Source organism: Pseudarthrobacter sp. BIM B-2242, from assembly GCF_014764445.1.
Classification (GTDB): Bacteria; Actinomycetota; Actinomycetes; order Actinomycetales; family Micrococcaceae; genus Arthrobacter; species Arthrobacter luteus_A.
On record NZ_CP061721.1, the window covers coordinates 2,510,899 to 2,741,584 of the forward strand.

Consider the following 230,686-nt stretch of genomic DNA (forward strand, 5'->3'; position numbering starts at 1 on the left):
ACCAGGCGCTCGAGAAGGTCAACGGCGAGGCCAACAAGCTCACCTGGGAGATTTTCCGCGACACCGTGATCGAACAGTGTGAGCAGGGCGTGGACTACATGACCATCCACGCCGGAGTCCTGCTGCGCTATGTCCCGCTCACCGCCAACCGCGTCACGGGGATCGTCTCGCGCGGCGGCTCCATCATGGCCGGCTGGTGCCTTGCCCATCACCAGGAGAACTTCCTGTACACGCACTTCGACGAGCTGTGCGGGATCTTCGCCAAATACGACGTCGCGTTTTCCCTGGGCGACGGCCTCCGCCCGGGCGCGACGGCAGACGCGAACGACGCCGCCCAGTTCGCCGAGCTGGACACCCTGGCGGAGCTGACCCTGCGGGCCTGGGAATTCGACGTGCAGGTAATGGTGGAAGGGCCCGGGCACATCCCCTTCCACTTGGTCCGGGAGAACGTGGAGCGCCAGCAGGAACTCTGCAAGGGTGCCCCTTTCTACACGCTGGGGCCGCTGGTCACCGACATCGCCCCGGGGTATGACCACATCACCTCGGCAATCGGGGCCACGGAAATCGCCCGCTATGGTACCGCCATGCTGTGTTACGTCACGCCCAAGGAGCATCTGGGCCTGCCCAACAAGGACGATGTGAAGACGGGGGTCATCACCTACAAGATCGCGGCCCACGCGGCCGACCTCGCCAAGGGCCACCCGGGAGCGCACGAAAGGGACGATGCCCTGTCCAAGGCAAGGTTCGAATTCCGCTGGCGGGACCAGTTCGCGCTGTCCCTCGATCCGGTGACGGCGGAGGCGTTCCATGACGAGACGCTGCCGGCCGAGCCTGCCAAGACCGCGCACTTCTGCTCCATGTGCGGCCCCAAATTCTGCTCCATGAAGATCAGCCAGGACATCCGGGACGAATATGGCTCTGCCGACGCGCAGGCAGCCATTGCCGGAATCTACAGCGGGATGCGCGAAAAAAGCGAGGAGTTCCTGGCGAAGGGCGGGAAGGTGTACCTGCCTGAACTTCAGCTCCCCGCGGCGGCAGGGGCGGCGTCCTCAGGAGGCCTGGAGTGAGCGCGCCCGGCTGACGTCGGCAATAAAGGACCGGACAGCGAAGTCACCTTCACGCGAATCCTGAGGCCGGTGCCCGCCCGCAGCAATGCGGTGCAGGGCGCCGGTCTCACGCAGGTAGCCGGCGATTTCCTCGTAGAGCGGTTCCCAGCCGCCGGTCAGGACCATCGTGGGGACGCCCGGCACGATGTGCAGCGGGGCTTCCCACGCCGGCGCCTGCAGCCGGAGCCTGCGCGCCGAACGCCTTTCTTCCTGGGATACAGGCTCCTGAAGATCCACGGCAAACATACGGCGGACGTATTCGCGCTGGAAGTCCTCATCACCCAGTTGATGCCGGACATCGAAAAGCGGCTGCATCAGGGCGCGGTGCGCGGCAGTGGCGGGAAGTTCAGCCGTCAGTGACAGACAGGCCGGTTCCACCAGCGTCAGCGAATACACGAGGTCCGGGCGTTCGACGGCGGCCGTCATCGCTGCAATGGCGCCCTGGGCATGCGCCACCACATGGCCGCCGGCGGCACCGCGGCCGTCATCCGCCAGGGACCTCAGGACAATGGCCATGTCCTCCTCAAAGGACGATTCCACCGGTTCAGCCATGGGATCGAACCCATGGCGCCGCAGGAACAGAGCATCATAGTTCAGCGCCATTCCGTGCTGCCGCGGCCACGCCGCCGCGCCGAACGGACCGGCGCCGTGCACGAAAACTACCCTCTGCTTGAACATGACCCAACCCTATTCCACGGCAATGACATCAAAAGTAAGTAGCAGTAAGTGTCGTTTAGAGCGCTCAAAACGACACTTACTGCTACTCAGTTGGGCGGGCGGGCGGTTACTTGCCGAGGAACTTGTCGAAGCCCTTGGGCAGGTTCAGCTGTGAGGGATCGAAATCGCCGGACTGCTGGCCGAAAGCCGCACCGGTGGGCAGCGCCTTGGCCGCGCCCGCACGCCGGGCTTCGGCGTCCTTGAGCTCCTGGGCTGCCTTGGCCGGGTTGCCTGAACGTGCCTTCTTCTTCGGGGCGTTTTTGCCGCCCTTCCGCGCACCGCCGGGCCCGCCCATGCCGGGCATCCCCGGCATGCCCGGCATGCCGCCGCCCTGGGCCATCTTCTTCATCATCTTCTGGGCCTGGGCGAACCGCTCCAGCAGGCCGTTGACCTCGGACACATGCACGCCGGAGCCACGCGCGATGCGTGCCCGGCGGGAACCGTTGATGATCTTCGGAGCCACACGCTCATGCGGGGTCATGGAGCGCACAATCGCCTCCACGCGGTCGATCTCGCGCTCGTCGAAGTTTTCCAGCTGCTGCCGGATGTTTTGCGCGCCCGGCATCATCATGAGCATCTTCTTCATGGAGCCCATGTTGCGGATCTGCTGCATCTGGGCCAGGAAGTCGTCCAGGGTGAAGTCTTCCTGGTCGGCGAACTTCTTCGCCATCCGGGCGGCTTCGTCCTTGTCCCAGTTCTTCTCGGCCTGCTCGATCAGGGTGAGGACGTCGCCCATGTCCAGGATGCGCGAGGCCATGCGGTCCGGGTGGAAGAGCTCAAAGTCGTCCAGGCCTTCACCTGTGGACGCGAACATCACGGGCTTGCCGGTGACCGACGCAACGGACAGCGCGGCACCGCCGCGGGCGTCGCCGTCGAGCTTTGACAGCACGATGCCGGTGAAGTTCACGCCTTCGTCAAAGGCCATCGCCGTGTTAACGGCGTCCTGGCCGATCATGGCGTCGATGACGAACAGCACTTCGTTGGGAACGATGGCGCGCCGGATCTGGCTGGCCTGTTCCATCATTTCGGCGTCCACACCGAGGCGGCCGGCGGTATCGACAATCACGACGTCGTGCAGCTTCTGGCGTGCTTCCTCGACGCCGGCGCGGGCGACGGCGACCGGGTCACCGGCGGGGTGCTCCAGTTCGGAGGTGGCACCCGGGTGCGGTGCGAACACGGGCACACCGGCGCGCTTGCCCACAACCTGGAGCTGGGTCACCGCGTTGGGGCGCTGGAGGTCGCAGGCCACGAGGATGGGGCTGTGGCCCTGGGCCTTGAGCCACTTGGAGAGCTTGCCGGCCAGGGTGGTCTTGCCGGCGCCCTGGAGGCCGGCCAGCATGATGACCGTGGGGCCGGTCTTGGCCAGGCGGATGCGGCGGGTCTCGCCGCCGAGGATCTCAACCAGTTCCTCGTTGACGATCTTGACGATCTGCTGGCTGGGGTTCAGGGCCGCCGATACTTCGGCACCGAGGGAGCGTTCCCGGACCCTGGCCGTGAACTCGCGCACGACGGGAACGGCGACGTCGGCATCCAGGAGGGCGCGGCGGATCTCCCGGACTGTGGCATCAACATCAGCCTCGGTGAGGCGGCCCTTGCCACGAAGGTTCTTGAAGGTTGCTGTCAACCGGTCAGAGAGTGAATTGAACACGCGCCGCGCACTTCTTTCAGTGGAGTTACAGGGGGGACTCGACTATCTAGGGTACCAAGCCGGGCATGGATGATGGCATGCTGACAAGGTGACGAGCCAAACGAGTGTAAAAACCCTGCTCATCCTGGGGGCCTCCGGGGATCTGACCGGCCGCCTCCTCCTGCCCGGCCTGGCCCGGCTGGTAGCGAAAGGCCGTGCCGGTGATCTGAACCTGGTGGGAGCCGGCTCGGACGACTGGACCCCGGACCAGTGGCAGTCCCGGGTGCATGAAGCCTTCGCTGCAGCGGCGGAGACGGCAGATCCGGCCGGACGCAAAGAGCTCACCGCCGTCGAAAAGGCCACGGTCTATCACCAGCTCGACGTTACGGCCGAGGGAGCATTAGCCGCGCTGCTGGCCGGACTCGAAGGGCCCACCGCCATCTACTTCGCCCTGCCGCCCCGGATCAGCCAGCTGGCCTGCGAGTCCCTGCGTCCTGACCAGGTACCTGCCGGGACCCGGCTGGTCATGGAAAAACCGTTCGGCTCGAGCGAAGAGTCGGCCCGGTCCCTTAACCGGACGCTGGCGGCACTCGTGCCGGAGGACCATATCCACCGTGTGGACCATTTCCTGGGCAAAGCCACCGTCCTGAACATCCTCGGGCTGCGGTTCGCCAACAACTTCCTGGAACCGGTCTGGAACCGTGAACATGTGGCCAAGGTGGAAATCATCTTCGATGAGGACCTGGCACTGGAGGGCCGCGCCCGCTACTACGACCGGGCCGGCGCGCTGCGGGACATGATCCAGAGCCACCTGCTGCAGATCATGGCGCTGGTGGCCATGGAACCGCCGGCCACCATCGGCGAGCGCGACCTTCGCGACGCTGTGGCAACCGTCCTGCGCGCCAGCACCATCAGCGCGCCGTATGCCAAATCAACCCACCGGGCCCGGTACACGGCGGGCTCGATCGCGGGCAGCAAAGTCCCGGACTATGCCAAAGAAGCCGGTGTGGACCCGGACCTCGGCACGGAGACCCTGGCCGAGGTCCGGGTGGACATCAACAACTGGCGCTGGCAGGGCGTTCCCTTCATCCTCCGGTCCGGCAAGGCGCTGGGCGTGAAACGCAAAGAGGCAGTGATCACGTTCCTTCCGGTTCCCCACCTTCCGGCCGGGTTTACCGGGGTGGACTCCCCCAACCAGCTGCGGATCGGCTTCGGCCCGGACACGCTCCAGTTCGACGTCGACGTCAACGGCCCCGGCAGCATCCTCAGCCTCAGCCGCGTGACCCTGGATGCCGAACTCAGCGCTTCGGAGCTGCTGCCCTACGGCGAAGTCTTGGAGGGAGTGGTGAACGGTGACCCCCTGCTGTCCGTCCGCGGGGACACCGCCGAGGACTGCTGGCGGATCCTTGAGCCTGTGCTGAAGGCCTGGCAGCGGGGGACGGTGCCGCTTGAGGAGTACGACGCCGGGTCGTCCGGTCCAGCAGGCTGGTCCGGTTCGGCGCCGGCGGAGTAGCTCCACAACAGAGAGCGGGCAGGGAACCTGGTTCCCTGCCCGCTCTCTGTTGTGTCGGTGACTGCTGCGCTGCCTGCTAGATCGCTGCCACGCCGCGTTCTCCGGTGCGTACCCGGACTGCTTCGAAGACGTCCATGGTCCAGACCTTGCCGTCGCCTGCGCGGCCGGTGTTGGAGCTGGCGATGATGACATCAAGGATGTCGTCGGCCTGTTCGTCTGTCGCGAGCACTTCCACCCGTACCTTGGGCAGGAGATCCACGTTGTATTCCGCGCCGCGGTAGACCTCGGTGTAGCCGCGCTGGCGGCCGTAGCCGCTGGCCGCACTGACCGTCAGCCCCTGCACACCGTAGGACTCCAGTCCTTCGCGGATGGCTTCGAGCTTCTCCGGGCGGACGATGGCTGTGATCAGTTTCATGCTTCCACGCTTTCCTTGCCGGCTGCCGGCTCCGTCTTCTTGGCGTCGGCTGCGGCGTTGCCGGCCGGTGCCTTTCCGGTGATCAGTTCGTGGAGCGGCTGGAAGCTTCCGCCCTGCCCGCCTACCCCGAACTCGTATGCCGTTTCAGCGTGCAGGCTGAGGTCTACGCCCACTGCTTCCTGCTCCTGGGAGACGCGGAAGCCCATGGTCTTGTGGATGGCGAAGGCGATGATCGCCGTCAGGATGGCCGAGTAGGCAATGGCGATGCCGGCTGCCGCCAGCTGGGCCCACATCTGGGCCATGCCGCCGCCGTAGAAGAGGCCGCCGCCCACACCGTCGGTGGGGAGGGCGATGAAGCCAAGGGCCACCGTGCCGATGATGCCGGAGACAAGGTGGACGCCGACAACATCCAGGGAGTCATCGAAGCCCCAGCGGAACTTGAGGCCGACGGCCAGTGCCGAGGCGACACCTGCAACGACGCCGAGGCCGAGCGCGCCCACCGGGCTGACGTTGGCGCAGGCAGGGGTGATGGCGACCAGGCCGGCCACAACACCGGAGGCTGCACCGAGGGAGGTGGGGTGGCCGTCGCGGATGCGTTCGGTGACGAGCCAGCCGAGCATGGCCGCTGCCGGAGCTGCGAGGGTGTTGATCCAGATCAGGCCGCCCTGTTCAGCTGTGGTGGCCGCGCCGCCGTTGAAGCCGAACCAGCCGAACCAGAGGATGGCCGCACCAAGCATCACGAACGGGATGTTGTGGGGACGGTGGTTGGGGTCCTTGCCGAAGCCGCGGCGGTTGCCGATGATCAGCACGAGGATGAGGGCCGCAACACCGGCGTTGATGTGCACCACGGTACCGCCGGCGAAGTCGATGGCCGGGCCGAGTGCCTGACCGATCGCGCCTTCGGGACCGAACAAACCACCGCCCCACACCATGTAAGCCAGCGGGCAGTAAACGAGCGTGACCCAGACGGGCACAAACACAGTCCAGGCGCCGAACTTGGCGCGGTCAGCGATCGCACCACTGATCAGGGCTACCGTGATGATGGCGAAGGTAGCTGCGTAGCCCACCTTGATCAGGCCGTCCGGGGTATCGATGCCTTCAAGGCCGAAGGTGGCGAACGGGTTCCCGACGATTTGGAGGAATCCTTCGCCGGAGCTCATCGACGCGCCCCACAGTACCCACACCACGCCGACCATGCCGATGGAGATGAAGCTCATCATCATCATGTTCAGTGCTGCCTTGGCGCGCGTCATGCCGCCGTAGAAAAATGCCAGACCCGGTGTCATGAACAGCACGAGTGCTGCCGCCACCATGAGCCATACGTGACCTGCTGTAAGTTCCATGGTGCACGTCCCTCCTCTTATCGATGCTGCGGATTTGTTCCGCCTGCCAACGCCTTTTGCGTCCTGAAAAGAGTTTGTCCGTGCAGTGTTTCGCCCGCGGAGGATTTAGATTGCTGGTTTGTTACAAGAACCTCTAGGAAGTAAATGGTGCATATCTGGCTTGTTACGGTTATGTTTCACCCCTGTCGCCGCCTACCGGCGGTCAAGCATGCAAGGAATCCCGCCCTATGACGGCACGTTCGCCTGTGAGCCGCGCCACAACACGGATTTTGTCCGTGATCCGCCCGCAGCGGCCCGGACTTCCGCGCGACGTTAAGGTGATGCTGGCCGCAGCCTTCCTTATCGCGCTTGGTTTCGGGCTGGTTGCGCCCGTGCTTCCACAATTCGCCACAACCTTCGACGTCGGCGCTACGGCCGCCGCGGTCATCGTGAGTATCTTCGCTTTTATGCGGCTGCTGTTCGCGCCGGCCGGGGGCGCCCTCATCGGCAGGTTGGGAGAACGGCCCGTATACGTGGCCGGCCTTCTCATTGTTGCGGTGTCGACGGCGGCGTGCGCGTTCGCCCAGGACTACGTGCAGCTTTTGGTCTTTCGTGGGCTCGGCGGGGTGGGCTCTGTGATGTTCACCGTTGCCTCCATGGCCTTGGTGGTCCGGCTGGCACCCCCGGAGAGCCGGGGCCGTGTGTCCGGCGCCTATGCCTCCGCCTTCCTGATCGGCAATGTCCTGGGCCCCGTGGTGGGCGGCATGCTGGCGGGCTTCGGGCTGCGGGTGCCCTTCCTCTGCTACGCGGCGGCCCTCATCCTTGCCGCCATCGTGGTGCAGACCCAGCTCAGCCACACGCCCTCATCTGCGAGGACCTCCGGCGGCCAGGCTCCGGCCATGGGTTTCGCGGACGCCCTGGGGGACGGTGCCTACCGCTCCGCGCTGGTTTCCAGCTTCGCCAACGGCTGGGCGACATTCGGCGTGCGGATGGCCACCGTGCCCCTCTTTGCGGTTGCGGCGCTCGGTGCGGGTCCTGAAGCTGCCGGCCTGGCGCTTGCCGTGTTCGCCGCGGGGAACGCCGCAGCGCTGACCTTTTCCGGGCGGCTGGCCGACAGCCTGGGCCGGAAGCCGATGTTGATCTCCGGGCTCCTGGTCGCCGGGCTTGCCACGGCCGCCATCGGCTTCACCTCCGGCCTGCCCTGGTTTCTGGTGGCCTCTGCAGTGGCCGGGGCGGGGTCGGGGCTGCTCGGCCCGGCCCAGCAGGCCGCCGTGGCCGACGTCATCGGGAACGAGCGGTCAGGCGGCAAAGTCCTGGCCGCTTACCAGATGACCTCAGACATCGGAGCGATTGCCGGGCCGGTCCTAGTGGGCGTCCTTGCGGACCAGCTGGGCTACGGGTGGGCGTTCGGCGTCACCGGCGGTGTCCTGGTGGCGGCAGCCGCCTGCTGGTCGGTCACGCGCGAGCCCCTTAGGCGCGAGCCCTCTACGCGCTAGCGCTTTAAACACGTCGAGGGGTGAGGTCCCGTCGCTAAGGCGTGCGCTTAGCGGCGGGACCTCACCCCTCGATGCAGGAGGCTAGTTGAGCAGGGCGTCCACAAAGCCTTCGGCGTCGAACGGCGCCAGGTCATCGGCACCTTCGCCCAGGCCGATGAGCTTGACCGGCACACCAAGCGACTTCTGGATGGCCACCACAATGCCGCCCTTGGCCGTGCCGTCGAGCTTGGTCAGGACGATGCCGGTGATGTTCACTACCTCGGCGAAAACGCGGGCCTGGTTGAGACCGTTCTGGCCGGTGGTGGCGTCCAGGACCAGCAGGACTTCGTCCACTTCGGCGAGCTTTTCGATGACGCGCTTGACCTTGCCGAGTTCGTCCATCAGGCCGGTCTTGTTCTGCAGGCGGCCGGCGGTGTCGATCATCACGACGTCGACTTCCTGGTCGATGCCTGCTTTGACCGCTTCGTAGGCGACTGAGGCGGGGTCTGCGCCGTCGATGTCGGACTTCACTGTGGGGACGCCCACGCGCTGTCCCCATGTGGCCAGCTGCTCCGCCGCGGCAGCGCGGAACGTGTCCGCCGCGCCCAGCAGGACGTCCTTGTCCTCGGCCACAAGCACGCGGGCGAGCTTGCCCACCGTCGTGGTCTTGCCCACGCCGTTGACGCCCACCACCAGCATGACGGCTGGCTTGTCTGCGTGCCGGGTGGTGTTCAGGCTGCGGTCCATGGTGGGATCCACCAGCTTGATGAGTTCCTCGCGGAGCAGTGCCTTGACCTGCTCAGGGGTCCGGGTGCCGAGGACCTTGACGCGTTCCCGCAGCGCGTCAACCAGCTGCATGGTCGGCTCGGTTCCGAGGTCGGCCAGGAGGAGGGTTTCCTCAACTTCGTCCCAGACATTTTCGTCGATCTTGTCGCTGGAGAGCAGCGCGAGCAGGCCCTTGCCCAGGATGTTGTTGGACCGGACCAGGCGTTCGCGCAGCCGGGTGAGGCGGCCGGCCACCGGCAGGGGCGTCTCCACCGGGATGGTTTCAAGGCCGGCTGCGTCGTCGGGGACGTCGGTGGTTTCGAGGTCTTCGAGGTCGACGCCGGCAGGAGCCTTCCGCTCGGCCGGAACCACGGGAGCGTCCTCCAGCAGCGTGCCGCCGCCTCGGGCCGTATCAGGATCATTGGCGTCCCGCGTCCCGGGGTACCGGTCGATGTTCTTCCGCGTCTTCATCAGGACCGGGATCAGCCCGCCAATAACCGCCAGGGCAGCAACAATGGACAGAATAATGGGGAGGATGTCATTCACTCCCCTAGCTTCTCACAAACGCGGCAGGCCCTTGCGGCCACCACCTGCGGGAACTCTAGACTTCGGCACCCAGTCGCTGGCTGATGACAGTTGATACGCCGTCGCCCCGCATGGTCACGCCATACAGCGCGTCAGCCACTTCCATAGTGCGTTTCTGATGGGTGATGACAATCAGCTGGCTGGACTCGCGCAGTTCCTCGAAGATGGTGATGAGCCGGCCCAGGTTGGTGTCGTCAAGGGCGGCCTCCACCTCATCCATCACGTAGAACGGCGAGGGGCGGGCCTTGAAGATGGCAACCAGCAGGGCCACGGCAGTGAGGGAACGCTCGCCGCCGGAGAGCAGCGAAAGCCGTTTGATCTTTTTGCCGGCCGGCCGCGCCTCCACCTCGATGCCGGTGGTGAGCATGTCCGACGGGTCGGTGAGGACCAGCCGGCCCTCTCCGCCGGGAAACAGCCGGCCAAAAACCCGGACGAACTGGGCCTGGGTGTCTTCGAACGCCTCGGCAAAGACCTTCTGGACTCGGTCATCCACTTCCTTGATGATGTCCAGCAGGTCCTTACGGCTGGCACGCAGATCCTCGAGCTGGGTGCTCAGGAACTGGTGCCGCTCCTCAAGGGCGGCAAATTCCTCCAGCGCCAGCGGATTGACCTTGCCCAGGGCTGACAGGTCCCGTTCTGCCTTCCGGAGGCGCTTTTCCTGTTCCTCGCGGACAAACGGCTTGCCTTCGACCACCGGCGTGCCGCTCTCATCCACCGGCGTCCTGAGGGCGGCCCATTTATCCCCGCTCTCCCCTGCGGGGACCGGGACCGGAACATCGGGTCCGTAGTCAGCCACCAGCACGTCCGGGGTGATGCCGAGTTCGTCGATGGACCGTGTTTCCAGGGCTTCGATCCGTGCCCGGTGCTGGGTCCGGGCCAGTTCGTCGCGATGAACCGAATCGGTCAGCTCCGCAAGTTCGCGGGCCAGCGAATCGTTCCCGGTCCTCACCGCCTGCAGTTCCCGGTCCCGCTGCTCCCGGTTTTCCTCGGCGAGATCGCGTTCCTCCCGAGCCAGCTCCACGGACACATCAATGAACCGGATGGCCAGCTCTGCGCCTGCCGACACCGCGGCCGCACGCTGTGCCTGGAGCCTGCGGCGGCGCGCCCGTTCCGCAGCCTCTTCCCTGGCCCTGCGTTCGGTGGCGGCGGCCCGATCCAGGGAGACCGCCCGGTTCCGGGTGGCTGTCAGCTGCTCTTCGGCGCTGCGGAGTGACAGCCTGGCATCCATCTCCGTGGACCGGGCCAGGGACGCCGCCAGTGCCAGCGCGTCGCGCTGATCGGTGGACGGCTCCGCTTCGGCCGGCGCTTCCTGCGCGGCTGCCAGGCGGGCGGCGATGGCTGCAAGCGCCTCTTCCTCAGTTCCCACATTCGCTTCAGCCTTGGCGAGCGAGGCCGCGAGCCTGTCGCTTTCGCCCGTGGCACTGCGGAGTACAGAGTTCAGGTGGCCCAGCCGTTCGGCGACAGCCGCCAGGCGTGCGTCGGAGTCATGAAGCCGGTCCAGCGCGGCCTCGGCCCTCGCCGCAGCCTGGGTGCGCCGCGCTTCAGCGCCGGCCAGGGCAAACCTGTTCCGCTCGAGAACGGCAGTGACGGCGGCGAGGCGGGCTTCGGCGTCGTCGACGGCGGCCTGCACTTCAAGGAGCGACGGCGCCTTTGCGGACCCTCCGGCAACCGTCAGCGCAGTCAGGACGTCTCCGGCGCCTGTCACTGCCTTCAGCTCCGGCCGTTCCGCCATCAGCCGGCCGGCGACGGCCACATCCTCGACGACAACGAATCCGGCCAGCAGTGCTGCCACAAGAGTGCCGCGGGCGTCGTCGGCCGAGACCAGGTCAGCGGCCCAGCGGGCACCCGGAGGCAATACTTCGCCCCGAGACGGATTGCGGCCCGGCTGCGCGGACTCCAGCAGCAGGACTGCACGCCCGGCGTCGTCATCCTTCAAAAGCTGCACGACGGCTGCGGCCACGGCCGGATCACGGACCAGGACCGCTTCGGAGGCATCGCCTAGCGCAGCGGCGATGGCTGCCTCGTTGCCGGGTTCGACGGCGAGCGCCCCGGCGAGCGTGCCCGCCACGCCGTCGAGCCCTGAATTCAGCACATGCGCTGCGCCGTCTTTGCGGTTCAGTCCAAGCTGCAGGGCATCGCGGCGGGCCACCAGGGCGTCGCGTTCGCGGACGGCCTCTCCCCCGGCGGTTTTGAGTTCGGCGATCTCCTGGACCACGGCGTCGAGTTCGGCGCTGGCGTCCTCGTAGTCGGCGTCGAGGCTTTCCTCCCCGTCCTCAACTCCCGCAACCTGGTTTTCCAGGGCAGTGAACTCTGCCTGGGCCTGGCGGCGCCGTTCCTGCCCGGCGGCGAGTGACTCCCGGAGCCTGCCCAATTCAGCCTGGGCAGACTCGACGCGCGACCTGGCCGCGCCTACCTGGCCTGCCAGCTTCGCAAGCCCTTCCCGGCGGTCCGCTGCGGCCCGGAGAACGGCGGTAAGGCGTTTGTCTTCGGCAGCGGCGGCATGTTCAGCGTCGGCCTTGGCGGCCGTGGCCGACTCAAGGGCACTGCGCCGGTCAAGGATGTGGCGCTCGAGCTCCGCCACTTCGTCGCGGACGCGCGCGGCCTGCCGTTCGAGCTGGTCAGGATCGCGGCCCGAATACGGTTCAGCATCAACTGCACCCAGGAGCCGGCCGCGTTCCCGGGCCAGGGAGCCAAGGGACCGGAGGCGTTCCCGTGCCGTGGTCAGCCTGTACCAGGAGTCCCGTGCCGCATTGAGCCTAGGCGTGGCCTCGGCAGCCAGGTGTTCCAGGCCGGCCTGCCGCCGCCGCCCGGTATCAAGTTCCTGCTCCACCACTTCCCGGCGGGCTTTCAGCGCCGCCTCGCCGGCAACGTCCTGCTCCAGCGTTGTCTGCTCCCGGACAAGATCGTGGGCGAGCAACCGCGCGCGGGCGTCCCGGACATCGAACTGGACCCGCTGGGCACGGCGGGCCACGTCCGCCTGCTTGCCGAGGGGGGTGAGCTGGCGCCTGATCTCTCCCGTGAGGTCGTTCAGCCGCTGCAGGTTCGCCTGCATGGCCTCCAGCTTGCGGACTGTCTTTTCCTTGCGGCGGCGGTGCTTGAGGATCCCCGCGGCTTCCTCGATGAAACCCCGGCGGTCCTCCGGAGTGGCATGCAGGACCTTATCGAGCTGGCCCTGGCCCACGATGACGTGCATTTCCCGGCCAAGGCCCGAATCGGAGAGCAGTTCCTGGATGTCGAGCAGGCGGCAACCGGCCCCGTTAATGGCGTATTCGGAGCCGCCGGTGCGGAACAGGGTCCGTGAGATGGTGACTTCGCTGTACTCAATGGGCAGGGCGCCGTCCGTGTTGTCGATGGTCAGGGAGACGTGGGCCCGGCCCAGGGGCGGCCTGCCGGAGGTGCCGGCAAAGATGACGTCTTCCATTTTGCCGCCCCGCAGCGTCTTGGCACCCTGCTCCCCCATGACCCAGGACAGGGCATCCACCACATTGGACTTTCCGGAGCCGTTCGGTCCCACCACGGCCGTGACTCCGGGCTCGAAGTCGAAGGTCGTTGCCGACGCGAACGACTTGAATCCCCGGACGGTGAGGCTCTTGAGGTGCAAGGTGTGTCGGGTCTCCTGCTTGGCTTTATGGGCGCATGGTTCGTTGCGGGTGTCTTCCGGGGGGATGGCCCCCGGCGTACTTACAATCTACTGCGGGGCAGCGACAATTCCGCGCAGATACGTTGGAAGCTGCCATAGATGCCGCTGGAAGCATGTGCAGGAACGGACCTGCACCGGGCATAGTTAAGCACTTGGGCTTGTGCCGGATAGTGCGGTCAACCTCCGCAGCGCAGGACGGACACGAACAGGGGCTTGTTTTGACAGGGAATGCAACATTCCGGCACGGTAACACCGCGCTTCTATCGGTGAGCAGCGTCGAAGCTCCGAAGATCGTCAGTTCGGCGGATTTCGACCGGCGGCTGGCTCCGACCCTCCGGCGGCTGAAGTTCCCCCCAAAACTGCTCGAACGCGTGGCAGGCATCACGCACCGGCGCTGGTGGGCCGCCGGGACGGCGTTCGACGACGCCGCGATCGAAGCCGGTGCGAAGGCCTTGGCCGAATCCGGGGTTGAAGCGTCCGAGGTTGGCCTGCTCATCAACACCTCCGTTACCCGGCGCAGCCTGGAACCGTCGGTTGCGGTGAAGATCCATCACGGACTCAGCCTGCCGTCGTCCGCCATGAACTTCGACCTCGCCAATGCGTGCCTCGGCTTTGTCAACGGCCTCACCCTGGCGGCGAACATGATCGACTCGGGCCAGATCAAGTACGCGATGATCGTCAACGGCGAGGATGCCCAGGCAACGCAGGAGGCAACCCTGGCCAGGCTGCAGCGGCCCGAAACCACCCGTGAGGACTTTGGCCGGGAGTTCGCCACGCTGACGCTGGGCTCGGGAGCCGCGGCAGCCGTGCTGGGCCCGGCTGACCAGCACCCCGGCGCGCACCGGATCGTTGGCGGGGTGATGCGCGCCGGCACCGAACACCACGAACTGTGCGTGGGCGGCATCGACGGCATGAGCACCGACACCAAAGGGCTGCTCGACGGCGGCCTGCAGCTTGTGGTGGACGCCTGGCAGGAGGCAAAAAAGGAGTGGGACTGGGGCACCATGGACCGCTACGTCACGCACCAGGTCAGCAATGCTTATACGCAGGCCATCATCGAGGCAATCGACCTGGATCCGGCCAGGGTACCCATCACGTTCCCGCATTGGGGCAATGTGGGCCCCGCTTCGCTCCCCATGACCTTGGCCGCCGAAGCACAGACCCTCGTGGCCGGGGACCGCGTGCTGTGCATGGGCGTCGGCTCCGGCCTTAACACCGCCCTGATGGAAATCGTTTGGTAGCCGCCGGCTGGCCGGGCGTGGACCCGGAGTGGTCCCGCGAGATCGATGTGGTTTCCACCTCCGCCGCCGATGTCCCTGGAACTGTGCGCCGCTGGCATGTGCTCGACAACGGGCCACAGCTCTCCCGCCGCGGCATGGCTCCCGCCTGCACCCTGCTGTGCGTGCACGGCAATCCGACGTGGTCCTTCCTGTGGCGCACGCTGCTGGCCGCCGGGACCGACGCCGCCGGATCCGGTGCCGCCGGATCCGGTGCCGCCCGCCCGTGGCGGGTGGTGGCCGTGGACCAGCTGGACATGGGCTTCTCCGAGCGCACCGGCACCTTGCGTCGCCTGGCGGACCGGATCAACGATCTGGGCGACATCACCACGGCGCTGGACCTGGACGGACCCGTTATCACCGTCGGCCATGACTGGGGCGGCGTCATCAGCCTCGGCTGGGCGCTGGCGCATCCCCGCCAACTCGCCGGCGTGGTCCTCACAAACACCGCTGTCCACCAACCGGCCGGCTCCCCCGTCCCGCCGGCCCTGCGGCTTGCCCTCCACCCTGCCGTGCACCGCTGGGGAACAACGACGTCGGACGCGTTTCTGCGGGTCACTCATGCGTTGGCCCATCCTCCGCTGGCAGCTGATGTCCGCAGTGCGTTCATGGCCCCCTACCGCGGTGCGGACCGCCGCGCCGGCGTCGGAAACTTCGTCGCAGACATTCCGGCGGACCCGTCCCACCCCAGCTTCCCGGCACTCACCCGCGTCGCCGAGGGGCTGCGCGGGCTGGACGTTCCGGCCCTGATGCTCTGGGGCCCGCGGGACCCGATCTTCTCGGACCGGTACCTCAAGGACCTCATCGGCCGGCTCCCCCATGCCAAGGTGCACCGCTTCGAAGGGGCCGGCCACCTCGTCGCCGAAGACCGGGACATCGCCGCGCCCATTTTCGAATGGCTTGCCGGGCTCAGCCCGGACAGCGAACCCGACCTGCAACGTGCAGATGTCCTGCCCGGCAGCCCGTTGCCGGCGGACAACGCGTCGGAGGGCACCGCCCTGGGTAACACAGCCCTGGATACCACAGCGTTGGAGGGCAGCCGCGGGACCCACCAGGCGGATGCCGGTGTCCCCACACTCTGGGCGCCGCTCATCCGGCAGGCAACCGGCGACCGCGGCGGGGACACCGCCGTCGCGGAAATGGGCGCGAACGGGGGCGTCTCCCGCTCGCTCACCTGGCGGGAGCTGGAACACAACATCGGCGTCCTCGCGGCGGGCCTCCGGGATGCGGGCGTAAGGCATGGCAGCCGCGTGAGCCTGATGGTCCCGCCGGGCGTGGACCTGACCGTGGTGCTCTACGCCTGCCTGCGCCTCGGCGCGGTGGTGGTTGTGGCCGACGCCGGGCTCGGCACGCGGGGCCTGAGCCGTGCCGTGAAGGGAGCCACCCCCGATTTCCTCATCGGCATCGATAAGGCGCTGGCCGCTGCCTCGGTGCTTGGCTGGCCCGGCCGGCGCATCAGTGTGCGGGACCTGCCGGCTGCCCGCCGCCGCCTCCTCCACGTCGAAACCTCCCTCACCGCCCTCACCCGCCACGGCAGCAGCCTCAGCCAGGTGCCGCCGGCGGACGTCCCTGCTCCGTACGCGGCTCCGGGCCAGGACGCCCCTGCTGCGGTCCTCTTCACCTCGGGCTCCACCGGTCCTGCCAAAGGGGTGGTGTACACGCACCGGCAGCTTGCCGCGATGCGGGACACCCTGGCCGCGACACTGGGGATCCGGCCGGGAGCACGGCTGGTGGCGGGCTTCGCCCCGTTTGCGCTGCTGGGGCCGGCCCTCGGAGCTGTTTCGGTGACGCCCGCCATGGACGTCACGGCACCCCGCACCCTGACCGCCACCGCACTGGCGGACGCCGCCGCGGCCATTGACGCCAGCGTAGTCTTCGCCTCGCCCGCCGCCCTGCGAAACGTCCTGGCTACAAAGGACGGCCTGAGCCCTGCCGGGCACGAAGCACTGGGGCGCGTTGAACTTCTGCTCTCCGCCGGCGCTCCCGTCCCTGAGCCCCTCCTCGCGCAGGTGCAAAAGCTGCTGCCGCAGGCCTCGCTGCACACCCCCTACGGCATGACCGAGGCGCTGCCCGTCACGGACATCAGCCTCGAAGAGATCCGCGTTGCCGAAGCTGACGCCGCAAGAGGGACCATGGCAGGAGCCGGCAACGGGGTGTGTGTGGGCCGGCCGGTGCACGGCGCCAGCGTAGCCGTCATCCCGCTCGCCGCGGACGGCAGCGCCCCCGGGAACCACCCGGCCACAGAAGCTGGCGTGACCGGGGAAATCCTCGTCAGCGCTCCGCATGTGAAGGACGCCTATGACAGGCTTTGGCTTACGCAAAGCGAAAGCGTCCGCACGGCCGGCTGGCACCGCACCGGCGACGTTGGGCACTTCGATGCCGCGGGCCGGCTCTGGGTGGAAGGGCGCCTGGCTCACCTCGTCACGGCGCCGGGTTCTGTGGTGACGCCCGTGGGCGCCGAGCAGGCCATTGAACAGCTGGACGACGTCGGGCTGGCCGCAGTGGTGGGGGTCGGTCCCGCAGGGACACAGGCCGTCGTCGCCGTCGTCGAGACTGTGCCTCCTGTCCGCCGGGCGGGCCCGGCCGCCCCGCAGCTCGCCGGGCGGGTCCGGGAGGCAGCCCGCCAGGCCGGGGTTGCTGTGGCTGCCGTGCTCACTGTGCCTTCCCAGCCCACCGATATCCGCCACAACGCCAAAATTGACCGGACCCGCCTCTCCCGCTGGGCGTCGAAAGTGCTGGCCGGCGGCCGGCCGGGCAGGCCATGAGGGTCCTTGTTACCGGTGCAAGCGGCCTGCTCGGAGGAGAGGTGGCGCGTCTGCTGGTGCTGCAGGGACACAGCGTCACCACATTCCAGCGCCGGCCTTCGGGTGTGGACGGCGTAACGGACCTCACCGGCTCCGTGTCGGACGACGACGCCGTCCGCCGGGCAGTAGCCGGCAACGACGGAGTCATCCACCTGGCCGCGAAGGTTTCCTTCACCGGCCGCCCTGCAGACTTCGATGAGGTCAATGTGGAGGGGACGCGCCGCCTGCTGCGGGCCGCCTGTGAGGCCGGCGTGCGGAATCTGGTGTTCGTTTCGTCCCCGTCCGTGGCAAACTCAGGACACGCCATCGCCGGGCTCGGGGCCGAGCCCGGCGACCCGGCCCGGGCACACGGCGACTACTCCCGCACCAAAGCTGAAGCCGAGCTGCTCGCCCTGGCAGCGGACTCACCGGACCTTCGGGTCGCGGCGGTGCGCCCGCACATCGTCTGGGGCCCCGGTGACACGCAGCTGGTGGAACGCGTGCTGGCGCGTGCGGCCTGCGGCCGCCTGCCGCTGCTCGACGCCGGTGCTGCCCTGATCGACACCACGTACGTGGACAATGCCGCCTCGGCCATCGTCGCCGCGCTGCACCGCATGGAGCACGTCCATGGCCGGGCGGTGGTCGTCAGCAACGGCGAACCCCGGCCGGTCGGTGAACTGCTGGCGGGCATCTGCGCCGCGGGCGGAGTGCCGGCGCCATCGTGGCGAGTGCCAGGCAAACTCGCGCGGGCGGCAGGATCAGTGGTGGAAAAGGCATGGCTCCTGGCCGGCCGGGAAGAGGAACCGCCCATGACCAGGTTCCTCGCCGAGCAGCTCTCCACCGCGCACTGGTTCGACCAGCGCGAGACCCGCGAACTCCTTGACTGGACGCCCGCCGTGTCCCTGGACGAAGGCCTGGCGCGGCTGGCCGAACACTACGGTTCGCCGTAGCCGCTACGTTCCTACCAGCGGCCGTTCCGCGGCCGCGGCTGGCAGACGGGGCAGGTGTAGGACGAGCGGTTCATGAACTGTTCGCGCCGGATGAGGGAAGTGATTCCGACGGCGGCGCAGCGGTGGCAGGGCTGACCTTCCCTGCCGTAGGCGTTCAGGGAGCGGTCGAAGTAGCCGGAGGCTCCGTTGACGTTCACGTACAGGGAGTCGAAGCTGGTTCCGCCGGCCGCCAGTGCATCCAGCATGACCTCGCGGGCGCTGGCGAGAACGCGTTCGGCATCGGCACGTCGGAGTTTGTCGGTGGGCCGGGCGTAATGCAGGCAAGCGCGCCAGAGGGCCTCGTCGGCGTAGATATTGCCGATCCCGGAGACCAGCCCCTGATCCAGGAGGGCCCGTTTGAGACCCGTCCTGCGCTTCCGGAGGCGGGCGTAAAAGAGGTCGAAGGAAAACGCCGGATCCAGGGGGTCGCGGGCAATATGGGCTGCCTCTTCGGCAATGAGGGGCAGCGGCGACTCAGCGAGGCCGCCGGGGCCGCCGTCGTCCGTGGGGATCATGGCCGTCACGAACAGCCCGCCGAAGATGCGCTGGTCCACAAAACGGAGCTGGTCCGGCATGCCCTCACTCTGGCTGAGCCGCAGCCGCACTTTCAGGTGCTTTTCGTCCGGTACCGACGGATCCTGCATCAGCAGCTGTCCGCTCATGCCCAGGTGCGCCATGAGGGCCACGGCAGGCGCAGTTCCTCCCGGGGTGCTTCCGGCCGGCGACGACGAAAGGCCCTCGCGCAGCGGCATCCACAGGAACTTTCCGCGCCGCACCACATCCGCCACCGTGGTGCCTTCGAGGTTGCCGATGAAGTCCTCAACCCCCAGGGCATGGCGGCGGAGGGAACGCGGGTCCAGGACGTCCACGGACGTGATGGTCCGGCCGCGGAGCCAGCTCACCAGGCCGCGGCGGACCACTTCGACTTCAGGCAGTTCGGGCAACGCCTGTCCTAGGCGCCGGGAGCGGACTCAGCCGGTCCGGCCGCCGCAGCTGATGTCCTGGTTTCGGAAAGAGCACGCCAGGCGTCCGCGGCAGCTTCCTGCTCGGCTTCCTTCTTGGAGTGGCCGGAGCCATTGCCGTACGGCTTGCCGCCGATATTCAGGACAGCTTTGAACGTACGGGCGTGGTCCGGACCGGCTCCCTCAACAGCATAGAAAATAGTGCCGAGCTGCCGGCTGGCGGCCAGTTCCTGGATGCTGGTCTTCCAGTCGGTCCCGGCGCCCAAAGCGGCCGCGTCCTTCAGGAGCGGGCCAACCAGGCGCATGACCAGCTGGCGGGCGGTCTCGATATCGTTGGACACATAGGTGGCCCCGATGAGCGCTTCCATGGTGTCCGCCAGAATGGAGGCCTTGTTCTTGCCCTCGGTGAGCTTTTCACCCTGCCCAAGGTAGATGTAGTCCCCGATGCCGAGGCTCCGGCCGATACCGGCAAGGGCACGCGTACTGACCACCGCGGAACGGCGCTTGGCCAGATCACCTTCGGGCAACGTGGGATTGTCCCGGTACAGGGCGTCCGTGACAGAGAAGCCCAGGATGGAATCGCCGAGGAACTCGAGGCGCTCGTTCGTGGGAATGCCGCCGTTTTCGTAGGCGTAGGAACGGTGTGTCAGAGCAAGACGAAGCGTCCCGGCGTCAATAGAGACACCGAGACGCTTCAGAAGCTCTTCAGTTGAAGACATCATGTCAGCCTAAGGGCCAATTAGACGTCTGCGACCTTGCGGCCCTTGTACTCAAGGAACAGCGCAGTGCCAGCGGAGTCGGTAACGACCTTTGCCTGGTGCGGCAGGCTGTAAACAACCTGGCCGTTCTCTACGGTCTTCACCAGGTGGGGGGCGGTTGCCTTCCACTGGGAGCGGCGGGCGCGGGTATTCGAGCGAGACATTTTCCGCTTCGGGACAGCCACGGCTAACTCATTTCTCTCTAGACAAACACGTACAAATCAGTTTTGCCGGTCAGGCTTAGCCAAGTCAGCTAGGGCAGCCCAGCGAGGATCAACGACCTCGTGGTGATGCCCCGGCTCGTCTTCCAGGCGAACTCCGCATTCGGAGCAAAGGCCCTGGCAGTCTTCCCGGCACACCGGCTGGAACGGCAGCATGGTTATGACTGCGTCCCGCAACACCGGCTCAAGATCGATCAGATCGTGCTCGACTCGACGTTGCTCTTCTTCGTCTTCCTCATCCGAAAGCACAACGCCCTCGTAGAAGAAAAGTTCTTGCACATTGACCTCAAGGTCATACGCAAGGGGATCCAGGCATCGGCCGCATTCGCCAGTAACTTCGGCGACCGCGGTTCCTGATACCAGAATTCCTTCGTGTACGGCCTCAAGCCTCAGATCCAGCTCGATATCCGAGCCTTCCTGAACGCCAATAAGTGCCACACCAAGGTCACTTGGTGCGGGTACATGTTCCTTCAGTGTCCGCATGCTGCCCGGGCTGCGCCCGAGATCCTTGACGTCGAACGCCAAGGGCGAACTAGCATCTCGTTTAATGAGAACTCCTGTTGAACATATGACCGACGTACCATCTTAGCCTGAAGAGCCGCGGGGACTCAAACCAGGCCTGCAGCCACACGGCAGCGGACGTCGAAGTACCGGACTAGCCTACCCCCTTGCGGACTGACCCGACGAAGGCTCGCCCGGGAACATCCGTTTTTGCACTGAACGCGGCACGTAATCGGAGACGCTGCCGCCCAGGCCGGCCACTTCCTTGATGAGCGTCGATGACAAGTGGAGGTAATGCGCCTCCGCGGGCAGGAACACCGTTTCCACCCCGCTGAGCTGGCGGTTCATGGTGGCCATCGGAAGTTCGTAATCGAAGTCCGACGACGAGCGGAGGCCTTTGACAATGGCAGAGACCCCGCGCTGGCGGCAGTATTCGGCCAGGAGGCCTTCCCCTACGGGTTCCACCACGATCCCTTTCAGGGATGCCAGGGTCTCCCGCGCCATATCGATGCGGTCTCCCAGGCTGAACCTGTACTGCTTGGCGTAGTTGGTGGAAACAGCCACAATAACTTCGTCAAACAGGCCCGCAGCACGGGCAATGACCTCAAGATGACCGTTGTGGATAGGGTCAAAGGAACCGGGGCAGACAGCGCGTCTCATGCACCGAACCTACCCCATGCGGCCGCCGGGATACCATGACTGGATGCATCCACCACGGGAACTTTCGCTGCCCGCCGCACGGGCTCCCTGGCAGCGCACCGCGGCCGGCGCCAACCTCCTGGGACCTGCCGGCCAACTGGGCGTCACCATCTTCGAAGAGATGACCACCCTGGCCGTGCAGACCGGCGCCATCAACCTGGGGCAGGGCTTCCCGGATGAGGACGGCCCCGCGGAAATCAAGGCCGCAGCCATGGCCGCCATCGCGGCGGGGGCCAACCAGTACGCGCCCGGCAAGGGCATCCTGGAACTGCGCGAAGCTGTTGCCGTCCACCAGGCCCGGTTTTACGGCTTGACCCCGGACCCGCAGACCGGGGTCATCGTTACCACTGGTGCTACCGAGGCCATCGCGGCTGCCCTGCTGGCCTTTGTGGGGCCGGGCGATGAGGTGCTGACGTTCGAGCCGTTCTACGACTCGTACGGCGCTGTCATCGGACTGGCCGGCGCCACCCACACCACAGCACCGCTGCTGGCTCCCGACTTTCACCCGGACCTGGCAGCCCTGGAGGCTGCCTTCACCGACCGGACGCGGGTGGTGCTTTTGAACAACCCCCATAATCCCACCGGCGCCGTCTTCCCGCGCCAGGTACTTGAGCGCATCGTCGAGCTCGCCCGCAAACATGACTGCCTGATCATCACCGATGAGGTGTACGAGCACCTGACCTTCGGCGCCGGGCACATACCGGTAGCCACCCTGCCCGGAGCCGCCGACAGGACGCTCACCATCTCCTCGGCAGGCAAGACCTTTTCCTTTACCGGCTGGAAGATCGGCTGGCTGACCGGCCCCGAACACCTTGTGGCCGCCGTCCGCACGGTCAAGCAGTTCCTGACCTACAGCTCCGGCACGCCGTTCCAGGCCGCGATCGCGTCGGGGCTGGCGCTGCCGGATGAGTTCTACGAGGGCATTTCAGCCACGCTGCGGAACAAGCGGGACATTCTGAGCGAAGGCCTCCGTGCGGCCGGCTTCGACGTCTTCACCCCGCAGGGCACCTATTTCGTCAACGTGGATACCGCTCCCCTTGGCATTGCCGACTCCGTGGACCTTGCCCGCCGGCTTCCCGCGCTGGTGGGAGTCGCAGCCATCCCCGTCCCGGTGTTCTGCCATCCGGAAGGGGCGGAACGGACGCGCAGCCTGCTCAGGTTCGCATTCTGCAAGAAGATTGAGGTCCTTGAGGAAGCCGCCGACCGCCTGGCCACCCTCAGCGGAAGGCTGTGATGGCCGACGCCCGCAGTGCACGGTCGGCCCGGTTCCTCCGGACCACCGGACAACACGCGGCAATTGAGCCGGATGCCTTCACGGCGGGCGCCTATGTTCTGAGGATCGGCGGCGCCGAGCAGTCCCACGTGAACGTTGCCCACCCGGAAGAGATCTTCTACGAGTACCTGCGCCGGATCGGCCACGTGGTGGACCTTGCCGCTCCCCCGGGACAGCCGATCACAGCGCTGCATCTTGGCGCCGGTGCCCTCACCCTGGCGCGGTACATCCAGGCGACACGGCCCGGTTCTGTCCAGTACGCCGTGGAGCTGGAGCGCGAGCTCCTCGATTTTGTCCTCCAGCAACTCCCGCTGCCCGAAGGAACCGTACTGCACACCGTCATCGGCGATGCCCGCGATGCCCTGGCGGAGCTGGCTCCGGACCTTAAATTCGACGTCGTTATCCTGGATATTTTCTCCGGACCGGACGCCCCGGCCCACATCGCCTGTGCGGAGTTTTACCAGGAAGCCGCTGCACGGCTCAGTCCCTGGGGCGTCCTGATAGTCAACGTCGGCGACGAGCCGGGCCTCACGCTGGTCCGCAGCCAGATAACCGCGATGCGCCGTGCCATGACGGCCGTGGCTGCGTTCGCGGAAACCGGCATGTTCGCCGGCCGCTACCCAGGCAACATCATCCTGACCGGCACGCAGGCTCCGTGGCCCGAGGGCTGGACCGCCGAGCTGACAGCACGCGGCCCGCACCCGGCGAAGGTGCTTGCCGGTGTGGACCTGGACGTCCTGGCCGGCTGACGGCCACCGGCATCACGGCCTGCTTCAGGCCTCGCCCGCCGCCTGCCCGTCGATCACAACGTCCGGACTGATGGCGTCCGGCACTGCGGGCTCCGCGAACCAGAGCCGGGTCTCCCCGTACTTCTTTTCCGCAAACCGTTCCAGGCCTTCCGGCCAGCCTGGTTCGGGGGAACGTGAGGATCTCTCCACCACCACCAGCGCGGCGGGCGTCAGATGGTCTGCAAGTTTGGCCAGCACCGCGGACACTGCAGCCTCGTCCAAAGGATAAGGCGGGTCCATGAAGACGAGGTCCCAGCTGACCTCCCCCGGGGTGCGCTCCAGGAAGGATTCCACTTTGGAGCGGTGGACCGTCACGGTCTTGCGTGCCAGCACACCATTGATGAGGTCGGCGTTGCGCTGGCACACGGAAGTTGCCTTGGCGTCGAATTCCACGAGGTCAACGGTTTCGGCGCCCCTGCTGCCGCTCTCCACGCCCAGCGCTCCGGACCCCGCGTAGAGGTCCAGGACACGGGAACCGGCAATGATCCCGAAGGCATCAAGTCGGGAGAACAACGCTTCCTTGACACGGTCCGTCGTGGGCCGGGTCAGGGAACCGGGGACGCTGGCCAAGGGCGTCCCGCCAGCGGCACCCGCAATGATGCGGCTCATGCCCGCCTTCTATCCGCGTTCAAGGAACGCCTCCTTCTCGGGGTTCAGGTATTCGTCGATGGCCTCAGCCAACCGGGGGTGCCGCGCCAGCGAGGGGTCTTTGCCCACCAGTGCCTGGGCGTCCTGCCTGGCGCGGGCAATGATGTCCTCATGCTCCAGCACACGCAGGAGTTTCAGCGTGGAGCGGCCGCCTGACTGCGACGCGCCCAGGATGTCGCCCTCGCGCCGTAGCTTGAGGTCCTCCTGGGAAAGTTCGAAACCGTCCGTGGTGGAGGCAACGGCGTCCAGCCTGCGCCGGCTCGGGTGCCCGGGTTCCAGGCTGGTGACCAGCAGGCACGTTCCGGGCAGGCCGCCACGGCCCACCCGCCCGCGCAACTGGTGCAGCTGTGAAATGCCGAAGCGGTCGGCGTCGAGGATCACCATCAGCGTTGCATTGTGGACATCGACGCCCACTTCGATGACGGTGGTGGAGACCAGGAGCTTGGTCCGGTTGGCCGTGAAGTCCTCCATCGCCGCGGACTTCACCGCGGTGTCCAGCCTGCCGTGCATGGGCCTCAGCGGCACACCGGCAAGGGCGGGTTCCTGCTGGAGCTGTTCGACGACGGCGGTGACGGACGCGAGCTCACGCTCACCGCCGTTGCCCGCCACGTCCGCCGCGGAAGGTTCCGCTTCCCCCGGACTGAAATCGCCGTCGTCGTCCGTCCCGATCCTGGGGCACACCACAAACACCTGGTGCCCGGCGTCGATTTCCTCACGGGAACGGGACCAGATGCGCCCGGCCCACCCCGGGTTTTCGGCCAGGCCCACCACGTGGGTGGAAATGGGCGCTCGGCCTGCGGGCAGCTCGTCCAGGATGGAGGTTTCGAGATCACCGAACACGGTCATGGCCACAGTCCGGGGAATCGGCGTGGCCGTCATGACCAGCAGATGCGGCGGCTTGTTGGCCTTTGACCGGAGGACATCCCGCTGCTCCACGCCAAACCGGTGCTGTTCGTCCACCACGATCAGGCCAAGGTCGTAAAACGATACATTGCCGCTGAGCAGGGCGTGCGTGCCGATCACGATCCCGGCCGTGCCGGAGGCTGCGTCCAGCAACGCACGCTTACGCGCGGCAGCGGGCATGGAACCGGTGAGAAGCGAAACCTGCACGGCATTTTCCGCGAGGCCGCCCAGCAGCCCGTCCGGGGACAGCATGGGATCCCGGGACAGCGCGCCGAGCGTACGGCGGATGGACTCGAAATGCTGGGCGGCGAGGACCTCGGTGGGTGCCAGCAGTGCCGCCTGCCCGCCGGCGTCCACCACCTGCAGCATGGCGCGGAGGGCCACGATGGTTTTGCCGGAACCCACTTCGCCCTGCAGGAGCCTGTTCATGGGGCTGTCCTGCGCAAGTTCGGCGGCAAGGGTTTTTCCGACGGCCGCCTGTCCGGCAGTCAGCGTGAACGGCAACTGCCGGTCGAATGATGCCAAGATCCCATCGGTGGCAGGCCGGCGGGCGGTAGCCTCCTCAGCCGCGAGCTGGGCGCGGCGCCGGGCCAGCGCCGCCTGCAGGACCAGGGCCTCCTGGTAGCGGAGGCGGTCCTGGGCCCGCTTCCAGTCGTCCTGTGTTTCGGGCCGGTGGATGAGCCGGTAGGCCTCGGCTACCGGGAGGAACTTTTCCCGGAGGGCCACGGCGTCCGGCAATGGATCGGGCAGTGCATCCAGATCGACTGTCTGAAGGAGCGTGCCGATCACCTTCTGGATTGACCAGCTGGTGAGTTTGGCAGTTGCCGGATACACGGGGACCGGCATGGCTGCGAGCTTTTCCGGATCCATGCCGGGCATGTCGGGGTCCTCGTCCAAAAGGTTGAAGTCCGGATTTGTCAGCCCCAGGGAGGGGCCGTAACGGGTCACTTTGCCGGAGAACATAACACGACGGCCGGGCAGGAGCTCGGCCTGTGCCCGGTAGCCGCTGAAGAAGGTGATCTTCAGGGTGCCGTGCCCGCTGCCGGGGCCTACGGAGGCGAGACGCGGACGGCCATGGGATGCGGCGTCGTCGGTAATGATGACATCGGTAATGGACCCGCGGCGCGAATGCATCTTGCGGGTGCTGTTGGAGAGGACGCGCGCAATGAGGGTGACTTCCTCGTCCACCGGCAGCTCGCCGATGGGTGTCAGCTCGCCACGGTTCAGGTACCGGCGGGGGAAGTAATTCAGCAGGCCGCCGACCGTGCTGATCTTCAGGTGCTTCTCAATGGCCGAGGCCGACCGTTTTCCGATCAGGCGTTCCAGGCCCGCTTCAAGGTCAGCGCTCATGTCCGTTGGAGCCCACTGGGTCCGCTTCAGGATCGCGCGGCAGGGCCAACTGGCTGACTGTGATGTGCGCGGGTTCGCCGAGGGAACGGATAAGCCTGACCGCCGGCCCGGCGTCAGCGACGTGCACATGGACGCGCCACCGGTAGTTGCCGTCCGGGTCTGCGGCGTTGCCCACCTGGCTCAGGATGACCGAATCCCCGATCTCATCCAGCCGTTGACGAAGGGTGGCAGCGTTCAGGGGCGACAGGCTGATGGTACACATCACTTCGACGCCTTCGTCATCGGGCAGGCTGGTGTGGATGTGCGGGTCCTGGACGTCGTAGCCGTGAAGACCGTCCAGGAGTTCGCTTTGGAGCTCTACCCCCAGGACTGCGGAGCGGAGGCAATCGAGGATCAGGAGCATTCCGACACCTCCCGCATCCACCACGTGCGCCGTTTGGAGGGCGTCCAGTTGGCCCTCGGTGCGGATCACCGCCGCCAACGCGCCCTCAACCATGGCGTCCAGGGCGAGGCCGAGGGCGTGATTGCTGTCGTCCCCGTTCCGGCCGGCGTCCACGGCTGCGGCGGCGCGGGCCGCCCCTTCCATAACTGAGAGCATGGTTCCCGGGACGGGGTCGCTCAGGGCGGACCAGGCCCGGATCTGTGCCCGGTTCAGGGCTGTTGCGAGGAGGGCGGACGTCAGCCGGGTATGGCCGGTCAGGGGCTCGGCCGCGGCGCACAGGAAAACGGAAAACAGGGTGCCCGAGTTGCCCCGTGCCTGCTCCATGGCGGCCTGGCCGGCTGCCGCCAGGCAGCCTCCCACATCGGCCTGGCCGGCCTCCGCGTGTCCTGTGAAGGTGCCCTGCAGGGCACGCGCTGCTGCACGGACCGTGAGGTAAAGGTTCGTTCCGGTGTCGCCGTCTGCCACAGGGAAAATATTGATGGCATTGATGCGGTCGCTGTGGTTGCCGATGGCCGTCTCAGCCTTGTCCAACCACCGCTTCATCGCTTGGGCATTGGCGGCAACCTTAGTCTGCAAAGTGATCCCATCCCGTTGCGCCAGCGACGCGGCCTGCAATTGTGACGCCCGGTCCAGTGTCAGTTCCGGGGGCCTGTACTGAGCCTATCGCAGTGAATCCGGCAGGCAGCTGAATGCCGGCCGGGAATGTGGCCAGCAGCCCATGGTCTTCTCCCCCGCCCAGCACCCATTCCATGGGATCGCTGGCGAGGACGTCCGACGCCGGGCTGAGTCCTTCCGCATGGGGCTTCAGTTTCAGGGGGTCGAGGTCCAGCACCACGCCACTGGCGGCTGCCAGCCGACCGGCGTCGCGCACCAGCCCGTCCGAGATATCCATCATGGCGGTGGCACCGGCTTCCCTGGCCAGCGGACCGGCGGACAGGGGCGGCAGCGGGCGGCATTGCGTATCCACGAGGGCGCGCTGCGCCGGGTCCAGGGAGTGCACGGGAGTCCTTGATTCCAGAAGTGCGAGCCCGGCAGCTGCCCTGCCCACGGTTCCTGCCAGCGCCAGGACTTCTCCGGCGCCCGCACCGGAGCGCAACACCGCACGTCCGCCGTCGAGGGTTCCGAGGACCGCCACTGTCACGGAGATCTCCGTACCGCGGCCCAGGTCGCCGCCGGCCACCGAGCAGTCAGCGGCCCCCAGTTCCGTGATTCCCGCAGTCAGTCCGTCCGCCAGGTCCTCAACCCAGCTGACAGTGGTCTCCGGCGGCAGCGTCAGGCTGACCACCAGCGAGGTGGCCTTGCCGCCCATGGCGTTGATGTCGCTGAGGTTCTGGGCGGCCGCCTTCCACCCCACGTCGAAGCCAGTGGTCCGGTAGCCGTTTGCCCACTGGATCCGGAAATCCTGATCCTGCACCTGGGTATCGATGCTGACCAGGGTCCTGCCATCGGGGGACGCCACGAGTGCGGCGTCGTCTCCCGGTCCCAGCAAGGTGGCCGATCCGTGGGCACCGCCCATTTCCAGCCGGGGAAAAATCCGGGCCAGGAGCTCGGATTCGGACAGCGCTGCGACGGTCAGGGCTTCTTCAGTCAAGGGAATTTCAGGCACGCCACTACGCTACAGCGATGCACTGACAATGCTGGTCCTGAGGTGCCGCTTCGCGTCCCGCCGCACCTCGCGGCGGCGCTAGGCTTGAAGGATGCACCATCCCCGTTTGCCTTTGCCTGTCCGTGTGTCCGTGGGTCTTTTGGCCGCCACGCTGGGCGGTGTTGCCCTGTCCGGCTGCGCCGCCGCCGTGGATGTCGCGCCCGCCACTGACGCTGCCAACCCGGCCTGCGCGCCGATGATGGTGGCGCTGCCGGACGCTATCGGCGAAGCGGCCCTGCGGAAGACCAACAGCCAGGCCACGGCAGCCTGGGGAAATCCGTCCCAGGTGATCCTGCGGTGCGGTGTCAATGTCCCGGGCCCCACGACGGACCGCTGCGTGAGCGTCAACGGCGTGGATTGGGTCATCAAGGAGGGCGACTCCGCCTGGACCCTGACCACCTTCGGCCGCGAACCGGCCACCGAGGTCCTCCTGACCAAGGACCAGGAGAGCATCAGCTCCGCCACTGTCCTCGCAGACCTCGCGGCGGCCGCGGCAAAGATCCCCGCCACCGGACGGTGCGTGGGCCAGGAAGACCTGCAGAACCTGCCGACGAGCTGAGTCTCAACAGGCTCTGGTCCGCGGGAATTTGGTCAGCGGGAATTGGTCAGCGCAGTCCGGTCTTCCGGTTCAGGGCGAGGTAGATCAGCTCGTCAATGAGGTCCGCGTAGTCCAGGCCGGAGGCTGCCCACATCTGCGGGTACATGCTTTTGGGCGTGAACCCCGGCATGGTGTTGATCTCGTTGATGATGAGCTCGCCGTCGGGCGTGTAGAAGAAGTCCACCCGGCTCAGGCCTTCGGCGCCCACGGCGTCGAACGCGGCAGCTGCGAGTTCACGCACCCGGGCAATGGCATCCTCGGGGAGGTCGGCGGGGCAGCTGAGCGACGCGGCATCGTCTTCGACGTACTTCGCGTTGAAATCGTAGAATTCGTGCCCGCCCCCCGCCACGGAGATCTCCCCGGGCATGGAGGTGCGGGGTGCCGAGGTTCCCCGGCCTTCGAGGACGGCGCACTCGATTTCCCGTCCGATGATGCCGGCCTCGATGACCAGTTTGCGGTCGTGGCGGCGGGCTTCCTCGATGGCGGCATCCAGGTCCTCCATCGAATCCACCTTGGAGATGCCCATGGAGGAACCGGCCCGTGCCGGCTTTACGAACACAGGGAAGCCGAGCCGGTCCACCTGTTTACGGACCGCTTCGGCGTCGTTAAGCCACTGCCGGTCCGTGACTGCAACATAAGGCCCCACCCGAAGGCCGGCGGCCTCGAACACCACCTTCATGTAGTGCTTGTCCATTCCGACTGCCGATGCCAGCACGCCGGCGCCCACGTAGCGGGTGTCGGACAGTTCCAGCAGGCCCTGGATGGTTCCGTCCTCGCCGAACGGCCCGTGAAGCAGCGGGAACACGACATCAACGGTGCCCAGTTCGCGGGGAACGGCATCCGGGGACGCCACGATCAGCTGGTGCTCCCCGCCGATTTCGGCCAGTGTCACAGTTTCGGACGACGCCGGTACTTCGGGCAGCGAGGCTGCCGACAAGGACCACTGGGCTGTGTCCGCCGACGCGAGCACCCACTGCCCGGACTTTGCGATGCCGATGGGGATCACGTCGTACTTGTCTTTGTTGATGGCCCCCAGTACACCGGCAGCCGTTACGCAGCTCACCGCGTGTTCGCTGGAGCGGCCGCCAAACAGCACCGCCACCCGGGGCTTGGCATGGGGGGCGGATTCCGGCGTGGCCAGGTAGTGGTCAGACATCGTCAGTAATCGCCTTCGGGTTTCAGGTCCCGGGACAGCAGCAGGGGTCCCAGTTGGTCAACGGACAGTTTGCCGGCGAGGACGGCAACGACGGCAGCGGTGATGGGCATTTCCACGCCCAGCTTCCCCGCGAGTTCATGCACGGCCTGGCCCGATTTGATTCCTTCGGCGGTCTGCGTCATCTTCAGCGCCAGCTCGTCCAGGGTGAGGCCCTGGCCCAGCAGCCGGCCGGCGGTATGGTTCCGGGACAGCGGCGAGGAGCAGGTGGCAACAAGATCGCCGAGGCCGGCCAGTCCGGCCATGGTCCGGGCTTCACCGCCGAGGGCGAGAGCCAGCCTGGAGGTCTCTGCCAGGCCCCGGGTGATGACGGAGGCTTTGGTGTTGTCCCCCATCTGTTTGCCCTCACAAATACCCACGGCCAGTGCAATGACATTCTTGACGATGCCGCCGATTTCGACACCCACCACGTCCCCGGTCGTGTAGGGGCGGAAGTACGGGGCCGTGCAGCTCCGGGCGATCCAGCCCGCAGTTGCCTCATCGGCACAGGCCACCACGGAGGCCGTGGGTTCCTCACGGGCAATCTCCATGGCGAGGTTGGGACCGGACACCACGGCGATCCGGTCGGCCGGAATTCCCAGTTCCTCGCCGATGACCTCGCTCATCCGGGCATCCGTGCCGAGTTCCAGTCCCTTCATCAGAGAGACCACCACCGCGTCCGGGGCGATGAGCGCTTTCCATTCACGGAGCTGGAGGCGCAGTGACTGCGCGGGCACTGCGAGCACAACCAGGTCCGCGCCGGACAGGACACTGCCAACGTCCACCGACGATGTGATGCTGGGTGGCAGCACAGTGTCCTTCAGGTACTGGACGTTGCGGTGGGTGGCGTTGATCTGCTCAACCACTTCGCTGCGCCGGCCCCAGAGCCGGATGGTGCGCTCCACTCCGGCGGCAGATGCGGCGTCAGCGAGGATCTTGGCGAACGTCGTTCCCCAAGAACCGGCCCCCAGAACGGCAACAGAACGGGCCGAGCCGGGACGGCTGCGGTCAGCGGTCACGTGGGATCCGCCGCGTTGTCGGGCCGTTCCCGGTCAACGAACCGGCCATGCGTGGCCTGGTTGTGTTTTGACGGATCCCAGCGCTCAGCCGGCGGCTCCTCGCCCCGGATTCCGGCCAGCAGCTCTGTGACGGCGTCCATGATGACCTCTGTGGCGGCTGTGAGGGTCGCCTTGTCCAGGTTTCCGCCCATAAAAGGAGTGAGGTCCACGGGTTCGCCCACCACCACGCGCGACGTTTTGCGCGGGAAAAGGTGGAACCGTTTGGCATAGCGCGGGAACACCTCGTGGGCCCCCCAATGGGCGATGGGCACCACCGGAATACCCCCTTCGAGGGCAAGGCGTGCCGCCCCCGTGTGGCCCTTCATCGGCCAGAGGTCAGGATCCCGGGTGAGTGTTCCCTCCGGATAGATAATGATGGCCCCGCCGTCGGCCACGATTTCCTGGGCGAGCTGCAGCGAGCGGTTCGCTCCCGCCGTCGAGCGTTCCACCGGGATCTGGCGGGTGGCCCGCAGGATGGCACCCAGGACGGGCACCTTGAAAAGCCCGGCCTTGGCCAGGAAATGCGGAGCGCGCTTCTGGTTGTACAGCAGGTGGCCCACAATGAGCGGGTCAATTTCGGTGCAATGGTTGGGCGCGGCGATGAAGCCGCCGGCCGGAAGGTTTTCCAGGCCGTCCCACTTTTTGTTCATCATGCCGTTAAGCAGCGTGCGCACTATGGCTGCCACCACCACGAACGTGGCCTGGCTCTTGGCCGTCTCCTTCACGTGCCCCCCGCTACTTTGTTGAGGAGATGTCGAAATCGGCGCCGAGGCCGGCCAGCTTTTCGGTGAACCGCTCATATCCGCGGTTGATGATGTCGATCCCGGTCACACGCGATGTACCAGTGGCGGCAAGCGCGGCAATGAGGTGGCTGAAGCCGCCACGCAGGTCGGGAACGTCGATGTCGGTGCCCTTGAGCTGGGTGGGGCCTGAGATGACGGCAGAGTGGAGGAAGTTCCGCTGGCCGAAGCGGCACGGAACGCTGCCCAGGCACTCACGGTGCACCTGGATGCTGGCGCCCATCCGGATGAGGGCGTCGGTGAAGCCGAACCTGTTTTCGTACACGGTTTCGTGCACGATCGAGACGCCCTCGGCCTGCGTCAGGGCCACAACCAGGGGCTGCTGCCAGTCGGTCATGAAGCCCGGGTGCACATCGGTTTCCAGGACGAGGGGGTTGAGCTTGCCGCCGCGGTGGTAGAAACGGATGCCGTCCTCGCCGATGTCCATGCCGCCGCCCACTTTGCGGTAGGTGTTCAGGAACGTCATCATGTCCCGCTGCGACGCACCCTCGACGAAGATGTCGCCCTTGGTGACGAGGGCAGCCGAGGCCCACGACGCCGATTCGTTGCGGTCCGAGAGGGCGCGGTGGTTGTAGCCGCCCAGGTCCTTGACGCCTTCGATACGGATGGTGCGGTCCGTCTGGACGCTGATGATGGCGCCCATCTTCTGCAGCACGGCGATGAGGTCAATAATCTCGGGCTCGGTTGCGGCGCCGGAAAGTTCGGTGATGCCCTCGGCGCGCGTGGCGCTCAGCAGCACCTGCTCCGTGGCACCCACCGACGGATACGGCAGGGAGATCTTGGCGCCCTGCAGGCCCCTCGGCGCGGAAATGTGGATGCCGCCCGGGCGCTTCTCGACGACGGCGCCGAACTGGCGCAGCACGTTGAGGTGGTAATCGATGGGCCTGTCGCCGATCTTGCAGCCGCCAAGGTCCGGAATGAAGGCCTCACCGATCGCGTGGATCAGCGGCCCGCACAGCAGGATCGGGATCCGCGAATCGCCTGCATGGGCGTCGATCGCGGTACTCGGGGCCGTCTTGGCCGCCTTGGGGTCCAGGGTCAGATCACCGGTGACCGGATCCTTATCCACTGTCACCCCGTGCAGTTGCAGCAGGGAGGTGACAACCTCCACGTCCTTGATTTCCGGAACGTTCCGCAACACCGACGGTTGGTTGCCCAGCAACGCTGCCACCATCGCCTTCGGGACCAGGTTCTTGGCCCCCCGGACGCTGACGCGGCCTGTAAGCGGGACTCCGCCGCGGATTGTCAGAACACTACTCATATACCGGTTTCCTTACGATTTCTCGCCCCCAAATACTTGCAAAGGCTCCAGCTAAGCATAGGAGGTCGCGTTACCGAACCGAAATACGGCGTGCCCGGCGTGGTCGTTTTTCCGCCGTCGTGCCCGTTAACGACGGAAGCAACGCGGGGTCACTCCACGCCCGATAATTCGACGTTATCGGTCCTTACGTGACCCCGCGTTGCCCTGGCTGGCGCTTAGGACAGCCGGGCCGGAAGCGTCTTGGGCATAAAGGCCGGACGTGTGGCTTCAAAGGCGGTGATGTCCTCTTCGTGCTGGAGCGTGAGGCCGATATCGTCGAGGCCTTCGAGGAGCCGCCAGCGCGTGTAATCATCGATGTCGAACGGTGCCACGATGGTGCCGCAGCTGACTGTCTTGGACACCAGGTCAACGGTTACCTCGGTGCCCGGGGCGTTCTCGAGTTCTTTCCAGATGAGCTCGATATCGTCCTGGGCGAGTTCGGCGGCCAGCAGGCCCTGCTTGCCGGAGTTGCCGCGGAAAATATCCGCAAACCGGGACGACAGGACCGTCTTGAAGCCGTAGTCCTTCAGGGCCCAGACGGCGTGCTCGCGGGAGGAGCCGGTGCCGAAGTCCGGGCCGGCCACCAGGACGGAACCGGCATTGAACGGGGCCTGGTTGAGGATAAAGGACGGGTCCTTGCGCCAGGCCGAGAAGAGCGCGTCTTCAAAGCCCGTCCGGGTGATCCGCTTCAGGTAAACGGCGGGGATGATCTGGTCCGTGTCAACGTTGCTCTGGCGCAGCGGGACGCCGATGCCGGTGTGGGTGGTGAACTTTTCCATAACGGTCTCCTAGGCGGCGTCGGTGCGGATGGCGGCGGACTGGGGTGCCGGATCAAGGTCCGACGGCGAGCTCAGGGTTCCGCGGATGGCCGTGGCGGCTGCCACCACCGGCGACACGAGGTGCGTGCGGCCGCCCTTGCCCTGCCGGCCTTCGAAGTTGCGGTTCGACGTGGACGCGCAGCGCTCCCCCACTTCCAGCTGGTCCGGGTTCATGCCCAGGCACATGGAGCAGCCAGCAAAACGCCACTCCGCGCCGAAGTCCTTGAAGACCTTGTCCAGGCCCTCAGCTTCGGCTTCGAGCCGTACTCGGGCCGAACCGGGAACCACCAGCATCCGGATGTTCGGATCCTTCTGCCGGCCGCGGATGATGTCCGCAGCGGCCCGCAGGTCCTCCATGCGCGAGTTGGTGCAGGAACCCAGGAAGACGGTGTCCACCCGGATGTCCTTCATGGGCGTGCCCGCAGTCAGTCCCATGTACTGCAGGGCACGCTCCGCGGCAGCCTTGGCGTTTTCGTCGCCAAAATCTTCCGGTGACGGCACCGACGCAGAGAGCGACACGCCCTGGCCGGGGTTGGTCCCCCAGGTGACAAACGGCTCCAGTGTGTCGGCATCCAGGTCCACTTCGACGTCGAACGTCGCGTCGTCGTCGGTACGCAGCGTGTTCCAGTACTCGACGGCGGCATCCCAGTCCGCTCCCTGCGGAGCGTGCGGACGGCCGAACATGTAGTCGTAGGTGGTCTGGTCCGGGGCCACGAGGCCGGCGCGGGCGCCCGCCTCGATGGACATGTTGCAGATGGTCATCCGGGCTTCCATGGACAGCGCACGGATGGCGGAGCCGCGGTATTCCAGGACGTAGCCCTGCCCGCCGCCGGTGCCGATCTTGGCAATCACCGCAAGGATGATGTCCTTGGCGGTGACACCCGGACGCAGGGTGCCTTCAACGTTGATCGCCATGGTCTTGAACGGCTTCAGGGACAGCGTCTGGGTGGCCATGACGTGCTCCACCTCGGAGGTGCCGATGCCCATGGCCAGCGCCCCGAAGGCGCCGTGCGTGGAGGTGTGGGAGTCGCCGCAGACCACGGTCATGCCGGGCTGGGTCAGGCCAAGCTGAGGGCCCACGACATGCACGATGCCCTGCTCGGCATCACCCAGCGAATGCAGCCGGACGCCGAACTCCGTGCAGTTGTTGCGCAGCGTCTGGATCTGGGTGCGGCTGGTGAGATCGGCAATGGGCTTGTCGATGTCCAGAGTCGGAGTGTTGTGGTCCTCCGTGGCGATGGTGAGATCAGGGCGGCGCAGCTGCCGGCCGGCGAGGCGGAGGCCCTCGAATGCCTGCGGAGAGGTCACCTCATGGACGAGGTGGAGATCGATGAAGAGAAGATCGGGCTGGGCATTGGCTCCCTCGCCGTCGCCTTTGCGCACCACGTGTGCGTCCCAGACTTTCTCGGCCAGTGTTTTTGCCACGGCCAGCTCCCTTCACTGCATGTTTTTGGCTGTTACGCTCCACTGAACCAGCAGGGCTGTGGAATATGCCACTCAAAAGATTTGCATCTCAGATAATGAGACGGCAATATCATTACATGGACAATTCTAGTGGAGTCGGCGTCATTGATAAAGCGGCCCATGTGCTGGACGCATTGGAGGCCGGGCCCACCACCCTGGCGCAGCTGGTGGCGGCTACAGGACTGGCCCGGCCTACCGTCCACCGGCTTGCCCTGGCCCTGATCCACCACCGCTTGGTCAGCCGGGACATCCAGGGCAGGTTCGTCCTGGGCAGCCGCCTGGTGGAACTGGCTTCCGCTGCCGGCGAGGACCGGCTCATTGCTTCCGCCGGCCCCATCCTGATGCAGTTGCGTGATGCCACCGGAGAGAGCTCCCAGATCTTCCGCCGGCAGGGCGAGTGGCGCGTCTGCGTCGCCTCCGCCGAACGCCCCATCGGCCTGCGGGACACCATCCCGGTAGGTACCCAGCTGTCCATGAAGGCCGGCTCCGCCGCCCAGGTGCTGCTGGCCTGGGAAGACCATGACCGGCTCCTTGAGGGCCTGCAGGCCGCCCGCTTTACGCCCACCGTCCTGGCGGGCGTACGACGCCGGGGCTGGGGACAGAGCCTCGGCGAACGGGAGCCCGGGGTTGCGTCCGTCTCGGCCCCCGTCCGCGGACCGTCCGGCCGCGTCATTGCCGCGGTCTCGATCTCCGGGCCGATCGAACGCCTGACCCGCCAGCCCGGCCGGCTCCACGCTGAGGTGGTCTGCAACGCCGGACGGCTCCTGACCGAGGCACTGCGTAAGAACAACGACTGACACACTGCCATACGCGGCTGCAGCCGCCGGAAACCGGCACGCAGTGTCTAAGCTGGCGGCATGAACAGCTACGCAGTCTTCCTTCGCGGCATCAACGTGGGCGGGATCAACATCAAAATGGCGGAGCTCAAAGCCGCCCTCGCCGCTGCCGGATTTGAAGACGTCAGGACCCTGCTCGCCAGCGGCAATGTGGTGCTCACCAGCGACGACGGGCCGGCAGCGGTCAAACAGAAGTTCGAGAAATGCCTGCGCGACACCTTCGGCTATGACGCCTGGGTGGTTGTCCTGACCGCACAGCGCGTGGCCGAACTGGTAGAGGCCTGCCCGTATCCGGAGGACGACAAAACAACGCACACGTACATCACCCTGGCTTCGGACACCGCGAGGCTTGATGAACTGGACGCGGCCGGAGCAGCGCTGGACGGCACGGACCAGACGCGCCTGGGTCCGGAGGCCCTGGCGTGGCTGGCTCCGGTGGGCGGAACCCTGGACAGCCCCTTCAGCAAGGTCTCGGCCAAGCCGAAATTCAAGGCAAGCACCACCACCCGGAACCTCCGGACGCTGATCAAGGTCCGGGACGCCGCTGCCGCGGTGGCGTAGGCAGCCCCGGGTACCTACCCGCCGCCGGCGGCCTTCAGCGCCGTATTGAAGGACCGGTGCCGGCTGATTTCCACTTCCACCGGCTCCACCACCAACGCTTGCGCCACGTCGCTTACGGCTGCCCTGAGCCGTTTCCGCGCCCTGGCCGCCCGGGATCTCGCCGCCCCCGCTCCGATGAATTTCCCCGCAAGCGCCAGGAGGATCCCCAGCGCCACTCCCCCGGCGATCATCAGGGTGGGTACAGGCCAGCCCTCCACCCGCGGCGCCTCCGGGACCGGCAGCTGGAGGTAAGCCAGCCCGGCCAGCACGCCCAGCCAGCCCAGCCCGCCCACCACCACGGCCAGCGCGAGCCACTGGACCACGTTGAACACACCCCACCACCACGACTTCCGGAACGTCATAAGGTCTGTCCCCGCAATGGCCTGGTCGAGCGCGTCCGGCAATGCTTCCCGTCCCTCACGGGCGGCGCCGCGGATCGCAGCCCGCCACGGCCCCGGAGCGCCGTCACTGGCGGCGTCGGCAAATTCCCTGACTGCAGCATCCGTCCGGGCACGTTCGGGGGCGCCTGCGGGCGGCAGCGAGGTGCGGTTCAGCCGGGACGGGGCGGAACTTTTCAGGTTGAGCCGGCGCAGCGGATCGGACCTGAACCGCAGAAGCCACCGGGTGGCCGGCCAGCCGGTGCGGCGCGTCGATTCCAGCCTGTAGGACGAGGCGACGGCTTCCACCACCAAGGGAACGTTGGCCGCCTTGGCCAGCTCGTCCGTAAGCCGCGACGTTGACCCCTGCCTGACTCCTGCTGCTTCCCCTGCGCCGGAGACGTCCTTGAGCTGTTGTGAGGCCCGTGAAACGTCCGCAGCAAGACGTTGCGAGAGGGCCTGCCGCTGCGTCACCACACTCCGGATGGCGCTGCGGACCTTGTCCACGCCCGCGCCGGTGAGGGCGGACGCGCCCAGGACCTGCACCGTGCCCAGTCCGTCGCGGGCAAGGATGCCCCTGAGGGACTCAAGCACCGGCTGGACGTCCCGCTCGGGCAGCCGGTCAATCTGGTTCAGCACCACCAGGGTCACTGCACCGTGCGCGGCCATGGGCGTGAGGAAGTCGTTGTGCACAGCCGCGTCGGCGTATTTCTGCGGATCGAGCACCCAGACCAGGACATCGACCAGTCCGACCATGCGCTCCACAATGGCGCGGTTGGCAGCCCTGGTGGAGTCGAAGTCCGGCAGGTCCAGCAGGATCAGGCCGGTACCCTCGTCCGCAAAGCCCGCGACCGGAACGGCATGGTGCCGGTTGCGAACCTCCAGCCAGTCCAGCAGCGGTTCGCTGCCGTCAGTGCCCCAGACACCGGCCAAAGGTTCCGATGTGGTGGGCCGCCGGGCCGCCGCCGTCGCGATTTCAGCGCCACTGACCGCGTTAAACAGTGACGATTTCCCGCTGCCGGTGGCACCAAAAAAGCCCACCACAGTGTGATCGGCGGAGAGCGATCGCCGGGAGGTGGCACGTTGGAGGAGCTGGAACACGTCCTCCAGGGCAGCATCCGGGAGGACGCCTTCTGCCAGCTCACGGGCGTCGTTGAGCGCGGCCAGTCTTCGGTCCAGCTGCGACGCTTCCCGGGCAGCCCCGTGGCGGCTCACGTGCGGTCCGCCAGCCGGGCGAGGGCGGCGGCATGGTCAGCCAGGACACGGGAGGTATCGGCGGCGCCCTCCGGGAGCCGCTCAAGGAACTTCTGCTGCTCCGCCTGCAACAGTCGCTGGCACCGCGCATGGAGGTCGTCCCGGGCTGTCTGGGCGAGCCTGCGGACCGCGTCCTCACCGAAGACTGCCTCAAGCAGCTTCTGGCCTACGACGGCGGTGCCTCCTGCCACGCCGATCTCGAGGCCCGTGAGTCCCGCGGTCATGGAAAACACCACGATCATCAAGGCTGCGCCCAGTCCGTTGATGCCGAAGGAGAGCCACCTGGCTTGGGTGCGCTTACCCTGTCCTTCCGTGCGGATCAGCTCCATCAGGCCCGCCTGCCACGCCCTGATCTCGGCAGCAGTCACCTCGGCAAACCCGGGGGTGGTTCCGGACAAATCATCGGTGCCCAGCAGCTCCCGGCCGGCGGGGTCTGAGCGCCACCTTTTGTCTGTGTCTTCGCTCGCATTGGCGGCTTCATCAAGGATCACGGCCTGCAGGCCCGTTTCGATGGCCACCTCAACCCGGACAGCAGGCGTGGGCTCGCCCCTGAAAAAGGCTCCCACCCGGTCCCGGAACCGCCCGATGTTCTGTTCCAGGGTCCGGAAGAACTCCCCGGTCCCCACAAAGTCCTGCCAGCGCGCCAGCACTTCGCCGCGGAGCAGGGCCCCGTCCTTCGTGGCGTCCAGGATCCGGACCACCGCGTCGCGGTAGGCGGCCTCGGCATCGGACCGGAGCGACGCGGCGGCACGCTCCTGCGCATGGACGGCAACCGAGACGGCACCCACCCGTCCGGCCAGCGCCTTGACCGTCCCGTTGAGCGTCCGGCGGGCAATCTCCGACCGCCCTGCGGCATTGGTTGCCAGTTCCTGCAGCCAGCGGCGCAGCGGTTCAACGGCCCGGGGCGGCAACATACCCAGGGCGTCGAGGTCCGTCTCGGGCACGATGAACAGTTCCGCGGTGCCGAGGCCTTCTTTCTGCAGCAAGGCGCGGAGATCGGCGCTGACTTCGGCTTCCGCCTCGGCCGGCACGCGGTCCAGGACCACGGCGACCATGATGTCCCGGGAAGCCGCGTCCAGGAGCAGCTTCCAGGGAACCGCGTCCGCGTACCGGTTGGCCGTGGTGACGAAGACCCACAGGTCTGCGGCGGCCAGCAGCTGCCCGGCCAGCCTGCGGTTGTCATCGGAGATGGAATCGACGTCGGGTGCGTCCAGCAGAGCGATCCCCTGGGGGACCGCCTGGTCTGCCACAAGGACAAGTGACGAGATGGCCTCCGCGTCCGGTGTTGCGCCCGCGCGGCTGGCCGGAACCGGTTCGGTGGATACGGTGCCCCGGATCCGGCTCAGGGTCGGTAGCACGCGCTGCCCTTCGAACCAGCCGGCATCCGCCGGATGGTGCAGGAGGATGGGTTGCCGGGTGGTGGGCCTGATCGCCCCGGAACGGGTGACGGGGTGCCCCACCAGTGCGTTGACCAGAGTGGACTTGCCGGCACCTGTTGACCCCCCGACGACGGCGAGCAGCGGGGCATCCAGGCTGCGGTACCGGGGCAGGATGTAGTCGTCCAGCTGGGCAACGGCGTTTCGGACCTCTGTCCGGGCGGGCCCTGCATCTGCAAGTGCCAGCGGCAAGGACACAACGGAAAGGTCTGCGCGGACAGCTTCCAGCAGGCCTACAGCGGCCAACGCGGCCTGGTCTGCCGCACGTGCAGGCTGGCTGCCGGGGGCGCGGAGCGGCGGCGGAGGAGGCTTCGCTGGAAAACCGTCAGAAGAGGTCACAGCATCATCATGCCAGTTCAGTCCGTGATCCGGACCGGAGCCGATGTGGCCGGAACACAAAAACGGTCCCGGGCTGTTGCCCGGGACCGTCATTTTGTGACCCCAGCGGGATTCGAACCCGCGTTACCGCCGTGAGAGGGCAGCGTACTAGGCCGCTATACGATGGGGCCGCGTACTTCCAGGAAGTTCTCACTTCCACCCGGTTTTTGGCCGGTTTGCTCAGTGAGTATTTCATAAACTGAGCGGGTGTTTCAAATCGGCGAACCGGTGTGAAACTCCTGATTTCGAACACTTTTTCAGTGTCAGAGCCAGAGCTGGGATACCAGGACTCGAACCTAGAATGACGGTACCAGAAACCGTAGTGTTGCCAATTACACCATATCCCAATGATACTTTCGGGCCGGAGTTTCAGGCTTCAACCTGCGCTCCGTGCGCCTCAGCACGAGAAATTACTCTACCCGAGGATTTTCGTTGGCACAAATCGGCCGCCGGAACGGGGTTGCCGGCCCCGTTCCGGCGAGGGCAGCTAAGGCAGCAGCTGCGCCAGGGAGCCGACCTCGTGGCCTGCAAACTCCGGTGCAGCCTCCCCCGCCCTGTTGAGCCACACGCCCACCAGTCCTGCCGCCGTCGAGCCTTCAGCGTCCAGCAGCCTGTTGTCACCCACGTAGAGCGTCTCCGCCGGGAAAGTCCCCAGGAGGCGGACGCCCTCGAGGTAGATGGCAGGTTCCGGCTTGGCGACGCCAACGGTGTCCGTGCCGACGAGGCGGCGAACGCGGGCCAGCCCGGCGCTGTCGAGCTTCGCCCGCTGGTAGTCGTGCACGTTGTTGCTGACGGCACCGTAGGGGATGCCGGCAGCATCCAGGAGATCAAGCAGCGGAAGCACGTCCTCGAAGGCCCGCACGTAGGCCGGCTGCAGCTGGCTGTACGCCGTCAGCCACCGGTGCGCCTCCTCGCCGTCGGCAAGGTCGACGCCGAAGTGGCCCAGGGCGGCGCGGCCCCGCAGCAGGCGCTGATCGTTGAACGTCAGCTCGCCCGCCAGGTACCTGTCGTAGTAGTGCGTGGTTTCGTGCGTGAAGATCCTGCCGAAACGCTCCCACCCGTGCTGGTCCAGCCCCGGCAGGAGGTGTTCGCTGACCTCGCGCAGGGCGGTGGTCATCGCGTATTCGAGGTCAACCAGGGTGTCATCGATGTCAAAGAGAACACCCCGGATGGTCCCGAAGCGTGTCTTCAGGATGCCGTCAACTGCGGTGCCTGCCATGATCAGCCGCGAAAAGTGCGGAGCCGGCCCAGGGACGAGTCCTTGCCCAGGATCACCATGGATTCGAACAGCGGCGGTGAGATGCGGCGTCCGGAGATGGCGGTGCGCACCGGCCCGAAAGCCAGCCGGGGCTTGATGCCGAGATCCTCCACGAGCGCCTGCTTCAATGCCGCCTGGATGTTTTCCGGGTTCCAGTCCTGAACGGGTTCCAGGGCTGCGATGGCGGCGTCCAGGACCTCGGTGAGGTTCGCCGGCAGTCCCTTCCTGGCGTCATCGGCTATGTCGATGGAGTCATCGGCCTTGAACAGGAATCCGAGCATCTCCGGTGCTTCGCCCAGCAGGGTGACGCGTTCCTGGATCAGGGGTGCGGCTTCGGTGAGGATTTCCTCCTGGCGTGCCGTGAGCTCCTCCCCCACGAACCCGGCGGTCCGCAGGTACGGGATAAGCCGGGCACGGAAGTCCTCGGGGTTGAGCATGCGGATGTGGGTGCCGTTGATGGCTTCCGCCTTTTTGATGTCGAACCTTGCCGGGTTTGCCAGCACATCCTTGACATCGAAGTATTCAATCAGCTGGTCCACGGTGAAGATGTCTTCATCGGCGGACAGGCTCCAGCCCAGCAGTGAGAGGTAGTTCAGCAGGCCTTCCGGAATGAATCCGCGGTCGCGCAGCAGGAACAGGTTGGACTGCGGGTCACGCTTGGACAGCTTCTTGTTGCCCTCCCCCATCACGTACGGGAGGTGGCCGAAGAGCGGCAGGTAGCTGGCAACGCCGATGGCGATGAGGTAGCGGATCAGCACCACCTGGCGCGGCGTGGAGGAAAGGAGGTCCTCACCGCGCAGCACGTGCGTGATGCCCATCAGGGCGTCATCAACAGGGTTGACCAGGGTATACAGGGGTGAACCGTCGGCGCGGACGATGACGTAGTCCGGGATGCTGCCGGCCTTGAACGTGATGTCGCCGCGGACAAGGTCGGTGAAAACAACGTCCTCATCCGGCATCCGGACGCGCAGGACGGGTTTGCGGCCCTCGGCCTTGAAGGCCGCCAGCTGCTCGTCGGTGAGTTCGCGGTCGAAGTTGTCATAGCCGAGCTTGGGGTCCCGGCCCGCGGCGCGGTGGCGCGCTTCGACCTCTTCCGGAGACGAATAGCACTCGTAGGCGTAACCGGCCTCAAGAAGCCTGGCCACCACGTCCTTGTAGAGGTCCAGCCGCTGTGACTGCCGGTACGGCTCGTGCGGTCCGCCGACCTCCACGCCCTCTTCCCATGTGATGCCCAGCCATTTCAGGGCCTCCAACAGCTGCAGGTAGCTCTCTTCCGAGTCCCGTGCAGCGTCCGTGTCCTCGATCCGGAACACAAACGTGCCCTTGGTGTGCTTGGCGTGGGCCCAGTTGAACAGGGCTGTCCGGATGAGGCCGACGTGTGGTGTTCCAGTAGGTGAAGGGCAGAACCGGACGCGCACCGGGGTATCGGCAGTGACGGACGGGACGGAGGCAGCACTCGGCGCAGAAGCAGTAGTCATAGTGGCTTCAACTTTACCGCTTGCCGCTGAGTGCCCCGTCCTGCCGGCGGCACTTCACGTCAGCGGCGGACCACGGGGTTGGACAGGCGTCCGATGCCTTCAATCTCGACGTCGTAGCGGTCCCCGGCCTGGACCAGTCCCACGCCCGCCGGGGTGCCCGTCATGATGACATCGCCGGGCAGCAGCGTGAATGCCCGCGACACAATGGACACCAGTTCCCGCACGCCGCGGATCATCTGGCTGGTGCTGCCGTCCTGGCGCAGTTCGCCGTTGAGCCGGCCCTGGATGGACAGGTCCTCGGTGTCCAGCTCCGTTTCAATCCACGGGCCCAGCGGTGCCGAGGTGTCGAATCCCTTGGCACGGGCCCACTGCAGATCCGTCTTTTGGACATCGCGGGCCGTGAGGTCGTTGCCGCAGGTGTAACCGAAGATCACGTCATCAACGCGCTCCTCGGGAACGTCCTTGCAGATCCGGCCGATGACCACGCACAGCTCGGCCTCGAAGGAGACTTCCTCGGAAAACTCCGGCAGCACGATGGGATCGTTCGGCCCCACCACGGCGGTGTTGGGCTTCAGGAACAGCAGGGGCTGGGCAGGTACCTCGTTGCCCAGTTCGGCGGCGTGCTCCACGAAGTTGCGGCCGACGCCGACCACCTTGCTGCGGGGAATGATGGGGGCAAGCAGGCGGACATCCTCGAGCTTGTGCTTGACGTGGGTCCGCTCCACCCCGTTGAAGAAGGGGTCGCCGTTGATGACAGTGATTACCTCACTGCCGGACTCACCTTCAACCACGCCGTAGAGGGGATCAGAATCGACTACAAACCGGGCAATACGCATGGTTCCTAGCCTACAGTCTTGGCCGGGGGCCTCCTGCCCGGAGGCCGTTCGCGCAGGTCAGCTCCCCGACCGTCCGTGCAGGTAATGAAGCTGCGCGGCTACGGACATTTCGGCGGCCCGCCGGACGGAAGGTCCGACGTCGGCATATACGGCGTCTGCCACCGCCGCCGCTGACGCGTCCCGGCCCAGCCGTTCCAGCGCGGCCCGGATCTGGTCCAGCCTCTCCAGGCGGTGCGCGCGGTATTTGCGGGTGACGCCTTCCAATGAGGGCAGCACCGGCCCGTGGGCGGGCAGGACTGCAGCCGGTCCAAGGGCTTCGAGCCGGTCCAGCGAACCCAGATAATCCCCCAAGGTGCCATCCGGGTAGTCCAGCATGGTGGTCCCCCGGCCGAGGATCGTGTCGCCGGTCAGGACTGAGCCGGCGGGGCCGTCATCGGGAAGATGAAAGCAGACCGAATCCGAGGTGTGGCCCGGTGTGGCAATGACCCCGATGGATACTCCCGCGACGTGAATGTTTTCACCGTCCAGTAGCGGTTCTCCCCCGCCGTGGCAGTGCCGGGGATCCGCGGCCCGGACGGGTGCCCCGGTGAGCTGGTGAAGCCGTCGCGAGCCCGCCGTGTGGTCTGCGTGGCGATGAGTCACCAGGATCAGTTCAACCGTGCCCGGGCCTGCCAGCCGCCGGAGATGGTCCTCATCTTCCGGGCCCGGGTCCACGATCACTGCAGCACTGGCATCGGGTGCCGTAATCACGTAGGAATTGGTGCCGTCGAGGCTCATCGGTCCGGGATTGGGGGCCAGGAAGAACTGCGTCAGGGCCGAGCTGCGCTGGAGGCCGGGGCTGGGGGCTGAAGTCACCGTCCTATCTTTGCACCGACAGCCGCTCTTTTCATCGGCAGCAGCGTGCCGCCGTCCTGCCGGAATAGAACAGAGCCCGGACCGGGTTGACCACCAGTGAAGGCCACACGTTCTCCAGCAGGAAGCCGAAACACACACCATGAGCGCCACACCCACAATCTCCTTGTCTGAGCTCCTCGCCGGGGCGGATGCCGCCGGCCATGATCATGCCGCAACGGAGAAAACCAGCGGACTCCAGCACATCCACAACCACGCAACGGGCAGCATTGTCTGGTTCCCCACGTGGAAAACGTTCCGGGAGACCACCGACTGGAGTGAGGCGGTGGATGGTGTGGCCGAAGACATCAAAGCAGGGTCCGCACCTGTCGAAGAATCTGCTGCCAAGATCCTGGCGGATGACCTCGACGCCCTGCTGAAGCGCGCTGCTGCCTCCAGCGACGCCGCCACTTTTGTCCAGGAAAACCTCGTCCACCACCTGACCCGAACCTGGGCTCTCGGCGACGCCGTGGCGAAGGCAACAGGGAAAGATCTGCCCGCCGGCGGCAGCACGCCGTCCATCTTTGCCGACTACCCCTACGACGTCTACGGCCAGGACGGCGGTGCCTTTGCGACCACGCTGTGGAACGACATCATTGACGCCCGCCGCAACCAGGCACTGGCCGACGAAGCCGCACGGAAGGCCCTGAAACCGGTCTCCCGCAAGGCCCTCAAGAACGCTGCCCGAAAGGCCGCCCGCCGCTAAAACCCGCTGTTGGCGGCGCCGGAAAAGACCGGGTCGACGGCCGACGGCGGCCGCCCGGCACCGTGTGGAACATCACACCGTGCCGGTCAGCCGCCGTCGTAATTCGTCAGTGCCCTCCCTGCTCAGGCGAGGCGGGTCAGCCAGCCGTGCCTGTCCGGCACAGTACCTGTCTGGATACCGAGAAGCTGCTGGCGGATGGCCATGGTGGTCTCCCCCGCCGTTGCATCCTCCGAGCCGATGAACTCAGTGGCGTCCTTCAGCACACCAATGGGGGTAATGACAGCAGCGGTGCCGCAGGCAAAGACCTCGGTAATCTCGCCGGAGGCCACGCCGTCGCGCCATTCCGCGAGGGTGATTTTACGCTCGGTGACGTCACGGCCCATATCCTTGGCCACCTGCATCACTGATGAGCGGGTGACGCCCTCCAGGATGGTTCCGGTGAGCGCAGGTGTCACCAGCGAGCCGTCCTTCATCACAAAAAATACATTCATGCCGCCGAGTTCTTCCACGGCGTCGTCGTTGAAGTGATCCAGGAAGAGCACCTGCTTGCAGCCGTTCGCTTCCGCTTCCTGCTGCGCGATCAGGGACGCGGCGTAGTTGCCGCCGCACTTGGCCGCCCCGGTGCCGCCGCGGCCTGCGCGGGCGTATTCGCGCGAAATCCAGATGGAGACCGGCTTCAATTCGCCGCCGAAGTAGTTGCCGGCGGGCGAGGCAATCACGCGGAAGGTGACTTCGCGTGCGGCGCGGACTCCCAGGAACGCTTCCGTGGCAATCATGAACGGGCGCAGGTAAAGGGCCTCGCCGTCACCGGCCGGAACCCATTCCTTGTCAGCCACCACGAGTTCCCGGATGGCGCCCAGGAAGTACTCAACAGGGAGTTCGGGCAGCGCCAGCCGGCGGGCGGACTTGTTCAGCCGCGCGGCATTCGCCTCCGGCCGGAATGTCCACACGGATCCGTCGGCATGGCGGTAGGCCTTGAGTCCTTCGAAGATCTCCTGGCCATAGTGGAGCACCGCAGCCGAGGGGTCCAGGGAGATAGGCCCGTACGCCTCAATACGCGGGCTGTGCCAGCCGCCGTTGCCTTGTTCGTCGACCTTGTAGTCCACCACCGCTGTGTGGTCGGTGAAGTGGTTGCCAAATCCCGGGTTGGCCAGGATGGCCGCACGCTCTTCAGCGGACTTCGGGGTTGCCGAAGGCTGCTGGGTGAATTCGACGCCATGGGCAGTCTGAGTCATGGTTCCTCCACGATCGGCTGCCTTGGGACGGGATTCAGCATTGAAACCGCCGGGCAGCAGTTGGTAATTCGAAACAAGCTTACGCCCGCGTACCGGGTCCCGCGGGCAGTCCCCGCGGGACGGCCTAGAGCGCTGCGGCGATGGCGTCTCCGACGGCGCTGGTGCTGCGGGCTCCGCCGTCGCGGGTTTCGACGTCGGCAACAACCGCGGCCTCGATCTTCCGGGCCGCCGCGGTGTAGCCGAGGTGGTCCAGCAGGAGCGCTGCCGAGAGGATGGCGGCGGTGGGATCGGCCTTCTGCTGGCCGGCGATATCGGGGGCGGAGCCGTGGACCGGCTCGAACATGGACGGGGCGGTGCGGTCCATGTTGATGTTGCCGGAAGCGGCCAGCCCGATGCCGCCTGTGATGGCTGCAGCGAGGTCGGTCAGGATATCGCCGAAGAGGTTGTCCGTGACGATGACATCAAAGCGGGACGGGTCCGTGACCATAAAGATCGTGGCGGCATCCACGTGCAGGTAATCGTGGGTGACCTCGGGGAACTCCCGGGCTACGGCTTCGACGGTGCGCTTCCACAGGTGGCCGGCAAAGACGAGGACGTTGTGTTTGTGCACCAGGGTCACATGCTTGCGTTCGCGGGCGCTGGCGCGGCGGAAGGCATCCCGCACTACACGCTCTACGCCGTGGGCCGTGTTCAGCGAGACCTCGGTGGCCACTTCGTGCGGCGTGCCGCCGCGCAGGGTGCCGCCGTTGCCGACGTAAGGTCCTTCGGTTCCCTCGCGAACCACGATGAAGTCGATGACTCCGGGGTTTGCCAGCGGGCTGCCTACGGTTCCATACAAACGTGACGGCCGCAGGTTGACGTAGTGGTCCAGGCTGAAGCGAAGCTTGAGGAGCATCTCGCGCTCGATGATGCCCGAGGGAATCCTTGTATCGCCGGGGGCAGCACCCACAGCACCAAACAGGATGGCGTCGCGTGTGCGCAGGTCCGCCAGGACCTCGTCCGGCAGGGTTTCACCGGTAGCAAGCCAGTGCTCGGCACCGAGCTTGTAGTGGGTCTGCTGGAGATCCACGCCCTCAGCGGCTACCGCCTTCTCGAGGACTTTCAGGGCCTCGGCAATGACCTCGGGGCCAATGCCGTCACCGGGAATAACTGCGAGATTGATGGATGCGCTCATGGTCCAAGAATATTAACTGAATCCGAATGCCGGACAATCTGTCTCACTTACTGAGATGACAGCCGTCCGTAGCAGTCAGCGTGCCGGAACCACCACGGCGGGCGAGGCGACAACCACAACGTTTGTCCCCCAGAAGTCCCCGGTGTAGCAGGAAATAAGGACCAGGCGGTTGGGTGATCCCTGCCAGATAGGGCTGTCTTTGAGGCCTTCCTTCTCGTATGTTGTCACCGAGTCCACCACGTAGGCGAGTTCGCCGGTGGCAGTAGTCACCGTGAACGGGTCGCCGGCTGCCGCCCTGGAGCTCAGCCGGTTGAAGGGGGCGTCCCTGTCCACCCAGCTGTGGCCAGCCACGTAGGTGGTATTAAGGGAGCCCGCGCCGGGAACGCCGTAGGGGGTCAGCCAGTAGCCGTCCATGGTGGGCGGGGGAACAATTGTCTGGCTGGCCTGGTCCGCACCGCTGGGTTCCAGCGGATGGATCACCACGTCGATATCCGCCGCGGGGTACACCAGCCGCTGCGGCGGCGAGGCGGCCGGACCGGCCGGAACTGTCGCCGTCGGGACGTCCACCGCCGGAACTGCAGAGGGCGTGGGTGCCGGCGCGGCCGGCGCGGTCTGCGTTTGCCGGGCAATGACGGGTGGCGGCGTGGGCCCCGGTGCGGTCAGTTGCGGCAGGAAGGCGACGGCAACGTAGGCAAGTACTCCGCAGAGAAGTACAAAGAGAGTGCTTTTGAGAGTGAACATTCTCCGCCGGCGGGGCAGTGCATGCTTGGGCGGACCGGCGTGGGGTGGCGTCTTCGGGTTCACTGGCGGATCGGTGCCGGCCGGCACGTCGGCGGACGCCTGCCTGTGGTCGCTGTCCATAGTTTCCCCTCACGTGCTGGTGGGGATCTGCTGATGTGGCTGCAGGCGCCGTGCCCTTTCGGCCACGGCGCCTGCATCAGTTTATCTACCGCCCTGCGGGCGACAGCCAGGTGGTGTCAGTCGTTGCCCTCCCGGGACACTGCACCGTCTGCCGGCAACAGCCTGCGGGCTGCAACTCCCCCCGCTGCCAGGACCATCACGATGAGGCCTGCTGCCCAAGGGGCCAGCCCGCCGTCGGAGGGTGCTACCGCTGTCTGGACGTTGAAGCCCGGATTGTTGACAACCACGGGGGCTGCAACGACCGGCCGCTGGACCGCCCCGATGGGCGATTGCGGAGTGACTACCGTCGGCTCCTCGGGGGCAACCGGCGGCTCCTCCGGAGCGACCGGCGGTTCCTCCGGAGCGACAGGGGGTTCCTCAGGAACAACCGGCGGTTCTTCCGGAACAACCGGCGGCTCCTCCGGCTCGGCTGGCGGCTCCTCCGGCTCCGGCTCCGGCTCCTCCTCCGGGGGGCAGGGCACGCAGCCGTTGTAGTAGATTGCCTGTCCGTCCTCATCCCAGTTTTGGCCGCCCCACTTATGGCCCCCGGGGATGATGTCTCCCCAGTGTTCGGAGTGGTGGGCCTTCAGGGCGTGCCAGTCAACCGTAATCTGAACATACGGGTTTGAGTCCGAGCCGGTTGCGTGGCAGATGGTGACCTTGTGATCACCCTTTTCTTCATCGTCCGTTGCTGCAGCCGGAGCCGTGGCACCGAGTAACACGAGACCGGTGACACCTATGGCGGCAAGGATCCGTTTCATTTCCGTCTCCATCCATTGTCTGGTTAAAACTGATCAGACGTGTGGAGGAACGGCGCCCCGACGCAAGGGCGAAAAAGGCAAACAGCTGGCATCGGAGCGACGGTTCTCCCAGATGCGAATCATCAGCTTGCTAACGAGAAAAAGGCTATGCAGCGGCTTGACCTGTGTCTCCAGTACTCGTTACCCGCTTTCCGGGGTCAGCAGTACTGGGCTGTCGCCAACCGTACTCAGTCATGAGACGGCAGGTAGGCGGACCGGATGGCGCTAGCCTTCGGCGGGTTCCTCATACTTGGGGAACACCGGCGACGGTGCGGGCAACGCAGTCCCGGCGACTATCGGCGTCGTCAGCGCGGCAAACTGGCGCGCGTCACCCTCCGGCTGACCCAGCGTGTCCAGGAGCGCGGCCGCGGCGTTGGGCATCACCGGCTGCGCCAGGATGGACACAATCCGCAGCACTTCCAGGGTGATGTACAGGACAGTGTTCATGCGCTCGACGTCGGTCTTCCGCAGCACCCATGGGGCCTGCTCGGCGAAGTAGGCGTTGGTGTCACCCAGGACACCCCAGATCGCTTCGAGTGCGCGGCTGAACTCCTGCTTCTCAAAGGCCGCCCGGGCGGTTTCCAGAAGACCGTTGGCCTGCGTCAGGATTGCGGTGTCCTCGGCGGTGAAGGCGCCCGGGACAGGGACCTTGCCTTCGCAGTTCTTCGCCACCATGGAGAGCGAGCGTTGCGCGAGGTTGCCGAAGTTATTGGCCAGGTCCGAGTTCATCCGGCCCACTATGGCCTCGTGGTTGTAACTGCCGTCCGCGCCGAACGGGACCTCACGCAGGAAGAAGAAGCGCACCTGGTCCAGGCCGTACTGCGCCACGAAGTCGGCCGGGGCCACCACGTTGCCCAGGGACTTGGACATCTTGACGCCGTTGTTGTGCAGGAAGCCGTGGATCATCACCCGCTTGGGCAGCTCTATGCCGGCGCTCATGAGGAACGCGGGCCAGTAGATCGCGTGGAACCGCGAGATGTCCTTGCCGATGATATGCACGTCGGCCGGCCAGAACTTGCGGAACGACTCCGACTCGACGTCGGGATAGCCCACGCCGGTCAGGTAGTTGGTGAGCGCGTCCACCCACACGTACATCACGTGCTTGTCGTTGCCGGGGACGGGGACGCCCCAGTCAAACGTGGTGCGGCTGATGGAGAGGTCTTCCAGGCCGCGCCGGACAAAGCTGATGACCTCGTTGAACCGGGACTGGGGTGCACCGAATTCCGGCTGGGCCTCGTACAGGGCCAGCAGTTTGTCCTGGTAGGCGGACAGCCTGAAGAAGTAGCTCTCCTCCGCCGTCCACGTCACTTCGGTGTCCGTCTCCTTGGAGTAGCGCACGCCGTCGTCCTTGACCACGGTGTCATCCTCACCGTAGAACGCCTCGTCACGGACCGAGTACCAGCCCTCATATTTGGACAGGTAGATGTCCCCGTTGGCTTCCATCTTCTTCCAGATGGCCTGCGATGCCGCGTAGTGGTCAGCATCCGTGGTCCGGATGAAGCGGTCGTAGGTGATGCCAAGGGCTGCGTGCGCGGCCTTGTACACCTCGGCGTTGCGGTCCACCAGTTCCTTGGGCGTAACGCCCTCTTTCTCGGCCGCCTGCGCAATCTTCATGCCGTGCTCATCGGTGCCGGTCAGGAGCATCACCTCATGCCCGTCCAGCCGCTTGAAGCGGGCCATGGCGTCAGTGGCGATGTACTCGTAGGCGTGGCCGATGTGCGGCACGCCATTCGGGTAGGTGATGGCCGTGGTGATGTAGAACGGGGATTTCTCTGAAGCAGTCACGTGCGGACGGTACTTTCGGTGCGGAGGGACGGGCTAGATGAGTTCTGTCAGCGTATCGCTCAGGCGGACCAGTTCGTGGTCGTGCGAGGCGACCAGCACCGCGATGCCGTCCGAGGTGGTGTCCTTGAGGATGCTGATGATGCGGTTGGCGGATGCCCGGTCGAGGCTGGCAGTGGGCTCATCCACCACCAGCACGCGGGTCCCCAGGATCAGCGCACGCGCGATCGCCACACGCTGGCGTTCACCGCCGGAGAGCTGCGCGGGGCGGTGGCGCATCCGGCGGCCCAGGCCCACCAGGTCCAGGAGGTCCTTGGCCATGTCGCGGCGCTGGTCCACCTCGCCGTCGGGCACGGCGGGCAGCAGGACATTTTCCAGTGCGCTCATGCCGTCGATCAGGGCACCGCCCTGGTCCACGTAACCAATCAGGGCCCGACGGCGGTCGGCGATTTCGTCGTCGCCCATGCTTTCGAGCGAATCGCCTTCCCAGAAGACACGCCCCGACGTCGGCAGCGTCAGACCTGCGCCGACAGTCAGGATGCTGGTCTTGCCCGAGCCGCTTCGGCCGGCGACGCAGTGCATCTCGCCGGCGTGCAGGGTGAGGTCGAAACCTTCGACAACGCTGACGGCCTCCGCTCCGCCCTTGCCGCCGCCGTAGCGGATGGTGATATCGCTCAGCTCCAGCGGGGTCCCGTGGTCCGCGGCCTTGACGATGGTGTTGGCGCGGGTCTGCAGGGGCGCATCAGCAGCGCCGGACCTCCGGCTCCGGTGAACATTCGTCTGGTTTGTCATTGGACCACTTTCGTTGCAATCGGTATCCAGCAAAGTACAGCCACGAGGCCGGCGACGCCGGCCCATAGGGCGGCATACGGGGCAAGGAGGAGCCCGATGCCCAGCGCGCCGAGGACGCCCAGTGGCAGTGCCACGGTGCCCACCAGCGCATTTTCGAAGAGGCGGACCTGGCGGAGCATGTCCGGGTTCCAGCCCATCGCTTCGAGGATCCCCAGGTACTGGCGTTTGGCGTTCAGCTCAAACCTGCCCGTCACCAGGGTGAGTATCAGGCCGACGGCGACACCGGCGAGGGCCAGCATCATGCTCGGCAGGGCGACGCTGGCCGCAGCAAGTCCGCTGAGGGCGCTCGCGCCGGCAGCGCGGGGAATGTCGATCAGCAACGCCACCAGGCCGCCCACCGCGGCGCCGAAGACACCTACTGCGACTGCCAGGGACAAGGTGTTGAACTTGTTGGTGCTGAGCTGGCGGTTGGCAAAGGTCAGCGGTGAATCCACCGGGATCAGCCGCTCATCGTGCTGTGGTTCCTGGTCCACTTCGTCGCGGTGGCGAAGTTGCTGTGCAGCGAAGAAGGCTGCTGCCGCATAGAGGGCCAGGACGGCGGCGGACACAACTGCCGTGGTCAGGCTCCAACTCACGAGGCTCAGCACAATCCCGGCTACCGCAAGCAGTGCCGCGCCAACCCCGAATTCCTCGAGCACCCAGCTGCGGATCCGCCGCTGGGTCCAGCCCATGGCGCGCAGGGTCCCGGCTTCGCGTTTGCGTTTCCGGATGTAGCTGACCGTGGACGCACCGGTGAGCAGCGCGGCGCCGCACAGGGTCAGGAACAGCAGCGTGACGTTGGTGCCGGTCAGTGACCCCGTGACGGCGTCGGCAGCGTTCTGCCGGACCCAGGACTGCTGGACGGTGCCCAGGTCGGACTCCTTGCCGGCGTCATCCTTGGAGTATCCGGGGACGAAGATGCTGGCGTCCTCGCGCGCCGAACCGGCCACCACGGTGGCTTCCAGGCCCATCGCGCGGATCTCGGAGGCAAGCTTTTCGACGTCGGGCTGTGCTTCCTTCCAGCTGCCGGGGGCCTTCGCCCGGACGCGGACAGCGTCGATCACGGCCGCGTTGTCCTTGTAGCCGCGGGCCGCAGCAAGGCCGTAGTAGTCGGTGATGGCGCCGGCGGACTGGCTGGCCAGCCCGGTGGCGCTGAGTGAGGGCTTGAGGTCCGTGGCGGCCACGGCGTTGCCGTCGGCATCCTTGGTGAGGGTCAGCGGGGTCGGATCGTAGCCGCCCAGGGGAAGGCGGTTGACGTCGCCGGCGGCTGCTTCAACGGCCGAGGGGTCGAACGTTCCGTAGACCATGGCCAGCGGGGCGGCGAGTTTCTCCCCCGTAGCCAGATCCTCGCGGTAGGACCTTTCATCCACGGGTTCACGCTGTGTCTGGTCAACCGGGGCTCCGTTGGCGCCCTTTTCCGGCAGCCGGTTGACCGTGACCCAGTCCCCCGGGGTGGCCGTCTTCTGGACGGCCCCGTTGGCGGCTGCCTCGCCGTCAGCGTACTTAGGTGCGGCGGCAAAGTCGGTGCTCCACGTGGCCGGGGTGTAAAGGCCCTGGTTGAAGTTGCCCTGGGCGCCGAGAAGCGAGGAATGGTCGGTGGAACCCGGCCAGGACAGTGCAAACGGATCCTTGGAGACGAACGGCAGGTAGTCCTTGTCCAGTGAGCGCGACGCCGTGCCCACTTCCTTGACCACCTTGCCGGAGGCGTCCACTTCCTCGATCTTGACGTTGTACTTCAGGTCCAGGGAGGTGCCGGAGCGCACAATCAGGGGGATGCCCTGGGAGTCAGCGGTGAGCTGACCGGTCCGCTTGGCCTGCTGGTACTGGGTCATCAGCGGCGCCCAGTACTTGAGCTTGACGCCCAGGAAGTCCGGGCCTTCTTCCAGGTCTTCCATGCTGATGCCGTTGGTGAAGAGGCTTTCGAAGTGGCGCCCGATGGCACCGGCATTGCGGGCATCCGCGGGCGGTGCCTTCTCCAGCGGAGCCAGGAAATCGCCTGCCGAACCCAACAGCGCGCGCTCAGCCACCGGGTCGACGGCGACAACGGACTCAGTCACCTCAGGTGACAGTGGCAGCGACACAGAAAGGTTGAACAGGTTATGTTCGGAACCGCCGGCCGGGGCGGGGAACTTGATGCCTGTTTCGCCTGCCGGAGGTGCGATCCGGATGCTGGTGCCACCGGCAGTCTGTTCCTCGACGAGCTTTGCCTTGCCCAGTGTGCCCTCGGTGGAGGACTTGAACAGGACCTGCTCGGAGACGCCGTCGGAGCTGACCGCACTGGCGGTCAGACGGTACTTCTTGGGCGTGTCACTCAGCACGGACTCCGCTGCCGGCCATTTGGCGGGGTCGGTGGCTCCGGCCGCCTGGTCCGTGGTGGCCGTGCCGGCAAGGCCAGCGTTGTAGCCCAGGAAGTCCATGGCATCGAGGCGGGGAGCTTCAAGGTTCTGCGTCACGCGTGACACGAGGCTGATAGGGGCGGCAACGGACGTCTCGGACAGTTTGCGGATGGACTCGAGCTGGTCGAAGCTGATGCCTCCCCCGCCGTTGGCGATCTCCGGCTGCATCAGCGGTGAGGATCCGGCCTTGGCCTGGACGAGGACGTCGTAGAGACCCCGTGAGTTTTCATCAACCGTTCGCTTCAATGCTGCTTGCGATTGACCTTGGACGAGGACCGACAAGCACATTGCTGCGATCAAGATGGCCGCGGTCAGCAGCAGCACTTTGCTTCTGATGAACCTCTGGACGGCGTTCATTGGGCTCCCTGAAACCTGGATTGCGTGCGCACACCACGGTCCGCGGACAGCGGACATCATGGAATTCCTGCCGGGTGTGCAAAAAGTATTGGCCGGCCTGCCGGCGCTGTCCTGAATCAGGACCTAGCCATTGTAAGCAGACCGGCCAATCATACGCGGCCGGGGTAAAACCCGGGCCGCGCGTCATTCTCGGTGTTGCGGATCTCAGTCTTCGAGATCGACCTCTCGGACCATCTCGGCACCGATGCCGGCCTTGATGGCATCCAGCACCTGCTGGGGCACGGAGCTGTCGATGGTGAGCAGGGCGAGCACCTGGCCGCCCTCGTCCTGGCGTGCCACCTGCATGCCGGCGATGTTGATGTTGTTCATGCCCAGGATGTGTCCGATGGTTCCGATCACGCCCGGGCGGTCAGCGTAGGAGACCACAACGAGGTGCTCGCTGATGGGGATCTCGAGCTCGAAGCCGTTGATTCCCACCAGCTTCTGGACCTGCTTGGGCCCGGTCAGGGTACCGGCGACGGAAATCTGTGTGCCGTCGCTGAGGGCTCCGCGCAGGGTGAGGAGGTTGCGGTAGGACTCGGTGTCCGGCGTGGTGATCAGGCGGACGTTGATGCCGCGCTGTTCGGCGATGACCGGCGCATTGACGTAGGAAACCTGTTCGGTCACGACGTCCGCGAAGATTCCCTTCAGGGCGGCGAGTTCGAGCACCTTGACATCAAGGGACGAGATTTCGCCGGCCACCTCGACGTCGAACTGGGTGAGCGACGCGTGGGTCAGGGCGGTGAAGATGCGGCCCAGCTTCTCGATCAGCGGGATGCCCGGGCGGACGTCGGGGGCAATCACGCCGCCGGCCACGTTCACTGCATCCGGAACGAGTTCGCCGGCCAGGGCCAGGCGTACCGATTTGGCGACGGAGACGCCGGCCTTTTCCTGGGCCTCGTCGGTGGACGCTCCAAGGTGCGGCGTGACCACGACGTTGTCCAGCTTGAAGAACGGCAGGTCTGTGCTGGGCTCCTTGGAGAAGACGTCAACACCGGCGCCTGCGATTTCGCGGTCCTGGAGGGCTGTGAAGAGTGCTTCTTCGTCCACCAGTCCGCCACGGGCAACGTTGACCACGTACGCGGTGCTCTTCATCTTCTTGAAGGCGTCAGCGCCGAGCATGCCCACCGTCTCGGGCGTCTTGGGCATGTGGATGGTGATGAAGTCCGACTGGGCGAGAAGCTCGTCGAGGGTCACCAGCTGCACGCCAAGCTGCGCCGCGCGGGCTGAGGTGATGTAGGGGTCGTAGGCGAGGATCTTGGTGTCGAAGCCCTTGAGGCGGGCGGCGACCAGGGCGCCGATCCTGCCGAGGCCGATGATGCCGATCTTCTTCTCGAACAGTTCGATGCCCGTGTACTTGGAGCGCTTCCACTCGCCGTCCTTGAGCGCCGAGCTTGCCTGCGGAATGTGGCGGGCGAGGCTGAGGATGTGGCCAACGGTCAATTCGGCCGCCGAGATGATGTTCGACGTCGGGGCGTTGACAACCATAACGCCGGCCTGGGTGGCGGCCTTGATGTCAACATTGTCCAGGCCAACGCCTGCGCGGGCGATGACTTTGAGGTTCTTGGCTGCGGCAATGGCTTCGGCGTCCACCTGGGTGGCGGAGCGGACCAGGATGGCGTCCACATCCGCGATGGCGGAAAGCAGTTGGGACCGGTCGGCGCCGTCGGTCTGGCGGATTTCGAAGTCCGGGCCCAGGGCCTCGATCGTGGCGGGCGAAAGTTCTTCGGCGAGCAGTACTACGGGTTTTGACACGGGTGATCCTCTGCGTTGCAGTCCTTGGGATGGAACAAGTCTAGGCGGACGGAAGGGCCGGGCTCACATTGTTAAGTGAACCCGGCCCCCACCATGGCACCCGGAACGGGTACCGGCACAGCAGCCTTAGCGGGCTGCCGAGCCCTCTACGTAGTCCGCGTCCTGCTGCTGCCACGCGAAGAGGGAGCGCAGCTCGCGGCCGACTTCCTCGATCGGGTGCTGCTCGGCCTTGGCGCGCAGGGCCTTGAACTCTACGCCGCCGTTGTCCTGGTCGTCGATGAAGCGCTTGGCAAAGGCGCCGCTCTGGATGTCCGCGAGGACAGCCTTCATGTTTTCCTTCACCTCGGGGGTGATGACGCGGGGGCCGGAGACGTAGTCGCCGTATTCGGCCGTGTCGGAAACGCTCCAGCGCTGCTTGGCGATGCCGCCTTCCCACATGAGGTCGACGATGAGCTTCAGTTCGTGAAGCACCTCGAAGTAGGCAATCTGCGGCTGGTAACCGGCTTCGGTCAGGGTTTCGAAGCCGTACTGGACCAGCTGCGACACGCCGCCGCAGAGGACGGACTGCTCGCCGAAGAGGTCGGTTTCGGTCTCTTCGGTGAAGGTGGTCTTGATGACGCCTGCACGGGTACCGCCAATGGCCTTGGCGTAGGACTTGGCCAGGTCCCACGCGGAACCGGTGGCGTCCTGCTCGACGGCGATGATGTCCGGGATGCCGCGGCCGGCTTCGAACTCGCGGCGCACGGTGTGGCCCGGAGCCTTCGGCGCGATCAGGATGACGTCAACGCCTTCGGGAGCTTCGATGTAGCCGAAGCGGATGTTGAAGCCGTGGGCGAAGGCAAGGGCCTTGCCGGCGGTCAGCTTGTCCTTGATGGAGTCGTTGAAGATTGCGCGCTGGTGCTGGTCCGGAGCCAGGATCATGATGACGTCGGCCCATTCGGCAGCGTCGGCAACAGTCTTGACCGTGAAGCCTGCATCCTGGGCCTTGGCGGTCGAGGAAGAACCTTCCTTGAGGGCGATGACAACTTCAACGCCGGAGTCGCGCAGGTTCAGCGCGTGGGCGTGGCCCTGGGAGCCGTAGCCGACGATGGCGACTTTGCGGCCCTGGATGATGGAAAGGTCGGCGTCGTCGTCGTAAAACATTTCAGTCACTTGCGTAACTCCTTTTGAGTGGATTCTTCTGGTGTAAATGTGGTGCTGCGTACTGCACGGGCGTTGTGCCGCGCTTGGGAATCAAGCGCTGCGCAATGCCCTGTCACTCATGGAGCGGGATCCCCGTCCAACGGCCAGGGTGCCGGACTGCACAATTTCGCGGATGCCGAAGGGCTCAAGCACTGACAGCAGTGCGGTGAGCTTTTCGGGGTGGCCTGTTGCTTCAATGACCACGGAGTCTGTGGAGACGTCAACCACTGAAGCACGGAACAGGTCTGCAGCCTGGGTCACCTGCAGACGAGTTGCGGCATCCGCACGTACCTTGACCAGGATGTGGTCTCGCTGTACGGAAGATTCGGAGGTGAGCTCAACAATCTTGATCACGTTGACCAGTTTATTGAGCTGCTTGGTGACCTGTTCAATCAGGTCACCATCGGCGTCGACGACGACGGTCATCCGGGACATGCCCGGAACTTCCGTCGGGCCGACGGCCAGGGAGTTGATGTTGAAGGCGCGGCGGGCGAAAAGGCTCGCGACGCGCGTCAGGACACCGGGCTTGTCTTCAACCAGAACAGACAGTGTGTGGCGGGTCATGCTCAGTCCTCCTCTTCCCATTCCGGGGTCATGTTGCGGGCAACCTGGATCTGGTCGTTGCTCACGCCGGCGGGCACCATCGGCCACACCATGGAGTCGGGGCTCACCACAAAATCGATGACCACGGGACGGTCGTTGATCTCGAGGGCCTTCTGGATGGTCGCATCGATGTCTTCGTCCCGCTCACAGCGGAACGAAGCGCAGCCGTAAGCCTCCCCCAGCTTGACGAAGTCCGGGATACGGACCGTTTCGTGGCCGGTGTTGAGGTCCGTGTTGGAGTAGCGGCCCTCATAGAAGAGGGTCTGCCACTGGCGGACCATGCCCAGCGAGGAGTTGTTGATGACGGCAACCTTGATGGGGATCTTGTTGATGGCACAGGTGGCCAGCTCCTGGTTGGTCATCTGGAAGCAGCCATCGCCGTCGATCGCCCAGACCACCCGGTCCGGCTCCCCCACCTTGGCACCCATTGCAGCCGGCACGGCGTAGCCCATGGTGCCGGCACCGCCCGAGTTCAGCCAGGCATGCGGACGCTCGTACTTAATGAACTGCGCGGCCCACATCTGGTGCTGGCCTACGCCGGCAACATAGATGCCTTCGGGGCCGGTCAGCGCGCCGATCCGTTCGATGACACGCTGCGGGGCGGTGAGCCCGTCGTCCGGTTCGGTCCAGCCCAGAGGATAGGTTTCCTTGAGGTTGTTCAGGAAAGCCCACCACGTGGTGAGGTCCGGGGTGCCGGACGCGTCGAACTGTGACCGGACGGCCTCGGTGAGCTCGGGGATGATTTCCTTGACCGAACCCACGATGGGCACATCGGCGGTGCGGTTCTTGGAAATCTCCGCAGGATCGATGTCGGCATGGATGACCTTGGCGTTCGGGGCAAAGGTCTTCAGCACGCCGGTCACACGGTCGTCGAAGCGCGCTCCTAGGGTGATCAGGAGGTCGGACTGCTGCAGGGCGGTCACGGCCGAAACCGTACCGTGCATGCCCGGCATGCCCACGTGCTGCGGATGCGAGTCCGGGAACACGCCGCGCGCCATGAGGGTGGTGACCACCGGGGCTCCGGTCAGCTCCGCCAGTTCGCGGAGTTCAGCCGCGGCGTGGGCTTTCACCACACCGCCGCCCACATAGAGGACAGGCTTGCTGGCGGCGGCAATCAGCTTGGCCGCCTCGCGGACCTGCTTGTTGTGCCCCCGGGTCACCGGACGGTAGCCGGGGAGGTCGATTTTCGGCGGCCAGGAGAACGTCATCTGGCCCTGCTGGGCATCTTTCGCCACGTCCACCAGCACCGGACCGGGACGGCCGGTCGAGGCCAGGTGGAAGGCCTCGGCCATCACGTGCGGGATGTCGTTGGGGTTCGTCACCAGGAACGAGTGTTTGGTGATTGGCATGGTGATGCCAACAATGTCGGCTTCCTGGAACGCGTCGGTGCCGATCACACCGCTGGATACCTGGCCGGTGATGGCCACCAGCGGCACGGAGTCCATGTGGGCGTCCATGATGGCGGTAACGAGGTTGGTGGCACCAGGACCCGAGGTGGCGATGCAGACGCCCACCCGGCCCGTAACCATGGCATAGCCTTGCGCGGCGTGGCCGGCTCCCTGTTCGTGACGGACCAGGACGTGATTCATCCTGGAGGCCATCAAGGGGTCATAGGTAGGCAGGATCGCGCCACCAGGCAAACCAAATATATCGTCCACGCCGAGTTCTTCGAGCGAGCGGACAATAGCTTCTGAGCCGGTCATCACCGTTGGGGGTACAACGGTGTTCGGCCCAAGGACAGGAGAGACAGCGGCAAGATCAGTGACGACGGCGGCGTGGTCTGCCGTTCGATCGGCACGTTCCGGAGCCTTGGGGGCTCCAGCGGACTTAGTAGCCATCAGCGAGGGGCTGATCGGCGATCCTTTGCTCATCGGACTCTTCCTTGTGGATCACTTGTGTTTCTTGGAACTGCGGGGAATAAAAAAACCCCTCAGCCTTGGCGGCTCTTCGAGGGGTTTGCGCGTGACAGTTCGTTGCCGGGGCTAGTGTGCCACGCGCTTGGTAAGGACGACGACGGTGCCGACGGTAACGAAAGTCATGCGTTCAGTTTTCCCTCTGGTGTGACGGGTGTCAACGAGACGACACCCGATCTCACCATGTGGACTGCATAGTCCACTGATTGATCCCATCAGGGAAGGGATCAAGCTCCCTCAGCCACCCACCAAAGCCGGGAACGGCTTAATAAGGGTGATGCCGAGGGCCCCTTGCATGGGGCGCTCAGCGCTCCATGCAAGGGGCCCTCGGCATCACCCGCAGTAGGCGCCGGTGGAGGCGCTGTGCACGAGCTTGGCGTACTTGGCGAGCACGCCCTTGGTGTATCGGGCCGGGAGCGGCTCCCAGCCGACCTTGCGGGCTTCGAGTTCGGCGTCGTCCACCAGGAGATCGAAGCTGCGGGCCGCGATGTCCACACGGATCCGGTCGCCGTCCTGGACAAAGGCGATGGGGCCGCCGTCGACAGCTTCGGGGGCGACGTGGCCGATGCACAGCCCGGTGGTGCCGCCGGAAAAGCGGCCGTCAGTGAGCAGCAGGACGTCCTTGCCCAGCCCGGCACCCTTGATGGCTCCGGTGATGGCGAGCATCTCGCGCATGCCCGGGCCGCCCTTGGGGCCTTCGTAGCGGATCACCACGACGTCACCGGCGTGGATTTTGCCGTTGTCCAACGCTTCCAGTGCGCCCTGCTCGCGCTCGAATACCCGGGCGGTCCCTTCAAAGACGTCGGCGTCGAAGCCTGCGCTCTTGACCACGGCGCCTTCGGGGGCCATCGAACCGTGCAGGATGGTGATGCCGCCGGTCTTGTGGATCGGGTTGTCCAGGGCGCGCAGGATCTTGCCGTCCAAATCCGGCGGGTTGATCGCTGCAAGGTTTTCAGCGACGGTCTTGCCGGTGACGGTGAGGCAGTCCCCGTGCAGCAGGCCGGCGTCGAGCAGTGCGCGCATGATGACCGGCACGCCGCCGATCTTGTCGACGTCAGTCATCACGTAGCGGCCGAACGGCTTCAGGTCGCCCAGGTGCGGGATCTTGTCGCCGATGCGGTTGAAGTCTTCGAGGCTCAGTTCGACCTCGGCTTCGCGGGCGATGGCCAGCAGGTGCAGGACCGCGTTGGTGGAACCACCGAAGGCCATGGTCACGGCGATGGCGTTCTCGAAGGCCTTCTTGGTCATGATGTCGCGGGCTGTGATGCCCAGTCGGAGCAGGTTGACTACCGCTTCGCCGGACTTGCGGGCGAATTCGTCACGACGGCGGTCTGCCGAGGGCGGAGCGGCGGAACCCGGCAGTGACATGCCCAGCGCTTCGCCGATGCAGGCCATGGTGTTGGCGGTGTACATGCCGCCGCAGGCGCCTTCGCCCGGGCAGATGGCCTTTTCGATGCGGGTCAGGTCCTCCATGCTCATCTTGCCTGCGGCGCAGGCGCCCACAGCCTCGAAGGCGTCAATGAGGGTGACTTCCTTTTCGGAACCGTCCTCCAGCTTGACCCAGCCCGGCATGATGGAACCGGCGTAGAGGAAAACGCTGGCCAGGTCCAGGCGGGCCGCGGCCATCAGCATGCCGGGCAGGGACTTATCGCAGCCGGCCAGCAGTACCGAGCCGTCGATGCGCTCTGCCTGCATCACGGTTTCCACGGAGTCGGCAATGACTTCGCGGGAGACCAGGGAGAAGTGCATGCCCTCGTGGCCCATCGAAATGCCGTCTGAAACGGAGATGGTGCCGAACTGCATGGGGAACCCCCCACCCGCGTGGACGCCTTCCTTGGCGCCCTGGGCAAGCCGGTTCAGGGACAGGTTGCAGGGAGTGATTTCGTTCCACGAACTTGCGACGCCGATCTGCGGCTTCGCGAAGTCGTCGTCGCCCATACCGACGGCCCGGAACATGCCACGCGCGGGGGCGGCGTGAATCCCGTCGGTGACAACCCGGCTGCGGGGCTTGATGTCAGGCTTGTTCTCAGTTGTTGTTTGGCTGTCGGCACTCATGGCTCAAAGTCTATGACTCCGAGCGGGAGCGAACGAACCGGAAACCGCCGCACAAGCCATTTTCGGCATTATTTTCGTTCAAATAGTGGACGGGTGTCTCATATATTGAGACACACGGTCTTGCGGCTCCCGGGAATCGGCTTGGTCAGGCACTCCCGGACTGCTTACGCTGCCCCATACACCCGGCCTGTCCGGTAAGAATGGCACCTTTCGAGGGGTCCCGCCGCTGGTAGCCATGGCTTTGACCTGCTTCGATCCCCGCCCCGGACCTCCGGGAGCCTAGACAGCCACATTGGCCCCGACGTACCGTCAGGGAACAGTAACCATGCCATCCGGACTGAAGGGCCTGTTATGGATTTTATCTTCTGGATCATTGCAATTGTGCTGATTGTGGGGGTTGTGTGGTGGCTCCTGAACCGCAACAGCGCCGGCAATACCCGCGGCTCAGACACAGTCCGGCACGACGGCGGCCTGTCGGGTGGGAGCGCGGCAGCCTCTGCGGAGGCCGCCGGTACGGCGGGCCTCCCGGGTGCAGCCGGTTTCGGCGGTGCGGCGGAACCCGCGCCCCCAACAACTGCGGACGAAACACCCGCGCGGACTGGAACAGCGGCTGGTCAGCAGGACTTTGTGGCAAGCCCGGAAACCCGCACCCCCGTGGAGGCTGCCGGCGAGCCGGCCGCCGCGCGGAGAATGGACGCAGCTCCGGAGACCGGCACCGGAACGGATGCCGTGTCCGGACAGGAGACCCTGCCTTCGCCTGGGATGCCGGCGACACGGGAACCCGAAGAAGCCGGGGAGCCGCTGGCCGCCGGGCGGTCCGCTGCAGGGCCCGCTGCCGCTGCAGGACCCACATCACCCCGAGAGACCACGGCGCCCGACGCGGATGCTGCCGGTACGCAGGCTGGCGGCAGCCGGACTGATTCGGCGCGGCAAGCGGAAGACGAGTGGGAAACGCAGTGGTCTGAAGCCGGCGGGGCAACTCCGGCGGCCAGCCACAGGGCTGGCTCCGATGCACACACAGGCGCAGCCACCGGAGCGGCAAGTACTGGAGCCGCCGCCCTACCGGGTGCGGATGCGCAGGAAGTCAACGAGACCGGCCGCCAGGCTGGCCAGGACACTGGCTACGTTCATCACGCGGAGTACACAGACCCGCACGCCCCGACGCTTCCTGGCGCAGAAACAGCAGCTGCTGATGCCCTGACAGCGGACGACGCAGCGGTATATCCCGGGGGAAATGCCCGCGAAACGCCTCCCGCCAGGCACGAGCAGGGGGCCGAACCGGCAGCGGCTGCCGGCGGCCGCTCCGAGCAAGGGGCCGAACCGATGGGCCATCTTGCCGCTGACCAGCCCTACGGCGCCGGCTCCGCGTCCCCCGGACCGGATGGCAGTGGCCCGGCCGATTTCGATGTCAAGGGTGACGCCAGCGCAATGGTCTACTACGAGGAGGGGCACCCGGACTATGAGCAGACCACGGCCGATGTCTGGTTCGAGTCGGCGGCCCACGCCGAGGCCGCCGGGTTCCGCGCTCCCCGCCGGACCCGCCGCTGACGGCACCGGCTTAGCGAGCCGGTCCCTGGCGGCCGCTGCACCCCGTGCCGGCGCCCTGGCTCTCTGCGTGGCCTTGGTATTGTCCGGCTGCACAGGGGGCGGAAACGACGCGCCAACCGGCAGCGTGGCGGGTACAGGACCCGGCCCGGCACGTCCCGCACCCGGGACAGCGGGGACCGGGACAGCGGGGCCCGGGCCAGGCACCGCTGTCGCTCCGGCGGTTCAGACCCGGCTTGATCTCCAGCTCGATATTCCATGGGCCGCCGTGTTCCTGCCGAACGGCACGGCCATCATTTCCGAGCGTGATTCTGCGCTTCTCAAGGCAGTCAAGGACGGCCGGGCCACCACTATCGGCCAGGTCCCCGGTGTGACCCCGGGCGGCGAAGGGGGCCTGCTAGGGCTGGCGCTCTCGCCACAATTTCCCGCCGACAGCTACCTCTACATGTACTTCACGTCCGCCGAGGACAACCGCATTGCCCGTGTCACGGTGACCGAAGGACCTGACGGGTCACTGACGCTTGGCGATCCGGACGTTATTTTCACTGGCATCCCAAAGGCAGGAACCCACAACGGCGGCCGGATCCGGTTTGGCCCGGACGGCTTCCTCTATGTGGGCACGGGTGATTCCCAGCGCAGGGACCAGCCGCAGAATCCGGATGCGCTGGGCGGGAAGATCCTGAGGCTGACTGCGGACGGCGGCCCCGCACCCGGCAACCCCTTCGGCAACGCGGTGTACAGCCTCGGCCACAGGAACGTTCAGGGCCTGGCCTGGGACAGCGAAGGCAGGCTGTGGGCCAGCGAATTCGGCCCGGATGTCAATGATGAGCTCAACCTGATCGTGCCGGGCGGCAATTATGGCTGGCCCGCAGTGACCGGCGCACCGCACCGCGGGGAGTTCCTCGATGCGAAAGTCGTGTGGCCGTCGACGGCAGAATCCTCCCCCAGCGGTTTGGAGATCGTGGGATCCACGGCCTTCCTCGGGGCGCTTCGCGGCCAACGCCTCTGGACTGTCGCCCTCAGCGGCGAAGAAGCCCACGCGCCTGTGGCCCATTTCACACGGGAGTATGGCAGGATCCGGGACGTCATCCGCACCCCGGAGGGCGGATTCTGGCTTCTCAGCAACAACCAAAACCCTGATTTTGTGCTGGTTTTGGCCCCTCCGGCCTGACCGAAGGAACGCCGACGGCGTCGATTTCACACGGGCATAAAGTTCGTGTAGAGTTTCATGTCGTTGCGGAGATCAACGGGGAAAGAAAAAGCCACGAAGATCACCGCGAAGAGATGCACCTCTAGCTCAATTGGCAGAGCAATTGACTCTTAATCAATGGGTTCCGGGTTCAAGTCCCGGGGGGTGCACCACGGAAACCCCGTCTTCATAGGCCGCAAGCCTGAAGGCGGGGTTTCGCTTTCCCCTGAAATTCAGGACCGGACTATTTCCGGGCCATTTAGTTTCTTCCGGCAGGCGCCTGACGTTCGGCCAGGCCACCGCTGAAGGAACCGTTCAGCTCCCAGCCGGCACCGGATCGACGTGCACGATGATGACCTGAACATCTTTCGAACCGTCATAGCGGAGATCGTACGTGACCTGAAGTCCTGTTGACGTGCCCGGGGTCAGGGCGAAGTCGCTTTCTTTCCCGGGCCGGCTGGAGATTGACTCAATCCAGCCCTCGGCTGATCCGCTGTCGATGCCATAGCGGTCGACGCCCTCGCGAATCAGGGCCTTGTAGTCCTCCAGGGTCCGGGCTGTGAGGAAGTACGTGACCTCAGTGAAATCGGATCGGGTGTTCAGGCCGTTGAGCCGGAGCCGGTCCGTCCGGGCGCTGACGGTACCGGCGGGCCCCTGGATATCGAGTGTCATCTCTCCGTCGCGTGTCTGGACGTCCGGCGCCTGGCTGCTGCCGTCTTCCAGGCCGACACTCTCTTTGGTGAGCCGGCCCGAGGACATATTCAACCGCACTGCCTTCGAAGCCTTGATCTGTTCAATGCCGGCCTTATCCAGGCGCGCATAGCCGTCAGCTGCGGCGGTCGGAGTGGTGACGGAGTCATCGCCGCCATAGGGCACAACACAGCCGGTCAGGAAGAGCGGTACAGCCAGGACCACGAGGGCCAGTCGCTTCATTGTTTTCCCCCAAGAAAAGTCTGCGGCCCGGACGGCCTGTGCCAGTTTATGCCCGGTTCCGCCCGGACCCTGGGCGACGAATGCCTGCACTGGCTCCACAGCTAAGACGGGACGGACAAAAAAGAGGCACCACCGCTGCATTGCCTGCAGGTGTGATGCCGTGCTTGTTTTCCGAAAGCCGGGTAACTCTTAGCCCAGCGGTGCGCCGTCCACGAGGGCACGGGCAGCAGGCGACGCGAACTGGCTGGCCAGCTCACGAACCACTGCCTGGAGCTCCTGACGCAGGACGTCCGGATCGATGGTCGCTGCGGCCAGGACCGACCGTTCCATTTCCACGGCTGCTACCGCTGCTTCCCGGCCGCTGTCGGTCAGGGAAACCACCTGGCTGCGGCGGTCAGAAGTGCTGCGAACGCGAACAACATGCCCGTGGGCTTCCAGCCGCGTGAGGGTCTTTCCCATCGTCTGGGCCTGGACACGGACAAACTGGGCCAGCTGGGCCTGTGTCATGGGCCCTTGGGCTGCCAGAACTTCGATGGCGATGACGCCGGCATGGGTCAGGCCGATAGCACTGAGCTTTTCGTTCCAGGAGTGTTCCACAAGGCGCGCCGCAGTCGATAGTAAGCGCCCCGTGGGCCAGCGATCCATGTCAGGCATACAAGCAAGTATAGCTAAGGCTGCTTCGCACCGGTTTCCGGATGCTTACTAGACTGGTGTGTCACGCCTGCAACAAGGAGATAAACAATGGCTGAAAGACTTTTGACCGGTGCAGTGGCGCCCGGTTTCACCCTGAAGGATTCGTCGGGTCAGGACGTGAGCCTGGCCTCAGGACAGGGCACCAGCACCATCGTCTACTTCTACCCGGCCGCGTCCACACCCGGCTGCACCAAAGAGGCGTGTGACTTCCGCGACAACCTGGCGTCCTTCGCGTCGGCCGGTTACCGCGTCCTGGGGGTCTCCCCCGACTCCGTGGAAAAGCTGGCCGCTTTTGCCGCCAAGGAGGATCTTAGTTTCCCGCTGCTTTCCGACGAGGACCATGCGGTGGCTGAGGCCTACGGGGCCTGGGGCGAAAAGAAAAACTACGGCCGCACCTACGAAGGCCTGATCCGGTCCACCATCGTGATCGATCCCGACGGCCGGGTGTCATTGGCCCAATACAACGTGCGGGCCACCGGGCATGTGGCGAAACTGCGGCGCGACCTCAAATTGGACGCGTAGGGCAGCCAGCCACCGGCGAACCGGAGGCGGCAGGGACAGACAGGAGCTGCCCTCCCCCGAGGCTACAATGGTTACTGGCATCCGCCGTCGTACGCTTCCCTTCCTTGTCCAGCCGCTGGCCGGGAGGAGGAGAAGAGGACACCGGCACCTGCCAAGCGCGAGTGGTGAAATTGGCAGACACGCAGGATTTAGGTTCCTGTGCCTTCGGGCGTGGGGGTTCAAGTCCCCCCTTGCGCACAACATTCAGAGATCCCGGGCCCACGGCCGGGATCTCTGCCGTTAACCCAAAAACAGCGATTCGAAAAAAGAATTTTCGATCCACCCATCTATTTCGGCGCTCCTCCCGAATACCCCGTGAGACACCGGCCAAGGGCAGGTGCCCACAGTCGGAACAGGTCAAGCCACAGGCGCCACGCCTGCGGCAGGCAAGAAATCGGCACAACCAAGGAGAACCGAAATGCAGTCATTCAAGCGCACATCCTTCACCGTCGCAGGCGTTGCAGCTGCAGCCCTGCTGAGCCTTACCGCCTGCGGTGGGACAGCCACAACGACCCCCAGCTCCTCCGCTCCGGCCGCTGCGCCGTCCAGCATGGCTCCCTCACCCTCAGCGTCAGCCAGCGCCTCCGCCATGGATCCGGCAGCAAATCTCGTGGGCGCGGGCTGCGCCGGCTACGCCGAGCAGGTCCCCACCGGCGCAGGTTCAGTCTCCGGCATGGCGCTTGACCCGGTAGCAGTTGCCGCGTCCAACAACCCCCTCCTGACCACCCTCACGTCAGCTGTTTCGGGCAAGCTGAACCCGAAGGTTGACCTGGTGGACACGCTCAACGGAGCGGAATTCACGGTCTTCGCCCCGGTGGACGACGCGTTTGCCAAGATCGATGCAGCCACCATCGAGACCCTGAAGACCGATGACGCCCTGCTGAGCAAGATCCTGACGTACCACGTGGTGCCCGGCCAGATCACCCCGGACAAGATCGCCGGAACCCACGCCACGGTCCAGGGCGGCACCGTCACCGTTACCGGCAGCGGCGATGCGCTCCAGGTCGACGGCGCCAACGTCATCTGCGGCGGCGTGCAGACCAAGAACGCCACCGTCTACCTCGTTGACACCGTCCTGATGCCCAAGTAACCCACGACCGCCCGTAACCCGGGCTCACGTCCAGGAAGCACCATGACATCCCGTCGGCCCGTTCCAGCAAGGACGGGCCGACGGGATGTTCCGGCCCATGGGCAGTTGTCCCCCGCGCGGGTACAGGGAACACCAAGACCGGTCAATTAGACTGTGTCACTGGCCCGCACCCCGCGGCGCCGGCCAGTGACAGCCCAGAGGTGATAGACGAGTGCCCAGCAGTACATCGCGGCGAACGGTCATCAAGACCGGCGCCGTTTTTATGGCGTTAGGCCTGACGGCCTGTACCGGTAACCCGTCGCCATCACCTTCATCAACCTCTCCCTCCACGGCGGCCGCCGGCGGGGAGCCCACCCAGACCTTCACCTTCGGCACCGCCTCCCAGCCGCTGGGACTGGACCCGGCGCTCTCAAGTGATGTTGAAAGTCACCGCGTCACCCGGCAAATCCTCGAAGGCCTGGTGGGTGTGGACCAGACCACCGGCAAACCCACCCCGCTGCTGGCCACGGAGTGGACCGAATCGGACGAGGGCCGCAGCTACACCTTCAAGCTCCGCAGCGGTGTCTCCTTCCAGGACGGCACGCCCTTTAATGCCGACGCCGTATGCCAGAACTTCAACCGCTGGTTTGCGTTCTCCCCGGAACTGCGGACGAAGGCGCCGGGCATCACGTTCAAAAGCGTGTTCAAAGCGCACTCCGACGACGCCGTGCTCTCCATCTTCAAGAGCTGCACCGCAGTCTCACCGGACACCGTCCGGATCGACCTCACCCAGCCCTTCACGGCCTTCCTCCAGGCCCTGACCCTGCCGGCCTTCGCCATGGCTTCCCCGGCAGCTTTGGCCTCGGGCACAGCCGACGTACTGGACCAGACGCGGCACAGCAACGCTGTCTCGTCCTTCGCCACCAATCCGGTGGGAACCGGACCGTTCAAACTGGCGGCCTGGGACGAAACAAGCGTCCGCCTGATCACCCATGGGGACTACTGGGGTGAACGCGGACAAATCTCCACCATTAACTTCGTTACGTACGATCATCCGCAGACCAGGCTTCAGGCGCTGCTGGACGGCAAGATCGACGGTTACGACGCCGTCACGGTGGGGAACTTCGATCAGCTCGTCAAGCGGGGCATGCAGATTGTCCAGCGCGACCCGTTCTCCGTGATGTACCTGGGCATCAACCAGGAAATCCCCATCCTCCAAAACACCAAAGTCCGGCAGGCCATCGAGCTTGCCATCGACAAAGACACCCTGATCCGCAAGTTCTTCATCGACAACACCTCCAAGGCCACCCAGTTTGTTCCGCCAAAGATCAGCGGCTTCAACAACGAGGCTCCGGCGTTGGGCCACGATCCGGCCAAGGCGAAGGCCTACCTGGCCGAGGCGGGCTATGCGGGGGAAGAACTCCGGTTCTACTATCCGCTCAACGCCACCCGCCCCTACCTCCCCACGCCCGAGAAGATCTATGCCGAGCTCAGCCGGCAGCTGACCGCCGTCGGCTTCAACGTCAAGCCTGTCCCGGTGGACTGGGCCGACGGGTACCTCCAGAAAGTGCAGTCCCCCGGCGACCACGCCCTCCATCTGCTCGGCTGGAACGGCGCGTACTCCGACGCCGAAAACTTTGTAGGCCCCCTCTTTGGCGAGAAGAATGGCGAGTTCGGCTACCAGGACCCGCAGGTTTTCTCCAAGATCAACCGGGCCCGCGGCCTGCCCGCCGGCGAAGAACGCGACGAGCTCTACCACACCATCAACGCCCAGATCGCTGCCACGGTCCCGGCCGTTCCCATCGCCTTCCCCATCTCGGCGCTTGCATTGTCCGACCGCGTCAGCAGTTATCCGGCGTCGCCGGTCCTGAATGAAGTTTTCACGAAGGTGCAGCTAAAGCCTTGACGGCCGGGCCCAATTTCAGTATGCGGGCCGGGCAGGGATATTCTTTGACAGCCAGAGCCGCTGCTATCGGAGACTGATTGTGACCTTCATATCAAAGACCCAACATGCCGACGTCGTCCTGATTGGCGGCGGCATCATGAGCGCCACCCTGGGTGCGTTCATCAAGCAGCTTGAGCCGAACTGGACCATTTCCCTGTTCGAGCGCCTTGACCAGCCGGGATTGGAGAGCTCCGACCCCTGGAATAACGCCGGAACCGGCCATGCCGCATTGTGCGAGCTCAACTACTCCCCCGCAGCCAAAGACGGCTCGGTCAACCCCGCCAAGGCCCTGCTGATTAACGAGCAGTTCCAGCTGTCCCGGCAGTTCTGGTCCCACCTGGTGGACGAGCAGCTGATCGGTTCGCCCAAGGGCTTCATCAACACCGTGCCGCACATGAGCTTCGTCATCGGCGAAAACAACACCAAGTTCCTCAAGACCCGCTATGAGGCACTGAAGCCTCATACGCTGTTCCGCAGCATGGAGTACTCCGAGGACCACGCACAGATCGCCAAGTGGGCGCCTCTCATCGTCAAGGGCCGCGACCCCAAGCAGCGCATCGCTGCCACCCGCGCCGCCGAGGGCACCGACGTCGACTTCGGGGCACTGACCCGTGAGCTGACCACGTACCTTGGGAACAACGGCGTCGAGGTTAATTACGGCCACGACGTGACCGGCATTTCAAAGGCGTCCGACGGCGGCTGGGACCTTTCGCTGAAGCACCCCCGGTCCGGTGAACACGGCAGGATCCACGCCAAGTTTGTGTTCGTTGGTGCGGGCGGCGGCGCCCTGCACCTCCTGCAGGCATCCGGCATTCCGGAGAGCAAGGGCTACGGCGGCTTCCCCGTGTCCGGCCAGTTCTTCCGCTGCACCGACGAGGCCCTCGCGGCCCGGCACAGCGCCAAGGTCTACGGCCAGGCCTCCGTGGGCGCCCCGCCCATGTCCGTGCCGCACCTGGACACGCGCTACGTCAACGGGAAGCGCTCCCTCCTGTTCGGCCCCTACGCCGGCTTCTCCACCAACTTCCTGAAGAACGGCTCGTACCTGGACCTGCCCCTGTCCATCCGCCCCGGCAACATCATTCCGATGCTCGCCGTGGCGAAGGACAACATGGACCTCACCGCGTACCTCGTCAAGGAGGTGGCCAAGCGCCACGGCGACAAGGTCGAGGCGCTTCGGGAGTACTACCCCGAGGCCAAGGACGGCGATTGGGAACTGATCACCGCCGGTCAGCGTGTACAGATCATCAAGAAGGATCCGAAAAAGGGCGGCGTGCTGCAGTTCGGCACTGAAGTCATCGCCGGCCGCGACGGCTCGATCGGTGCGCTCCTGGGCGCCTCGCCGGGCGCTTCCACGGCGGTGCCCATCATGATTGAACTGCTGCAGAAGGCCTTCCCCAAGAGCTTCAAGGGCTGGCAGGGCAAACTCAAGGACATGATGCCCGGCTACGGTGTGAAGCTTGATGAGAACCCGGAACTGGCTGCGGCGATCGAGGCGGCTACCGCCAAGTCACTCCAGCTGGAAAGCGTTCCCGCCAACCACTGACGCAGCGCCGGTCTGGCGGGCAAATCAGGCCTGGCGGGCAGGTCGTGTCCCAGCAGTCCGTCAACCCCACAGGAGACCTTGCGATGTTCCGGCTGGCACAACTTTCACTGGCAAACCGGGCGCTGATCGCGCTGATCACCGTCTTCGCATCGGTGTTCGGTGTGATCACCATGTCATCGCTGAAGCAGGAACTCATTCCGTCCATCGAGTTCCCGCAGATAACCGTCCTGACCGCCATGCCCGGCGCCTCGCCGGAAGTGGTTGACAAACAGGTCAGCGCACCGCTGGAGACCGCCTTGAACGGGGTGGAGGGCCTGGAGTCAACGTCCTCGACATCCCGTAACGGCTCCTCCCAGATCACCATGGTCTTCACCTACGGGACCAACCTGGACCGGGCCCGGAACCAGATTGACCGGGCCATCTCCAACGCCAAGCGTGCCCTGCCCGAGGACGTGCAGCCGCAGGCGTTCGCCGGCAGCATCAGCGACTTCCCCATCGTGTTCCTGGCGGTGTCCTCGGACAAACCGCTCAGTGAGCTGAACGCCGACCTCCAGCGGCTCTCCGTTCCCCGGCTCCAGAAAATCGACGGCGTCCGCGGCGCCGATGTGACCGGCGGAGCGACCCAGCACATCGAAGTCCTCCCCCGGCCCGAGGCAATGGCCGCGTCCGGCGCCACCATTGAGTCCATCCGGAATGCGTTGGGCAACAACGGCTCCCTGATCCCGGCGGGCACCATCGAGGAGCAGGGCAAAACCCTGTCCCTGCAGATCGGCAGCCCGGTGGATTCGCTGGACACCATCAAGTCGCTGCCCCTGGGCGGCGCGAAAAACGGGGCCACGATCGGCACGGTGGCGGATGTCAGCCTGCGCGACGACGAACGCACGTCCATCACCCGGACGAACGGCGAGGAGACCCTGGCAGTCTCGGTCACCAAGAAGCCTGAAGGCGACACGGTGGGCATTTCCCACGCAGTGAACGACTCGCTGGCCGACCTTGAGGCCGAGCTGGGATCCAACGCCAAGTTCACGGCCGTGTTCGATCAGGCGCCGTTCATCGAGAAGTCCATCAAGGACCTCACCACCGAGGGCCTGCTGGGGCTTGGCTTTGCCGTCGCCGTCATTCTCGTGTTCCTGATGTCCACCCGCTCCACCCTGGTAACGGCGGTGTCCATTCCGCTCTCGCTCCTGGTGACCTTCATCGGGCTCTCGGCGACCGGCTACTCGCTGAACATCCTGACCCTGGGCGGGCTCACCATCGCCATCGGCCGGGTGGTGGACGACTCCATCGTGGTCATCGAGAACATCAAGCGGCACCTGAGCTACGGCGAGGAGAAGGTCGCCGCCATCCTTACCGCCATCCGCGAAGTGGCCGGCGCCATCACCGCCTCGACGCTGACCACCGTGGCAGTCTTCCTGCCCATCGCCTTCGTCGGCGAGCTGGCCGGCGAACTGTTCCGCCCGTTCGCGCTGACAGTCACCATGGCCCTGCTGGCCTCCCTGCTGGTGTCCCTGACCATCGTCCCCGTGCTCGCCTACTGGTTCCTCAAGAGCCCGGCCACCGCCGCACCCGGCTCAGCCGCCGCACGTGAAGCGGCCGCCGCTGCCCTGGCCAAAGCCCACGAAGCGGAACAAAAGAGCCCGCTCCAGCGCGCGTACCTGCCGATCCTCAGCAAGACCCAGAAGCATCCGGTCTGGACGCTGGTTGCCGCCCTGCTGGTGCTCGGCGGGACGGGCGCCATGACTCCGCTGCTTGCAACCAACCTCTTGGGCGACTCCGGCCAGAACAGCATGACCGTCCGCCAGGTGATGCCGGCGGGCACGAGCCTGGCGGACACCAGCTCGGCAGCCGTGAAGCTCGAAGAGGTCCTCCGCGGCATCGACGGCGTCAAGAATGTCCAGGTCACGTCCGGCAACGCCCAGGCGGGCTTTGCCGCGCTGACCTCCTCCGGCTCCTCCAACTCCACCTTTACTGTGGTGACGGATGAAAAGGCGAACCAGGCCAGGCTCCAGGAAACAGTCCGCACGGAACTGGCCAAGGTGGCCGGTTCCGGAAAGGTCACCGTGGGCTCCCAGCAGGGCGGCTTCGGAACCTCCTCCACAGTGGACATCACCATCAAGGCGGCCACGTCCGAGGATCTCCGCACGGCCAGTGACGCCATGGTGGAGGCCATGACCGGCGTCCCGGAAACCAGTGAAGTGACCACCAACCTGGCCGCCAGCCAGCCCGTGGTCCAGGTCAAGGTGGACCGGGCCAAGACAGCCGCCGCAGGACTGAACGAGGAACAGGTGGCCGGCGTCCTCGCCGCCACCATCAGTCCTATCCCGGCCGGAACCGTCCGGATCGACACCAACGACTTCCCAGTGCAGATCGGCAAGGGCACCCGGTTCACCAGCATCGAGGCGGTGCGCAACATCGCCCTGCCGGCAGGCGCTGTTCCGGTGACCCTGGGCAGCATTGCCTCTGTGGAACAGGTGGACGTCCCGGTCTCCATTACCGCAAGCAACGGTCAGCGGACCGCGAAAGTGTCAGTCACGCCGTCGGGCTCCAACCTTGGCGCGGTGAACGCAGAAGTGCAGAAGCGCCTTGCGGAAGTCAGCCTCCCCCCGGGTGTCACCGCGGAACTCGGCGGCGCCACCACCCAGCAGGCGGAATCCTTCCAGCAACTGGGCCTGGCCCTCCTCGCGGCCATCGCCATTGTTTACGTCATCATGGTGGCAACCTTCAAGTCCCTGATCCAGCCGCTGATCCTGCTGGTCTCCGTGCCCTTCGCAGCCACCGGAGCCGTGGCCCTGCTGCTGGCGACCGGCGTTCCCCTCGGGCTGCCATCGCTGATCGGGATGCTGATGCTCGTGGGCATCGTGGTCACCAACGCCATTGTGCTCATCGATCTCATCAACCAGTACCGGCAGCCGCGCAACGGCCTGCCCGGGATGACCGTGGCTGACGCCATCACCCACGGCGCGCGGCAGCGCCTGCGTCCCATCCTGATGACCGCCCTGGCCACCGTTTTCGCCCTGACCCCCATGGCCCTCGGCCTGACCGGCGGCGGGGGCTTTATCTCCCAGCCCCTGGCCGTCGTGGTGATCGGCGGGCTGGTGTCCTCCACTGCCCTGACCCTGGTGCTGGTGCCCGTGCTGTACCGGCTCGTGGAGGGGCGCCGGGAACGCAAGCAGCTGCTGCGTGAGCTCCAGGAGCGGCCGGAGTTTTCGGCCGCGGACGACGTCGATGCAGAGTTCAGTGACTGGACCACCGGCGCCACTCCCAAGGTCAGCGGCCGCCGCGCAGCCCCGGGCGGCTCCGAGTAGACAGGGAATATTCTCCTCCTGGACCCGTTATACCCGACGATACATGCAAACGCATGAAGATCGGGTATAGTGGACGTAAGCCAAGAGAAGTCCAGGAACGGAAGGCACACCATGCAGATCGGCGTATTCAGCGTCAGTGACATCACCACTGACCCCACCACCGGCCGGACGCCCACGGAGAACGAGCGCATCAAGGCGTCCGTGGCGATCGCCAGGAAAGTCGAAGAAATCGGTATGGATGTCTACGCTATCGGCGAGCACCACAACCGCCCCTTCTTCTCCTCCTCCCCCACCACCACCCTTGCCTACATCGCCGCGCAGACCGAGCGGATCACGCTGTCCACGGCCACCACGCTGATCACCACCAACGATCCGGTCAAGATCGCCGAAGACTTCGCCATGCTCCAGCACCTGGCTGACGGCCGCGTTGACCTGGTCCTGGGCCGCGGCAACACGGCCCCTGTCTACCCCTGGTTCGGCAAGAACATCCAGGACGGCGTTGAACTGGCCATCGAGAACTACAGCCTGCTGCGCCGGCTCTGGGACGAGGACACGGTCAACTGGTCCGGCAAGTTCCGCACGCCGCTGCAGAACTTCACCTCCACCCCGCGCCCGCTCGACGGCGTGGCCCCCTTTGTGTGGCACGGCTCCATCCGCACGCCGCAGATCGCCGAAGTGGCCGCCTACTACGGCGACGGCTTCTTCGCGAACAACATCTTTTGGCCCAAGGAGCATTACCAGCAGCTGATCGGTCTCTACCGTGAGCGCTACGAGCACTACGGCCACGGCACGGCGGACCAGGCCATCGTGGGCCTCGGCGGCCAGTTCTTCATGCGCAAGAACTCCCAGGACGCGGTCAAGGAATTCCGCCCCTACTTCGACAATGCGCCCGTTTACGGGCACGGACCGTCGATGGAGGACTTCACCTCCCAGACTCCCCTCACCGTGGGAAGCCCGCAGGAAGTCATCGAGAAGACCCTGACGTTCCGTGAGTACTTCGGCGACTACCAGCGCCAGCTGTTCCTGATCGACCATGCAGGGCTGCCGCTGAAAACCGTCCTGGAGCAGCTGGACCTCTTCGGCGAGGAAGTTCTCCCGGTTCTGCGCAAGGAGTACGCCGCCAAGAAGCCGGCCCACGTGCCGGAGCCCCCAACGCATGCCGGCCGGGTGGCTGCCCTTATGGCAACGCAGGCCAACGAAAAAGCATCCTCGGAGGCGTGATGGCTGCCGAAGGGAATGAATCGCCGAGCCGGCTGGCGGCGGAAACGTGGGAGTCCCTTTTCCGGGCCCAGGTTGCGGTCATGCGCAAGCTCCAGGCGGGCAAGGCGTTCAAGAACGTGGCCATCAACGAGTACGACGTCCTGTTCACGCTCTCCCGGTGCCCGTCCGGCTGGCTTCGGCTCAACGAACTCAATGACCACGTCCTGCTGAGCCAGTCGAGCCTGAGCAGGCTGGTGGAGCGGCTGGAAAAGCGCGGACTCGTAGTCAGGCAGCCCGCCCCCGACGACGGCCGCGGCGTGCTGCTGAAGCTGACGGATGAGGGCGCAGCCCTCCAGAAGGAGATTGGCCGCGAGCACGTACGGGACATCTCCAGCCTGGTGGGGCCCGCCCTGACAACCGCCGAGCAAAAGGAACTTCAGCGGCTGACAGAGAAGCTGCGGCATTCGGTCGGGACGAGGACCGGCAAGTAGCCCCCGCGGGTAGTGCCGGGCCGCTTTTGCAGTTAGCCCAGCACTACCAGGGCGGTGGGGTCCTCCATCGGCAACGTTCCGTTGACCACAGCGGTGACGCGAAGCTCGTTCAGGGTCAGGCGTCCGCCCACGGTGGACAGGAACGCCGTATCGGAGGAGTCCCGCCCGGCGGTGATCCGCAGCATCGACTCCCGCGGGGCCAGGCCTGTGGGGTCGATGATGTGCCAGGCGCCGTCGACATACGCCTCGGCTACGGCGTGGAAATCCATGGGCGTCAGCCCGGGCGCATAGACCGCGCTGAGCCGAGCCGGGATGTCCTTGGAACGCAGCAGGGCGATAGCGAGGTGGGCGAAGTCCCGGCACACACCGCGGCGGTGCAGTAGCGTCTCCACAGCGCCGTCCGTGCCACGGGAGGAACCGCTGATGTACCTCAACTCGCCATAGACCCAGCTCCGCACGGCCTGAAGCAGTTCCACACCGTGCAGTCCGCCGAATTCGGCGTAGGCGGTGGGCAGGAGCCTGTCGGATTCCGCGTAGCGGCTGGGCCGGACGTAACGGATGAGGTCCGCCAGGGTTACCTCTTCAGGCAGGGCCTTCCCGGCCACTGTCGCAGAGTACTCAACAGTCACTTCGGTGGGTCCGGCGAACTCCATGTAGTGGAGGCGGCCGCCGTGATGGTCTGCAAGTTCGCGTACCGGAACGGTGTCCCCTTCCGCCGTAACGGTCAAGGATTCTTCAAACGAGGTGAAGCCGGAATTTTTGGCCACGGCGATCGCCAGGGCTGCTTTTGTATCAGCCACGGTCTTAAAGACCATGCGTGCGGCAACGGTGCGTTCCATGTATCTCCGGGGTGTGAGGCAGCGGCAGAACGTCCCGCTCTGTCCCGGCATTGATGGAGCCGGAGGCGGGACTAGTTTTTGATCTCCAGAGACATTAGCATCCGCTGCACGTTCGCGAAGTCCGTGCTCTCATCAACGTAGCGTGCGGCCTGGCCCAAGGTGTCAAACGGCTTGGCCGGGGCCACTTTTTCATCAGGGGCAAAAGCCTTCAGGACACTGACGTCCCCGAAAGAATAGTCCCCTTTCCCGGCGGGACCGCGGACCACGTTGCGCAGCTCGCAGGCCTGCCCGTCCGCTCCGCCCACAATGTTGGTGATGCCGTACGAGCCGAAGTACCGGTACCCCTGGATCACGCGGAACACCACGTGCGGTGCGATGGTACCTTCTCCGGCCAACCCCGGAAGTTCCACCGGCACGCTGCTGATGACGGTGTAGGGCTTCCTGCCCGCGTCCGGGCAGGAAGAGTCCGACGGCGGCAGTCCCGTCCGCAGGGCAGCCATGTAGGTGCCGTCCTGCTTTTTCACCTCGATCTTCAGGGCACCAGCCAGTGTGCCCTCCTCGGGGGTGACAGACTGGGCAATCCATTCCTCGGGCAGGTCAAAACTGACCGTCCGGGCGGGATCGGTGAAGGTTTTCCAGGCTGAGGCAGTGGCGGCCGGGCCGGGACTCGCGGCGCCTGATGTTTCCGGCGTCGTGGCAGGTTCCGAGGCCGGCGCAGAACCGCCGGAAGCCGACTCGCCGGGGGCGGAGGGACCGGGGGCGGTGGCCGTGCCAGGCTGCGCCGTCCACGCCGGGCCGCCGCCGTCGGGCGCGCTGCACCCCGCGGCGAGAACGCCGGCCATCAGAAGTCCCGCGGTCCGCAGTCCCCACGATGTCATTCTGAACGTCATGCAGCCAGCCTAGTGGCGGTCAGCCGTGCGCCGGGGCGGTGCCGCGTGTCGCTGCCGGACTTTCCCGCTCAACTTGGGACTAGGCTTGGGGCTATGTCGGTAGATCAGCATGGCGTGGACCAAGGAAGCCTGGCGGACATCTCCGCCCTCGATATTGCTGACTGGCGGCTGCGGACGTTTGCCCTCTACGACACAGTCCGGAAGATTGCCGCGGAAAGCCCCGAGGAAGCCCACTCCCATTGGCGGCATGAACGCGACCGCATGTTCGCAACCCATCCGGCGTCCGCCCTCACACCGCAGGACAAGGCACAGTTCTCCGGCCTGAAGACTGCCGACTACGACCCCATTTACCGGTTTTACGTGCCACTCACCCTTGAGGGCGCGGGCCGCGAAATGAGCGTGGAAACAGCCACCGACGGCGTGGTGCATTTTGTCCGGCTGGGCACGTTCGACCTTCCTGAACTGGGTCAGCTCGGTGTGTGGAAGCTGCATGGCTACGGCGGCGGAATTTTCGTTCCCTTCCGGGACGCCACCGCAGGTCAGCCCGGCGGGACCTACGGCGCCGGCCGGTACCTGCTGGACACCATCAAGGGTGCTTTCCATGGAGTCCAGGGCTCCGGGCCCGGCGCCGAGTTCGTCCTGGACTTCAACTTTGCCTACAACCCGTCCTGTGCTTACAACGAAGCCTGGGCCTGCCCGCTTCCCGGACCCTCGAACCGCCTGGCCGTCGAGATTCCGGTGGGCGAGCTGTACTGACCGGCGTTCCCGTCACACTGCCGGCCCCTCAGCACGGCAGGACGTAGGATGTCTTCATGACTCCCAGCGCTCCCCGCCGTATTGCCCGTGTCCGCCCGATCCCGGCAGCGGCTTCAGATGAGCATTTCTTCGTCGCCAACGGTTCGCCGGACTTCGGCTCCGAGGCCGGCCGGTATTGGACAGTCGTTGACTCCCCGTTCGCCGGATCCAGGGCGAACGCCACCAGCCCTGCCCGGCCCGGCTGGGAGACCGGCGACGTGGTGGGCCAGGACTCCTTCGTTTTCCTGGCCCCGTCTGTTCCCGTCAACGTCCTGGGCATGGCACACAACACCGGCCTGCCCGGCCGCGACCTTCCCCCGCAGGCGTTCCACAAAGCCGCCTCGAGCGTGATCGGACCGGGCGACGCCATCGAACTGAGCTCCACCGTGGGATACGTGGACCCGGAAGCTGAACTGACTGTCGTCGTCGGGCACACAGTCCGGGGCCTGACATTGGAGACGGCCCGGAGCGCCGTCCTAGGATTCACCATCGGCAATGACGTCTCCGCGCGTGACCTGCAGAAATCGGACGAACTGTGGATCAGCGCCAAGAGCCAGGACACCTTCACCCCCGTTGGCCCGTGGATTGTCACCGGACTCGACGACGCAGACCTGTCCATCGGCATCGTCCACAACGGCACCGAACTGAAGCCGGCCAGCAGTGCGGACCTGGGCTGGAAGGTCGATGAAATCCTGGTCTATCTCAGCTCTTTCATGACGCTTCACGCGGGCGATCTGGTGCTCACCGGCTTCCCGGCAGAGTGCGCACGTATCCACCCCGGCGACACCGTGGTGTGCCGCGTCCAGGGCATCGGGGAACTCAGCAACCCGGTCAAGGCCGCGTCGTGGGAGGAAACCCCGGCCTGATCTGTCAGGCTGGATCCATGGAGACCCCTGCTGCGCCCGCCGCCCGGCTGGCGCAGCAGCCCACCCGTGGCGCGCCGGCCACCCGTCACTACCCCGGCATCTTCAGGTTTCCGGTGGTGCGCCAGCTGATCCGCTTCACCGGCGTGGGCATCATCTGCACGGCATCCTCGCTGGCTCTGTACGCGTTGCTCCGCCAATGGATTGACCCGCAGCTCGCCAACGCCGCCGCGCTGATCGTCACCTCGGTTATGAACACCGCACTGAACCGCCGTCTGACGTTCAAAATCACGTCCAACCGGAAGCGGACACAGGATCACCTGAACGGTCTGATCGTGATCGTCATTGCGCTACTCATTACCGGCAGCAGCCTCGGGATCCTGCACTGGCTCCATCCACAAGCCACCGTGGCCGACGAACTCCTGACCACCACGCTCTCCGGGTTTGTTGCCACGGCCGTGCGGTTCACATTGCTTCGGCACTGGATTTTCCGCCGCGCCCGCCACATCTGAGCTCCCGCTCCCAACTAAGTAGCGCGATCTGTCGTTTTGAGGGCCCAAAACGACAGATCGCGCTACTTAGTTGGGCTGGCCGGGGCGTCAGGTGCGGCCGAGGGTCCGGACGCTTCCGACGGCGGTGCCCACGGCTTCGGCGGCCGCCGCCAGTTCCTCCCTGGTCACCGATGACGTAAAACTGAACCGCACCGCCGTCTGGGCCACTTCCGCCTCAAAGCCCAGTGCGGTCAGGACCGGCGAGGGCGCATCGGAACCGGCGGCACATGCCGACCCGCTTGAGCACACCACGCCCTGCCGCTCCAGCTCGAGGAGGACCGATTCCCCGCTGGTGCCGGGAAAGCAGAACGACGCCACGGACGGCAGCCGCTCGGTCGGGTGGCCGGTGAGGACAGCGCCGGGAACGGCGTGGAGGACGTCCCGGATAAAACCGTCGCGCAGGGCCGTCACATGGTCCGCCGTCTGCAGTTGAGCGGTGTGCGCCAAAGCCAGTGCGGTGGCCAGGCCCACCGCCCCGGCCACATTCTCGGTCCCGGACCGCTTGCCCCGCTCCTGGCCGCCGCCGTGGAGCAGCGGTTCGATACGCGTCCGGCCCCGGACGTACAGCACGCCGCAGCCTTTGGGAGCTCCCAGTTTGTGGCCGGACATGCTGAGGGCGTCCACGCCGAGCGCCTTGACGTCCACAGGCAGCCACCCTGCGGCCTGCACGGCATCGGTATGGAAGGGCACCCCGTGGGCGCGCGCCAGTTCCGCCAGCTCCGCGACCGGCTGGACGGTGCCCACTTCATTGTTGGCGTACATGATGCTGACCAGTGCCGTCTCCGGCCGGAGGACGGCCGCGAGCGCCCGGGGTGTCACCAGCCCGGTGCTGTCCACCGGAACCACGTCCACGCTGAAGCCGTGGAACCGTGCCAGGTAGTGTGCCGACTCCTCCACCGCGGGATGTTCGACGGCGCTGATCACCACCCGGTTGAGTGCCGGGTCCGCAGCCTGCCGGGCCAGGGCGATGCCCTTGACGGCCAGGTTGTCCGCCTCCGTGCCGCCAGAGGTGAAAGTCACCTCACCGGGACGGCAGCCGAGCACCTTCGCAACAGTTGCCCGGGCGTCCGCGAGCGCGGAGGCAGCGGCCTCGCCCAGGGAATGGTGGCTGGACGGGTTGCCGAATTCGCCGCTCAGGTAAGGCCACATGGCCTCGAGGACTTCGCGGCGGACGGGCGTGGTGGCGGCGGCGTCGAGGAAGATCATGGCACGCCCATCAGAGGTTCAGCTCGACGTCCAGGCCCAGGTCCAGTGCCGCCACGGTGTGCGTGAGCCCGCCGATGGAGATGACATCCACACCGGCGGCGGCAATCTCGGCGACGGTACTCAGGTTCACGTTGCCACTGGCTTCCACGATGGCCCGGCCGTCAACCTGCTTCACGCCGGCGCGCAGCTCATCGATGGTGAAGTTGTCCAGCATGATGGTGTCCACCCCGGCCGCGAGCACGGGTTCGATCTGATCGGTGCTGTCCACTTCCACCTCGAAGTGCGTGGTGTGCCCCAGCTGGGCCTTCGCCGCGGCCAGCAGGGCGGTGAGTTTGGCGGGGTCTCCCCCGGTCATCACGGCGAGGTGGTTGTCCTTCGCCAGCACGGCATCGGACAGGCTGTAGCGGTGGTTCGCTCCCCCGCCGCAGCGGACGGCGTACCGCTCCAGGACCCGCAGGCCGGGGGTTGTCTTGCGGGTATCGGTGATGCGAGCCTTCGTCCCGCCGACGAGTTCCACGAACTCGGCCGTTTTGGTGGCGATGGCGCTCATGCGCTGGACCAGGTTGAGCCCGACGCGTTCAGCAAGCAGCACCGAGCGGGCGCTGCCGGTGACGCGTGCGAGGTGCGTGCCGGCGTCGAACGCTTCACCGTCGGCGAGCAGCAGCTCGACCTCCGTGTCCGGGTCCACCAGCTTCATGGCGTCGCGGAACACAGTTCCCCCGCTGAGCACGCCGGGCACCCGGGCGTTGAGCACCGCAGTGGCACGGGCGTCGGCCGGGATCAGCAGCTGGGAGGTGATGTCGCCGCTGGGCGCGTCCTCGGCAAACGCACGTTCCAGGATCTCCCGGACGGGTGCTGCAGGGAGGGTCAGGCTGGTCATTGGACGAGGCTCGCTTTCCGGCTCATGGTGTAACGCTGGTCAAAAGGTTCGACGGCGGCGGCCGGTGGCCTGCTGTCGCTGCGGTAATGCGCGCCAAGGGACTCCCGCCGCTCCCGCGCGGCGTGCACCAGCAGCTGGGCCGCCAGCAAAAGATTGGCATCCTCATGCTCGCGCACATCCAATGAGTCCGGCGCCTGCAAGGGAACAACATCAGCAGCCCAGGCCCCCAGCAACGCACCGGCCTCCCGCAACAACACCCCATCCCGGATCACCCCGGCATGGGACGTCATCAACCGCCGAAGAGCATCCCGCGAAAACCCCCCGGGAGCAGCAAACGACATCTCCCGAGGCCCAGGTGCCGGAACAGTTTCAAACAGCCAGGAAACGGGCGCGGGCGGAGTATTTTCGGTGTCCACCCGCAGCGGCGCCGAGGGGTGCGCGGCGCCTCGGTCCGGAGACAGGAACGCTTCAACCGCCCGGCGCCCGAAGACGAGTCCTTCGAGAAGCGAGTTGCTGGCCAGCCGGTTAGCGCCCTGGACCCCGGTGCAGGCAACCTCTCCCGCAGCCAGCAGCCCGGGAACCGAGGTCCTGCCATAGAGGTCGGTGACGACCCCGCCCATCCAGTAGTGCGCGGCAGGAGCCACGGGGACGGGTTCGCGGGTCCAGTCGATGCCTGCCTCGCGGGTGCGGGCGCTGAGGGTGGGAAACCTCCGGGCAAGGAAGCCCTCGCCCCGGCCGGCCTCGATCACGCGTGCGTCAAGGAACACGTGGCCGTTGGGGTCGCCGAGCGCGGCCAGGTGCAGGGCGATGCTGCGGGAGACCACATCCCGGGGGGCGAGTTCGGCGTCGGGGTGGTAGGCGGGCATGAACCGTTCGCCGTGGGCGTCCACAAGGATTGCGCCTTCGCCGCGGACGGCTTCGGAGATCAGCAGGGGCTCAGTTCCGTGGTTGCCGGCTTCGGCTTCGCGGGCCAGTACCGGCCGGACCATGCAGGTGGGATGGAACTGGAAGAACTCGAGGTCGGCCACGGCGGCGCCGGCGCGCCAGGCGAGAGCCAGGCCGTCGGAGGTGGCAACGGCGGGGTTGGTGGTCTGGCCGAACAGCTGTCCTGCTCCTCCGGTGGCGAGGAGGACGGCGTCGCCGTGGACGCCCAGTTCACGTCCGTCGTGGAGGAAGTTTACGCCCGTCACGCGGCCTCCGCCCTGCAGCAGGGACGTCACCTGGGCCTGCCCGATGACCTGGATTTTCCCGGCCGCCCGGGCATCGAGAACGGCGCGGATGAGCGCCCCGGCCACGCGGGCGCCCGTGGCGTCTCCGCCGGCGTGCAGGATCCGCGGCGCGGAGTGGGCAGCTTCGAGACCCAGGGCGGGGTCGCCGTCGTCGTCCAGGTCAAAACGCACGCCGAAGCGCTGCAGCCCGCCAATGTCGAAGCGGGCCTCAGTGCAGAGCACGCGGACGGCCGCTTCATTGCAGTGCCCGGCTCCGGCATTGAGCGTGTCTGCGATATGCGCGGCCACGGTATCCCCGGGCGCCGGCTCGTCCAGCACCGCGGAGATGCCGCCCTGTGCGTAGTAGGTGTTGCTGTCCGCGAGCGCGCCCTTCGTCAGCATCACCACCTCCGCACCGGCGTCGGCGGCGAGCAGCGCGGCGTACAGGCCCGCTATTCCGCTCCCGACGACGATCAGCCGCCGGGGAAGCGGCCGGGGGGCTGTGCTCTCTGCTGTCATGGCAGGCTCGTTTCCGTTCCGGGGTTACAACGGGATTACAGGGGGCGGGCGGCGAGCATACGCTCGAGGGCAATCTTGGCGTTGTCCTGGACTGAGTCGTCCACCGTGATGCGGTTGACGACCCGTCCCTCCACCAGCTCTTCCAGGACCCAGGCAAGGTAGCCGGGGTGGATCCGGTACATCGTGGAGCACGGGCAGATGACGGGGTCCAGGCAGAAGATGGTGTGCTGCGGGTATTCGGCGGCGAGCCGGTTGACCATGTTGATCTCGGTGCCGATTGCAAAGGTGGTTGGTTCAGTGGCCGCGGCGATTGCCTTCTTGATGAAGTCGGTGGAACCGGCCGAATCGGCTGCGTCCACCACCTCCATGGGGCATTCTGGATGCACGATCACGTTGACGCCGGGGTAATCGGCGCGGGCCTTCTCGATCTGGCCGACGTTGAAGCGCTTGTGGACCGAGCAGAAGCCGTGCCAGAGGATGACGCGGGAATCGAGCAGTGCCTGCCCGTCGTTGCCGCCGAGTTCCTTGCGCGGGTTCCACATGGGCATCTGCTCCAGCGGCACGCCCATGGCTTTGGCGGTGTTGCGGCCCAGGTGCTGGTCGGGGAAGAACAGGACACGCTGGCCCCGCTCGAACGCCCACTCCAGCACCAGCTTGGCGTTGGAGGAGGTGCAGACGATGCCGCCGTTGCGGCCGCAGAAAGCCTTCAGGGCTGCCGAGGAGTTCATGTAGGTGACCGGAATGACCGGTACCCGCCCCTCGGCGTCGGCCTCGGTGCCGAAGATCTCCTCGAGCTGTTCCCAGCATTCCTCCACGGAATCCTCGTCAGCCATGTCCGCCATGGAGCAGCCGGCGGCGAGGTTGGGCAGGATAACGGCCTGCTCCGGCGTCGAGAGGATGTCCGCTGTCTCGGCCATGAAATGCACACCGCAGAAGATGATGGCCTCGGCGTCGGGCCGGGTGAGGGCCGCGTTGGCTAGCTGGAAGGAGTCGCCCACAAAGTCCGCGTACTGGATGACTTCGTCGCGCTGGTAGAAGTGGCCCAGGACCACTGCCCGGTCGCCCAGCTTTTCCTTGGCAGCGCGGATGCGCAGGTCCAGCTCAGCATCGCTGGCGGCCTTGTATTCCTCAGGCAGCTGGCCCTGGCGCGGGGTGGCCGCCGGTGCTACGTCGGCGCTGGAGGCGCCGGGGCCGTAGGCGGGGGCGCCTGCGAGCGCTTCGGCAAGGTCGTACTCCCACGGGCCCTTGGCCAGGGCAGGGCTGCAGGTGCCGGCTGTGTCGCCCGCAGCCGCGCGCCGTGCCGCGCCTTCGGCCTGTTCGCGCGTGATCAGCTGGATGGCTGTGTTGACGCTGCTCATGGTGTGCTCCTGTTATCTGGGTCAAGGCCGGGGCGGCCGGTGAAGCGGTAAAGACGCGGCGGGCGGTGTTTGCCGCCCTGGAGGTATTCGCCGGTTTCTTCGATTTCCGGTGTGGATTTGAGCTGGCGGCGGAAGTTTGCCGGGTCCAGCCGGGTGTCCAGGACGGCTTCGTAGACTTCCCGGACCTGGGCGAGCGTGAAGTACTCCCCCAGAAAGTGGTAGGCCACCGAACCGTAGGCCAGCTTGTTCCGCAGCCTCCAGAGCGCGTAGTCCACAATGGCGTTGTGGTCGAAAGCCAGCCCGCCCACCTTGTCCGCCCGGAACCACTTCACGTTTTCCGATTCGTCGGCCAGGGCGGCCTCGGTGGGCTGGACCAGGGCCCAGTAGACGATCGACACCACCCGCTGGGTAGGCGAGCGGTGCAGGCCGCCAAAAGCGTAGAGCTGCTCCACGTAGCTGGGAGCCAGCCCGGTGGTTTCCCGGAGGTTCCGCGACGCCGCGTCCTGCAGCGATTCGTTGTGCGTCAGCGGGCCGCCCGGGAGTGCCCAGAGGTCCTTGAACGGCTCACGGATTCTGCGGACCAGCGGGATCCAGAGGGTGGGGCGGCCCGAGGATTCACTCGGGCGCAGGGCGAAGATGACGGTGGAGATGGCGAGCGTCGGCGCTGCCACGGAGCGTTCGGAAACGTTCGCTGAACTGCTGTACAAGGCCCCTCACCCGCTTCCCGCTGCATCGCGGCCACTGCGCCACGCCAACCCTTAGTTATAGTCATATTGACCAGAACTGATTCTACGGCCACTTTCGTCCGATACAAAATGTTTCGTGCGCAGGACCCCTGGCCCAGGGGGTAAATTCAAATGGTCCCTTTCGAGGGGCGCCCCCTACCCAAGAAGGTTCACAGGCATGACAGCGAAGTCCACGGCAGTGCGTCCGGAAGCCCATCTCGGCCACACCATGAAACCCCGGCAGCTCACCATGATGGGCCTGGGCAGCGCGATCGGCGCCGGCCTGTTCCTGGGGTCGGGAGCGGGTGTGCAGGCGGCCGGACCGGCCGTCCTGGTGTCCTACCTGGTGGCCGGAACGCTTATCATCCTGGTGATGTGGGCTCTGGGCGAGATGGCCGCGGCCAATCCCACCAGCGGCGCTTTCTCCGTGTACGCCGAGCGGGCACTGGGTAAAACGGCAGGCGCCACCGTGGGCTGGCTGTGGTGGCTCCAGCTGGTGGTGGTCATTGCCGCCGAGGCCCTCGGAGCCGCAGGCCTCCTGTTTACCGTGTGGCCGGTGATCCCCGTCTGGGCGCTTGCTCTGATCTTTATGGTGGTGTTCACCGGCATCAACCTGACCGGAGTGAAGAACTTCGGCGAGTTCGAGTTCTGGTTCGCCATCCTCAAGGTCCTCGCCATTGTCCTGTTCCTGGGAGTCGGCGCCGCGCTGCTGCTTGGCCTTCTTCCTGACGTTGCCTCGCCGGGTCTGGCCAACATCACCTCAGATTTCGCTCCGGCGGGACTAGGCGGCATCGCTACGGCGCTGTTCGTGGTGATCTTCGCCTTCGGCGGGACCGAAATCGTGGCCGTTGCCGCCGCCGAGACCGAGGATCCGGAACACAGCGTGGGCCGGGCCGTGCGGACCGTACTGTGGCGCATCCTGATTTTCTACATCGGCTCAGTCTTCGTCATCGCAGCCGTCCTGCCGGTCAGCTCCGAAGGTCTTGCCTCGCCTTTCGCGGGTGTGCTCGACGCAGCCCGGATCCCGGGCGCCGGCACGGCAATCACGTTAGTCGCCGTCGTCGCGCTTCTCTCGGCCCTCAACGCGAACCTCTACGGAGCGTCCCGCATGGCCTACTCCCTCGCGGAACGCGGCGAGGCACCCCGCTTCCTCTCACGCCTGAGCGGCGCCAGCGTACCCATGATTGCGGTGGGCATCTCGGTGGCATTCGGCTTCTTCGCCACCGTGCTTGAACTGCTGTTCCCGGACCGGATCCTGCCGGCCCTGTTCCAGCTGGTGGGCTCCACCTGCCTGGTGGTCTGGGGCACGGCCCTGGTGTCCCAGCTGATTCTCCGCCGCCGGGCGGACCGGGACGCGACTGCCCTGCCGCTCCGGATGAACGGCTTCCCGGGCCTGACCATCTTCGGCCTGGTGCTGCTGGCCCTGATCTTCGCCGTCGGCTTCAGCGCCGAAAGCAGCCGCATCCAGCTGCTTTCCACGTTCGCCCTCGTCGCAGTCCTTGCCGCTGCCTGCTGGGCAGGCGCACGGTTCGCCGCCCGCCGGCGCAACCCCAGGTAGGTAACAGTTGATGCCTTTTTGAGCTCTCATAACTGCATCAACTGCTCCTCAGATGCAGGGAGCGGAACCGGTAAATCCGCAGTTGAGGCGCCCGGTCCGCCGGCAGGTAAAGTGGTCCCGAAGGATGACGCACCGACGCGCCGGGCCCGCCTGAGCGCCGTACTTGACGAGGACAGACACTATGAGCGGCAGGCACACCGGCGAGATGCATTCGCACACTGTTGAGGGCACCGACCCCCAGCTGTATGTGGAGGTGCATGATCCGGCCACTGACGCGGGACTCCGGCCCGTCCTGCTGATCCACGGCTTCTCCTCCTCCAGCAAGCTGAACTGGGAGGACACCGGCTGGCTGGCGGCCCTCCTGGAAGCAGGCCGGCGCGTCATTACCGTTGACCTGCCCGGCCACGGCCGCAGCGGCGCCCCGGAGGACCTCGATTCCTACACCCCGAGCCGGATCCGTGCGGATCTGCTGCAGATAACGTTCGACGCCGGCGTGCGGCCTGTGGTGGACGGTGACCCTGCCAGCGGGGTTGACGTGGTGGGTTATTCGTTGGGCTCCCGCCTCGCCTGGGAGTTCGGCGCCACCCAGCCCGAGCTGGTCCACCGGATGGTCCTCGGCGGCCCTAACATCGCTGACCCCCTGGCGGAATTCGACCTCATCGCAGCCCAGCGCTACCTCGCCGACGGTACTCCCATTGCTGACCAGTCCACAGCCGGGCTGTTGAAGATGGCCATGCTCCTGCCAAGCAACAACATTTTCGCGCTGTTGTCCCTGATTGAAGCCATCAAGGCCGAGCCCTTTGATCCGGCAGAAGCAGTGCCGCACATGCCCATGCTCCTGGTGGCCGGAGATAAGGATGAACGCGCAGGCACCATGCCACGGCTTGCCGATCTCGCGGCCCGCGCCGGGTCCATGGCGGAACAGCTGGTGCTGCCCGGGCGGAGCCACACCAACGCCATCACCAGCAGGGCCTTCAAGCAGGGCGCCATCTCGTTCCTCGGCGTCTGACCAGGGCCACCCTGACCTGCGCCCGCCGGTTACCAGCCGCGGCGTCGCTGGAGTATCCCGCCAATTCACCGGGCGGCGGTAGGCTGGATGGCGGGGGCGAGATGCCGGAGAGGGACCCATGAGCACGCGTTTTGAAGACCGCACCGATGCCGGTGAGAAGCTGGCGGCGGTACTCACGCAGTTCCGGGAACGCCCGGATGCGATCGTGCTGGGCCTGGCCCGTGGCGGGATTCCCGTTGCGGCGGCAGCTGCCAAAGCCCTGTACCTGCCCCTCGGTGCCGTCCTGGTCAGGAAACTCGGGATTCCGGGCCACGACGAAACAGCCTACGGCGCGCTGGCCTGGTCCGGTGGACGGGTAGTGCGGCTGCTGAACCGTCCGCTGATGACCCGGGTCATGAAGCACGGCGTACGCCAGGAGTGGCTGGACGAAGTGGAACACCGCGAGCGGGCCGAACTGCTCCGCCGGGCAGAGACCTACCCGGGCATCCACCATGATTTAAAGGGCAAGACCGTCATACTGGTGGACGACGGCCTCGCCACCGGCGCCACCATGCGGGCCGCTGTGGAGGCAGTCCGGTCGGCCGGTGCGGGCGCTGTGGTGGCCGCCGCCCCGGTGGGATCGGTGGAAGCCTACACCGCCGTGTCCGAGGTCTGCGACGCCGTGCTGTGCCTGCACTTGCCTGGCAAGTTCCGCGCCGTGGGCAGCTTCTACCGGCACTTCGAGCAGCTGTCCGACGAGTACGCCATCAGCCAGTTGACTCCCTAGCCTTTCCCTTTTTGCCTGTGGGTTCCTGGCTCTACGTTGTGTGTTTCCGGAGCACGGCAGCAGCGGCCACGCCGAGCACAAACAGCGCACCGGCAGCAGCCACGGGGACGGCAAAGGCGGCATGGTAGCCGGCGTGCTGCGCCAACTGGCCGGCCACGGAAGCTCCCAGTGCCGTGCCCGCCACGATCCCGCTGGCCAGGGCAGTCATCACCGTGCCAAGCCTCTCCGCGGGCGCAACAATGCCACCAATGGCAAATACGGTGACCATCACCGGACCCACCGGCAGTCCGAGGAGCAGCAGCACACCGACCATCCCGCCGAGGGAGTCCGGCGCCAGCAGTAACGGCGCCAGCCCCGCCATCAGTGCCGCGCTAACCAGCCAGCGGGCGGCAGGCTTAAAGCTCCGCGGCCAATATGCAACCGACAGGGCGGCAGCGGCGGAACTCACTCCCAGTACCGCATACAGAAGTCCCGCGATTTCGGACGTTGCGAAGCTCGCGGAGAATGAACTCAGGGCCGTCTGGGTGGACCCGAAGAAGGTGCCCATGGCCACCATGGCCAGCACAGGCAGGGAAACCGCAGCGTGAATCCGGGCTGCGCGGGATGACTTGGCGCTGGTTCCGGCGGCATGGGCTGGGGCGGAATTCGCTCCCGGGATCAGCCTTACGGGTACCGCCTTGTGCGTGGGGTGCACAGCGAAGGCAGGCACCAGGGTAATGGTCATGACCACCGCCACGGCGAGCGGTAGCCAGGGGGCCACCACGCTGGCGAGGATGCCCACAAGTGCCGGGCCCAGGACAAAGGTGAGTTCGTCGGCCGTGCCCTCGTAGGACAACGCAGTATCAAGATCCCGGTCAGCGTCCTTGCCTTTGCCCCGCGCGGTCAGGGCCATCCAGCGGACACGGGCAAGCGGGCCGACCTGGGGGCAGCTTCCGCCCGCGAGGAAGGCTGACAGGATCAGGGCCGCCGGAAAGGATCCGTCTTCCGGCACAGCCCACGCCGTACCGATCAGGGCCAGCACGGCCAAGGCGTTGAGCACTGCGGCCACCAAAAGAACGGGCCGTTGCCCGTGCCGGTCAGCAAGGGCGCCGATAACCGGCGCACCGATGGCTGAGCCGATTCCGACGGCCCCGGCGGCGGTGCCACCCAAGGCATAGGAGCCAGTGGACGACGTCACCAGGGTCAGGGCGCCGACCGTGAGCATGGCCAGCGGCAGCCGGGCGAACAGCCCGACCGGAATGAAGCTGCGGCCGGCGAGATGCGGCAGCCTGGCAAAGCGGCCGCGCGGTGGAGACGGCGGGGCGGCCGAGACAGCCGGGCGGACCGGCACGTCGGTCTCAGTGGGGCGGGCGGAGACTTCCGGCTCAGCGGAAAGCGAAGAAAGGGGTGAAGGGTTCAAAGTTCCGGGCTCGTTCATTCATGCGCATCGTCCCTCCTCCCGATGCGCGCTGACCCGGTAACTGTCTAATTATAGCCGGATCAGACCAGAACCTCGGCGGCGTCGGAAATGCGCAGGGTGGAACCGTTGCGGCCCTTCAGGACCTGGAGCTGGGTGCCGATGCGCTGCTTCATCTCCCCCACGTGGCTGACGAGGCCCACCACACGTCCGCCATCGCGGAGGCCTTCCAGCGCATCCATGACCTGTTCCAGGGACTGCTCGTCCAGGCTGCCGAAGCCCTCGTCCACAAAGAGCGTGTCAATCTGGATTCCGCCGGATTCCTGCTGGACCACGTCCGCCAGCCCCAGCGCGAGTGAGAGCGAGGCCATAAAGGATTCCCCGCCGGAGAGGGTGGATGTATCCCTGCGATGACCGGTCCACTGGTCCACCACTTCAAGGCCCAGCCCGGATTTCGCGCCGCGGGCGGCCTTGGCGTCGGAGTGCTGCAACAGGTAGCGGCCGTCGCTCATGGCAACCAGCCGCTCCGAGGCCGCCAACGCCACCTGTTCCAGCCGCGCGGCAAGGACGTAGCTGTTCAGGCTCATCCGGTACGTGTTGTCGCCGCGGCCCGCAGCAGTGTCTGCCAGGGCAGTGAGCAGCCGGGCGTGCTCCCTGGGCCCTTGTCCTGATCCGGCGAGCTGTTCATAGTCGCGGCGGATTGTGGTCAACGATTCAGCACAGCGTGCGGCCATGCCGGCGGCGAGGTCGGCGTCACGCGCTTCCTGCCCTGCCTTCGCGGCTGCTTCCTGAAGCTCCGCCAGGAGGTCCCCGTCACCTGCCGAATCCTCAGCCGCTTCCTTTACAGCCCGCTGCAGTTCCTCCGATGCGAAGAGCTCGGCAATCCGGGCCTGTTCGTCGTGGCCGGCCCGGACCTCGGCGTGCAGGGCAGCTGCCTCAGCCGCCGCCAACAGCTGGGCCCGGACTTCTCCGGCACTACTGAAGCCGGCCTCGGGTAAAGCACGCTCAAGCTGAAGACGTGCTTCCTCCGACCGGGCTTTGGCTTTGTCCAGCAGGTCCCGGGCTGCCACGGCCTTCTCCAGCGTGGCCGCGGCCTCCCGCAGCGACCGCAGCCGGCGTGTGAGGCTGCGGTGACTGCCACGCAGGCCGGACAGCGCCTGGTCCAGGGATGCCAGAGTGTCCCCGACCTCGGCCGACGCCGCCGTAACCCGCGCGAGTTCGTCCGCCGCGGCGCTCCTCTCCGCTTCCGCGGCCTCGATCCGGACTTCTGCGGCTTCGATCCTCTTCCGGAGGTCCTCAAGGTTCTTCACGGCGAGCCGGGACTGGCCGGCAGCGTGGCGGGCGGCTGCCACGGCCTGGACGGCCTCGTCCTCGGGCGTGTCACCGCCCTGGCCGGCCAGGACAGCCACCAACTGGCCGGCCTCGCCAAGCTCGGCGGTGATTGCTGCCAGTTTCGCCTCGGCTTCCTCATAAGCATGTTGGGCAATCTCTTCAGCCTGGCTGAGCCCAAGCGCGGACGCCGCCGCCTCCGCGGGGGCCGGATGGTCTTCGCTGCCACAGACCGGGCAGGCGTCCCCCTCAGCCAGGTGGGCCGCGAGCTCGGCGGCAGCGTTGGCAAGCCTCTCCTCACGCGCGTCCAGCCAGCGGGCCTTCGCCTCGAGCTGGATCTCCCGGGATGCCGAGTGCCGCTGTATGGCCTGCTTCTGCGCCGTAACTGCCGTCCCGTAGCGGCGGACAACGTCCAGGAGTTCCTCCGCGGCTGCGGCTTCCTTCGCGTGCAGGACGGCCGCCGAGGCCACCACTTCCAGGGGCTTCAGTTCGGCCGTCAGGTCCGCCTGCCGGGCCCGAAGGTCCGCTAGCCGCTCGACGAGTTCCCTGCCGGATTGGGTCAGTTCCTGCTGCCGGGCCGCGAGCGAAGTGCGCCTCGCGGCCAGTGCCTGGAGGCGCTCCTCGTCCGGCAGCCTGGCTTCAACGACCGCCAGCAGTGACCGGATACGGCTGAGTTCATCTGTGACGTCTAGGGCGACGACGGCGTCTGCATTCCCGTCGGCGGCCACGCCGGTGCCTGTTCCGGGCATGCCATTGCCGCCGTCCGTGTCCGGAAACCCGTCCGTGCCCAAGAGCCCAAGCGAGTCCGCACCCGGTCCCGCGGCTGTCCCCTGTGCCGCATCCAAAGCGGAAAGATCCAGATGTTCGAGTTCGGGGTCTTCGCCCGCGGCCATCCGCAGGAGCGTGATGGCCGATTCCATCTCGCCTGCCGCGTTCCGGACCTGCCTTTCGCTCGACTGCACAGCCTGCAGTTGGCCGGTGAGCACCTCGGCGCGACGGTGCTGGTCCAGCCGCGAAGTCAGCACCTCAAGGGCCGGAAGCGACGCCTCAGCGGCTTCCTTCCGGGCCTGCGCGGCGGCCAGCCTCCGCTGCCGTTCCCGCCTCGACGTTTCGCTCTCCAGCGTGGCTGATGCGTGTTTGCTCACCGACACCGCGGTCTCCGCTGCTGCTGCGAGTTCGGCCGCACGCCGGGCTACGGCCGCCTGGAGCCAGCCAAGCCGGGCGCCGGGTTCGTCCCAGGCGTTGCCTGCCCCTCCGGCAGCGTCCGCGTCATGACCCGCGCCAGTGCCTAAGCCGCCGCTAGAGCCAGGGCCGGCCGCGGCAGCATCATCGATCGCCAGTGCCGAGGCCTCGGCTTCCGCCCGTGCGGCCAGCAGTTCAAGCTCCGCGTTGAGCTTGGCAACATCGTTCCGGGCGGCCAGGGCCCGGGCGGACAGTTCCTGTTCCAGCGCCTCGAACCGCTGCGTGCCGAAAAGTTTCTGCAGCAGTTCCAGGCGGTCGGAGGCCTTTGACCTTAGGAAGGCCGCGAAGTCCCCCTGGGGCAACATGACCACCCGGGTGAACTGTTCGCGGTCCATGCCCAGCAGGGCAGTAATTTCAGCGCCGGCCTCGTCGTTTCGGCCGGACCTGTCCGTCCACGCCCCGCCAACGCGTTCCCGCAGGAGGGTCTTCGCCTGCTGGGTGGTGAAGCCGTACTTGCCGCGGGCGCTGGGCTTGTCCCAGGCCGGAGACCGGGTGACCTCGAAGTGGCGTCCCTGGGCGGAAAACTCGCAGGTCACAGACGGTTCAAGCGCAGGCTCAGCATGGTCGCTGCGGAGGCGCTTGCCTTCCTGGCGCGCACCTGGCACCGATCCGTACAGCGCGAAGCAGACGGCATCCAGCACGCTGGTTTTGCCGGCTCCTGTGGGTCCGTTCAGGAGGAAAAGGCCGTGGGCGCTCAGCCTGTCGAAGTCCACCTCTTCAGTGCCGGCGAACGGTCCGAACGCTGACATGGTCAGGCGGTGGATTCTCATAGTGATGCCTCCCGGAGGCGCACGTTGTCCAGCGCACCGGCGATGGCCAGCCGCTCGGCGTCATCCGCATCCCGTCCCCGGACATGCTCCAGGAAACCGCAGCAGACCGAAAGGTCGTCCTGGGCTTCGGCAAGCCGCGTGCTGTAGCTGGTGGTTGCCTTGGCGGAGCCGCCCTGCGGATCAAACCCGAGGACCAGCGTGTCCGGGAAGCGCGCCCGCAGCCGCTCCATGGCCTGCTGCGGCCGTTGCGCGTCGGTCAGCGTGATCTGGCAAAAGGCGTCCTCGGCCCAGGCGTGGTCGCCGGACTCCAGGAGTTCGGTGATTTCGCCGCGGAGCACCGCCAGCTTCCGGGGAGCGTCCCACGACAGTTCCGAGACGTTGGTGACTCCCTCCGGGCCGACGTCAATCAGCCAGCTTCCTTTGGTGTGCCTGGCCTCGGAGAACGAGTAGGCCAGGGGCGAGCCTGAATACCTGACCTGCGGTGACAGGGTCTGCCGGCCGTGCAGGTGGCCCAGTGCGGTGTAGCTGAAGCCATCAAACAGGTCCAGCGGAACGGCGCCGACTCCCCCGATTCTGAGGTCCCGTTCGCTGTCGGAGCTGATCCCGCCGCTGGCGAATGTATGGGCGAGCACAACGGAATGCACGGTTCCCCCCGCGCTGCGCTGTGCGAGATCCGCCCGGATGCGGTCTGTTGCGGCCCGGGTGACGGCGAAGTGGCTCGCAGGCTCTGCGCCCAGCTGTTCCGCGACGAGGCGTGGCTCCAGCCACGGGATTCCGTAGATGGCCAGGACGGCGGCGTTGTCCTTGCTCCCGCCGGCCCCCGGGCCAGCGGCCGCGCCGGGCTCCAGGGGCAGGACCAGGGGCTGGTCCAGGTCCGCCAGCCTGGTCCGCAGGTGCACTCCGCCACGCTCCAGCAGGCGGGAGGCGAAACCCAGCCGGATGGCGGAGTCGTGGTTGCCGCTGGTCAGCACAACCCGGGCGCCCGCCGCTGTCAGCCGGACCAGCGCGTCATCCAGCAGGCGCACGACGTCCACACCCGGCAGGGCGCGATCGTACACATCACCGGCGATCAGGACAACGTCAATCGCCTCCGAAGAGACGGTACTGACAAGCTGATCAACAAATGACCGTTGGGCGTCCAGCATTCCGACGCCGTGGAACGACCGGCCCAAGTGCCAGTCCGAGGTGTGCAATAACCGCATATTCCTACGCTATCGGCTGCCACTGACAACGCAGGAAACCGCCGCGGCAGGCTGCCTCTTCCTGTTCCGCCAGTGCGTCCGCGCCGGTGCTCCTAGCCACGCTTGCCGTCGAAGAATTCCCGGGCCTCGTCGCGGCGGGCCTGCTCCCGCACGGCGGCCGCTGAAGGGGCCCCGGTGTCGGAAAATTCGGCGTCGCGCGCCGCGTCGCCGCTACCTTCGATGTCGTCAAGATCGTCAAAATCAGCAGCATCATCAGCTTCGGTGTCCGCTACAGAACCTGCGGCGGGGGCGTCACCGGCGGCGAAGCCGCGGAAGACGAGCCCGGCAATGGCTGCACCCACGATCGGGGCAACCCAGAACAGCCACAGCTGCTCAAGGGACCAGCTGGAGCTGAACACGGCGGAGGCGGTTGCGCGGGCCGGGTTGAACGGGGCGTTGCCCACGGACAGGCCAAGCTGGAGCAGGACGGCGGCGGCGAGACCCACTGACAGGGCGGCGGCGGCCTTGTTCACGTTGTCGCGGGCGGTGGTGCCCAGGAAGACGGCTACCAGGATGGCCGCGCCGAGCACCTCGAGCAGGAGCACGCCGGCCAGGGGCGCCTGGATGATGGAATGCTCACCGAAGCCGGCGGTCACCGTGTCGAAAGCCGTTCGGCTGTCCTGGATGCCCGGCAGGGTGCGGAGGATGCCGAAGAGTGCCAGGGCACCCAGCAAGCCGCCCACCAGCTGCGCGGCGATGTAGGCCGCCGCGTCCCCCAGGCGGATGCGGCCGGCAACCGCGTGGCCCACGGTGACGGCGGGGTTGAAGTGACCGCCGGAAACGTAACCGAAAGCCAGCATCGCCGCCGTTATGGCCAGGCCTGCGGCGAGTGCGGCCGGCAGGGGGCTTGACTGGGGAATGGAGAACAGCGGAACGCCCAGGCCCGCCACCACAATGAAGAGGCTGCCGAACGCTTCTGCGGACAGCCTGGACACCAGCCCGTGCCGGATGCCGGCGCTGTTGCCTGCTGCCGGCCCGGAGGCGGAATCATGGTGGACGGGAACAGGCGTGGTCATGGTGGGCAGTCCTTTTCGTTGGAGTCGCTGCGCGTTCGTTGGAGCGTCGCTGCGCAAAGAGTTGAGGGGCCGGCGGGATGTATCCGCCGCGGCCTCTGCATTCTGCCAAGGAATTCTGGGCGTTGGCTGAGTCCGAGCTTAGTGGATGGCCGGGCGGGCACCCGGCGCGGGCCGCCTCCGAGCCACGGTAAATTGGCTGGTATGAGCATTGATCCGGGCGCCGTCGCGCCCTCGCTGACGTCCCGCATCCACGGCTGCCTGCTGGGCGGCGCCCTGGGTGACTCGCTGGGCTACGCGGTGGAGTTCGACACCATTGAGGCAATCCGCAGCCGTTTCGGCCCCGCCGGCGTGACCGATCCCGCAATGCTCGGCGCCGGCAGCCACTTTTCGGACGACACCCAGATGACGCTGTACACGGTGGACGGCCTGGTGGAGGCGCTGGAGTGGGCCAATGACGGGGTGGGTGCCGATGTGAACGCCTGCATCTGGCTGGCCTACCTCCGCTGGCTGGCCACGCAGGGCGAGCCTGTGCCGTCGTCGTCCCCTGTGCAGCCGAAGCGCTGGATCGACACCAATGACGTCCTGCGGCACCGCCGTGCACCGGGAAACGCGTGCATCACCGGACTGGCCACCGGCGAAATGGGGACGGTTTTCCGGCCGGTGAACCCGGAGTCGAAGGGCTGCGGAACCGTGATGCGCTCCGCCCCGTTCGGGCTGATTCCCCATATAGCGTCCGACGCCGTCTATAAGTTGAGTGCCGATGCCGCCGCCCTGACCCACGGCCATCCGTCCGCCCGGCAGAGTGCCGGCGGCTTCAGCCTGCTGATCCACCGCCTGGTGGCCGGCGACAGCCTGCAGGACGCGGCGGCGGCGGTCCTGGATGAGGTGCGCGGCCTGAAGGATGTGGCGGCGGAGCTCCCGGAGCGGCTCGAAGCAGCAATCCGCGGCGCAGCCGCAGGCGTCTTTTCGCCGGAGGAACTGGTGCGGCACCTCGGCGAAGGCTGGGTCGCCGAGGAAGCGTTCGCCGTCGGGCTTTATGCCGTTCTGGCCACGGCGCCGGGCGAGGATTCCGCGCCGTCTCCCGAAGGTCACTTCCGGGCAGCCATCGCCCTGGCCGTGAACCACAGCGGTGACAGCGACTCCACGGGTTCCATCGCGGGAAACATCCTGGGCGCGTACTACGGGGAGGCGTGCCTGCCCAAAGCATGGCTCGAAGCCCTCGAAGCCCCGGAGGTCATCCGCGGCATGGCCGATCTGCTGGCGGGTGTTACGACCGCCTGAGCGCCACGTTGTTGCAGGCCTCACAGACGTCCTCCGGGATCAGGCCCCTGCGCTGCAGGACGCCGAAGATCACGCAGCCCAGGCAGAATCCCGCGAAGGCTTCGAGCGAGGCCGCCGCGATGAGGACCGCGAGGACAATCCAGGCGGCCGGCGCGGCGCCCGCGGCGAACAGGATCAGTGCCGTGGTGGAGACCAGCGTGCCCATGCCCTGCGCAAAACGCTTCGGCGGCCCGGGCACGAGGCGGGCGCGGCCCAGCCGGGGCGCGAGGACCTTCACCGACAGGAGGGCCAGCGGCGAAATTCGAGGCCCGAACAGTACCCGCAGCCAGAATCCGCCGGCGATCAGGACCAGTCCCCACCCGGATCCGGCCAGCAGAGTCAGGCCTGCCAAAAGCACCACCAGGCCGGCGGTGATGCGGGCAGCGTATTCATTGACGGGGTTGGGGAAGGCAAACACGGCGGACCAGTTGATGCCGCTGCCGGAGCCGTGCGTGGGTTTGCTCATCCTGCAAGGCTAGGAGCCGCCCGGACGGCTGGGAAGATTTGTTGCGCCGGATGAACCAGGCAGCGTGCCTAGACGGCAGCAGCACCTGCGTAGCCGCCCACCATCTGCAGGAACTCTCCCTCGGAGAGGACCTCAATGGGCTGGCCGCGGTCATGGAGCTCCAGGACGCGCCGTGCCTTGCCGGTCAACCGTCCGGACCGCAGGTCCGAGGCCACAAACCCGTCGCCCACCACAAGCACGGTGGTGCGGGCTGTCACGCGGCTCTCCGGCCGGGCACCCAGCTCGGCCGAGCGCACCTTTGCCTCCGGACGGCCCATGGCCAGTTCGCCGGTGAAGACCACAGTCTGGCCGTACAGCGGATGGGACGGCTCGGCGTCGGCGTTGGGCAAGGGGTTGGCGCCTTCCTCCGGCCAGCCGGAGAGGAATGGCCGGACCGGCGCGCCGCTGCGGCCGGCAGCGGCGCCGGAGAGTGCGGCGATGCTGGGTTTCGAGAGGTCGTCATAGGCCGGGTCAAAGGATTCCTGCCGGGGAAGTTCGAGGCCCAGGGAGAGGTACAGCTCGGCGATGCTGTTGGCATTGTTGCGCGCCGCGATGTCGATCAGGATGCCGGCGCAGGCACGGGCGTCCTCCGCGGCATCGTGGTGGTTGACCAGCGGCACACCGGCTTCCTCGGCGGCGAACGGCAAGGAATTAGACACCAGCGAGTAGCACCGCCGGGACAGCATCACGGTGCAGACGTACTCATAGGCAGGACCGGCGAGCCCTGAGACCTCAAGGCCGGACCGGATCACGCCGAGGTCAAAGGCGGCGTTGTGGGCTGCCAGGATGTCCCCGCCAATGAAGGCCCCGATCTCCGGAAACAGCTCCCCGAACCGCGGACGGCCTGCGACGTCCTCGGACCTGATGCCGTGGATCCTGGTGTTGTGGTACTCAAAATGGTCGTGGTTTGCCGGGGGCCGCATCAGCCAGGAGGCTTCCTCCACCACGCGTCCGCCGCGGACCTTTGTCAGGCCCACCGCGCACGGCGATCCCCGGAAGCCGTTTGCCGTCTCGAAGTCGATCGCCGTAAAGTCCAGTCCCACGGCCCATACTTTACCGCCGGACAGGGCCGTTCCCGTGTCACCGGGGCGGCCCTGTCGTGGATATCACCTGCCCGCCGGCGGCCGGCAGGTACGGGACAGCCCCGGGGGCAGGGGACGGTCAAGTACCCTGAGTAGGTGAACTTTCATGCGATCAGCGACTTTGCCGTGCCCATGCTGGGAGGTGCGGGACCCATCCAGCCACAGCTGGCCTCGTTCCTGCCCGATTGGCTGAACCCCGATGTCTTCCTCCGTGACTCCCCGCTCGGACCATGGGTGGTCCTGCTGGTCTGCGCCATCGTCTTCGCGGAAACCGGACTCCTGGTGGGCTTTTTCCTGCCCGGCGATTCGATGCTGTTCACCGCCGGCCTGCTGGTGTCCACCGGCGCCATTGACTTCAATCTGTGGGGCATGTGCGGGCTGATCATTGTGGCCGCCATCCTGGGCAACCAGACAGGGTATCTGATCGGTTCCAAAGCCGGGCCGGCCATCTTCAACAAACCTGAATCCCGGCTGTTCAAGCGTGAGAACGTGGAAAGTGCCCATGCGTTCTTCGAGAAGCACGGCGGCAAGGCGCTGATCCTTGCCCGTTTCGTCCCCATCATCAGGACGTTCGTGCCTGTCATCGTGGGCGTTGCCCAGATGGACAAGCGCAAATTCTTCCTCTACAACGTCATCGGCGCGCTCCTGTGGGGCGGCGGCGTCACTCTCCTGGGTGCCTGGCTGGGCCAGTTCAGCTGGGTGGGCGAGAACATCGACATCATCTTCATCACCATTGTGCTGATCTCCGTGATTCCGATCGGCGTCGAGGTCCTCAAGGGCCTGTCGGCGAAACGCCAGGCAGCCCGCTTCGGCACGGATCCGGTGGATGAGTTCATCGAAGAGCACGCTCCCCACGAGGAACGCAAAACCAACCTGGACTAGCGCAGCGCTGTCGGGCACAGTTCCCGGAACCAGCTGAGGGAGCCACACATAGTGTGTGGCTCCCTCAGTCGTTTACGAACGGCGTGAGGCTCTAGTGCCGCGCCAGGGCCTCGACGATGGCCGGCAGGAGTGCCCGGAACGCCTTGCCGCGGTGGCTGATGGCGTTCTTCTCCTCCGCTGTGAGCTCGGCACAGCTGCGGTCCTCGCCCGCGGGCTGCAGGACGGGGTCGTAGCCGAAACCGCCCTCACCCCGCGGTTCACGCAGGAGGATGCCTTCAAGCTGGCCATACTCCACGGTCTCGTGTCCGGTCCCGTCCGCAGCGGGAACGGCCAGCGCCGCGGCGCAGACAAATGCCGCACCGCGGTGCCCGTCCGGCACATCGGCGAGCTGGTCCAGCAGGAGCCTGAGGTTGGCGGCGTCGTCGCCGTGCCGCCCGGCCCAGCGGGCCGAGAAAATCCCCGGCGCACCGCCAAGGACGTCCACGGCCAGTCCCGAGTCGTCCGCGATGGCCACCAGGCCCGTGGCCGCAGCCACCGCCCGTGCCTTCAGGAGCGAATTTTCTGCGAAGGTCACACCCGTTTCGACGACGTCCGGGGCTCCCGCCGCCGCGGCATCCACCACCTGGGTGTCGACGTCGAGCCCGGGAACCTGGCCGCGCAGGAGCTCGCGGAGCTCCCGGAGCTTGCCTTTGTTATGTGTCGCGAGGACGAGCCGCGGCACTGCTCCGGTCTCCTGACCCGCGCCGTCCTGCACCGTCCTCTCCGGAAGAGAGCTGCCCGGGCCCGCAGCACTCACAGGGCGTCCGCGAGGGTTTCGCGCTGGATCGCCGCCAGCTGGGTGGTGCCCAGCAGGGCGAGGTCGAGCAGCTGGTTGAGCTCGTCGCGGTCGAAGGGAGCGCCTTCGGCGGTGCCCTGGACTTCGACGAACTTGCCGGATCCGGTGACCACAACGTTCATGTCGGTCTCGGCGCGGACGTCCTCGACGTAGGGCAGGTCCAGCATGGGCACGCCGTCGATGATGCCCACCGAGACCGCGGCGATGGTGTCCACGAGGGGCTGGGCGTTCTTGGCGATCAGCTTGTTGTCGCGGGCGAAGCGGATGGCGTCGGCCAGGGCCACGTAGGCGCCGGTGATGGCGGCTGTACGGGTTCCGCCGTCGGCCTGGAGCACGTCGCAGTCCAGCACGATGGTGTTCTCGCCGAGGGCCTTGGTGTCAATGATGGACCGCAGCGAACGGCCGATCAGGCGGGAGATCTCGTGGGTACGGCCGCCGATTTTTCCCTTGACCGATTCGCGGTCGGAGCGGGTGTTGGTGGCGCGCGGAAGCATGGCATACTCGGCCGTCACCCAGCCGCGGCCTTCGCCCTTGAGCCAGCGCGGCACACCGGCGGTCAGGGAAGCCGTGCACAGGACCCGCGTGTTGCCGAACTCGATGAGGGCCGATCCCTCTGCCTGCTTGGACCATCCGCGGGTAATGCTGATGGGGCGGAGCTGGTCGGGGGCGCGGCCATCGGCACGCACTACAGGGACAGTTGTGGCTTCAGAAGTCATACTGCAAGCTTATCGACTCACAGCTCATCGGCCCGACGCGCCCGGCCCCGCCACCGGCCCGCCCTAAACCGTGTAATGCACTCCGGCGACGGCAACGGCGACGTCGCCGGGAAAGACCGGCCGGGCCTCCGCCATCACAGTGCTCGGTGAGGTCCACACCGGAATGTGCGTGAGCAGGAGCCTTCGCGCCCCGGCAGCGGCGGCGGCCTCCCCCGCGCGCTTTCCGGTCAGGTGCACATCCTTGATGCCGTCGTCGCGGCCTTCCTCGAAAGCCGCCTCACAGAGGAACAGGTCCGCGTCCTGGGCCGCTTCCTCCAGCCCGGCACAGGAATCGGTGTCGCCCGAATACGTCAGGACGCGGCTGACCGGATTGCCTTCCTTGTCCCGCTCGGTGACGTCCACCCGGAGGGCGTACGCCTCTTCGACAGGATGATTGACGGCATAGGGCGTCACGGTGAAGGGACCCACGCTGACCGGCTTGCGTTCGGCCCAGTTGGTGAAGTCGAATTCTTCATGCATGCCGGGGTCAAGGTCCAGCCCGTAGGCCGTGGCCATCCGGTCGGCGGTGGCGGCGGGACCCCATACCGGGATCCGGCCGCGTCCCCAGCCGCCCGGCTTCCAGCGGACCGCCACATGCAGGCCGCAGAGGTCCATGCAGTGGTCAGGGTGCAGGTGGGTCAGGAAGATCGCGTCGATGTCCTCGAGGTCGGTGTACCGCTGGATGGCGCCGAGGGCTCCGGAGCCGAGATCCATCACGATCTTCCACGTCCGCTCGCCGTCGTTGGCGGTCAGAAGGTAGCACGACGCCGGGGAGCCGGGGCCCGGAAAGGAACCGGTACAGCCTACGATGGTCAGTTTCACAGGGCAGGACCTCCGGCCCGGCGGGCATCCACGAAGTTGGAAATCCGCTGCCCGGACGTGCCGGAACGGGCACTGGCGCGCTGCGCTGCTTCGATCATCTCCGGTGTGATGCGGGCCAGGCTTCCGGTGGGGTACTGGGCGGCCACATGGTCCACGTGTTCGACGGACAGGACTTCAGGGCCCAGGAACCTGCGGGCCAGCGTCTCAAACTGGGCGGCGTCTCCGGTGGCAATGAAATGATGCTCCGGCGATGCTTCGCTGGTGCGCTGCAGGTCGTGGGTGACCAATGCCCGGTACACGTCCTTGGCTGTTTCCTCGGCACTGGATACCAGCGTCACGCTGTCCCCCATCACAAAGGAGATCACACCGGTCAGCAACGGGTAGTGCGTGCAGCCGAGGACCACCGTGTCCACGCCCGCCGCCTTCAGCGGGGCCAGGTATTCCTCTGCGACGGCGAGCAGTTCCGGACCGGTGGTAATGCCGGCCTCCACGAAACTGACGAACCGGGGGCAGGCCACCGAGGTGATCGCCAGGTCGGGTGCGGCTGCGAACGTGTCCTCGTAGGCGCGGGAGCCCACGGTCGCTGAGGTTCCGATGACACCGATCCGGCCGCTGCGGGTCGCCGCGACCGCCCGGCGGACCGCCGGCTGGATCACTTCGATAACGGGAATGCCGTACTTGGCTGTGTACCGCTCGCGGGCGTCCCGGAGCACAGCGGCCGACGCCGAGTTGCAGGCGATGGTGAGCAGCTTCACGCCGGAGTCCACCAGTTCGTCCATTACTCCGAGGGCATTCGCCCTGACTTCGGCGATGGGCAACGGCCCGTACGGCCCGTTGGCGGTATCGCCGACGTAAAGGATGGACTCGTTGGGAAGCTGGTCGATGATGGACCGCGCCACCGTCAGTCCGCCGACGCCCGAATCAAAGACGCCAATAGGGCGGGATCCCACCAGGCCGGCGCTGTTGCCGGATGGGGGCTCCCCCGCTGCTGTCGCTGCCGGGTCCATGCTCGAGGCTGTTGTCATGATTATTCGAGGATAGGTCTTCCCTGCGGCCTCAGCCATCACATTGTGGCGCTGCACTCATGTCGAATTTGTCACACTGCGGACCTGGCCGGTGGTTCAGCGGGCGGCAGGACCGCAGTTCAGGGGCGCGAATCCAAGGACTGGAGCATGGCCTGGACCAGGGACTCCTGCAGCCACGTGGTGAAGTTGTACACGAGGGCCAGGTAGCTTTCCACGTCCTCGGCCTGGGACCAGTCCTGCATGAGGTGCACGTGCTCCGCATCTGCCTCATCCCGGATGTCCAGCCGCTCCGCCAGTACCAGGCGGACATCGTTCAGGGCCATTGACCAATGCCTGGCACCCTCGGCGGTCAGGACAATCTCATCCTTGTCCAGATCCAGCGCAGCGGCGCGGAGAGCCCCGATCTTGGTTTCCCGCAGCGAACGCTCGGTGAGTTGGCGGAATTCAAGGGACGCGCCGTCGTCGTTCTTCATGACATCCGGCAGGAGCCGCCTGACCGCACGGTCCGTGGGGACCTGGACGTCCATGTCCAGCCCGATCAGGGCAACCAGGGGATCCTCACTGGGGTTTTCGGCCGGCTCAAGCATGGAGATCACATCGTCGATCAGGCTGCGGAGCAGTTCACGCTCGGCGGGTTCGAGAAACCCGGTGATGCCCTTGAGCCCGTATTTGAATGCCTTAGCCACGTTTCCCCTTGCCCTGCCCGGACCCGCCGGATTTTCCTGAGTTCCTGGAGTTGCCGCCCGGACCTCCGGTCGCCTTCTCCACAGTGGCCCACAGCCCGAAGCCGTGCATGGCCACCGCATGGCGTTCAACCTGTTCCTTGCTGCCGTGGGCAACGATGGACCGGCCCTTTTTATGGACCTCCATCATGAGCTTGTTGGCCTTGGTCTCGGAATAGCCGAAGTAGCTCTGGAATACGTAGCTGACATAGCTCATCAGGTTGACGGGATCGTTCCAGATCACCAGGTTCCAGGGGATGTCCGGGGCGGTCAGGGAGTCTGTGGACGCCTCTGTCCCGGTCCGGGTGCCCTCCTGGGTATCAGGGCCGAGCGCAACGCTTAAGGTCATCTGTCCATTCTATGGGGAGGACGGGCCCACGCTGACGTGGGAGCCGGCGGGTGGGCCCACGGCGGCGAGGGCCCCGCGGCGAAGCGGAGCGAGACGTGGGAGCCGGCGGGTGGGCCCACGGCGGCGAGGGCCCCGCGGCGAAGCGGAGCGAGACGTGGGAGCCGGCGGGTGGGCCCACGGCGGCGAGGGCCCCGCGGCGAAGCGGAGCGAGACGTGGGAGCCGGCGGGTGGGCCCACGGCGGCGAGGGCCCCGCGGCGAAGCGGAGCGAGACGTGGGAGCCGGCGGGTGGGCCCACGGCGGCGAGGGCCCCGCGGCGAAGCGGAGCGAGACGTGGGAGCCGGCGGGGACTAGAGTGAATTTCGTGAGTAATCCTGCCGGCTGGGACCATCCCCGCGCGTCCTTGTACACAGACCACTACGAGCTGACCATGCTTCAGGCGTCGCTGCACTCCGGCGCTGCGCACCGGCGGTCCGTGTTCGAGGCTTTCGCCCGGCGGCTTCCGGACGGCCGCCGGTACGGGATTGTGGCCGGCACGGGCCGGCTGCTGGAAGGCCTCGCCGATTTCCGCTTCGGTGCAGAGGAGCTCGATTTCCTGGGCCGCACCGGCGTGGTGAACCAGGACACCCTCGATTACCTGGCGAATTACCGCTTCACCGGTGACATCTGGGGCTACCCGGAGGGTGAGGCGTATTTCCCCAACTCCCCCATCCTCATTGTGGAGTCCACCTTCGCCGAAGCCTGCATGCTGGAGACCTACCTCCTCTCCGTCCTGAACCATGACAGCGCCATCGCGTCTGCGGCGTCCCGCATGATCACGGCGGCCGGCAACCGGCCGTGCATCGAGATGGGCTCCCGGCGTACGCATGAAGAGTCAGCCGTTGCGGCCGCCCGCGCCGCCGTAATTGCCGGGTTCCACAGCACCTCCAATCTCGAGGCAGGCATCCGCTACGGCATCAAGACCGTTGGCACCGCCGCGCATTCGTTCACCCTCCTGCACGACACCGAACGGGAAGCCTTCGAGGCGCAGATCGCCTCACTGGGGGTGGGCACCTCGCTGCTGGTGGATACGTACGACGTCGAAGCTGCAGTCCGTGCCGCCGTCGAGTTGGCAGGGCCCAAGCTGGGCGGGGTGCGCCTGGACTCCGGCGACCTGGTGGCCCAGGCCTCGTGGGTGCGCCAACTGCTGGATGAGCTGGGCAACGAGCAAACACGGATTATGGTCACCTCGGACCTGGATGAGTTCGCCATCGCGGCGCTGCAGTCCGCCCCGGTGGACTCCTACGGGGTCGGCACCTCCCTGGTCACCGGCTCCGGCGCCCCCACGGCGAGCATGGTCTACAAGCTGGTGAGCCGCACGGACGACGCCGGCAACTTCGTCTCCGTGGCCAAGGCAGCGAAGAACAAAACCAGTATGGGCGGGCGCAAGTATGCGCTGCGCAAGCTCAACGAGCGCGGCATCGCCACCCAGGAGATCGTGGGCATCGGCCACCGTCCCGAGGACGACGGCAATGACCGGCCCCTGCTCCAGCAGTTTGTGAAGAACGGCGAGTTGCTTCCGGGCTGGACGGGCCACGAGGGCGTCGTCCGTGCCCGCCAGCGGCACGCGGACACCATGGCCGAACTGCCGTCCGTGGTCAACCGCCTGCAACGTGGAGAAGCAGCCATTCCCACTGTCTACGAGGAGAACTGATGTCCCGCGCCCTGATCATTGTCGATGTGCAGAACGACTTCTGCGAGGGCGGTTCGCTCGCAGTAGCCGGTGGTGCTGACGTCGCCGGAGCGATCAGCGAGTACGTCGAGGCCCACCATGCAGAATTCGACCACATCGTGGCCACCCAGGACTGGCACATCGATCCCGGTCCGCATTTCTCCGAAACCCCCGATTTCAAGGACAGCTGGCCCCCGCACTGTGTCGCCGGCACCCGTGGCGCGGAACTCCACCCCGATCTGGACACCGAATACATCCAGGCCTATTTCCAGAAGGGCCAGTTTGCCGCGGCATACTCGGGGTTCGAGGGCCTGCTGGCTCCAGAGGACGCCGTGCCCACCGGCGAACGGCAGCCCGGCGCCCTGCCCTCGGACGCAGATGCCTACGCGCCGGCCGATGATGCCATCGGCCTGGATGATTGGCTGCAGAGCCACGACGTGGAAGACGTTGTGGTGGTGGGAATCGCCACTGACTACTGCGTTATGGCGACTGCGCTGGACGCGGTCCAGGCAGGCTACTCCGTGACTGTCCTGCGGCACCTGACCGCCGGCATCGCCGAGGACCTTGATGACGCTGTTGCCGAGATGGAGCTCGGCGGCGTGGACGTCGCCTGAAACTGACAGACGCAAAAGAGGGTGATCCTGTTACGGGTCACCCTCTTTTCGTGCACTGGTGGATCAGGCCACCGCTATTTCCGCCCGATAAACCAGTCCTGCAGCTTCCGCAGCCTCGACTGCAGCTGCTCCTCGTTCGCCTGGGCCACAGGCGGTCCGCCGCAGACCGTCCGCAGCTTGGTGTGCACCACGCCGTGCGGGGTTCCGGTCCGCGCGGACCAGGCTGCCACATTCTTCGCGAGTTCGTTGCGAAGATCCATCAGCATCCGGTGGTCAGGAATGGCAGGCGCCGCCGGGGCCTGTTCAGCCGCCGGTGCGCGCCGGTTCTTCCGGTTGAGCTGATCGTGCTGGCGCTGCCGCAGCAGCGTGCCCACCTGCTCAGCGTCCAAAAGCCCCGGGATTCCCAGGAAGTCCAGCTCGTCTTCGGAGCCGACTTCACCCCCGGTACCGAACTCGCCGCCGTCGAACAGCACCCGGTCGAAGGACGCCTGCGAATCGAGGGCTTCGAACTTGCCCTTGGTCAGGCTGTCCGAGGCCTTGTCCTCCCGGTTGGCCTCGGCCATCAGGGAGTCCTCGGGATTAAAGAGGCCGTCGCTGTCTTCTTTTTCGGGACGGTCCAGCGCGTGGTCCCGTTCCAATTCCATGGAGTTCGCCAGTGCCATCAGCTGCGGCACGGACGGCAGGAAGACCGATGCCGTTTCACCGCGTTTCCGGGCACGCACAAAGCGGCCCACAGCCTGGGCGAAGAACAGCGGCGTGGAGGTGGACGTCGCATACACACCCACCGACAGGCGGGGAACGTCCACACCTTCAGACACCATCCGGACTGCCACCATCCACCGCTTCTCGCTCGCGGTGAATTCCTCGATCTTGCTGGAGGCCTTCGCATCATCGGAGAGGATGACGGTGGGTGATTCGCCGGTGATCCGCTTCAGCTGCCCGGCGTAGGCCCTGGCATCCTCGTGATCCGTGGCAATGACCAGCCCGCCGGCGTCCGGCACGGTCCGCCGTACCTCGCTGAGGCGTTTGTCCGCCCCGGCGAGGACGGCCGGAATCCATTCCCCGGCCGGGTTGAGCGCCGTCCGCCAGGCATGCGAGGTGATGTCCTTGGTAACCGCGGCTTCGCCGAGGGACGCTGCCATCTCCTCGCCGGCGCTGGTGCGCCAGCGCATCTGCCCCGAGTAGGCCATAAACATGACAGGGCGCACCACATGGTCGCGCAGTGCGTTCCCGTAGCCGTACGTGTAGTCCGCCTTGGACCGGCGGATACCGTCCCGGTCCTCCGCGTATTCCACAAACGGGATGGGCGAGGTGTCGGACCGGAACGGCGTACCGGTCAGGGACAGCCGCCGCGCCGCGGGGTCAAAGGCTTCACGCAGGCCGTCGCCCCAGGACAGGGCTTCGCCGCCGTGGTGGATTTCGTCCAGGATCACCAGCGTGCGGGCGGCTTCGGTCTTGGCACGGTGCAGCATGGGTTTGCTGGCAACCTGCGCGTACGTAACGGCCACGCCCACAAAACCACGGCCGTGCTGGCCGTCCGCGTTCTTGAAGTTGGGGTCGATGGCGATGCCCACCTTGGCGGCAGCATCAGCCCACTGCCGCTTCAGGTGGTCCGTGGGCGCCACGATGGTGACGCGGTTGACCGCCCCGGACTCAATGAGCATGGAGGCCACGCGCAGGGCGAAAGTGGTTTTACCGGCACCGGGCGTTGCTACGGCAAGAAAGTCCCGCGGGCCGGTCCTGAAGTAGAGGTCGAGGGCTTCCTGCTGCCAGGCACGGAGTTTTTGGGCGGTTCCCCAGGCTGCGCGTTCCGGGTAGGCCGGTGGCAGGGTGGGGCCGCCAAAGAGCGTCTCCGTCACTATTTGTTGTTGCCTGAGTCCCCTCCGGGACCCTTGCCGCCGTCGTTGCTTGGGCGGAGGCCGTCATAAACCTCTTTGCACATGGGGCAGACCGGGAACTTCTGCGGATCCCGGCCCGGCGTCCACACTTTGCCGCACAGGGCGATGACGGGATCGCCCGTCAATGCGGACTCCATGATTTTTTCCTTGCGCACATAGTGCGAGAAGCGTTCCCGGTCACCGGGCTCCACTTCCTGGCGCAGCTCTTCGCGCTCAATGGTGGCCGTGGACGTTCCAGCCCCGGAAAGCTCGCGCATCGGGTCGTTTTCGAGAGGGTCCGTCATGCTAGTCATGGCATCCATCTTAGCGTCCCGGGGCGGGGGACGTTCGACGCCGGCGGGGCCGTTTTGCTCCCACGGTACCCGCCGCCGTCGGCCGTTCCCTGTAAATCCGGCAGTTGGCGGCCGCACCACTGTGGCACGTGTTACAGCCCCTGCCAGGATGGTTTGTGGTCATGGGTGTGCCGGTAGAAGTCAGCGAGCTTCAGCGACGAGGCCGCAGCCTCATCCACCAGGATGGTGGCGTGCGGGTGGAACTGCAGGACCGAGGCCGGACAAATCGCCGCGACCGGGCCTTCCACGAAGTCGCGGACTGCCGGTGCCTTTTGTGCGCCCGTGGCTATGAGCAGCACATGCCGGGCCTCGAGGATGGTGCCCAGCCCCTGGGTCACCACGTGGTGGGGCACCTCGGCAAGACTGGCGAAAAACCTTGCGTTGTCGCGGCGGGTCTGTTCAATGAGAGTTTTGATGCGGGTCCTGGAGGCCAGCGACGAGCCCGGCTCGTTGAAGCCGATATGGCCGTCCGTTCCCACGCCCAGGATCTGAAGGTCAACGCCGCCAACCGTCCGCATCCTGTCCTCGTAAGCCCGGCATTCTGCCTGGATATCCGCTGCGGACCCGTCAGGGGTGTGGACGTTTTCAGGGCGGATGTTCACCCGGCTGCTGAACTCGCGCCTGATGACCTCCCGGTACGACTGCGGGTGGCCGGGCGCCAGGCCAACATATTCATCCAGGGCAAAGGCATGGGCGGCACTGAAGTCCAGCCCGCGCTCGTGCCGTGCTGCCAGTTCGTCATAGACAGGCAGCGGCGAGGATCCCGTTGCCAGCCCCAGGACAGCGTCGGGCTTGCGCAGGATCAGGGCTTCGACGGCGTCGGCCGCCAGCTTGCCGATCTGCCTGCTGCCCGGGAGGATAACAACTTCCACTGGTCCGCTGCCTTTCTGGAGTGCTGGTTTCTATTGTCCTGCCGGGTCAGCGGTTGACGGTCAGCTGGGCAAGCAGCTCGGGTCCGCGGGCGTCAAGCCACTTTCCGCCCAGGCGGATGCCGGCACCGAACAGGGCCAGCCCCAGTACCAGGCCAACTGCCAGGTTTGCCCATCCGAAGACGGGATTCCCGGTGACCGTCTGCGCAATGAACAGTGCCACTTCGGGCAGGACCAGCAGGGTCAGGATGCCCATACCGGCAAACTGGACCGCAAGGGTCTGCCCTACATTCCCCGGGGGTTTCTTGAACGGGCTGTCGCCGGGCAACGGAACGGCCACCGTGTAGCGGGCGGACACCACAGAGGACAGGCCCAGCCCGGTGAACAGGATGCCCAGGCTCAGTCCCAGCTGGCCGGGCAGGGCCTCCCAACCGCCGGTGAAGAAGTACTGGCCCACGGCGAAGATCAGGACCACGGGCAGTCCGAGGGCCAGGCATGCCAGCGCCCGACCCAGCCGGTCGTCAACGCCGCGGACTCCCGAGGCCACGTGCAGCGCGAATGCCGTGTTGTCATAGGAGACGTCCGCGGAGATGGACCATGCCAGCAGGAAGGCAGCCAGCGGTGCCGCGACAGCCAGCATGCCGAAATCACCGGACTGGCTGCCCTGGAAGACCAAGAGGAAAGGCAGCAGCGGCACCACAACGAGCGACCCGGAATAGCGCGGATCGCGGAGCCAGTAGGTCAGCGACCGCGCCGTGACAGCACCGGCGGGGGTGGCCGGCAGGACGCCGAACAAGCCCAGCTTGCCGCCCTTGCGGCTGCCGCTGCCTGAGTAAGGCGGGTTGACCAGGGCCCGTTCAAGGAGCAGTTTCCAGCACCATGCCAGGACTGCGAGTGTTGCGGCGGCGACCAGAAGTTTCAGTGCTGCCGCTCCGGGACGCCCGGCAGCCAGGTCACCGCCGAGGGACCAGGTGGCACCCAGGGGCGTCCAGGACACGGTTGCCGCCAGCTTCGGCAGGAAACCGGCCGAGGCAGAAATGCCTTGCCACACGCCGGCCACTATCGGTCCCATCAGGACCAGCGGGATCATAAATGCGATGGCGCTGACGTCCTTGAACCGCCGTGACGATGCCAGGCTGGCGGTGGCTGTGGTGACCACCTTGGACAGGACAATGCATGTCAGGACGCCGACGGCGGCACCCACCAGGGCGCCGGCCGCGGGAAGGGGTCCCCGGGCCCAGGTCCACACGGTGGCAAGCGCCGCGAGCGCGGTGGCCAGGCCGGGGATGCCGATCAGCCCGCCGAGGGCAAGCCCTGTGAGGAGTTGGCGCATGGGTATGGCGAAGGTTGTAAAACGGGCGGGGTCCAGAGTCAGGTCCGTGGCGGACGCGACCACCGGAATGAGGCCCCAGCCCAGGAGGGCCGCAGAACCTCCCAGCACCACCGCAGTGTGGGCCAGCTCCGGATCCGCGGTGCGCAGCAGGACCAGGGCAACCACCAGCGCGCCGACGATGCCCAGGGCATACAGCCCGCCCAAAGCCAGGCCCACCAGCTGCCACGGGCTCCGGCGCAGGCCGTTGCGAAGAAGGACCAGCTTCAGCCTTAGAAGGTGCGCAACCATTCCAGGCCTTCCGTGTGATTCCGTCCGCCTACGAGCTGGACGAACTTTTCCTCCAGGGAAGCACCGGCGCGGACTTCATCCACGGTCCCGGCAGCAAGCAGCCTGCCGCCCGCCACCACGGCCACGTGGTCGCACATCCGCTGGACCAGGTCCATCACGTGACTGGAAACGATCACGGTGCCGCCGGAGGACACATAGCTGTCCAGAATGGACCGGATGTTGGCCGCGGAGATGGGGTCAACGGCTTCGAAGGGTTCATCGAGGACCAGCAGCCGCGGAGCATGGATCAGCGCCGAGGCCAGGGCGATCTTTTTGGTCATGCCGGCCGAATAGTCGACCACCAGCTTTCCGGCGTCCTGCGACAGGTCAAGGGCTGAGAGCAACTCCGCTACGCGGGATGCCACCACGTCCTTGTCCATGCCGCGCAGCAGGCCGGCGTAGGTAACCAGTTGCTCGCCCGTGAGCCGGTCAAAGAGCCTGACTCCGTCCGGGAGGATGCCCATCAGCTTCTTCGCCTCCAGCGGCCTGGCCCAGACGTCCACACCGTGCACAACGGCTGTGCCGAAGTCCGGCCGCAGCAGGCCGGTGGCCATCGACAGGGTGGTGGTCTTGCCGGCGCCATTGGGCCCAACGATGCCGTAGAACGAACCTGCCGGGACATCCAGGCTGAGTCCGTCGACCGCGATTTTTTCGCCAAACCGCTTTGCGAGGCCGCGGATGGACAGGGCTGGGACGGGGGCGGCGGGTGGCACCGGCCCGGGTTGCGGAGCAGTCATAACGCCAGCCTAGTCCTGCCCCTCCGCCGGCGGGGTCCTCCCGCAGGAGTAGGGCCAAAGGCTTACCCGCCCTGTCAGCGCGCCGGGCCGAATGTTCCTACTGCACCTTACGGATGCGGATGGGCCCCTTGGCCGTGGAGGGGTCAATCACCGAACCACCCTGGGTGATCTGGACCTCGCCCGCATCAACGAGCCGCCTCGCGGCCCTCCGGGCGGGCTCCATCAGATCACGCCATGTCTCCCCGCCGACAGCACGAGCGGCATCCGAAGGGCAGATGGTGGACGTTGCGGCCCTGGCTGCCAGGAGTTCCAGGATGGTCGTTCCCAACTGCTTGTCGATCTTGCCGGGAGCCTTTCCGCCGTGATTGTCACCAGGGGTCTGCGCCACGTCGTGCCGTCGGTGGACCATGGCCGTCAGAACGAATGCCGCGGTACGGCACGTTCATACTGGGGCGCCCACGTGATGTCGTGGCCCAGTTCGAACGCCGCCCGCAGCCACCAGTGCGGATCCCGGAGCGCGGCACGGGCAATAAACACGCCGTCGGCCTGGGCAGTGGCAACGGCGTGTTCCGCCTGTCCTGCAGAGGTCAGCAGGCCCACGGTTCCCGTCGGCACACCGGTTTCGCGGCGGATCCGCGCAGAGAAGCCGGTCTGGTAGCCGGGACCGGGCTTGATGTCCTGATGGGCCACGGCGCCCCCGCTGGAGACGTCAATGAGGTCCACGCCGTGTTCCCGGGCCTCCCTGGCAAGACGAACCGAAGCCGCAATGTCGATCCCGTTCTCCGCCCAGTCGGTGGCTGAAATCCGTAGGAGCAGCGGCATACCCTCAGGGATGGCGTTGCGGACGGCATCAACCACGGCCAGCATAAGCCGGTTCCGCCCCGCCTCATCCCCGCCCCAGGAGTCGGCGCGGGTGTTGATCAACGGGCTCTGGAACTGGTGCAGCAGGTATCCGTGCGCACCGTGGATTTCCACGGTGTCGAATCCTGCGTCGACTGCCCGCACCGCGGCGGCGGCAAAGTCGGCGATGACGTCCTGGATCTGTTCCCCCGACATTGCGGCCGGTTCGGCGTAGCCATCGAACGCCGACGCGGAAGGGCCCACGGTGGTCCAGCCGCCGTCGGAGCCGGGCACGGTCCCGCGCTGCCCGGAGAACGGCCAGTACGTGGACGCTTTGCGGCCCGCGTGTGCCAGCTGGACGCCGATCTTCGCGTTCGCGGCACCGTGCCGGTGCACAAAGGACGTGATGCGTGCCCAGGCCTCGGCCTGGTCGTCGTTGTAGAGCCCGGCGTCCCGCGGACTGATCCGGCCGGCCGCATTCACGGCAGCGGCCTCGGTGAGGATCAGGGCTGCGCCCCCGGCGGCGAAGGAACCCAGGTGCATCAGGTGCCAGTCGTTCGGGACCCCCGGGGCGGCGTCGGGATCGCAGCTGTACTGACACATCGGCGATACCCAGCCGCGGTGCGTCAGCTCAAGCGAACGGAGCGTCAGCGGCTGGAACAGCGCCGACATTAAAACAGGACCCTGGCCAAAGCCTGCCGGGCCTTCGCCACGCGGTCGTCGTGCGTGCCCACAACGTCAAAGAGTTCCAGGAGCCGTACCCGGGCCGTCTCCCGCTCCGGACCGAAGTTCCGTCCGATGAAGCTGACCACACGGTTCAGGGCGTCCTCCACATGTCCGCCCGCCACGTCCAGGTCTGCCACACCCAACTGGGCGTCAAGGTTATCGGGTTCGTTGGCGGCGAGCGTGCGCAGCGCTTCGGATTCCTGCGCAGACAGCGGCTGGAGCCGGGCCATGAGCTCCACCTGCGCCAGGCCGGCCTTAGCCTCGGTATCCGCGGGCATTTCCAGCAGCGCCTGGCGGTAAGCCACAGCAGCTGCCTCGTAATCCCCCGCTTCGATGGCGTCGAAGGCCGCCTGGTGCAGGGGCGGAAGGGGCGCAGGTTCCGTGTCCTGCGGGGCGGCGCCGCCGAGGCTGCCCGTAACGCCGTTCGCAGCGGCTACTTTCAGCAGTTCATCCAGCAGGGGGCGGATCTGGGCTTCATCTGCGCCGCCTTGGAAGAGCGGGACCGGCTGGCCCTTGACCACGGCCACCGCCGTAGGTACGGCCTGCACCTGGAAGGCCTGGGCCAGCTGCGGGAAGGCATCGATGTCCGCGGCGCCCAGCACCAGGCGGCCGCCGAAGCTGTTGATCACCCGTTCCAGTGAGTCCACCATCGCGGCGGATTCCGGCGAATAGGCGGCCCATAGCGCGAATACCACCGGGACCTGGGCCGAAAGCTCCACAAGCTCCTGGAAGTTTCCTTCGGTGACGTTGACCCGCAGCGGTGCGGTGCCGGCGTCGGCCTCTCCGGCGGCGGCTGTTCCGTTGGGAGCAGCCCCGTTGGCGGCACCGGGGCCGGCAGGAGCCGGCGGGTTGCCGGCGGCCCCCGGGGGCGCCTGGCGCTGTTTGAGGGATGAAAGGTCGACGGCGCCACGCAGGTTAAGCAGGCTGGCAGCGGCTGGAGGGACTGGGCGGGAAGCTGGCGAACTCATGCTTTCCACTCTAGCCACTCCGGCCGCTGCCAGGAGTACTGAATAACGCTTCCGGGGCTACTTGAAGCTTGCCCCCACCAGGCCGCGGGTTGCCGCGACCAGCTTTATGGGGTCCGTGGATCCGGTCGGCGGCACGTAAACGGCCATCGATTCGGCAAAGTTCAGCACCATGCCTGTGGTGGATTCCTTACCGCCGGCGAGCGCTGCGGCGTCGTCTCCGATGGTGAGCTTGTCGCCGGAAGCCTTGGGCGTGCCGTCAAACCCGAAGTTGATCCGGCCCATCACCAGCGCTCCGCCGTCGGCCGTGCGGAATACCACGGTGCTTTCCGGCACCACGTTGTGGGTGAAGGAGAAGTTGCCGTTGGCACCGGAGGCCACCACCTCAGCCTGGTAGGACAGGGTGTCAGAGATGTACGGCGAGGATGCGCCTTCGACGATTTTGTCCTTGAAACTGGACTCTGGGTTGGTCAGGCGGTCGGCCAGGCCGGCGAGGGCTTCTTCGCCGCTGTACAGCAGGCCCTCTTTGTTGCTGGCGGCCAGTGTCTGGGTTCCGTCCCGGTCGATGGCGGGGAAGGTGGTTCCGGGCTGCAGCGGGGTGGTTTCGGTCAGCTTGTAGTTCTCCCGCGCGGAAGGCTGGACCAGGGTGAGCAGCTGCGGCACCACGTTGCCGTCACCCTGCGTCACGGCCAGGACCGAGCGGGGCCAGCTGCGGTCGCTGGTGACCACTGTGGTGAGGAGCTTCGTGGAACGGACGGGCATCCGGGCTTCGTACGTCCCCACCTGGGAACGGATCTTGTAGTTCTGCGTGCGGACCTCAAGTTCGGTCCCGCCCACGCGGTCGGCGAGTTTGGCAGCATCCTTGGCGGCGTCGCCGGCGTCCGTTGCGCTGGAGACCTGCTCAAGGACCCGGCGGAACTGGGCGTCCAGGAGGACCGGCGATGACGCCTCGGCCGGGGCGGCGGCCGATTCCGTGGGCGGAGCCGGCGCGGGGGTCGTGGCAGCGTTCGCCGGGGCGCCGGACACCGCCACCACGGCGGCGGTCACAGCGGCCGTGACAATGCCGCCCGAGGCCATGCCAAGACGGGAGGATGACTTGGCGTCAGCCTTCAGCCTGGCACGCTTTGCGAAGAGGCTCCCCTCGCCATCGCCTTCACCGTTGCGTTTGCGTGCGGAGAGCAGCGCCAGGGCAATGCCTGCGAGGATCAGCAGCCCGCCGATGACCATCAGGGGAACGGCCCACGGCGTGGAGGTGTCGTTCGGGAACGTCATGGAGACTGACGACGGTGCCGGCGCGGTGCCGTCGGCTGCCAGCAGCAGCGACCATTCGCCGTCGGCGGGAGGCGTCCACGCGTACTCCAGCTCACCGCTGGCAGTTTCGGTGGAAACCCAGAGGTCCGATCCGGAAGGATTCGGTGCGGTGGCCTCGCCATCGGCGCGCTCCACCACAAGGGCTTCCTTGTCCTCCGAAACGCCGGTGACGGTGTTATGGGCGGTCTGGCCTACCCAGGCCTCCACGTCATCGGGACGGCCTACGGCAAGCAGGAAATTCCCGTCGCCCTCAACATTGATCTTCACCGTTCCGCCTTGCGCTGTACGCAGGGACTGGTCGATGACGGTCAGTGGCGCCGCGGCAGCATCTGTAGGAGCCGAGGCCGTGAAGGTGGCGGACGGAGCCCAGATGGTCTTCTGGCCGATACCGGCAAAAAGTGTCAGGAGGCCGAGCAGCACGAGTGCGACTGCAGTCTTGAAACGCAAAGGAAACACCTATCATCAGCGGGGGTTTGCTTTCAATGGTAACGGTTTTGTTACTAAAACCCCCGTTGGCGGGTTGCAGGACAGCACCGGAGGCAACACTTCGAGGCCTCTGCCGGCCGCCCTCGCTGCTGATGACAAGGCTGCTGATAGTGTTTGCGATGATCATCACACCCGCCCGCAAATGCGGCGCCACGCACGGAACAGGCTCCAGAATCCAGTGACTGACAAGACGGAAGAATCCTCCGCAGGACACGAAAATCACTCGGCCCCTGGCATTGCCCCATCCCTGTCCGCCGAGCCCGCGCCGGCCAAGCGCCGGGGCGCCGCCGCAACGGTTCTGGCCAAGGTTGTTAAGCGCCTGCGCCAGCCGCTGCCGGGTGCCCAGCCCCGGCTGCGTTTTGAATTTCCGCCGGAGTACAACCACGTAGAAGAGACGCCGGCCGACGACGGCGAGACGGATGCACAGTTCGGCCGTCCCGGCCCGCAGATGTCCAGGCAGCACCCCCTTTATATGGGGTTCATGGGAACCGTGGGTGTGGGGCTGGCCTTGCTGGTCTACTGGATCGGCTCCAACACCACGCAACTGCTGCTGTGGATTGTTGCCGCCCTCTTTATTGCCCTGGGCCTGGAACCCGTAGTGGGCTGGCTGGAGAACCGGAAAATCCCCCGCCCGGTAGGCATCCTGGTCTCCGTGACGGTCCTGATCAGTGCTGTGGCCGGGTTCTTTGCCACACTCATCCCCACCATCGTCGGACAGGTCACCGAGATCGTGGAGCAGGCGCCCACCTGGGTGCGGGACTTCATCGACTCGGAGTTCTTCCGGACCGTTGATGACCAGTTCGGCGTGCGGGACCGGATCAACGAGGAACTCGATAAATTCGTCAACAACCCCGAGGCCATGGGCGGGATTTTCGGCGGCGTGGTGGGTTTTGGTTCCACCCTGGCCAACGGACTCTTTGGCGCCCTGATTGTCCTGGTGCTGAGCCTGTACTTCCTGGCGGCCCTGCCGGCCATGAAAAAGTGGGGTTACCGGCTGGCGCCCCGCTCACGCCGCCGCCGCGTGGAAGCGCTGTCCGAGGAGATCACCCGGTCCGTGGGCAACTACGTCATCGGTCAGGCGTGCGTTGCCCTGTTGAATGCCACCTTCGCGTTTATTTTGATGTCCATTGTGGGCGTCCCCTTCGCCCTCCTGCTTGCCTTCGTGGTGGCCCTGCTGGCGTTCATTCCGCTGGTGGGCGGCATGATTGCGGGCATCGTGGTGCTCCTTGTCTCACTGACGGAGGGCTGGCAGACCGCGGCCATCTACGGGATCTGCTACTTCGCCTACCTGCAGTTCGAGGCGTACTTCGTCTCGCCCCGCATCATGCAGAAAGCCGTGGCCGTGCCCGGCGCCGTCGCGGTCATCTCCGTCATTGCCGGCGGCAGCCTGCTTGGTGTGCTGGGCGCCCTGATTGCCATCCCCACCGCGGCCGCCATCCTGCTGCTGGTCAAAGAGATCTACATCGTGCGGCAGGACAAGCACTAACCAACCATCAGGCCGCTGACGCCACGGGGCCGTTCCATTCCGTCGGCAGGCCGTTGGGACCCGAACCTGCCTCGGTCACCTCATCCACGATCTCGTTGAGCGCCCGCGAAGCGTACTTCTCGCCCACCCAAAGGTGCTTGGCGCCGTCGACCCCCACTACCCGCGCCTGCGGCACCAGGCTGAAGCGTTCGGCCGCAGCGGCGGGCTGGAGGTAGTCATCGTGCTCCGGCACCAGGACCGTCAGCGGCTTTCCCGCCTCCGCCCAAATCCGCAGGTGCGCATCGGTGGCCCGGTGAAGCGGGGGTGAGAGCAGCACTGCACCCTCAATCTGGCCCGCCACCGGCTCCGCCGCCCCGTACATCAGCGCAAGCTCGGTGCCGAAGGACCATCCCACCAGCCAGCGGTTGGGCAGTTGGCGTTCGACGGCGAAACGCACGGCCGCCTCGACGTCCAGGCGTTCACCGATTCCCTCTTCAAACGCGCCCGCGCTGGTTCCCCGCGGCGATGCGGTTCCCCGGGTGTTGAAGCGGAGCACGGCCACCCCTGCCAGGGCGGGGAGCCGGTAGGACGCCTTCCGGTAGACATGGGAGTCCATAAACCCGCCGTGGGTCGGGAGGGGATGCAAGGTGATCAGCGTCGCGGTAACGGGACCGGATTCCGGCACGGCCAGCTCACCGACCAGCCTGTGGCCGTCCTCCGTGTGGAGCTCGATATTTTCCCGCTTCGCCGGCAGGACCGTGGACGCGCGGATGGGTGACGGGCCCGAGGGCTGGCTGAATTTGTACGACGCCGGATCAAAAGTCATGCCTGCCAGCTTAGCGACTCCGCGCCGCCCCTGCCCTGCCCCGCAGCAGGTCGCTGCCCGGGTGGCGCGTGCCCTCAGCGGTAGCGGTATGTCCGGGACAGCCAGCAGTTGGTGTGCCAGTGACGGCGCTCGGCGAGACCGGCGGCGGCACCAAAGAGGTGGTCGTCCTTCCACACCACCAAATGGGCCACCCCGGGAACAACTGCCGTGGAGCAGCCTGGGCAGATGTAGGTCTTTTCCGCGTTCCTGGCGGTCATCGTCCTGACCATCCACTCGCCGTCGGGAGCGCTTTCGCGCCGCGCAATTCCTGCCCGGGCACGCTCCAGATCCAGCTCCGGAACCTCGCCGTTCCCCTTCTTGCCCGATACTTTGCCGGCCAGGCTCCCCTTGGCAGCGGGACCCTTCCCGGAGGCAGGGCGGCGGGGACGGTTGGAACGCGGCATGCCTCCATTCTGCCCTAGCCCCGGTAGTGTGTACGGCGTGCGACTTGTCATAGCCCGATGTTCAGTTGATTATGTTGGCCGGCTCAAAGCCCATCTCCCCCTTGCTACCAGGCTCCTGCTGGTCAAGGCCGATGGCTCCGTGCTGGTCCATTCAGACGGCGGTTCGTACAAGCCGCTGAACTGGATGAGCCCGCCGGCAACCCTGCGTGTCTCGTCGCCGGAGGATGTTGACCTTGAGCTGGGCGTCACCGAACAGTGGACCGTCCAGTCCGCCAAAACCGATGACCGCCTCATCATCAATATCCATGAGCACATCCATGAGTCGTCCCACGACCTGGGAGTTGACCCCGGCCTGATCAAGGACGGCGTGGAAGCGGATCTGCAGCGTCTGCTTGCTGACCAGATTGAAACCCTCGGCAGCGGCTTTTCGCTGATCCGCCGTGAGTACTTCACCGCCATCGGGCCCGTGGACATCCTTGCCCGGGACGCCAACGGCGCAACCGTGGCCATCGAACTGAAGCGGCGCGGCGATATCGACGGCGTGGAGCAGCTGACCCGCTACCTGGAGCTGCTGAACCGCGACCCGCTGCTGGCTCCGGTCCGCGGAATCTTCGCCGCCCAGCAAATCAAACCCCAGGCCAAGGTGCTGGCCAACGACCGCGGCATCGACTGCGTCACACTGGACTACGACGCCATGCGGGGCGTCGACGACACCGAATCGCGGCTGTTCTGAGCCACTGGCTCTCCCCTGGCCTGCGCCGGCTGCGGTGAATAGTGCCCTGACAAGGGGATTCATGCCGTTTTGCCCAAAATTTCCCGGCCTGACCGTTGACCTGACGCGGACGGCATGAAATTCTTAGAACAGTCTTTGTGTAGGTGTTTTTTCATGCTCGCAAGACAAGTTGCGAGCGCGAAGCTCCTGCACCGCCGGTCCCCTTTGGGACCGCAGTTTAGGATTCTTCTCGCGGAGTGACCGAGTCCGGCACGAGGTGTGCCGGGCTTAGACAAGTTCCATAATGAGGAGAAATAAATGGCACAGGGAACCGTCAAGTGGTTCAACGCTGAAAAGGGCTTCGGCTTCATCACCCCGGATGACTCCGATGGCGATGTCTTCGTTCACTACTCCGAGATCCAGACCGGTGGTTTCAAGACCCTCGACGAGAACCAGCGCGTTCAGTTCGAAATCGGTCAGGGCGCCAAGGGCCCCCAGGCTACCGGCGTAACGCTGGTCTAGTAACCCGCCCGGAGGCCGCCTCGTCGCGGCTTCCGGCAAGAAGATCCCCGGCACCCGTGCCGGGGATTTTTTTGTTTGTGTCGACTCGCTTTCCAGGTCATCCCTGTCCAGCTCAGCCCACCAGGCTGCGCACCAGCCGGGCACCTTGCCGGAGCGAGAGGCCTGGCAAGTAGGCCAGGGTGAGCGCCCGTCCTATGGCAGGCAACTGCAGGGGGTCCTGGTAGTAGAGGTACAGCGTCCGGTATTCAGGCTGAAACCGTGATTTGAAGGCTGCCAGCGACCGGAACCCGTAAACAGGTTCCAGTGCATGGCCCACAACGTCCAGGATGCGGACCAGGTTCTCGGCCGGCAGCTGGCCGTCATCAGGCCGGGACGCCAACGGTGACCCGGACAGCGAGATGACCTCCACCGATTCCCGCAGCTCCACCACGGCGGCCGCAATCAGGAACTCCATGACCCCGGGGAATCCCTCGGCTCCCCGGCGCATCACGTCCAGTGTGCGGCTGACCAGCTTCCCGCCGTCGTAAACGGGCAACCAGCTCGTTATGCCATGGACGTTGGCGTCGGCGTCCACGGCGAGGCAGCAGAGCACCTCGTCGTCCATCAGTTCATCGATGCCGCCCAGGGTGAACCCCATCTCGGGCACGGTTTTGGCGGCGGCCCATTCCTCCGACACCTCGCTGAGCCGGGCCCGCAGTGCCGGCGGAAGTCCGTTGTACGTCCCCCACACGGCGGTGACGCCCATCTTGGCGGCCCGGTTGCGCGCCGTGCGTACGTTCTGCCATTCTTTGCCCTTGAAATCCAGTTCCCGGACTGACAGCCGGGTCTCCTGCGCAACGGGCACCCGCTGAAATCCCCGGCCGCTCAGCAGCGGCCACAGTGCGCCATCGCACGAGTAGAAGGCCGGGATCAGCGCCCGCGCGCTGCAGTACTCGATGAACCCCTCAGCAGTCCGTTCGCGGGCGTGAGCCGGGCCGAAGGGACCCGCGAGAGTCAGGGCCACGCTTCCGTGCAGCTGGTACGCCACGGCAGCATGGCCATCCGGCGTGAACCAGTAGCGGTTGGGCTCCCAGAGCGCCATCCAGGACAGCGAGTCGCCGCCCTCATGGAGCAGTTTCCGGGCAGCAGTCCTGTCATCGTGCCCTGAGTCGCTGCCGTGGTGGCGGCCCACCAGGACCGACCAGACGCCTGCCAGCGCCACCAGCCAGAACACCGGGCCCGAATAGCCGAAAATCAGTGCCTCGAGGCTGTTACGTTCGGCGAAAACGCGGTGATAGAGGTTGGGAAGCGGCACAGGCAGGTATTGCCTGGACAACTCGGCCAGCAAACCCAGCGGGCCGCCGTCGCGCATCAGTCCTCCGGCGGCCAGCCACGCGGCTGTATAGCCGCCGGCAAGGACCAGCCAGACGCCGACCACCACTGCCGCCAGTTTGCGCCGGGCAGCCGGGACGGTCTCCACCCGGAACTGCCGCCGGTTGGCCCACAGCAGCACGGCCAGCAGGAGGGGCACCGTCACGAGGGGCAGGATGTGGGCGAATCCCGAACCCATCGCGGCCGGCTGCGGGCGGGAAGGATAGTGCGGGATGAGGGCAAACAGGGCAAGGTACACGGCGGCCAGGGCCGTGATCACCAGCTGGATGACCAACGTGATCCGAAGGGCCATCCGCCGTCCCCGGCGCATGCCGTCGGCACAGATCAGCAGCAGCACCACCGGGACAACTGCCAGGGCCAGCCCAAAAGGGCCGGCAAAGCCTGTCCTCCCCACCTCCAGGCATGAGGCCTCTACCGTGGATCCGCAATTCGCCTCCAGCTGGCCCAGTGTTGGCACCGGATTCAGCAGGATGTCCCGCAGCAGCGCCAGCGGACCGGTGGGTGTCCGGGTGATTGTGGTGAGGATGGGTCCAACGGCGAAAACCGCCACTGTCAGTGCGAGCAGGTTCCTCGTCTCGCGGCCGGTGGAACGTGGCGCATGGAGGTGGCCGAAGTCATTCTCGTCCCACCAGCTGACCCCCAGCCCGACCAGGGCACCAACCAACCCGATGACCGTTTCTGCATGCCCCACGTACAGGACCAACAACAGTGAAACGGACAGCACCGCCGTCCGCAGCCGGCGCCGCCACAGAACAGGCAGCCGGCCGCTCGCCGCCATTGAAACGGCCAGGACGGCTGCATAGGGCCCGATCAGGATGTTGTCCGCCATCAGGCCCAGCCAGCCGTCCCCGGCGTACCGTGCCAGCTGGGTGAGGAGCAGGAACACGGTGACGGCGGCAAACTGGCCTCCCAGCAGGAGGGCTGCAGCATGAAGCGTGCCTAGTTTCTTCTCCGCCAGTCCCACCAGCACAAGGATCATCACGGAAGCCACCAGATAGGCCGGCGGATTTGTGGCAAAAAACAGGGACGTCACCAGGGACCACCAGTGGCCCGCCCGCAAGCCGGGGCCGCTGACGCCGGCAACCGGCAGGAGCTCCACCGGCGGGCCGTCCAGGAAACTGTCAGTCAGCGCCCCCGCCGCCAGGAAAAGCCCCAGGAAGCAAAGCGTCATGGGCACGGACCGGAGATGCCCGGCGAGCCGCTGAACAGCCGGGTACCCCACGGTGGACCAGAACAGCGCCGGCGGACGTGCATCGGGGGCCGGCTTCAACGTTCCCACCCCCAGTGGGTGGCCAGGAGCTCCAGCCCGTTGTCCATACCGGGGGTCAGCATGTCCCAGGAATGGCCGGTGTGTTCTACGACGTCCGCTTGAACCGTGAACCCGGCGCCGCGGGCTGCGGCTTCCAGGGCCTTGAGGTTGGCAACAAATTCGGGGTCGGTGGCCCCCGCCGCAAAGTAGGCCACCTTGCCGGGGTATTGGCGTTCCTTCATCAGCGTCAGGGGCACCTGGGCATCAAAGGCGCCGGTGTCGCCATGGAACGCCGCATCGATGGTCTTCTGCCGTTCCTTGGCGAGGGCCGGCTCGCTCTCGCTGGCAAAGGCAAGGAAGCCGGTAAACCGCTCAGGATGCCGGGTCACCTGTTGGACGGCGCACGTTGCTCCAAAGCTGAAGCCCCCCACCGCCCACTGCCGGGGGTCCGCATCCACGTCGAGGGTGTTCATGATCCAGGCGGGAACGTCCTGGGAGAGGTACGTGTCCGCTTTGGCCAGGTCACTGTCCATGCAGAGGGTGTTGGCAGACTGGCTGCCGTTGGGATCCACCACCACCACAACGGGCGCCACTCCCCCGTGCCGGTCGGCGAAACTCTCCATCCGTGGCACCAGCGATCCGCCGGTCAGCCAGTCAGCGGGGCCCCCCGGCTGGCCGGGCACCAACACCAGGACCGGCAGTGCGGGTCGGTCCGGCGCAAAGTATGCCGGCGGAAGGTAAACGTAGGAGGCGCGGGTATGCAGGCCGGACACGGTGCCCGGTATCGAGGCGGTACGCAGCACACCATCGTCGGGAAGTTCTGTGCCGGGTGACCAGCCTGCGAGCGGCCGGGCGTCACTGCCGGGCTGGCGCATCAGCTCCTGCTCAAGGGCAGGGATGCGGTTCAGGGCGGTTCCCGTCAGGTCTGCCACCGTGCGGTTGAGGCCAAAGTAGGCGTTCACCTGAACGCTGCACAGCAAGACGACACCCAGAAGCGCCCCGGTGTCCAGGGCGCGGCGCGGCCATGAACCCGTTGGGATCCGGAGCAGCATCAGCATGAGTGCGGCCACTGCGGCGAAGACCCACGCCAGGACAGTGAACGGGAGGTCATCGGGGAAGACCGGAGTGATATAGATCAGGATCCAGTGCACCAGAAGAACCAGGCCGGCAGCGGCAACGAGTGCGGCGGCCGCGCTGAGGAGCCAGCGGCGGAGGCCAAGCGGACGCGGGCGCCAGATCAGGTACGCCGTAGCGGCCGCGCCGAGAACCCAGGCGGTCCAGTACAGCGGGCCGTCCGTCAACCGGATATCTGCAATCCAGTCCACGAGGCTAGCGCCAGGTGCCCACGCCGATGACCGGCCCGGCTTCCAGCCAGGAGGACAACCCTGTGTAGGCATCGAACTTCATGGCCAGCCGAAGATCACGTCCTTCGTACCGCAGCTCCACGATCACAACGTCGGGCTGGACCTTGACTGCCTCGGCTTCAGTGGGCTTGCGCCGGCCAAGGAGCTCCAGCGAGCTGCGCTTGAACTTATGCTTGGGACGCAGGCTCAGGGACGCCAGGCGGAACCATTCGAGGTCGTTGTCCTGATAACGACAAACCCCCATCTGCCAGCTGTTTCCAGCCATGCAAATGGAGGCGTCCACCGTGCCGAGGGCGCGCCGCAGATTGAAGCGGCGCACCCCCACAAGGCACAGTGCAAAGATGAGCAATCCAAAACTGATTGCCAGGGCGATGAACGGGAGTGTCTGGACGTCCATCAGGGTGATGCTAGCGGATCCCAGCAGTAGCCGCGTCGCCCAGTTGGGCGTTGTCAGCAACAATCACCACGCGGTTGTTGTCGACGGAGAAGAACCCGCCGTCAACAACCACGGCAATACGGTCACCGGAAACCGGCTGGATAGCCAGTTCACCTTCGGCCAGGATCGCCAGCAGGGGCGCGTGGCCGGGCAGGATTCCGATTTCACCATCGCTGGTGCGGGCCTTGACCATCTTGGCCGCTCCGGACCAGATAAACCGGTCCGCTGCGACAATCTCAACCTCAAGCTCAGCCATATTACTTGGTCTGTTCCTGGATCTTGGCCCACTGGCGCTCAACGTCATCCAGGCCGCCGACGTTGAAGAACGCCTGCTCTGCAATGTGGTCGAGGTCGCCGTCGCAGATAGCGGTGAAGCCTTCAACGGTGTCCTTGATGGAAACCGTGGAGCCTTCCACGCCGGTGAACTGCTTGGCGGTGTAGGTGTTCTGGGAGAGGAACTGCTGGATGCGGCGTGCACGCGACACGACGATCTTGTCCTCTTCAGAGAGCTCGTCAACGCCGAGGATGGCGATGATGTCCTGGAGTTCCTTGTTCTTCTGCAGGATCTGCTTCACACGGACAGCCGTGTTGTAGTGGTCCTGACCGATGTACTGCGGGTCCAGGATGCGCGAGGTCGACGTCAGCGGGTCAACGGCCGGGTACAGACCACGGGATGCGATTTCACGGGAAAGTTCCGTGGTCGCGTCGAGGTGTGCGAAGGTCGTGGCCGGAGCCGGGTCGGTGTAGTCATCTGCGGGAACGTAGATGGCCTGCATCGAGGTGATGGAGTGGCCCTTGGTGGACGTGATGCGCTCCTGGAGGAGGCCCATTTCGTCAGCCAGGTTGGGCTGGTAGCCCACAGCCGAAGGCATGCGGCCGAGGAGGGTGGAAACCTCGGAGCCTGCCTGGGTGAAGCGGAAGATGTTGTCGATGAACAACAGCACGTCCTGGTTCTGCACATCGCGGAAGTACTCCGCCATGGTCAGTGCGGACAGTGCAACGCGCAGGCGCGTTCCCGGCGGCTCATCCATCTGGCCGAACACAAGGGCAGTGTCCTTCAGGACGCCTGCCTCTTCCATTTCAACCCAGAGGTCGTTACCTTCACGGGTACGCTCGCCAACACCGGCGAATACCGAAGTACCACCGAAGTTACGTGCCACACGGGTGATCATTTCCTGGATCAGAACCGTCTTACCCACGCCGGCGCCGCCGAACAGGCCGATCTTTCCACCCTTGATGTACGGGGTGAGAAGGTCGATAACCTTGATGCCGGTTTCCAGCATCTCGGTGGAACCTTCGAGGGTTGCGAAGGCGGGAGCCTTGCGGTGGATCGGCCAGTAGTCCGAAGCCTGGATTTCCGACTCGTCAACGTCCAGCGGCTTGCCGAGGACGTTGAAGATGTGGCCCTTGACGCCGTCGCCCACAGGCACGGTGATCGGGGAGCCGCTGTCCACTACGTTGGTGCCGCGGACGAGTCCGTCGGTGGCCTGCAGGGAGATGGCGCGGATGAGGTTATCGCCCAGGTGGAGGGCAACCTCGAACGTGATGGTCCTGGTCTCACCGTTGAGGGTAATCTCCGTGGTGAGGGCGTTGTAAATCGAGGGGATTGCGTCAGCCGGGAATTCGACGTCGACAACCGGGCCAATAACACGTGCAATACGGCCGGTGGCACCGGACGTTGCGGCTACGTGTTCGGTAGCAGTGGCAGTCATCTCTCTCACTTCACTCAGTAGATGGCGTGGGGGTTAAGTTTGTTCTTTGGTGCAGGTACTGCTGGACCGGATCGTGCAGGCTAGGACGCGTTCAACGCGTCGGCACCGGCAACAATTTCGGAAAGCTCCTGCGTAATTTCAGCCTGGCGGGCAGTGTTGCGCAGACGCGTGTACTTCTTGATGAGGTCCGTGGCGTTGTCGCCGGCGGACTTCATCGCCCGCTGACGGGCTGCGAGCTCGGAAGCTGCTGCCTGCAACATGGCGGCGAAAATGCGTGACTCGATGTAGCGCGGCAGCAGAGCGTCGAGAACCTGCTCGGCTTCCGGCTCGAATTCGTAGAGCGGCAGGAGGTCTGACTCAGACGTAGCCTGCTCTTCGACAACCTCGAGCGGGAGCAGACGAATGACCGTCGGCTCCTGGGTCACCATGGACTTGAAGCGGGTGTAAACGACATGGATTTCGTCCACGCCGCCCTCTTCGTAGGCGGTCGCGAAGTCTTCGAGCAATGCCGTTCCAACCTCGCGGGCAACGTCAAACACCGGAGCATCCGTGTTGCCCGTCCAGGCGCGCTCGAAAGGACGGTTCCGGAAGTCGAAGTACGCCTGCGCCTTGCGGCCCATCACGTAGACCTTAACTTCCTTGCCCTCCTCGTGCAGCAGTTCAATCAGGCCTTCCGCCTGCTTGAGCACTGTTGCCGAGTAGGATCCTGCGAGGCCGCGGTCGGAGGTGATGACCAGCACGGCTGCCCGGCGGATCTGCTCCGGTTCGGTGACCAGGGGGTGGTCAATTTCGCTCTGGCTTGCGACAGCAGAAACGGCACGCGTGATCGCGTTTGCGTAAGGCAGTGAAGCCGCTACGCGTGCGCGGGCCTTGCCAATGCGCGAGGTAGCGATCAGTTCCATCGCCTTGAAGATCTTGCGCATCGACGTGGTCGAGCTGATCTTCTGGCGGTAGACCCGAATCTGGGCTCCCATACTTATCCTTTCCTAAGATCCCGGTGGCCGGGACTGCCGGAACCGGTGAAGGTCCCGGCAGTCCCTGCCAGCGAAACTAGCGCTTCTGCTTGACGATTTTTTCCTGGTCGACTTCGGCTTCAGAGATAGCGTCATGCTCCTCGTGGCCGGCGCCTACCAGGCGGTTGTCACCCTCGCCGAAGAAGCCCTTTTTGAAGTCCACGATGGCGGTCTTCAGTGCTTCAGCGGTGTCATCGTCCATAACGTTGGTCTGCGCCAGCGTGGTCAGGATGGAGGACTTGTGCTTCAGGTGCTCCAGGAATTCGGTCTCGAAGCGGTTGATGTCCTCAACCGGAACTTCATCGAGGTGGCCGTTGGTACCTGCCCAGATTGAAACGACCTGGTTCTCCACCGGGAACGGCGAGTACTGGCCCTGCTTGAGCAGTTCCATCAGGCGTGCGCCGCGGGTCAGCTGCTGGCGCGATGCGGCGTCGAGGTCCGACGCGAACATTGCGAAAGCCTGCATGTCGCGGTACTGAGCCAGTTCCAGCTTCAAAGTACCGGAAACCTTCTTCATGGACTTGACCTGCGCGGCACCACCAACGCGGGACACAGAAACACCCACGTCGACGGCCGGACGCTGGTTGGCGTTGAAGAGGTCCGACTGCAGGAAGATCTGGCCATCGGTAATGGAGATCACGTTGGTCGGGATGTAAGCCGAGACGTCGTTTGCCTTGGTTTCGATGAGCGGCAGGCCGGTCATCGAGCCGGCACCGAGCTCGTCGGAGAGCTTGGCACAACGCTCCAGCAGACGGGAGTGCAAGTAGAAGACGTCGCCCGGGTAGGCTTCGCGTCCCGGCGGGCGGCGGAGCAGCAGTGAAACTGCACGGTAGGCCTCAGCCTGCTTGGAGAGGTCATCAAACACGATGAGGACGTGCTTGCCGCCGTACATCCAGTGCTGGCCGATGGCCGAACCGGCGTACGGTGCCAGGTACTTGAAGCCTGCGGGGTCAGACGCGGGGGAAGCCACAATGGTGGTGTATTCCAGTGCGCCGTTGTCCTCAAGGGTCTGACGGACGGCCGCGATGGTGGACGCCTTCTGACCGATTGCCACGTAGATGCAGCGCACCTGCTTGGTCACATCGCCGGAAGCCCAGTTGGCCTTCTGGTTGATGATGGTGTCAATGGCGATAGCCGACTTACCGGTCTGGCGGTCACCAATGATCAGCTGGCGCTGGCCGCGGCCGATCGGGATCATGGCGTCGATAGCCTTGAGGCCGGTCTGCATCGGCTCGTGAACCGACTTACGCTGGGTCACGCCCGGTGCCTGGAGTTCCAGCGCACGGGTGGTCTCGGCCTTGATCTCGCCGAGGTCATCGATCGGCTGTCCCAGCGGGTCAACCACGCGGCCGAGGAAGGCATCGCCAACCGGCACGGACAGAACCTGTCCGGTGCGGTGGACTTCCTGGCCTTCTTCGATTCCGGTGAAGTCACCGAGGACGATCACACCGATTTCGCGGACGTCGAGGTTCTGGGCCAGGCCCAGGGTGCCGTCTTCGAAGCGAAGCAGCTCGTTCGCCATGACCGAGGGAAGGCCCTCAACACGGGCGATGCCGTCACCAGCGGTTGTTACACGGCCAACCTCTACGCGCTCTGCGTTTCCGGGTTCGTAGGACGCCGCGAACTCGTTCAACGCAATACGGACGTCGTCGGCGTTGATGGTCAATTCGGCCATCTGCAGTCCCTGCTCTCCTGTTTTCGTGATCATCGTTGCTCACGATGACCGGGGTTTCGTTTCGTTAAGTTGTGCTTGTCCGGCTAACCGGCCAGTTGGCGGTGGAGCTGGCCCAGCCGGGTGACAACAGAAGCGTCTAGCACTTCGTCACCCACCTGGACGCGGATTCCGCCGATCAGTTCAGGGTCAACAGTGAGGTTGACCTTGAGCTCGCGACCGTACAGGGCGTTCAGCCCGGCCTGGAGGCGTGCAAACTGCGTCGCCGTCAAGGGACGCGTCACGCTGACCGTTGCAATCCAGCGCTGCTGCCGTTTGGCTGCCAGCTCGGCGAACCGGGCTACCAGGTTGGTCGGCTTGATGCCGCGGGGTGCGGTCACTGCCTGAGCAATGAGGACTTTGGCTTCCTCGCTTGCGCCAGGAACCAACTTCTCAGCCAAGCTGATCTTTGCAGCAGCACTGGCCTGCGGCTCCGACAGAGCACGTTGTACCTCGTGGTTGGAGGCAACGGCCTGGTTGAAGGAGAACAGATCGTTCTCCAGTTCTTCCAGCCCAGAGACACCGGAGGCAGAAACGGCCGACTTGTTTTCAGCGACGGCGATTACCACCGTCGCGGCAAGCGTCTCGAGTGCATCGCCGATATCTCGGGCCGATGCCCAGCGTGAACTGGCCAGACCGCCCGCGATGTCCGCAGCATCGGCGGAAACTTTTCCGCCAACGAGCTGCTTGACCAGCGCCGCCTTTTCGTCACCGCTGCGGGAGGGGTCAGTCAAAGCCCGGCGCAAGCCGGCCGAGCTGTCCACCGTTCCCAGGATTCCGAAGAGTTCCTTAGCCAACTGCAGCGAGGCCAGCGGAAGCTTGGCTTCCAGCGAGGTCAGGGCCGTGGTCAGCGATTCGCTCGATACACCTGACATTACTTAGCTGCACCTGCGTTCTGGGTCTCCAGATCTGCCAGGAAACGGTCAACCACACGGGCGGAACGCTCGTCATTGTCGAGCGCTTCGCCAACAATGCGACCGGCCAGCGTGGTAGCCAGCGTGCCGACCTCGGAACGCAGCGACACAACGGCCGCCTGGCGCTCGGATTCGATCTGCACGTGGGCCTGAGCCGTGATGCGGGCCGATTCAGCAGCTGCCTTTTCCTTCAGATCAGCAAGGATCTGCGCGCCTTCGGCACGTGCTTCCTCGCGGATGCGGTTGGCTTCAGCGCGTGCATCAGTGAGCTGCTGCTTGTATTCCTCGAGGGCAGCAGAAGCTTCCGCCTGGGCCTTTTCAGCCTTGGCGATGCCGCCTTCGATTGCCTCAGCGCGCTCTGCAAAGGTCTTCTCGAACATCGGGACAACGAACTTGACCACGATGAACATGAGGACAGCAAAGCCGACGAGGACAACGCCCATTTCCCAGACGTTGGGCACCAGTGGGTTAGTCTCGCCCTCTGTGGCGGCTGAGATGATCACCTGGTTCATAATTCACCCGTCCTTTTCTACTCGGTTTCTGGATGTTCGCTAAGTTCTAACGCTTAGGAGAGAACGAAAGCGAAGACCAGGCCGAGGATGGCGAGAGCTTCAGTCAGCGCCAGGCCGAGGAATGCGATCGGCTGCAGGACGCGCTGGGCTTCCGGCTGACGTGCTACGCCGTTGATGTAAGCAGCGAACACGAGACCCACACCGATACCACCGCCGATAGCGGAGAGGCCGTAGCCGATGAGGTTGAGGGAGCCGTTGATGGAGCCTTCCATTTTTCTTCCTTTCAAGATGCCATCTTTGTGGCAGGTTGTTTGGGTTGCTTCATCCCCGCGAGGGGAAGTTTGTGGGGTGCCTAGTGGCTGTCCGCGTGCAGTGCGCCTTCAATGTAGATGGCAGTCAGCAGCGTGAAGACGTAGGCCTGGAGCGCCATGATCAGCGCTTCCAGCATGTACATGGCGATTGCGCCGGCGAGCACCAGGACCGAGGCTCCCTTGAGCAGGACGCTCTCCTGCATGATCAGGTACTCGATGCCCGAGCCTGCGATCATCACGATCAGGTGACCGGCCAGCATGGTGGCAAACAGACGGAGGCTGTGAGTGACCGGGCGGACCAGGAAGTTGGAGATGATCTCGATCGGGATGATCAGCGGAAGGATGTAGACCGGTACGCCGGAGGGTACGGTGGCCAGCTTGAAGTACTTCAGGCCGTTCTTCTTGATGCCGATGGCAATCCAGGTCACGTAGACAATGCCGGCAAGGACGTAGGCGCCACCGACATGCGAGAAGCTCGGGAGCTGCAGCACGGGAATTGCGCCGTAAATGTTGTTTACGAGGATGAAGAAGAAGAGGCTGAACAACAGCGGCACATACTTCATAAAGTCTTTGCCGCCGATAATGTCCTTGGCGATGCTGTTACGCACAAAGCCGTAGGCCATTTCACCAGCGAACTGGAGCTTGCCGGGGACAAGCTGCTGCTTCCTGGCAGCTAGCAGAAAGAATGTAGCGATAATGACGACCGACATGATCACCAGGAGCATCTGCTTGGAGAATCCGTCTGCCACCCCCCACGGCAGGATTGCCGGCAGGTGCATTTCTTCAATTCCAGGAGGAGTGAACTCTCCTGAATCTTGGGCCGGGAGCGCAAGCGCGATCAACGCGTTTCCTCTCTGCAGTGTCCATCATTGGGCGTTGGGCAGGGATCGGCGGATTTTCGCTCCGCAGTTCCCCCTGTGAAATTATTTGGCATTAGTGTTTCCATCCGCGGACGGGCCGCTGTCTGCGCCGCGCTTACCCGTTGAGTTTCTGGAACTGGTAAGGCCGTGCATGTGAGAAAGATAGAAACCTCCGGCAGCTCCAAGCAGAGCGCCTGCGAGCACGATCCAGCGGGTTCCCCACAGATTATCCAGACCCCACCCTATCAAACTCCAGACGATGATTCCGCCAATTATGTAGCTGAAGACGGCCATGCCGGCGTTGTATCCGCCGTTGCTGTTTTCGTCCGACACTCCCGGTGTGGAGGGTGTGTTCCTGGACGTGGAAGAGCCGTTGTCCGCGGCTGGTTCCCGATCAGACATCGTTCGGCTCCTTAGGCTCGGGGTCGTTGTAAATCTGCAGGCGTGCCTTGCTGAAGCCGTAGATTTCGGCGGCCTGCCAGAAGACAACGGTGGCAACGGCACCAATCAGGAACCATCGTCCGTGAAGCCAGGCAGGTGCCCCGATCACGAAAAGGACCACCCCGAAACCGACAACTTTGACGAAATAGGTCGCCACAAACATTCCGATTGCACCGGAGGGGTTATTGCGCCCCATGAAGTGGCCAACCAGAAGGCTGATGGCAAAGAAGGCCATCACCAGGAGGCCACCCAGGGAACTGGACAGGACGCCGTCGGTCCCGTTCAGGATGGCAGCCGGAATGCCCGCCAGGATGATTGCGCCCGCACCGGCAGCTGAACTGATGGCGAGGAGGCGAAGCCACAGGGACCGGGCGGGTCTTGGGTCCCCAACGGATCCGTTCCCGGACGCATGTCCGGAGTCGGCGTTGGAGGTCATAAGATCCCAATCGTCGGCGCCCTGGGGCTGGGTGGAGGGGCAGCTGTGGCTGCCCCTAAATTCTACACGAGATAGAAATGAATCCGGACACGGTTACGCAGCCGTGTTCTCGCTGTCCCGGCGCAAGTAGGGCCAGGCGGTTACCAGGCCCATCACCAGGGTGGCGAAGAGGTCCACCGCCAGCACGTACTGCCACGGGAACACCGCGAAAGCAAGGCCGCCGAAGGAGAGTACGGCCGTCCACAGGTACATGAGGATCACGGCAGTCCGGTGCGAATAGCCGATGTCCAGCAGCTTGTGGTGGAGATGGCCCCTGTCGGCGGACCACGGGGAACGTCCCCGTGCCGTCCTGCGGACAACGGCGAGCCCGAGGTCCAGCAAGGGCAGGAAGAGGACAGCGAACGGCAGCAGGATGGGAATGACGGTGGAAATACCGTTGGCGCGGTCGTACAGTCCCGAGGTGATTTGGCCCGTGGAGACGATACCGGCTGCGGCGAACAGCAGTCCGATGAGCATGGCGCCGGAATCGCCCATAAAGATCTTTGACGGGAACCAATTGTGCGGCAGGAACCCGATGCAACTGCCCACCACCACGGCTGTGAGGAGGGTGGCAAGGTCCGAATAGTCCAGCAGGACGGCGTTCCGGTGCACCCAGTAGGCGGTAAAGAAGAACGCGGTTCCGCCGATGATCGCCACGCCGGCGGCCAGTCCGTCCAGGCCGTCAATGAAGTTGAAGGCGTTCATGGTGGTGACAATCAGTCCGGCTGTCAGCACAATCCGGACCATTTCGTTCTCAAGGACAATCGGTTCCGGAACCCACGGGACGATTGTCATCCGAACGCCCCAGACGGCAACCACCAGTGCTGCAGCGCTCTGGCCAATCAGTTTCACCCACCAGCGGATGTCCAGGAGGTCATCCATGACGCCCACCAGCACAATCACCGAGGCGCCGGCCAGAACACCCCAGGGCGAGAAGTTGTTCCGGTAGATGTCTTTGACGAAGAAGGACTGGCTGGCCACGATCAATGCCACCAGCACGCCAAGGAAGATCGCCACACCGCCCAGCCGCGAGACGGGTATCGAATGCATGTCACGGCTGCGGATGGGCATATGGAGTTCCAGCCGGTTGCCCACAACGCGGGCACCCCAGGTGGCCCCATAGGACACGACGGCGGCCGTCAGCCCCATGAGCAGGTACATGATCATGTGACGGGTCCTCCGGTCAGCCGCACGTCCCGAAGGGGGTAGATCCCGTTGAGGACCTGCTCATTGCTGCGTGGTGCCCTGATGCCGTGGAGGATCCCCCGGAGGAGTCCCTTGAGGAGGAGTCGCTTGTTCGGCGAGCCGGCGATGGTCCTGCTCCAGTTACGGACGGAGGCGCCTGAGTACAGCACTTTCTCCCAGGGAGTAAGCGCCGACGAACGCGTGTAGACCCATAGCTTGTTCCGCACTTCATAGTAGAAACGCGCGCCAGGATCAGCGCCGGCGTCTCCGAATGACTTGGTGTGATGGTTGGCGATGGACTTTTCGACCGAGATGGCATTCCGGTGCCGGGAGATCCGGGCCGTGTACTCCAGATCGTCGTTCCAGATGAAATAGTCCGCGATGGGAAGCCCGTGGCGGCGGATTTGCCCGGCGGCAATCAGGATGCAGACGAACGAGGCCGTCCTGATCTGCACTCCCCCGGCCCGGACTGCGGTCGCACGGTCATCCTCGCTGGCGCCCAGCCGAGGACGCATCCGGTTCATCGGATGGTCGCGTCCATCGGTCCAGACCACCCTGCTTGCCACAAAGCTTGGTTCGTCCCCGGCTGCTGCGGCGTAGGCCTGCGACGCAGCGAGAGCCTCCGCGAGTGCTTCGTGCTGCGGTTCCGTGTCGTCATCCATGATCCAGACATAGTCTGCAGCGTGGTCGAGGACCGCGCGTTCCATCCCGACGACGAAGCCCCCGGCGCCGCCCAGGTTCTGAGTCAGCCGGATGACGTCCGTGGCGACCGGGCCGTTGTACGCGGCCAGGTAGTCTGCGGTTCCGTCCGTGGACGCGTTGTCCACAATCACCACTGTGGAGGGCAGGACCGATCCGGAGGTGATCCCGCGGAGGGTGGTCTCGAGTAGCTCCCGCCGGTTGTATGTGACAACCACGGCGACAACATTCCTGGTCATTTGCTGGCCCCTGTTTCCGTGGGTCGAAATTTCCGGCCGGCCAGGACAGCGGCCAGCTTCCAGGGCTCAATGAACACGCGTCCAAAAACCCTCTGCGGTGAGAGGATGAGGCGCCATAGCCATTCGAAGCCGAGCCGGCCGAGCCACCGGGGGGCGAGCCGCTGGTGCCCGGAAATCTGGTCAAGCGCACCGCCCACCGCACCGTAGACGGCGTCGGGAAGCTCATCACGGCGCTGCCACAGGAACGACTCCTGCAGCGGCATCCCCAGGCCCACCAGCACCAGGTTCGGCCCAAAGGACTGCAGTTCGCCGATCACCGTCCGCTCCCTTGCCGGGCCCCAGTTCTCACCGGCCCACCCGCGCACCTCGGCTCCGGGCAGGAGCGCTTCAAGTTTGCGGCACGCCTCGGCGTTACTGTCTGTGTTGGTTCCGACAATGGCCACGCGGTCCAGGCCTGTCACTGCACCCAGGTGCTTGATCCAGTCGGTCGATCCCACCCGGTAGCTGGAATCGGGGGCGGCTGCATGCAGTTGCCGCTTCCATAGTGCGTAGACGGGCGCGCCGTCCAGGAGCACGACGTCGGCAGAATCGTAGAGTGCCTTGAACTCGGGAACCGTGTGGTACAGGTAGCAGCTGTGCAGATTGTGGCCGACGATGGTGCGCCGGCCCCCTGCTGCGATCAGGTGGCTCAGGACCTCGGCCATGCCGTGCTCATGCACGGCAGTGACATCGACGTCCAGGACCCTTAGTCGGTCGCGGCCAACGATCATGCCTCCGGATCCTTTTCGGCGGGCGCTGCGGTTGTCCGCACGTCCGGTGTGCCGTGGTCAGCCGCCGCAGGTTCAGCCTCCGAGGGCGCCGCTGGCGCGGCGGGAGCAGCTGGCACAGCCTCGTCCGGTTCAGCCATGGGAATTTCGCCCAGGCCCAGGACGCCGGGAACATGCTCACGGAGCCGGTCAAGGGACACTGCGCCGTTGCGCACCACCCGGAGGACGGGTCCGGTGGCGTCCACGATGGTGGAAGCCACCGCCTCGGTTCCTTCGAGCGGCCTGAAGCCTCCCTCAAGATAGACCTCCACCGACTCAGCGAGCTGGGCGCGTGCTTCAGCTGCGGTCTGCGCGGGTGCCTGGCCTGTCCGGTTGGCGGAGGATACCGCCAGCGGGCCTGTCAGGGTCAGGAGTTCCTGCGCCACCTCGTCGGCGGGCATACGCAGGGCTACCGTGCCCTGGGTGTCGCCGAGGTCCCAGTCAAGGGAGGGCTGCGCGTGCAGAATCAGGGTCAGGCCGCCTGGCCAGAACGCTTCGGCCAGCTTGCGGGCGTCAGCGGAAACATCCGTGGCCAGTCCGTCCAGGGCGTTGATCCGGGGAATGAGCACGGGCGGCGGCATGGCGCGGCTGCGCCCTTTGGAAACCAGGAGCATGGTGACTGCCTGCGGAGAGAAGGCGTCGGCTGCGATCCCGTACACAGTGTCGGTGGGGAAGACCACACACTTTTTTTCGCTGATGGCACGCTGGGCATGTTCCAGACCCAGGGCGCGCTGATCCTCTGACGTGCAGTTGTAGGTTGTGGTCACTGGCCTATTCTTTCATCAGTCGTGGCGCGGACCGGCAAACACGGCGCTGGTGGCGCGTTCCTTGCCGTTGAGGTCCAGGTGCGTGGTGATCCCGGTCCAGGCACCGCTGCGCTTCATCATTGCGGCGATCCAGGCCGCCTGGACTTCGGCGTGTTCCATCACGAAGTAGCCGCCGGGAACCAGAAGCCGCGCTGCCGAGGCGGCCGCCGCCGTCGGAAGTTCCATGCCGTCCGCTCCCCCGCCGTACAGGGCTTCGGGAGGATCGTGGAGGGCCACTTCAGGTTCGTTTGGAATGGCTTCGGCGGGAATGTAGGGCGGGTTGGACACTACGACGTCGAAGGTTCCGTTGAGCTCCGGCAGCGCGTTGCGGAGGTCCCCCAGGGTGAGCCTGACGCCAAGCGGGGCCAGGTTTTTCTCCGCCCATGCGTGCGCGAAGGTGCTGTACTCCACGGCATGGACCTCGGCGCCGGGCACCTCATGGGCGATCGAGCCGGCAATCGCGCCCGAACCGGTCCCCAGGTCAACAATCCGCGGATGCGCCATGCCCTTCACGTGGTCAATGACCAGCTGGACCACCGATTCCGTTTCAGGACGCGGGATAAAAACCCCGGGGCCCACTGCGAGCTCAAGATACCTGAAGTGGGCCACGCCGGTGATGTGCTGCAGCGGGATCCGCCGTGCCCGTTCGGCCACAAGTTCGGCGTAGCCCTCCGGTGCAGGGGAATCCCCCAGCATCATGGCGCGGAGCCGGCCGAGCCCCACCCCCAGCAGATGCTCGGCCAGCAGCTCGGCATCGACGCGGGGACTGGGCACGCCGGCGTCCCGAAGGATCACTGTGGCTTCGCTGATGGCAGCCGCGAGCGACTGTTCCGACCCAGGTGTCATGATTATAAGGCTTCCGGCAGCTTGCTATTCGCCGATGGCGTCCAGGCGGGCCTGTTCGTCCATCTCGATGGCGGACTGGATGACCGGCTCGAGGTCGCCGTTCATGACCTGATCCAGGTTGTACGCCTTGTAGCCGGTGCGGTGGTCTGCGATCCGGTTTTCCGGGTAGTTGTAGGTGCGGATGCGCTCTGAACGGTCCATGGTGCGGATCTGCGACTTGCGCTGGGCCGAGTTCTCGGCGTCGATCTGCTCCTGCTGGTGCGCCAGAATACGGGCCCGAAGCACACGCATGCCGGCCTCGCGGTTCTGGAGCTGCGACTTTTCGTTCTGCATCGCCACCACAATCCCGGTAGGCAGGTGGGTGATGCGGACGGCGGAGTCAGTGGTGTTCACGGACTGTCCGCCGGGGCCGGAGGACCTGTAGACGTCGATCTTGAGGTCGTTCTGGTTGATTTCAAGCTCTTCAGGCTCGTCCACTTCGGGCAGCACCAGCACGCCGGCCGCAGAAGTGTGGATGCGTCCCTGCGATTCGGTCACGGGGACACGCTGGACGCGGTGCACTCCGCCCTCGAACTTCAGGCGCGCATAAACGCCCTCGGCAGGATCGTTGGAGCTCCCCTTGACGGCCATCTGGACGTCCTTGTAGCCGCCCAGGTCAGACTCGGTGGCGGAGATCAGTTCGGTCTTCCAACCGCGTGATTCGGCGTAGCGGGTGTACATCCGCAGGAGGTCGCCGGCGAACAGCGCAGCTTCGTCGCCGCCTTCGCCGCCCTTGACCTCAAGGATCACGTTGCGGGCGTCGTCAGGGTCGCGCGGAATCAGCAGGCGGCGCAGTTTGGCCGAAGCAGCCTCCATGGCCTCTTCCAGCTCAGGCACCTCGGCAGCAAACTCAGGGTCCTCGGCAGCCATCTCTTTGGCCGCGGCAAGGTCATCCCGGAGGGCCTCCCACTTGTGATAAGCCTCCACAATGCCGTTCAGCTGCGCAGACCGCCGCCCCAGCTTCCGGGCCAGCCGCTGATCAGCGTAAACAGCAGGATCCCCCAGCTGCGCCTGGATAGCATCATGCTCATCAAGCAGGCCCTGTACGGACTCAAACATTTTCAAAACCTCTTTCGACTCTTACAAGTCTAGTTTCGTGGGACTTAACGACGAACCGCCCAAAGCATGCCGACCACAGGGTCGGCATGCTTTGAGCGGTGAGCACAGCTACTTGTCGTTATCCGACTTCGCACCAAGCGTCGTCTTCTGAACCTGCATCAGGAACTCAACGTTGCTCTGGGTCTCCCGGATCTTGTTGGTCAGCAGCTCAAGGCTCTGCTGCGTTTCGAGTCCGGACAGGACGCGGCGCAGCTTCCACATGATCTTGACTTCCTCGGGGGAAAGCAGGTTCTCTTCACGGCGCGTGCCGGACGCATTGACGTCCACTGCCGGGAAGATGCGCTTATCAGCCAGCTGGCGGGACAGGCGGAGCTCCATGTTGCCGGTGCCCTTGAACTCTTCGAAGATGACCTCGTCCATCTTGGAACCGGTCTCCACAAGGGCCGTTGCCAGGATGGTGAGCGAGCCACCGTTTTCGATGTTGCGGGCTGCACCGAAGAAACGCTTCGGCGGGTACAGCGCGGCGGAGTCGACGCCACCGGACAGGATACGGCCGGAGGCCGGTGCTGCCAGGTTGTAGGCGCGGCCCAGGCGGGTCATGGAGTCGAGGAGCACCACAACGTCCATGCCCATTTCCACGAGGCGCTTGGCGCGTTCGATGGACAGTTCGGCCACGGTGGTGTGGTCATCGGCGGGACGGTCGAAGGTGGAGGCAATAACCTCGCCCTTGACCGTGCGCTGCATGTCCGTGACTTCTTCAGGGCGTTCGTCAACAAGCACCATCATGAGGTGGACCTCAGGATTGTTGGTGGTGATGGCGTTGGCGATGGACTGCAGGATGAGCGTCTTGCCGGCCTTCGGCGGGGAGACGATCAGGCCGCGCTGGCCCTTGCCGATCGGGGCAACCAGGTCGATGACGCGGGGGCCGATCTTCTTGGGATCGGTCTCCAGGCGCAGGCGCTCGGAGGGGTACAGCGGGACCAGCTTGGCGAATTCGACGCGGTCTTTGAGCTCTTCCGGCGTCTTTCCGTTGACGGAGGTTACGCGGACCAGTGCGTTGAACTTCTGGCGTGCAGACTGCTGGCTGCGGTCTTCGCCTTCCCGCGGTGCCCGGATGGCGCCGACCACGGCGTCGCCCTTGCGCAGGTTGTACTTTTTCACCTGGGCGAGGGACACGTAGACGTCGTTCGGGCCCGGCAGGTAACCGGAGGTGCGGATGAACGCGTAGTTCTCCAGGACGTCCAGGATGCCGGCTACGGGCAGCAGGACGTCGTCATCGGTAACCTCGACGTCGTCGACGTCCGGTCCCTGGGCACGTCCACGACGGCGGTCGTTGCGGTCGCGGAAACGGTCGTTGCGCGAGTTGTCACGGCTGTCCTGGCCGCCGGAGCGGTCATTGCGGTCGTTCCGGTCACGCCGGTTACGGCGGTTCCGGCGGCTGCCACCGTCTGAATCGTCGCTGTCGCGGGTGTTGTCGCGGGAATCGTCACGGCGGGTGCCTTCACGCTGGCCGGCGTCGCGGCTGCCAGCGTTGTCGCGGCCGCCGTCAGTGCCCTCGCGGGTACCGGCGTCACGGGTACCGGCGTCGCGGGCAACGCGGGTGCGGCCCCCGTCACGACGGTCTGAACGCTGGCCGTCGCCGGACTCGGCGCCCTGGACGTCCGTGCGCTGCGTTTCGGTGCGCTGGGTCTCAGCACGGTCCTGGCGCTGTTCAGCGGCGGGCTGCTCAGCCGGAGCCTCAGCGGATTCCCCGGTCTGCGGGGACATAGCCGCAGCTTCGCCGCGGCGGCGGTTGCGGGTCCGCGGCTGACGGCGTTCGCCGGCACCTTCGGCCGCTTCGCCGGACTCGGCGGGGGCGGCTGCCGGAACTTCGGCAGGCGCGGCGACAGGGGCTTCAGCAGGTGCTGCGGCGGGAGCAGCGACGACTCCGTCGCTGACAGCGCGCCGGCTGCGGCCGCGTCCACGGGCCCGGGTCCCCTCGGCAGCCGGGGCCTCCGCGGTTTCGGCGGAGACAGGCGCCGGAGCGGCAACAGCTTCGTGGTTCTCGCTGGCCTTTTCGGCAACCTTGGCTGGGGCCTTGGTAGCCGGAGTGCCTGCACGGTGGGCGGAAATGGCTGTAACCAGGTCCCCCTTGCGCATGCGGGACCCGCCGGAGATCCCCAGCTGGCTGGCAAGAGCCTGCAACTGGGCGAGCTTAAGGCCGGCAAGGCCACTGCTCTTTGCGGGTGCGGCCGTTGACGATCCGGCTGCAGAAGTTGATGTGTCCACAGCTGAAGACAGCTCAGTGGTTTCGGTCACGAAGGATCCTTCCCCCTCGACGGCGTCCAGACTGGGAGCTGGACGCGATGATTTGATCTGGGCTGCAGTTCAGATCTGCAGCCGGGAGTTTCGGCCTTGCCGGTTGGATTTCGGCCAGCAGGGCCGGATACTGATTCACCTCACGCACCGAAATAATGGCGGAACGCTGGACTGACGGTTCAGGGGCAGACACTTCATGCTGCAGATTCCTGCGACAGACCAAGCAGGTGACACCGGAAAATATTGCGCAGTAGGAGATCAGGTAACAACTGAATGCAGCTGCTGATCAGATAGGCGGAATTACCGCCGGTGCAAGTCCACCTTAGCACCTTCGACGTCCACTGCCAGCTTCAGCACGCGCCAACCGATATCCGGAGTGCTGGCTGCCGTGAACGAGTCGATCAGGGCGAGGATTTCCGTCGCCTCGGCTTCGCCGTTGGCCAGTGCCAGCACGGTGGGGCCGGCGCCCGAAACCACGGCCGCGTGGCCGGCGCTGCGCAATTCCCGGATGAGGGCCGCGCTGGGGCGCATGGCCTCGGCACGGTAGCTCTGGTGGAGGTAGTCCTCGGTGCCGGCAAGCAGGAATTCCGGCTTCTGCGTCAGCGCGTGGATCAGCAGTGCCGCACGCCCGGAGTTCATCGCTGCAGCATGGTGGCCCACAGATGCCGGCAGCAGGGCCCGCGCCGCTTCCGTGGACAATTCATAGTCCGGAACCGCCACGATGGGGATGACGGAATCAACCACCGTGGCGCACGTGCTCCTGTACTGGTCACTGTCCTGCCATGACAGCGCCAGTCCGCCGAAAATCGCGGGCGCGACGTTGTCCGGGTGGCCTTCCATCTCGCTGGTCAGCTGCAGGATCCAGTCCCGCCCGCGCTGGCCGTCGGCAGGGACCATCGCGTTGGCGGCAGACACCGCCGCTACGACGGCCGATGCCGAGGAGCCCAGGCCGCGGCCGTGGGGGTTGACGTTCGTAGCAGTGATTTTCAGCCCGCCGTGCCGGTAACCCAGCCGCGCGAAAGCCGCGTCCATGGCCCGTACCACGAGGTGGCTGGCGTCGCGGGGCAGGCTGTCCGCGCCCTCGCCGCTGAGCTCGAACAGGAGCTCGTCGGTTTCGAGGCTTTCCACCGTCAGGGTGTCATGCAGTGCAAGGGCGAGGCCCAGGCTGTCATATCCCGGACCGAGATTGGCGCTCGTGGCGGGGACCCTGACGGTGACCCGTTGTCCTGCCTCGATGAGGGGCAGGACAACGGTGTCAGGCGCGGTGGTTTTCAAGGCTACTTTTCTTCCAGTCCCAGCTCGGCTGCAACGGTGACAACGTCGTTGGAGACCTTGACGGGCTGCACTTCGCTGCCGTCTTCGGTGCGCAGGGCCCACTGGGGGTCCTTCAGGCCGTGGCCCGTGACGGTGATGACGATGGTCTTACCGGACGGCACTTCCCCTGCGGCATGCTTCTTCAGGAGGCCGGCCACACCGGCGGCGGAGCCCGGCTCCACAAAAACACCCTCGCGGGCGGACAGCCAGCGGTGCGCGTCCAGGATCTGCTCGTCCGTCACGGCGTCGATAAATCCGCCTGACTCATCGCGGGCGGCAATGGCGCCGTCCCAGGATGCGGGGTTGCCGATCCGGATGGCGGTGGCGATGGTGTCAGGTTCCGTAATCGGGTGCCCGGCAACGAACGGCGCTGCACCGGCGGCCTGGAAGCCCCACATCTGCGGGGTTTTGGTTGACACGGCAGGAAGGGTTCCGGCCGTTGCCGACTCGAACGGCGCCGAGTACTCCTTGTAGCCCTTCCAGTACGCCGTGATGTTTCCCGCGTTGCCTACGGGCAGGACGTGGATGTCGGGAGCGTCGCCGAGCGAGTCCACGATCTCGAAGGCGCCGGTCTTCTGGCCCTGGATACGGGCAGGGTTGACGGAGTTGACCAGGAACACCGGGTAGGACTCCCCCAGCTTCCGTGCGATGTCCAGGCAATTGTCGAAGTTGCCGTCCACCTGAAGCAGCGTGGCGCCGTGCGCGATCGCCTGGCTCAGCTTGCCCATGGAGATCTTGCCTTCGGGAACCAGCACGGCGCATTTCAGGCCGGCAGCGGTGGCGTAGGCAGCCGCAGAAGCAGAGGTGTTGCCGGTGGAGGCGCAGACAACCGCCTTGGCACCGGACTCAACGGCGGCGGTCATGGCCATGGTCATGCCGCGGTCCTTGAACGAACCGGTGGGGTTCATCCCTTCGACCTTCAGGTACACGGTGGAACCGGTCAGTTCGGAGAGCTTCTGTGCGTGCACCAGCGGTGTGCCGCCCTCGCCCAGGGTGATCACCCGGGTGGATTCCGTCACGGGCAGACGGTCAGCGTATTCGCGGATAACGCCGCGCCATTGGTGAGCCACTTAGACTCCTTCTACCCGCAGAACGGATGTAACTGAATTGATGACGTCCAGGCCCTTCACGGCCTCGACGGTGGCCGCAAGGGCAGCCTCTGATGCGCGGTGCGTGACAATCCGCAGTTCGGCTGATTCCACATTGGACCCGGAGTCCTTGTGGATGGTCTGCCGCATGATTTCGATGGACACGCCATGCTCCGCAAAGAGCTGGGCGATGCGGGCCAGCACGCCGGGCTGATCGGCGACGTCCAGGCCGATGTAGTAGCTGGTGGTGGCCGCTTCGATGGGCAGCGCGGGAACGTGGCCGGTGGTGGTTTCGGTCCGCTGGGGCCCGCCCAGCACCAGGCGGCGGGCGGCGGAGACAAGGTCACCCAGGACGGCAGACGCCGTCGGGGTGCCTCCTGCACCCTGGCCGTAGAACATCAGCTCACCGGCGTTTTCCGCTTCGATGAACACCGCGTTGAAGGCGCCGCGGACGGCGGCGAGCGGGTGTTCACGCGGGAGCAGCGTGGGGTGCACGCGCACCGAAATACCTTCGGCGCCATCTGTTCCTGTGTCTGCGACCGTGAGCTTTTCAGCGATGGCCAGCAGTTTGATGACAAAACCGGCGTCCTTCGCCGCAGCAATGTCTGCCGCGCTGACGTTGGTGATGCCCTCGCAGTAGACGTTTTCCAGGGCAAACCGCGTGTGGAAGGACAACGTGGCCAGGATAGCGGCCTTGGCGGCGGCGTCGTGGCCTTCGACGTCGGCAGTGGGGTCCGCTTCCGCGTAGCCGAGGCGCTGGGCCTCGGCGAGGGCGTCGGCGAACTGGGCGCCGGTGGAATCCATCTGGTCAAGGATGAAGTTGGTGGTGCCGTTGACGATGCCCAGCACGCGGGTGATCCGGTCGCCGGAAAGGCTGTCGCGGATGGGGCGCAGGATGGGGATGGCGCCGGCAACTGCTGCTTCAAAGGACAGCTGCACACCGGCCTTGTCAGCCTCTTCGTAGAGGGTGGGACCGTCCTGGGCGAGCAGGGCCTTGTTGCCGGTGACCACGCAGGCGCCGTTCTGCAGCGCGGAAAGGATCAGCGTGCGGGCCGGCTCAATGCCGCCCATCAGCTCGATCACCAGGTCCGCATCCTTGACGAGCGTCCCGGCGTCGGTGGTGAACAGTTCCTGCGGAAGCTCCACGTCGCGCTTGGCGTTCACGTTGCGCACGGCGATGCCGCTGAGCTGCAGGCGTGCACCGGTGCGGGCGGCCAGGGCGTCGGCGTCCTCAATGAGAATCCGCGCAACCTGGGCCCCAACGTTGCCACAGCCCAGGAGGGCTACTTTCAGGGTTCGCAATTCAGTCATTCAGACTCCCATGTCGCGGTTGAGCAGATCTTCTTCGGTTTCCCCGCGGACAATCAGCCGGGCAGATCCGTCGCGCACCGCGACAACGCCCGGCCGGGCCAGATAGTTGTAGTTGCTTGAGAGGGCCCAGCAGTAGGCGCCGGTCCCCGGTACAGCAAGCAGATCACCGGCTGCCACGTCCTCGGGCAGATATACATCTCTAACAACTATGTCGCCGCTCTCGCAATGTTTGCCCACCACGCGGGACAGCTGGGGCGCAGCATCCGACGTCCTGGAGGCAAGAATCGCGGAATAATCCGCGTCATAGAGCACCGGGCGGGCGTTATCGCTCATGCCGCCGTCAACTGACACATAGCGGCGCGGATGCGTAACGTTTTCCGGCTGCGTCCCGGCTGTTTCACCGGTTCCGGCGGCGGGCGCGTCGACACGGACGGTCTTCAGGGTGCCCACCTCGTACAGCGTGAAAGTGGTGCTGCCGACGATGGCGCGGCCCGGTTCGATGGAAATGCGGGGGGCGGTGATCCCCAGGTCCGCGCAGGTGGAACGCACGACGGCGGCCATCGCCTGCGCGATTTCCGCTGCCGGGCGGGGTGTGTCCACCGGGGTGTAGGCGATGCCGTAGCCGCCGCCCAGGTCCAGTTCGGGCATCACGATGGAGTACTTTTCCTGCATGGCGGCCAGGAAGCGGAGGAGCTTCTCGGCGGCCAGCGCGAAGCCGTCAGGCTCAAAGATCTGGGACCCGATGTGGCAGTGCAGTCCAAGCAGGTCAATGCCGGCGTAGCTGGTCGCCGCCGCAACGGCCTCTTCCGCCGCTGACAGGCCGGCCTGCTCGGTGGTGTCCTCCGCCATGGACAGACCGAACTTCTGGTCCTCGTGCGCGGTGGCAATGAATTCGTGCGTGTGGGCGTGCACGCCGGGGGTCAGCCGCAGCATGACCTTGGCCTGCTCGCCGCGGCCAGAGGCAATTTTCGCCACGCGCTCCAGCTCGTCCAGGCTGTCCACCACGATGCGGCCGAGCCCCATGTCAAGGGCCCGGTTGATTTCCGCATCCGACTTGTTGTTGCCGTGCAGCGCCACGCGGGCGCCGTCGATGCCTGCCCGTGCGGCCACGGCCAGTTCGCCGCCGGATGCAGTATCCAGGCGCAGGCCTTCCTCCTCCACCCACTTCACAACCGCGGTGCACAGGAACGACTTGCCTGCATAGTAGACGTCCACTCCCCCGCAGATGTCAGCGAAGGCGGCATCAAAGGAATCCTTGAAGGACCGCGCCCGGGCACGGAAGTCGGCCTCGTCCATCACGAACAATGGTGTGCCGAACTGTGCCTTGAGCTCGCTGGCGGGGATGCCGTTGACGGCGAGCTCACCGGCGTCGTTCCTTTGCACACCCTGTGCCCACATCGGTTCCTGAACTGCATTCAGGTCCGCGGGAACGGCGAGCCATTCAGGGGCCAGCGGGGATGCATTGTTCAAGGGATTTCCGGTCATGGTGGTCACATCCGTTCCGGCGCGGAAACGCCAAGGAGGTGCAGGCCGTTGGCCAGCACCTGGCTGGTGGCGTCGTTGAGCCAGAGACGGGTGCGGTTGACGTCCGTGACAGGCTCGTCGCCCATCGGAGCGATGCGGCAGGCGTCATACCAGCGGTGGTAGGCGCCTGCGATGACCTCAAGGTGGCGGGCCACGCGGTGCGGCTCGCGCAGCTCCGCGGCCTTGGCCACGATGGAGGGGTAGCTGCCCAGGTAGGAAAGCAGCTCATTTTCGGTGGCATGATCCAGCAGGGAAGCCTCGAAAACGCTGCGGTCCACACCGGCGGCAACGGCGTTGCGGGCCGCACCGCGGGTGCGGGCGTGGGCGTACTGCACGTAGAAGACAGGGTTCTCGTTGCTGTGCTTCTTGAGCAGGTCCGGGTCCAGCGTCAGCGGAGAGTCCGCCGGGAAGCGGGCCAGCGAATAGCGGACGGCGTCCTTCCCGAGCCAGTCGATAAGGTCCTTGAGCTCGATGATGTTGCCTGCGCGCTTGGACAGCTTGGCACCGTTGACGGAGACCAACTGGCCGATCAGCACCTCGATGTTGACCTCGGGGTCGTCTCCGGCTGCCGCCGCGATTGCCTTGAGGCGGTGGATGTACCCGTGGTGGTCCGCGCCGAGCAGGTAGATCTTCTCGGTGAAGCCGCGGTCCTTCTTGGAGAGGTAGTACGCGGCATCGGCGGCGAAGTAGGTGGGCTCGCCGTTCGCCCGGATCATCACGCGGTCCTTGTCGTCGCCAAAGTCCGTGGTTCGGAGCCAGACCGCACCGCCGTCGTCGAACACGTGGCCCTGCTCGCGAAGGCGGGCAACGGCACTTTCGATCGCGCCGGCGTCGTGCAGTTCCTGCTCGGAGAAGAACACGTCGAACTCGACGCCGAAGTCTGCGAGCGTGGCCTGGATGTCCTTCATCTGGGCCTCGTAAGCCGCAGCGCGAATGACGGGAATCGCGGCCACTTCAGTCAGTTCGCGAATGTCCGGGTGTGCGGTGAGTACGTCGTGGCCGAGATCGGCGATGTACTGGCCGGGGTAGCCGCCGTCGGGTACGGGCAGGCCGTGAAGCCGGTTGTAGACCGACTGGGCGAAGGTGTTCATCTGCGTGCCGGCGTCGTTGATGTAATACTCGGCGGTGACCTCGGCGCCGGATGCACGCAGGACGCGTGCAATGGCGTCGCCCAGGGCCGCCCAGCGGGTGTGGCCGATGTGCAGGGGGCCGGTGGGGTTCGCCGAAACGAACTCCATGTTGACCACGTGGCCGGCGAGCGCGGAGTTCCTGCCGTATTCCGGACCGGCTTCGACGATGGCCTTGGCGAGGGCACCTGCGGCGCCGGCGTCAACGGTGATGTTCAGGAAGCCTGGACCGGCGATGTCCACGGCCGAGACGCCGTCGATGGTCTTCAGCCGGGTGCTGAGGACCGTGGCGAATTCGCGCGGGTTGGTGCCGGCCTGCTTGGACAGCTGCAGGGCGATGTTGGTGGCCCAGTCGCCGTGCTCCCGGTTCTTCGGTCGCTCCACGCGCACCTCATCAGGGACAGCTGATGCGGAAAGCCCGATTTCGCCGGCGGCGACGGCGTCTTTCAGGCAGGCGGATATGGCGAGGGAAAGTTCTTCGGGAGTCACCCCTCTAGCCTACCGGGGGCCGCCACATGCACGAATTCGGGCACCGCAGGTGACCACGCGGGGCGCTCGATGGCGCACAGCGGACGCACTGCTGGTTCACAGGGTGAACCATTACGCTGAATCCGACGTTGAGTACACCGTAAGCACCCAGCCCACGAAACGAGCCCCCTATGAGACCGTCAGTCCGCAAGAGTGTTTTCGCCGGAATCGCCGGCCTGTCCCTCGCCGGAACCGTGGCCGGCTGTGCGCCGTCCGCAGCCCCTGCTGTCCCCTCGTCCGAAAACAACTCCACCGGCGCTTCCACGCCGTCGGACACCTCATCAACCCTGGCTGGCAGCGGTTCCGTGTACCAGGACGGCACCTACAGTGCCGATGGCACCTATGTTTCGCCGAACGGCACCGAAACCGTCGGCGTTGAACTGACACTGGCCTCGGGCACTGTCACGGCCGTCAACATCACTCAGCACCCGTCCAACCCGAACACGCGCAAGTTCCAGGGTGAATTCGCCGGCGGGATTGCGGCGCAGGTAGTAGGCAAGAGCATCGACGAACTCAACGTGTCCAAGGTCGCAGGCTCCTCCCTCACCAGCGGCGGTTTCAACCAGGCCGTAGAAACGATCAAGTCCGAGGCCCAGTAGGCCGTGCCGAAGCCTGCCTGGGAGGACTTCCGCTTCGACGGGATCGGTACCCGTTGGGAAATCTCCACGCCCTTGCCGCTTTCGGGCACCATCCGCGCGCGGCTGCTGTCCCTGGTGGAAAAGTACGACGGCGAGTGGTCCCGTTTCAGGCCCGATTCCACCGTCAGTGCCATGGCCCGTGAGCCCGGGCGGTACGAGCTGCCGGCGGAGGCTGCGGTGCTGGGGCAGCTGTACCGTTCGCTGTACGGCATAACGGCGGGAGCCATGACTCCGCTCATTGGCAGCAGCCTGGAACGGTTGGGATACGACGCGGCATACTCCCTCCAATCTGCAGGTTCGCCCGTGGCGCCGCCGCGGTGGGATGAAGCCCTTGACTGGGATGGTGCGGTGCTCACCACCAGCGCGCCCGTCGTCCTGGATATCGGCGCCGCCGGAAAGGGCCAGCTGGTGGACCTCCTGGCGGCTGAGCTCCGCTCCTGTGGCGAAGACAGTTTCATTGTTGACGCCAGCGGAGACATGCTTTACTGCGGTTCTGATCCGGTATCCGTTGCGTTGGAACATCCATATGATCCCGCCAAGGCAATCGGTACAGTTCAGGTCTCCGCGGGCGCCTTGTGCGCTTCCGCCGCAAACCGCCGGGTGTGGGGCGACGGCCTGCATCATGTGCTGGACGGCACCACAGGCCGGCCCGTCACCACGGCTGTCGCCACCTGGACCATGGCGGAGAGCACCATGGTTGCTGATGCGCTGGCGACGGCATTGTTCTTCGTCCCCGGCGCGGTGCTGGAACAGACCTTCGATTTCTCCTGGCTGACCGTGTTTTCAGATGGCAGTGCCGCGTATTCGGGCGGATTTGAAGGGACACTGTTCACATGAGCCCCGTTGTTACCCCCACCGCTTTTTCACCGGCCGGCCGGCTGGATACCATGCTGGGCAAGTACACGATGTACCGGCTGATCCTGCTGGTCCTGGCTGCCCTTGCCGTGTACAGCCTCTTACTGAACGCTCTCGGCTGGCTGACGTTCGGCCTACCCCAGATGCTGCTGCATTTGGCCCTCTGCCTTGGGCTGACGTACGCCTCCAACCGGGGCCTGGCTGCACTGTTCCATGTGCGGCCACATTCAGAATCGTCACTGATCACGGGCCTGCTGCTGTACTTCCTGTTCTGGCCTTCATTTGTGCCCATGGACGTGGCCGGCGTCGCGCTGGCCTGTGTGCTGGCATCCGCCTCCAAATACGCCCTTGCCTGGCGTGGCCGGCACGTTTTCAACCCTGCTGCGGCCGGTGCCTTCGTGACCGGTCTGACCGGGCTGAATGTCGCCACGTGGTGGGCCGCGACCCCTGCGATGTTGTGGCTGCTGGTTCCTGGCGTCCTGCTGGTGGTTTATCGCACCAGGAAGTTCCTCATGGCCACCGTCTTCCTCGTGGTGGCTACCTCGATTGTGACCGCGGAACTGCTGCAGGCCGGGATGTCTCTCGGCAGCTCGCTCTGGCAGGCCCTGGCGCAGCGGCCCCTGCTCTTTTTTGTCGGCTTTATGCTGACCGAGCCTCTGACTCTTCCGCCACGACGCTGGCAGCAGCTCGCGCTTGCGGCCGTTGTTGGTGTGGTCTTCGCGGTGCCGTACAACTTTGGCTTCATCGCCAACTCCCCCGAACTGGCCCTTCTTGTGGGCAACCTCCTGGCTTTCGTCGCAGGCCAGCGGGGCGGCGTGAAGCTGACGTTCGCCGGCTCCCGTGCTCTGACGCCCAGCACCACGGAATTCGCCTTCGAACCGTCCCGCCCCGTCCGTTTTGTGCCGGGACAGTACATGGAGCTGGACCTGCCGCAGGCTGAATCGGACGGAAAAGGCCGACGCCGGGTTTTCAGCCTGACCAGCGCCCCCGGTTCCGGCACGGTGAAGTTTGGCGTTCGGACGTCCGAGCCACTGTCCGCCGCCAAGAAAGCCCTCCTGGGCCTGAAGCCTGGCGACCACGTGACAGCCACCTCCGTGGGGGGCGACTTCGTGCTTCCCCGGGATCCCCGGACTCCCGTGCTGCTCATCGCCGCCGGCATCGGCATCACCCCGTACCTTGCTCATCTGGCTTCCGGGGCGGGCCGGGAACGGGATGTGGTGCTGCTGATCCTGGCACGGAACTCCCACGAGATTGCTTACGCGAGCGAACTGGAGGCGTCCGGGGCGCGGATCATTGCGCGCATCGCTGACGGGTCGGCCCCTCCGCCGTTCATTGCCGACGCCCGCGCTGGGGTCTCGAGTGGCATCGGTGTCTCAAGTGGCGCCGGCGCGACTACGGGCAGCGACGCAACGGCTGGCAACGGTTCAAGAAGTGACGGTGCGATGAGTGATGGCGCAATGAGTGACGCCGCGATAAGTGACAGCGCGATTGCTGTCACCCCGGCTGCGGACGGCCTCAACCCAGGCGCCAGGCTCGACGGGGCCATGCTGAAAGCCTTGGTTCCCGACATTGCCAACCGCAGCGTCTACGTCTCCGGGTCGCCCGCCAGCGTCGCTTCGCTGCGTCGTGCGGCCAAACAGGCCGGGGCGCACCGCGTGCACGTGGACTCGTTTTCCGGCTACTGAGTTGCTATCCGATATGGGTGACATGTGTGGGCTTGTCGCAGGGATCATTTAGTGGAATTTTGGGCAGTGAGGCGGCTTGGGGGACCACGTTTTCCATTGCGGGCCAACATCCTGCTAAGCTCTAGGACGTCCCGCCAGCAACGGCAGGATCCCTGAATTGCCCTCGTAGCTCAGGGGATAGAGCGTCTGCCTCCGGAGCAGAAGGTCGTAGGTTCGAATCCTATCGAGGGCACAGATAAAACCCCACCGCTGAACGAGCGGTGGGGTTTTCTGCGCTCCGGCTGAGAACTCAGTCATCCGCCGCAGAGCCAAGGTCCGGAATGCTGGCCGTCTGCAAGTCGAACCTCACGAGGGGGAACCTCACGAATGCGGTTTCAGGCACTCAAACTCAGCAATGCGACTTCGGGCACTCGTAACCCAGGAGTGCGGCTTCAGGGAGCAAACTCAGCAACGCCGCTTCAGGCACTCGAAACCTCAGGAGTGCGATTTAGGCAGCAAAACGTCAGGGAGTCCAACGATCAGGCTCTCGGTCCGCTCATTCCTAGGTGACTGGGGCTCGTGGTGATCGGTCGTTCGAGAGCGCCCACGGATCCCCCGGGAATCCTTGAACGTCATGGAATCGTTGAACAGCATCAATAGCCGCACCGGGCCAGTGGGGTGGTTCCTGGTCGGGTTGTTCGCTTTGGTAGTGGCGGCCGGTGGGTGAGATCCAGCCGGGCGGCTCGTTTTTGGTGGCTTCGGTGGGTTGCCAGGGTGTGGTGTGTTTGAGCTTGTGATGTTTTGGGCAGAGTTGGGTCAGGTTTGTGATCCCGGTACTCCCGCCGTTGGCCCAGGCGTTCAGGTGGTCCGCTTCGTTGTCCAGGGATGGGTTGGAGCAGCCGGGGAACTGGCATTTTCCGTCCCGGAGCCGGAGCCATTGACGCAGCGCTTTGGGGATCCGGTAGCTTTCCCGGCCGATCTCCAACGATGCCCCGTCCCGGGGATCAGTCAGGACCCGGCGGAACGACTCGGCACCGTCGGCGACAAGCTGCCGGGCCATGGAGGGCGGGATCGGTCCGTACCCGTCGAGGATGGCGGGTTCATCGGTCAGACCCATCAAAGCGAACACCGGAACCGTCACGAGGACCTGGGCCGTCGGTGACGGGATCCTCCCGGCAGCCCCGTTCTGAGTGCTGTCCAGAGTGCCGTCCAGGGTGCCGCCCTGAGTGGCGTCCTGGGTGCTGTGCAGGGTGCCGCCGAGCAGCCACGCCGCGACGTTATCCGCACGGAGCTGGGTGAGGGTCCTGCCCTCGGCGGGGCCCTGCAGGGCGCGGGCTGCTGTGGTGGCCCGGTTCCAGATCCCGGAAGCCTGATCGGCGGGCAGGTAGGCCGAGAGCCAGGCCATCCCGTCCCGGTCCGGACAGAATTCGACCCGCCGGTCCAAGGCGCTCCGGGTGTGGCGTGTTTCGATACTGACCGGGTGATGCCGCTCCCGCCACGTCCGGGCTTTCGCCCGGAACCGGCCCGGGACCATCCCACCGGCCGCACCGCGGGCCGGGTTCGGCGCCTCCGGGTCCAGGAAATGCGCCTCCAGCGCGTGGGCGGCGGCGGGCTCCAGATTGGTTGTTTCGTCGACCATAATCCGGGCATGCTGCCACGACAACGTCCCGGCCTGAAGGGCCGCCAACGTCAGCGGCAGAGCACTACGTAAACGGTGGGCCTCACCCAGCAGCCCGCCGGCCGTACGTTCACTGACCGTCAGGGCACACGCAACCTCAGCCACGATACCCATCTCCTGCGCGGTCTGCTCCTGCGGGGACATGATGGGCCCCGCGATCACTTGGGCGGCCTCGTCATACCCGCCGGCCGCATGGACCTTCACCGCAGCAACCATCGCCTCCAACCCCGCCGCGCCGGACAGGACCGTCAGACACGCCTCAGCCTGCCAACGCAACGGGTCAGAGTCAGCCGCCGAAGGGCCGGCTGCGAAAGGGCCAGGCACCGGGCCGTCCGCCGGCCCGCGCGCCGTGCTTACTGGCGGGCTGTCGGCCGGATCCGTCCCCCGGATCAAACCGGCCAGCCGCAAGGCAGAAGCCGCGATGGCCTCCAGAACCTCTGCACCTGCGGCGTTATCCATACCTCCAGCATCACAGCACGCACCCACAGCACGCGCTAAGCAAACCGCCTATGTGGATAAGTGGACCCTAGTGACACTTGGACGGCGAAAATAGATTCATCGCCACACCCGCATCAGGCACGAGGACTGGTACCCGCCGTCGAATCACCTGCGGAACCGCGTCAGGCGTACCGCCGGCCGCAGCACCCATGACCGCATCACGCGCAGCCAGAACCGCGTCACGCGCACCGCCGGCCCACAGTAACCGGCTCCCAGAACCGCATCACGCGCACGCCCGGCCCCCGGCACCGTCAGTCAAAGCCGCACTCCCGGCAGTCGTCTTTCGGGCACCCGCGTGCGCCTCCCTTGGATTGTCAGTGCCCCCTCGTAGTCTGAACTCACCGATCGAGGGGGTCCGTCATTCAGTCACCAGACCAGCATTTGCCCGCCCGGCGCCCGGCAACCCGGCATCAGCCGACGGGCACCTGTTTCATCATCCCGCCCTACCTGCTGCGGAGGTTGGCCCGCCAGGACGCGCCGCAGTACTCTGCCGCCGCCAAGGCAGCCAAAGAAGCCCTGAGCCACGTGCGCTCGGTCCAATCGGCCCGCACAACACCGGCGCCCGCAGCTCCGCCCGGATTGCGGGACGTCCAGCCGGGCCTGCCCCACCGGAGCATCTACGACGCCGACGGCTCCGAGAACCTCCCGGGGAAAATAGTGCGCAAGGAGGGCGAACCTGCGTCCGGGGATGCGTCCGCCGATGAGGCCTACGACGGCCTGGGGCACACCCATCGCCTGTTTGCAGACGTTTTTGGCCGCAACTCCATCGACGGCGGGGGGTTCCCCCTCGATGCGACCGTGCACTTCGGCAAGCTCTACGACAACGCCTTCTGGGACGGCAAGCAGATGGTCTTCGGCGACGGCGACGGCGAAATCTTCGGACGATTTACCCGCTCGCTGAGCGTCATAGGCCACGAACTCACACACGGAGTCACGCAGTACTCCGCCGGCCTGGCGTACCGGAACCAGGCCGGCGCCATCAACGAATCCATGTCAGACGTCTTCGGCGCGCTCGTTGAGCAGTATCTAAAGAAGCAGTCCGTTACCGAAGCGAGCTGGCTGATCGGCGAGGGTCTGTTCACTGCGCAGGTGGAAGGTTCAGCCCTACGGTCCATCAAGGCGCCGGGCACGGCGTACGACGACGACGTGCTGGGTAAGGATCCACAGCCCGATTCGATGGACTCGTACGTGCGGACCAGCGCAGACAACGGCGGCGTCCACATCAACTCCGGCATCCCCAACCGCGCTTTTTACCTGGCCGCGGAGGCCCTGGGCGGCAACGCCTGGGAAGCGCCGGGCCAGATCTGGTACGACACCCTCACGGGCGGCTCATTGCCCGTCACGGCAACTTTTAGTGTCTTTGCGCGGGCGACGGCGGCATCCGCCGTCGAACTGTTTGGTTCCGGTTCCGCGGAACATGACGCCGTCCGTAAGGCGTGGGAAACTGTGAAGGTCAAGCTTTAAGCTAACGCCCGACTGCCGGCCGGGCCGTAGGGAAGCCCAGGAACCAGGCCATGAAAATAAGTGTGGAGCGCACCGGTGGCATCGCTGCGCTGACACGGGTGTGGACCGTGACAGCCGAGACCGAGCGCGCCAAGAGCGAATGGCAGCCCATCGTGGAGGCATGCCCGTGGGATGCGGTGCCCAAGACGGTCCGGGCGGCAGCCGCTGAAGCCGAAGGAAGCCAGCCGGACCGTTTTATCTACTCCATCCGGGCAGGGCAAAGGCGCGCCGCGCTCCCTGAGCAGAGGGTCACCGGACCGTGGCGCGTGCTGGTGGACAGTACGCGCGCAGCTGCTGAAGACTCCGGCTAAACAACAGCCTCCAACTGGCCACGGAAAGCCCGGCGGTAAGACTGGGGACTGGTGTCCAGCACCTTGGCAAAGTGGTGCCGCAACAGAACCGGATGCCCGAAGCCGGATTCCCGGGCCACTTCTTCGATGTTCAGGTCCGTGGATTCCAGGAGGTCCTGCGCCCGTAGGACCCGCTGGGAGTTCAGCCAGGCCGCAGGCGTTGCTCCGGTCTCGGACCGGAACCGGCGCGCAAAGGTCCTGGCGGACATATGGACCCGGTTGGCGAGGTCGCCCACCGTGTGCTCCTGGTCGAGGTGATCCACCATCCAGCGGAGCAGCTCTTCCATTGGCGCCGAGCCGCAGGCCGGCATGGGCCGGTCGATGAACTGCGCCTGACCGCCGTCGCGGTGCGGCGGCACCACCATGTCGCGGGCAATCGCAGCGGCAACGTGGGCACCCAGCTCAACCCGTACGAGGTGCAGGCAGGCATCAATGCCCGCCGCAGTACCGGCACTGGTGATCAGGTTGCGGTCCTGCACGTAGAGCACATTCTCATCCACCTGCACCTCGGGGTACCGGCCGGCGAGTTCATGCGAATAGTGCCAGTGCGTGGTGCAGCGCCGGCCGTTCAAAAGACCCGCACGGGCCAACGCAAAGGCACCGGAGCAGATGGACATTACCCACGCTCCGCGGGCATCGGCGGCGCGCAGCGCTTCCAGAACGGAATCCGGTACGTCCTCGTCCCGTCCGTACGGGGTCATGATCACCAGGTCCGCATCGGCGGCGGCCTCCAGGCCCAGGCTCACGTTCATGGACAGGCCTGACTTCATCCGGACAGTCCCGGGCTCGGGTGTGCAGACCCGGAAGTCGAAGGACGGAACACCACTGCCGCGCCCGGACCTGTCGATGCCAAAGACCTCACATGCCGTGCCGAACTCAAAGACCGCAAAGTTGGGGACAACGATCACTGCCACTGATTTCAACATGACTCCATTATGGCAGAAATTTACCCTTTTTGGGCATTTCTGCCACTGTTGATCAGGTGTCCACGGGAGAACCATAGAGGCATGGAAACCTTCGCAATCATCCTCGTAGTACTCCTCCTCGTCGCTCTCGCAGCAACCGTCTCAGCGCTCCTGCGTGATGGCCGCGGCCACACCCCGCCTGTCACCTCCGACCAGGCCTGGTCCGCCCTGGACCTGCCCAGCACCAACTACACCCTGCGCATTTTCTGACGGCAGGACCCACTGAACGCCAGAACGCAAACGTCCACATCAACCCGCTCAGGGCCCGGTTCCGACGAACCGGGCCCTGCCTCATGCACTGACGGGTCAGGGCCGTAAGGGCAGCCCGGCGCGGACCGGAACCAGGCTACGCCGCAGTAGACTGGCTGCAGCCATGACATTTCATATCTCCTACCCTGCTGAGCTGCCCGTTTCCGAGCGCCGCGAGGACCTGATGGCTGCCATTGCAGCTAACCAGGTGACGATCATCGCCGGCGAGACGGGCTCCGGCAAGACCACCCAGATCCCCAAAATGTGCCTCGAGCTGGGCCTGGGCGACAACGGCCTGATCGGCCACACGCAGCCGCGCCGGCTTGCAGCGCGCACCGTGGCGGAACGCATCGCTGAGGAACTCGGCGTGGAGATCGGCCAGGAAGTCGGCTTCCAGGTTCGGTTCACGGGCGAAGTCAGCCGCGCCACGAAGGTCAAACTAATGACCGACGGCATCCTCCTGGCTGAGATCCAGCGCGACAAGCTGCTGCGCAAATACAACGCCATCATCATCGACGAAGCACACGAGCGCAGCCTCAACATCGACTTCATCCTCGGCTACCTCAAGCGCATCCTGCCGCAACGGCCGGACCTGAAGATCATCATCACCTCAGCCACCATCGATCCGGAGCGGTTCGCGAAGCACTTCGGCTCCGACGAGGCGCCCTCCCCCATCATCGAGGTCTCCGGACGCACGTTCCCGGTGGAGATCCGGTACCGGCCGCTATCACAGCCCGCCGGTGGTGCCGCCGCCGAAAATGACGATGAAGACAACTCGTCCGACGACGAACTCGAGGAGGACCGCGATCCCCTCGACGCCGTGTGCGACGCCGTGGACGAGCTCGCCACCGAGGCTCCCGGCGACATCCTCATCTTTTTCTCCGGCGAGCGCGAAATCCGTGACGCAGCAGAGGCACTTAACGCGAGGATCCAATCCAACCGGCGGCTGGCAGGCACCGAGGTCCTGCCGCTGTTCGCCCGCCTGAGCCTGCAGGAACAGCACAAGGTGTTCCACCCCGGCAAAAACCGACGGATTGTGCTGGCCACCAACGTGGCCGAGACGTCCCTGACTGTCCCGGGCATCAAGTACGTCATCGATACCGGCACGGCACGCATCTCCCGCTACTCGCACCGCACCAAGGTCCAGCGGCTGCCCATTGAGCGGGTGTCCCAGGCTTCCGCCAACCAGCGGTCCGGCCGCTGCGGCCGAGTGTCTGACGGCATCGCTATCCGGCTGTATTCGGAGGAGGACTTCGAATCCCGGCCGCTGTTCACGGATCCCGAGATCCTGCGCACCAACCTCGCAGCCGTCATCCTGCAGATGACCGCCATGGGCGTGGCCCGCGGACCGAAGGACGTCGAGAACTTCCCCTTTGTGGAGCCGCCGGATTCGAGGGCAATCAACGACGGCGTCACCCTGCTGCGCGAACTCGGCGCCTTGAGCGCTGTCAAGGCGGGCGACGCCAAGAGCGGCGGTCTGACCGCCGTCGGGCAGCAGCTTGCCCAGCTCCCGGTGGATCCCCGTCTGGGGCGGATGATTGTGGAGGCCGGCAGGCGCGGCTGTGTCCGCGAGGTGATGATCCTGGCCGCGGCGCTGACCATCCAGGACCCGCGCGAGCGTCCCACGGACAAGCAGCAGCTCGCCGCGGAGAAGCACGCCCGTTTCCGGGACGAGAACTCGGACTTCACCGGTTTCCTGAACCTGTGGAATTACATCCAGGAGAAGCAGCAGGAGCTCTCTTCCACCCAGTTCCGCCGGCTCTGCCGCACCGAGTTCATCAACTACCTGCGGGTCAGGGAATGGCAGGACCTGTTCGCGCAGCTCCGGCAACTGGCCCGGCCGCTGGGCATCAGCCTGGACAACAAACGGCTGGCCGATCCCGTCGGCAACCATGACGGGATCCACATCAGCCTGCTCTCCGGGCTGCTGAGCCACATCGGGATCCTCGATGACCGCAAGCGCGAGTACGCCGGCGCGCGCGGAAGCCGCTTCGCCATCTTCCCTGGCTCGGCCCTGTTCAAGAAGTCCCCCACGTTCGTGATGGCGGCCGAGCTGGTGGAAACCAGCCGCCTGTGGGCGCGGGTCGCCGCAAAGTTCGATCCTGTGTGGGCCGAACAGGTGGCGCCGGACCTCGTCAAACGCAGCTACAGCGAGCCGCACTGGTCCACCAAAATGGGCGCCGTCATGGCCTACGAAAAGGTCACCCTCTACGGCGTGCCCATCATCCCCCAGCGCCGGGTCAACTACAGCCGGGTGGATCCAGTCCTGGCCCGGGAGCTGTTCATCCGGCATGCCTTGGTGGAAGGCGACTGGAAAACGCACCACAAGTTCTTCCACCGTAACCGCGCGCTCCTGCTCGAGGTCGAGGAGCTTGAGGCCAGGATGCGCCGGCGCGACCTCCTGGTGGACGACGAAACGCTGTTCGAGTTTTATGACGCACGGATCGGCCCCGATGTGGTGTCCGAGCGGCATTTCGATAAGTGGTGGAAGGAAGCCCGGCAGAAGAATCCGGATCTCCTGGACTATGACAAATCGCTGCTGCTCAATGACGAGGCTGATGACCTCGACGAAGCCGCCTACCCGAAGACGCTGCTGCACAAGGGCTTCGAGCTGCCTCTCACCTATGAATTCCACCCGGTGGCCCCGGGCTCGCCGCCCAACCCGTCCGACGGCGTCACGGCCGAGGTGCCGGTACTGTTCCTCAACCAGTTGGACGACAAGGCCTTCCGCTGGCTGATCCCGGGCCAGCGCGTGGAACTGGTGACTGCCCTGATCAAATCCCTGCCCAAGCAGATCCGCAAGAACTTTGTTCCGGCCCCCGACGTGGCACGGCAGGCCGTGGCTGCCCTCGAGACCGACTTCGATCCCGCCACCGACGAACTGGAAGCGTCGCTGGAACTGGTTTTGCGCAGGATCCGAGGGCACATCGTCCCGCCCGGATCCTGGAACTGGGACGCCGTTCCCTCCCACCTGCGGGTGAGCTTCAAGGTGGTGGACAGCAGGGGCAAAGTCCTGGACGAGGGCAAGGACCTTGCTGCCCTGCAGGAACGCCTGGCCCCGGCCACACGCCGGGCCATTGCCGAGTCGCTGGGCGCGACGCCTGCCACTACCGGACCGCAATCGCGGGGAAAGTCTGCGCCCCGCGGGAAAGACGGCAGGACCGTCACGGCAGCCCCGCCCGGTGGCAACCTCGCAGGTGTCGACGCGGCATCCGGAAACGGTGCCGGCTTCAGGGAACAGAGCGCCCTGAAGGAATGGTCTTTCGGCACCGTCCAGCGGCAGGTCAGCAGCATCGTCAACGGCCACACTGTCACGGGCTACCCGGCGCTTGTGGACGAGGGAACGTCTGTTGCCCTTCGCGTCTTCCAGACATCTTCGGAACAGCTGGCAGCCATGCGCGGCGGTGTCATCCGGCTCCTGGCACTGCGGGTTCCGTCCCCGGACCGCTACGTCCTGGAGCACCTCAACAACACCGAAAAACTCACGTTCAGCCAGAACCCCCACGGTTCTGTATCCGCACTGATTGCCGATTGCGCGCTGGCCGCCGTGGACAAGCTGACGCCGGCAGACCTGCCGTGGGACCGGGAATCGTTCGACGCCCTTTATGAGCAGGTGCGGGCAGAACTGATCGATACGGTGTTCACTGTCACTGCGGTAGTGGAGCGCATCCTGGCCAGCACCCGGCGGATCGACAAGCAGCTGAAGGGAACCACCAGCCTGGCGCTGATCAGCGCGCTCAACGATGTCAAGAGCCAGCTCGAACAGTTGGTGTTCCCCGGGTTTGTGGCCCGCACCGGCTTTGCCCAGCTGAGCCAGCTCCCCCGGTACCTCACGGCCATCGAAAAGCGGCTCGAAAAGCTGCCCGGCAATGTCCAGCGCGATGCCCTGAACATGGCCGCCGTCCAGCGCCTGGAGGACGACTACGACGACGCCGTGTCGGCCCTGCTGCCTGGACGGCGGGCGGGAACCGAGCTGACCCAGGTGCGCTGGATGATCGAAGAGCTCCGTGTGAGCCTCTTCGCCGTCGAACTCGGAACCGCCTACTCCGTCTCGGAAAAGCGGATCAGGGCCGTCCTGAACAAGGCCCTCGCACCGGCCTAGCTTTCGGGAACAAAATCCCCGTAACCCGCGGCGCGGAGCCCTGCACGGAGCTTTTCCGCGTTGGCGTCCAGCACTGCCGGGTCCGGGTTATGGTCCGCCGAGGCGAAGTCGAAGTCAGCCATGCTCCGGGACGGCCACACATGGACGTGCAGGTGGTTGATCTCGTACCCGGCCACAATCAGGCCGGCCCGCTCAGCGGGGAAGAGGTCCAGCTGCACGGCGCCGATCCGTCGGGCCACCTCCATCACCTTGGCGAGGGTTTCCGGCGAGGCGTCGGTCCACCGGTCCACCTCTTCGGTGGGGACAACCAGCGTGTGACCATCGGCCAGCGGACCCGTGGTCAGGAAAGCCACGACGTCGTCCTCGCGCCAGACAAAGCGGCCCGGGATCTCGCCTTTGATGATCTTGGTGAACAGGGTACTCATGCGTCTGCCTCCTCGGCCGGAGCCTGCAGGGTGCTGGTATCCAGCACAAAACGGTACTTTACGTCGCCCGCCACCATCCGGCGGTACGCCTCATTCAGCTGGTCTGCGGACACCAGCTCGATGTCCGCCACCACGTTGTGTTCTGCACAGAAGTCGAGCATTTCCTGCGTTTCGGCAATGCCGCCGATCATGGATCCGGCGTAGGAGAGCCGCCTGCGCATCAGTGCCCGCGGGTTGACCGGGGGCATGGCGTCAGCTGGCAGCCCCAGCTGGAACAGCGCGCCGTCCACGCGGAGGGTCCGGAAGTACGGGTTCAGGTCGTGCGGTGCGGCCACGGTGTCGATGATGAGGTCCAGGCTCCGGTTGGCAGCAGCCATGGCGTCTTCGTCCCGGGACAGGATGACTTCGTCAGCGCCAAGTTCCAGCGCGGCAGCCATCTTGGCGTCGGAAGTGGTGAACACCTTGACCACGGCGCCCATGGCCTTGGCGAGCTTAACCGCCATGTGGCCCAGTCCACCGAGGCCCACCACGCCCACCACATCCCCTTCCTCCACATCGAAGTGCCGCAGCGGGGAGTAGGTGGTGACTCCGGCGCAGAGCAACGGCGCGACGGCGGCCGGGTCAAGGTTCGCGGGCACGCGCACCACGTAGCGCCGGTCCACCACTACGGCGGACGAGTAGCCTCCCTGGGTGATGGCGTCGCCGTTCCGCCTATCTACGGCGCCGTACGTACTTGTCATGCCGTTTTCGCAGTATTGCTCCAGGCCATCCAGGCAGCTGTCGCATTCGCGGCAGGAGTCAACCATGCACCCGACGCCCACGCGATCACCCGGGGCGAAGTCTTCCACAGAGGAGCCAACGCGGCTGACGGTTCCAACGATTTCGTGGCCCGGGACCAGGGGATACTTCTGGACACCCCACTCACCGCGGGTTGCATGTACGTCGGAGTGGCACAGGCCGCAGAACTCAACGGCGATCTCGACGTCATCCGCTTTGGGTGCGCGGCGGGCCAGGGTCAGGGGCACCAGGCCGCTGTTTTCGGACACTGCGCCGTACGCGGCCGCCATGGTTCCGGCGCCCTGACCGGACGAAGGAGGATCGGCGGGCAAAACCGGGCGGGCAAGGGGCGGCGGTACGGGGCGTCCTGGGCTCATACCTGCGACGCTACCCCCGCAGGCGGCGGCATTTCCACTCGGAGCACGTCGCGCCGGTATTCCGGGAAGGCCGGTCAAAGCCCCAATGGCGCACCTGGCGTGTTTCCAGTGATAACGGGAAGCTCCGGGTTGTTCGACCATTCCGAGAATGAGCCGGGGTACAGCGCAGCTGTGAATCCCGCGATTTCAAGGGCAGCCACCTCGTGCGCCGCAGTCACGCCCGAGCCGCAGTACACCGCCACCGGGACGTCGGCGCCAATGCCCAGGTCTTCGAAGCGGCGCCGCAGCTCGGATGCCGGCAGGAAGCGCCCGGCCCGGTCCACGTTCCCGGCCGTCGGCGCACTCACCGCACCGGGGATGTGCCCGGCACGCGGGTCGACGGGCTCGATCTCGCCGCGGTACCGCTCGCCGGCGCGGGCATCCAGGAGAATGCCCGTCTCAGCCCAGTCCCCGGCTCTTTCCCGATCGATCACCGGCATCCCGCCCCCAGCGAGGGAAACGTCGCCCGGCGCCGCATCCACAGGGCCGGATTCCAGCGGCAGTCCAGCGTCCTGCCAGGCGGCAAGACCGCCGTCGAGCAGGTACACCTCGGGGAAACCGGCGTTGCGAAGCATCCACCAGGCGCGGGCCGCGGCCATGTTGCTGCTGTTGTCGTAGGCCACCACAACATCGCCGTTGTTGATGCCCCAACGCCTGGCGGACGCTTGGAACTCCGACGGCGGCGGCAGCGGATGGCGCCCCCGCGACGGCGCCGCGGGGGCGGCAAGCTCGGTGGCCAGGTCCACAAAAACCGCACCGGGCAGGTGCGCTTCAAGGTAATGCTCCCGGCCGTGGGGGTCGCCCAACGCCCAGCGGACGTCCAGCAGGACGGTGCGCCGCCCCGCAGCCAAGCGTGCTTCCAGGGCAGGGACATCCAACAGTGGACCCATTGTTCTCCTTGACAATTAGTGCGTGGTGCAGCGGCTGATCCAACTCTAGCTGCGCCATCGCGCAGCTAGAGTTGGTCCGATGAAGAACGCGAGCACGGACCGGGCCTGGGCTGACGACGCCATCAGGAAAGTCAACGCAGAAAACAACCGGTCTGCCGATACGCACCTGTACTCGGTGCCGCTCCCGGAGCATTGGGGCGTGCAGCTTTACCTCAAGGATGAATCAACGCACCGTTCGGGAAGCCTTAAGCACCGGCTGGCCCGCTCACTGTTCCTCTTTGGCCTGGTCAACGGCTGGATCCGCGAGGGCACCACTATCGTTGAGGCTTCCAGCGGCAGTACCGCGGTCTCGGAGGCATACTTTGCGCAGCTGCTGGGTCTGCCGTTCGTTGCGGTCATGACCCGCACCACGAGCCCGGAGAAGATCGCGCTGATCGAACAGTTCGGCGGCTCGTGCCTGCTGGTTGATCACGCCTCCGAGGTGTATGCCGCGGCGGCGGATGTTGCTGCCACGTCCAACGGCCACTACATGGACCAGTTCACCTACGCGGAGCGGGCCACGGACTGGCGCGGCAACAACAACATCGCGGAGTCCATTTTCGGGCAGCTGGCGCTGGAGGAACACTCCGTCCCCCGCTGGATCGTGGTGGGCGCCGGGACTGGCGGCACCAGCGCGACCATCGGACGCTACCTGCGCTACCGAGGCCACGACACCCGCCTTGCGGTGGTGGACCCCGAAAATTCCGCGTTTTATCCCGGCTGGCTGAACGGTACGGGTGAAGCCAGCACGGGACTGCCGTCTCGGATTGAAGGCATCGGCCGCCCCCGGATGGAGCCGAGTTTTGTGCCCGGCGTCATCGACCACATGCTCCAGGTTCCGGATGCCGCCTCCATCGCAGCCATGCGGCACCTGCACACGCTCGCAGGCCTGCATGCCGGACCCTCCACCGGCACGAATCTGTGGGGTGTCTGGCAGCTCGTGGCGGAAATGGTTGCCGTGGGACAGCGTGGCAGCATTGTGTCGTTGATGTGCGACGGCGGCGAACGCTATGCCGGCAATTACTACAATCCGGAGTGGCTCTCAGCCCAGGGACTGGACCCGGGGCCACACGAGGACGTCATCCGCCGGTTTTTCGAGACCGGCATCTGGAACGCCTAGCCGATCAGACCTCCACCGCTTCCCGCGGGGCAAGGTGCGTGAAGGTTGTGCCGTACTTGCCGCCCAGCCGGGTGACATGGCCCTCCACCATTTTCAGGCCGGTCTCGTTCAGCAGTCCGTCGTGGATTTGGAAAGCCTGCGGGGCACGGACGCTGATCACGAAGTCCACTACCTCGGCGGCCTTGTTCCACGGAGCGTGGATGGGAACCAGGAGCGTCTGCACGCTGAGGCCGTCGGGGACGATGAAGGAATCCCCCGGGTGGTATACGTTGCCATCCACGAGGTAGCCGATATTGGCCACCACGGGAATCTGCGGGTGGATGAGCGCGTGCTGGCCGCCGAAGCTACGGACGCTGAAACCTGCGGCCTCGAACGTGGAGCCGGGTTCGACCGTATGAATCCGTGCAGCCGCGGCCGGGGCCTCCTCCCGCAGATGGGCGGCAACTCCGGCCGGGGCGAACACCGCCAGGCTGCCGGCAGCGTCGAGCGCTTTGACCATTGCCGGCACGTCCACGTGGTCCCCGTGCTCATGCGTGATAAGCACGGCGTGCGCGCCGGCCAGGGCTTCGTCCGTCTCGGAGAAAGTTCCCGGATCAAGCACCAGGACTTTGCCGTCCTTTTCGAGCCGGACGCAGGCGTGGGTGTATTTGGTCAGCTTCATAGCGCCAGCCTAGGGTCAGGCTCCGGGAGTGTCCAAGGGGCGGCCGGTGGCGCGGCCCCGGCTGGTAATCTTGATGTTTGCCACCGTCCCTCAGGGAAGCGAGTAACTCCATGCCGTTCGGCACCAAAGCTGACGCGACGCCGTCGAACGCTCCATCCGGCGCCGGTTCCGGACTGGGCGCCGGAAAAGAGCAGCGCGTCACCAAGCAGCGTGTGGCTGTCAGCACTGCCCTGGACGAGCTGGATGACTTCGTCAGTACGCAGGAGCTTTACCGCATCCTGCAGAACAAGGGCGTCTCGGTATCGCTGGCCACGGCGTACCGCATCCTGCAGTCCCTCGCCGACGACGGCCTGGTGGACGTCCTGCGCAACGGCGAGGGCGAGGCGGTCTACCGGCGCTGCGCGGTCACGGGCCACCATCACCACCTGCTGTGCCGGAACTGCGGCAAAGCCGTCGAGGTCGAGGCCCCGGCCGTGGAGACGTGGGCAGCCAGGACCGCCGCCGAACACGGCTACACCGACGTGGCGCACACTGTCGAGATTTTTGGTTTTTGCCCGGACTGCACAGCCCTCCGCACCGCCGGCAAACTCTAACGGCACGCAGTACCGCCCCGTCAGCGGGCGTGCACCAGCCGCCCGTTGATGCCCCGTTTGGCACGGGCACTGCCGATAATCCGGCACACCACGTAGATCAGGAATGACAGCGTGGTGACGTACGGACTGATCGGGATGCGGCCGCCCAGGGCCAGCAGGATGCCGCCCACCGTGGCTGTAACGGCAAAAATGACGCTAAGGACGACCAGTACCACCGGAGAAGACGTTACCCGCAGGGCCGCCGCTGCCGGTGTAATGAGCAAAGCCAGCACCAGCAGCGCGCCCACCACCTGGATGGACAGCGCCACGCTGATGCCCAGGAGCACCATAAAGACAATCGCGAGCGTCCGGACGGGTACGCCGCGGGCTTCTGCCAGTTCAGGATCAACGCTGGCGAAATTCAGCGGCCGCCAGATGAGGACCAGCACCGCGATGACTACCACGGCAGCACCGGCCAGGACCTGCAGCTGCACGGTGTCCACGGAGACAATCTGCCCGGTGAGGAGGCCGAACTTATTGGCGGCACGGCCTTCGTAGAGGGACAGGAACAGGATGCCCAGTCCCAGCCCGAAGGGCATGATCACACCGATAATGGAATTTTTATCCCGGGCCCTGACGCCCATCAGGCCCAGCAGCAGTGCCGCCGCCACGGAGCCGATCAGCGAGCCGAACACGATGTCCGCACCGATCAGGAGCGCGAAGGCCGCGCCGGCGAAGGACAGTTCGGAGATGCCGTGCACGGCGAAGGCCAGGTCCCGCTTCATGACAAACGTGCCCACCAGTCCGCCGAGCAGGCCCAGGACGGCGCCCGCCCAGATGGAATTCTGCACCAGGACCAGGAGCTCGCCGTAATTCTCGAAGCTGAAGATCGCTGCGATGATGCTGTCCGCATCCATCAGGCAGCCTCCCCCGCAGTTGCGTGGACATCGGCGTGGTGGTGCGTGGTTGCATCGGGCAGGCCGACGACGACGATGCGCCCGTTCGCGTGGATGACTTCCACGTGGCTGCCGTACAGATCGGACAGGACCTCGGTGGTCATCACTTCCTCCGGCGCGCCCACCCGGAACCGGCCCCCCGCCAGGTACAGCACGCGGTCGACGTAATCGATGATGGGATTGATTTCGTGCGTGACAAACACCACGGCACTGTTCTGTTCATGGCACTGTTTGTTGATCAACGAACTCACCGCCTGCTGGTGGTGCAGGTCCAGGGACAACAGTGGCTCGTCGCAGAGAAGCACCTGCGGGTCGGTAGCAAGCGCCTGCGCCACACGAAGGCGCTGCTGCTCGCCGCCGGAGAGCTGCCCTACCGGTACCTTGGCGTACTCGGTGGCGCCCACCAGTTCGAGGAGTTCATCAATTCTGCGGTCCACTTTGGACGTCCCCAGCCGCAGTCCCCAGCGGTGCCCGTCAACTCCCAGGCCCACCAGGTCCCTGGCCCGCATCGGGGTGTCCGGGGCAAACGATTTCTGCTGCGGGATGTACCCGATCAGGCTGCTCCCCCGTTCCACCGGACGGTCGCCCAGGGTGGCACTGCCGGACTGCAGGTCCTGCAGCCCCAGCAGGACCTTCAGGAAGCTTGTCTTGCCGCTGCCGTTGGGGCCCAGCACGGCAAAGAACTCGCCGGGCCGGATGTCCAGGTTGAGATCCTCCCAGAGCGTGCGTTTGCCGAACTGCAGGGACGCCCCGCGGAGGCTCACCACCGGTTTCAACTATTTGTCTCCAAAACTTTGCTGACGTTGTCCACATTGTCCGTCATCCACTGCAGGTACGTCTTGCCCTCGGGCAAGGTTTCACTGAAATCAATGACCGGGACGCCGGCCGCTTCGGCCGCCTTCTTCAGCGCCTCGGTCTGCGGGCCTTCGGTCTGTTCGTTGTAGGCCAGGAATTTGATCTCTGATGAACCTGCCAGGTCAGTTGCCGCCTTGAGCACGGCCGGCGGCACGTCGGAGTCTTCCTCGATCGCTGCCGTGTAGTCCTCCGGGGTGCGGTTCTCCAGCCCGGCTGCCTCCAGGAGGTAGAGAGGCACCGGCTCGGTCACAGCCACGGGTGAACCCGCAGCCTTTGCTTTCATGCCGGCCAGCTTGGTGTTCAGGCCGTCCAGATCCGTTTTGAACGTTGCTGCGTTGGCGGTGAACCGGGACGCAGAGCCGGGTTCCAGTTCACCGAGTTTCGCCGCGACAGCGTCGGCCAGCTTGCCCATCGCATCCAGGCTGTACCAGGCGTGTTCGTTGAACTCACCGTGCTGGTGGTCATGTCCGGCCTCATCGTGGGCGGTTTCCGATTCTGTGTGCTCGTCCTCGGGCGCCAGGCCGGCGATCTCCACGGTAGTCAGGATGTAGTTGTGGTCAAGCTTGCTGTCATCGGCCATCTTGTGGAGGAACTCGTCATAGCCGCCGCCGTTTTCGATCACCAGGTCCGCTTTCGAGACCGCCAGCCGGTCCTGCGCGGTGGCCTCATAGGAATGCGGATCCTGGCTGGTCTTGGTGATGATGGAGGTGACGTTTACCTTGTCGCCGCCGATCAGAGCGGCGATGTCGCCGTAGACGTTAGTGGAAGCCACAACGTCGATGGCACCTGTTGAAGTCTCCGTGGCTGAGGATACGGGCCCGCCGCCGGAGCTGCACGCGGTCAGCAGCAGGCTGAAGCCGGCAAAGGCAGCAAGGGACGTTCGGATGGCAGCGGGATGGCGCACGGAGACCTCAGATCAACACGGGTACGGACTTTTTCGACTCCCAAGAGTCTACGCCTAAATGGGAATGATTCCTATTTAGAAGAGTGGCCCGGGCCGGAACTCCTGTCCCGGCCCGGTCCTGTCACCTCGCGGGGTGGTCGCCGTTGGGCTGGCCCAGCCGCCTGATGCCGGTGGCCTGCGTGGCATCCCGGATCTCTCCCACGAGCTGTTCGATCACGTCTTCCAGGAAGAGGATTCCATGGGTCTGGCCGTCCGGGCCGATGACGCGGGCCAGGTGTGACCCCGTGCGCTGCATGACCGACATAGCCGTTTCCACCTCGTCCCCGAGTGCCAGGTTGGCCAGCGAGCGGATCCGGCTCTCGGCAATCGGATGCTGGTAGTCCTCATCCGGAATGGAGAGCACATCCTTCACGTGCAGATAACCGGAAAGGACCCCGTCCTCGTCCACCATCGGGAACCGCGAGAAGCCCGTCCGGCTGACAGCCTTCTCAAACTCCACCGGTGTGGTGGCCTCCTTCAGCATGACCAGGTTCTCCACCGGCACCATGATGTCCTTCGCCGTATATTCGGAGAACTCCAGGGCACCGGTGATCAGCCCGGCGTCGTCATCCACCAGTCCGTGACGCGTGGACTCCTGCACGATCGACTGGACCTCTTCGAGCGTGAAGGACGAGTTCACCTCATCCTTGGGCTCGATCCGCAGGAGTTTGAGGATGTGGTTGGCGGACCAGTTCAGCGCAAAGATGACCGGGTTCACCAGCCGGGCAACAAACATCAGCGGCGGAGCGAGCAGCAACGCAGCTTTGTCCGCCACCGATACCGAGATGTTTTTCGGCACCATTTCGCCGAAGGTCACATGGAGGAAAGTCACCACCATCAGCGCAATGGCGAACGCCACCACGTCGGCGATCTCCACGGGCAGGCCCACGGCCTCCAGCGGAGCAGCCATCAGGTGGTGGATGGCGGGTTCGGCCACCTGCAGGATCAGCAGCGAACACACGGTAATGCCCAGCTGCGCACACGCGAGCATCAGGGAAACATTCTCCATGGCCCGAAGCGTGGTCTGCGCCCGTTTGGAACCGGCATCGGCCAGGGGCTCGATCTGGCTGCGCCGCGCTGACATCACCGCAAACTCGGCGCCGACAAAAAACGCGTTGCCCAGCAGGAGGACAACAAGCCAGGCTATGCCTGCCCAGTCACTCATGATGCGCTCCCGTCGTCGGTCCCGGAATCAGGCTCGTCAGCGGAGGGATGAAAGCAGATCCGCTCTATCCTTCGGCCGTCCATGCGGGTCACGCTCAGCATGCCACCGCCCACGGGGACGGTGTCCCCCACGGCCGCGATGCGGCCCAGTTCGCTCATGACGTAACCGCCCACCGTCTCATAAGCAGCCTCATCCGGGACGGTGAGCCCCGGGATCTGCTCAGACAGTTCGTCGGGCCGGAGCAGACCGGGGAAGTACCAGTCCCCTGACGCGCTCTGCAGCAGTCCCGGCCGGACCTTGTCGTGTTCGTCGGACACTTCGCCCACGATTTCCTCCACGAGGTCCTCCAGGGTGGTGATGCCGGCGGTTCCGCCGTACTCGTCAAGTACGACGGCGAGCTGCAGGTTTCCCTCCCGCAGTTCGGCCAGGAGCGCATCCAGGTGGATCGTTTCGGGCACCCTGAGGACATCGGTCATGATGGCACCGGCCTCCAGGTTGGCGCGCCGGTCCCACGGCACGGCCACTGCCTTCTTGACGTGGACCAGTCCCCTGATGTCATCGGCGGAGTCACCGATAACCGGGAACCGTGAGTACCCGGTCCGCCGTGCAGCGTCCAGGATGTCCGAAACCGGCTGGTCGGCGTCGATGGTTTCGACACGGATCCGCGGCGTCATAACATCCGCGGCCGTCCGGGCCGAGAAGTTCAGGGTGCGCGCCACAAAGTTGGCCGTCCCGGCGTCGAGCGTTCCCATGGCGGCGGAGCGCCGCACCAGGGAGGCCAGCTCGGCAGGCGTGCGGGCACCCGAGATCTCTTCCTTGGCCTCCAGCCCAAAGACGTTCAGGACCTTGTTGGAGAATCCGTTCAGAAGCACGATGGCGGGCTTGAAGATGGCCGTAAAAATCAGCTGCGGCCGCGCCAGCGCTTTACCCACCGGGAAGGACAGGGCGATGGCCATGTTTTTCGGCACAAGTTCGCCGAGAAGCATGGACAGCAAGGTAGCCAGCACCATGGCGATGACCAGGGACACGGATGCCGCCGCGACGTCGGGAATTCCGACGGCGGCCAGCGGGCCCTCGAGGAGGCGGCCCACCGAGGGTTCCATCACGTAGCCCGTGAGGAGTGTGGTCAGCGTGATGCCAAGCTGACAGCTCGAAAGCTGCGTTGACAGGGATTTCAGGCACTTGAGCAGCGGCACGGCACCGGCGTCACCGTTGTCGATGGCATTCTGGACCGTGGCCTGGTCAAGGGCGATCAGGGAAAATTCGACGGCCACAAAGAAACCGGTGCCGGCGATCAGCAGGAGGCCTGCCGCAAGGAGCAACCACTCCATTCAGCATCCCGCCTGAAGGTGGGGGGAAGCGGAGCGTATCCGGGGGAAACTGCCCGGCGGAGGATGGTCGGCCGAAGCCGACGCTGTTTCCATAAGGGCTCCGACGGAGTGAACCAAAGGAGAGTGATGGGCGCGTGTTCGGGGTTTGCCGGCTCTGCGGGTGGACTGGGCGAAGCTGTTGTTTTTGCTTCGCTGACAGCCCCCAGGCCGGCACCTAGATTTACTGTCCATAAGAAGGTCAGTCTACAGGAGCGGATTGCGCCTTCCGCGTCCCCCCAAAACGCCACATTTCGTGATCGCGGCGTCATTCCATGATTTGGGTCACCGTTATTGGCAGTTAACGCGGAATGCTCATTAGACTGGCAAAGGTCCGGGTTCAGGACGCAGAGACTGGTTCGATTGTTGTGCTACAGGCACCTTGGCGGCCAGAAAACCAAACTCATGGAAGAGGCGTAATTCAAGTGCCAGAGCAGCCTAGCCACCGTCTACCAGAGGAATTTGGCGGAAACGAGTGGCTCGTGGACGAACTGTACGAGCAGTACCAGAAGGACAAGAACACTGTGGACGCCAAGTGGTGGCCCCTGTTCGAATCCTTCGACTCGGGCAGCGAATCGTCTTCCAACGGGAGCACGGCTGCCGCCGCGGCCAATCCCGCCACACGTGAAATGCCTGCCGTAGCTCCGTCTGCGGCACCCGCTGCACCTGCCCCGGCATCGTCGCCGGCGGCACAGCCCGCAGCACCCGCAGCCGCCCCGGCAGCTGCCAAGAAAGCCCCCGCCACGGTTGCCCGCGATGGTGCGAAGAAGACCGACGCCGGCAGCACCACCCCGCCGATTCCCGCGCAGCTGCCCAAGAATGTCAAGGCCCCCACGGCCCCCGAGGAAGACGTCGTTTCTGTCCTCCGCGGACCGGCCAAGGCCATTGCCACCAACATGGTCACCAGCCTCGAGGTTCCCACCGCCACCAGCGTCCGGGCCATCCCGGCGAAGCTGCTGATCGACAACCGCGTTGTCATCAACTCGAATCTGGCCCGCGCACGCGGCGGCAAGGTCTCCTTCACGCACCTGATTGGCTACGCCGTCATCCGCGCGCTTGCCCAGTTCCCCTCCATGAACGTCTACTACGACGAAGTGGACGGCAAGCCTGTCGCCGTCCAGCCTGCGCATGTGAACTTCGGCATCGCCATCGACATGCCGAAGCCTGACGGCACCCGCCTGCTGATGGTGCCGAACATCAAGAAGGCGGAGACCCTCAACTTCTCCGAGTTCTGGCACACCTACGAGGACCTGATCAAGCGCGCCCGCGCCGGCAAGCTGACCGCTGACGACCACCAGGGCACCACCGTATCCCTGACCAACCCCGGCGGCATCGGCACCGTGCACTCCGTGCCGCGCCTCTCCAAGGGCCAGGCCGCCATCATCGGCGTCGGCGCTTTGGACTACCCGGCGGAGTTCCAGGGTGCGAGCGAAAAGATCATCGCGCACAACGCCATCAGCAAGGTCCTCACGCTCACTTCCACCTATGACCACCGCGTCATCCAGGGTGCCGGCAGCGGCGAGTTCCTGAAACTGGTCCACCAGCTGCTACTCGGCGCCCAGAACTTCTACGATGAGATCTTCGAGTCGCTGCGCATCCCGTACGAGCCCGTTCGCTGGAGCCCCGACCTGCAGGTCGATCCCGCTGACGAAATCAACAAGGTTGCCCGGATCCAGCAGCTGATCCACTCCTACCGCGTGCGCGGCCACCTGATGGCTGACACCGATCCGCTGGAGTACGTCCAGCGCAAGCACCCGGACCTTGATGTCCTGACCTACGGGCTGACGCTCTGGGACCTCGACCGCGAGTGGCCCACCGGCGGCTTCGGCGGCGCGCCCATGCTCAAGTTCCGCGACATCCTCGGCGTGCTCCGCGACGCTTACTGCCGCACCACGGGCATTGAATACATGCACATCCAGGAGCCGGAAGAGCGCAAGTGGTTCCAGGACCAGCTTGAGCACGAGTACTCCAAGCCCAGCCGCGAAGAGCAGCTGCGGATTGTGTCCAGGCTCAATGCCGCAGAAGCGTTCGAAACCTTCCTGCAGACGAAGTTCGTTGGCCAGAAGCGCTTCTCCCTCGAAGGCGGCGAATCCCTGATTCCGCTGCTGGATGCCATCATTTCCGACGCCGCCGACGACGGCCTGGATGAGGTTGCCATCGGCATGGCCCACCGTGGCCGCCTGAACGTGCTGACCAACATCGCCGGCAAGACCTACGCACAGGTGTTCCGCGAATTCGAAGGCACCCAGGATCCCCGCTCCGTGCAGGGGTCAGGCGACGTGAAGTACCACCTCGGTACCGAAGGCACCTTCACCTCCGAAAACGGCAACGAGACCAAGGTTTACCTGGCCGCCAACCCGTCCCACCTTGAAGCTGTGGACTCCGTGCTTGAGGGCATCGTCCGCGCCAAGCAGGACCGCCTGGACCAGGGCTCGGCCTTCCCGGTCCTGCCCATCATGGTCCACGGCGACGCTGCTTTCGCCGGCCAGGGCGTGGTTGCTGAAACCCTGAACCTGTCCCAGCTGCGCGGTTACCGCACCGGCGGCACCATCCACGTGGTAGTCAACAACCAGGTCGGCTTCACCACGGCCCCCTCATCCTCGCGCTCGTCCACCTACTCCACGGACGTCGCCAAGATGATCCAGGCTCCGGTGTTCCACGTGAACGGTGACGATCCCGAAGCCGTTGTCCGCATTGGCCAGCTCGCCTACGAGTTCCGCCAGCGCTTCCACAAGGACGTTGTGATCGACATGGTGTGCTACCGCCGCCGTGGCCACAACGAGGGCGATGACCCTTCGATGACGCAGCCCATGATGTACAACCTGATCGAAGCCAAGCGCTCCGTCCGCAAGCTGTACACCGAGGCCCTCATCGGCCGTGGCGATATCACCGAGGAAGAAGCAGAGCAGCTGCTCCGCGACTACCAGGAACGGCTGGAACGGGTCTTCGCCGAAACCCACGCCGCCCAGACCTCGCCCATCCCGATCATCACCGCGGACTCCGCTGCCGTCTCGGACATTGAGCGTCCTATCGCACAGCAGTCCGATGTTGGCACCAACGCCCCGGCGTCCACCGCCATCCCGGCGGAAATGCTGGCACGGATCGGCCAGGCGCACATCGAAATCCCCGAGGGCTTCACGGTCCACGGCAAGCTCAAGCAGCTGCTCGAGAAGCGCGAGCAGATGTCCCGCGAGGGCGGCATTGACTGGGGCTTTGGCGAAATCGCGGCCTTCGGCTCGCTGATCATGGAAGGCGTCCCCGTCCGGCTCGCCGGCCAGGACTCGCGCCGCGGCACGTTTGTGCAGCGCCACGCCGTGTTCCATGACCGCGCCAACGGCAACGAATGGCTGCCCCTGGGCAACCTCTCGGACAACCAGGCAAAGCTGTGGATCTACGATTCGCTGCTGTCCGAATACGCCGCCATGGGCTTCGAATACGGGTACTCCGTGGAGCGCCCCGATGCCCTGGTGCTGTGGGAAGCGCAGTTCGGTGACTTCGTCAACGGCGCGCAGACCATCATCGATGAGTTCATCTCCTCGGCCGAACAGAAGTGGGGCCAGCGCTCCTCCCTGGTCCTGATGCTGCCGCACGGCTACGAAGGCCAGGGCCCGGACCACTCCTCGGCCCGGATCGAGCGCTTCCTGCAGATGTGCGCCGAAGAGAACATGATCGTGGCCAACCCCACGACGGCCGCCTCGCACTTCCACCTGCTGCGCCGCCAGGCTTACAGCCGCCCGCGCAAGCCGCTGATCATCTTCACACCGAAGCAGCTGCTGCGCCTCAAGGCTGCGGCCTCGTCCGTGGAGGACTTCACCACCGGCGGCTTCCGGCCGGTCATCGGTGACCACGAGCAGCTCGCGGCAAACGCCGTCGAACGTGTCCTGCTGGTTTCCGGCCGCCTGTACTACGACCTTCTGTCAACCCGGCAGAAGACCGACGACAAGACCACCGCGATTGTCCGCGTGGAGCAGCTGTACCCGCTGCCGCACAAGGAAATCGCCGCGGAACTGGCGAAGTACCCCAACGCGGAGGTTGTCTGGGCACAGGACGAACCTGCCAACCAGGGACCGTGGCCGTTCATGGGCCTGAACCTTCCGGAGGCGCTGGACCGGCGCGTCCGCCTGGTCTCGCGTCCCGCATCGGCTTCAACGGCTGCCGGCTCCATGAAGCGGCATGCCAAAGAGAAGGACACGCTCCTGAAGCTGGCATTTGCACGGAAGTAATACCAGTGGCTGCCCGGCCGGACGTCGAAATACCAGACTCCGGCCGGGCAGTTCTGTTTAATGGGATGAACCATAGCCACGCCAATTGGCACCAGTTGGCACGGACGTTAAGAGGGACTTGTGGAAGACAGGAAGCTGCGGCTCGCAGCTGTTGGAGATGAACTGCTGGCCGGGCTGGGCGATCCCAGGGCACTCGGCTGGCTTGGCCGCGTCCTGGCCCGCACTCCGCAGGACGGCCTGGCCATGGAAAGTTATGCGCTTCCCTGTCCCCAGGAAGGAACCGAGGGACTCGCTGCCCGCTGGCTGGAAGAAGCAGGGCGCCGGTTCGGCGCCAACCACGAGAACCGCCTGGTGATCGGGCTGTCCGGCCGGGACATCGAATTCGGCCTCTCGACAGCCCGGAGCCGCCTGAACCTGGCCAACATCCTGGATACCGCCTCACAGAACCGGATCGAAGTCTTCGTGGTGGGGCCGCCTCCTACCCTTGACCCGGCCCAGAACAGGCGGCTCGCCGAGTTGAATACCGCCTTTGCCGACGTCACCACCCGGCGCAAGCACCTCTACGTGGACACGTTCTCCCCGCTCCTGAACCACGAACAGTGGAGGCAGGACCTCGCCGCGAACAGCGGCACTCCCGGTCAGGCCGGGTACGGGCTGATGGCCTGGCTGGTCCTGCACCGCGGCTGGTTCCAATGGTTGAAACTGGACGCCCCCGAGTAACGCGCTCCCCCTCGACGCTCTCTCACTTAATGCGGGTTTTTCCCAAACCCTCTCTCACTGCCCAACCGCTTTCCGGTTCGCGATATATCTTGACCGGTGCCGGGTCCCGTTGTATCTTGAAGTAGTCAGTCACGATATATCGCGGTCTTGGAGGATTCATGGCAGAGAACAGCTGGACCGTCACCGGTCCGCAAGTCATCGACGTCGACGGCGTCAGGTCACTGAAACTCGGCATGGTCCGCGGCAGGTTCGACGTTGTCACGCACGCGGACCCTGTGACCCGCGTGGAAATCAGCGAGGTTCATGGTGACCCTGTGGCCGTGTCCTTGACGGAGGGCAGGCTGGAGGTCCGCCATCAGCTCCACGGCCCGCAGGGCTGGTTCAAAAACCTGATGGGCACCGTCAACCACAACAGCAATAATTCTGCGGTCATCAGCATCGCGGTGCCGGCCGGCGTGGACGTGGAGGCGGGCACCGTCAGCGGTGACGGCCTGGTTTCCGGGATCAGCGGACACACCCGGCTCAACACGGTTTCCGGTTCCGTCATGGCCGACGGGACGGCCGGCGAGCTTCACGTCAACACCGTCAGCGGCGAGGTCATCGCCAGGAACCACGACGGCGTCCTGACCGCCAAGAGCGTCTCCGGTGAAGTTACGGCTTCCGGCCGGTTCAGCAACATCCGTGCCAACACCGTCAGCGGCGATATGAGCTTCGACCTGCTCAGCTTCACAAACGATTTCGGCGCCAACTCCGTCTCAGGCGACGTCACCATCAGGCTGCCGCACGACGTCGGCGTGGACATCGTGGCAAAATCTGCCAGCGGAGTGGTGGTGATCGACGACCACCAGTACTCCCAGCCCGGCGGCAAAGTGGAAACCATCGCCGGCCCCGACGGCAAGCTGATGCTGGTCCGCACCAACTCAGTTTCCGGCAAAACGTCCATCTTCCACGGCCTGCCGGCCCACAACGAGCGGGCCCAAGAACCGGAAGCAGGGGACTGATGCCCCCGGTATTCGCCCATGGCGCGCTGCGGCTGTACCTCCTGGCTCTGCTGGAATCCGGGCCGAAGCATGGCTACGAACTTATCAAGGCGCTCAGTGAGCGGTTTGGCGGCACGTACTCCCCCAGCGCCGGTACCATCTATCCCCGGCTGGGGAAGCTGGAAGAGGAAGGACTGGTGGCCACAGAGACGGAGGGCCGCCGCACCAACTACCGCATCACTGAAGCCGGGCTCGCGGAACTGAACAAGCGGCGGGACGAACTCGCCGGCGTCGAGAATGACATTTCCGCATCGGTCCGGCGGCTGGCGGACAACCTGCGTGCGGACATCCGCACCAACATGCGCGGACTGCGCGCGGATCTCGCCGCCACGGCCGAGGCGGCCCGCTCCACGGCCCGCGCCGCCGACTTCAGGAAGGCCGGAACCAAGCAGCCATCCGAAGGGGTTCGCGAACTCAAGGAAGCCGAAATGCTGCTCCAGGCGTTCCGGGACGATTTGCGTGTGGAACTTCGCCTCCAGGCCAGCCGGCAGCCGCTCAGTCCTGTCACCTTGGAAACCGTCAGGACGGTCCTTGACCAGGCGCGTATCTCCATCCGTAACTCCCTGCCGGGCTGAGCCGCAGGTCGGCGTTGTTTACGGGAGGCGTTTCGCGTTTCGCTGCGTGTCCCATGGTGTGGGAGACTTGAGGGCAGCTCTTTTGAGTACCAACATTTAAGGAGGCCAGCTATGAGCAAGCGTGCACGTAAACGTCGTGACCGTAAGCGTGGCGGCGCGAACCACGGGAAGCGCCCCAACACCTAAGCCAATGCTTGGAGTAACGGTTTAAGCGAAGGACCCCGGCAGCCACCTGGCTGCCGGGGTCCTTCGTCTATGCCTGCAGTGCCAAAGCCTGCTGCAGGATGCCTGCGCTCAGGCGTCCACGGGCCGGATAGCGTGGATCCGGTCCAGAATGGCGTTTTTCAGGTTATCCGGCGCGGCCTCTGTGCAGGAGCGCTTGACCACTTTGCGGATGACGCACTCCAAGTCGTATTGCTCGGTGCATTCCGGGCAGTCATCGAGGTGGTGCTTGATTTCCGCAATGTCCTCGCGGGTCAGGGCTCCGTCGAGATACTCGTAGATGCGTTGCATCCGGGTGTCATCGCAGTCGCCCAATCCTTGGCAGTCGCTCATTTCCTGTTCTCCTGTTTTTTGTCCGCGGCCGTGTCCTGTGAATCGACGGCGCCTTTGAATCCTCGTTCGGCGGCGTAATCCGCCAGCAGGTCCCGCAACATTTTCCGGCCGCGGTGGAGCCGGGACATCACGGTGCCGATGGGCGTGTTCATGATGTCTGAAATTTCCTTGTACGCGAAGCCCTCTACGTCGGCAAAGTACACCGCCAGGCGGAACTCCTCGGGGATGGCCTGAAGTGCGCGCTTGACGTCGGAGTCGGGCAGATGGTCCAGCGCCTCAGCTTCGGCCGAGCGCAGGCCACGGGACGTGTGCGATTCCGCCCTCGCCAGTTGCCAGTCCTCGATGGTGTCCGAGTTGGACTGCAACGGCTCCCGCTGCCGTTTCCGGTAGAGATTGATGTACGTGTTGGTCAGGATCCGGTAGAGCCAGGCTTTGAGGTTGGTGCCGGGCTTGTACTGATGGAACGCCGAGAATGCCTTGGTGTACGCCTCCTGCACCAGGTCCTCCGCGTCAGCCGGGTTCCGCGCCATACGCATGGCGGCGGAGTAAAGCTGGTCCACGTACTGCATGGCGTCCCGTTCAAAGCGGATGCGCCGTTCTTCGGCCGACTCAGTGGCGATATCAACGGCCTGCTCGGTTGAACCGGATTCTGCCGCCGGAGACCCGGGCGCTGGTTCGTCAGGTACGGGCACCGGGGCGTCGGGCTGCACGTCACTGGGTTTGGCGCCGCGTCGCGAGGCCTCATACATGGCCTCAAGGGCCGGATCCACGGTACTCATTGCGCCCAAGTCTACTGTGACGGCTTTGGCACGCGGCGTTCCATACTCCGGAGGATCGGTTTCCAGAGCCTGCATTACCAAGGGCCCGGTTCTTTCCTGCCCGTCCTTCAACAACCTCAAGCGCGACTCCACTCTCATCAAGACCAACACGAATCAGGTCAGCACGTGCCAGGCAAAATCCAACAAGCTACGGCTACGGCCGTCCCGGGGACCTGAAATCGATAACCCTGAGCGGCAGGCAAATATTCCCCAAAAGTGCAAGACTAGAACGGACTCCGCCGCACCCGACGCGGTTCGTCCACCCAGGAGGAAATTCATGTCCTTTGTCCGCACCCTCGCCCGGCCCATGCTGGCTTCCAGTTTCGTCATCGCAGGATTGGATAAGCTCAAGAACGCAGACGACACCGCCACGCAGCTCTCACCGCTGCTGCAGAAGGCCGCTGCATCGCTGCCGTTCCAGGCGGACGAGAAAATGCTGGCGCGGGTGATCGGCGGCACGCAGGTGGGTGCCGGCCTTCTGTTCGGCCTGGGCAAGTTCAGCCGCCTCTCCGCCACCCTGCTGACTGTCATTTCGCTGCTGAACACTTTTGTGGAATGGCGCAGCGCGGACATCAGCACCAAGGAAGGCCGCGAAGCGCGCCGCAACCAGCTCCTCAAGAACGTTTCGCTGAGCGGCGGCGCCCTGCTTGCGTCCGTGGACACCGCCGGTAAGCCGGGCCTCGCCTGGCGCGCCGAGCACATCGCTGCCGACGCGCGGAAAACTGCTGCGGTGGCCCGGAAGACCACCGGCAAGAAGATTCACGAGGCAGACAAGGCCGTACGCCGCGCCGTGCACGCAACGGGGGCGTAAGGACGAATGACCGGTTCCACCCTGCCCGCAGCTGATCCGCAACCTTCCACTGAAACAGTTCCGAACTGGCCTGCCCCGTTTGCTGGCCGTCCGATCAACGCCACTGTCACGGTGCCTGGTTCGAAGTCGCTGACCAACAGGTTCCTGGTGCTGGCCGCGCTGGCCGACGGACCTTCGCGGCTGCGGGCGCCGCTGCATTCCCGCGACTCCGCCCTGATGATCGAAGCGCTCCGCAACTTGGGCGCCACCATTACCGAGGTGCCGGGTGACGGGGCGTTCGGGCCGGACCTTGAGGTGACGCCCCTGAGCCAGGCGGCGCCGTCGTCACGGACGCACATTGACTGCGGCCTGGCTGGAACAGTGATGCGTTTCGTGCCGCCGCTTGCGGCGCTGCGGAAGGGTGCCGGCGTTTTCGACGGCGACCCGCACGCGCGCAAGCGTCCCATGGGCCCCATCATTGAGGCGCTTCAGGGGCTCGGCGTGCACGTGACAGCGGGCGACGGCGGCACCCCCTCCGCACTGCCGTTCACCGTTGAGGGCACAGGGGAAGTCCGGGGCGGCCACCTGGTGATTGACGCCAGCGCATCATCACAGTTCGTTTCTGCCCTCCTTCTGGTGGGTGCGCGGTTCACCGAAGGGCTGCACCTGGAGCACGCGGGTGACACGGTGCCCAGCCTGGACCACATCAACATGACGGTGGCGGTCCTGCGCGGCGCGGGTGTGTCGGTGGACGATTCCGTCCCCAACCACTGGATGGTGTCCCCCGGACCCATCCGTGCCTTTGACCAGCGGATAGAACAGGACCTCTCCAACGCGGGTCCGTTCCTGGCCGCGGCTTTGGCCACACGGGGTACTGTGAGGATCCCGAACTGGCCCACAGGAACTACCCAGGTCGGGGATCTCTGGCGCAGCATCCTGGCGGACATGGGCGCGACCGTCAGCCTGACTGACGGCGTACTGACAGTGACAGGCGGCCCTGAGATCAAGGGCGCTGATTTTCACGAGACCAGCGAGCTCGCGCCCACGCTGGCGGCCCTTTGTGCCTTGGCCAGCGGACCATCCCGGCTGACCGGCATCGCCCATCTGCGCGGCCACGAGACGGACCGGCTGGCAGCCCTGGTCACCGAAATCAACCGGCTCGGCGGCGACGCCGAGGAAACCAGCGATGGACTGGTGATCCGCCCGGCCACGCTGCGTGCCGGCGTCGTACACACGTACGCGGACCACCGGATGGCCACAGCCGGAGCCATCCTGGGCCTGGCCGTGCCGGGCATCGAAGTGCAGGACATCGCCACCACCGCCAAGACCATGCCGGAGTTCCCGCAGATGTGGGCCGACATGCTGGCGCAGGGCAACGCGTCCGGTGACGGAGCGGAAGGTTTCAGCGGTGGCCCGCAGCACTGATTCCTGGGACGAATCCGACGTCCGGATCCGGCCCAGCAAAAAGGGTTCAAGGCCCCGCACCAAAGACCGCCCCAGCCACGACGACGCCGTCACGGGCCGCATCATTACCGTGGACCGGGGCCGTTACACCGCCGTCGTGGGCGAGGACTCGGGCGATGAGCGGATCATCATCGCAGCGCGGGCCCGGGAACTGCGCCGGTCCCCCGTGGTGGCCGGCGACTTCGTGTCCCTGGTGGGGGACGTCTCCGGCGAGCCCGACACCCTGGCCCGGCTGGTCCGGATCCAGGACCGCCGCACGTTGCTGCGGCGCAGCGCCGATGACACGGATCCGATCGAGCGTGCGGTGGTGGCCAACGCCGATCAGCTGGTTGTGGTGGTGGCCGCCGCGAACCCGGAGCCGCGCACCGGGTTTATCGACCGCGCCCTGGTGGCCGCGTACGACGCCGGCATTGAGCCGCTGCTGCTCGTCACCAAAGCGGACGTCAAGGATCCCGCCGAACTGTTGTCCAACTATGAGCACCTGGACTTCCCGGTAATCATCAGCCGCACGTCGGACTCCGCGGCCTCGGGCATCGATGCCCGCTCCGATGACGGCCTCTCGGCCCGCCTGAACAGTGATGCAGTTTCGCAGCTCCGCGCGTACCTCGAGGGCAAGGTGTCGGTCATGCTGGGCCATTCCGGCGTGGGCAAGTCCACCATGGTCAACGCACTTACCGGCGCCGAACGGGCGACCGGTGGCGTGAACGCGGTGACCGGCCGCGGCCGCCACACATCGTCGTCGGCCCTTGCCCTGAAACTGACGGGCGCGCCTGCGGGCAGCTGGATCATCGACACCCCAGGCATCCGTTCGTTCGGCTTGGCGCACGTGGACCCGGACCGGATCCTGCGGTCCTTCCCGGACCTGGAACCGGGCACGGATGCCTGCGAGCGGGGCTGCAAACACAACGCCGCCGCCGTCAACTGCGGGCTGGACTCGTGGGTGGCCGAGGGGAAGGCCGGTCCCACCGGACCGGCCCGTCTTACGTCCCTGCGGCGGCTGCTGGGCTCGGACCCGCGGCTGGAAGGCCAGGAAACCAAGGAACTGGGCAGCATCAGCTAGCGCCAGGAAGCTGACCTCCCCAACCACGCCGCCGTTAGACGGTAGTTTGGAACCATGATCCAATCCGCTTCGAGCTACAACGATGACCTCCGCCTGGCCCATGTGCTGGCTGATTCCGTGGATGACCAGACCATGAGCCGCTTCAAGGCGCTGGACCTGCACATCGAAACCAAGCCGGACCTGACGCCAGTCACTGATGCGGACAAGTCGGCCGAGGAGGCCATTCGCGGCCAGCTGTCCCGTTCCCGTCCCCGGGACGCCGTGCTCGGTGAGGAATTCGGCAGCTCCGGACACGGATCACGCCGGTGGATCATTGATCCGATCGACGGCACCAAGAACTTTGTCCGGGGCGTCCCCGTGTGGGCTACCCTGATCGCCCTCGTGGACGAGGGTGAACCCGTCGTCGGGGTGGTCAGTGCACCCGCGCTGGGCAAACGCTGGTGGGCCGCAAAGGGTGCGGGCGCGTATATGGGCCGGTCCCTCGCCGCTGCAACCCGACTTCGTGTCTCGAACGTGTCCAACCTTGCCGACGCCTCGCTGTCCTACTCGAGCCTGGGCGGCTGGAAGGAACGCGGCAACCTTGACGAATTCCTGGGCCTGACCGAGGACGTCTGGCGCACCCGTGCGTATGGCGATTTCTGGTCCTACTGCATGGTGGCGGAGGGCTCGGTGGATATCGCCTGCGAGCCGGAGCTGAACCTGTACGACATGGCGGCCTTGGTGCCCATTGTGGTGGAGGCCGGCGGCCGCTTCACCTCGCTGGAGGGGCAGGACGGCCCGTTCGGCGGCAACGCGCTTGCCACGAACTCGATCCTGCACTCCGAGGTCCTCAAACGGCTTAACCCGAGCCTGGACGATCTGTTGTAGGCAAGGAATTGCGAATTATCGACGGCGGGTACCTCCTTTTGGGGGTGCCCGCCGCTTGCATCTTCGGCTAATCCGCCAATTCCGGAATGCGCGTAACAAAGTACTTAACATTGGGCTGGGCTTTTCGACGGCGGCGGCGATGTCCTACGCTCTTTAACAGGTCACGAGTGCCAGCGCTAAACCCCGGTTTGCTGGCCGGCAACCCTCCATTCGCGGCGGGGTGCCCCGGGTGACGACCAGGCCGGTCCGGAACGGACCCGGCAAGCGCGGATTCCCGGTATCGGGAGTCCTTTTCAAGTGAGGTCTCCGTGACAACTGCCACCGTCTCCCCCGCCATCCAGAACACCACCAGCGCAGCCATTTCCAGCGAGCTGGCCGCCATTGCGGGACGCCCCCTTTCCGCCGTCACCGGCGCCGAAATCCAGGCCCCGCTGATCCAGGGCGGCCACGTCCGCTACGCCAACCTGGACTACGGTGCATCTGCCCCCGCCCTTTCGGTGGTCTCGGCCTACCTCAACGAGATCCTGCCGTTCTACGCCAGCGTTCACCGCGGGGCCGGCTACGCATCGCAGATCAGCACGTCGGTGTATGAAAACGCCCGCAACATCGTCCGGGATTTTGTGGGCGGCCGCTCCGACGATTCTGTCATCTTCACCCGGAACACCACAGATTCGCTGAACCTGCTCGCCGGGTGCCTGCCGCACACGGAGGGACGCCCCGCCGGCGACGTCCTCTACCTCGATATCGAGCACCACGCCAACCTCCTGCCGTGGCAGGGAGTACCGCACCGCAGCGTTGTAGCGGCACCCACCATCGCGGGGACCGTCGAGGCGCTCCGTACCGAACTGCAGCAGGGCCAGGTCAGCCTGCTCGCTGTCACGGGCGCCTCCAACGTCACCGGCGAAATCCTGCCCGTCCGCACCCTCGCCGCCCTGGCGCACGAGTACGGTGCGCGCATCGTGGTGGATGCGGCGCAGCTCGCACCGCACCGGCGCATCAATATCAGTGCCGACGACGTGGACTACCTCGCCTTCTCCGGCCACAAGCTCTACGCGCCGTTCGGTGCGGGCGTCCTGGTGGGCCGCACCGACTGGCTCGACGCCGGCACCCCGCACCTGGCAGGCGGCGGCGCCGTCCGTGAGGCAAGGCTCGACGGCGTCAGCTGGGCCACCGGCCCGGCCCGCCACGAGGGCGGCTCCCCCAACGTCCTGGGTGCGGCCACGCTGGCCCGCGCCACGCAGGTCATCGCGTCGCTGGACCAGGACCGCTGGCACGCCCATGAGGCGGGCATCCGGTCCTACCTGGTGGACGGGCTGCAAAAGATCGACGGTGTGACGGTCCACCAGATCTTCTCGGACACCGACCCCGGCACCGGCACCATCGGCGTGGTGAACTTCTCGGTGGCCGGTTACGACGCCGGACTGGTTGCCGCGTATCTGTCGGCCGAGCACGGCGTGGGCCTGCGGGACGGCCGCTTCTGCGCGCACCCGCTGCTGAAGCGCCTCGGCCTGCCGTCCGGTTCGCTGCGCGCCAGCTTCGGTGTGGGCTCCCGGCTGGAGGATGCCCAGCGGCTCCTCGCCGGCCTGGAACAGCTCCGCCGCACGGGCCTGGGCTGGGACTATGTGGTGGATTCGGGCCGCTGGGTTCCGGCCAACGACACCCGTGTATACCCCCACTGGGCTCCCAACACGCCCGGCACCGCCGGCGCGGCCCCTTGCCTGGACGACTGAGCGTTTGCGGACTGAGTTGTTCCCGGGGTGAGTGCTCCGGCCCCTGACTGGTGCTGCCCCGCCATGCGGTAAATTCGAAGGAAACCCATGGTGATCAGTTGAAGGAGGCCTCACGTGGCACGGGGTGGCCCCAGGCTTGACCACGGACGCCGCCTGGAGCTCGCACAGAGCTTCCAGGACGGCGGCGAACACTACCAGCGCGTCCGTCCCGGCTACCCTGCCGATTCAGCGGACTGGCTGGTCCCGTCAGGCGCGCGTGATGCCGTTGATGTGGGAGCAGGAACCGGCAAGTTCGCCGCCCTCCTGCTGGAGCGGGGCCTGAGCGTTGCAGCCGTGGATCCCTCCGCCGATATGCTCGAACAGCTCCGCGCGCATTATCCGGAGATCGCGGCAACTCCGGGAACCGCAGAGGCGACCGGCCTGCCTGACTCAGCGTTCGACGTCGTCAGCGTTGCCCAGGCCTGGCACTGGTGCGATCCGCTGCCAGCCAGCACGGAACTTGCACGTATCCTCAGGCCGGGCGGAACCTTGGGACTGATCTGGAACCAGCTGGATACGTCAGTGCCGTGGGTGCACAGGTTGTCGCGCATCATGCATGCAGGAGACGTCTACAAGCCGGGCTTCCGGCCGGTGGTGGGCCTGGAATTCGACGGCCTCGAAAGCCACATGACCCGTTGGGAGGACAGCCTCAGCACAGCGGACATCGTTGAGCTGACCAAGTCGCGCAGCTACTATCTGCGGGCAGGCGAGGCCACCCGGAACAAGGTGCTGGCCAACCTCGACTGGTACCTGCACGAGCACCTGGGACATAACGCCCAGGACCTCATCGCCCTGCCGTACCTGACCCTGACGTGGCGGGCACGCAAAGCGTGAGTGCTGGAGGCCAACGGGTAGGCTTGGAACCGTGAAGACCAGCGCACCCTCTTCCTCCATCGAGGACTACGTCAAGGTCATCTACGGCTTCACGGAGTGGCAGGACAAACCCATCACGTCCTCGCAGCTGGCCCAGCGCCTCGGCGTGGCAAACTCCTCGGTCTCGGAAATGGTCCGCAAGCTCAAAGACCAGGGCCTGGTGGACCACAAACCCTACAGCGCCATCACTCTCACGGCTTCAGGCATCAGGCTGGCGTTGTCCATGGTCCGCCGCCACCGCCTCATTGAGACCTACCTCGTCCAGGAACTCGGCTACAGCTGGGATGAGGTCCATGATGAAGCCGAGCATCTTGAGCATGCGGTGTCGGACACCTTTATTGAGCGCATGGCGGCGAAACTGGGAAACCCGAAGCGCGACCCCCACGGGGATCCGATTCCGACGGCGGACGGGGCAGTCCTGATGCCCGAGGCGCAGCTGCTGGGCGAACTGGACACCGGGCACACGGGCCGGATCACCAGGATCAGCGATGAGAACCCGGACCTGCTCCGGTATCTCGCCGCCGAGGAAATCGATCTCGACGCCGATGTGGAGGTTGTGGGCCGCAAACCATTCGGCGGCGCATTGGTGGTACGGATCAGCAGCGCAGGCAGGACGAGGGACTACGATCTCGCCGATGAAATCACCGCTGCCCTCTGGGTCCACAGCGACCGGCCCCACGCCGGCTGCACCATCGGTGACAGCTGAGTGAAGCAGGCTGGCGCCATGCCGGGCTGGCGTGCCTGGCTCGCCGTGGCAGTAGGCGGGTTTGCCGGGACCGAACTCCGCTACGGCCTGGGGCTCGCCTTCCCTGACCTTCCGGGAGCCGTCCCCTGGACCACGTTGGGCATCAACGTTGCCGGAAGTTTTGTCCTGGCCACCCTCACCACGTTGTGGATCGCCCGCCCACACACTTCCTTCTGGCTTCGTGCCGGGCTGGGGCCAGGGCTGCTGGGATCCTTCACGACGTTCTCGGCCGTAGTTTTTTCGATCGACCAGCTGGCGCGTGCCGGCGAGCATCCGGCGTGGCTTGCCTACCTGGGGTTGTCCCTGCTGCTCGGCCTGGGTGCCGCGGCCGGTGGCTGGCGGACGGGCCGGCGTGTGGCTGACCGGGTGGCGTCGTGACGGGCGTGCTGGTGACGGGGGCGATACGGTGATTGGCGCGCTCCTGGTGGGAGTATTCGGTGTGGCGGGCGCCCTGGTGCGTTTCGCCGTCGACAGCTGGTTCGCGCACCGTACGCAACGGCGGCACTGGCCGTGGGCCACGCTGCTGGTCAACGTCACGGGCTGCCTCATCATCGGGCTCTCCATCGGCATCACCGGAAGGATGGGCATGGCACCCGAGTGGCAGACCGCCGTCGCGACGGGGCTTGCCGGCGGGCTGACCACGTTCAGTTCCTGGACGACCGCCACGGTCCGCCTCCTGAGCGAGGCGCGGTTCGGTTCCGCCGCCCTCAACGTCGGCGTCAACCTGGCGGCAGGTTTCGCTGCGGCAGCTCTCGGCATGGCCATGGCCGCCGCGTAAGCCCGGTCACTTCCCCGGAGCGCCGTGGTTTCGGCCCTGCCGGTTTGGTCCCGTCCCGTATCGTTGACTCTGATGATTAGCAGACGTGACGCGGCAATTGCCCTTGATGTACCGATGGAAATGGCCCAGCGCCACGGCATTCCCAAACGCCTGTCCGAGGCCGAGCTGGGCGAAATCCTGGACAACCCGCCGGCCTGGCTTATCCAGTCGCGGGCCAACCGCACCGGCAAGCGGCCCGTCTGGGTCCACCTGGAGTGCGCCGTCTGCGGCTATGAAGAAGCGGCGCGTCCCAAAAAATGGTGGCCTGACTTCACGTACGTCGTGTGCGAACATCACTCCCCTGCTGAGGTGCCGCGGCTCCAGACGGGCTTCATCAGGAGCGAGTTCGACGGTGTCGGGACCCGCTTTGTGGGCATCGCCGACGTTCCAGCACCGGCCTGATTCCGGGCATTTCATTCAGGTTGGATCAGGCGTATTTTACGAAGTGGGACCATTCGGTCCCGCGTTGTAAGGAGCACGCCATGCCGGATAAAACACCACACCAGCAGCTGAACAAAAAGCCTGTTAAGACCATCAAGGAAAAACGCGCCGAGAAAAAGGCGAAGAACCCGGTCGAAGGCGCACAGGATCCGGTGGCGCACCTGAAGAAGCGCCGGTAGCAATTATCCGGTTGCTGCCATTTCTTCCGGTACGGCCACAAGGTCCAGTTCTTTGCCGTCCCTCAGCACCCGGACCGGCAGCGGCTGCCCGATCGCGTCGGCGAACAGCAGCTTCTGCAGGCTTTCCGCGTTGCTGACGGGGCGGCTTCCTGCTGTCAGGATGAAGTCGCCCGCCTGCAGGCCGGCGCGGTCTGCGGGCGATCCGGCCAGCACCTCCACTACGCGGAGTCCGTCCCGCTGTCCGGTCCGGATCACTGCGCTGGCGCTGAGCCTGCTCGGGGTGCTGACAACACCGAGGTAGGCCCGCCTGACGCGGCCGTCCTTCAACAGCGCCGAAATGATCCGCCGGGTGGTGGTGTTGATGGGTACCGCCAGTCCCAGCCCGGCGCCGGCCACAGCGGTGTTGATCCCCACGATCCTTCCGTGCGAATCGGCGAGGGCCCCGCCGGAGCTTCCGGAATTGAGGGCCGCATCGGTCTGGATGACGTCCTCAATCACGCGCCGGTTGCTGCCCTGCCACACAGGAATGGCGCGGCCCAGGCCGCTGACCACTCCGGCTGTGACTGATCCGGCCAGCCCGAGGGGATTGCCCACCGCGATGACCAGCTGTCCCACGCGCAGAGTTTCGGCGTCGCCGAACTGGGCCGGCGCTACTTTAGGTGCCCGGCCGCGGACCACGGCAAGATCGGACAGCGGATCCGTCCCCACCAGTTCAAGGTCGGTGCGGCTGCCATCGGCGAACGCGGCATGGCCCTGGCGCGTGCCTGCCACCACGTGCGAATTCGTGAGCAGGTAGCCGTCTTCGGTAAACAGCACCGCCGAGCCTGCGCCCACGCGGAACCGGCCGTTCCGCCCTTTCCCGGTCATTTCAATGGCCGCGACGTGCGGAGTAACTGTCTCAGCCACGCGCATGACTGTGGCCGAATACGCATCCAGCGCATCGTCGTCGGACTCTTCTGCATGGGCTTCGCGGGCCGGGTCCATGGCGCACCTCCTGGCTGCCTGTGTTGACTCCGGCTTCCAGTCTTCAGCGCTGCGCCGGATACTATTGGGGACAACCACGACGTCACCGCGGGTAGTCCCGCGCCGGCTACGCCGTCGGTGAACAGGTTCCGGCTGTGCGGGCACGGCGGGGACGGGTTGGAGCTGTGGCCCTCGGCTGTTCCAAACAGCTTTTAACGCCAAAAGACCCGGACGCAGGGTCCGGGTCTTTTGGCAATGTCTTGCGACATTTCAAAATGTGGAGATGGGGGGAATTGAACCCCCGTCCGATGTCGTGTTGTCAGGGCTTCTCCGGGCGCAGTTTGCGTCGGATTTTCTCGGCCCCGGCCATGCTGCAAACAGCTGGCCGATCCGGGCCCAGTCATCTAAGAGTCCCGCTCACCCCGATGACGGGGGTAAGCAGCAGTGGCTATCTAAATGACGCCAGGTTCCGGGGCAATAGCAACCTCGGGCTGACGGACTGTCTTACTGCTTAGGCAGCAAGAGCAAAGTCATCGCGTTTTGAATTGGCGATTATTTTTTTGCAGACAGCGTTTACGAGATAATTCTGCATCCTCGGCCCGCTTCACCTGTCGCGACTAACATCGTCGAAACCGATCATCCCCGTATTTTGTTATCAAACCGGCTGAGCAGTGCAAGCACTTACCCTGCCGGACTACTAATCATAACGCATCCCTGCCGGAAATCATTCCTTCGGGGCTCTACCTGCGGCGGTTGCGTTCCCGCATGGCGCGCTGGGCTTCGCGGGTGTCCTGCTGCTCGCGCAAGGTCTGGCGCTTATCGTATTCGCGTTTACCGCGGGCGACGCCGATCTCCACCTTGGCGCGGCCGTCGACAAAGTACAGCTGGAGCGGAACGATGGTGAAGCCCGATTCCCTGATCTTGTGCGAGATCTTGGTGAGCTCCTCGCGGTGCAGCAGGAGCTTGCGGCGGCGGCGGGCGGCGTGGTTCGTCCAGCTTCCCTGGTTGTACTCCGGGATGTGGATGCCCTCCATCCACAACTCGTCGTTGTAAAAGGTGCAGAAGCCGTCAACCATGGACGCGTGCCCCTCGCGAAGGGACTTCACCTCGGTGCCCATCAGGGCAATGCCGGCCTCGTAAGTGTCCAGCACGAGGTAGTCATGCCGGGCCTTGCGGTTGGTGGCCACCACTTTACGGCCACTTTCTTTGGGCACGGTGGAACTCCTCAGTTCTTGGATCCTGGTTGGCTCCGGCCGGTCCGGCGCGGAGTCATACCAGTGTACGGCAGGCGGGGCCCGACGCTAGAGCAGACGCATCGGGTCAACGGCAGCGCCGTTGAGCCAGGTTTCAAAGTGTGCGTGGCAGCCCGTGGAGTTGCCGGTGTTGCCTGAGTAGGCGATGAGCTGGCCCTGCGAGACCTGCTGGCCGTTGGAGACAACCACGCTGCTGTTGTGATAAACGATCGTGGTCAACGAGTTGCCCTGCACCACACCATGGGAGATCTTGACCCGCCAACCGCCGCCGTCTGCGGAACTCCAGCCTGAGGAGAAGACCTCGCCGGCTGCCGCGGCATATACCGGTGTTCCACAGGCTGCGCCAAAGTCGATACCAGTGTGGACGTAGCCACCCTGGCCGTAGAAATCGATAGTGCCCGGCGGCGTTGAACGCCAGCCAAAGCCGGAGGTGATGGGAACGTCACCGGAGAAAGGGTGCCGCAAGCCAAAGGCCGACGGCGATCCGGTCACCGGTGCGTACGGCGCCTGCGGTGGCGGGGCCTGCCCTTGCGCGGCGGCCCGGGCTGCCGCGGCCGCAGCAGCGGCCTCGGCAAGCCGGCGCTGCTCAGCTTCCCAGGCTTCACGGAGCCGGCGGTCACGTTCGGCGATCTCGTTGGCCACAGCGTTCTGGCTGGCCTCCACGGCAGCCATTTGGCTCTGGATGCCGGGCTTTGCGGCCTGCAGTTCGGCGTCAAGGCGGGTGGTGTCGGCGATCAGCTGATCAACCTGTGCCTTCTTCGCTTCAGCTTCGTCCCGGGCTGCCTTTTCCCGTTCGAGGGCGGCGTCGGCTTTGGCCTTGAGTTCCTTGATCTCACCTTCGACGGCTTCAAGCCGTGCCTGGGAATTGACGTTGGTGGCACTTTGCTGGGACAGCTTGTCCATGGCGGCGTTCTGACTGCGCATGGCCTGGTCCGCGAGGTCCATTGTTTCCGTGAGGCTGCTGCCGGTGTTGGCACCGAAGAACAGTGTCAGGTTCGAGGGTACGCCGCCTGACTTATAGGCCTGGGTGGCGATCTGGCCGATCAGCTTTTTGGTGTCGGTGATCTTTTGCTTGTCGGCTTCGAGTTGCTGGGTGATTTTGGCTTTGTTCTGCTGCGCCAGATCAACCCGCGCTGTCAGGGCCTCTACTTCCTTGACCGCACTGGCCACGCGTCCCTGGGCTTCCAGGAGTGCTTGCTGTGCACCGGGAAGCTGGCCTTGGTAGATCACCAGGTCACCGGCTGCTTTCGCGATGCGGGAATCCACGAACTCAAGGGACTGCTGCACCCGCGCTGCCTCCGCTTCGAGGGCTGCGCGCTTGTCGTCGAGCTCATCGGCGTACGCTACCGGGGCGGACGCGCCCAGGCTTGCGGCCAGGACGAGCGCCAGGACGCAGCTGAGAACGCCGGTTCGGCGGCGTGCCGGTGTGAGCCGTGCAGATGCCGGTCTTTCGGCCCGGTGACGGGGCGCAGTTCGGTGCAGTACGTTCATGAGGATTCCTTGTTCGGTTTGCACAGCCTAGACCTTCAAATATCTGCGTAAGGTCAAGAGCGACGAAATTCCTGCCAAAGATGCGCCAAGGATTAGCAAAGCAGGCGTCAGGATAAGCGTCTGGCCGGGCGAGATGAACGCCGTGTCCGGATACTGCTTGGAGAGATACTCGCCCAGGAAAAAGTGCGCCACGGCCCACAGGGTTCCCGAGGCCAGTGCCGCGCCGATCACAGCGGCGATTACGCCTTCGAGGATGAACGGCAGCTGGATGACCATCTTCGAAGCGCCCACCAGGCGCATGATGCCCGTCTCGCGGCGCCGGCTGAACGCCGACAACCGGATGGTGGTAGCGATCAGGAGGATGGCGCAGACGATCATGACACCGGCGATGCTGACCGCCACGAGGGAGGCGGCGTTCATGGCAGAGAACAGCCGTTCCAGCAGCTGGCGCTGGTCGATGACCGTTTCGACGCCGGGCTGGGACGAGAATGTCTCGCTGATGATCTGGTACTTCTCCGGATCCTTCATGTTGATCCGGAAGGAGGCGGGAAGCTGGTCCGGCGTGACTGAATCGACGATGGGAGAGTTCGAGAATTGATCCTTGAAGTGGTTGTAGGCCTCTTCCTTGGACTCAAACTGGAAATCGTTCACATACTGGGCCACCGCGGGTGACTCCAGCAGGGACTGCAGGTTGTCCTGCTGCTCCGGGGTGACGGGCCCCGTGGCGCAGCCTGCCGCCGTCGAACCGTCACTGCAGAGGAAGATGGCGACCTGGACTTTGTCGTACCAGTACCCCTTCATCTGGTTGATCTGAAGTTGGAGCATGCCGGCAGCGCCAACAAACGTCAGGGACACGAAGGTGACCAGGATGACCGAAACCACCATGGAGACGTTGCGGCGCAGGCCGCTGCCAATCTCCCCGAGGATAAACGCGAGCCTCATCGCTGTCCCTCCCCGGTGCCGGGCTGGCGGTCCCCCGGTGTGGGCGGTTCCTCGTCCCGGCCGCTGGCGTCCTTGAGCCGCCGGGACTGGCCGACGACCGGAATCATCGAGGTGTAGAGCGCCTTGGCTTCGTCGCGAATGACGATGCCGTTCTTGAGTTCCACGACGCGTTTGCGCATCTCGTTGACGATGTCGTCGTCGTGCGTGGCCATGACCACAGTGGTGCCGTTCTGGTTGATCTTGTCCAGCACGCCCATGATGCCCATCGAGGTGGTGGGGTCAAGGTTGCCGGTCGGTTCGTCGGCGAGGAGGATGCCGGGGCGGTTGACCACGGCGCGGGCAATGGCCACACGCTGCTGCTCGCCGCCGGAAAGTTCGTGCGGAAGCCGGTTTTCTTTGCCTTCCAGACCCACCGTCTTCAGTACTTCGGGCACTGTGTCACGGATGACGCTGCGGCTCTTACCGATGACCTGCATGGCAAAGGCAACGTTGGCGAACACATTCTTCTGCGGAAGGAGCCGGAAGTCCTGGAACACTACGCCGATCCCGCGGCGCAGCCTGGGCACGCGCCAGCTGGAGATCTTGGCAACGTTCTGGCCCGCAACGTAGACGGCGCCCGAGGAGGCACGGTCTTCCTTGAGAACCAGGCGGAGGAACGTGGACTTTCCGGATCCGGAAGCGCCCACGAGAAAGGCGAATTCACCACGGTCAATTTCGAGGCTGATATCGTCCAGCGCCGGCCTGGCCGTCTGGTCATAGACCTTGGTGACATTTTCGAATCGGATCATGGCCCTAATTACCCTGCAGGGCACTACTGATGCAGCCCAGATCTGCAGCCGGCGCGCGGGCATTCGTGTGAGGGAATTTTGAGCCCCGGCTCCTCGACTATACGCAGTCTCTTAGCCGGGTTTCGGGGGTTGGAGGGGTGTGTCGCGGGATCCCGCCGGACGGGCAGACTGCGGCGGTGTTATTTCGCCGCGTTGCGGTTGTCAGTGCGCCAACGAATCCCGGCATCGATGAAGTCGTCGATCTCGCCGTCGAACACGGCCGACGTGTTGCCGACTTCGTGTTCCGTGCGGAGGTCCTTGACCATCTGGTACGGGTTGAGGACGTAGGAGCGCATCTGGTCGCCCCAGGAGGCCTTGACATCGCCGGCGAAGGCCTTCTTTTCGGCGTCCTCCTGCTCCTTCTTCAGCAGGAGGAGGCGGGACTGCAGCACGCGCATGGCGGCGGCCCGGTTCTGAAGCTGCGATTTCTCGTTCTGCATGGACACTACGGTGCCGGTGGGGATGTGTGTGAGGCGCACGGCGGAGTCGGTGGTGTTAACTGACTGTCCGCCGGGGCCGGACGAGCGGAACACGTCAACGCGAATCTCGTTGTCGGGAATGTCGATGGAGTCCGTGGACTCGATGAGCGGGATGACCTCGACGGCGGCGAAGGACGTCTGGCGGCGGCCCTGGTTGTCGAAGGGGCTGATCCGCACCAGCCGGTGAGTTCCTGCTTCGACGCTCAGTGTGCCGAATGCGTACGGAGCCTTTACCTCGAACGTTGCGGACTTCAGCCCCGCCTCTTCGGCGTAGGACGTGTCCATCACTGTGGTGGGGTAGCCGTGGCGTTCGGCCCAGCGAAGGTACATGCGCATCAGCATCTCGGCGAAGTCTGCGGCATCCACGCCGCCGGCTCCGGCTCGGATGGACACCACCGCCTCGCGTTCGTCGTACTCGCCGGAAAGCAGTGTGACCACTTCCAGCTCCTTCAGGGACTTCCGGATGGACTCCAGTTCCGCGGCCGCCTCGCCCATGGAGTCGGCGTCATCCTCATCCTGGCCGAGTTCCACCAGGACTTCGAGGTCGTCGATCCGTGACACCAGCTTGTTCAGCCGCTCCAGCTCGGACTGGCGGTGGGAGAGCCGGGAGGTGATCTTCTGGGCCGCAGCGGGGTCGTCCCACAGGTCCGGCTCGCCCGCGCGCTCGCTCAGTTCGGCGATGTCTTCCTTCAACGCCTCAACATCGCTGACGCGCTCGATGGAGTGGTACGTGGCGCGAAGGGCGCGGATTTCTGCGGAAAAATCAATATTGGCCATGGTTGTTTAAGCCTACGCTATCCGGCCGGAGGCCCGGACTCGGGTTTGCCCAGTGGCCGCCGTCCAGCGTCCGCCAGTCAGCGGGCGCCGACAATAGGTGCGCCCGGTCAGCGGGTGAGCCTCGACCGTGCGGTGGACGCTGCTTCGATCCTGATTCCGTCCGGCACCACGAAGTTCACCACGGGCGGGTGGACCACCGAGCTGAGAACCACCACTGCGGTTGATCCGTCCGGGCTGCCGGTGGCCCCAGTTACTGACAAGCCATCGAACCGGGCCGACGACGGGCTCCTCGCGACGAAGTCGGCCGCAACGTTGCGGACTCGCTCGGACCCCAGGACAGCGGAAGGACTCCCGCCCTCCCCCGCGACTTCCCCCAAGGTGTAGCTGTCAGCGGCCGCCAGCGAGGCGCCGTCGGCCAGCGACAACAGCCTCTTGTGCTCGAGGTAGACGCTGGAGATGCCGATGACCACCGTGACCACCAGCAGGGCAAGCAGCGCGAAGCCAATGATCATCACAGTCACCTGGCCTTCTTCTGAGGGCTGGCCGGGGCGTCCGGCCCTCACCGAAACCTGCCTACCAGCTGCGTAGAGGACGCCTCAACTTCGCTGGCCCGCAGCGTGAAGTCTTCGTTAAAGGGGACGAACGGCAACTGAATGGTCAGATTCACAGTGACGGTAATGGCCGTTCCCGCGGCTTGGCAGTCAGCAGGATCGCAGCGAGTAGAGACCCGGGCCGCGCTGGCGCCATGGCCGAAGTCGGCAAGCGCGATCAGGGTGGCTTGCTCGGCGGCTGCCTGGCCCGTCGCTGCATCCGGCTGGGCAACAAAAACCTTCGCAGCCTGATCAGCAGCGCCCACCACCGCGAAGGATCCGCCCTGGATCTGGCCCACGGTGATGATGAAATACACAAGCGGGACCAACAGAAGCAGCGCCAGGAACGTGAATTCGACGACGGCGCTTCCTCGTTCCCGGTGCTCCGTTGCACGGCGGCCCGTTTCCTGGGGCTCCATGCAGAGGGCCTCGTGCAGCCGGTATTTGAGCCGGGCCCTGAGTCTGGGAGTGGCCCTCACGTAGCCGGTACTGAAGGTGTTATGGCTGTATGGCGGCATGGCCCTTCACCTCCAGTAAATCCCGTGGCCCGATGAGCCCGATAACGGGCATGGGTGACTTGATGGTTACTTCCAGCGTGCGCAGTCCCTGAAAAGTCACTTCGTTGGTGCTGATGTCCTGGGCGAACTCTGCGGTTAGAGCAGTCCCGATGAGTGCTGCGGCGCGTTCTTCCGCATCCGGGGCGCCCCGATCGGCCAGCGTTCCGTAGCGCGCGCCGGACGCTGCAGCATCAATGAGTGTATTGCGGACATGCAGGACCAGTGTGAGCTGGATGATGGCCAGGAAGAACATCGTGAGGAGTCCGCCCACGAGAACGAAGTCCACCACCGCAGAGCCTCGTTCTTCGCCGCGCCAACCCGGCATGCCCTAGCTTCCCACCTTGTCCATGGCCTGGTTGAACATCGTTTCGAGGGCCGGTCCGGCGAGCGCCAGCAATGCTGCAACGAGTACGGCCGACATCAGGGTAATCATCACCCAGCCGGGGACATCGCCTCGTTCCGGGTGATCCGCGACGCTTGTAGGGGCCGGTGCGTTACGGCCGTCCGGAAGAGGAGGTCCGGATCGCTTCCGTCCAATTCCTCTCGGTATGGCAGCGCTGGCACTGAACAGCAGCCCCGGCAGCACGATGAGGAGAAGCATGCCGCTCCAAGTTCCCAATTTTTTCATCTTTCAGTCCCATTCAGTGAGTGATGCGTATTGAATTGTTGGCTAGCTGACCGGTTAGGGATGCCCATGGCTACAGCCCCAGACTGATCGCCGCGATCCCGGGGAACACCGCGAAGACCACAGTCAGCGGAAGGACGCCGAAGACCAAAGGAACCATCATGGCGATTTCCTTCTTACCTGCCGATTCCATCAGGTCCCGTTTGGCAGTGTCCCGGACGTCCTGGGCTTGTGCCCTCAGGACGTCTGACAGGGGCGTTCCTCGTTCAACGGCCACGATAATTCCGTCAACAAACCTGACCAGCGGGCCGAGGTCTGTCCGGGCCGAGAACTCCTGAAGGGCTTCCACCAAGGGCTTTCCAGCCCTGGTTTCAGCAAGGATTTTTGAAAACTCCTTGGCCAGTTCGCCGTTCGCGCTGCGGCAGACCCGGTCCAGCGCACCCGTGGCACTTTCGCCCGCGCCGACAGCCAGTGCCATCAGTTCTGCAAGGCTGGGAAACTCCGCCATCATGTGGGACTCCCGTTTGCTGATCTGGACGCCAAGCCAGAAGTCCCGGAAGAGAAAGCCTCCGAGGGCGCTGCCGAGAACCGCCACGACTGCGAGAAATGGACTGAATCGGCCGGCAGCCGCGCTCAGCATCACGAGCGCCAGCGAAAAGGTGAACCCCGCCGCCGACCAAAGCAGCTGCTCTGCCCGGAAATCCAAGGGTGATTTATTGATCCCCGCCTGCGCCAGCCTGCGGGTCAGTGCTTTTGACCCAAGGTTCAATCTGCCGAGGGCGGTGAGGCCGTCGTGAAGCAGCGGACGCACTATGCGTTCCAAGGGCCCGAATGGGGTGGCATTGTGCCCGCTGGCGCGTAACAGCCTGGATTCCAGGTTTTGCGATTTCAGCTGCGGTTCAATGCGTTCGATGAAAGTGAGGGGACGCATAAATGGCAACCGGACGAAGGTCAGCCACAGGCCAATGCCGAGGACGACGCCGCAAACAATCGCGGCTGCAGACATGCCGTTCATCGCAGCACTCTCTCGTCCTTGGGAAGGGCACCGATGCGCAGCATGATGGAGTAACAAATTAGGGACACAACGAGACCGCCCACCAGGACGCCGGCTCCCATAGGCGTGTTGTATGCGTTCACGGCCTCGGGCCGGGTGGCCAAAAGAAGCATCACAATCCAGGGAGCCGCAACGGCCAAGCGGGCGGCGTTGACCGTCCAGGATTGTCGGGCTTCCAGTTCGCTGCGGGTCCGGGCGTTTTCGCGAAGGAATTCCGCGAGCGTGCCGAGGAGTTTGCCCAGGTCCGAGCCGCCAACCTCGCGGGTAAGTCTGAGCGCCTCGACGATCCGGTCTGCCACCGGATCGGCCAGTCGGTCCTTGAGCTTGTTGAGGGACGCATCAAACTGGCCTCCGGCCCGGTAGTCAGCGCCGAAGTCGCGGAAGACGTGCCGGAGCTCCTCAGGGCCCTTCTCCCCCAGCTGGATCAGGGCCTCCGGCAAAGACAGGCCTGCGCGGATGGCGGACCGCAGGTGATCAACTACGTCCGGCCAGAGCTGGCGCAGCACCGCTGTCCTCCGGTTGGACCGCCACCGGACGATGCTGATGGGAAGCCAGGCGCCGAACAGCCCGAAGCAGAGGGACATTGGCCATGACCCGCTGACGACAAAGAAAATGAGCGCCACAAAAACGCCAAGGCCCAGGCAGGAGGCCACGAGACCAGTTGCCGTGACTTTTTCAATTCCAGCGGATGCGAGCAGGTCCTCGAGGCGGTTGGCCTTGGGGCGGCGTTTCCCGGCGGCGGGCTTTTCCCAGAACGACCACCAGATGAGGAACAGGCCCGTCCCGGCGAATACCCCGAACAGCGGCGCCATCAGCGCGGCTCCAACAGAGCCGCGACGTCGTACCCTGCCCTGGCAAACTTCTCCGCCGCCGGCATGGAGTTGACACGCGGCTGCAGTTGACCGTCCGCCATTGCGAAGACCATGGAGGACTCGATGATGCCGTTTTCCACGCGCCGGCCGAGGGAGAGGATCTCAGTGACCTGCCTGCGGCCGTTGGCGTGCCGGCTGCAGTGAACCACAAGATCGATGCACGATGCCACTGTGGGCACGACAAAGGCGGACGAGATGTTTTCGCCAGCGAGCAACGGCAGGGTGCAGATCTTCGTGACAGCATCGTGGGCCGAGTTTGCGTGGACGGTGCACATCCCGGGAAGACCACTATTTAAGGCGATGAGCATGTCCAGGCTTTCGGCTTCCCGGACCTCTCCTACGACGAGACGGTCCGGGCGCATCCTGAGCGCTTCCTTCACCAGCCGGCGGAGCGGAATCTCTCCTTCGCCCTCAAGGTTCGGCTGCCTGCATTGAAGGCCCACCACATCCCGGAGCGGAAACTGGAGTTCGAAAATCTCTTCGACCGTGATGACCCGTTCCCGGCTGCCGATGCTCGCGGCCAGGCAGTTGAGCATGGTGGTCTTGCCCGCCTGGGTGGCCCCAGAAACGAGGATATTCAGTCCGCTGGAAACGGCGGCGCCCAGAAACCTGGCAGATTGCGGCGTCAGAGTGCCCAGCTCCACCAGGTGTTCCAGCCGGCTGGCCTTCACCACGAACTTGCGGATGTTCACAGCCCAGTGGCGGCGGGTGACATCCGGGATGACGACGTGGAGCCTCGAGCCGTCCGGCAAGGCGGCGTCCACAAAAGGCGAGGACATGTCGAGACGTCGGCCTGAGCTCTTGAGCATTCGCTCGACCAGGTCGCGCACCTGTTGATCCGTGAGGCTTAGGGAGGTCAGTTCCGATTCGCCGTTGCGGGCCACATAGATTTCGTTCGGCGCGTTAATCCAAACTTCCTCGATGGTGGGATCGTCCAACAGCGGCTGAAGCATGCCGAACCCGGCAACAGCGTCAAAGACAAACCTGCGTGCAGCGTCCAGCGGCCCGATCGGAGGCAGGGGTCCCATCAAGGCTCGCTCGTCGTAATCGCTGACGGCCGCCTCCACCAGGCGGCGGACCTCGCCAGCCTGACGCAACGGATCCAAGCCCTGACGGCGGATCAGCTCGCGGACTTCGTCTTCCACGATGTGCACGGCGTCCATAAGTTCCCCAATACAACTGCCGCCCCCGGTGGAGGCAGTTCAACTGGGATACAGCCTAGGGAGCGTACGGCATGCAGCCAAGTCAAATGTTGGGGGTTGTGGATAACAATTGCGGACACAGGGCCCGTTTTGTTAGGTCTCGAACCCGCGCTGGACTTAGCTGGTCCCGTAACCCAGTGGGTTTGAATCCTGCCAACGCCAGTGGTCTTCGCACATTTGCCGCAAATCTCGTCTAGCCGCCCAACTCAAATCTGCCAACGCCGCTGACGGATCGGCATAGCTAACCGCAGCATCACCAGGTCGGCGAGCGGCAATTTCGAAGGGTATAGGCCTCCCAACGACGGCTTCAAAGGCTTCTATGACTTCCAAAACCGACGACCCTTTACCCGTGCCAAGGTTCCATCGGAAGACGCCTTTTTTGTTGGCCAAGTAGCCAAGTGCGGCCAAGTGACCGGCCGCCAAGTCCATGACATGGATGTAATCGCGGACACCAGTACCATCGGCCGTGGGGTAGTCGTTTCCGAAGACCAGAACTTTCTCTCGGCGACCCACAGCGACCTGTGCAACAAACGGTAGGAGGTTGTTGGGGATGCCAATGGGGTCTTCGCCAATCAAGCCGGATTCGTGCGCACCCACGGGATTGAAGTAACGGAGCAAGGCGATGCTCCAGCTCGAATCAGCGGCCCCCAAGTCGGAAAGGATGTCCTCGATCTGTTCCTTCGTGCGGCCATAGGGGTTCGTGGCATCCAAGGGCGCTTTTTCGATGAGCGGAACCTCTTCGGAGGCGCCGTACACGGTGGCCGAGGAGCTGAATACCAACTGACGGACGCCATGAGCTTCCATGCAGTGCAACAAGTTGAGCGTTCCCACAACATTGTTCTGGTAGTACCAGAGCGGCTTTTCGACCGACTCCCCGACTGCCTTCAGCCCGGCGAAGTGGATCACTGCCTCGAAGCCACACTCGGCAAAAAGTTTGTCGACGGCCTCAGCATTAAGAAGGTCCAGTTTTCGGAAGTCGACAGTCCTTCCTGTCAGCTGCTCGACTCTCCGTAATGACTCAGGGTTCGAATTCATTAAATTATCGAGCACGACTACGTCGTGTCCCTCTTCGAGGAGACAGAGTGTCGTGTGCGAACCTATGTAGCCGGCGCCGCCGGTAACCAATACCTTCATGCCTGACAGCTTATGAGCATCCATGTAACTCCGCGAAAAGCAGCGGCAGTTGCGACGAGGCAGCCTCGGGCCACAACGAATCAGGGGACATGTACAAGCAGTTCACATTCGCCACACCCGAAACTCTGGTTGCAGCAGACACTGCAGTGTTAGGGTAAGGCGCATTAAGGTCTCGATATACCAGTTCAGTGTCTCCTGGACTGCAACCCCCCCAGCGATGCACTGACGGCAGCGTCTCACTGTCCCCGGAGTAAAAATGAAGCGGAAATCCTCGCCCCAGCACCGTCCCCTCTTTCAGCTCGTGGGGACGGCAGTCCTGGCTGCCGCTCTCGTGGCCGGCCCCGGTCTGACGGGCGCAGCCTTCGCAGTTGAATCTGGCCCTCTTCCAACACCGGATTCTACGGCCACAGCATCATCTGGCTCCGCTTCGGAAGTAGCTATGGCGGTGCCCGGTCAGGAAGCAACCACAACCGCGCCCGTTCCGACAACGCCTACCACCGCAGCTCCGTCGCCGTCCGTTGCACAAAGTACGGTAACAACCCCGGCACCAAACACGGACTCCGACGCGGCTAAAGAAGCCATGGCCGAGGCCGTGGGCGAAGGCGGCGCACAGATGGGACAGCGCTCCGCCCGGGTAACGGCTGCGGCCCCGTCGGCCAGCCTGAATATGGGCACCACGGAGGCCATGTCCACCGAAGGAACCTGGATGCCGACATTCGGCATCCAGGGAATGGATGTGAGCAGCCACCAGACCAGCGTGAACTGGCAGCAGCAGTGGAACATGGGGGCCAGGTTCGCCTATGTGAAAGCGAGTGAAGGCAATTACTACACCAGCCCCACCTACAGCTCGCAGTATCAAGGCGCACGTAATGTTGGCATGATCAGAGGGGCGTATCATTTCGCTATCCCGAACTGGTCCTCCGGCGCCGATCAGGCACGCTACTTCGTTCAAAACGGTGGGGGCTGGACGGGCGACGGATACACGTTGCCCCCCGTGTTGGACTTTGAGTTCAACCCCTACGAGGGCCGGACTATCAACGGCTTCTATTTCGGCAATACCTGCTATGGGATGTCGCCGGCGCAACTGACATCCTGGGTCCGGGATTTCGGGAATGCGATGCTTTCCATGACCGGGCGGTTGCCCGCCATTTATACCAATACCTCATGGTGGCGGCAATGTCTCGGGGATCCTACAGGATTCGGGGACTACCCCCTGTGGGTCGCTGCCTACCCAAGCTCGCCGACCAACAATGCCGGACCAGTGCCGTCCAGTTGGGGCGACTACAGTATCTGGCAATACAGCAGCACCGGCCCGCTGGCCGGTGATTCGAATGTTTGGAATGGGAGCTACGCTGGGCTGAAGAGTTTCGCCTCCGGACACGCTGTGAATCAGCAAAGCGCGATTGGGTCTGCATGGGCAGAAGCTGGCGGCGGCGACGGCAGACTCGGTTACCCGATAACCAACGAAATCTGCGGCCTCACCGGAGGCGGCTGCTACCAGGCTTTTGAAGGCGGGACAATCCACTACTCACCCACGTCTGGGGCATTTGCCTCATGGGGTAGTATCCGCGCGGCATGGGGAACCGCCGGCTACGAAAAGGGCAAACTCGGGTACCCGGTCACCAACGAAATCTGCGGCCTCACCGGAGGCGGCTGCTACCAGGGCTTCCAAGGCGGCACCATCCACTACGCCCCCGGCACAGGCGCATTTTCCACGACCGGCCCCATCCGAGCCACCTGGGGCACCCTCGGCTACGAAAAGGGCAAACTCGGGTACCCGGTCACCAACGAAATCTGCCGCCTCACCGGAGGCGGCTGCTACCAGGGCTTCCAAGGCGGCACCATCCACTACGCCCCCGGCGTCGGCGCCTACGCCACCTGGGGCGGCATCCGAGCCACCTGGGGCACCCTCGGCTACGAAAAGGGCAAACTCGGGTACCCGGTCACCAACGAAATCTGCGGCCTCACCGGAGGCGGCTGCTACCAGGGCTTCCAAGGCGGCACCATCCACTACGCCCCCGGCGTCGGCGCCTACGCCACCTGGGGCGGCACCCGAGCCACCTGGGGCACCCTCGGCTACGAAAAGGGCAAACTCGGGTACCCGGTCACCAACGAAATCTGCGGCCTCACCGGAGGCGGCTGCTACCAGGGCTTCCAAGGCGGCACCATCCACTACGCCCCCGGCGTCGGCGCCTACGCCACCTGGGGCGGCATCCGAGCCACCTGGGGCACCCTCGGCTACGAAAAGGGCAAACTCGGGTACCCGGTCACCAACGAAATCTGCGGCCTCACCGGAGGCGGCTGCTACCAGGGCTTCCAAGGCGGCACCATCCACTACGCCCCCGGCGTCGGCGCCTACGCCACCTGGGGCGGCATCCGAGCCACCTGGGGCACCCTCGGCTACGAAAAGGGCAAACTCGGGTACCCGGTCACCAACGAAATCTGCGGCCTCACCGGAGGCGGCTGCTACCAGGGCTTCCAAGGCGGCACCATCCACTACGCCCCCGGCGTCGGCGCCTACGCCACCTGGGGCGGCATCCGAGCCACCTGGGGCACCCTCGGCTACGAAAACGGCAGACTCGGATACCCTGCGGAAAACCCCCGCTGCCAGTCGACCAGTTCCGAATGCGCCCAGAACTTCCAGCACGGCGCAGTTAGCCTGACGACTGCGGGCACAACCGTTTCGTACAGGTGAGCGTCGTCGAGTAGCCTTAGGTGCATTCCGGATTCACCCCTTCCGTCGTCTGCACGGGATTGCCTGAGCGCCATCGCGTTCCCGAATGGTTGACGCACGCATGACTCGACCACAGCAAGGACCCACCTACATGACTGACTTGCCCGCGCCCCTTGTGTCGGCTGTGGTACCCACTATCCGGTTGGACACATGGTTCGACGAGGCTCTGCACTCACTGCTTGGTCAAGAGGGTATTAACCTTCAACTCATAGTTATTCTTGACGGAGTTGGGGATCATGATCATCACCCGTGGATGGACGACCCCCGAGTCACGATTTTGAGCAACGAGCACCGGCTTGGGGTTGGGCGGACCCTTAGGAAGGCGATGGAACATGCTGAGGGTGAATTCGTCGCAAGACTTGATGCAGACGATGTTGCAAAGCCAGGCCGTCTGGCGAAACAGGCCAACTATCTGGCAAGTCACCCAGATACCGTGGCCGTTTCGGCCCGCACGGAGCTGATAAACGGCCAAGGTGCCGTAATCGGTGAATTACCCTTCGCCTCGGGCCCTGACGTACGCCCAGCCCTTCTGCTTCAAAATGTCGTAGTCCAATCCGCCGTAATGTTCCGTCAGGGTGATTATCGTGCGGTCGGCGGCTACGAACCCATGCGCCAAATGGAGGATTATCACTTGTGGCTGCGCCTCGCGCAAAGGGGAAAGATTGCGATCCTGCCCGACGTCCTCGCGCAGTACCGTGTTCATGAGACGCAACTAAGCCTTGGAGCAAAGCCCTTTGGTGAGCACATCGTCAAAGTATTGAACGAGCGTCGCAACCTGCGTAGGAGCCTGGGCACATCCGCGTTAGCGGGAATGACGAAGGACTTAATCTGGGCCGGAGTTCAATATTTACGCTATTACGTTCTCGTGCCGGCTAAGCGGCGCTTGCGTAAAGCCTGAAACCATGCTGAAAAATACTATCTGGCTCACTCTAGCCCTAGCTTTTCGCAGTCTCGGACAAGCAGGATTGCTTATTGTATTCGCCCGCTTTGGTTCTGCGGACCTTCTGGGCGAATACACGCTTGCACTGGCGATTACCGCACCGGTCTTTGTCTTTTGTGAATTTGGTCTCCGGACCGTCTACCTCACACACCGGGGAAGCCAATCGTTTAGCACCTACCTCAAGGTGCGGATGGCGACACTAACCCTTGCAACATTACTGACCTTGGCGATCGGCACCCTCTTCTCACCAGGCATGACGGCAATCCTCCTTCTCGTCAGCCTCCTAAGGGTGGCTGACTCCTTTGGCGAACTGTACTCAGCCCCGCTCCAGCGCCACGGCTCGTTAGCCACCATCCTCATCGCATTTGGCATCAATGCTGCCATGACGATTGGCCTTGGCCTATTAGTTCTGATAATTACCGGCAACCTATTGCTGGTAATCGCAACGCTTACTCTCGTCTCAAGTGCCACGACACTCTTCCTCATGAAGGTCCCTACGGATAGGCTTCTCCGATCCAAGGAGGTGAAGCGTGAAACACCTGAATGGAAATCAGAATACCTTCCGGTCATCACGGCGGGTTTGCCGACCGGCATTTCCTGGGGGCTACTTTCGCTGCTGTCCTCAATCCCCCAGTATTTTCTTGCCGCCTACTTCTCCCAAATCGAAGTTGGATATTTCGCGGTCATTCTGTACGTCGTTGTGGTTGTAGAAATCTTCATGAACGCAGTCAGCCAATCATGGATCCCTGCAGCCAAGAATCTCTTTTTAGAACCCGCGTCCTTCTTCCGTAAGGTTATGAGGACTGCAGGAGTTTGGACTGCCGGATTTATCCCAGTTTCGGCAGTAGTTTGCGCGGCAGCGTACATCATGCTCCCCATTGTTTTCGGCGAAAGATTCAGCATCCATTGGCCGGAGGTAATTCCTCTTTACGGGTCCCTGCTGATCCTGCCATTGGTTTTTTTCTCGGCCATGGCCTTGAACGTCGCGAACAATTACTTCGTTGCTCTTTCCACTAGCATACTGGCAGCAGCTATTTCGGCTGGGGTTGCACTTCTGACTATCCCAGGGACGGGGGTTCCGGGCGCGCTCTGGGTCTGCTTTGCGTCCCTCGCCAGTCGCGCAGTGCTGTCCCTGGCAGCACTGGCCCTCACAACTCGCCGGCGTATCCCGGTCTGAGTATGCTGCCGCGTACTTCCGCGGCGTTTGCGCCTTCTAACCGAGGCCATCCCACGTCAATTCGCGCGCGCACTGTCTTCACCTGATATCGGGGCTACAAAACAGTCATAGTGGGAGTACTTCGCGCGCAACTTCCGTCGCTGCGACTACCGGCCTTGTTAAATGCTCATTCGTCAGCGGGAACGAGCACCAAGCCCGAACTTTAGTCGTCCCGATTCAAGTGCAAGCCTCCACTGACACCTTGGGAATCCGGACGAGGAACCTCGTCAATCGCTAGACGCCGGGCGAGCTTGGTCAGGGAGATCTCCATGTGACGGAATCTTTGGTATGTCGTTGACATGAAAACCAACACTGTAACAATGGTTCCGTACAGAACCAGATCGGTGCCCCGACCGACGCCGAAGAAGTTTGCGACGCTAGAGAGCATGGTGGGGAAGAAAATCGAGAGAACCGCAACTATCGCAAACACGATCAGCAGCATTCGCCTAATGGCGAGATGCCGGGCGTTGGATCCGCCCCGCATCAACGCCAAAGAGACAATGATAACCGCAAGGACAAGGGCAATCTGGACGACGATCAGCATGTCGGAGACCTCACTACTACTTGAAGAACAGTTCGAAGACGATGTTGACGGCGTTAAGCAGGGATTGGCCCTTGGCCTTGGAATAATCTGTATAAATGATCTCAACGGGGTGTTCCACATACCGGGGGCGCATCTTCGCCAATTGGTGCACAAGTTCCGACGCATGGGCCATGCGGTTCTGAGTGAGGTGAATTCGGCCAGCCACGGACGGGCTGATTGCTCGAAGCCCATTATGTGCATCGGTTAGATCCATGCCCGTCGACAAGCGGGACTGAATGGCCGCGGTCCGGAGCACTAGACGCTTGGCAGGGGACAACTTAGTCCGCTTATCCAAGAAACGGGAGCCCAGTACGATTTCCGCCTCGCCGCTGCGAATCCGTTCGACCATGGCTTTCGCATCCTCGATACGATGCTGACCATCGGCGTCAAACGTTACTATGCAGTCCAACTCTGGGTCCTGAAGAACGAATTCGAACCCGGTTTGAAGTGCCGCGCCCTGTCCTAGATTTATCGGGTGCTGAACAACCACAGCACCAGCGGCCCTCGCAGCATCCTGCGATCCGTCGGAGCTGCCGTCGTCAATGCAGACAACGTTGGGGAACTCCTTCCGGAGCTCCGCCACTACACCGCCTACGACGGAAGCTTCGTTGTACATAGGGATAACGAACCAAGTGCGACTCACAAGAGTCCAGTATTCCATATGCACGGACATCAACTTCCGACGTCGACACCAAGCGCTATGATTGGCACACTTATGCCCGGCACATCGGGCCGTCGCCAAGTCCATGCGACGGCGGCGAGCAGCCCCAAGAGAAAGCTGCAAGACACGTTGACTGCCACTACTCCTCCTGTCCCCGAGTCCACACGCCATATTGCCTTCGTCGTAAACAATTACCTTCCCAATGTCGGAGGCGTCGAGTTCCACGTTGCCGCATTGGCGAAGCATCTCGCCGCGTTGGGAATTCGGGTCACCGTCTTCGCCCTCGACAACAACACACCGTCAGAACCGTTTGCCAACCCCAAAGTTGTTCGTCTCAAGTGCTCACCAGCCGTTGGGGGCGTTCTTGCTTGGCCTTGGCCCGGCACTACGAGTAAAATACGGCGCGAGTTGACTGAGAGACATGTCACGGCCATCTCCACACATACGCGGTTCTTTCCGATGTCTATGATTGGTGTTCGCCTTGCAAGACGTCTTGGCATTCCCTCCCTCCACACCGAACACGGTTCAGCTGCCGTAAGAGGGGTTTCGCCGCTCGTGGCGATGGCCAGCAATATGATCGACAAGACAATGGGCAGGATCGTCCTCCGCGGGGCCACGGAAGTTCTTTGTATTTCCGAAGGGTCAAAAGAGTTTGTTAAGGAACTCGCAGGCGTGACAGGTCAGGTATTCCATAATGCCATCGACACAGGCTCCTTCTATAAAAAGCCAAGCCAGGAAACTGCTGTCTCCGACAGACCGGAGCAGCGCAGGAAGCTGGTTTATGTCGGACGGATCGTGCCAGGCAAAGGATGGGACGTCGCTCTGTCAACGGCCGAGACTCTCGCCTCCGACTACCCAGACATTCAACTGCATCTCGTCGGGGATGGCTCGGACATGGCCACACTGGAAGCGAGGGCCGCAACCTCAATTCTTGGCGACAGGCTTGTCATCCACGGTCGGCAAGAGACGGATCGGATTGCTGACCTGCTCCGCGGCAGCGTATTCCTAAATCCCACAACCCTTTCTGAGGGCTTCCAGACGACTTTGCTCGAGGCTGTCGCTGCCGGGGCCGCAATCGTCAGCACTCCGATCGGCGCGGCGCGCTATCTGCTGGATTCGGGAGCGGATATCCGCCTTGCTCCGGTCGACGATTCCCATGCATGGAACGCGCACGTCAGGAAGGCGCTGAACGCGCCCGTAGTGCAGCCCGCCCGCGAACTTGTGGAGTCTTTCGATTGGAATCAGCGTGCCGTCGAGTACCTGAAGATCACAGAGAGCTGCACGCAGGCAGCCCACAGCCCTAAGTGACCATTGACAGGCTTGGCTGACGGCCACCGCGTCGGGTCTGTCGACGTGAGACTTTGCTATGGTGGCAGAGCCTGTGTACTCCCTCCGCGTGGTCGCTTCCTGCCGTCCGCGGTGCCGGGGTTTCGTCGTGGACTACTCCTGGACGAAGGCATACGCCGTGCAGAAAACAGAGTGGCCACGCGCGGCTATTGCTGCCGTTCTGTCTGCATTGCGGCACGACACGACTTTAGGCCGGCCGCTGGTGACCAATTAGCCAAACGTAAACGAACGGGGACTTACTCTCTATGACCTGGTGGAACGTCCTGCCCGAAATGGCGGCGGCTCTTGCTCTCGTCTTTGCGCCGGGCTTGATCCTTGCATATTGCATTGGTGTTAGAGGGCTGGGGCTGGTTGGGCTTGCGCCCCTGCTGACGGTTGCCATCTTTGGAGTAGCTGGCATCGCCGCAGGATTCACGGGAATCCCCTGGAACCTTCTGCCGGTTACCTTGACCACCCTCGGAGCGTCCGTCGTGGCCTGGACCCTGTCCAGGTTTCTCTGGAAAACCTCTGCTGCTCCGGTAGAGAAGGTCTCGTTCCACGTCGTGGCTGGGGCAGCACTTGGCACGGCGTTCGGCGCATTTTTCGTCGGTCGCCGAATGCTCCAGGTCATAGGTAGCCCGGAAAACTTTGCGCAACGATTCGACAATGTCTTCCACCTCAACGCTATCCAGTACATCAACCAGACGGGCAATGCGTCTTCGCTTACCCTCGGAAACATGGTGGGTGCCGAGGGTGGTAGCGCCCTGTACCCATCGGCATGGCACAGTATCGCGGCCCTGATTGCACAGGTCTCCGGGTCAAGCGTCGTCATCTCTGAAAACGTTCTTAACATTGTCATCGCCGCAATCATCTGGCCCACTGCGTTGATGTTCCTCGTGCGGACGATTGTTGGCTGGCGACCAATCGCGCTCGCTTTGGCCGGGGCGTTTAGCGCGGGTTATGCGGCGTTTCCAATTTCCATCATGGATTTTGGCCCCCTCTACCCCAATATCCTTGCGTATGCCATCCTGCCTGCCGCCACTGCGGTCCTGGTTCAACTCTGCAATTTGGGGGCCACCCATGGCACCAACAGATCAACCCTGTGGATGATTCTCGTCGTGGCCATTCCTGGTCTAGCTTTATCTCAGACCAATGGACTGCTCGCACTGGTAGCGTTTGCTCTTCCAATGGGACTGGCGGCTGCGTGGACGCAATGGCTAAGAGTCCGGAGTGCTGGCGCCCACGGCTTAGCGTTCTACAAGCTTGCGGCTGGAACCGGGGTTGGCCTCCTGGCCTTCGTCGTATTCTGGAAACTCCTGCGACCCCTAGCTGAGTACGACGGGTGGGCCCCCTTCACGACTCAGGCAGGCGCCGTTGGCGAGGCTGTCGTTAACGGTGCAATAGGCCGGCCCCCTGCCTGGGTCGTATCGATCCTCGCGCTAATCGGAATCCACCGAGTACTGCGCAACTACGCTAAGCCATGGATCTTTTTCTGCTGGCTTGTGCCAGTGGTCCTTTACGTCACCACGGCATCAACGCCTAAAGGCTTCTGGCGGAGCCTTCTCACGGGCGGCTGGTATCAGGACAGCTACCGACTGGCGGCGCTTCTTCCCATATTCTCAGTAGTCCTAGCGGTTATTGGCAGCCTGTTCCTCTGGGATGCAATAAGGCCTCGTCTGAAGCCCGGAGCAAACCGCCTAGCGGAATCAATACGCGCCAAGTACCCGACGGCCGTTCTAGGCGCGTGCGCGGGGCTCTTTGTCTTGGCATTGGCCGCTGCTTCACAATATGGAACCATGGGGCTAATTACCAAGGAAGCCAGCGCCGCCTACATCATGGATTCAACAGCACCGATCGTCGATTCCGACGAGCTCGCAGTAATCAATCGCCTATCACGGACAGTACCGGCGGGTGACGTCATCGCGGTCAATCCCTGGAACGGAGGGGCACTAGCATATGCACTGTCCGGAAAGAACGTCACAAATTACCACATGTTTACTGCCGATGATCCCGATCGAAAGAAGATCGAGAAAGAGATTGGCCTGGCTCATCCAGACTCCGATGTTTGTGAAATTGTAAAAGAGCGCCGCGTCAAATACATTTTGGACTTCGGAAAGAAGTACTTGGCCAATTCTGCGGCCGCAAATGACTATCCCGGCCTCGTAGACGTGAAAGATTCGGCGTCCGTTGAACTCGTCGACGTCCAAGGCGATGCACGATTGCTACGCGTCGTTTCTTGCGGCTAGCAAGGACGGCTTTCCACATCACGCTGAGGACGCGGTTCGACGCGCAGAATCCAACGTGCCGCAGCATCCCCAGTAGGATCGTCAGCACTGAGAAGGACAGCGCCGAGACCGCGACGCATGGTTCGTTTGGACGGCATCGGACAGAATTTACGGACTGACCGCTTCTGAGCAGCAGCAGGTTCAGAGGCGCGAAGCTCAGGGGACAGCCCACTAATAAGGCCCATTTAGCTCCAGTAGGAATGAACCCCGTGCAACTCGACACCGAGGATGCTCTATGAGTGATCATGGCCATTGACCGCCGTCGGCGGGCCTAGAGCCGGGATGGCACCAAGCCCCAAGCAAGACGGTCTTTTGCTGGCTCTTCCACTTTTAGCGTGGCGGCAGGTGTTCAGCCGGCTTGTTGGGCTGCTGTATACAACACTAGCCGGAGCCTGTAATGGTCATGGTTCCGGTATCCGCGTGCCGCGCGCTTCAGATTCTTCGCACTGAGGTTCGCCGCCTCGCTGCGGGCGTTTGTGACCCGTGTCCGGCAGAACGTGAGCAGTTCCCTGCGCCACATCTTCAGTGTCAGAAACAGGGATTTTACCTCCACCATCCTGGTTGCTTTCACCGCGAGTTCGAGTTCGTCCCAGGCGCGGTGGAACGCATCGACGTGATGGTCCTCAGCAGTTGGCGGACGTGTTCTTTGATCCCCGAGACGACGCCGAGTTCGATGTCGGAGGCGATGATTTCCTGCATCCGTCCGCGCTGGGCGCCGGACACGTTTTCCTGGTTGCACGTCTGCAGCTTCCGGTACTTCCAGACCGGATCCGTGGCCCTGCCGCGCCGGCCATGCAGATCGTGGGCACGGCGCCGCCGGACCTCGGTGACCTTCTGGTTCGCCCGCGCCACCACATGCCAGTGATCGACGGTGGTCGCTGCCTTGGGCAGGGCCTTGCGGACGGCCCGGCGGAACTCGGCGGACATATCCATCGCCACCAGTTCCACCCTGTTCCGCCACCAGCGCGGCCGGGCCTCGATCCAGTCCCGCACCGCACGGCCGCAGCGGCCATCCACAACATCCAAGATGTCCCCGGTATCCAGGTCGGTGAACACGATCGACCAGGGCTCCACTCGCGTGATCTTGCCGGCGTCATCCGTCAGATATCTGACCTGCCGGAAGCGGTGTTCATCCACGCCCAGCCGGCGGACGAGTCTTCGGTCCACGCCCCCGTCCAGGACGGCCCTGTCAGCGGTGACTCGCATGACTGTAGTCCATGACACGCCGGCAGCTGTAGCGACCCGGGAGACGGCTGCAGCTTGGTGGACAGCCCGGTGACAATGCCAGTGTTAACGCCAGCCGAAGATAGGGCCAGGAACGCCAACTGAAAATAGGGCCATCGACCATTATGGAAGGTGATCAATTTGGATGATTGGGCGGAGATAGGCCACCTGTTTTCGACGGGTAAGCACTCGAAGCGGGAGATCGGCAGGATCGTGGGGGTTTCCCGCGGAACGGTGGATCGGGCGCTGGAGTCGGACCGGGCGCCGAAGTATCAGCGGGCATCCGGAGTCTCGACTTTCGACGCGTTTGCCCCCAGGGTGCGGGAGCTGTTGGTGAAGACGCCGACGAGGCCGGCTGCGACGCTGGCGGAGCGGGTGGGCTGGTCCGGTTCCCCGTCGTTGTTCCAGGCCAAGGTGGCCGCGATCCGGCCTGAGTACGCCGTGCCGGACCCGGCTGATCGTTTGGTCCATGAACCGGGCTTCCAGGTCCAATGTGATCTGTGGTTCCCGCACGAGCCGCTGCCCGTCGGCGAGGGCCAGTCGGACACGCCGCCGATGCTGGTGATGATGTCAGCGTACTCCGGTTTCATCCAGGCGCGGATGTTGCCGTCGCGGACGACGCCGGACCTTCTGGGCGGGATGTGGACTCTGCTGCGGGACGCGCAGGCCGTCCCGTCGCGGCTGTTGTGGGACAACGAGTCCGGCATCGGCAGGCGCAAACCGACAGAGCCGGTGGCCGCGTTCGCCGGCTCCCTGGGATTGGAGATCAAGCTACTTCCGCCGCGGGATCCGGAGTCCAAGGGCATGGTCGAGCGGATGAACAGGTTCTTCCGACAGCGCTTCATGCCGGGCCGGGATTTCCGCTCACCCGCGGATTTCAACGACCAGTTGGAGGACTGGCTGCCCAAGGCCAATCACCGGTACTCCCGGTCCCGTCACGGACGCCCGGACGAGCTGATCGTCCTGGACCGAGAGAGGATGCGGGAACTGCCGCGGGTGTCCCCGGAGGCGTTGTTCCTCAACGCGGTGCGCCTGCCCCGGGATTACTACGTGCGGGTGTTTTCCAACGACTATTCGGTGGACCCCTCGTTCATCGGCCGGATCGTTGATGTCGTCGCTGACCTGGACACCATCTGGGTCACCCATGACGGGGTCATCATCGCCACCCACGTCCGAGCATGGGCCCGGCACCTGGTGGTGACCGATCCCGCCCATGTGGCCCGTGCGGCAGTGATGCGCCGGGACTTCCGGACCCAGCGAGTGCACCGCCCCGAACCCGAGGAAGCAGTGGAAGTGAGGGATTTGGCCGCCTACGACGAGATCTTCGGCATCGACCTGAGCAATCAGCCGGACCTGGTTCTGGAGGTGGCGTCATGACCGGGACAGCATCACAAATCGAGTACTACGCCCGGGCCCTGCGCGCACCGCGGATCAGCGACGGGTTCCGGCGCCTCGGGTACCAGGCCAGGGACGCCGGCTGGTCCCATGAAGAGTACCTGGCCGCGGTCCTCTCCCGGGAAGTCGCCGAACGCGAAGCCTCCGGAGCGGCGACACGGATCAAGGCAGCGGGGTTCCCGGCCCACAAGGACCTGGAGGATTTCAACTTTGATCACCAGCCCTCCGCGGACCGAAACCTCATCGCGCATCTGGGCACCGGGGTGTTCCTCTCCGAGGCCAAAAACGTGGTCCTGCTCGGACCTTCAGGCACCGGCAAAACCCACCTCGCGGTCGGCATCGGTATCAAGGCCGCCAAGGCCGGGCACCGGGTTCTCTTCGACTCGGCCACCGGTTGGGTCGCCCGGCTCCAGGAGGCCCACTCCCGCGGGAAACTCACCCAGGAACTGGTCAAACTCCGCCGCTATGGATTACTCATAGTCGATGAAGTCGGCTATATCCCGTTCGATCAGGACGCCGCGAACCTGTTCTTCCAGCTCGTCTCCAGCCGCTACGAACACGCCTCCATGATCCTGACGTACAACCTCCCATTCGCCCGCTGGGGCGACGTCTTCGGAGACCTGACCATTGCCTCAGCCATGATCGACCGTATCGTCCACCACGCCGACGTCATCAGCCTCAAAGGCAACAGCTACCGGCTCAAGAAGCACCAACCCGACGCCAGTACGGCACAATAGAACAACAACCCCGTGGCCCCGTTTTCAATTGGCACTAATGGCCCTATTTTCGGTTGGCGTTAACAGCCAGCCATCAGCCTGCTGGTCAGCCGGGGCCGCCACGGAATTTCATCGGTGGTCTGTGACCGCCGCAGACACTCCGATTCCAGGCGCGCCACCCGCCGCTTCCGGGCATGGACCTCCTCCGGCGCCCCGGCCGCACTGGACGTCCCGGAGGTGATGGACTGGGCGGCCTAGACCCTGCAAGACAGGGCGCCGCAGGCCGGGCAGGCGCCTACCCGTTCGACGGGCTCGACCAGCATATTGCGGATGTCGCCGGAACGCTCGGCAGAGAGCACAACATGGCCCTCCAAATTAATCAGAATCGACGCGGCATCTCACGTCTGCGTGACCTCCAACGAGGCAACAACGCCTATGCTCGCAGGGCTAAGAGCCCCTTCGTTTGAAGACACCACGCTAAGAGTTGATGAGCCCTTTGGCTGGATTCGGCTTTGACTACTCGGACCAGGCGAGCGAGCCCGGCCAAGAGCACGCTTGGCAGCCATGCGACAAGATGCGGGCAGGATCTCCAAAAAGCCAGCGGGCAAAGCCCATTGGCGGCACCCGACAGGCGTTGGCTCTTAGTGAAGCACGCGGACAACGTGCGACGGGACTTTCGTAGACTCTTCTACAGCTGGGCCTCGATCATAGGGCGGAGCAGCCGGCTGAATTCCTTGTTTAGATGATTGGCATCGTAGTAAACCACCACGCCACCGATGGCACCGTAACAGCTATTTGAGTCACAGAAGTAGTCCGTCAAATCAACTAAAGTCAACGACTCACTCTCATATGTCCTGGCCGCAGATACCATTGGGTCTTCCGGAGCAGCGATCCGGCGGGCCACTGCACACTCCGCTGGATTATCCACATGGAGCTGTACGCAGTCGGCAGACCTAACATCAACGTTTAGGGGCGGGTCCGCCAGAACCACCACCCTGCTGCCACCAACTGTCCAAGTGTCCCAAACGGCTCGGAAGCCCTCAGCGTATTGCTCGGTCGGGGACCTTCCCGAGCCATCGTCGACCAACTCGTTGCGAGCGAAAGACGAGGTGAAGACGTATTCAGGCTGGTCTGCGGCGACAGTGGCGACCATGGCACGGCTCCAGGACCTGCACTCGTTAATGCTGGTCTCGTCCCCAGCTGATCCGTAACCCATGTAAGAAACAGCTGCTGGCGGGCAGCCGCCAAGGTAGCTGATCTTCAGAATCCACTTGTTGCTCTTTGCAAGATCCAGCATTGGAGCCTGCCATTGTTGGGCATGGGAGTCGCCCACCAGCCATACAGTCGTCGGATTTTCAGCGCCCTTAGAAAAGTCGCAAAATTTTGTTGTCTTCTTGTCACCGACGAGGAGAATGTCTTGATGATCTCCACATTCAGGTGGTGTCGAATAGTAGTTATTGGCATCGCTCATGGTTGAAACAAGAGGCTTACCGAATTTATCGTCACAGTCCTCAGGCCGATCCATCGCTCGAGGACCGTAACAAGGCGATGACCTTTGTTCAAAAGTGATTCGTTCAGCTTCGGCAGCACGGGCTTGCTGGGCCTGCCCAACGCCTGCCCCTGCTGCGGCGATGACAGCCATACTCACTAGCATCCAAGCGATCGTCTTAAGGGCGGGTCTGGACTTCGGCTTAAACTGTATGCCTTTGTCTTCGACCCATAGCTTCGTCCCCCAAGCTAACAACACAGAAACGATAAGCAACAAAACCTTGCTAGGAGTCTGCAGTTCAGCACCAAGCGCAAAAGGACCTAACACTATTAGCGGCCAGTGCCACAGATATAGCGAATACGAGATATTGCCAACAAATTGCACCGCCGGCAACGACGTGGCCCTGCTGAGCCACTGAGGTTCTCGTCTCATTCCGCCAGCGATAACCATCGCCGTACCAACGACGGGCACGAGGGCAGCAGTGCCCGGAAACGGAGTCTGAGGGTTGAAGGCAATTCCGCTGCCTGCTATAGCGATTAACCCAACGATAGAAGCAACGTTAGCGGTCAAACCGTTTAGTCGTATACGTGGAGCAATCAACGCCAACCCGGCACCGATGCCGAATTCCCAAAGCCGCACGGGTGTGTAGAAGTAAGCTTCGTGCCGACCGGCATTTGCGAGGTAAGAAGACAGAACCAGTGATCCGACGGTCATCGCCGCAATACCGTAAACCATTGCAGTACGCCGGTTGATTCCAATCCGCCCGGCCAACGCTGCAAACGCAACCAGAACGAGGGGCCAAGCGAGATAGAACTGTTCCTCCACGGATAATGACCAAAAGTGCTGGGCTACGGTGGCCGAATTTGTTGAGGCAGAATAGTCGACGGCGTTAGCGGCAAGCAGCCAGTTCTCTACGTAGAAGGCACTGGCAACGGTCTGCAGTGCGGTGTCGCCCCATCTTGAAAAGGGAAGAACGAACACCGCTGCGACCAAGGAGATAATCAGAACTAAGAGAGCAGCAGGAAGGAGCCGACGAATGCGTTTCGAGTAGAAAGCTGCAAAGTTGAGCTGTCCGGTTGAGAAAATCTCCTTGGACAGATGAGTCGTGATAAGAAACCCCGATATGACAAAGAAGACATCCACACCAACATAGCCGCCTGTTAGGCGGCCAGGCCAAAGGTGCCCGAGCACAACCAGCACGACCGCCAGGGCGCGAAGCGCCTGTATGTCCGCTCTAAAGCCATTCCGATTCTTATGCGGCGCCGATGTTCGGACCTCGGTCGGACGGATTTTCACCGAACCATCCTCGTGAAGAACTGCTCGACTGATTGACACGCTTACTCTTGCTCCTCGGGGTTCTGCACTCACTGGTTCGGGCCCGCGACAGACTATGCCACCAGTCACCGCGCTCCAAGCCAAATCCTGTTTAATGGCTGGAAGTACCATCATGTACGGGCCATATATCCCAAAGGCCCGACGGCCAATGATACCGGGAACCTAGGTACTAGGCATTTCCAGCTCCAAACGCTCGGCCCTCAGTTGGCGCCAATGATTCTGCTGTGGCGTCTTCAACCCCCGACGCCGGGTCCGGAATCAGGTAGTGAAACTAGAAGGTGTTAACCTTGGCCGATGACTGAAAACCTCTACCTCGTTGCTTCCGGAGGGAATCCTAACTACGGCGATGAACTGATCGTGGCCTCTTGGCTGCGATTTCTGGCCCGCGTCCGACCCGATGCCACTGTTTGGCTGGACTGCCCTCAGCCGGGTACCGCAAGCGCCCTGTTCGCTGGAATCCATCCCGGGTTCCACGCCACCAACACCCTCTGGCGTTCTTGCGCAGAAGCCCCCGACCAGTCTGCCCAGGCCGTATGGGAGCATGTGGACAATGCAGTAACCCGCGGCGGTACGCCAATGTATGACGTCGGGCTCATGGCGTTGGGGCAGGCGGATTCGATCCATCTTCTGGGCGGGGGCTACGTGAACGGGGTTTGGCCGGACCACGTGGGGCTGGTCGCGGGAATGGCCGCGGCGCAAAGGCTGAACGGATGCAGGCTCGCAGGTTCTGGGCTCGGCCTCATGCCGCTACCTGAGAACGCGGAACAATTAGCAAAGACTTTTGGGGACTTCTCGGACGTCACCGTCCGCGACGACGCCAGTGCAGAATTCCTTGGCTTAGAAACGGGACTGGACGATGTCTTCCTGGGCATTCTCCATGAGCTACGACGGAGCGCTGAGTCCCCCCTCGTTCAGTCCCGTGCCAAAGACGTGATGCTTTGCATCCAGAGCGATATGACCGACGCAGATACCTTCTCACGGCTCAGGGACAAACTGCGGGTAGTTGTCGAAAACTCTATGGCCGCAGGCCTCTCTGTCGGTTACGCGGAGGCAATCCCGGGCTCCGATCGGAGGATGTTTGACGCCCTTGGCGGGATCATCCCGGAAGAGAACTTCGTCCCGTTTACGCAGGTCTGGAACGATGGCTTGCCTGTCCGCCGGGGACAACAGTGGTACACCACCAGGTTTCATCCGCACATGGTTGCTGCGGCCGCGGGGGCGAAGGGCGTGGCCATCGGCATCCTCGACGACTACTACGACATCAAGCATCGCTCGCTACTGGATCTGGGTTCCGGCTGGACCTACGCGTCCGCAAGCAGCCACAACGAACTTCCTGAACCCACCGGCTCCCCGGAATTCGAAGCTACCGCGGCCCGGTTGGCGAGCAGGAAGAGAACGGAAGCCCTGGCATTGTATCCGGTCCGCTGAGAGGCTGGCATGAGAAGGGGGAGGCCATGGCCTCCCCCTTCTGTCTACGGTGAAAAAATTCTTATCGAACAGTACGGGCCATCTTCGGTTTTGGATCGAACTTGATGCCTGCAAGGATGCGTTTTGCAACCCTGAGCTGCAGGCGGCGCCCTACCCCGCCCCTAATCATCCATGCAAAGGTTGTGATCACGAACCTCATCCAAGCCAGCTTGTCATCGTGGTGCCACCGGTACGACGATTCGTTGCGCGCACCATAGAAAAACTTCCAGGCGTTCCCTGGATTCAGGTCGCCGAAGTTAACGCCGCGGTTCGTTGGCATGTCGTGAGTGACAAGGCTGTCCAGAATCTGAACACCAGGTCCATCAGCACTAATGCGAAGCGTGTATTCCATATCGTCGAACCAGATGAAGTAATCCACCAACGGCAGTCCGAATTTTGCGATGGACCGGCGAGGAATCAGTACCGACACGAACGAGCAGTTGGTGATCAGGACAGCCTGCTGGCCTTTAGCGATTAGCCGTCCCCAGTCCCACGTGGCGCCAGCGTTGTTCATTTCGCAGATTGAGCCGTCGGTGTAGCGGACCAGGGAGCAGCTGTACGGCACGTTGCGCCCCAGTTCCTGCTCGGCTTCAGCATGGCCACTCAGAAGCCTTTCAAGAGCCGTTTCATCCGTGTAGCAATCGTCGTCCATGATCCACACCCAGTCGGCGCCGCGCTCGTAAGCGCGTTCCATGCCCGCCGAAAAACCGCCTGCTCCGCCGGTGTTGGAATCCAAACGAACGATCTCCACCCGGGGATCGTCGTCGTACACGGACAACAGCTGTGGGGTTGAATCCGTGCTCGCGTTGTCGATCACGATAAGGCGGTCCACGGGCCGCGTCTGGGCCAGAATAGAGTCGAGCACCCTTCCGAGCTTGTCAACCCGGTTATATGTGACTACTACGGCTGCGACCTGCTCGGTCATGCTTTCCATCCTTCGTAAAGTTCTGTGGTCCAGGTCCGTGCGTCGGGAAGTTCCTTCAGCGCAGCAATCTTCTGCCTTTGTTCTTCTACGATCTGCTCGCGTAGCTCGTCTGACGCCATGATCGCCTTCGTGCGCTCCACGGCTTCCTTGATAAACGCCAGCGGTTGCCTCGGCACCAGCGCCCGGGCGGAAACCAAAGAAGCTTGGGAACCGACATCGGTAGAGAGGACGGCGACGTCGTGGGCTGTCGCCTCGAACGTCGTCAGGGTGAGTCCCTCATTATCTGAGGAAATAACGAGAAGGTCCGATTCAGCAAGCGTTTCGTCTACGGAATGCGGTGGCTGGCGCAGTTCAAGGTGATCCGTCAGCCCATATTTCGCGACAAGTTGCGCGGTCTCCTTTTCCAAAGTGCCGGAGCCGTGGAGGATGAACCGGATGTCCTGGTCCGTGGAGCGCTTCAGCTGCGCTGCGTAGCGCAGAAACAGATACGGGCGCTTCTGCTGGCTGAGACGCCCGACGAAGGACACCGTGAAGGGGCGTCCCGGTTCCTTCTCAACTTTCGCGGCGGCAGAGATTTCGTTCAGCCCGTAGAGCGGAGCGAGTGAAACCTTTGCCTTCGGAACATCGCGCTGCAGGACCATATAATCCCTCAGCTGCGGCGAGATGACGTGGTGCATGTCTATTGCATTCGACAGCTTGACCGCTACTTCAACAAATCCGCCGGTCCGCCACTCGATGATATGTAACGAGTCGACCGTCCTGATCCGAGGATCCATGGCCTTGAACCATGGAAGGCGGTGATACAACCAGCCATTGTGGTGGACATGAATGCCTTGAACGGAGAAGTGCGTCAGCAGTGCCAGCAACAGAGCGGACTCTTCTTCGGCGGAAATAGGCAGATTTACCGGCAGGACAAGCGCCCCATCCAGTTCAGGCCGAACGATCCACGGGTGGGCTGACTCGCGGTCAGTTAGAACGATGGGCAGAAAGCCGGCTTCGCGGGCCAACGCGATGGTTTCGATGGCCCATCGCTCTGCACCACCCATCTCAAGCCAGTGCAGCCCAAAGATGATCGCCGGCACCCCTTGCTGAGACGGGCCGAGAGACGGCGTCGTCGATTCCAGAGGAGCCATACGGTGCGGACGGCGGAAAGGGGTAACGCGCTTTTCGTAGTAGTCAGTAAGTCCTTGGCGCAGCGCGTCGAATGCGATCGGTGCACCAAATCGGGCAACCCGCAATACTTTGGCTTTCCGGCCAGGGCGGTCGTAAAAGTTTGTTCCGCCCTCTGAGCTTTCTCCACCCAAGTCCAGGACCAAGGGAATGATCTGCGAATCGGCTGACACCGGTGCTGGGAGTGTGCTTTTGACGCCCACTGCGCAAACGACGGTACGGTTAGGCTCCCACTCGTGCTGGTGGCACGCGTATCCGGTCAGGCGAGGAAACTCGCCGTCCGGTGCGCGGAGGACAATGACCTTGAACTCACGGCCAGGCTGTATCAGCGAGTGATAGTTCAACCCGCCAACGAGGAGTCCGAGCTCCCTGTCCGAGAGCCGGCCTTCGCCACCGGCGAGGCCGGAGCCGCCGTCGTCGATTGTTTCAAAGAGCTTATGGGCATTGTTCATCAGGATCCCCCGTCGCAAATCACGTTCATGTGCTTCTCCATTAGCCTTCTCGCAAGAGGCGGACCGCATCTTCGATGGGGCCATCGGCAATCTTGATGCCCTTTTGGAGCACCACGCCACGGTCACAGACCTTGCTAACCATGTCCAGATCGTGGCTGACGACTACCAACGTGGTTCCCGTCTCCCGGAGCTCCTGGATCCGTGCCAGGCACTTCTTCTGGAAAGGCTCATCACCAACCGAGAGGATCTCATCGATCAGGAAGACGTCAGGCTTGGTGTGAACCGCGACAGAGAAGGCCAGGCGCAGAAACATTCCGGAAGAGTAGAACTTCACTTCGGTGTCGATGAACTTTCCGATTTCGGAGAACTCAACGATCTCATCGAACCTGTCGGCCGTTTCCTGCTCTGTCATCCCCAGGATCACACCATTGAGGTAGACGTTTTCCCTGCCTGTCAGATCCGGGTGGAAACCCGCTCCGACCTCGATGAGGCCCGCAACTTTTCCGCGGGTACGGATACTGCCCGTGTCAGAACTCATCACGCCGGAAATGAGCTTCAGCAGCGTTGATTTGCCCGAGCCGTTGAACCCCAGCAAAGCAACGGATTCCCCGGAGTCCACCTTGACGTCGACTCCGTCGAGCGCCATAAAGGTTGACGACAGATCACCCCGGCGGCCCTTAAACAGCCATACAACCGTTTCCTTCAGGGACCGCGTGTGGCGGAGGTTGAACCGTTTTGAAACATTCTCAACGACAATAGCTTCCGGCATTACAGCTCCTGCGCAAATCTGCCCTCAAGGCGTCGGAATACGGACTGCCCCAAGGCCAGGATCAACAAGGAAATAACCAGGCCCACCGGCAGCCAGATGGAAAGAAGGTTGTCCGGCAAGCGGGCACCCTCCGGCGCCATCCTGACGGCTGCCGTCGGTGACCAGAAAGCGGCGTGAAAGAGTTCCACCGCAATGGTCATCGGATTCAGCTGGTAAAAGAAGTAGAACGTTTCCCCAAGCGTGTCCCGGACCAAGTACCAGGCGTAGAGAACCGGGGAGAGCCATGTAGCCATCATCAGCATGAGGTCAACGATGTTCTCTGAGTCGCGGAACATCACATTTGCGGCTGCAAACAGCAGTCCGAGGCCAAGCGACAGAATGGTGACCATAACAAATGCCCCTACCGCGCCAATCAGCTGATTCACGCTGGGCGTCCAGCCGAAGAAGAAGCACGCGGCCAGCAAAATCAGGAACTGAGGCAGGAAATGCACTATGGCGACCCAGACCGATGCAACCGGAAACAATTCGCGGGGAAGGTAGATCTTCTTCACCAAGGCGCCATTGGCAACAACGGAACGTGTCGCCTGCCCGAACGCTTCGGAGAAGAAATTCACCAGGATAATCCCGGAGAACATGTAAATGACGAAGTTCGGCTGCTTGTTGAGCCCCAGGAAGACTCCCAGTGCGAAATAGAAGACCACGAACTGCACAGCCGGCCGCACGTAGGACCAGAGCAGGCCAAGAAAGGAACTTCGGTACCTGACCTTGAGTTCTTTTCGGACGATAAGGCGAAGCAAACCGCGACGGCGAATGACGTCAAGGAGCCCGCCGCCGTTGTCGGGGGCGGCAAGTAGCTCACCACTCATACGTCCACGCCTCCGCTTTCGATCTTGGCGCCACCCTCGAAATGCGGGCGGATTTGGTTGTCGAACATCGTCAATGCCGAGCCGATAGCCATATGCATGTCGAGGTACTTGTAGGTACCGAGGCGCCCACCAAACAGAACGTCCTTCTCCGCCGCCGCAAGATCACGGTACTTGAGCAGCCGTTCCCGGTCTGCAGAGGTATTGATGGGGTAATACGGTTCGTCGCCCTTTTCAGCCGCGCGGGAAAATTCGCGCATAATGACGGTCTTTTCTGTCTGGTATTCACGTTCTGGGTGGAAGTGGCGCGGTTCGATGATGCGCGTGTAGGCCACGTCGGCGTCGTTGTAATTGACCACGGACGTCCCCTGAAAGTCGCCGACGTCGAGAACTTCTTCTTCGAAGTCGATGGTCCGCCAAGAAAGGTCGCCTTCGGCAAAGTCGAAGTAACGGTCAACGGGGCCGGTATAAATCACCGGGATACTGCCGACAACTTTGTTCTTGCTGTACTCGTGCGACTCGTCGAAGAAGTCGGTGTTCAGGCGAACTTCGATGTTCGGGTGTTCCGCCATTTTTTCGATCCAGGCCGTGTAGCCGTTCGTCGGCAGGCCCTCGTACTTGTCGTTGAAGTAGCGGTTGTCGTAGTTGTACCGCACCGGGAGGCGGGAGATGATGCCTGCGGGCAAGTCCTTGGGATCGGTCTGCCACTGCTTGCCGGTGTAGTGCTTGATGAACGCCTCGTACAGCGGCCGGCCGATCAGCTGGATGCCCTTGTCGTTCAGGTTCTGCGGATCGGTACCGGCGAGTTCGCCCGCCTGCTCCTGGATCAACGCTTGTGCCTGGCCCGGCGTCAGATTTGCACGGAAAAACTGGTTGATAGTCGCCAAGTTGATGGGAAGCGAGTAGACCTCGCCCTTGTGCACGCCGTAGACCTTGTGGACGTAGTTGGTGAAGCTGGTAAAGCGGTTCACATACTCCCAGACACGCTCGTTGGAAGTGTGAAACAGGTGTGCTCCGTAGCGGTGCACTTCGATGCCCGTCTGCTCTTCCTTTTCGCTATACGCGTTGCCACCAATGTGGTGCCGGCGGTCGAGGACAACCACCTTCAAGCCGAGTTCGGTAGCGGCCTGTTCTGCGATTGTCAGGCCGAAAAAGCCAGACCCTACGATGACGAGGTCAGCGGTCACAAAATCTCCTGGTTCGAATGCGGGCAGCCCAATGGTGCGCATTGTCTGCGGAACCAGCGTACCCGAGACACCCTTGTGACCTACTAATCCGCCAGCACCTCCCTTATCCACATACGTCAGCCATCCCACGACATCTGCCCGTGCCCCGTCTAGCTTTGAAACAAGCTAAACGTAAGGACTTTCGCATCATGCTGCTGCACTGCACGCTCGTTCGGAGCCTGTGCGCGGCCCTTCAGGAACCGCTCGTGGAGCTGACCATCGATGGTCCTGCGGGGGCCTCCGGCGCCGACCTGCAGGAGTCGCTGGCCGCCAGGTTCGGGACCGGTAAGGTGTCGATTGATGGGCACGAGGTGAGATCACTCACGCTTGGGGAACCTCCGCTGGTCAACGGTGCCGTTCTCGTCGATACTCCGGTGGTGGCCCGCAGATCCAGGCAGCGAACCCCTGAACTGCCGGCCTCGCTGGGCCTCGCAGTCCATAGCGGTGCCGGCGCGGGCCTGGTTGTTCCGCTTCGGCGGGGAAGTTACACCATTGGCCGCAGCAATGCCGACATCGTCATCCGCGACGCCGACCTGTCGCGGGCCCACGCACTCCTGGTGGTCGCGGAGACGGCCATCACGATAGAGGACCTGGACAGTGCCAACGGCACAGAAGTGGACGGCGTGCGCCAGAGGAACGCTGTCATCACAACGAGTTCCACCATCCGATGCGGCAACTCAACGATGTCGCTCGTGTTTCTGGAACCCGGAAACCACCTGGACGACGCAGGCACGGATGTCCACGAGCCCCTGGTCGTTCACCGGCGCGATGACCCCACAAACCGAGCGGCACTCCTGTTGACGGCTGTCCTGCCGGTGATAATCGGCGTTGGTCTTGCGGTGGTGACTGGAGTATGGATGTTCCTTGCTTTTACCGCTGTCTCGGCTGTCTCCGTTCTGGTGCAACTGGTCGGCGGACGCCGGCAACGCCGTGACCTCGCTGCGGCTGTCGGTTCCGCCGTCATGGAAGACCAGAAACGACGACGGCGGGCAGCTCCGCCGCTGTCCGCCCTAACCATTGGCGGTGCCACGGGAATGGACCTTTCTTCCCGGGCTACAGATAAAGGTATCTGGTTGCGCTTGGGCCAGGGCATTCAGACGGCCAATCTCAAATTCGACCCGCCCTATCCGGGCCGGGCCATCCCATCAGGCGGGTTGCTGCCTGTCACGCTTGACCCCGGACAGCTCCTCACCACCATTCGGGGCCCGCGCAATGCTGTTGAGGGTCTGGTGCGTTCACTCATAATGCAAATTGCAGCCTACCCACAGGGCCGGGGAACGAGCCTCGTGATCCACGGACCTGTGGACCAGCTGCCCCTCGCTGCCCGTTTCCTGAACGGAGTGACTCTTTCCAGCCGTCCCTACAACACCCATGACCAAATCAAGCGCGGCCACAAGTCCTCCTACGGGCACGGGGTGCTGATTCTCCTTAACGGGCAAGAGGACACAGAGGCACTCATGGAGGTTGCCCGTGAACATCGTTGGCAAGTGATCAATTTTCCGGGCGGCGGCGAAGACCAGACACCTGCGGATGTCGATCTCGGCGTGCGAAGCTCCTGTTTCCGTACAGCCGGGGAAACCCTCATGTTCGTGCCGGATCTGGCCCCCGTTGATGTCTTCACCAGCTTTTGCCGCCGCCGGGTCCGTGACAAACACACTCTTGGAGAAGCCCTGGATGGCATTCCACTTTCTTGTCGCCTGAATGACTTACTTCCAAGTTCCACCGCCGAGACAACCCGACGATGGATGGCGAACAGGAGGCAACCCGGACTGCCCGTTCCGGTCGGGCTGGGTCCTGAGCACCCACAAATGCTGGATCTGCAAACGGATGGGCCGCATCTGCTGGTGGCCGGCACCACGGGTGCAGGCAAATCCGAACTCCTACGCGGACTTACCATTGCCCTGGCTTTGAGCTACGAGCCGGCGCGAATCAATTTCCTTTTTGTGGATTTCAAAGGCGGCTCTGGTCTTGGGCCACTGACAGGACTTCCACATTGTGCAGGCATGCTCACCGACCTCAGTAACCACGAACTGGGACGGTACCTGCAGTCGCTCCGCGCTGAAATCAGATTCAGGGAAGAAGTCCTCGCGGCGGTACAGGCCCCCGACCTTGCGTCCTACAGGACAACTCCCGAGGGCCAATCGCTACCGCTCCCCCATCTCGTGGTTGTCATCGATGAATTCCGCATGCTCGTCGAAGATGCTCCCGAAGCGCTCCATGAACTCATGAGGATCGCGGCGATTGGCCGTTCTTTGGGGATTCACCTCATCATGGCAACGCAACGGCCCCAAGGCGCATTAACTCCTGACATCCGTGCCAATGTGACTACAAGCATCGCTTTGCGCGTCCAGTCCGAGATGGAGTCGATGGACGTTATCAACTCCAAAGCCGCCGCCGGGATAAGAGTGGACACGCCGGGTCGGGCCTACCTGGCGCGTGGAACCGAAGCGCCGGTCGAATTTCAGGCCAGTTCCCTCACCGCCGGGGCTATTGCGTCAGAACCCCCGGAGCTCTCCATCCACCTGGCCGCGGACTACATAGATGCCCTCCCCGAGACAGGTGAAAACGAGTCGGTAGGCCTTGCACCGACGCCGACCCTGGCAGCCACGCCGCTGATCGCATCCATGGCCGGGCTGTGGGAATCCATGAACGGCGCCCCTGTCCGGAAACCGGTCGCGGACCCACTCCCCTGCATTCTGACCCACCCTTCTGCAATGCCAGACAAATGTTCCGGTCTCCCGGACGGGTGGAAGATCAGACTCGGTCTGATGGACCTGCCTTGGGAACAGAGGACTGCTCCGCTCGTCTGGGAGCCCGCGGCGCACGGACACCTGGGCTTTGTCGGCGGACCGCAATCGGGCGTAGCTGACGCGATCGGGCTGGCAGTGGGCGGCCTGGCGACCCACCGGCGGGAATCTCACTTGTACATCCTTGATCCCGACAGCTCGTTCACGGTGCTGGAATCACACGGCCGGGTGGGTTCCAGGGCCGGGTTGCACGAGCTTCGCCGCGCTGTCCGTATCCTGGAGCGACTCGCACAGGAGCTGTCGCACCGTCTGGCCGGTCCGGCCACCATTACCACACCGCTCGTACTGGTAATCGCCGGTTGGGGTTCCTGGACATCTGCTTTTAGGTCCGGGCCACTTGCCTGGGCGGAGGATTTGGTTCACGATCTGGTCCGTGACGGGGGCAGGGCCGGTATCACGGTGGTCATTTCCGGCCAGCGGGAACTTGTCACTGCAAGGTTCTTCGCCGCTATTCCCAGCCGCGTGTACTTCCCCACTGGTTCAAGCGAAGAGAGCCGGATCGGCTGGCCGAAAGTGCCTGCCACTGCACCTGTGGTTGGTCGGGGCGTGGCAAGTGGCGCACTCTCGGCTGGGACAACGACGGTCTGCCAGTTCTATACGGGCACCGGTACACAGTCTGTTGGGATGACGTCCGGTCAGGGGGAATCGTCGAGCCCTGTCATCCGGCCCTTCCGTGTTGACCCACTGCCCGCTGTAGCTCCCGCAGAACAGATTTTGGATACGACTCCTTCACCAGGCGGGAGCATCGCGACCCGACTGCCAGAAGGCATTACAGGAGCGATGAAACATACAACGCGCCGCCTTTGGATAGGAGTCGGCGGTGACGAACTCAAACCAGTCTCGATCCGCATACCTGCGGGCGGCGTCCTGGCTGTGCTGGGCGGGCCGTCATCGGGAAAGTCCTCTTTCCTCCGGCTGTTGCCGCGCCTCAACCCTGATGCAGGACCATGGCTCCAACCGGAACCGGACATTGATTCCGCGGCGTACTGGTCGGAAGTTCTTGGCCAGGCAACTGCCGGTAGCCTGCATGGAGGGTCCGTGGCCTTGGTGGACAATGCCGATCTGTTGCCCCACGACGTGAACCGCAATCTTGCCGATCTCAACGCCCTAGGAACCACTGTGGTCATGACTGCCTGCTACAGCCAGGCACTCGCCCAAAGAGTCCCGCTGGCCCTCCAAGCACGCAATCTGGGCACCGGCCTGCTAATCGGCCCGCGTACTTTCCTGGATGGCGAGCTATTTGGGGTGCGGTTCGAGGTGGAACCCAATCCACCCCCGGGGCGGGGCATACTTGTCCAGGATGGCCGCCCCTTGGCAGTCCAGCTGGGGTGGGCACCACCCGACGATCCGCTGCGTAGGCTACAGGGCTGGCGGCAACCCACCGGTCCTGGATGCGTAGCTGATAACACGCTTGTCGAAGAGAAGAACGATGGCGGTCAAGGCCGGCAGGAGAAGGGCAAGTCCGGGCACTACAACGCCGCCGGAAAGGGTGGGGAATCCGATGGTCAGGACGAACAATTGCGCGACCAGGGCGGCGGCCCGTGTCCACCTGCGCCCACGAAAAAGGAAGTGCGCCACCGAATAGAGCCAGACAGAGAAAGCCAGCAGTAGTCCCAAGGTGAAAACCGCACCCCAAAAGGAAAGCACTGGTGCCCCTGTCACCAGTTCGTAGCCGTACCACGACGCAGCTACCAAAAGGGCAGTTGCCTCCGCGGCCACAATGAGAGAGATCACAAGGATTCCACGCGGGCGCACCGAAGCGGAAGGTGCACCTGCGTCGGTGCCGGCCGCCGTACCGGCTGCCGGGCCAGGGCTCGGGGAAGTACCACCGGCGGGCTCATCCTCGGGCTGCGGATCTGAAGGGTTTTGGGGGGCTCTTGACACACTGGCACCCTACCGGACATAGTCGGACAGTGGTGGGGGTCGGCAACACGGATGTGATGTATCGCTCAGGAATCCGGGGATTTCAAGCTGTATTACCCCTTGTTTACACAGCGTTAACATGACAATCTTGATGAAGATGACCGATGGGGCCCCTCAGGGCCCCTTTCCTTTGTAGACCCTAGTGAATAATTTCACAAACGGGCCCTTCCCAGAATTGGAGCAACTGATAAGCATGGATTGGCGTAACCGCGCAGCGTGCCTCGACAAGGACCCGGAACTGTTCTTCCCCGTCGGAAACACAGGGCCTGCCCTCCTTCAGATCGAGGAAGCAAAAAGCGTTTGCCGCCGCTGCCCGGTTGTTGACACTTGCCTCCAGTGGGCCTTGGAGTCCGGCCAGGACGCCGGCGTCTGGGGCGGCATGAGCGAAGACGAGCGCCGCGCCCTCAAGCGCCGCGCCGCAAGGGCACGCCGCGCCTCCTAGCCCAGGCGCCAGCGCAAAACAAACAGCATAAACGAATTCCTCAAAGCTATGGCTGCGACCCTTTCCGGGTCGCAGCCATAGCTTTTTCACCCATTGTCTTGGGCCGCTTCCCGCTCCGGAGATCAACTGGATGGTTGTAGTTCGGTGAAAGGGACCATTTCGCGCCCCCGTGAAATACACGGGATCGACTGACTGTAGGCACGTCGGTCCGGTTGCAGGCACTACCCGCCCGGCCGCGGATCCTTGTCACGTTTACTACTTGTTTCATCTTCTTAGTACTCAGGCTCAGAGTCGCCGCCTACGCGCCCTAAATTATCGGCTACCTGTCTTTTCATCCATTCAACATTCGGGTACCCAGCCCGCTTGATGGGCCATTTTCGCCATGCCACTCTGGTTCTGAAAGCCGGATCATCCAGCAGCGCACTGCAGCCTGGTCCCGCCGCGAAAAGCACCAATGCCGTTAGTGGGGGAAATGGAAAGCATCGTGGGGACAACGCCTGAATTATTACAGCCAATTACTTTTCGCCTCTTTGGAGTAATTGAAGCCCGGCACAGCAAGGTCCAGCAGAGCGCCAAGAGCGGCGCCCTCACAACTCCCAACCGAGGCAACGTGCCGGGCCTGGAAGCTAGGCCTGAGCACCACGAACGTGCCCCCAGCCCAGCTGATGCTCAGCGGCGAAAGCGGCATCGAACCGCAACACGTCGCACACGTTCGAACATCTCAGAGCCCTTGCGCACCCTTCCGCGATGTCACCCGGCGCCGTCGGCCACCGAAAAAGAACGGAGTAACTCATGACCATAACCAGATCCCGCTCGGCGCGGTGGCGCGCCAAGCTCGTGACCATCGGGGTGGTGGCGCCTGCCCTGACCGCCGCGCTGCTGACGCCTGGCGTGGCTAACGCGGCGATAGACAATCCGGCCCCGACGCCATTGGTGTCCTTCACTTTCGACGACGGCGGCCTCAGCGCGCTGACACAGGCCGCGCCGACACTTAAGAAACACGGGCTCACCGGCACGAATTACATCGTCACCGACTGCGTCGGTTTGACGTCTCTTCCCAATACCTGCCGCGCCGACGCGGACGTACCCTATATGTCGTGGGACCAGATCCTGGAGTTGCAGAACTCTTACGGGTGGGAGATCGGGTCACACACCGTGTCCCACCAATGCCTCGTGAGCGTCGGCAACGACTGCCAGGCCAACAAACTGACGCCCGCCCAGGTGGACGCCGAACTGGCAAACAGCAAAGCTGCCCTGGCCGCGCGCGGCATCAACGCGACCGCGTTCGCACCGCCTTACGGCGATTACGACATGTCAGTGGTGGCCCAGGTTGCCAAGTACTACAGCTCCATGCGCG

At 64.8% G+C, this 230,686-nt stretch carries 202 protein-coding genes, 5 tRNA genes, 1 other RNA gene, 1 pseudogene and 1 riboswitch (2 of these 210 running past the window's edge); of the genes and pseudogenes, 74 read left to right on the forward strand and 135 right to left on the reverse strand.

All coding sequences use genetic code 11. The annotated features are described in order from the left end of the window. On the forward strand, positions 1 to 1,067 hold the 3' portion of the coding sequence (gene thiC, locus IDT60_RS11565; protein WP_191079196.1) for a phosphomethylpyrimidine synthase ThiC. It extends 778 nt beyond the left edge of the window; the window shows 1,067 of its 1,845 coding nt (coding positions 779-1,845); its start codon lies off the left edge, out of view; it ends in the stop codon at positions 1,065 to 1,067. Here the strand turns inward: thiC and IDT60_RS11570 are convergent. Together IDT60_RS11570 and ffh are read right to left on the reverse strand one after the other, a co-directional pair. After that, the gene (locus IDT60_RS11570; protein WP_164199216.1) at positions 1,050 to 1,784 is read right to left on the reverse strand and encodes an alpha/beta hydrolase; all 735 of its coding nucleotides are present in this window, start codon (positions 1,782 to 1,784) and stop codon (positions 1,050 to 1,052) included. The genes thiC and IDT60_RS11570 overlap by 18 nt on opposite strands. A gap of 106 nt (positions 1,785 to 1,890) precedes the next feature. Next, on the reverse strand, positions 1,891 to 3,471 hold the full coding sequence (gene ffh / locus IDT60_RS11575) for a signal recognition particle protein (protein WP_191079197.1): 1,581 nt from the start codon (positions 3,469 to 3,471) through the stop codon (positions 1,891 to 1,893). 88 nt (positions 3,472 to 3,559) lie between these two features. Here ffh and IDT60_RS11580 point away from each other — a divergent pair, with 88 nt between their 5' ends. Next, positions 3,560 to 4,963: a glucose-6-phosphate dehydrogenase gene (locus tag IDT60_RS11580; RefSeq protein WP_191079198.1), complete on the forward strand. Its 1,404-nt coding sequence runs from the start codon at positions 3,560 to 3,562 to the stop codon at positions 4,961 to 4,963. A 76-nt stretch (positions 4,964 to 5,039) separates the two neighbouring features. Here the strand turns inward: IDT60_RS11580 and IDT60_RS11585 are convergent, their stop codons facing one another. Both IDT60_RS11585 and IDT60_RS11590 read right to left on the reverse strand, forming a co-directional pair. Beyond that, complete coding sequence (locus IDT60_RS11585; RefSeq protein WP_164199210.1) at positions 5,040 to 5,378, reverse strand: P-II family nitrogen regulator; 339 nt, start codon at positions 5,376 to 5,378, stop codon at positions 5,040 to 5,042. Continuing rightward, positions 5,375 to 6,721: an ammonium transporter gene (locus tag IDT60_RS11590; protein ID WP_191079199.1), complete on the reverse strand. Its 1,347-nt coding sequence runs from the start codon at positions 6,719 to 6,721 to the stop codon at positions 5,375 to 5,377. The genes IDT60_RS11585 and IDT60_RS11590 overlap by 4 nt, the downstream gene beginning before the upstream one ends. 227 nt (positions 6,722 to 6,948) lie before the next feature. Here IDT60_RS11590 and IDT60_RS11595 point away from each other — a divergent pair, with 227 nt between their 5' ends. Continuing rightward, entirely contained in the window at positions 6,949 to 8,196 is a 1,248-nt protein-coding gene (locus tag IDT60_RS11595) for an MFS transporter (protein WP_191079200.1), read from the forward strand. Between the two features lie 81 nt (positions 8,197 to 8,277). On the opposite strand, the gene ftsY is transcribed toward IDT60_RS11595, so the two are convergent. Continuing rightward, the gene (gene ftsY, locus IDT60_RS11600; protein ID WP_191079201.1) at positions 8,278 to 9,486 is read right to left on the reverse strand and encodes a signal recognition particle-docking protein FtsY; all 1,209 of its coding nucleotides are present in this window, start codon (positions 9,484 to 9,486) and stop codon (positions 8,278 to 8,280) included. Between the two features lie 55 nt (positions 9,487 to 9,541). Beyond that, positions 9,542 to 13,126, reverse strand: a complete 3,585-nt coding sequence (gene smc, locus IDT60_RS11605; protein WP_191079202.1) for a chromosome segregation protein SMC — start codon at positions 13,124 to 13,126, stop codon at positions 9,542 to 9,544. Between the two features lie 257 nt (positions 13,127 to 13,383). Between smc and IDT60_RS11610 the strand changes: the two genes are divergently transcribed. Genes IDT60_RS11610 through IDT60_RS11620 form a run of 3 tightly spaced genes read left to right on the forward strand, consistent with a single transcriptional unit; the run spans position 13,384 to position 18,175 of the window. Then, complete coding sequence (locus IDT60_RS11610) at positions 13,384 to 14,406, forward strand: 3-oxoacyl-ACP synthase III (protein WP_191079203.1); 1,023 nt, start codon at positions 13,384 to 13,386, stop codon at positions 14,404 to 14,406. Continuing rightward, positions 14,400 to 17,207, forward strand: coding sequence for an alpha/beta fold hydrolase (locus IDT60_RS11615; protein ID WP_191079204.1), 2,808 nt, complete (start codon positions 14,400 to 14,402; stop codon positions 17,205 to 17,207). Before IDT60_RS11610 ends, IDT60_RS11615 begins: the two co-directional genes overlap by 7 nt. Next, the gene (locus tag IDT60_RS11620) at positions 17,204 to 18,175 is read left to right on the forward strand and encodes an NAD(P)-dependent oxidoreductase (RefSeq protein WP_191079205.1); all 972 of its coding nucleotides are present in this window, start codon (positions 17,204 to 17,206) and stop codon (positions 18,173 to 18,175) included. Before IDT60_RS11615 ends, IDT60_RS11620 begins: the two co-directional genes overlap by 4 nt. 11 nt (positions 18,176 to 18,186) lie before the next feature. On the opposite strand, the gene mutM is transcribed toward IDT60_RS11620, so the two are convergent. From mutM to coaD, 5 genes are all read right to left on the reverse strand, one after another. After that, positions 18,187 to 19,158, reverse strand: a complete 972-nt coding sequence (mutM, locus tag IDT60_RS11625; RefSeq protein WP_191079206.1) for a bifunctional DNA-formamidopyrimidine glycosylase/DNA-(apurinic or apyrimidinic site) lyase — start codon at positions 19,156 to 19,158, stop codon at positions 18,187 to 18,189. Between the two features lie 8 nt (positions 19,159 to 19,166). Then, a complete protein-coding gene (gene rnc / locus IDT60_RS11630; protein WP_164206127.1) occupies positions 19,167 to 19,895 on the reverse strand; it encodes a ribonuclease III in 729 nt (242 codons plus the stop codon). Positions 19,896 to 19,915: 20 nt separating this feature from the next. Then, complete coding sequence (gene rpmF / locus IDT60_RS11635) at positions 19,916 to 20,119, reverse strand: 50S ribosomal protein L32 (protein WP_056738282.1); 204 nt, start codon at positions 20,117 to 20,119, stop codon at positions 19,916 to 19,918. Between the two features lie 36 nt (positions 20,120 to 20,155). Beyond that, positions 20,156 to 20,680, reverse strand: coding sequence for a DUF177 domain-containing protein (locus IDT60_RS11640; RefSeq protein ID WP_164199191.1), 525 nt, complete (start codon positions 20,678 to 20,680; stop codon positions 20,156 to 20,158). 135 nt (positions 20,681 to 20,815) lie between these two features. After that, on the reverse strand, positions 20,816 to 21,316 hold the full coding sequence (gene coaD, locus IDT60_RS11645) for a pantetheine-phosphate adenylyltransferase (protein WP_191079207.1): 501 nt from the start codon (positions 21,314 to 21,316) through the stop codon (positions 20,816 to 20,818). Between the two features lie 43 nt (positions 21,317 to 21,359). Between coaD and IDT60_RS11650 the strand changes: the two genes are divergently transcribed. Then, complete coding sequence (locus tag IDT60_RS11650; RefSeq protein WP_223883700.1) at positions 21,360 to 22,589, forward strand: aminotransferase class I/II-fold pyridoxal phosphate-dependent enzyme; 1,230 nt, start codon at positions 21,360 to 21,362, stop codon at positions 22,587 to 22,589. Then, entirely contained in the window at positions 22,589 to 23,377 is a 789-nt protein-coding gene (locus IDT60_RS11655; RefSeq protein WP_191079209.1) for a spermidine synthase, read from the forward strand. Before IDT60_RS11650 ends, IDT60_RS11655 begins: the two co-directional genes overlap by 1 nt. A 24-nt stretch (positions 23,378 to 23,401) precedes the next feature. Here the strand turns inward: IDT60_RS11655 and rsmD are convergent, their stop codons facing one another. Genes rsmD through thiL form a run of 4 tightly spaced genes read right to left on the reverse strand, consistent with a single transcriptional unit; the run spans position 23,402 to position 28,275 of the window. Continuing rightward, on the reverse strand, positions 23,402 to 24,025 hold the full coding sequence (gene rsmD / locus IDT60_RS11660) for a 16S rRNA (guanine(966)-N(2))-methyltransferase RsmD (protein ID WP_191079210.1): 624 nt from the start codon (positions 24,023 to 24,025) through the stop codon (positions 23,402 to 23,404). Positions 24,026 to 24,034: 9 nt separating this feature from the next. Then, the gene (locus IDT60_RS11665) at positions 24,035 to 26,317 is read right to left on the reverse strand and encodes an ATP-dependent DNA helicase RecG (RefSeq protein WP_191079211.1); all 2,283 of its coding nucleotides are present in this window, start codon (positions 26,315 to 26,317) and stop codon (positions 24,035 to 24,037) included. After that, a complete protein-coding gene (locus IDT60_RS11670; RefSeq protein WP_191079212.1) occupies positions 26,307 to 27,302 on the reverse strand; it encodes a DAK2 domain-containing protein in 996 nt (331 codons plus the stop codon). The genes IDT60_RS11665 and IDT60_RS11670 overlap by 11 nt, the downstream gene beginning before the upstream one ends. 22 nt (positions 27,303 to 27,324) lie before the next feature. Beyond that, positions 27,325 to 28,275: a thiamine-phosphate kinase gene (gene thiL, locus IDT60_RS11675; protein ID WP_255527095.1), complete on the reverse strand. Its 951-nt coding sequence runs from the start codon at positions 28,273 to 28,275 to the stop codon at positions 27,325 to 27,327. A 181-nt stretch (positions 28,276 to 28,456) separates the two neighbouring features. On the opposite strand from thiL, the gene IDT60_RS11680 reads away from it, so the two are divergent. Next, complete coding sequence (locus IDT60_RS11680; RefSeq protein WP_164199180.1) at positions 28,457 to 28,963, forward strand: DUF3515 domain-containing protein; 507 nt, start codon at positions 28,457 to 28,459, stop codon at positions 28,961 to 28,963. Positions 28,964 to 29,009: 46 nt separating this feature from the next. Here the strand turns inward: IDT60_RS11680 and IDT60_RS11685 are convergent, their stop codons facing one another. The 6 genes from IDT60_RS11685 to leuC all read right to left on the reverse strand — a co-directional run bounded on the left by IDT60_RS11685 (position 29,010) and on the right by leuC (position 35,595). Next, complete coding sequence (locus IDT60_RS11685) at positions 29,010 to 30,158, reverse strand: D-alanine--D-alanine ligase family protein (protein WP_164199178.1); 1,149 nt, start codon at positions 30,156 to 30,158, stop codon at positions 29,010 to 29,012. Between the two features lie 2 nt (positions 30,159 to 30,160). Further along, positions 30,161 to 31,213 (reverse strand): NAD(P)H-dependent glycerol-3-phosphate dehydrogenase, encoded by a 1,053-nt coding sequence (locus IDT60_RS11690; protein ID WP_164199176.1) that lies wholly within the window; start codon positions 31,211 to 31,213, stop codon positions 30,161 to 30,163. Beyond that, on the reverse strand, positions 31,210 to 31,977 hold the full coding sequence (locus IDT60_RS11695; RefSeq protein ID WP_191079213.1) for a 1-acyl-sn-glycerol-3-phosphate acyltransferase: 768 nt from the start codon (positions 31,975 to 31,977) through the stop codon (positions 31,210 to 31,212). Before IDT60_RS11695 ends, IDT60_RS11690 begins: the two co-directional genes overlap by 4 nt. Positions 31,978 to 31,987: 10 nt before the next feature. Continuing rightward, a complete protein-coding gene (gene murA / locus IDT60_RS11700; RefSeq protein ID WP_191079214.1) occupies positions 31,988 to 33,313 on the reverse strand; it encodes a UDP-N-acetylglucosamine 1-carboxyvinyltransferase in 1,326 nt (441 codons plus the stop codon). A gap of 215 nt (positions 33,314 to 33,528) precedes the next feature. Further along, complete coding sequence (gene leuD / locus IDT60_RS11705) at positions 33,529 to 34,131, reverse strand: 3-isopropylmalate dehydratase small subunit (RefSeq protein WP_164199170.1); 603 nt, start codon at positions 34,129 to 34,131, stop codon at positions 33,529 to 33,531. Positions 34,132 to 34,140: 9 nt separating this feature from the next. Then, on the reverse strand, positions 34,141 to 35,595 hold the full coding sequence (leuC, locus tag IDT60_RS11710; protein ID WP_191079215.1) for a 3-isopropylmalate dehydratase large subunit: 1,455 nt from the start codon (positions 35,593 to 35,595) through the stop codon (positions 34,141 to 34,143). A 116-nt stretch (positions 35,596 to 35,711) separates the two neighbouring features. On the opposite strand from leuC, the gene IDT60_RS11715 reads away from it, so the two are divergent. Continuing rightward, positions 35,712 to 36,431 (forward strand): IclR family transcriptional regulator, encoded by a 720-nt coding sequence (locus IDT60_RS11715; protein WP_164199166.1) that lies wholly within the window; start codon positions 35,712 to 35,714, stop codon positions 36,429 to 36,431. Between the two features lie 60 nt (positions 36,432 to 36,491). Continuing rightward, a complete protein-coding gene (locus IDT60_RS11720) occupies positions 36,492 to 37,031 on the forward strand; it encodes a DUF1697 domain-containing protein (RefSeq protein WP_191079216.1) in 540 nt (179 codons plus the stop codon). Positions 37,032 to 37,045: 14 nt separating this feature from the next. Here the strand turns inward: IDT60_RS11720 and IDT60_RS11725 are convergent, their stop codons facing one another. The 8 genes from IDT60_RS11725 to IDT60_RS11760 form a co-directional block, all read right to left on the reverse strand. Next, positions 37,046 to 38,662 (reverse strand): GTPase, encoded by a 1,617-nt coding sequence (locus IDT60_RS11725; RefSeq protein WP_191079217.1) that lies wholly within the window; start codon positions 38,660 to 38,662, stop codon positions 37,046 to 37,048. Then, positions 38,659 to 40,383 carry a dynamin family protein gene (locus IDT60_RS11730; RefSeq protein ID WP_191081926.1) on the reverse strand — a complete coding sequence of 575 codons (1,725 nt, stop codon included), beginning with the start codon at positions 40,381 to 40,383 and terminating at the stop codon, positions 38,659 to 38,661. Before IDT60_RS11730 ends, IDT60_RS11725 begins: the two co-directional genes overlap by 4 nt. 190 nt (positions 40,384 to 40,573) lie before the next feature. After that, positions 40,574 to 40,646, reverse strand: a tRNA-Glu gene (locus IDT60_RS11735). 144 nt (positions 40,647 to 40,790) lie between these two features. Further along, a tRNA-Gln gene (locus IDT60_RS11740) sits at positions 40,791 to 40,862 on the reverse strand. Positions 40,863 to 41,002: 140 nt separating this feature from the next. Then, a complete protein-coding gene (locus tag IDT60_RS11745; RefSeq protein ID WP_164199158.1) occupies positions 41,003 to 41,734 on the reverse strand; it encodes an HAD family hydrolase in 732 nt (243 codons plus the stop codon). Positions 41,735 to 41,736: 2 nt separating this feature from the next. Next, positions 41,737 to 43,251, reverse strand: coding sequence for a glutamate--tRNA ligase (gltX, locus tag IDT60_RS11750; protein ID WP_191079218.1), 1,515 nt, complete (start codon positions 43,249 to 43,251; stop codon positions 41,737 to 41,739). Between the two features lie 59 nt (positions 43,252 to 43,310). Continuing rightward, a complete protein-coding gene (locus IDT60_RS11755) occupies positions 43,311 to 44,087 on the reverse strand; it encodes a fumarylacetoacetate hydrolase family protein (protein WP_191079219.1) in 777 nt (258 codons plus the stop codon). 57 nt (positions 44,088 to 44,144) lie between these two features. Continuing rightward, positions 44,145 to 44,942, reverse strand: coding sequence for an MBL fold metallo-hydrolase (locus tag IDT60_RS11760; protein WP_223883701.1), 798 nt, complete (start codon positions 44,940 to 44,942; stop codon positions 44,145 to 44,147). Between the two features lie 139 nt (positions 44,943 to 45,081). On the opposite strand from IDT60_RS11760, the gene IDT60_RS11765 reads away from it, so the two are divergent. Further along, positions 45,082 to 45,684, forward strand: a complete 603-nt coding sequence (locus tag IDT60_RS11765) for a hypothetical protein (RefSeq protein ID WP_191079220.1) — start codon at positions 45,082 to 45,084, stop codon at positions 45,682 to 45,684. A 122-nt stretch (positions 45,685 to 45,806) separates the two neighbouring features. Here the strand turns inward: IDT60_RS11765 and IDT60_RS11770 are convergent, their stop codons facing one another. The 7 genes from IDT60_RS11770 to IDT60_RS11800 all read right to left on the reverse strand — a co-directional run bounded on the left by IDT60_RS11770 (position 45,807) and on the right by IDT60_RS11800 (position 55,159). Further along, complete coding sequence (locus IDT60_RS11770; RefSeq protein ID WP_191079221.1) at positions 45,807 to 46,919, reverse strand: branched-chain amino acid aminotransferase; 1,113 nt, start codon at positions 46,917 to 46,919, stop codon at positions 45,807 to 45,809. A 124-nt stretch (positions 46,920 to 47,043) separates the two neighbouring features. Beyond that, positions 47,044 to 48,093 (reverse strand): 3-isopropylmalate dehydrogenase, encoded by a 1,050-nt coding sequence (locus IDT60_RS11775; RefSeq protein WP_191079222.1) that lies wholly within the window; start codon positions 48,091 to 48,093, stop codon positions 47,044 to 47,046. 75 nt (positions 48,094 to 48,168) lie between these two features. Beyond that, complete coding sequence (locus tag IDT60_RS11780) at positions 48,169 to 48,954, reverse strand: class F sortase (protein ID WP_223883702.1); 786 nt, start codon at positions 48,952 to 48,954, stop codon at positions 48,169 to 48,171. Between the two features lie 116 nt (positions 48,955 to 49,070). Further along, a complete protein-coding gene (locus IDT60_RS23475) occupies positions 49,071 to 49,754 on the reverse strand; it encodes a hypothetical protein (RefSeq protein WP_191079223.1) in 684 nt (227 codons plus the stop codon). Between the two features lie 264 nt (positions 49,755 to 50,018). Next, positions 50,019 to 51,578: a methionine--tRNA ligase gene (gene metG / locus IDT60_RS11790; protein ID WP_191079224.1), complete on the reverse strand. Its 1,560-nt coding sequence runs from the start codon at positions 51,576 to 51,578 to the stop codon at positions 50,019 to 50,021. A 33-nt stretch (positions 51,579 to 51,611) separates the two neighbouring features. Next, positions 51,612 to 52,367, reverse strand: coding sequence for an ABC transporter ATP-binding protein (locus IDT60_RS11795; protein WP_164199142.1), 756 nt, complete (start codon positions 52,365 to 52,367; stop codon positions 51,612 to 51,614). Further along, complete coding sequence (locus tag IDT60_RS11800; RefSeq protein WP_191079225.1) at positions 52,364 to 55,159, reverse strand: FtsX-like permease family protein; 2,796 nt, start codon at positions 55,157 to 55,159, stop codon at positions 52,364 to 52,366. The genes IDT60_RS11795 and IDT60_RS11800 overlap by 4 nt, the downstream gene beginning before the upstream one ends. On the opposite strand from IDT60_RS11800, the gene IDT60_RS11805 reads away from it, so the two are divergent. Beyond that, on the forward strand, positions 55,137 to 55,274 hold the full coding sequence (locus IDT60_RS11805) for a hypothetical protein (protein WP_191082044.1): 138 nt from the start codon (positions 55,137 to 55,139) through the stop codon (positions 55,272 to 55,274). The two genes, IDT60_RS11800 and IDT60_RS11805, sit on opposite strands and share 23 nt — an antisense overlap. 89 nt (positions 55,275 to 55,363) lie before the next feature. Here the strand turns inward: IDT60_RS11805 and serA are convergent, their stop codons facing one another. The 5 genes from serA to ilvD form a co-directional block, all read right to left on the reverse strand. Then, on the reverse strand, positions 55,364 to 56,953 hold the full coding sequence (serA, locus tag IDT60_RS11810) for a phosphoglycerate dehydrogenase (protein WP_164199139.1): 1,590 nt from the start codon (positions 56,951 to 56,953) through the stop codon (positions 55,364 to 55,366). A 126-nt stretch (positions 56,954 to 57,079) separates the two neighbouring features. Then, positions 57,080 to 58,105: a ketol-acid reductoisomerase gene (gene ilvC / locus IDT60_RS11815; RefSeq protein ID WP_191079226.1), complete on the reverse strand. Its 1,026-nt coding sequence runs from the start codon at positions 58,103 to 58,105 to the stop codon at positions 57,080 to 57,082. Between the two features lie 81 nt (positions 58,106 to 58,186). Then, on the reverse strand, positions 58,187 to 58,699 hold the full coding sequence (gene ilvN, locus IDT60_RS11820; protein WP_028271611.1) for an acetolactate synthase small subunit: 513 nt from the start codon (positions 58,697 to 58,699) through the stop codon (positions 58,187 to 58,189). 2 nt (positions 58,700 to 58,701) lie between these two features. Then, positions 58,702 to 60,609 carry an acetolactate synthase large subunit gene (locus tag IDT60_RS11825; protein ID WP_191079227.1) on the reverse strand — a complete coding sequence of 636 codons (1,908 nt, stop codon included), beginning with the start codon at positions 60,607 to 60,609 and terminating at the stop codon, positions 58,702 to 58,704. Between the two features lie 375 nt (positions 60,610 to 60,984). Next, entirely contained in the window at positions 60,985 to 62,706 is a 1,722-nt protein-coding gene (ilvD, locus tag IDT60_RS11830; RefSeq protein ID WP_191079228.1) for a dihydroxy-acid dehydratase, read from the reverse strand. A gap of 351 nt (positions 62,707 to 63,057) precedes the next feature. Between ilvD and IDT60_RS11835 the strand changes: the two genes are divergently transcribed. The 3 genes from IDT60_RS11835 (at position 63,058) to IDT60_RS11845 (ending at position 65,613) form a co-directional block, all read left to right on the forward strand. Continuing rightward, entirely contained in the window at positions 63,058 to 64,254 is a 1,197-nt protein-coding gene (locus tag IDT60_RS11835; RefSeq protein WP_191079229.1) for a hypothetical protein, read from the forward strand. Beyond that, entirely contained in the window at positions 64,184 to 65,422 is a 1,239-nt protein-coding gene (locus tag IDT60_RS11840; protein ID WP_191079230.1) for a PQQ-dependent sugar dehydrogenase, read from the forward strand. Before IDT60_RS11835 ends, IDT60_RS11840 begins: the two co-directional genes overlap by 71 nt. Positions 65,423 to 65,537: 115 nt before the next feature. Then, positions 65,538 to 65,613 (forward strand) — tRNA-Lys (locus IDT60_RS11845). Between the two features lie 142 nt (positions 65,614 to 65,755). Here IDT60_RS11845 and IDT60_RS11850 read toward each other — a convergent pair. Both IDT60_RS11850 and IDT60_RS11855 read right to left on the reverse strand, forming a co-directional pair. Next, positions 65,756 to 66,373, reverse strand: a complete 618-nt coding sequence (locus IDT60_RS11850) for a hypothetical protein (RefSeq protein ID WP_191079231.1) — start codon at positions 66,371 to 66,373, stop codon at positions 65,756 to 65,758. A 189-nt stretch (positions 66,374 to 66,562) separates the two neighbouring features. After that, a complete protein-coding gene (locus IDT60_RS11855) occupies positions 66,563 to 67,018 on the reverse strand; it encodes a MarR family winged helix-turn-helix transcriptional regulator (RefSeq protein WP_164206117.1) in 456 nt (151 codons plus the stop codon). A gap of 96 nt (positions 67,019 to 67,114) precedes the next feature. Between IDT60_RS11855 and bcp the strand changes: the two genes are divergently transcribed. The 8 genes from bcp (at position 67,115) to IDT60_RS11895 (ending at position 77,180) form a co-directional block, all read left to right on the forward strand. Beyond that, a complete protein-coding gene (bcp, locus tag IDT60_RS11860; RefSeq protein WP_191079232.1) occupies positions 67,115 to 67,588 on the forward strand; it encodes a thioredoxin-dependent thiol peroxidase in 474 nt (157 codons plus the stop codon). A gap of 155 nt (positions 67,589 to 67,743) precedes the next feature. After that, a tRNA-Leu gene (locus tag IDT60_RS11865) sits at positions 67,744 to 67,825 on the forward strand. A gap of 220 nt (positions 67,826 to 68,045) precedes the next feature. Continuing rightward, the gene (locus tag IDT60_RS11870; RefSeq protein WP_191079233.1) at positions 68,046 to 68,717 is read left to right on the forward strand and encodes a fasciclin domain-containing protein; all 672 of its coding nucleotides are present in this window, start codon (positions 68,046 to 68,048) and stop codon (positions 68,715 to 68,717) included. A 262-nt stretch (positions 68,718 to 68,979) separates the two neighbouring features. Then, a complete protein-coding gene (locus IDT60_RS11875) occupies positions 68,980 to 70,602 on the forward strand; it encodes an ABC transporter substrate-binding protein (RefSeq protein ID WP_191081929.1) in 1,623 nt (540 codons plus the stop codon). 79 nt (positions 70,603 to 70,681) lie between these two features. Beyond that, positions 70,682 to 72,184 carry a malate:quinone oxidoreductase gene (locus IDT60_RS11880; RefSeq protein ID WP_191079234.1) on the forward strand — a complete coding sequence of 501 codons (1,503 nt, stop codon included), beginning with the start codon at positions 70,682 to 70,684 and terminating at the stop codon, positions 72,182 to 72,184. Between the two features lie 83 nt (positions 72,185 to 72,267). Next, positions 72,268 to 75,489, forward strand: coding sequence for an efflux RND transporter permease subunit (locus IDT60_RS11885; RefSeq protein WP_191081930.1), 3,222 nt, complete (start codon positions 72,268 to 72,270; stop codon positions 75,487 to 75,489). A 111-nt stretch (positions 75,490 to 75,600) separates the two neighbouring features. After that, the gene (locus IDT60_RS11890; protein WP_164199115.1) at positions 75,601 to 76,710 is read left to right on the forward strand and encodes an LLM class flavin-dependent oxidoreductase; all 1,110 of its coding nucleotides are present in this window, start codon (positions 75,601 to 75,603) and stop codon (positions 76,708 to 76,710) included. Then, entirely contained in the window at positions 76,710 to 77,180 is a 471-nt protein-coding gene (locus IDT60_RS11895; protein ID WP_191079235.1) for a MarR family winged helix-turn-helix transcriptional regulator, read from the forward strand. Before IDT60_RS11890 ends, IDT60_RS11895 begins: the two co-directional genes overlap by 1 nt. 32 nt (positions 77,181 to 77,212) lie before the next feature. Here the strand turns inward: IDT60_RS11895 and IDT60_RS11900 are convergent, their stop codons facing one another. Together IDT60_RS11900 and IDT60_RS11905 are read right to left on the reverse strand one after the other, a co-directional pair. Beyond that, positions 77,213 to 78,019 (reverse strand): transglutaminase family protein, encoded by an 807-nt coding sequence (locus IDT60_RS11900; protein WP_191079236.1) that lies wholly within the window; start codon positions 78,017 to 78,019, stop codon positions 77,213 to 77,215. Positions 78,020 to 78,090: 71 nt separating this feature from the next. Further along, positions 78,091 to 78,909, reverse strand: a complete 819-nt coding sequence (locus IDT60_RS11905) for a hypothetical protein (protein WP_223883703.1) — start codon at positions 78,907 to 78,909, stop codon at positions 78,091 to 78,093. Positions 78,910 to 79,002: 93 nt separating this feature from the next. Between IDT60_RS11905 and IDT60_RS11910 the strand changes: the two genes are divergently transcribed. Genes IDT60_RS11910 through IDT60_RS11920 form a run of 3 tightly spaced genes read left to right on the forward strand, consistent with a single transcriptional unit; the run spans position 79,003 to position 81,079 of the window. Further along, the gene (locus IDT60_RS11910) at positions 79,003 to 79,665 is read left to right on the forward strand and encodes a DUF1684 domain-containing protein (protein WP_164199111.1); all 663 of its coding nucleotides are present in this window, start codon (positions 79,003 to 79,005) and stop codon (positions 79,663 to 79,665) included. Positions 79,666 to 79,721: 56 nt separating this feature from the next. After that, the gene (locus tag IDT60_RS11915; protein WP_164199109.1) at positions 79,722 to 80,570 is read left to right on the forward strand and encodes a fumarylacetoacetate hydrolase family protein; all 849 of its coding nucleotides are present in this window, start codon (positions 79,722 to 79,724) and stop codon (positions 80,568 to 80,570) included. A 17-nt stretch (positions 80,571 to 80,587) separates the two neighbouring features. After that, the gene (locus tag IDT60_RS11920; RefSeq protein WP_191079237.1) at positions 80,588 to 81,079 is read left to right on the forward strand and encodes a GtrA family protein; all 492 of its coding nucleotides are present in this window, start codon (positions 80,588 to 80,590) and stop codon (positions 81,077 to 81,079) included. Between the two features lie 87 nt (positions 81,080 to 81,166). On the opposite strand, the gene IDT60_RS11925 is transcribed toward IDT60_RS11920, so the two are convergent. Genes IDT60_RS11925 through IDT60_RS11945 form a run of 5 tightly spaced genes read right to left on the reverse strand, consistent with a single transcriptional unit; the run spans position 81,167 to position 86,996 of the window. Continuing rightward, positions 81,167 to 82,324, reverse strand: a complete 1,158-nt coding sequence (locus IDT60_RS11925; RefSeq protein ID WP_191079238.1) for a cysteine desulfurase family protein — start codon at positions 82,322 to 82,324, stop codon at positions 81,167 to 81,169. A 10-nt stretch (positions 82,325 to 82,334) separates the two neighbouring features. Further along, positions 82,335 to 83,204, reverse strand: a complete 870-nt coding sequence (nadC, locus tag IDT60_RS11930) for a carboxylating nicotinate-nucleotide diphosphorylase (RefSeq protein ID WP_191079239.1) — start codon at positions 83,202 to 83,204, stop codon at positions 82,335 to 82,337. Beyond that, entirely contained in the window at positions 83,201 to 84,931 is a 1,731-nt protein-coding gene (nadB, locus tag IDT60_RS11935) for an L-aspartate oxidase (RefSeq protein ID WP_191079240.1), read from the reverse strand. The genes nadC and nadB overlap by 4 nt, the downstream gene beginning before the upstream one ends. A 35-nt stretch (positions 84,932 to 84,966) precedes the next feature. Next, positions 84,967 to 86,289 carry a quinolinate synthase NadA gene (gene nadA / locus IDT60_RS11940; protein WP_191079241.1) on the reverse strand — a complete coding sequence of 441 codons (1,323 nt, stop codon included), beginning with the start codon at positions 86,287 to 86,289 and terminating at the stop codon, positions 84,967 to 84,969. Continuing rightward, entirely contained in the window at positions 86,286 to 86,996 is a 711-nt protein-coding gene (locus tag IDT60_RS11945) for an NUDIX domain-containing protein (RefSeq protein ID WP_191079242.1), read from the reverse strand. The genes nadA and IDT60_RS11945 overlap by 4 nt, the downstream gene beginning before the upstream one ends. Before the next feature lie 196 nt (positions 86,997 to 87,192). Between IDT60_RS11945 and IDT60_RS11950 the strand changes: the two genes are divergently transcribed. The 3 genes from IDT60_RS11950 to IDT60_RS11960 all read left to right on the forward strand — a co-directional run bounded on the left by IDT60_RS11950 (position 87,193) and on the right by IDT60_RS11960 (position 90,347). Further along, the gene (locus IDT60_RS11950) at positions 87,193 to 88,572 is read left to right on the forward strand and encodes an amino acid permease (RefSeq protein WP_191079243.1); all 1,380 of its coding nucleotides are present in this window, start codon (positions 87,193 to 87,195) and stop codon (positions 88,570 to 88,572) included. 181 nt (positions 88,573 to 88,753) lie between these two features. Next, a complete protein-coding gene (locus IDT60_RS11955; RefSeq protein WP_164199093.1) occupies positions 88,754 to 89,581 on the forward strand; it encodes an alpha/beta fold hydrolase in 828 nt (275 codons plus the stop codon). Positions 89,582 to 89,699: 118 nt separating this feature from the next. Further along, complete coding sequence (locus tag IDT60_RS11960; protein ID WP_191079244.1) at positions 89,700 to 90,347, forward strand: phosphoribosyltransferase; 648 nt, start codon at positions 89,700 to 89,702, stop codon at positions 90,345 to 90,347. Between the two features lie 31 nt (positions 90,348 to 90,378). Here the strand turns inward: IDT60_RS11960 and IDT60_RS11965 are convergent, their stop codons facing one another. The 4 genes from IDT60_RS11965 to IDT60_RS11980 all read right to left on the reverse strand — a co-directional run bounded on the left by IDT60_RS11965 (position 90,379) and on the right by IDT60_RS11980 (position 97,341). Beyond that, on the reverse strand, positions 90,379 to 91,764 hold the full coding sequence (locus IDT60_RS11965; protein WP_191079245.1) for an MFS transporter: 1,386 nt from the start codon (positions 91,762 to 91,764) through the stop codon (positions 90,379 to 90,381). Positions 91,765 to 91,826: 62 nt separating this feature from the next. Beyond that, positions 91,827 to 95,084, reverse strand: a complete 3,258-nt coding sequence (locus IDT60_RS11970) for an AAA family ATPase (protein ID WP_191079246.1) — start codon at positions 95,082 to 95,084, stop codon at positions 91,827 to 91,829. Continuing rightward, positions 95,081 to 96,286, reverse strand: a complete 1,206-nt coding sequence (locus IDT60_RS11975) for an exonuclease SbcCD subunit D (protein WP_191079247.1) — start codon at positions 96,284 to 96,286, stop codon at positions 95,081 to 95,083. Before IDT60_RS11975 ends, IDT60_RS11970 begins: the two co-directional genes overlap by 4 nt. 92 nt (positions 96,287 to 96,378) lie before the next feature. Continuing rightward, positions 96,379 to 97,341: an aquaporin gene (locus tag IDT60_RS11980; RefSeq protein WP_191079248.1), complete on the reverse strand. Its 963-nt coding sequence runs from the start codon at positions 97,339 to 97,341 to the stop codon at positions 96,379 to 96,381. A gap of 201 nt (positions 97,342 to 97,542) precedes the next feature. Here IDT60_RS11980 and IDT60_RS11985 point away from each other — a divergent pair, with 201 nt between their 5' ends. Continuing rightward, positions 97,543 to 98,622 (forward strand): ADP-ribosylglycohydrolase family protein, encoded by a 1,080-nt coding sequence (locus IDT60_RS11985; protein WP_191079249.1) that lies wholly within the window; start codon positions 97,543 to 97,545, stop codon positions 98,620 to 98,622. Here the strand turns inward: IDT60_RS11985 and IDT60_RS11990 are convergent. Together IDT60_RS11990 and IDT60_RS11995 are read right to left on the reverse strand one after the other, a co-directional pair. After that, positions 98,609 to 99,127 carry a DUF4395 domain-containing protein gene (locus IDT60_RS11990; RefSeq protein ID WP_191079250.1) on the reverse strand — a complete coding sequence of 173 codons (519 nt, stop codon included), beginning with the start codon at positions 99,125 to 99,127 and terminating at the stop codon, positions 98,609 to 98,611. The genes IDT60_RS11985 and IDT60_RS11990 overlap by 14 nt on opposite strands. Positions 99,128 to 99,195: 68 nt before the next feature. Beyond that, complete coding sequence (locus IDT60_RS11995; RefSeq protein ID WP_164199078.1) at positions 99,196 to 100,209, reverse strand: exonuclease domain-containing protein; 1,014 nt, start codon at positions 100,207 to 100,209, stop codon at positions 99,196 to 99,198. A 150-nt stretch (positions 100,210 to 100,359) separates the two neighbouring features. Here IDT60_RS11995 and IDT60_RS12000 point away from each other — a divergent pair, with 150 nt between their 5' ends. Further along, positions 100,360 to 101,130 carry a VTT domain-containing protein gene (locus IDT60_RS12000; RefSeq protein WP_280113775.1) on the forward strand — a complete coding sequence of 257 codons (771 nt, stop codon included), beginning with the start codon at positions 100,360 to 100,362 and terminating at the stop codon, positions 101,128 to 101,130. Positions 101,131 to 101,221: 91 nt separating this feature from the next. Here the strand turns inward: IDT60_RS12000 and rdgB are convergent, their stop codons facing one another. The 6 genes from rdgB to clpS form a co-directional block, all read right to left on the reverse strand. Next, positions 101,222 to 101,851: an RdgB/HAM1 family non-canonical purine NTP pyrophosphatase gene (gene rdgB / locus IDT60_RS12005; RefSeq protein ID WP_223883704.1), complete on the reverse strand. Its 630-nt coding sequence runs from the start codon at positions 101,849 to 101,851 to the stop codon at positions 101,222 to 101,224. Between the two features lie 71 nt (positions 101,852 to 101,922). Further along, a complete protein-coding gene (rph, locus tag IDT60_RS12010; RefSeq protein ID WP_164199074.1) occupies positions 101,923 to 102,681 on the reverse strand; it encodes a ribonuclease PH in 759 nt (252 codons plus the stop codon). Between the two features lie 63 nt (positions 102,682 to 102,744). Further along, positions 102,745 to 103,542 (reverse strand): MBL fold metallo-hydrolase, encoded by a 798-nt coding sequence (locus IDT60_RS12015; protein ID WP_191079252.1) that lies wholly within the window; start codon positions 103,540 to 103,542, stop codon positions 102,745 to 102,747. Continuing rightward, on the reverse strand, positions 103,539 to 104,606 hold the full coding sequence (gene murI / locus IDT60_RS12020) for a glutamate racemase (RefSeq protein ID WP_191081934.1): 1,068 nt from the start codon (positions 104,604 to 104,606) through the stop codon (positions 103,539 to 103,541). The genes IDT60_RS12015 and murI overlap by 4 nt, the downstream gene beginning before the upstream one ends. A gap of 80 nt (positions 104,607 to 104,686) precedes the next feature. Beyond that, positions 104,687 to 105,253: a DUF2017 domain-containing protein gene (locus IDT60_RS12025; RefSeq protein WP_164199068.1), complete on the reverse strand. Its 567-nt coding sequence runs from the start codon at positions 105,251 to 105,253 to the stop codon at positions 104,687 to 104,689. Then, entirely contained in the window at positions 105,246 to 105,638 is a 393-nt protein-coding gene (gene clpS, locus IDT60_RS12030; protein ID WP_164199066.1) for an ATP-dependent Clp protease adapter ClpS, read from the reverse strand. Before clpS ends, IDT60_RS12025 begins: the two co-directional genes overlap by 8 nt. Before the next feature lie 362 nt (positions 105,639 to 106,000). On the opposite strand from clpS, the gene IDT60_RS12035 reads away from it, so the two are divergent. Next, a complete protein-coding gene (locus IDT60_RS12035; protein ID WP_223883705.1) occupies positions 106,001 to 107,329 on the forward strand; it encodes a nicotinate phosphoribosyltransferase in 1,329 nt (442 codons plus the stop codon). Beyond that, positions 107,329 to 107,961 (forward strand): isochorismatase family protein, encoded by a 633-nt coding sequence (locus IDT60_RS12040; RefSeq protein ID WP_164199064.1) that lies wholly within the window; start codon positions 107,329 to 107,331, stop codon positions 107,959 to 107,961. The genes IDT60_RS12035 and IDT60_RS12040 overlap by 1 nt, the downstream gene beginning before the upstream one ends. A gap of 74 nt (positions 107,962 to 108,035) precedes the next feature. Here the strand turns inward: IDT60_RS12040 and IDT60_RS12045 are convergent, their stop codons facing one another. The 9 genes from IDT60_RS12045 to IDT60_RS12085 all read right to left on the reverse strand — a co-directional run bounded on the left by IDT60_RS12045 (position 108,036) and on the right by IDT60_RS12085 (position 117,746). Continuing rightward, positions 108,036 to 109,820 carry a DEAD/DEAH box helicase gene (locus tag IDT60_RS12045; RefSeq protein WP_164199062.1) on the reverse strand — a complete coding sequence of 595 codons (1,785 nt, stop codon included), beginning with the start codon at positions 109,818 to 109,820 and terminating at the stop codon, positions 108,036 to 108,038. Beyond that, positions 109,820 to 110,161, reverse strand: coding sequence for a DUF3039 domain-containing protein (locus IDT60_RS12050; protein WP_164199060.1), 342 nt, complete (start codon positions 110,159 to 110,161; stop codon positions 109,820 to 109,822). The genes IDT60_RS12045 and IDT60_RS12050 overlap by 1 nt, the downstream gene beginning before the upstream one ends. A 122-nt stretch (positions 110,162 to 110,283) precedes the next feature. After that, positions 110,284 to 111,063, reverse strand: coding sequence for a glucosamine-6-phosphate deaminase (gene nagB, locus IDT60_RS12055; RefSeq protein WP_191079253.1), 780 nt, complete (start codon positions 111,061 to 111,063; stop codon positions 110,284 to 110,286). 46 nt (positions 111,064 to 111,109) lie between these two features. After that, a complete protein-coding gene (locus tag IDT60_RS12060; protein ID WP_191079254.1) occupies positions 111,110 to 112,681 on the reverse strand; it encodes a transporter in 1,572 nt (523 codons plus the stop codon). Further along, a complete protein-coding gene (locus IDT60_RS12065) occupies positions 112,663 to 113,457 on the reverse strand; it encodes an ABC transporter ATP-binding protein (protein WP_191079255.1) in 795 nt (264 codons plus the stop codon). The genes IDT60_RS12060 and IDT60_RS12065 overlap by 19 nt, the downstream gene beginning before the upstream one ends. Positions 113,458 to 113,554: 97 nt before the next feature. Further along, on the reverse strand, positions 113,555 to 113,866 hold the full coding sequence (locus IDT60_RS12070; protein ID WP_191079256.1) for a DUF3253 domain-containing protein: 312 nt from the start codon (positions 113,864 to 113,866) through the stop codon (positions 113,555 to 113,557). 5 nt (positions 113,867 to 113,871) lie between these two features. Further along, on the reverse strand, positions 113,872 to 114,969 hold the full coding sequence (locus IDT60_RS12075; protein WP_191079257.1) for an NADH:flavin oxidoreductase/NADH oxidase: 1,098 nt from the start codon (positions 114,967 to 114,969) through the stop codon (positions 113,872 to 113,874). Beyond that, positions 114,969 to 115,991 (reverse strand): tetratricopeptide repeat protein, encoded by a 1,023-nt coding sequence (locus IDT60_RS12080; RefSeq protein ID WP_191079258.1) that lies wholly within the window; start codon positions 115,989 to 115,991, stop codon positions 114,969 to 114,971. The genes IDT60_RS12075 and IDT60_RS12080 overlap by 1 nt, the downstream gene beginning before the upstream one ends. Positions 115,992 to 116,048: 57 nt before the next feature. Next, complete coding sequence (locus IDT60_RS12085; RefSeq protein WP_223883706.1) at positions 116,049 to 117,746, reverse strand: hypothetical protein; 1,698 nt, start codon at positions 117,744 to 117,746, stop codon at positions 116,049 to 116,051. 217 nt (positions 117,747 to 117,963) lie between these two features. Between IDT60_RS12085 and IDT60_RS12090 the strand changes: the two genes are divergently transcribed. After that, positions 117,964 to 119,271, forward strand: a complete 1,308-nt coding sequence (locus tag IDT60_RS12090) for an AI-2E family transporter (RefSeq protein ID WP_191079259.1) — start codon at positions 117,964 to 117,966, stop codon at positions 119,269 to 119,271. A gap of 7 nt (positions 119,272 to 119,278) precedes the next feature. Here the strand turns inward: IDT60_RS12090 and IDT60_RS12095 are convergent, their stop codons facing one another. Together IDT60_RS12095 and IDT60_RS12100 are read right to left on the reverse strand one after the other, a co-directional pair. Further along, positions 119,279 to 120,076 (reverse strand): alpha/beta hydrolase, encoded by a 798-nt coding sequence (locus tag IDT60_RS12095; protein WP_191079260.1) that lies wholly within the window; start codon positions 120,074 to 120,076, stop codon positions 119,279 to 119,281. 74 nt (positions 120,077 to 120,150) lie between these two features. Beyond that, positions 120,151 to 120,519: an ATP/GTP-binding protein gene (locus IDT60_RS12100; RefSeq protein ID WP_191079261.1), complete on the reverse strand. Its 369-nt coding sequence runs from the start codon at positions 120,517 to 120,519 to the stop codon at positions 120,151 to 120,153. Between the two features lie 37 nt (positions 120,520 to 120,556). On the opposite strand from IDT60_RS12100, the gene nucS reads away from it, so the two are divergent. Further along, the gene (nucS, locus tag IDT60_RS12105; protein ID WP_164199042.1) at positions 120,557 to 121,252 is read left to right on the forward strand and encodes an endonuclease NucS; all 696 of its coding nucleotides are present in this window, start codon (positions 120,557 to 120,559) and stop codon (positions 121,250 to 121,252) included. Positions 121,253 to 121,549: 297 nt separating this feature from the next. After that, the gene (locus tag IDT60_RS12110) at positions 121,550 to 121,753 is read left to right on the forward strand and encodes a cold-shock protein (protein ID WP_011692441.1); all 204 of its coding nucleotides are present in this window, start codon (positions 121,550 to 121,552) and stop codon (positions 121,751 to 121,753) included. A 112-nt stretch (positions 121,754 to 121,865) separates the two neighbouring features. Here IDT60_RS12110 and IDT60_RS12115 read toward each other — a convergent pair whose 3' ends face one another. From IDT60_RS12115 to argS, 25 genes are all read right to left on the reverse strand, one after another. Beyond that, positions 121,866 to 124,394, reverse strand: coding sequence for a bifunctional lysylphosphatidylglycerol flippase/synthetase MprF (locus IDT60_RS12115; protein ID WP_223883974.1), 2,529 nt, complete (start codon positions 124,392 to 124,394; stop codon positions 121,866 to 121,868). Then, the gene (locus IDT60_RS12120) at positions 124,391 to 125,698 is read right to left on the reverse strand and encodes an alpha/beta hydrolase family protein (RefSeq protein ID WP_191079262.1); all 1,308 of its coding nucleotides are present in this window, start codon (positions 125,696 to 125,698) and stop codon (positions 124,391 to 124,393) included. Before IDT60_RS12120 ends, IDT60_RS12115 begins: the two co-directional genes overlap by 4 nt. A 4-nt stretch (positions 125,699 to 125,702) precedes the next feature. Then, positions 125,703 to 126,134 (reverse strand): DUF2550 domain-containing protein, encoded by a 432-nt coding sequence (locus IDT60_RS12125; protein WP_191079263.1) that lies wholly within the window; start codon positions 126,132 to 126,134, stop codon positions 125,703 to 125,705. Between the two features lie 10 nt (positions 126,135 to 126,144). Further along, a complete protein-coding gene (locus IDT60_RS12130) occupies positions 126,145 to 126,429 on the reverse strand; it encodes a F0F1 ATP synthase subunit epsilon (protein WP_164199036.1) in 285 nt (94 codons plus the stop codon). A gap of 1 nt (position 126,430) precedes the next feature. Further along, on the reverse strand, positions 126,431 to 127,885 hold the full coding sequence (atpD, locus tag IDT60_RS12135) for a F0F1 ATP synthase subunit beta (RefSeq protein ID WP_164199034.1): 1,455 nt from the start codon (positions 127,883 to 127,885) through the stop codon (positions 126,431 to 126,433). A gap of 80 nt (positions 127,886 to 127,965) precedes the next feature. Continuing rightward, a complete protein-coding gene (locus IDT60_RS12140) occupies positions 127,966 to 128,859 on the reverse strand; it encodes a F0F1 ATP synthase subunit gamma (RefSeq protein WP_164199033.1) in 894 nt (297 codons plus the stop codon). A 76-nt stretch (positions 128,860 to 128,935) separates the two neighbouring features. Beyond that, positions 128,936 to 130,573: a F0F1 ATP synthase subunit alpha gene (gene atpA / locus IDT60_RS12145; RefSeq protein ID WP_164206094.1), complete on the reverse strand. Its 1,638-nt coding sequence runs from the start codon at positions 130,571 to 130,573 to the stop codon at positions 128,936 to 128,938. An 83-nt stretch (positions 130,574 to 130,656) separates the two neighbouring features. Further along, entirely contained in the window at positions 130,657 to 131,484 is an 828-nt protein-coding gene (locus tag IDT60_RS12150; protein ID WP_164199031.1) for a F0F1 ATP synthase subunit delta, read from the reverse strand. Continuing rightward, positions 131,484 to 132,035, reverse strand: a complete 552-nt coding sequence (locus IDT60_RS12155) for a F0F1 ATP synthase subunit B (RefSeq protein WP_164199029.1) — start codon at positions 132,033 to 132,035, stop codon at positions 131,484 to 131,486. The genes IDT60_RS12150 and IDT60_RS12155 overlap by 1 nt, the downstream gene beginning before the upstream one ends. Positions 132,036 to 132,088: 53 nt before the next feature. Further along, a complete protein-coding gene (atpE, locus tag IDT60_RS12160) occupies positions 132,089 to 132,307 on the reverse strand; it encodes an ATP synthase F0 subunit C (RefSeq protein WP_011692451.1) in 219 nt (72 codons plus the stop codon). Between the two features lie 80 nt (positions 132,308 to 132,387). Continuing rightward, a complete protein-coding gene (gene atpB, locus IDT60_RS12165; RefSeq protein ID WP_164199027.1) occupies positions 132,388 to 133,188 on the reverse strand; it encodes a F0F1 ATP synthase subunit A in 801 nt (266 codons plus the stop codon). Positions 133,189 to 133,269: 81 nt separating this feature from the next. Further along, on the reverse strand, positions 133,270 to 133,608 hold the full coding sequence (locus IDT60_RS23250; protein WP_223883707.1) for a hypothetical protein: 339 nt from the start codon (positions 133,606 to 133,608) through the stop codon (positions 133,270 to 133,272). Further along, positions 133,601 to 134,083 carry a hypothetical protein gene (locus tag IDT60_RS12170; RefSeq protein ID WP_191079264.1) on the reverse strand — a complete coding sequence of 161 codons (483 nt, stop codon included), beginning with the start codon at positions 134,081 to 134,083 and terminating at the stop codon, positions 133,601 to 133,603. The genes IDT60_RS23250 and IDT60_RS12170 overlap by 8 nt, the downstream gene beginning before the upstream one ends. 93 nt (positions 134,084 to 134,176) lie before the next feature. Beyond that, positions 134,177 to 135,289, reverse strand: coding sequence for an MraY family glycosyltransferase (locus tag IDT60_RS12175; protein WP_164199022.1), 1,113 nt, complete (start codon positions 135,287 to 135,289; stop codon positions 134,177 to 134,179). After that, the gene (locus IDT60_RS12180) at positions 135,286 to 136,245 is read right to left on the reverse strand and encodes a glycosyltransferase (protein WP_191079265.1); all 960 of its coding nucleotides are present in this window, start codon (positions 136,243 to 136,245) and stop codon (positions 135,286 to 135,288) included. Before IDT60_RS12180 ends, IDT60_RS12175 begins: the two co-directional genes overlap by 4 nt. After that, entirely contained in the window at positions 136,242 to 137,015 is a 774-nt protein-coding gene (locus tag IDT60_RS12185) for a WecB/TagA/CpsF family glycosyltransferase (RefSeq protein WP_164199018.1), read from the reverse strand. The genes IDT60_RS12180 and IDT60_RS12185 overlap by 4 nt, the downstream gene beginning before the upstream one ends. Further along, positions 137,012 to 137,818, reverse strand: a complete 807-nt coding sequence (locus IDT60_RS12190; protein ID WP_223883708.1) for an L-threonylcarbamoyladenylate synthase — start codon at positions 137,816 to 137,818, stop codon at positions 137,012 to 137,014. Before IDT60_RS12190 ends, IDT60_RS12185 begins: the two co-directional genes overlap by 4 nt. 15 nt (positions 137,819 to 137,833) lie before the next feature. Continuing rightward, a complete protein-coding gene (gene prmC / locus IDT60_RS12195) occupies positions 137,834 to 138,703 on the reverse strand; it encodes a peptide chain release factor N(5)-glutamine methyltransferase (RefSeq protein ID WP_191079266.1) in 870 nt (289 codons plus the stop codon). A 24-nt stretch (positions 138,704 to 138,727) separates the two neighbouring features. Continuing rightward, positions 138,728 to 139,801 (reverse strand): peptide chain release factor 1, encoded by a 1,074-nt coding sequence (prfA, locus tag IDT60_RS12200; protein WP_164199014.1) that lies wholly within the window; start codon positions 139,799 to 139,801, stop codon positions 138,728 to 138,730. Between the two features lie 108 nt (positions 139,802 to 139,909). Further along, complete coding sequence (rho, locus tag IDT60_RS12205; protein ID WP_191079267.1) at positions 139,910 to 142,099, reverse strand: transcription termination factor Rho; 2,190 nt, start codon at positions 142,097 to 142,099, stop codon at positions 139,910 to 139,912. Positions 142,100 to 142,399: 300 nt separating this feature from the next. After that, positions 142,400 to 143,374 (reverse strand): homoserine kinase, encoded by a 975-nt coding sequence (thrB, locus tag IDT60_RS12210; protein ID WP_191079268.1) that lies wholly within the window; start codon positions 143,372 to 143,374, stop codon positions 142,400 to 142,402. 2 nt (positions 143,375 to 143,376) lie between these two features. After that, the gene (thrC, locus tag IDT60_RS12215) at positions 143,377 to 144,483 is read right to left on the reverse strand and encodes a threonine synthase (protein ID WP_164199008.1); all 1,107 of its coding nucleotides are present in this window, start codon (positions 144,481 to 144,483) and stop codon (positions 143,377 to 143,379) included. Beyond that, positions 144,484 to 145,812 carry a homoserine dehydrogenase gene (locus IDT60_RS12220; protein ID WP_191079269.1) on the reverse strand — a complete coding sequence of 443 codons (1,329 nt, stop codon included), beginning with the start codon at positions 145,810 to 145,812 and terminating at the stop codon, positions 144,484 to 144,486. Next, positions 145,813 to 147,297, reverse strand: a complete 1,485-nt coding sequence (gene lysA / locus IDT60_RS12225; protein ID WP_191079270.1) for a diaminopimelate decarboxylase — start codon at positions 147,295 to 147,297, stop codon at positions 145,813 to 145,815. A 5-nt stretch (positions 147,298 to 147,302) separates the two neighbouring features. Further along, positions 147,303 to 148,952 (reverse strand): arginine--tRNA ligase, encoded by a 1,650-nt coding sequence (argS, locus tag IDT60_RS12230; protein WP_191079271.1) that lies wholly within the window; start codon positions 148,950 to 148,952, stop codon positions 147,303 to 147,305. A 170-nt stretch (positions 148,953 to 149,122) separates the two neighbouring features. On the opposite strand from argS, the gene IDT60_RS12235 reads away from it, so the two are divergent. From IDT60_RS12235 to IDT60_RS12250, 4 genes are all read left to right on the forward strand, one after another. Next, positions 149,123 to 149,590 carry an FMN-binding protein gene (locus IDT60_RS12235; RefSeq protein WP_191079272.1) on the forward strand — a complete coding sequence of 156 codons (468 nt, stop codon included), beginning with the start codon at positions 149,123 to 149,125 and terminating at the stop codon, positions 149,588 to 149,590. A 3-nt stretch (positions 149,591 to 149,593) separates the two neighbouring features. Next, positions 149,594 to 150,466 carry an FAD:protein FMN transferase gene (locus IDT60_RS12240; RefSeq protein WP_191079273.1) on the forward strand — a complete coding sequence of 291 codons (873 nt, stop codon included), beginning with the start codon at positions 149,594 to 149,596 and terminating at the stop codon, positions 150,464 to 150,466. Further along, positions 150,463 to 152,169: a ferredoxin--NADP reductase gene (locus tag IDT60_RS12245; protein ID WP_191079274.1), complete on the forward strand. Its 1,707-nt coding sequence runs from the start codon at positions 150,463 to 150,465 to the stop codon at positions 152,167 to 152,169. Before IDT60_RS12240 ends, IDT60_RS12245 begins: the two co-directional genes overlap by 4 nt. 159 nt (positions 152,170 to 152,328) lie before the next feature. Then, positions 152,329 to 152,401: transfer RNA gene (locus IDT60_RS12250), tRNA-Arg, on the forward strand. A 309-nt stretch (positions 152,402 to 152,710) separates the two neighbouring features. Here IDT60_RS12250 and IDT60_RS12255 read toward each other — a convergent pair. Then, positions 152,711 to 154,285, reverse strand: a complete 1,575-nt coding sequence (locus tag IDT60_RS12255) for an HNH endonuclease signature motif containing protein (RefSeq protein ID WP_191079275.1) — start codon at positions 154,283 to 154,285, stop codon at positions 152,711 to 152,713. A 486-nt stretch (positions 154,286 to 154,771) separates the two neighbouring features. On the opposite strand from IDT60_RS12255, the gene IDT60_RS12260 reads away from it, so the two are divergent. Together IDT60_RS12260 and IDT60_RS12265 are read left to right on the forward strand one after the other, a co-directional pair. Further along, a complete protein-coding gene (locus IDT60_RS12260) occupies positions 154,772 to 155,788 on the forward strand; it encodes a M4 family metallopeptidase (RefSeq protein WP_191081938.1) in 1,017 nt (338 codons plus the stop codon). A gap of 50 nt (positions 155,789 to 155,838) precedes the next feature. Further along, entirely contained in the window at positions 155,839 to 156,138 is a 300-nt protein-coding gene (locus IDT60_RS12265) for a protealysin inhibitor emfourin (RefSeq protein WP_164198992.1), read from the forward strand. Here the strand turns inward: IDT60_RS12265 and IDT60_RS12270 are convergent. Further along, the gene (locus IDT60_RS12270) at positions 156,135 to 157,103 is read right to left on the reverse strand and encodes a GlxA family transcriptional regulator (RefSeq protein ID WP_164198991.1); all 969 of its coding nucleotides are present in this window, start codon (positions 157,101 to 157,103) and stop codon (positions 156,135 to 156,137) included. The two genes, IDT60_RS12265 and IDT60_RS12270, sit on opposite strands and share 4 nt — an antisense overlap. An 81-nt stretch (positions 157,104 to 157,184) precedes the next feature. On the opposite strand from IDT60_RS12270, the gene IDT60_RS12275 reads away from it, so the two are divergent. Further along, positions 157,185 to 157,352 carry a hypothetical protein gene (locus tag IDT60_RS12275; protein WP_167525072.1) on the forward strand — a complete coding sequence of 56 codons (168 nt, stop codon included), beginning with the start codon at positions 157,185 to 157,187 and terminating at the stop codon, positions 157,350 to 157,352. Positions 157,353 to 157,515: 163 nt separating this feature from the next. Beyond that, a complete protein-coding gene (hrpA, locus tag IDT60_RS12280; RefSeq protein ID WP_191079276.1) occupies positions 157,516 to 161,493 on the forward strand; it encodes an ATP-dependent RNA helicase HrpA in 3,978 nt (1,325 codons plus the stop codon). Here the strand turns inward: hrpA and IDT60_RS12285 are convergent. The 3 genes from IDT60_RS12285 to IDT60_RS12295 form a co-directional block, all read right to left on the reverse strand. Continuing rightward, a complete protein-coding gene (locus IDT60_RS12285) occupies positions 161,490 to 161,918 on the reverse strand; it encodes an HIT family protein (protein ID WP_164198986.1) in 429 nt (142 codons plus the stop codon). The genes hrpA and IDT60_RS12285 overlap by 4 nt on opposite strands. Further along, complete coding sequence (locus IDT60_RS12290; RefSeq protein ID WP_191079277.1) at positions 161,915 to 163,072, reverse strand: NAD(P)-dependent alcohol dehydrogenase; 1,158 nt, start codon at positions 163,070 to 163,072, stop codon at positions 161,915 to 161,917. The genes IDT60_RS12285 and IDT60_RS12290 overlap by 4 nt, the downstream gene beginning before the upstream one ends. A gap of 74 nt (positions 163,073 to 163,146) precedes the next feature. Further along, positions 163,147 to 164,001: a sulfurtransferase gene (locus IDT60_RS12295; protein WP_191079278.1), complete on the reverse strand. Its 855-nt coding sequence runs from the start codon at positions 163,999 to 164,001 to the stop codon at positions 163,147 to 163,149. A 79-nt stretch (positions 164,002 to 164,080) separates the two neighbouring features. Here IDT60_RS12295 and IDT60_RS12300 point away from each other — a divergent pair, with 79 nt between their 5' ends. Next, positions 164,081 to 165,160 (forward strand): PLP-dependent cysteine synthase family protein, encoded by a 1,080-nt coding sequence (locus IDT60_RS12300; protein ID WP_191079279.1) that lies wholly within the window; start codon positions 164,081 to 164,083, stop codon positions 165,158 to 165,160. Between the two features lie 4 nt (positions 165,161 to 165,164). Here IDT60_RS12300 and IDT60_RS12305 read toward each other — a convergent pair whose 3' ends face one another. Continuing rightward, complete coding sequence (locus tag IDT60_RS12305; protein ID WP_191079280.1) at positions 165,165 to 165,821, reverse strand: MBL fold metallo-hydrolase; 657 nt, start codon at positions 165,819 to 165,821, stop codon at positions 165,165 to 165,167. A 110-nt stretch (positions 165,822 to 165,931) separates the two neighbouring features. Between IDT60_RS12305 and IDT60_RS12310 the strand changes: the two genes are divergently transcribed. Beyond that, complete coding sequence (locus IDT60_RS12310; protein WP_191081939.1) at positions 165,932 to 166,414, forward strand: Fur family transcriptional regulator; 483 nt, start codon at positions 165,932 to 165,934, stop codon at positions 166,412 to 166,414. 20 nt (positions 166,415 to 166,434) lie between these two features. Here IDT60_RS12310 and IDT60_RS12315 read toward each other — a convergent pair whose 3' ends face one another. The 5 genes from IDT60_RS12315 to IDT60_RS12335 all read right to left on the reverse strand — a co-directional run bounded on the left by IDT60_RS12315 (position 166,435) and on the right by IDT60_RS12335 (position 171,643). Next, positions 166,435 to 167,310 carry a metal ABC transporter permease gene (locus IDT60_RS12315; protein ID WP_164198976.1) on the reverse strand — a complete coding sequence of 292 codons (876 nt, stop codon included), beginning with the start codon at positions 167,308 to 167,310 and terminating at the stop codon, positions 166,435 to 166,437. Continuing rightward, positions 167,310 to 168,125, reverse strand: a complete 816-nt coding sequence (locus IDT60_RS12320; protein WP_191079281.1) for a metal ABC transporter ATP-binding protein — start codon at positions 168,123 to 168,125, stop codon at positions 167,310 to 167,312. Before IDT60_RS12320 ends, IDT60_RS12315 begins: the two co-directional genes overlap by 1 nt. Then, the gene (locus IDT60_RS12325) at positions 168,122 to 169,108 is read right to left on the reverse strand and encodes a metal ABC transporter solute-binding protein, Zn/Mn family (protein WP_164198972.1); all 987 of its coding nucleotides are present in this window, start codon (positions 169,106 to 169,108) and stop codon (positions 168,122 to 168,124) included. The genes IDT60_RS12320 and IDT60_RS12325 overlap by 4 nt, the downstream gene beginning before the upstream one ends. A gap of 121 nt (positions 169,109 to 169,229) precedes the next feature. Continuing rightward, on the reverse strand, positions 169,230 to 170,312 hold the full coding sequence (locus IDT60_RS12330) for a hemolysin family protein (protein WP_164198970.1): 1,083 nt from the start codon (positions 170,310 to 170,312) through the stop codon (positions 169,230 to 169,232). Next, a complete protein-coding gene (locus IDT60_RS12335; RefSeq protein ID WP_191079282.1) occupies positions 170,309 to 171,643 on the reverse strand; it encodes a hemolysin family protein in 1,335 nt (444 codons plus the stop codon). Before IDT60_RS12335 ends, IDT60_RS12330 begins: the two co-directional genes overlap by 4 nt. Positions 171,644 to 172,104: 461 nt before the next feature. On the opposite strand from IDT60_RS12335, the gene IDT60_RS12340 reads away from it, so the two are divergent. From IDT60_RS12340 to IDT60_RS23560, 5 genes are all read left to right on the forward strand, one after another. Further along, positions 172,105 to 175,902 carry a multifunctional oxoglutarate decarboxylase/oxoglutarate dehydrogenase thiamine pyrophosphate-binding subunit/dihydrolipoyllysine-residue succinyltransferase subunit gene (locus IDT60_RS12340; protein ID WP_191079283.1) on the forward strand — a complete coding sequence of 1,266 codons (3,798 nt, stop codon included), beginning with the start codon at positions 172,105 to 172,107 and terminating at the stop codon, positions 175,900 to 175,902. 120 nt (positions 175,903 to 176,022) lie between these two features. Continuing rightward, complete coding sequence (locus IDT60_RS12345; RefSeq protein ID WP_164198963.1) at positions 176,023 to 176,622, forward strand: GDSL-type esterase/lipase family protein; 600 nt, start codon at positions 176,023 to 176,025, stop codon at positions 176,620 to 176,622. Positions 176,623 to 176,780: 158 nt separating this feature from the next. After that, positions 176,781 to 177,623 (forward strand): DUF4097 family beta strand repeat-containing protein, encoded by an 843-nt coding sequence (locus IDT60_RS12350; RefSeq protein ID WP_191079284.1) that lies wholly within the window; start codon positions 176,781 to 176,783, stop codon positions 177,621 to 177,623. Further along, positions 177,623 to 178,237: a PadR family transcriptional regulator gene (locus tag IDT60_RS12355; RefSeq protein WP_191079285.1), complete on the forward strand. Its 615-nt coding sequence runs from the start codon at positions 177,623 to 177,625 to the stop codon at positions 178,235 to 178,237. The genes IDT60_RS12350 and IDT60_RS12355 overlap by 1 nt, the downstream gene beginning before the upstream one ends. Before the next feature lie 111 nt (positions 178,238 to 178,348). Next, positions 178,349 to 178,423 (forward strand): 50S ribosomal protein bL37, encoded by a 75-nt coding sequence (locus IDT60_RS23560; protein ID WP_369299106.1) that lies wholly within the window; start codon positions 178,349 to 178,351, stop codon positions 178,421 to 178,423. A gap of 108 nt (positions 178,424 to 178,531) precedes the next feature. Here the strand turns inward: IDT60_RS23560 and rsrA are convergent, their stop codons facing one another. After that, positions 178,532 to 178,792, reverse strand: coding sequence for a mycothiol system anti-sigma-R factor (gene rsrA, locus IDT60_RS12360; RefSeq protein WP_164198957.1), 261 nt, complete (start codon positions 178,790 to 178,792; stop codon positions 178,532 to 178,534). Continuing rightward, a complete protein-coding gene (locus IDT60_RS12365; RefSeq protein ID WP_370590750.1) occupies positions 178,789 to 179,646 on the reverse strand; it encodes a sigma-70 family RNA polymerase sigma factor in 858 nt (285 codons plus the stop codon). The genes rsrA and IDT60_RS12365 overlap by 4 nt, the downstream gene beginning before the upstream one ends. Before the next feature lie 241 nt (positions 179,647 to 179,887). On the opposite strand from IDT60_RS12365, the gene IDT60_RS12370 reads away from it, so the two are divergent. The 11 genes from IDT60_RS12370 (at position 179,888) to IDT60_RS12420 (ending at position 188,615) form a co-directional block, all read left to right on the forward strand. Beyond that, a complete protein-coding gene (locus IDT60_RS12370; RefSeq protein WP_191079286.1) occupies positions 179,888 to 180,421 on the forward strand; it encodes a DoxX family protein in 534 nt (177 codons plus the stop codon). Positions 180,422 to 180,427: 6 nt separating this feature from the next. Then, on the forward strand, positions 180,428 to 181,825 hold the full coding sequence (aroA, locus tag IDT60_RS12375; protein ID WP_191079287.1) for a 3-phosphoshikimate 1-carboxyvinyltransferase: 1,398 nt from the start codon (positions 180,428 to 180,430) through the stop codon (positions 181,823 to 181,825). After that, positions 181,809 to 182,924: a ribosome small subunit-dependent GTPase A gene (gene rsgA / locus IDT60_RS12380; protein ID WP_191079288.1), complete on the forward strand. Its 1,116-nt coding sequence runs from the start codon at positions 181,809 to 181,811 to the stop codon at positions 182,922 to 182,924. Before aroA ends, rsgA begins: the two co-directional genes overlap by 17 nt. A gap of 54 nt (positions 182,925 to 182,978) precedes the next feature. Beyond that, a complete protein-coding gene (hisN, locus tag IDT60_RS12385; protein ID WP_191079289.1) occupies positions 182,979 to 183,791 on the forward strand; it encodes a histidinol-phosphatase in 813 nt (270 codons plus the stop codon). Positions 183,792 to 183,950: 159 nt separating this feature from the next. Beyond that, a riboswitch (SAM riboswitch) is annotated at positions 183,951 to 184,064 on the forward strand. 35 nt (positions 184,065 to 184,099) lie between these two features. Next, the gene (locus IDT60_RS12390) at positions 184,100 to 185,521 is read left to right on the forward strand and encodes an aminotransferase class V-fold PLP-dependent enzyme (RefSeq protein ID WP_191079290.1); all 1,422 of its coding nucleotides are present in this window, start codon (positions 184,100 to 184,102) and stop codon (positions 185,519 to 185,521) included. A 114-nt stretch (positions 185,522 to 185,635) separates the two neighbouring features. Beyond that, the gene (locus tag IDT60_RS12395) at positions 185,636 to 186,394 is read left to right on the forward strand and encodes a class I SAM-dependent methyltransferase (RefSeq protein ID WP_191079291.1); all 759 of its coding nucleotides are present in this window, start codon (positions 185,636 to 185,638) and stop codon (positions 186,392 to 186,394) included. A 31-nt stretch (positions 186,395 to 186,425) separates the two neighbouring features. Then, entirely contained in the window at positions 186,426 to 187,139 is a 714-nt protein-coding gene (locus IDT60_RS12400; protein ID WP_191079292.1) for a metal-dependent transcriptional regulator, read from the forward strand. 18 nt (positions 187,140 to 187,157) lie between these two features. Then, on the forward strand, positions 187,158 to 187,556 hold the full coding sequence (locus IDT60_RS12405) for a CrcB family protein (RefSeq protein WP_191079293.1): 399 nt from the start codon (positions 187,158 to 187,160) through the stop codon (positions 187,554 to 187,556). A 28-nt stretch (positions 187,557 to 187,584) separates the two neighbouring features. Next, positions 187,585 to 187,956, forward strand: a complete 372-nt coding sequence (gene crcB, locus IDT60_RS12410) for a fluoride efflux transporter CrcB (RefSeq protein WP_191079294.1) — start codon at positions 187,585 to 187,587, stop codon at positions 187,954 to 187,956. Positions 187,957 to 188,028: 72 nt separating this feature from the next. Continuing rightward, on the forward strand, positions 188,029 to 188,397 hold the full coding sequence (locus IDT60_RS12415; RefSeq protein WP_164198937.1) for a hypothetical protein: 369 nt from the start codon (positions 188,029 to 188,031) through the stop codon (positions 188,395 to 188,397). 80 nt (positions 188,398 to 188,477) lie between these two features. Further along, positions 188,478 to 188,615 (forward strand): hypothetical protein, encoded by a 138-nt coding sequence (locus tag IDT60_RS12420; RefSeq protein ID WP_167525070.1) that lies wholly within the window; start codon positions 188,478 to 188,480, stop codon positions 188,613 to 188,615. A gap of 3 nt (positions 188,616 to 188,618) precedes the next feature. Here the strand turns inward: IDT60_RS12420 and IDT60_RS12425 are convergent, their stop codons facing one another. The 15 genes from IDT60_RS12425 to galE form a co-directional block, all read right to left on the reverse strand. Then, on the reverse strand, positions 188,619 to 189,599 hold the full coding sequence (locus IDT60_RS12425; protein WP_191079295.1) for a S1C family serine protease: 981 nt from the start codon (positions 189,597 to 189,599) through the stop codon (positions 188,619 to 188,621). A 254-nt stretch (positions 189,600 to 189,853) separates the two neighbouring features. Next, positions 189,854 to 190,222, reverse strand: a transfer-messenger RNA (tmRNA) gene (ssrA, locus tag IDT60_RS12430). A 96-nt stretch (positions 190,223 to 190,318) separates the two neighbouring features. Then, complete coding sequence (smpB, locus tag IDT60_RS12435; protein ID WP_191079296.1) at positions 190,319 to 190,792, reverse strand: SsrA-binding protein SmpB; 474 nt, start codon at positions 190,790 to 190,792, stop codon at positions 190,319 to 190,321. 87 nt (positions 190,793 to 190,879) lie between these two features. Continuing rightward, a complete protein-coding gene (locus tag IDT60_RS12440; protein ID WP_191079297.1) occupies positions 190,880 to 192,322 on the reverse strand; it encodes a M23 family metallopeptidase in 1,443 nt (480 codons plus the stop codon). A 27-nt stretch (positions 192,323 to 192,349) separates the two neighbouring features. After that, complete coding sequence (ftsX, locus tag IDT60_RS12445) at positions 192,350 to 193,264, reverse strand: permease-like cell division protein FtsX (protein WP_164198929.1); 915 nt, start codon at positions 193,262 to 193,264, stop codon at positions 192,350 to 192,352. Beyond that, positions 193,261 to 194,052, reverse strand: coding sequence for a cell division ATP-binding protein FtsE (gene ftsE, locus IDT60_RS12450; RefSeq protein WP_164198927.1), 792 nt, complete (start codon positions 194,050 to 194,052; stop codon positions 193,261 to 193,263). Before ftsE ends, ftsX begins: the two co-directional genes overlap by 4 nt. 179 nt (positions 194,053 to 194,231) lie before the next feature. Next, complete coding sequence (gene prfB / locus IDT60_RS12455) at positions 194,232 to 195,347, reverse strand: peptide chain release factor 2 (RefSeq protein WP_164198925.1); 1,116 nt, start codon at positions 195,345 to 195,347, stop codon at positions 194,232 to 194,234. 107 nt (positions 195,348 to 195,454) lie between these two features. Beyond that, positions 195,455 to 195,859, reverse strand: a complete 405-nt coding sequence (locus IDT60_RS12460) for a pilus assembly protein TadG-related protein (RefSeq protein ID WP_164206088.1) — start codon at positions 195,857 to 195,859, stop codon at positions 195,455 to 195,457. A 47-nt stretch (positions 195,860 to 195,906) separates the two neighbouring features. Further along, positions 195,907 to 196,455 carry a hypothetical protein gene (locus IDT60_RS12465; RefSeq protein ID WP_370590684.1) on the reverse strand — a complete coding sequence of 183 codons (549 nt, stop codon included), beginning with the start codon at positions 196,453 to 196,455 and terminating at the stop codon, positions 195,907 to 195,909. Further along, positions 196,436 to 196,819, reverse strand: coding sequence for a TadE/TadG family type IV pilus assembly protein (locus IDT60_RS12470; RefSeq protein WP_191079298.1), 384 nt, complete (start codon positions 196,817 to 196,819; stop codon positions 196,436 to 196,438). Before IDT60_RS12470 ends, IDT60_RS12465 begins: the two co-directional genes overlap by 20 nt. Before the next feature lie 3 nt (positions 196,820 to 196,822). Then, a complete protein-coding gene (locus IDT60_RS12475) occupies positions 196,823 to 197,032 on the reverse strand; it encodes a hypothetical protein (protein ID WP_348272261.1) in 210 nt (69 codons plus the stop codon). Positions 197,033 to 197,192: 160 nt separating this feature from the next. Then, on the reverse strand, positions 197,193 to 198,134 hold the full coding sequence (locus IDT60_RS12480) for a type II secretion system F family protein (protein ID WP_191079299.1): 942 nt from the start codon (positions 198,132 to 198,134) through the stop codon (positions 197,193 to 197,195). Further along, positions 198,131 to 198,985 (reverse strand): type II secretion system F family protein, encoded by an 855-nt coding sequence (locus IDT60_RS12485; protein ID WP_191079300.1) that lies wholly within the window; start codon positions 198,983 to 198,985, stop codon positions 198,131 to 198,133. Before IDT60_RS12485 ends, IDT60_RS12480 begins: the two co-directional genes overlap by 4 nt. Next, positions 198,985 to 200,208, reverse strand: a complete 1,224-nt coding sequence (locus IDT60_RS12490; protein ID WP_164198890.1) for a CpaF family protein — start codon at positions 200,206 to 200,208, stop codon at positions 198,985 to 198,987. The genes IDT60_RS12485 and IDT60_RS12490 overlap by 1 nt, the downstream gene beginning before the upstream one ends. A 156-nt stretch (positions 200,209 to 200,364) precedes the next feature. Beyond that, positions 200,365 to 201,381, reverse strand: a complete 1,017-nt coding sequence (gene galE / locus IDT60_RS12495; protein ID WP_191079301.1) for a UDP-glucose 4-epimerase GalE — start codon at positions 201,379 to 201,381, stop codon at positions 200,365 to 200,367. Positions 201,382 to 201,961: 580 nt separating this feature from the next. Between galE and IDT60_RS12500 the strand changes: the two genes are divergently transcribed. The 3 genes from IDT60_RS12500 to IDT60_RS12510 all read left to right on the forward strand — a co-directional run bounded on the left by IDT60_RS12500 (position 201,962) and on the right by IDT60_RS12510 (position 206,232). Continuing rightward, positions 201,962 to 204,076 carry a GH25 family lysozyme gene (locus IDT60_RS12500; protein WP_191079302.1) on the forward strand — a complete coding sequence of 705 codons (2,115 nt, stop codon included), beginning with the start codon at positions 201,962 to 201,964 and terminating at the stop codon, positions 204,074 to 204,076. A 130-nt stretch (positions 204,077 to 204,206) separates the two neighbouring features. Beyond that, positions 204,207 to 205,013 carry a glycosyltransferase gene (locus IDT60_RS12505; RefSeq protein WP_191079303.1) on the forward strand — a complete coding sequence of 269 codons (807 nt, stop codon included), beginning with the start codon at positions 204,207 to 204,209 and terminating at the stop codon, positions 205,011 to 205,013. 4 nt (positions 205,014 to 205,017) lie between these two features. Beyond that, the gene (locus IDT60_RS12510; protein WP_191079304.1) at positions 205,018 to 206,232 is read left to right on the forward strand and encodes a lipopolysaccharide biosynthesis protein; all 1,215 of its coding nucleotides are present in this window, start codon (positions 205,018 to 205,020) and stop codon (positions 206,230 to 206,232) included. Between the two features lie 202 nt (positions 206,233 to 206,434). Here the strand turns inward: IDT60_RS12510 and IDT60_RS12515 are convergent, their stop codons facing one another. Both IDT60_RS12515 and IDT60_RS12520 read right to left on the reverse strand, forming a co-directional pair. Then, positions 206,435 to 206,815, reverse strand: coding sequence for a DUF2304 domain-containing protein (locus IDT60_RS12515; RefSeq protein WP_164198879.1), 381 nt, complete (start codon positions 206,813 to 206,815; stop codon positions 206,435 to 206,437). Between the two features lie 16 nt (positions 206,816 to 206,831). Further along, complete coding sequence (locus IDT60_RS12520) at positions 206,832 to 207,470, reverse strand: glycosyltransferase family 2 protein (RefSeq protein WP_164198877.1); 639 nt, start codon at positions 207,468 to 207,470, stop codon at positions 206,832 to 206,834. A gap of 84 nt (positions 207,471 to 207,554) precedes the next feature. Between IDT60_RS12520 and IDT60_RS12525 the strand changes: the two genes are divergently transcribed. Both IDT60_RS12525 and IDT60_RS12530 read left to right on the forward strand, forming a co-directional pair. Beyond that, complete coding sequence (locus tag IDT60_RS12525; protein WP_191079305.1) at positions 207,555 to 208,823, forward strand: glycosyltransferase family 4 protein; 1,269 nt, start codon at positions 207,555 to 207,557, stop codon at positions 208,821 to 208,823. Positions 208,824 to 209,107: 284 nt separating this feature from the next. Further along, positions 209,108 to 211,087 carry a DUF6541 family protein gene (locus tag IDT60_RS12530; RefSeq protein ID WP_191079306.1) on the forward strand — a complete coding sequence of 660 codons (1,980 nt, stop codon included), beginning with the start codon at positions 209,108 to 209,110 and terminating at the stop codon, positions 211,085 to 211,087. 388 nt (positions 211,088 to 211,475) lie between these two features. On the opposite strand, the pseudogene IDT60_RS23255 reads toward IDT60_RS12530, so the two are convergent. After that, positions 211,476 to 212,380, reverse strand: a pseudogene (locus IDT60_RS23255) (ISL3 family transposase); the annotation flags it as partial. Positions 212,381 to 212,482: 102 nt separating this feature from the next. Between IDT60_RS23255 and istA the strand changes: the two are divergent. Both istA and istB read left to right on the forward strand, forming a co-directional pair. Then, entirely contained in the window at positions 212,483 to 213,727 is a 1,245-nt protein-coding gene (gene istA, locus IDT60_RS12540) for an IS21 family transposase (RefSeq protein WP_223883710.1), read from the forward strand. Further along, entirely contained in the window at positions 213,724 to 214,482 is a 759-nt protein-coding gene (gene istB / locus IDT60_RS12545; RefSeq protein WP_191079308.1) for an IS21-like element helper ATPase IstB, read from the forward strand. Before istA ends, istB begins: the two co-directional genes overlap by 4 nt. A gap of 667 nt (positions 214,483 to 215,149) precedes the next feature. Here istB and IDT60_RS12550 read toward each other — a convergent pair. Then, a complete protein-coding gene (locus tag IDT60_RS12550) occupies positions 215,150 to 217,246 on the reverse strand; it encodes an acyltransferase family protein (RefSeq protein WP_164198872.1) in 2,097 nt (698 codons plus the stop codon). Positions 217,247 to 217,579: 333 nt separating this feature from the next. On the opposite strand from IDT60_RS12550, the gene IDT60_RS12555 reads away from it, so the two are divergent. Next, on the forward strand, positions 217,580 to 218,713 hold the full coding sequence (locus IDT60_RS12555) for a polysaccharide pyruvyl transferase family protein (protein ID WP_164198870.1): 1,134 nt from the start codon (positions 217,580 to 217,582) through the stop codon (positions 218,711 to 218,713). Between the two features lie 61 nt (positions 218,714 to 218,774). On the opposite strand, the gene IDT60_RS12560 is transcribed toward IDT60_RS12555, so the two are convergent. The 5 genes from IDT60_RS12560 to glf are packed head-to-tail and all read right to left on the reverse strand — an operon-like array spanning position 218,775 to position 224,118. Beyond that, positions 218,775 to 219,677 carry a glycosyltransferase family 2 protein gene (locus IDT60_RS12560; protein ID WP_208786564.1) on the reverse strand — a complete coding sequence of 301 codons (903 nt, stop codon included), beginning with the start codon at positions 219,675 to 219,677 and terminating at the stop codon, positions 218,775 to 218,777. Next, on the reverse strand, positions 219,674 to 221,299 hold the full coding sequence (locus IDT60_RS12565) for a glycosyltransferase (RefSeq protein WP_164198866.1): 1,626 nt from the start codon (positions 221,297 to 221,299) through the stop codon (positions 219,674 to 219,676). The genes IDT60_RS12560 and IDT60_RS12565 overlap by 4 nt, the downstream gene beginning before the upstream one ends. A gap of 40 nt (positions 221,300 to 221,339) precedes the next feature. Beyond that, positions 221,340 to 222,068, reverse strand: a complete 729-nt coding sequence (locus IDT60_RS12570) for an ABC transporter ATP-binding protein (RefSeq protein ID WP_164198864.1) — start codon at positions 222,066 to 222,068, stop codon at positions 221,340 to 221,342. Further along, positions 222,068 to 222,934: an ABC transporter permease gene (locus tag IDT60_RS12575; protein ID WP_164198861.1), complete on the reverse strand. Its 867-nt coding sequence runs from the start codon at positions 222,932 to 222,934 to the stop codon at positions 222,068 to 222,070. Before IDT60_RS12575 ends, IDT60_RS12570 begins: the two co-directional genes overlap by 1 nt. After that, the gene (glf, locus tag IDT60_RS12580) at positions 222,931 to 224,118 is read right to left on the reverse strand and encodes a UDP-galactopyranose mutase (protein ID WP_164198859.1); all 1,188 of its coding nucleotides are present in this window, start codon (positions 224,116 to 224,118) and stop codon (positions 222,931 to 222,933) included. The genes IDT60_RS12575 and glf overlap by 4 nt, the downstream gene beginning before the upstream one ends. A 245-nt stretch (positions 224,119 to 224,363) precedes the next feature. Here glf and IDT60_RS23565 point away from each other — a divergent pair, with 245 nt between their 5' ends. The 3 genes from IDT60_RS23565 to IDT60_RS12595 all read left to right on the forward strand — a co-directional run. After that, on the forward strand, positions 224,364 to 228,575 hold the full coding sequence (locus IDT60_RS23565) for an FtsK/SpoIIIE domain-containing protein (RefSeq protein ID WP_370590685.1): 4,212 nt from the start codon (positions 224,364 to 224,366) through the stop codon (positions 228,573 to 228,575). A gap of 505 nt (positions 228,576 to 229,080) precedes the next feature. Beyond that, on the forward strand, positions 229,081 to 229,329 hold the full coding sequence (locus IDT60_RS12590; RefSeq protein WP_003804966.1) for a WhiB family transcriptional regulator: 249 nt from the start codon (positions 229,081 to 229,083) through the stop codon (positions 229,327 to 229,329). A gap of 792 nt (positions 229,330 to 230,121) precedes the next feature. Then, on the forward strand, positions 230,122 to 230,686 hold the start of the coding sequence (locus IDT60_RS12595) for an S-layer homology domain-containing protein (RefSeq protein WP_191079309.1). 1,349 nt of this gene lie beyond the right edge of the window; only the first 565 of its 1,914 coding nucleotides appear in the window; it begins with the start codon at positions 230,122 to 230,124; the stop codon falls past the right edge of the window.

Bases quoted from the DNA above. Each gene is read 5' to 3' on its own strand.
- IDT60_RS11570 (WP_164199216.1), bottom strand. From the start codon at position 1,784: ATGTTCAAGCAGAGGGTAGTTTTCGTGCACGGCGCCGGTCCGTTCGGC.
- IDT60_RS11585 (WP_164199210.1), bottom strand. From the start codon at position 5,378: ATGAAACTGATCACAGCCATCGTCCGCCCGGAGAAGCTCGAAGCCATC.
- IDT60_RS11590 (WP_191079199.1), bottom strand. From the start codon at position 6,721: ATGGAACTTACAGCAGGTCACGTATGGCTCATGGTGGCGGCAGCACTC.
- IDT60_RS11595 (WP_191079200.1), top strand. From the start codon at position 6,949: ATGACGGCACGTTCGCCTGTGAGCCGCGCCACAACACGGATTTTGTCC.
- IDT60_RS11620 (WP_191079205.1), top strand. From the start codon at position 17,204: ATGAGGGTCCTTGTTACCGGTGCAAGCGGCCTGCTCGGAGGAGAGGTG.
- rnc (WP_164206127.1), bottom strand. From the start codon at position 19,895: ATGTCTTCAACTGAAGAGCTTCTGAAGCGTCTCGGTGTCTCTATTGAC.
- coaD (WP_191079207.1), bottom strand. From the start codon at position 21,316: ATGAGACGCGCTGTCTGCCCCGGTTCCTTTGACCCTATCCACAACGGT.
- IDT60_RS11650 (WP_223883700.1), top strand. From the start codon at position 21,360: ATGCATCCACCACGGGAACTTTCGCTGCCCGCCGCACGGGCTCCCTGG.
- IDT60_RS11655 (WP_191079209.1), top strand. From the start codon at position 22,589: ATGGCCGACGCCCGCAGTGCACGGTCGGCCCGGTTCCTCCGGACCACC.
- rsmD (WP_191079210.1), bottom strand. From the start codon at position 24,025: ATGAGCCGCATCATTGCGGGTGCCGCTGGCGGGACGCCCTTGGCCAGC.
- IDT60_RS11665 (WP_191079211.1), bottom strand. From the start codon at position 26,317: ATGAGCGCTGACCTTGAAGCGGGCCTGGAACGCCTGATCGGAAAACGG.
- IDT60_RS11670 (WP_191079212.1), bottom strand. From the start codon at position 27,302: ATGAAGCGGTGGTTGGACAAGGCTGAGACGGCCATCGGCAACCACAGC.
- thiL (WP_255527095.1), bottom strand. From the start codon at position 28,275: ATGGGCGGTGCCCACGGATCGGCCACCTTGCTGGGACCGGGAGACGAC.
- IDT60_RS11680 (WP_164199180.1), top strand. From the start codon at position 28,457: ATGCACCATCCCCGTTTGCCTTTGCCTGTCCGTGTGTCCGTGGGTCTT.
- IDT60_RS11685 (WP_164199178.1), bottom strand. From the start codon at position 30,158: ATGTCTGACCACTACCTGGCCACGCCGGAATCCGCCCCCCATGCCAAG.
- murA (WP_191079214.1), bottom strand. From the start codon at position 33,313: ATGAGTAGTGTTCTGACAATCCGCGGCGGAGTCCCGCTTACAGGCCGC.
- leuD (WP_164199170.1), bottom strand. From the start codon at position 34,131: ATGGAAAAGTTCACCACCCACACCGGCATCGGCGTCCCGCTGCGCCAG.
- IDT60_RS11715 (WP_164199166.1), top strand. From the start codon at position 35,712: ATGGACAATTCTAGTGGAGTCGGCGTCATTGATAAAGCGGCCCATGTG.
- IDT60_RS11720 (WP_191079216.1), top strand. From the start codon at position 36,492: ATGAACAGCTACGCAGTCTTCCTTCGCGGCATCAACGTGGGCGGGATC.
- IDT60_RS11745 (WP_164199158.1), bottom strand. From the start codon at position 41,734: ATGGCAGGCACCGCAGTTGACGGCATCCTGAAGACACGCTTCGGGACC.
- gltX (WP_191079218.1), bottom strand. From the start codon at position 43,251: ATGACTACTGCTTCTGCGCCGAGTGCTGCCTCCGTCCCGTCCGTCACT.
- IDT60_RS11755 (WP_191079219.1), bottom strand. From the start codon at position 44,087: ATGCGTATTGCCCGGTTTGTAGTCGATTCTGATCCCCTCTACGGCGTG.
- IDT60_RS11765 (WP_191079220.1), top strand. From the start codon at position 45,082: ATGAGCGCCACACCCACAATCTCCTTGTCTGAGCTCCTCGCCGGGGCG.
- IDT60_RS11770 (WP_191079221.1), bottom strand. From the start codon at position 46,919: ATGACTCAGACTGCCCATGGCGTCGAATTCACCCAGCAGCCTTCGGCA.
- IDT60_RS11775 (WP_191079222.1), bottom strand. From the start codon at position 48,093: ATGAGCGCATCCATCAATCTCGCAGTTATTCCCGGTGACGGCATTGGC.
- IDT60_RS11780 (WP_223883702.1), bottom strand. From the start codon at position 48,954: ATGGACAGCGACCACAGGCAGGCGTCCGCCGACGTGCCGGCCGGCACC.
- IDT60_RS23475 (WP_191079223.1), bottom strand. From the start codon at position 49,754: ATGAAACGGATCCTTGCCGCCATAGGTGTCACCGGTCTCGTGTTACTC.
- IDT60_RS11795 (WP_164199142.1), bottom strand. From the start codon at position 52,367: ATGACAAACCAGACGAATGTTCACCGGAGCCGGAGGTCCGGCGCTGCT.
- IDT60_RS11805 (WP_191082044.1), top strand. From the start codon at position 55,137: ATGAACCTCTGGACGGCGTTCATTGGGCTCCCTGAAACCTGGATTGCG.
- IDT60_RS11800 (WP_191079225.1), bottom strand. From the start codon at position 55,159: ATGAACGCCGTCCAGAGGTTCATCAGAAGCAAAGTGCTGCTGCTGACC.
- ilvN (WP_028271611.1), bottom strand. From the start codon at position 58,699: ATGACCCGCCACACACTGTCTGTTCTGGTTGAAGACAAGCCCGGTGTC.
- IDT60_RS11825 (WP_191079227.1), bottom strand. From the start codon at position 60,609: ATGAGCAAAGGATCGCCGATCAGCCCCTCGCTGATGGCTACTAAGTCC.
- ilvD (WP_191079228.1), bottom strand. From the start codon at position 62,706: ATGAGTGCCGACAGCCAAACAACAACTGAGAACAAGCCTGACATCAAG.
- IDT60_RS11835 (WP_191079229.1), top strand. From the start codon at position 63,058: ATGGATTTTATCTTCTGGATCATTGCAATTGTGCTGATTGTGGGGGTT.
- IDT60_RS11840 (WP_191079230.1), top strand. From the start codon at position 64,184: ATGTCTGGTTCGAGTCGGCGGCCCACGCCGAGGCCGCCGGGTTCCGCG.
- IDT60_RS11850 (WP_191079231.1), bottom strand. From the start codon at position 66,373: ATGAAGCGACTGGCCCTCGTGGTCCTGGCTGTACCGCTCTTCCTGACC.
- IDT60_RS11855 (WP_164206117.1), bottom strand. From the start codon at position 67,018: ATGGATCGCTGGCCCACGGGGCGCTTACTATCGACTGCGGCGCGCCTT.
- bcp (WP_191079232.1), top strand. From the start codon at position 67,115: ATGGCTGAAAGACTTTTGACCGGTGCAGTGGCGCCCGGTTTCACCCTG.
- IDT60_RS11870 (WP_191079233.1), top strand. From the start codon at position 68,046: ATGCAGTCATTCAAGCGCACATCCTTCACCGTCGCAGGCGTTGCAGCT.
- IDT60_RS11875 (WP_191081929.1), top strand. From the start codon at position 68,980: ATGGCGTTAGGCCTGACGGCCTGTACCGGTAACCCGTCGCCATCACCT.
- IDT60_RS11885 (WP_191081930.1), top strand. From the start codon at position 72,268: ATGTTCCGGCTGGCACAACTTTCACTGGCAAACCGGGCGCTGATCGCG.
- IDT60_RS11890 (WP_164199115.1), top strand. From the start codon at position 75,601: ATGCAGATCGGCGTATTCAGCGTCAGTGACATCACCACTGACCCCACC.
- IDT60_RS11895 (WP_191079235.1), top strand. From the start codon at position 76,710: ATGGCTGCCGAAGGGAATGAATCGCCGAGCCGGCTGGCGGCGGAAACG.
- IDT60_RS11900 (WP_191079236.1), bottom strand. From the start codon at position 78,019: ATGGAACGCACCGTTGCCGCACGCATGGTCTTTAAGACCGTGGCTGAT.
- IDT60_RS11905 (WP_223883703.1), bottom strand. From the start codon at position 78,909: ATGACGTTCAGAATGACATCGTGGGGACTGCGGACCGCGGGACTTCTG.
- IDT60_RS11910 (WP_164199111.1), top strand. From the start codon at position 79,003: ATGTCGGTAGATCAGCATGGCGTGGACCAAGGAAGCCTGGCGGACATC.
- IDT60_RS11915 (WP_164199109.1), top strand. From the start codon at position 79,722: ATGACTCCCAGCGCTCCCCGCCGTATTGCCCGTGTCCGCCCGATCCCG.
- IDT60_RS11920 (WP_191079237.1), top strand. From the start codon at position 80,588: ATGGAGACCCCTGCTGCGCCCGCCGCCCGGCTGGCGCAGCAGCCCACC.
- IDT60_RS11925 (WP_191079238.1), bottom strand. From the start codon at position 82,324: ATGATCTTCCTCGACGCCGCCGCCACCACGCCCGTCCGCCGCGAAGTC.
- nadC (WP_191079239.1), bottom strand. From the start codon at position 83,204: ATGACCAGCCTGACCCTCCCTGCAGCACCCGTCCGGGAGATCCTGGAA.
- nadB (WP_191079240.1), bottom strand. From the start codon at position 84,931: ATGACAGCAGAGAGCACAGCCCCCCGGCCGCTTCCCCGGCGGCTGATC.
- nadA (WP_191079241.1), bottom strand. From the start codon at position 86,289: ATGAGCAGCGTCAACACAGCCATCCAGCTGATCACGCGCGAACAGGCC.
- IDT60_RS11950 (WP_191079243.1), top strand. From the start codon at position 87,193: ATGACAGCGAAGTCCACGGCAGTGCGTCCGGAAGCCCATCTCGGCCAC.
- IDT60_RS11955 (WP_164199093.1), top strand. From the start codon at position 88,754: ATGAGCGGCAGGCACACCGGCGAGATGCATTCGCACACTGTTGAGGGC.
- IDT60_RS11960 (WP_191079244.1), top strand. From the start codon at position 89,700: ATGAGCACGCGTTTTGAAGACCGCACCGATGCCGGTGAGAAGCTGGCG.
- IDT60_RS11965 (WP_191079245.1), bottom strand. From the start codon at position 91,764: ATGAACGAGCCCGGAACTTTGAACCCTTCACCCCTTTCTTCGCTTTCC.
- IDT60_RS11970 (WP_191079246.1), bottom strand. From the start codon at position 95,084: ATGAGAATCCACCGCCTGACCATGTCAGCGTTCGGACCGTTCGCCGGC.
- IDT60_RS11975 (WP_191079247.1), bottom strand. From the start codon at position 96,286: ATGCGGTTATTGCACACCTCGGACTGGCACTTGGGCCGGTCGTTCCAC.
- IDT60_RS11980 (WP_191079248.1), bottom strand. From the start codon at position 97,341: ATGACCACGCCTGTTCCCGTCCACCATGATTCCGCCTCCGGGCCGGCA.
- IDT60_RS11985 (WP_191079249.1), top strand. From the start codon at position 97,543: ATGAGCATTGATCCGGGCGCCGTCGCGCCCTCGCTGACGTCCCGCATC.
- IDT60_RS11990 (WP_191079250.1), bottom strand. From the start codon at position 99,127: ATGAGCAAACCCACGCACGGCTCCGGCAGCGGCATCAACTGGTCCGCC.
- rph (WP_164199074.1), bottom strand. From the start codon at position 102,681: ATGACTTCTGAAGCCACAACTGTCCCTGTAGTGCGTGCCGATGGCCGC.
- murI (WP_191081934.1), bottom strand. From the start codon at position 104,606: ATGGCTGAGGCCGCAGGGAAGACCTATCCTCGAATAATCATGACAACA.
- clpS (WP_164199066.1), bottom strand. From the start codon at position 105,638: ATGACCTTAAGCGTTGCGCTCGGCCCTGATACCCAGGAGGGCACCCGG.
- IDT60_RS12040 (WP_164199064.1), top strand. From the start codon at position 107,329: ATGTCCCGCGCCCTGATCATTGTCGATGTGCAGAACGACTTCTGCGAG.
- IDT60_RS12050 (WP_164199060.1), bottom strand. From the start codon at position 110,161: ATGGATGCCATGACTAGCATGACGGACCCTCTCGAAAACGACCCGATG.
- IDT60_RS12060 (WP_191079254.1), bottom strand. From the start codon at position 112,681: ATGGTTGCGCACCTTCTAAGGCTGAAGCTGGTCCTTCTTCGCAACGGC.
- IDT60_RS12065 (WP_191079255.1), bottom strand. From the start codon at position 113,457: ATGACTGCTCCGCAACCCGGGCCGGTGCCACCCGCCGCCCCCGTCCCA.
- IDT60_RS12070 (WP_191079256.1), bottom strand. From the start codon at position 113,866: ATGGTCCACCGACGGCACGACGTGGCGCAGACCCCTGGTGACAATCAC.
- IDT60_RS12075 (WP_191079257.1), bottom strand. From the start codon at position 114,969: ATGTCGGCGCTGTTCCAGCCGCTGACGCTCCGTTCGCTTGAGCTGACG.
- IDT60_RS12080 (WP_191079258.1), bottom strand. From the start codon at position 115,991: ATGAGTTCGCCAGCTTCCCGCCCAGTCCCTCCAGCCGCTGCCAGCCTG.
- IDT60_RS12095 (WP_191079260.1), bottom strand. From the start codon at position 120,076: ATGACTTTTGATCCGGCGTCGTACAAATTCAGCCAGCCCTCGGGCCCG.
- IDT60_RS12100 (WP_191079261.1), bottom strand. From the start codon at position 120,519: ATGCCGCGTTCCAACCGTCCCCGCCGCCCTGCCTCCGGGAAGGGTCCC.
- IDT60_RS12110 (WP_011692441.1), top strand. From the start codon at position 121,550: ATGGCACAGGGAACCGTCAAGTGGTTCAACGCTGAAAAGGGCTTCGGC.
- IDT60_RS12125 (WP_191079263.1), bottom strand. From the start codon at position 126,134: ATGGACGTCCAGACACTCCCGTTCATCGCCCTGGCAATCAGTTTTGGA.
- IDT60_RS12130 (WP_164199036.1), bottom strand. From the start codon at position 126,429: ATGGCTGAGCTTGAGGTTGAGATTGTCGCAGCGGACCGGTTTATCTGG.
- atpD (WP_164199034.1), bottom strand. From the start codon at position 127,885: ATGACTGCCACTGCTACCGAACACGTAGCCGCAACGTCCGGTGCCACC.
- IDT60_RS12140 (WP_164199033.1), bottom strand. From the start codon at position 128,859: ATGGGAGCCCAGATTCGGGTCTACCGCCAGAAGATCAGCTCGACCACG.
- atpA (WP_164206094.1), bottom strand. From the start codon at position 130,573: ATGGCCGAATTGACCATCAACGCCGACGACGTCCGTATTGCGTTGAAC.
- IDT60_RS12150 (WP_164199031.1), bottom strand. From the start codon at position 131,484: ATGTCAGGTGTATCGAGCGAATCGCTGACCACGGCCCTGACCTCGCTG.
- IDT60_RS12155 (WP_164199029.1), bottom strand. From the start codon at position 132,035: ATGAACCAGGTGATCATCTCAGCCGCCACAGAGGGCGAGACTAACCCA.
- atpE (WP_011692451.1), bottom strand. From the start codon at position 132,307: ATGGAAGGCTCCATCAACGGCTCCCTCAACCTCATCGGCTACGGCCTC.
- IDT60_RS23250 (WP_223883707.1), bottom strand. From the start codon at position 133,608: ATGTCTGATCGGGAACCAGCCGCGGACAACGGCTCTTCCACGTCCAGG.
- IDT60_RS12170 (WP_191079264.1), bottom strand. From the start codon at position 134,083: ATGACCTCCAACGCCGACTCCGGACATGCGTCCGGGAACGGATCCGTT.
- IDT60_RS12175 (WP_164199022.1), bottom strand. From the start codon at position 135,289: ATGATCATGTACCTGCTCATGGGGCTGACGGCCGCCGTCGTGTCCTAT.
- IDT60_RS12180 (WP_191079265.1), bottom strand. From the start codon at position 136,245: ATGACCAGGAATGTTGTCGCCGTGGTTGTCACATACAACCGGCGGGAG.
- IDT60_RS12185 (WP_164199018.1), bottom strand. From the start codon at position 137,015: ATGATCGTTGGCCGCGACCGACTAAGGGTCCTGGACGTCGATGTCACT.
- prmC (WP_191079266.1), bottom strand. From the start codon at position 138,703: ATGACACCTGGGTCGGAACAGTCGCTCGCGGCTGCCATCAGCGAAGCC.
- prfA (WP_164199014.1), bottom strand. From the start codon at position 139,801: ATGTTTGAGTCCGTACAGGGCCTGCTTGATGAGCATGATGCTATCCAG.
- IDT60_RS12220 (WP_191079269.1), bottom strand. From the start codon at position 145,812: ATGACTGAATTGCGAACCCTGAAAGTAGCCCTCCTGGGCTGTGGCAAC.
- lysA (WP_191079270.1), bottom strand. From the start codon at position 147,297: ATGACCGGAAATCCCTTGAACAATGCATCCCCGCTGGCCCCTGAATGG.
- IDT60_RS12235 (WP_191079272.1), top strand. From the start codon at position 149,123: ATGAGACCGTCAGTCCGCAAGAGTGTTTTCGCCGGAATCGCCGGCCTG.
- IDT60_RS12245 (WP_191079274.1), top strand. From the start codon at position 150,463: ATGAGCCCCGTTGTTACCCCCACCGCTTTTTCACCGGCCGGCCGGCTG.
- IDT60_RS12255 (WP_191079275.1), bottom strand. From the start codon at position 154,285: ATGGATAACGCCGCAGGTGCAGAGGTTCTGGAGGCCATCGCGGCTTCT.
- IDT60_RS12265 (WP_164198992.1), top strand. From the start codon at position 155,839: ATGAAAATAAGTGTGGAGCGCACCGGTGGCATCGCTGCGCTGACACGG.
- IDT60_RS12270 (WP_164198991.1), bottom strand. From the start codon at position 157,103: ATGTTGAAATCAGTGGCAGTGATCGTTGTCCCCAACTTTGCGGTCTTT.
- IDT60_RS12275 (WP_167525072.1), top strand. From the start codon at position 157,185: ATGGAAACCTTCGCAATCATCCTCGTAGTACTCCTCCTCGTCGCTCTC.
- hrpA (WP_191079276.1), top strand. From the start codon at position 157,516: ATGACATTTCATATCTCCTACCCTGCTGAGCTGCCCGTTTCCGAGCGC.
- IDT60_RS12285 (WP_164198986.1), bottom strand. From the start codon at position 161,918: ATGAGTACCCTGTTCACCAAGATCATCAAAGGCGAGATCCCGGGCCGC.
- IDT60_RS12290 (WP_191079277.1), bottom strand. From the start codon at position 163,072: ATGAGCCCAGGACGCCCCGTACCGCCGCCCCTTGCCCGCCCGGTTTTG.
- IDT60_RS12295 (WP_191079278.1), bottom strand. From the start codon at position 164,001: ATGGGTCCACTGTTGGATGTCCCTGCCCTGGAAGCACGCTTGGCTGCG.
- IDT60_RS12300 (WP_191079279.1), top strand. From the start codon at position 164,081: ATGAAGAACGCGAGCACGGACCGGGCCTGGGCTGACGACGCCATCAGG.
- IDT60_RS12305 (WP_191079280.1), bottom strand. From the start codon at position 165,821: ATGAAGCTGACCAAATACACCCACGCCTGCGTCCGGCTCGAAAAGGAC.
- IDT60_RS12310 (WP_191081939.1), top strand. From the start codon at position 165,932: ATGCCGTTCGGCACCAAAGCTGACGCGACGCCGTCGAACGCTCCATCC.
- IDT60_RS12315 (WP_164198976.1), bottom strand. From the start codon at position 167,310: ATGGATGCGGACAGCATCATCGCAGCGATCTTCAGCTTCGAGAATTAC.
- IDT60_RS12330 (WP_164198970.1), bottom strand. From the start codon at position 170,312: ATGAGTGACTGGGCAGGCATAGCCTGGCTTGTTGTCCTCCTGCTGGGC.
- IDT60_RS12335 (WP_191079282.1), bottom strand. From the start codon at position 171,643: ATGGAGTGGTTGCTCCTTGCGGCAGGCCTCCTGCTGATCGCCGGCACC.
- IDT60_RS12350 (WP_191079284.1), top strand. From the start codon at position 176,781: ATGGCAGAGAACAGCTGGACCGTCACCGGTCCGCAAGTCATCGACGTC.
- IDT60_RS12355 (WP_191079285.1), top strand. From the start codon at position 177,623: ATGCCCCCGGTATTCGCCCATGGCGCGCTGCGGCTGTACCTCCTGGCT.
- rsrA (WP_164198957.1), bottom strand. From the start codon at position 178,792: ATGAGCGACTGCCAAGGATTGGGCGACTGCGATGACACCCGGATGCAA.
- IDT60_RS12365 (WP_370590750.1), bottom strand. From the start codon at position 179,646: ATGCAGGCTCTGGAAACCGATCCTCCGGAGTATGGAACGCCGCGTGCC.
- IDT60_RS12370 (WP_191079286.1), top strand. From the start codon at position 179,888: ATGTCCTTTGTCCGCACCCTCGCCCGGCCCATGCTGGCTTCCAGTTTC.
- aroA (WP_191079287.1), top strand. From the start codon at position 180,428: ATGACCGGTTCCACCCTGCCCGCAGCTGATCCGCAACCTTCCACTGAA.
- hisN (WP_191079289.1), top strand. From the start codon at position 182,979: ATGATCCAATCCGCTTCGAGCTACAACGATGACCTCCGCCTGGCCCAT.
- IDT60_RS12405 (WP_191079293.1), top strand. From the start codon at position 187,158: ATGCCGGGCTGGCGTGCCTGGCTCGCCGTGGCAGTAGGCGGGTTTGCC.
- IDT60_RS12415 (WP_164198937.1), top strand. From the start codon at position 188,029: ATGATTAGCAGACGTGACGCGGCAATTGCCCTTGATGTACCGATGGAA.
- IDT60_RS12420 (WP_167525070.1), top strand. From the start codon at position 188,478: ATGCCGGATAAAACACCACACCAGCAGCTGAACAAAAAGCCTGTTAAG.
- IDT60_RS12425 (WP_191079295.1), bottom strand. From the start codon at position 189,599: ATGGACCCGGCCCGCGAAGCCCATGCAGAAGAGTCCGACGACGATGCG.
- IDT60_RS12440 (WP_191079297.1), bottom strand. From the start codon at position 192,322: ATGAACGTACTGCACCGAACTGCGCCCCGTCACCGGGCCGAAAGACCG.
- ftsX (WP_164198929.1), bottom strand. From the start codon at position 193,264: ATGAGGCTCGCGTTTATCCTCGGGGAGATTGGCAGCGGCCTGCGCCGC.
- ftsE (WP_164198927.1), bottom strand. From the start codon at position 194,052: ATGATCCGATTCGAAAATGTCACCAAGGTCTATGACCAGACGGCCAGG.
- prfB (WP_164198925.1), bottom strand. From the start codon at position 195,347: ATGGCCAATATTGATTTTTCCGCAGAAATCCGCGCCCTTCGCGCCACG.
- IDT60_RS12460 (WP_164206088.1), bottom strand. From the start codon at position 195,859: ATGATCATTGGCTTCGCGCTGCTTGCCCTGCTGGTGGTCACGGTGGTC.
- IDT60_RS12465 (WP_370590684.1), bottom strand. From the start codon at position 196,455: ATGCCGCCATACAGCCATAACACCTTCAGTACCGGCTACGTGAGGGCC.
- IDT60_RS12470 (WP_191079298.1), bottom strand. From the start codon at position 196,819: ATGCCGGGTTGGCGCGGCGAAGAACGAGGCTCTGCGGTGGTGGACTTC.
- IDT60_RS12480 (WP_191079299.1), bottom strand. From the start codon at position 198,134: ATGAACGGCATGTCTGCAGCCGCGATTGTTTGCGGCGTCGTCCTCGGC.
- IDT60_RS12485 (WP_191079300.1), bottom strand. From the start codon at position 198,985: ATGGCGCCGCTGTTCGGGGTATTCGCCGGGACGGGCCTGTTCCTCATC.
- IDT60_RS12490 (WP_164198890.1), bottom strand. From the start codon at position 200,208: ATGGACGCCGTGCACATCGTGGAAGACGAAGTCCGCGAGCTGATCCGC.
- galE (WP_191079301.1), bottom strand. From the start codon at position 201,381: ATGAAGGTATTGGTTACCGGCGGCGCCGGCTACATAGGTTCGCACACG.
- IDT60_RS12500 (WP_191079302.1), top strand. From the start codon at position 201,962: ATGGCCGAGGCCGTGGGCGAAGGCGGCGCACAGATGGGACAGCGCTCC.
- IDT60_RS12505 (WP_191079303.1), top strand. From the start codon at position 204,207: ATGACTGACTTGCCCGCGCCCCTTGTGTCGGCTGTGGTACCCACTATC.
- IDT60_RS12510 (WP_191079304.1), top strand. From the start codon at position 205,018: ATGCTGAAAAATACTATCTGGCTCACTCTAGCCCTAGCTTTTCGCAGT.
- IDT60_RS12515 (WP_164198879.1), bottom strand. From the start codon at position 206,815: ATGCTGATCGTCGTCCAGATTGCCCTTGTCCTTGCGGTTATCATTGTC.
- IDT60_RS12520 (WP_164198877.1), bottom strand. From the start codon at position 207,470: ATGTACAACGAAGCTTCCGTCGTAGGCGGTGTAGTGGCGGAGCTCCGG.
- IDT60_RS12525 (WP_191079305.1), top strand. From the start codon at position 207,555: ATGATTGGCACACTTATGCCCGGCACATCGGGCCGTCGCCAAGTCCAT.
- IDT60_RS12530 (WP_191079306.1), top strand. From the start codon at position 209,108: ATGACCTGGTGGAACGTCCTGCCCGAAATGGCGGCGGCTCTTGCTCTC.
- istB (WP_191079308.1), top strand. From the start codon at position 213,724: ATGACCGGGACAGCATCACAAATCGAGTACTACGCCCGGGCCCTGCGC.
- IDT60_RS12555 (WP_164198870.1), top strand. From the start codon at position 217,580: ATGACTGAAAACCTCTACCTCGTTGCTTCCGGAGGGAATCCTAACTAC.
- IDT60_RS12560 (WP_208786564.1), bottom strand. From the start codon at position 219,677: ATGACCGAGCAGGTCGCAGCCGTAGTAGTCACATATAACCGGGTTGAC.
- IDT60_RS12565 (WP_164198866.1), bottom strand. From the start codon at position 221,299: ATGAACAATGCCCATAAGCTCTTTGAAACAATCGACGACGGCGGCTCC.
- IDT60_RS12570 (WP_164198864.1), bottom strand. From the start codon at position 222,068: ATGCCGGAAGCTATTGTCGTTGAGAATGTTTCAAAACGGTTCAACCTC.
- IDT60_RS12575 (WP_164198861.1), bottom strand. From the start codon at position 222,934: ATGAGTGGTGAGCTACTTGCCGCCCCCGACAACGGCGGCGGGCTCCTT.
- IDT60_RS12590 (WP_003804966.1), top strand. From the start codon at position 229,081: ATGGATTGGCGTAACCGCGCAGCGTGCCTCGACAAGGACCCGGAACTG.